The organism is Streptomyces sp. NPDC031210 (assembly GCF_055570395.1).
The window spans coordinates 42,728-271,978 of the sequence record NZ_JBVIHH010000009.1; the positions used below are offsets into that span (position 1 = coordinate 42,728).

General features: G+C 68.2%; 191 protein-coding genes and 24 pseudogenes (1 of these 215 running past the window's edge). 100 read left to right on the top strand and 115 right to left on the bottom strand.

Annotation, left to right across the window (positions count from 1 at the left end; genetic code table 11):
• Window positions 1-202 precede the first annotated feature (202 nt).
• The gene (locus ACZ45Z_RS18025; protein WP_468363053.1) at window positions 203-736 is read right to left on the bottom strand and encodes an EF-hand domain-containing protein; all 534 of its coding nucleotides are present in this window, start codon (window positions 734-736) and stop codon (window positions 203-205) included.
• A gap of 79 nt (window positions 737-815) precedes the next feature.
• Here ACZ45Z_RS18025 and ACZ45Z_RS18030 point away from each other — a divergent pair, with 79 nt between their 5' ends.
• The 3 genes from ACZ45Z_RS18030 to ACZ45Z_RS18040 all read left to right on the top strand — a co-directional run bounded on the left by ACZ45Z_RS18030 (window position 816) and on the right by ACZ45Z_RS18040 (window position 2,097).
• Entirely contained in the window at window positions 816-968 is a 153-nt protein-coding gene (locus ACZ45Z_RS18030; RefSeq protein ID WP_468363055.1) for a hypothetical protein, read from the top strand.
• 103 nt (window positions 969-1,071) lie between these two features.
• The gene (locus ACZ45Z_RS18035; RefSeq protein WP_468363057.1) at window positions 1,072-1,326 is read left to right on the top strand and encodes a DUF6193 family natural product biosynthesis protein; all 255 of its coding nucleotides are present in this window, start codon (window positions 1,072-1,074) and stop codon (window positions 1,324-1,326) included.
• A 360-nt stretch (window positions 1,327-1,686) separates the two neighbouring features.
• Window positions 1,687-2,097, top strand: coding sequence for a peptidoglycan-binding domain-containing protein (locus ACZ45Z_RS18040; protein ID WP_468363059.1), 411 nt, complete (start codon window positions 1,687-1,689; stop codon window positions 2,095-2,097).
• Between the two features lie 195 nt (window positions 2,098-2,292).
• Here ACZ45Z_RS18040 and ACZ45Z_RS18045 read toward each other — a convergent pair whose 3' ends face one another.
• Window positions 2,293-2,730 (bottom strand): integrase core domain-containing protein, encoded by a 438-nt coding sequence (locus tag ACZ45Z_RS18045; RefSeq protein WP_468363061.1) that lies wholly within the window; start codon window positions 2,728-2,730, stop codon window positions 2,293-2,295.
• A 163-nt stretch (window positions 2,731-2,893) separates the two neighbouring features.
• Entirely contained in the window at window positions 2,894-3,478 is a 585-nt protein-coding gene (locus tag ACZ45Z_RS18050; RefSeq protein WP_468363063.1) for a GNAT family N-acetyltransferase, read from the bottom strand.
• Window positions 3,479-3,836: 358 nt separating this feature from the next.
• Here ACZ45Z_RS18050 and ACZ45Z_RS18055 point away from each other — a divergent pair, with 358 nt between their 5' ends.
• The 3 genes from ACZ45Z_RS18055 to ACZ45Z_RS18065 all read left to right on the top strand — a co-directional run bounded on the left by ACZ45Z_RS18055 (window position 3,837) and on the right by ACZ45Z_RS18065 (window position 5,527).
• Window positions 3,837-4,004, top strand: a complete 168-nt coding sequence (locus ACZ45Z_RS18055) for a hypothetical protein (RefSeq protein WP_468363065.1) — start codon at window positions 3,837-3,839, stop codon at window positions 4,002-4,004.
• Window positions 4,005-4,290: 286 nt separating this feature from the next.
• Complete coding sequence (locus tag ACZ45Z_RS18060) at window positions 4,291-4,500, top strand: hypothetical protein (RefSeq protein ID WP_468363067.1); 210 nt, start codon at window positions 4,291-4,293, stop codon at window positions 4,498-4,500.
• Window positions 4,501-4,591: 91 nt separating this feature from the next.
• Window positions 4,592-5,527: a LysR family transcriptional regulator gene (locus ACZ45Z_RS18065; protein ID WP_468363069.1), complete on the top strand. Its 936-nt coding sequence runs from the start codon at window positions 4,592-4,594 to the stop codon at window positions 5,525-5,527.
• A 1,620-nt stretch (window positions 5,528-7,147) separates the two neighbouring features.
• Here the strand turns inward: ACZ45Z_RS18065 and ACZ45Z_RS18070 are convergent.
• From ACZ45Z_RS18070 to ACZ45Z_RS18080, 3 genes and pseudogenes are all read right to left on the bottom strand, one after another.
• A pseudogene (locus tag ACZ45Z_RS18070) lies at window positions 7,148-7,769 on the bottom strand (DUF6000 family protein).
• Between the two features lie 359 nt (window positions 7,770-8,128).
• Complete coding sequence (locus ACZ45Z_RS18075; RefSeq protein ID WP_468363071.1) at window positions 8,129-8,308, bottom strand: hypothetical protein; 180 nt, start codon at window positions 8,306-8,308, stop codon at window positions 8,129-8,131.
• A gap of 78 nt (window positions 8,309-8,386) precedes the next feature.
• Window positions 8,387-8,692: a DUF6247 family protein gene (locus tag ACZ45Z_RS18080; RefSeq protein WP_468363073.1), complete on the bottom strand. Its 306-nt coding sequence runs from the start codon at window positions 8,690-8,692 to the stop codon at window positions 8,387-8,389.
• 1,192 nt (window positions 8,693-9,884) lie between these two features.
• On the opposite strand from ACZ45Z_RS18080, the gene ACZ45Z_RS18085 reads away from it, so the two are divergent.
• Complete coding sequence (locus ACZ45Z_RS18085) at window positions 9,885-10,418, top strand: GNAT family N-acetyltransferase (RefSeq protein ID WP_468363075.1); 534 nt, start codon at window positions 9,885-9,887, stop codon at window positions 10,416-10,418.
• A 744-nt stretch (window positions 10,419-11,162) separates the two neighbouring features.
• Here the strand turns inward: ACZ45Z_RS18085 and ACZ45Z_RS18090 are convergent.
• Window positions 11,163-11,489: a hypothetical protein gene (locus ACZ45Z_RS18090; protein WP_468363077.1), complete on the bottom strand. Its 327-nt coding sequence runs from the start codon at window positions 11,487-11,489 to the stop codon at window positions 11,163-11,165.
• A gap of 592 nt (window positions 11,490-12,081) precedes the next feature.
• Window positions 12,082-12,423 carry a Tn3 family transposase gene (locus ACZ45Z_RS18095; protein ID WP_468363079.1) on the bottom strand — a complete coding sequence of 114 codons (342 nt, stop codon included), beginning with the start codon at window positions 12,421-12,423 and terminating at the stop codon, window positions 12,082-12,084.
• Window positions 12,424-13,101: 678 nt separating this feature from the next.
• Here ACZ45Z_RS18095 and ACZ45Z_RS18100 point away from each other — a divergent pair.
• The 3 genes from ACZ45Z_RS18100 to ACZ45Z_RS18110 all read left to right on the top strand — a co-directional run bounded on the left by ACZ45Z_RS18100 (window position 13,102) and on the right by ACZ45Z_RS18110 (window position 17,788).
• Window positions 13,102-13,563, top strand: coding sequence for a hypothetical protein (locus ACZ45Z_RS18100; RefSeq protein ID WP_468363081.1), 462 nt, complete (start codon window positions 13,102-13,104; stop codon window positions 13,561-13,563).
• A gap of 698 nt (window positions 13,564-14,261) precedes the next feature.
• The gene (locus ACZ45Z_RS18105; protein ID WP_468363083.1) at window positions 14,262-15,314 is read left to right on the top strand and encodes a D-alanine--D-alanine ligase family protein; all 1,053 of its coding nucleotides are present in this window, start codon (window positions 14,262-14,264) and stop codon (window positions 15,312-15,314) included.
• A gap of 788 nt (window positions 15,315-16,102) precedes the next feature.
• The gene (locus tag ACZ45Z_RS18110; RefSeq protein ID WP_468363085.1) at window positions 16,103-17,788 is read left to right on the top strand and encodes a membrane-associated oxidoreductase; all 1,686 of its coding nucleotides are present in this window, start codon (window positions 16,103-16,105) and stop codon (window positions 17,786-17,788) included.
• Between the two features lie 217 nt (window positions 17,789-18,005).
• Here ACZ45Z_RS18110 and ACZ45Z_RS18115 read toward each other — a convergent pair.
• Window positions 18,006-18,274 (bottom strand): annotated as a pseudogene (locus ACZ45Z_RS18115) (transposase family protein); the annotation flags it as partial.
• A 53-nt stretch (window positions 18,275-18,327) separates the two neighbouring features.
• The gene (locus tag ACZ45Z_RS18120) at window positions 18,328-19,281 is read right to left on the bottom strand and encodes an AMP-binding protein (protein WP_468363488.1); all 954 of its coding nucleotides are present in this window, start codon (window positions 19,279-19,281) and stop codon (window positions 18,328-18,330) included.
• Between the two features lie 506 nt (window positions 19,282-19,787).
• On the opposite strand from ACZ45Z_RS18120, the pseudogene ACZ45Z_RS18125 reads away from it, so the two are divergent.
• Window positions 19,788-19,882: pseudogene (locus tag ACZ45Z_RS18125) on the top strand (IS5/IS1182 family transposase); the annotation flags it as partial.
• 10 nt (window positions 19,883-19,892) lie between these two features.
• On the opposite strand, the gene ACZ45Z_RS18130 reads toward ACZ45Z_RS18125, so the two are convergent.
• Window positions 19,893-21,401 carry a DUF4246 domain-containing protein gene (locus ACZ45Z_RS18130; RefSeq protein ID WP_468363087.1) on the bottom strand — a complete coding sequence of 503 codons (1,509 nt, stop codon included), beginning with the start codon at window positions 21,399-21,401 and terminating at the stop codon, window positions 19,893-19,895.
• Between the two features lie 337 nt (window positions 21,402-21,738).
• Between ACZ45Z_RS18130 and ACZ45Z_RS18135 the strand changes: the two are divergent.
• The 3 genes and pseudogenes from ACZ45Z_RS18135 to ACZ45Z_RS18145 form a co-directional block, all read left to right on the top strand.
• Window positions 21,739-21,908 (top strand): annotated as a pseudogene (locus ACZ45Z_RS18135) (transposase family protein); the annotation flags it as partial.
• Window positions 21,909-22,010: 102 nt separating this feature from the next.
• Complete coding sequence (locus ACZ45Z_RS18140; protein WP_468363089.1) at window positions 22,011-22,352, top strand: DUF4333 domain-containing protein; 342 nt, start codon at window positions 22,011-22,013, stop codon at window positions 22,350-22,352.
• A 626-nt stretch (window positions 22,353-22,978) separates the two neighbouring features.
• Entirely contained in the window at window positions 22,979-23,830 is an 852-nt protein-coding gene (locus ACZ45Z_RS18145) for an LLM class flavin-dependent oxidoreductase (RefSeq protein WP_468363091.1), read from the top strand.
• Window positions 23,831-23,848: 18 nt separating this feature from the next.
• Here ACZ45Z_RS18145 and ACZ45Z_RS18150 read toward each other — a convergent pair.
• From ACZ45Z_RS18150 to ACZ45Z_RS18170, 5 genes and pseudogenes are all read right to left on the bottom strand, one after another.
• Window positions 23,849-24,458: pseudogene (locus ACZ45Z_RS18150) on the bottom strand (IS5 family transposase).
• 754 nt (window positions 24,459-25,212) lie between these two features.
• Window positions 25,213-26,520 (bottom strand): hypothetical protein, encoded by a 1,308-nt coding sequence (locus tag ACZ45Z_RS18155; protein ID WP_468363093.1) that lies wholly within the window; start codon window positions 26,518-26,520, stop codon window positions 25,213-25,215.
• Window positions 26,521-26,530: 10 nt separating this feature from the next.
• Complete coding sequence (locus ACZ45Z_RS18160) at window positions 26,531-29,551, bottom strand: hypothetical protein (protein WP_468363095.1); 3,021 nt, start codon at window positions 29,549-29,551, stop codon at window positions 26,531-26,533.
• A complete protein-coding gene (locus tag ACZ45Z_RS18165; RefSeq protein WP_468363097.1) occupies window positions 29,463-30,167 on the bottom strand; it encodes a hypothetical protein in 705 nt (234 codons plus the stop codon). Before ACZ45Z_RS18165 ends, ACZ45Z_RS18160 begins: the two co-directional genes overlap by 89 nt.
• A 27-nt stretch (window positions 30,168-30,194) precedes the next feature.
• Window positions 30,195-31,637, bottom strand: a complete 1,443-nt coding sequence (locus ACZ45Z_RS18170; RefSeq protein ID WP_468363099.1) for a hypothetical protein — start codon at window positions 31,635-31,637, stop codon at window positions 30,195-30,197.
• Between the two features lie 256 nt (window positions 31,638-31,893).
• On the opposite strand from ACZ45Z_RS18170, the gene ACZ45Z_RS18175 reads away from it, so the two are divergent.
• A complete protein-coding gene (locus ACZ45Z_RS18175) occupies window positions 31,894-32,541 on the top strand; it encodes a hypothetical protein (RefSeq protein WP_468363101.1) in 648 nt (215 codons plus the stop codon).
• Here ACZ45Z_RS18175 and ACZ45Z_RS18180 read toward each other — a convergent pair.
• Genes ACZ45Z_RS18180 through ACZ45Z_RS18195 form a run of 4 tightly spaced genes read right to left on the bottom strand, consistent with a single transcriptional unit; the run spans window position 32,472 to window position 38,498 of the window.
• On the bottom strand, window positions 32,472-35,720 hold the full coding sequence (locus ACZ45Z_RS18180) for a DUF6603 domain-containing protein (protein WP_468363103.1): 3,249 nt from the start codon (window positions 35,718-35,720) through the stop codon (window positions 32,472-32,474). The genes ACZ45Z_RS18175 and ACZ45Z_RS18180 overlap by 70 nt on opposite strands.
• A 4-nt stretch (window positions 35,721-35,724) precedes the next feature.
• On the bottom strand, window positions 35,725-36,222 hold the full coding sequence (locus ACZ45Z_RS18185; protein ID WP_468363105.1) for an RICIN domain-containing protein: 498 nt from the start codon (window positions 36,220-36,222) through the stop codon (window positions 35,725-35,727).
• Between the two features lie 43 nt (window positions 36,223-36,265).
• A complete protein-coding gene (locus ACZ45Z_RS18190; protein WP_468363107.1) occupies window positions 36,266-36,514 on the bottom strand; it encodes a hypothetical protein in 249 nt (82 codons plus the stop codon).
• Between the two features lie 37 nt (window positions 36,515-36,551).
• Window positions 36,552-38,498 (bottom strand): endo-beta-N-acetylglucosaminidase, encoded by a 1,947-nt coding sequence (locus ACZ45Z_RS18195; RefSeq protein WP_468363109.1) that lies wholly within the window; start codon window positions 38,496-38,498, stop codon window positions 36,552-36,554.
• A gap of 900 nt (window positions 38,499-39,398) precedes the next feature.
• Here ACZ45Z_RS18195 and ACZ45Z_RS18200 point away from each other — a divergent pair.
• Together ACZ45Z_RS18200 and ACZ45Z_RS18205 are read left to right on the top strand one after the other, a co-directional pair.
• Window positions 39,399-40,520, top strand: a complete 1,122-nt coding sequence (locus ACZ45Z_RS18200; protein WP_468363111.1) for a GNAT family N-acetyltransferase — start codon at window positions 39,399-39,401, stop codon at window positions 40,518-40,520.
• Between the two features lie 410 nt (window positions 40,521-40,930).
• The gene (locus tag ACZ45Z_RS18205; protein WP_468363491.1) at window positions 40,931-41,041 is read left to right on the top strand and encodes a DUF6207 family protein; all 111 of its coding nucleotides are present in this window, start codon (window positions 40,931-40,933) and stop codon (window positions 41,039-41,041) included.
• Window positions 41,042-41,227: 186 nt separating this feature from the next.
• Here ACZ45Z_RS18205 and ACZ45Z_RS18210 read toward each other — a convergent pair whose 3' ends face one another.
• Window positions 41,228-41,752 (bottom strand): VOC family protein, encoded by a 525-nt coding sequence (locus tag ACZ45Z_RS18210; protein WP_468363113.1) that lies wholly within the window; start codon window positions 41,750-41,752, stop codon window positions 41,228-41,230.
• Between the two features lie 757 nt (window positions 41,753-42,509).
• Here ACZ45Z_RS18210 and ACZ45Z_RS18215 point away from each other — a divergent pair.
• From ACZ45Z_RS18215 to ACZ45Z_RS18245, 7 genes are all read left to right on the top strand, one after another.
• Window positions 42,510-43,352, top strand: coding sequence for a TauD/TfdA dioxygenase family protein (locus tag ACZ45Z_RS18215; protein WP_468363115.1), 843 nt, complete (start codon window positions 42,510-42,512; stop codon window positions 43,350-43,352).
• 62 nt (window positions 43,353-43,414) lie between these two features.
• Window positions 43,415-44,314, top strand: a complete 900-nt coding sequence (locus tag ACZ45Z_RS18220; protein WP_468363117.1) for a radical SAM protein — start codon at window positions 43,415-43,417, stop codon at window positions 44,312-44,314.
• Window positions 44,311-45,417, top strand: coding sequence for a hypothetical protein (locus ACZ45Z_RS18225; RefSeq protein ID WP_468363119.1), 1,107 nt, complete (start codon window positions 44,311-44,313; stop codon window positions 45,415-45,417). The genes ACZ45Z_RS18220 and ACZ45Z_RS18225 overlap by 4 nt, the downstream gene beginning before the upstream one ends.
• Before the next feature lie 122 nt (window positions 45,418-45,539).
• Complete coding sequence (locus ACZ45Z_RS18230; RefSeq protein ID WP_468363121.1) at window positions 45,540-46,379, top strand: TauD/TfdA dioxygenase family protein; 840 nt, start codon at window positions 45,540-45,542, stop codon at window positions 46,377-46,379.
• On the top strand, window positions 46,376-47,209 hold the full coding sequence (locus ACZ45Z_RS18235; RefSeq protein WP_468363123.1) for a TauD/TfdA family dioxygenase: 834 nt from the start codon (window positions 46,376-46,378) through the stop codon (window positions 47,207-47,209). Before ACZ45Z_RS18230 ends, ACZ45Z_RS18235 begins: the two co-directional genes overlap by 4 nt.
• Window positions 47,206-48,327 carry an alpha/beta fold hydrolase gene (locus ACZ45Z_RS18240; RefSeq protein WP_468363125.1) on the top strand — a complete coding sequence of 374 codons (1,122 nt, stop codon included), beginning with the start codon at window positions 47,206-47,208 and terminating at the stop codon, window positions 48,325-48,327. Before ACZ45Z_RS18235 ends, ACZ45Z_RS18240 begins: the two co-directional genes overlap by 4 nt.
• 75 nt (window positions 48,328-48,402) lie before the next feature.
• The gene (locus tag ACZ45Z_RS18245; protein WP_468363127.1) at window positions 48,403-49,734 is read left to right on the top strand and encodes an MFS transporter; all 1,332 of its coding nucleotides are present in this window, start codon (window positions 48,403-48,405) and stop codon (window positions 49,732-49,734) included.
• Window positions 49,735-49,978: 244 nt separating this feature from the next.
• Here ACZ45Z_RS18245 and ACZ45Z_RS18250 read toward each other — a convergent pair whose 3' ends face one another.
• Window positions 49,979-51,022 (bottom strand): P-loop NTPase family protein, encoded by a 1,044-nt coding sequence (locus ACZ45Z_RS18250; protein WP_468363129.1) that lies wholly within the window; start codon window positions 51,020-51,022, stop codon window positions 49,979-49,981.
• Between the two features lie 275 nt (window positions 51,023-51,297).
• On the opposite strand from ACZ45Z_RS18250, the gene ACZ45Z_RS18255 reads away from it, so the two are divergent.
• Together ACZ45Z_RS18255 and ACZ45Z_RS18260 are read left to right on the top strand one after the other, a co-directional pair.
• Entirely contained in the window at window positions 51,298-52,140 is an 843-nt protein-coding gene (locus ACZ45Z_RS18255) for an SAM-dependent methyltransferase (RefSeq protein WP_468363131.1), read from the top strand.
• Window positions 52,141-52,733: 593 nt separating this feature from the next.
• Window positions 52,734-54,092 carry a hypothetical protein gene (locus tag ACZ45Z_RS18260; RefSeq protein WP_468363132.1) on the top strand — a complete coding sequence of 453 codons (1,359 nt, stop codon included), beginning with the start codon at window positions 52,734-52,736 and terminating at the stop codon, window positions 54,090-54,092.
• A gap of 366 nt (window positions 54,093-54,458) precedes the next feature.
• Here ACZ45Z_RS18260 and ACZ45Z_RS18265 read toward each other — a convergent pair whose 3' ends face one another.
• On the bottom strand, window positions 54,459-54,998 hold the full coding sequence (locus tag ACZ45Z_RS18265) for a WD40 repeat domain-containing protein (RefSeq protein WP_468363134.1): 540 nt from the start codon (window positions 54,996-54,998) through the stop codon (window positions 54,459-54,461).
• Between the two features lie 132 nt (window positions 54,999-55,130).
• Complete coding sequence (locus ACZ45Z_RS18270; protein ID WP_468363136.1) at window positions 55,131-55,721, bottom strand: isochorismatase family protein; 591 nt, start codon at window positions 55,719-55,721, stop codon at window positions 55,131-55,133.
• Window positions 55,722-56,555: 834 nt separating this feature from the next.
• Between ACZ45Z_RS18270 and ACZ45Z_RS18275 the strand changes: the two genes are divergently transcribed.
• Together ACZ45Z_RS18275 and ACZ45Z_RS18280 are read left to right on the top strand one after the other, a co-directional pair.
• Window positions 56,556-57,545, top strand: coding sequence for a hypothetical protein (locus tag ACZ45Z_RS18275; RefSeq protein ID WP_468363138.1), 990 nt, complete (start codon window positions 56,556-56,558; stop codon window positions 57,543-57,545).
• Between the two features lie 40 nt (window positions 57,546-57,585).
• Window positions 57,586-58,590, top strand: a complete 1,005-nt coding sequence (locus tag ACZ45Z_RS18280) for a TauD/TfdA family dioxygenase (RefSeq protein ID WP_468363140.1) — start codon at window positions 57,586-57,588, stop codon at window positions 58,588-58,590.
• A 255-nt stretch (window positions 58,591-58,845) separates the two neighbouring features.
• Here ACZ45Z_RS18280 and ACZ45Z_RS18285 read toward each other — a convergent pair whose 3' ends face one another.
• Window positions 58,846-62,637, bottom strand: a complete 3,792-nt coding sequence (locus tag ACZ45Z_RS18285; RefSeq protein ID WP_468363142.1) for an nSTAND1 domain-containing NTPase — start codon at window positions 62,635-62,637, stop codon at window positions 58,846-58,848.
• Window positions 62,638-62,898: 261 nt separating this feature from the next.
• Between ACZ45Z_RS18285 and ACZ45Z_RS18290 the strand changes: the two genes are divergently transcribed.
• On the top strand, window positions 62,899-63,348 hold the full coding sequence (locus ACZ45Z_RS18290) for a hypothetical protein (RefSeq protein WP_468363144.1): 450 nt from the start codon (window positions 62,899-62,901) through the stop codon (window positions 63,346-63,348).
• 657 nt (window positions 63,349-64,005) lie between these two features.
• Complete coding sequence (locus ACZ45Z_RS18295) at window positions 64,006-66,522, top strand: SpoIIE family protein phosphatase (RefSeq protein WP_468363146.1); 2,517 nt, start codon at window positions 64,006-64,008, stop codon at window positions 66,520-66,522.
• Between the two features lie 431 nt (window positions 66,523-66,953).
• Here the strand turns inward: ACZ45Z_RS18295 and ACZ45Z_RS18300 are convergent, their stop codons facing one another.
• The 4 genes from ACZ45Z_RS18300 to ACZ45Z_RS18315 all read right to left on the bottom strand — a co-directional run bounded on the left by ACZ45Z_RS18300 (window position 66,954) and on the right by ACZ45Z_RS18315 (window position 70,984).
• On the bottom strand, window positions 66,954-67,991 hold the full coding sequence (locus tag ACZ45Z_RS18300; protein WP_468363148.1) for a hypothetical protein: 1,038 nt from the start codon (window positions 67,989-67,991) through the stop codon (window positions 66,954-66,956).
• Window positions 67,992-68,015: 24 nt separating this feature from the next.
• A complete protein-coding gene (locus tag ACZ45Z_RS18305; protein ID WP_468363150.1) occupies window positions 68,016-69,833 on the bottom strand; it encodes a DNA/RNA non-specific endonuclease in 1,818 nt (605 codons plus the stop codon).
• Window positions 69,830-70,630 carry a sensor domain-containing protein gene (locus ACZ45Z_RS18310; protein ID WP_468363152.1) on the bottom strand — a complete coding sequence of 267 codons (801 nt, stop codon included), beginning with the start codon at window positions 70,628-70,630 and terminating at the stop codon, window positions 69,830-69,832. Before ACZ45Z_RS18310 ends, ACZ45Z_RS18305 begins: the two co-directional genes overlap by 4 nt.
• 165 nt (window positions 70,631-70,795) lie before the next feature.
• The gene (locus tag ACZ45Z_RS18315; protein WP_468363154.1) at window positions 70,796-70,984 is read right to left on the bottom strand and encodes a hypothetical protein; all 189 of its coding nucleotides are present in this window, start codon (window positions 70,982-70,984) and stop codon (window positions 70,796-70,798) included.
• A 192-nt stretch (window positions 70,985-71,176) separates the two neighbouring features.
• Here ACZ45Z_RS18315 and ACZ45Z_RS18320 point away from each other — a divergent pair, with 192 nt between their 5' ends.
• Window positions 71,177-71,467 (top strand): hypothetical protein, encoded by a 291-nt coding sequence (locus tag ACZ45Z_RS18320; protein ID WP_468363156.1) that lies wholly within the window; start codon window positions 71,177-71,179, stop codon window positions 71,465-71,467.
• On the opposite strand, the gene ACZ45Z_RS18325 is transcribed toward ACZ45Z_RS18320, so the two are convergent.
• The 3 genes from ACZ45Z_RS18325 to ACZ45Z_RS18335 form a co-directional block, all read right to left on the bottom strand.
• Window positions 71,462-72,118, bottom strand: coding sequence for a hypothetical protein (locus tag ACZ45Z_RS18325; protein ID WP_468363158.1), 657 nt, complete (start codon window positions 72,116-72,118; stop codon window positions 71,462-71,464). The two genes, ACZ45Z_RS18320 and ACZ45Z_RS18325, sit on opposite strands and share 6 nt — an antisense overlap.
• Before the next feature lie 770 nt (window positions 72,119-72,888).
• A complete protein-coding gene (locus ACZ45Z_RS18330; RefSeq protein WP_468363160.1) occupies window positions 72,889-74,202 on the bottom strand; it encodes a cytochrome P450 in 1,314 nt (437 codons plus the stop codon).
• Window positions 74,199-75,047, bottom strand: a complete 849-nt coding sequence (locus ACZ45Z_RS18335) for an alpha/beta fold hydrolase (RefSeq protein WP_468363162.1) — start codon at window positions 75,045-75,047, stop codon at window positions 74,199-74,201. The genes ACZ45Z_RS18330 and ACZ45Z_RS18335 overlap by 4 nt, the downstream gene beginning before the upstream one ends.
• A gap of 486 nt (window positions 75,048-75,533) precedes the next feature.
• Here ACZ45Z_RS18335 and ACZ45Z_RS18340 point away from each other — a divergent pair, with 486 nt between their 5' ends.
• The 6 genes and pseudogenes from ACZ45Z_RS18340 (at window position 75,534) to ACZ45Z_RS18365 (ending at window position 80,411) form a co-directional block, all read left to right on the top strand.
• Complete coding sequence (locus tag ACZ45Z_RS18340) at window positions 75,534-76,304, top strand: class I SAM-dependent methyltransferase (RefSeq protein WP_468363164.1); 771 nt, start codon at window positions 75,534-75,536, stop codon at window positions 76,302-76,304.
• A gap of 998 nt (window positions 76,305-77,302) precedes the next feature.
• On the top strand, window positions 77,303-77,839 hold the full coding sequence (locus ACZ45Z_RS18345) for a hypothetical protein (RefSeq protein WP_468363166.1): 537 nt from the start codon (window positions 77,303-77,305) through the stop codon (window positions 77,837-77,839).
• Between the two features lie 435 nt (window positions 77,840-78,274).
• Complete coding sequence (locus ACZ45Z_RS18350; RefSeq protein WP_468363168.1) at window positions 78,275-78,529, top strand: DUF6332 family protein; 255 nt, start codon at window positions 78,275-78,277, stop codon at window positions 78,527-78,529.
• Window positions 78,530-78,572: 43 nt separating this feature from the next.
• Window positions 78,573-79,010, top strand: a pseudogene (locus ACZ45Z_RS18355) (IS5 family transposase); the annotation flags it as partial.
• A 10-nt stretch (window positions 79,011-79,020) separates the two neighbouring features.
• Window positions 79,021-79,506 (top strand): ATP-binding cassette domain-containing protein, encoded by a 486-nt coding sequence (locus ACZ45Z_RS18360; protein ID WP_468363493.1) that lies wholly within the window; start codon window positions 79,021-79,023, stop codon window positions 79,504-79,506.
• Complete coding sequence (locus ACZ45Z_RS18365; RefSeq protein WP_468363170.1) at window positions 79,503-80,411, top strand: ABC transporter permease; 909 nt, start codon at window positions 79,503-79,505, stop codon at window positions 80,409-80,411. Before ACZ45Z_RS18360 ends, ACZ45Z_RS18365 begins: the two co-directional genes overlap by 4 nt.
• Before the next feature lie 65 nt (window positions 80,412-80,476).
• Here ACZ45Z_RS18365 and ACZ45Z_RS18370 read toward each other — a convergent pair whose 3' ends face one another.
• From ACZ45Z_RS18370 to ACZ45Z_RS18380, 3 genes are all read right to left on the bottom strand, one after another.
• Window positions 80,477-80,692: a hypothetical protein gene (locus tag ACZ45Z_RS18370; RefSeq protein WP_468363172.1), complete on the bottom strand. Its 216-nt coding sequence runs from the start codon at window positions 80,690-80,692 to the stop codon at window positions 80,477-80,479.
• On the bottom strand, window positions 80,689-81,318 hold the full coding sequence (locus ACZ45Z_RS18375) for a squalene/phytoene synthase family protein (RefSeq protein ID WP_468363174.1): 630 nt from the start codon (window positions 81,316-81,318) through the stop codon (window positions 80,689-80,691). The genes ACZ45Z_RS18370 and ACZ45Z_RS18375 overlap by 4 nt, the downstream gene beginning before the upstream one ends.
• Before the next feature lie 357 nt (window positions 81,319-81,675).
• Window positions 81,676-82,521 carry a class I SAM-dependent methyltransferase gene (locus ACZ45Z_RS18380; protein WP_468363176.1) on the bottom strand — a complete coding sequence of 282 codons (846 nt, stop codon included), beginning with the start codon at window positions 82,519-82,521 and terminating at the stop codon, window positions 81,676-81,678.
• Between the two features lie 496 nt (window positions 82,522-83,017).
• Here ACZ45Z_RS18380 and ACZ45Z_RS18385 point away from each other — a divergent pair, with 496 nt between their 5' ends.
• The 4 genes and pseudogenes from ACZ45Z_RS18385 (at window position 83,018) to ACZ45Z_RS18400 (ending at window position 84,839) form a co-directional block, all read left to right on the top strand.
• Entirely contained in the window at window positions 83,018-83,281 is a 264-nt protein-coding gene (locus ACZ45Z_RS18385) for a hypothetical protein (protein WP_468363178.1), read from the top strand.
• The gene (locus ACZ45Z_RS18390; protein ID WP_468363495.1) at window positions 83,281-83,373 is read left to right on the top strand and encodes a hypothetical protein; all 93 of its coding nucleotides are present in this window, start codon (window positions 83,281-83,283) and stop codon (window positions 83,371-83,373) included. The genes ACZ45Z_RS18385 and ACZ45Z_RS18390 overlap by 1 nt, the downstream gene beginning before the upstream one ends.
• A gap of 103 nt (window positions 83,374-83,476) precedes the next feature.
• Window positions 83,477-83,744 (top strand): annotated as a pseudogene (locus tag ACZ45Z_RS18395) (transposase); the annotation flags it as partial.
• 69 nt (window positions 83,745-83,813) lie between these two features.
• Window positions 83,814-84,839, top strand: a complete 1,026-nt coding sequence (locus tag ACZ45Z_RS18400) for an HAD-IIA family hydrolase (RefSeq protein ID WP_468363180.1) — start codon at window positions 83,814-83,816, stop codon at window positions 84,837-84,839.
• Window positions 84,840-84,912: 73 nt separating this feature from the next.
• Here the strand turns inward: ACZ45Z_RS18400 and ACZ45Z_RS18405 are convergent, their stop codons facing one another.
• The 7 genes from ACZ45Z_RS18405 to ACZ45Z_RS18435 all read right to left on the bottom strand — a co-directional run bounded on the left by ACZ45Z_RS18405 (window position 84,913) and on the right by ACZ45Z_RS18435 (window position 92,313).
• A complete protein-coding gene (locus ACZ45Z_RS18405; protein ID WP_468363182.1) occupies window positions 84,913-85,989 on the bottom strand; it encodes a hypothetical protein in 1,077 nt (358 codons plus the stop codon).
• A gap of 88 nt (window positions 85,990-86,077) precedes the next feature.
• Window positions 86,078-86,995: a methyltransferase domain-containing protein gene (locus ACZ45Z_RS18410; RefSeq protein ID WP_468363184.1), complete on the bottom strand. Its 918-nt coding sequence runs from the start codon at window positions 86,993-86,995 to the stop codon at window positions 86,078-86,080.
• Between the two features lie 57 nt (window positions 86,996-87,052).
• Window positions 87,053-88,015, bottom strand: a complete 963-nt coding sequence (locus tag ACZ45Z_RS18415) for an ornithine carbamoyltransferase (protein WP_468363186.1) — start codon at window positions 88,013-88,015, stop codon at window positions 87,053-87,055.
• 11 nt (window positions 88,016-88,026) lie between these two features.
• The gene (locus ACZ45Z_RS18420; protein WP_468363188.1) at window positions 88,027-89,094 is read right to left on the bottom strand and encodes an ornithine cyclodeaminase family protein; all 1,068 of its coding nucleotides are present in this window, start codon (window positions 89,092-89,094) and stop codon (window positions 88,027-88,029) included.
• Window positions 89,091-90,071: a diiron oxygenase gene (locus ACZ45Z_RS18425; protein WP_468363190.1), complete on the bottom strand. Its 981-nt coding sequence runs from the start codon at window positions 90,069-90,071 to the stop codon at window positions 89,091-89,093. Before ACZ45Z_RS18425 ends, ACZ45Z_RS18420 begins: the two co-directional genes overlap by 4 nt.
• Window positions 90,068-91,129 (bottom strand): pyridoxal-phosphate dependent enzyme, encoded by a 1,062-nt coding sequence (locus tag ACZ45Z_RS18430; protein ID WP_468363192.1) that lies wholly within the window; start codon window positions 91,127-91,129, stop codon window positions 90,068-90,070. The genes ACZ45Z_RS18425 and ACZ45Z_RS18430 overlap by 4 nt, the downstream gene beginning before the upstream one ends.
• A gap of 242 nt (window positions 91,130-91,371) precedes the next feature.
• Entirely contained in the window at window positions 91,372-92,313 is a 942-nt protein-coding gene (locus ACZ45Z_RS18435; RefSeq protein WP_468363194.1) for a polysaccharide deacetylase family protein, read from the bottom strand.
• Window positions 92,314-92,690: 377 nt separating this feature from the next.
• Between ACZ45Z_RS18435 and ACZ45Z_RS18440 the strand changes: the two genes are divergently transcribed.
• From ACZ45Z_RS18440 to ACZ45Z_RS18470, 7 genes are all read left to right on the top strand, one after another.
• Window positions 92,691-93,872: a M20 metallopeptidase family protein gene (locus ACZ45Z_RS18440; RefSeq protein WP_468363196.1), complete on the top strand. Its 1,182-nt coding sequence runs from the start codon at window positions 92,691-92,693 to the stop codon at window positions 93,870-93,872.
• A complete protein-coding gene (locus ACZ45Z_RS18445; RefSeq protein WP_468363198.1) occupies window positions 93,869-94,408 on the top strand; it encodes a GNAT family N-acetyltransferase in 540 nt (179 codons plus the stop codon). Before ACZ45Z_RS18440 ends, ACZ45Z_RS18445 begins: the two co-directional genes overlap by 4 nt.
• A 64-nt stretch (window positions 94,409-94,472) precedes the next feature.
• Window positions 94,473-95,360, top strand: a complete 888-nt coding sequence (locus ACZ45Z_RS18450) for a glutamate ABC transporter substrate-binding protein (RefSeq protein WP_468363200.1) — start codon at window positions 94,473-94,475, stop codon at window positions 95,358-95,360.
• Window positions 95,361-95,456: 96 nt separating this feature from the next.
• The gene (locus ACZ45Z_RS18455) at window positions 95,457-96,104 is read left to right on the top strand and encodes an amino acid ABC transporter permease (RefSeq protein WP_468363202.1); all 648 of its coding nucleotides are present in this window, start codon (window positions 95,457-95,459) and stop codon (window positions 96,102-96,104) included.
• Window positions 96,105-96,121: 17 nt separating this feature from the next.
• Window positions 96,122-97,072: an amino acid ABC transporter permease gene (locus ACZ45Z_RS18460; RefSeq protein WP_468363204.1), complete on the top strand. Its 951-nt coding sequence runs from the start codon at window positions 96,122-96,124 to the stop codon at window positions 97,070-97,072.
• A 70-nt stretch (window positions 97,073-97,142) separates the two neighbouring features.
• On the top strand, window positions 97,143-98,057 hold the full coding sequence (gene thpD / locus ACZ45Z_RS18465; RefSeq protein WP_468363206.1) for an ectoine hydroxylase: 915 nt from the start codon (window positions 97,143-97,145) through the stop codon (window positions 98,055-98,057).
• A gap of 80 nt (window positions 98,058-98,137) precedes the next feature.
• Window positions 98,138-99,127 (top strand): hypothetical protein, encoded by a 990-nt coding sequence (locus ACZ45Z_RS18470; RefSeq protein WP_468363208.1) that lies wholly within the window; start codon window positions 98,138-98,140, stop codon window positions 99,125-99,127.
• A 592-nt stretch (window positions 99,128-99,719) separates the two neighbouring features.
• Here ACZ45Z_RS18470 and ACZ45Z_RS18475 read toward each other — a convergent pair.
• Together ACZ45Z_RS18475 and ACZ45Z_RS18480 are read right to left on the bottom strand one after the other, a co-directional pair.
• Window positions 99,720-100,145, bottom strand: coding sequence for a MarR family winged helix-turn-helix transcriptional regulator (locus ACZ45Z_RS18475; protein ID WP_468363209.1), 426 nt, complete (start codon window positions 100,143-100,145; stop codon window positions 99,720-99,722).
• 71 nt (window positions 100,146-100,216) lie between these two features.
• The gene (locus ACZ45Z_RS18480; protein ID WP_468363211.1) at window positions 100,217-101,098 is read right to left on the bottom strand and encodes an NmrA/HSCARG family protein; all 882 of its coding nucleotides are present in this window, start codon (window positions 101,096-101,098) and stop codon (window positions 100,217-100,219) included.
• A 105-nt stretch (window positions 101,099-101,203) separates the two neighbouring features.
• On the opposite strand from ACZ45Z_RS18480, the gene ACZ45Z_RS18485 reads away from it, so the two are divergent.
• The 3 genes and pseudogenes from ACZ45Z_RS18485 to ACZ45Z_RS18495 form a co-directional block, all read left to right on the top strand.
• Entirely contained in the window at window positions 101,204-101,683 is a 480-nt protein-coding gene (locus ACZ45Z_RS18485; protein WP_468363213.1) for a MarR family winged helix-turn-helix transcriptional regulator, read from the top strand.
• Window positions 101,684-101,932: 249 nt separating this feature from the next.
• Window positions 101,933-102,430, top strand: coding sequence for a GNAT family N-acetyltransferase (locus tag ACZ45Z_RS18490; RefSeq protein WP_468363215.1), 498 nt, complete (start codon window positions 101,933-101,935; stop codon window positions 102,428-102,430).
• A 191-nt stretch (window positions 102,431-102,621) separates the two neighbouring features.
• A pseudogene (locus ACZ45Z_RS18495) lies at window positions 102,622-102,720 on the top strand (transposase); the annotation flags it as partial.
• Between the two features lie 238 nt (window positions 102,721-102,958).
• Here the strand turns inward: ACZ45Z_RS18495 and ACZ45Z_RS18500 are convergent.
• From ACZ45Z_RS18500 to ACZ45Z_RS18510, 3 genes and pseudogenes are all read right to left on the bottom strand, one after another.
• Window positions 102,959-103,696 carry a VOC family protein gene (locus ACZ45Z_RS18500; RefSeq protein WP_468363217.1) on the bottom strand — a complete coding sequence of 246 codons (738 nt, stop codon included), beginning with the start codon at window positions 103,694-103,696 and terminating at the stop codon, window positions 102,959-102,961.
• 443 nt (window positions 103,697-104,139) lie between these two features.
• Window positions 104,140-104,241, bottom strand: a pseudogene (locus tag ACZ45Z_RS18505) (hypothetical protein); the annotation flags it as partial.
• A 69-nt stretch (window positions 104,242-104,310) separates the two neighbouring features.
• Window positions 104,311-105,201 (bottom strand): NmrA family NAD(P)-binding protein, encoded by an 891-nt coding sequence (locus ACZ45Z_RS18510; protein WP_468363219.1) that lies wholly within the window; start codon window positions 105,199-105,201, stop codon window positions 104,311-104,313.
• A gap of 48 nt (window positions 105,202-105,249) precedes the next feature.
• Between ACZ45Z_RS18510 and ACZ45Z_RS18515 the strand changes: the two genes are divergently transcribed.
• Entirely contained in the window at window positions 105,250-105,618 is a 369-nt protein-coding gene (locus tag ACZ45Z_RS18515) for a MerR family transcriptional regulator (protein ID WP_468363221.1), read from the top strand.
• Between the two features lie 243 nt (window positions 105,619-105,861).
• Here ACZ45Z_RS18515 and ACZ45Z_RS18520 read toward each other — a convergent pair whose 3' ends face one another.
• Entirely contained in the window at window positions 105,862-106,809 is a 948-nt protein-coding gene (locus ACZ45Z_RS18520; protein ID WP_468363223.1) for an endonuclease/exonuclease/phosphatase family protein, read from the bottom strand.
• A 641-nt stretch (window positions 106,810-107,450) separates the two neighbouring features.
• Here ACZ45Z_RS18520 and ACZ45Z_RS18525 point away from each other — a divergent pair.
• A pseudogene (locus ACZ45Z_RS18525) lies at window positions 107,451-107,792 on the top strand (VOC family protein); the annotation flags it as partial.
• 121 nt (window positions 107,793-107,913) lie between these two features.
• Here the strand turns inward: ACZ45Z_RS18525 and ACZ45Z_RS18530 are convergent.
• Window positions 107,914-108,216: pseudogene (locus ACZ45Z_RS18530) on the bottom strand (Tn3 family transposase); the annotation flags it as partial.
• Between the two features lie 121 nt (window positions 108,217-108,337).
• Entirely contained in the window at window positions 108,338-108,493 is a 156-nt protein-coding gene (locus tag ACZ45Z_RS18535) for a hypothetical protein (protein WP_468363225.1), read from the bottom strand.
• A gap of 640 nt (window positions 108,494-109,133) precedes the next feature.
• On the opposite strand from ACZ45Z_RS18535, the gene ACZ45Z_RS18540 reads away from it, so the two are divergent.
• Window positions 109,134-109,589, top strand: coding sequence for a hypothetical protein (locus tag ACZ45Z_RS18540; protein ID WP_468363226.1), 456 nt, complete (start codon window positions 109,134-109,136; stop codon window positions 109,587-109,589).
• 195 nt (window positions 109,590-109,784) lie between these two features.
• The gene (locus ACZ45Z_RS18545; protein WP_468363227.1) at window positions 109,785-111,692 is read left to right on the top strand and encodes a hypothetical protein; all 1,908 of its coding nucleotides are present in this window, start codon (window positions 109,785-109,787) and stop codon (window positions 111,690-111,692) included.
• 219 nt (window positions 111,693-111,911) lie between these two features.
• Here the strand turns inward: ACZ45Z_RS18545 and ACZ45Z_RS18550 are convergent, their stop codons facing one another.
• From ACZ45Z_RS18550 to ACZ45Z_RS18580, 7 genes are all read right to left on the bottom strand, one after another.
• Window positions 111,912-114,320, bottom strand: coding sequence for an ATP-binding cassette domain-containing protein (locus tag ACZ45Z_RS18550; protein WP_468363228.1), 2,409 nt, complete (start codon window positions 114,318-114,320; stop codon window positions 111,912-111,914).
• Window positions 114,321-114,805: 485 nt separating this feature from the next.
• The gene (locus ACZ45Z_RS18555) at window positions 114,806-115,216 is read right to left on the bottom strand and encodes a VOC family protein (protein ID WP_468363229.1); all 411 of its coding nucleotides are present in this window, start codon (window positions 115,214-115,216) and stop codon (window positions 114,806-114,808) included.
• Between the two features lie 10 nt (window positions 115,217-115,226).
• Window positions 115,227-115,670, bottom strand: a complete 444-nt coding sequence (locus ACZ45Z_RS18560; RefSeq protein ID WP_468363231.1) for a helix-turn-helix transcriptional regulator — start codon at window positions 115,668-115,670, stop codon at window positions 115,227-115,229.
• Between the two features lie 177 nt (window positions 115,671-115,847).
• Entirely contained in the window at window positions 115,848-116,723 is an 876-nt protein-coding gene (locus ACZ45Z_RS18565; RefSeq protein ID WP_468363233.1) for a geranyl diphosphate 2-C-methyltransferase, read from the bottom strand.
• A 31-nt stretch (window positions 116,724-116,754) separates the two neighbouring features.
• Entirely contained in the window at window positions 116,755-117,831 is a 1,077-nt protein-coding gene (locus tag ACZ45Z_RS18570; RefSeq protein WP_468363235.1) for a family 2 encapsulin nanocompartment cargo protein terpene cyclase, read from the bottom strand.
• Between the two features lie 18 nt (window positions 117,832-117,849).
• Window positions 117,850-119,292 (bottom strand): family 2B encapsulin nanocompartment shell protein, encoded by a 1,443-nt coding sequence (locus ACZ45Z_RS18575; protein ID WP_468363237.1) that lies wholly within the window; start codon window positions 119,290-119,292, stop codon window positions 117,850-117,852.
• 628 nt (window positions 119,293-119,920) lie between these two features.
• A complete protein-coding gene (locus tag ACZ45Z_RS18580) occupies window positions 119,921-122,521 on the bottom strand; it encodes an SCO7613 C-terminal domain-containing membrane protein (RefSeq protein WP_468363239.1) in 2,601 nt (866 codons plus the stop codon).
• Window positions 122,522-123,472: 951 nt separating this feature from the next.
• Between ACZ45Z_RS18580 and ACZ45Z_RS18585 the strand changes: the two genes are divergently transcribed.
• Together ACZ45Z_RS18585 and melC2 are read left to right on the top strand one after the other, a co-directional pair.
• A complete protein-coding gene (locus ACZ45Z_RS18585; RefSeq protein WP_468363241.1) occupies window positions 123,473-123,925 on the top strand; it encodes a tyrosinase family oxidase copper chaperone in 453 nt (150 codons plus the stop codon).
• Between the two features lie 159 nt (window positions 123,926-124,084).
• On the top strand, window positions 124,085-124,912 hold the full coding sequence (melC2, locus tag ACZ45Z_RS18590; RefSeq protein WP_468363243.1) for a tyrosinase MelC2: 828 nt from the start codon (window positions 124,085-124,087) through the stop codon (window positions 124,910-124,912).
• A gap of 312 nt (window positions 124,913-125,224) precedes the next feature.
• On the opposite strand, the gene ACZ45Z_RS18595 is transcribed toward melC2, so the two are convergent.
• Window positions 125,225-126,325: an alpha/beta hydrolase gene (locus ACZ45Z_RS18595; RefSeq protein ID WP_468363245.1), complete on the bottom strand. Its 1,101-nt coding sequence runs from the start codon at window positions 126,323-126,325 to the stop codon at window positions 125,225-125,227.
• Between the two features lie 185 nt (window positions 126,326-126,510).
• A pseudogene (locus ACZ45Z_RS18600) lies at window positions 126,511-126,879 on the bottom strand (nuclear transport factor 2 family protein); the annotation flags it as partial.
• On the opposite strand from ACZ45Z_RS18600, the gene ACZ45Z_RS18605 reads away from it, so the two are divergent.
• From ACZ45Z_RS18605 to ACZ45Z_RS18630, 6 genes and pseudogenes are all read left to right on the top strand, one after another.
• Window positions 126,823-126,963, top strand: coding sequence for a hypothetical protein (locus tag ACZ45Z_RS18605; RefSeq protein ID WP_468363522.1), 141 nt, complete (start codon window positions 126,823-126,825; stop codon window positions 126,961-126,963). The pseudogene ACZ45Z_RS18600 and the gene ACZ45Z_RS18605 overlap by 57 nt on opposite strands.
• Window positions 126,964-127,151: 188 nt before the next feature.
• Window positions 127,152-127,706 (top strand): putative immunity protein, encoded by a 555-nt coding sequence (locus ACZ45Z_RS18610; protein ID WP_468363247.1) that lies wholly within the window; start codon window positions 127,152-127,154, stop codon window positions 127,704-127,706.
• A 737-nt stretch (window positions 127,707-128,443) separates the two neighbouring features.
• Window positions 128,444-128,614: a YdeI/OmpD-associated family protein gene (locus ACZ45Z_RS18615; protein ID WP_468363249.1), complete on the top strand. Its 171-nt coding sequence runs from the start codon at window positions 128,444-128,446 to the stop codon at window positions 128,612-128,614.
• 27 nt (window positions 128,615-128,641) lie between these two features.
• Window positions 128,642-128,827, top strand: a pseudogene (locus ACZ45Z_RS18620) (YdeI/OmpD-associated family protein); the annotation flags it as partial.
• Between the two features lie 154 nt (window positions 128,828-128,981).
• A complete protein-coding gene (locus tag ACZ45Z_RS18625) occupies window positions 128,982-129,362 on the top strand; it encodes a VOC family protein (protein WP_468363251.1) in 381 nt (126 codons plus the stop codon).
• Window positions 129,363-130,105: 743 nt separating this feature from the next.
• The gene (locus tag ACZ45Z_RS18630) at window positions 130,106-130,936 is read left to right on the top strand and encodes an IS5 family transposase (RefSeq protein ID WP_468363498.1); all 831 of its coding nucleotides are present in this window, start codon (window positions 130,106-130,108) and stop codon (window positions 130,934-130,936) included.
• A 34-nt stretch (window positions 130,937-130,970) separates the two neighbouring features.
• Here ACZ45Z_RS18630 and ACZ45Z_RS18635 read toward each other — a convergent pair whose 3' ends face one another.
• The 6 genes from ACZ45Z_RS18635 to ACZ45Z_RS18660 all read right to left on the bottom strand — a co-directional run bounded on the left by ACZ45Z_RS18635 (window position 130,971) and on the right by ACZ45Z_RS18660 (window position 135,827).
• Window positions 130,971-131,261 (bottom strand): hypothetical protein, encoded by a 291-nt coding sequence (locus ACZ45Z_RS18635; RefSeq protein WP_468363253.1) that lies wholly within the window; start codon window positions 131,259-131,261, stop codon window positions 130,971-130,973.
• A gap of 321 nt (window positions 131,262-131,582) precedes the next feature.
• A complete protein-coding gene (locus tag ACZ45Z_RS18640) occupies window positions 131,583-131,783 on the bottom strand; it encodes a hypothetical protein (protein ID WP_468363255.1) in 201 nt (66 codons plus the stop codon).
• A gap of 8 nt (window positions 131,784-131,791) precedes the next feature.
• On the bottom strand, window positions 131,792-132,148 hold the full coding sequence (locus ACZ45Z_RS18645) for a hypothetical protein (protein ID WP_468363257.1): 357 nt from the start codon (window positions 132,146-132,148) through the stop codon (window positions 131,792-131,794).
• Window positions 132,149-132,702: 554 nt separating this feature from the next.
• Window positions 132,703-133,878: a macrolide family glycosyltransferase gene (locus ACZ45Z_RS18650; protein ID WP_468363259.1), complete on the bottom strand. Its 1,176-nt coding sequence runs from the start codon at window positions 133,876-133,878 to the stop codon at window positions 132,703-132,705.
• Between the two features lie 311 nt (window positions 133,879-134,189).
• On the bottom strand, window positions 134,190-134,840 hold the full coding sequence (locus tag ACZ45Z_RS18655) for a CatB-related O-acetyltransferase (RefSeq protein ID WP_468363261.1): 651 nt from the start codon (window positions 134,838-134,840) through the stop codon (window positions 134,190-134,192).
• 285 nt (window positions 134,841-135,125) lie between these two features.
• On the bottom strand, window positions 135,126-135,827 hold the full coding sequence (locus ACZ45Z_RS18660) for an NADPH-dependent F420 reductase (RefSeq protein WP_468363263.1): 702 nt from the start codon (window positions 135,825-135,827) through the stop codon (window positions 135,126-135,128).
• A gap of 125 nt (window positions 135,828-135,952) precedes the next feature.
• On the opposite strand from ACZ45Z_RS18660, the gene ACZ45Z_RS18665 reads away from it, so the two are divergent.
• Window positions 135,953-136,309, top strand: coding sequence for a winged helix-turn-helix transcriptional regulator (locus ACZ45Z_RS18665; RefSeq protein ID WP_468363501.1), 357 nt, complete (start codon window positions 135,953-135,955; stop codon window positions 136,307-136,309).
• A 117-nt stretch (window positions 136,310-136,426) separates the two neighbouring features.
• On the opposite strand, the gene ACZ45Z_RS18670 is transcribed toward ACZ45Z_RS18665, so the two are convergent.
• The 7 genes and pseudogenes from ACZ45Z_RS18670 to ACZ45Z_RS18700 form a co-directional block, all read right to left on the bottom strand.
• Complete coding sequence (locus ACZ45Z_RS18670; RefSeq protein ID WP_468363265.1) at window positions 136,427-136,870, bottom strand: GNAT family N-acetyltransferase; 444 nt, start codon at window positions 136,868-136,870, stop codon at window positions 136,427-136,429.
• 273 nt (window positions 136,871-137,143) lie between these two features.
• Window positions 137,144-138,820, bottom strand: coding sequence for a class I adenylate-forming enzyme family protein (locus ACZ45Z_RS18675; RefSeq protein ID WP_468363267.1), 1,677 nt, complete (start codon window positions 138,818-138,820; stop codon window positions 137,144-137,146).
• Window positions 138,821-138,853: 33 nt separating this feature from the next.
• Window positions 138,854-139,642, bottom strand: a complete 789-nt coding sequence (locus ACZ45Z_RS18680) for a hypothetical protein (RefSeq protein ID WP_468363269.1) — start codon at window positions 139,640-139,642, stop codon at window positions 138,854-138,856.
• A 44-nt stretch (window positions 139,643-139,686) separates the two neighbouring features.
• A complete protein-coding gene (locus tag ACZ45Z_RS18685; protein ID WP_468363271.1) occupies window positions 139,687-139,953 on the bottom strand; it encodes a MoaD/ThiS family protein in 267 nt (88 codons plus the stop codon).
• Window positions 139,950-141,110 (bottom strand): acyl-CoA dehydrogenase family protein, encoded by a 1,161-nt coding sequence (locus ACZ45Z_RS18690; protein WP_468363273.1) that lies wholly within the window; start codon window positions 141,108-141,110, stop codon window positions 139,950-139,952. The genes ACZ45Z_RS18685 and ACZ45Z_RS18690 overlap by 4 nt, the downstream gene beginning before the upstream one ends.
• Window positions 141,111-141,477: 367 nt before the next feature.
• On the bottom strand, window positions 141,478-141,750 hold the full coding sequence (locus ACZ45Z_RS18695) for a hypothetical protein (protein ID WP_468363275.1): 273 nt from the start codon (window positions 141,748-141,750) through the stop codon (window positions 141,478-141,480).
• Between the two features lie 161 nt (window positions 141,751-141,911).
• Window positions 141,912-142,073: pseudogene (locus ACZ45Z_RS18700) on the bottom strand (IS5/IS1182 family transposase); the annotation flags it as partial.
• A 415-nt stretch (window positions 142,074-142,488) separates the two neighbouring features.
• Here ACZ45Z_RS18700 and ACZ45Z_RS18705 point away from each other — a divergent pair.
• On the top strand, window positions 142,489-143,331 hold the full coding sequence (locus ACZ45Z_RS18705) for an oxygen-binding di-iron domain-containing protein (RefSeq protein WP_468363277.1): 843 nt from the start codon (window positions 142,489-142,491) through the stop codon (window positions 143,329-143,331).
• A gap of 458 nt (window positions 143,332-143,789) precedes the next feature.
• Here ACZ45Z_RS18705 and ACZ45Z_RS18710 read toward each other — a convergent pair.
• Window positions 143,790-144,050, bottom strand: a pseudogene (locus ACZ45Z_RS18710) (SMI1/KNR4 family protein); the annotation flags it as partial.
• On the opposite strand from ACZ45Z_RS18710, the gene ACZ45Z_RS18715 reads away from it, so the two are divergent.
• Window positions 144,009-144,296: a hypothetical protein gene (locus ACZ45Z_RS18715; RefSeq protein WP_468363525.1), complete on the top strand. Its 288-nt coding sequence runs from the start codon at window positions 144,009-144,011 to the stop codon at window positions 144,294-144,296. The pseudogene ACZ45Z_RS18710 and the gene ACZ45Z_RS18715 overlap by 42 nt on opposite strands.
• A 95-nt stretch (window positions 144,297-144,391) precedes the next feature.
• Entirely contained in the window at window positions 144,392-145,024 is a 633-nt protein-coding gene (locus ACZ45Z_RS18720) for an HAD family hydrolase (protein ID WP_468363504.1), read from the top strand.
• Window positions 145,025-145,463: 439 nt separating this feature from the next.
• Here ACZ45Z_RS18720 and ACZ45Z_RS18725 read toward each other — a convergent pair whose 3' ends face one another.
• Window positions 145,464-146,876, bottom strand: coding sequence for an amidase (locus ACZ45Z_RS18725; RefSeq protein ID WP_468363279.1), 1,413 nt, complete (start codon window positions 146,874-146,876; stop codon window positions 145,464-145,466).
• Between the two features lie 199 nt (window positions 146,877-147,075).
• Between ACZ45Z_RS18725 and ACZ45Z_RS18730 the strand changes: the two genes are divergently transcribed.
• The gene (locus ACZ45Z_RS18730; protein ID WP_468363281.1) at window positions 147,076-147,222 is read left to right on the top strand and encodes a hypothetical protein; all 147 of its coding nucleotides are present in this window, start codon (window positions 147,076-147,078) and stop codon (window positions 147,220-147,222) included.
• A gap of 338 nt (window positions 147,223-147,560) precedes the next feature.
• Here the strand turns inward: ACZ45Z_RS18730 and ACZ45Z_RS18735 are convergent, their stop codons facing one another.
• Window positions 147,561-148,199, bottom strand: coding sequence for a TetR/AcrR family transcriptional regulator (locus ACZ45Z_RS18735; RefSeq protein WP_468363283.1), 639 nt, complete (start codon window positions 148,197-148,199; stop codon window positions 147,561-147,563).
• Window positions 148,196-148,990 carry a HipA family kinase gene (locus tag ACZ45Z_RS18740; RefSeq protein ID WP_468363285.1) on the bottom strand — a complete coding sequence of 265 codons (795 nt, stop codon included), beginning with the start codon at window positions 148,988-148,990 and terminating at the stop codon, window positions 148,196-148,198. Before ACZ45Z_RS18740 ends, ACZ45Z_RS18735 begins: the two co-directional genes overlap by 4 nt.
• A 119-nt stretch (window positions 148,991-149,109) precedes the next feature.
• Between ACZ45Z_RS18740 and ACZ45Z_RS18745 the strand changes: the two genes are divergently transcribed.
• On the top strand, window positions 149,110-149,322 hold the full coding sequence (locus ACZ45Z_RS18745; RefSeq protein ID WP_468363287.1) for a hypothetical protein: 213 nt from the start codon (window positions 149,110-149,112) through the stop codon (window positions 149,320-149,322).
• Window positions 149,323-149,821: 499 nt separating this feature from the next.
• Here ACZ45Z_RS18745 and ACZ45Z_RS18750 read toward each other — a convergent pair whose 3' ends face one another.
• The gene (locus tag ACZ45Z_RS18750; protein ID WP_468363289.1) at window positions 149,822-150,757 is read right to left on the bottom strand and encodes a right-handed parallel beta-helix repeat-containing protein; all 936 of its coding nucleotides are present in this window, start codon (window positions 150,755-150,757) and stop codon (window positions 149,822-149,824) included.
• Window positions 150,758-151,756: 999 nt separating this feature from the next.
• Between ACZ45Z_RS18750 and ACZ45Z_RS18755 the strand changes: the two genes are divergently transcribed.
• From ACZ45Z_RS18755 to ACZ45Z_RS18770, 4 genes are all read left to right on the top strand, one after another.
• Complete coding sequence (locus ACZ45Z_RS18755; RefSeq protein WP_468363291.1) at window positions 151,757-152,236, top strand: carboxypeptidase regulatory-like domain-containing protein; 480 nt, start codon at window positions 151,757-151,759, stop codon at window positions 152,234-152,236.
• 61 nt (window positions 152,237-152,297) lie between these two features.
• Entirely contained in the window at window positions 152,298-155,039 is a 2,742-nt protein-coding gene (locus ACZ45Z_RS18760; protein WP_468363293.1) for a hypothetical protein, read from the top strand.
• Window positions 155,039-157,210: a WD40 repeat domain-containing protein gene (locus ACZ45Z_RS18765; protein ID WP_468363295.1), complete on the top strand. Its 2,172-nt coding sequence runs from the start codon at window positions 155,039-155,041 to the stop codon at window positions 157,208-157,210. Before ACZ45Z_RS18760 ends, ACZ45Z_RS18765 begins: the two co-directional genes overlap by 1 nt.
• Window positions 157,207-160,737 carry a hypothetical protein gene (locus tag ACZ45Z_RS18770; RefSeq protein WP_468363297.1) on the top strand — a complete coding sequence of 1,177 codons (3,531 nt, stop codon included), beginning with the start codon at window positions 157,207-157,209 and terminating at the stop codon, window positions 160,735-160,737. The genes ACZ45Z_RS18765 and ACZ45Z_RS18770 overlap by 4 nt, the downstream gene beginning before the upstream one ends.
• A 101-nt stretch (window positions 160,738-160,838) precedes the next feature.
• On the opposite strand, the gene ACZ45Z_RS18775 is transcribed toward ACZ45Z_RS18770, so the two are convergent.
• From ACZ45Z_RS18775 to ACZ45Z_RS18795, 5 genes are all read right to left on the bottom strand, one after another.
• Window positions 160,839-161,435 carry a Type-2Aa cytolytic delta-endotoxin gene (locus ACZ45Z_RS18775; protein WP_468363299.1) on the bottom strand — a complete coding sequence of 199 codons (597 nt, stop codon included), beginning with the start codon at window positions 161,433-161,435 and terminating at the stop codon, window positions 160,839-160,841.
• 327 nt (window positions 161,436-161,762) lie between these two features.
• Window positions 161,763-162,491, bottom strand: coding sequence for a DUF6333 family protein (locus tag ACZ45Z_RS18780; protein WP_468363301.1), 729 nt, complete (start codon window positions 162,489-162,491; stop codon window positions 161,763-161,765).
• Window positions 162,492-162,772: 281 nt separating this feature from the next.
• The gene (locus ACZ45Z_RS18785; protein WP_468363303.1) at window positions 162,773-163,081 is read right to left on the bottom strand and encodes a hypothetical protein; all 309 of its coding nucleotides are present in this window, start codon (window positions 163,079-163,081) and stop codon (window positions 162,773-162,775) included.
• A gap of 414 nt (window positions 163,082-163,495) precedes the next feature.
• The gene (locus tag ACZ45Z_RS18790; RefSeq protein ID WP_468363507.1) at window positions 163,496-164,680 is read right to left on the bottom strand and encodes an RNA polymerase sigma factor; all 1,185 of its coding nucleotides are present in this window, start codon (window positions 164,678-164,680) and stop codon (window positions 163,496-163,498) included.
• A gap of 8 nt (window positions 164,681-164,688) precedes the next feature.
• Window positions 164,689-165,096 (bottom strand): YciI family protein, encoded by a 408-nt coding sequence (locus tag ACZ45Z_RS18795; RefSeq protein ID WP_177149731.1) that lies wholly within the window; start codon window positions 165,094-165,096, stop codon window positions 164,689-164,691.
• Window positions 165,097-165,546: 450 nt separating this feature from the next.
• Here ACZ45Z_RS18795 and ACZ45Z_RS18800 point away from each other — a divergent pair.
• A pseudogene (locus ACZ45Z_RS18800) lies at window positions 165,547-165,722 on the top strand (cold-shock protein); the annotation flags it as partial.
• Here the strand turns inward: ACZ45Z_RS18800 and ACZ45Z_RS18805 are convergent.
• Complete coding sequence (locus tag ACZ45Z_RS18805) at window positions 165,714-166,514, bottom strand: MBL fold metallo-hydrolase (protein WP_468363306.1); 801 nt, start codon at window positions 166,512-166,514, stop codon at window positions 165,714-165,716. The pseudogene ACZ45Z_RS18800 and the gene ACZ45Z_RS18805 sit on opposite strands and share 9 nt — an antisense overlap.
• An 87-nt stretch (window positions 166,515-166,601) precedes the next feature.
• Between ACZ45Z_RS18805 and ACZ45Z_RS18810 the strand changes: the two genes are divergently transcribed.
• Window positions 166,602-167,201, top strand: coding sequence for a CGNR zinc finger domain-containing protein (locus ACZ45Z_RS18810; RefSeq protein WP_468363308.1), 600 nt, complete (start codon window positions 166,602-166,604; stop codon window positions 167,199-167,201).
• Between the two features lie 304 nt (window positions 167,202-167,505).
• Here the strand turns inward: ACZ45Z_RS18810 and ACZ45Z_RS18815 are convergent, their stop codons facing one another.
• Window positions 167,506-168,216: a TetR/AcrR family transcriptional regulator C-terminal domain-containing protein gene (locus tag ACZ45Z_RS18815; RefSeq protein ID WP_468363310.1), complete on the bottom strand. Its 711-nt coding sequence runs from the start codon at window positions 168,214-168,216 to the stop codon at window positions 167,506-167,508.
• A gap of 120 nt (window positions 168,217-168,336) precedes the next feature.
• Between ACZ45Z_RS18815 and ACZ45Z_RS18820 the strand changes: the two genes are divergently transcribed.
• The 3 genes and pseudogenes from ACZ45Z_RS18820 (at window position 168,337) to ACZ45Z_RS18830 (ending at window position 170,453) form a co-directional block, all read left to right on the top strand.
• On the top strand, window positions 168,337-169,053 hold the full coding sequence (locus ACZ45Z_RS18820; protein WP_468363312.1) for a DUF4386 domain-containing protein: 717 nt from the start codon (window positions 168,337-168,339) through the stop codon (window positions 169,051-169,053).
• Between the two features lie 229 nt (window positions 169,054-169,282).
• Window positions 169,283-169,406, top strand: a pseudogene (locus ACZ45Z_RS18825) (IS630 family transposase); the annotation flags it as partial.
• 798 nt (window positions 169,407-170,204) lie between these two features.
• On the top strand, window positions 170,205-170,453 hold the full coding sequence (locus tag ACZ45Z_RS18830) for a hypothetical protein (protein ID WP_468363314.1): 249 nt from the start codon (window positions 170,205-170,207) through the stop codon (window positions 170,451-170,453).
• Between the two features lie 258 nt (window positions 170,454-170,711).
• Here ACZ45Z_RS18830 and ACZ45Z_RS18835 read toward each other — a convergent pair whose 3' ends face one another.
• From ACZ45Z_RS18835 to ACZ45Z_RS18845, 3 genes are all read right to left on the bottom strand, one after another.
• Complete coding sequence (locus ACZ45Z_RS18835) at window positions 170,712-172,781, bottom strand: SpoIIE family protein phosphatase (protein WP_468363316.1); 2,070 nt, start codon at window positions 172,779-172,781, stop codon at window positions 170,712-170,714.
• A gap of 571 nt (window positions 172,782-173,352) precedes the next feature.
• Window positions 173,353-174,249, bottom strand: coding sequence for a hypothetical protein (locus ACZ45Z_RS18840; protein WP_468363318.1), 897 nt, complete (start codon window positions 174,247-174,249; stop codon window positions 173,353-173,355).
• A 313-nt stretch (window positions 174,250-174,562) separates the two neighbouring features.
• On the bottom strand, window positions 174,563-175,438 hold the full coding sequence (locus ACZ45Z_RS18845; RefSeq protein WP_468363320.1) for an FKBP-type peptidyl-prolyl cis-trans isomerase: 876 nt from the start codon (window positions 175,436-175,438) through the stop codon (window positions 174,563-174,565).
• A 593-nt stretch (window positions 175,439-176,031) separates the two neighbouring features.
• On the opposite strand from ACZ45Z_RS18845, the pseudogene ACZ45Z_RS18850 reads away from it, so the two are divergent.
• From ACZ45Z_RS18850 to ACZ45Z_RS18870, 5 genes and pseudogenes are all read left to right on the top strand, one after another.
• Window positions 176,032-176,286, top strand: a pseudogene (locus ACZ45Z_RS18850) (IS5/IS1182 family transposase); the annotation flags it as partial.
• Window positions 176,287-176,463: 177 nt separating this feature from the next.
• Window positions 176,464-176,784 (top strand): hypothetical protein, encoded by a 321-nt coding sequence (locus ACZ45Z_RS18855; RefSeq protein ID WP_468363322.1) that lies wholly within the window; start codon window positions 176,464-176,466, stop codon window positions 176,782-176,784.
• A gap of 49 nt (window positions 176,785-176,833) precedes the next feature.
• A complete protein-coding gene (locus tag ACZ45Z_RS18860; RefSeq protein WP_468363324.1) occupies window positions 176,834-177,103 on the top strand; it encodes a hypothetical protein in 270 nt (89 codons plus the stop codon).
• A gap of 299 nt (window positions 177,104-177,402) precedes the next feature.
• A complete protein-coding gene (locus tag ACZ45Z_RS18865) occupies window positions 177,403-177,906 on the top strand; it encodes a hypothetical protein (RefSeq protein ID WP_468363326.1) in 504 nt (167 codons plus the stop codon).
• 110 nt (window positions 177,907-178,016) lie between these two features.
• A pseudogene (locus ACZ45Z_RS18870) lies at window positions 178,017-178,805 on the top strand (inositol monophosphatase family protein); the annotation flags it as partial.
• 423 nt (window positions 178,806-179,228) lie between these two features.
• On the opposite strand, the gene ACZ45Z_RS18875 reads toward ACZ45Z_RS18870, so the two are convergent.
• The 7 genes and pseudogenes from ACZ45Z_RS18875 to ACZ45Z_RS18905 form a co-directional block, all read right to left on the bottom strand.
• A complete protein-coding gene (locus tag ACZ45Z_RS18875) occupies window positions 179,229-179,822 on the bottom strand; it encodes a hypothetical protein (RefSeq protein WP_468363328.1) in 594 nt (197 codons plus the stop codon).
• 387 nt (window positions 179,823-180,209) lie between these two features.
• A complete protein-coding gene (locus ACZ45Z_RS18880) occupies window positions 180,210-180,617 on the bottom strand; it encodes a hypothetical protein (RefSeq protein WP_468363330.1) in 408 nt (135 codons plus the stop codon).
• Between the two features lie 306 nt (window positions 180,618-180,923).
• Window positions 180,924-181,451: a CHAP domain-containing protein gene (locus ACZ45Z_RS18885; protein ID WP_468363332.1), complete on the bottom strand. Its 528-nt coding sequence runs from the start codon at window positions 181,449-181,451 to the stop codon at window positions 180,924-180,926.
• A gap of 322 nt (window positions 181,452-181,773) precedes the next feature.
• A pseudogene (locus ACZ45Z_RS18890) lies at window positions 181,774-182,219 on the bottom strand (transposase family protein); the annotation flags it as partial.
• Between the two features lie 761 nt (window positions 182,220-182,980).
• A complete protein-coding gene (locus tag ACZ45Z_RS18895) occupies window positions 182,981-183,487 on the bottom strand; it encodes a hypothetical protein (protein ID WP_468363333.1) in 507 nt (168 codons plus the stop codon).
• Window positions 183,488-183,885: 398 nt separating this feature from the next.
• Window positions 183,886-184,563 carry a peptidoglycan DD-metalloendopeptidase family protein gene (locus ACZ45Z_RS18900; protein WP_468363335.1) on the bottom strand — a complete coding sequence of 226 codons (678 nt, stop codon included), beginning with the start codon at window positions 184,561-184,563 and terminating at the stop codon, window positions 183,886-183,888.
• Window positions 184,564-184,637: 74 nt separating this feature from the next.
• A complete protein-coding gene (locus ACZ45Z_RS18905; protein WP_468363337.1) occupies window positions 184,638-185,933 on the bottom strand; it encodes a peptidoglycan-binding domain-containing protein in 1,296 nt (431 codons plus the stop codon).
• A gap of 1,198 nt (window positions 185,934-187,131) precedes the next feature.
• Between ACZ45Z_RS18905 and ACZ45Z_RS18910 the strand changes: the two are divergent.
• Together ACZ45Z_RS18910 and ACZ45Z_RS18915 are read left to right on the top strand one after the other, a co-directional pair.
• Window positions 187,132-187,324, top strand: a pseudogene (locus ACZ45Z_RS18910) (transposase); the annotation flags it as partial.
• Between the two features lie 426 nt (window positions 187,325-187,750).
• Window positions 187,751-188,986: a glycosyltransferase gene (locus ACZ45Z_RS18915; RefSeq protein WP_468363510.1), complete on the top strand. Its 1,236-nt coding sequence runs from the start codon at window positions 187,751-187,753 to the stop codon at window positions 188,984-188,986.
• Window positions 188,987-189,339: 353 nt separating this feature from the next.
• Here the strand turns inward: ACZ45Z_RS18915 and ACZ45Z_RS18920 are convergent, their stop codons facing one another.
• From ACZ45Z_RS18920 to ACZ45Z_RS18930, 3 genes are all read right to left on the bottom strand, one after another.
• The gene (locus ACZ45Z_RS18920) at window positions 189,340-189,909 is read right to left on the bottom strand and encodes a DinB family protein (RefSeq protein ID WP_468363339.1); all 570 of its coding nucleotides are present in this window, start codon (window positions 189,907-189,909) and stop codon (window positions 189,340-189,342) included.
• Window positions 189,910-190,116: 207 nt separating this feature from the next.
• Window positions 190,117-191,229, bottom strand: coding sequence for an ABC transporter substrate-binding protein (locus ACZ45Z_RS18925; RefSeq protein ID WP_468363341.1), 1,113 nt, complete (start codon window positions 191,227-191,229; stop codon window positions 190,117-190,119).
• A gap of 922 nt (window positions 191,230-192,151) precedes the next feature.
• Window positions 192,152-192,514, bottom strand: coding sequence for a hypothetical protein (locus tag ACZ45Z_RS18930; protein WP_468363343.1), 363 nt, complete (start codon window positions 192,512-192,514; stop codon window positions 192,152-192,154).
• A gap of 52 nt (window positions 192,515-192,566) precedes the next feature.
• Here ACZ45Z_RS18930 and ACZ45Z_RS18935 point away from each other — a divergent pair, with 52 nt between their 5' ends.
• Window positions 192,567-192,824: a hypothetical protein gene (locus ACZ45Z_RS18935; protein WP_468363345.1), complete on the top strand. Its 258-nt coding sequence runs from the start codon at window positions 192,567-192,569 to the stop codon at window positions 192,822-192,824.
• Between the two features lie 103 nt (window positions 192,825-192,927).
• Here ACZ45Z_RS18935 and ACZ45Z_RS18940 read toward each other — a convergent pair whose 3' ends face one another.
• Window positions 192,928-193,881, bottom strand: coding sequence for an HAAS signaling domain-containing protein (locus ACZ45Z_RS18940; RefSeq protein WP_468363347.1), 954 nt, complete (start codon window positions 193,879-193,881; stop codon window positions 192,928-192,930).
• Entirely contained in the window at window positions 193,878-194,216 is a 339-nt protein-coding gene (locus ACZ45Z_RS18945; protein WP_468363349.1) for a PadR family transcriptional regulator, read from the bottom strand. Before ACZ45Z_RS18945 ends, ACZ45Z_RS18940 begins: the two co-directional genes overlap by 4 nt.
• Window positions 194,217-195,229: 1,013 nt before the next feature.
• Between ACZ45Z_RS18945 and ACZ45Z_RS18950 the strand changes: the two genes are divergently transcribed.
• Window positions 195,230-196,339 carry an FAD-dependent oxidoreductase gene (locus ACZ45Z_RS18950; protein ID WP_468363352.1) on the top strand — a complete coding sequence of 370 codons (1,110 nt, stop codon included), beginning with the start codon at window positions 195,230-195,232 and terminating at the stop codon, window positions 196,337-196,339.
• A 214-nt stretch (window positions 196,340-196,553) separates the two neighbouring features.
• On the opposite strand, the pseudogene ACZ45Z_RS18955 reads toward ACZ45Z_RS18950, so the two are convergent.
• Both ACZ45Z_RS18955 and ACZ45Z_RS18960 read right to left on the bottom strand, forming a co-directional pair.
• Window positions 196,554-196,836 (bottom strand): annotated as a pseudogene (locus ACZ45Z_RS18955) (IS110 family transposase); the annotation flags it as partial.
• 138 nt (window positions 196,837-196,974) lie between these two features.
• On the bottom strand, window positions 196,975-197,763 hold the full coding sequence (locus ACZ45Z_RS18960; protein WP_468363355.1) for an alpha/beta fold hydrolase: 789 nt from the start codon (window positions 197,761-197,763) through the stop codon (window positions 196,975-196,977).
• A 165-nt stretch (window positions 197,764-197,928) separates the two neighbouring features.
• Here ACZ45Z_RS18960 and ACZ45Z_RS18965 point away from each other — a divergent pair, with 165 nt between their 5' ends.
• Complete coding sequence (locus tag ACZ45Z_RS18965) at window positions 197,929-198,825, top strand: LysR family transcriptional regulator (RefSeq protein ID WP_468363358.1); 897 nt, start codon at window positions 197,929-197,931, stop codon at window positions 198,823-198,825.
• Between the two features lie 973 nt (window positions 198,826-199,798).
• Here the strand turns inward: ACZ45Z_RS18965 and ACZ45Z_RS18970 are convergent.
• The 4 genes from ACZ45Z_RS18970 to ACZ45Z_RS18985 all read right to left on the bottom strand — a co-directional run bounded on the left by ACZ45Z_RS18970 (window position 199,799) and on the right by ACZ45Z_RS18985 (window position 203,682).
• Window positions 199,799-200,290 (bottom strand): hypothetical protein, encoded by a 492-nt coding sequence (locus tag ACZ45Z_RS18970; protein ID WP_468363361.1) that lies wholly within the window; start codon window positions 200,288-200,290, stop codon window positions 199,799-199,801.
• 89 nt (window positions 200,291-200,379) lie between these two features.
• Complete coding sequence (locus ACZ45Z_RS18975; RefSeq protein WP_468363363.1) at window positions 200,380-200,892, bottom strand: RipA family octameric membrane protein; 513 nt, start codon at window positions 200,890-200,892, stop codon at window positions 200,380-200,382.
• Between the two features lie 428 nt (window positions 200,893-201,320).
• Window positions 201,321-202,028, bottom strand: coding sequence for a DUF4328 domain-containing protein (locus ACZ45Z_RS18980; RefSeq protein ID WP_468363366.1), 708 nt, complete (start codon window positions 202,026-202,028; stop codon window positions 201,321-201,323).
• Window positions 202,029-202,164: 136 nt separating this feature from the next.
• Window positions 202,165-203,682 (bottom strand): transferase, encoded by a 1,518-nt coding sequence (locus ACZ45Z_RS18985; RefSeq protein WP_468363368.1) that lies wholly within the window; start codon window positions 203,680-203,682, stop codon window positions 202,165-202,167.
• A gap of 408 nt (window positions 203,683-204,090) precedes the next feature.
• Between ACZ45Z_RS18985 and ACZ45Z_RS18990 the strand changes: the two genes are divergently transcribed.
• The gene (locus ACZ45Z_RS18990) at window positions 204,091-205,170 is read left to right on the top strand and encodes a MerR family transcriptional regulator (protein ID WP_468363371.1); all 1,080 of its coding nucleotides are present in this window, start codon (window positions 204,091-204,093) and stop codon (window positions 205,168-205,170) included.
• A 485-nt stretch (window positions 205,171-205,655) separates the two neighbouring features.
• Window positions 205,656-206,744: an endonuclease/exonuclease/phosphatase family protein gene (locus ACZ45Z_RS18995; RefSeq protein ID WP_468363373.1), complete on the top strand. Its 1,089-nt coding sequence runs from the start codon at window positions 205,656-205,658 to the stop codon at window positions 206,742-206,744.
• Window positions 206,745-206,855: 111 nt separating this feature from the next.
• Here the strand turns inward: ACZ45Z_RS18995 and ACZ45Z_RS19000 are convergent.
• Both ACZ45Z_RS19000 and ACZ45Z_RS19005 read right to left on the bottom strand, forming a co-directional pair.
• Window positions 206,856-206,958: pseudogene (locus ACZ45Z_RS19000) on the bottom strand (IS5/IS1182 family transposase); the annotation flags it as partial.
• 250 nt (window positions 206,959-207,208) lie between these two features.
• Window positions 207,209-207,433 carry a hypothetical protein gene (locus ACZ45Z_RS19005; RefSeq protein WP_468363528.1) on the bottom strand — a complete coding sequence of 75 codons (225 nt, stop codon included), beginning with the start codon at window positions 207,431-207,433 and terminating at the stop codon, window positions 207,209-207,211.
• On the opposite strand from ACZ45Z_RS19005, the pseudogene ACZ45Z_RS19010 reads away from it, so the two are divergent.
• Window positions 207,368-207,689, top strand: a pseudogene (locus tag ACZ45Z_RS19010) (hypothetical protein); the annotation flags it as partial. The gene ACZ45Z_RS19005 and the pseudogene ACZ45Z_RS19010 sit on opposite strands and share 66 nt — an antisense overlap.
• A 311-nt stretch (window positions 207,690-208,000) precedes the next feature.
• Window positions 208,001-208,321 (top strand): hypothetical protein, encoded by a 321-nt coding sequence (locus ACZ45Z_RS19015; protein WP_468363375.1) that lies wholly within the window; start codon window positions 208,001-208,003, stop codon window positions 208,319-208,321.
• Window positions 208,322-208,473: 152 nt separating this feature from the next.
• Here ACZ45Z_RS19015 and ACZ45Z_RS19020 read toward each other — a convergent pair whose 3' ends face one another.
• Window positions 208,474-209,196 (bottom strand): TetR/AcrR family transcriptional regulator, encoded by a 723-nt coding sequence (locus tag ACZ45Z_RS19020; RefSeq protein ID WP_468363378.1) that lies wholly within the window; start codon window positions 209,194-209,196, stop codon window positions 208,474-208,476.
• 134 nt (window positions 209,197-209,330) lie between these two features.
• Between ACZ45Z_RS19020 and ACZ45Z_RS19025 the strand changes: the two genes are divergently transcribed.
• Both ACZ45Z_RS19025 and ACZ45Z_RS19030 read left to right on the top strand, forming a co-directional pair.
• A complete protein-coding gene (locus ACZ45Z_RS19025) occupies window positions 209,331-210,032 on the top strand; it encodes an NAD(P)-dependent oxidoreductase (protein WP_468363380.1) in 702 nt (233 codons plus the stop codon).
• A 364-nt stretch (window positions 210,033-210,396) separates the two neighbouring features.
• A complete protein-coding gene (locus ACZ45Z_RS19030) occupies window positions 210,397-211,227 on the top strand; it encodes a DUF2182 domain-containing protein (RefSeq protein ID WP_468363383.1) in 831 nt (276 codons plus the stop codon).
• Window positions 211,228-211,389: 162 nt separating this feature from the next.
• On the opposite strand, the gene ACZ45Z_RS19035 is transcribed toward ACZ45Z_RS19030, so the two are convergent.
• Complete coding sequence (locus tag ACZ45Z_RS19035; protein WP_468363386.1) at window positions 211,390-212,010, bottom strand: DUF1326 domain-containing protein; 621 nt, start codon at window positions 212,008-212,010, stop codon at window positions 211,390-211,392.
• A 964-nt stretch (window positions 212,011-212,974) separates the two neighbouring features.
• On the opposite strand from ACZ45Z_RS19035, the gene ACZ45Z_RS19040 reads away from it, so the two are divergent.
• Window positions 212,975-213,661 carry a hypothetical protein gene (locus ACZ45Z_RS19040; RefSeq protein ID WP_468363389.1) on the top strand — a complete coding sequence of 229 codons (687 nt, stop codon included), beginning with the start codon at window positions 212,975-212,977 and terminating at the stop codon, window positions 213,659-213,661.
• 39 nt (window positions 213,662-213,700) lie between these two features.
• On the opposite strand, the gene ACZ45Z_RS19045 is transcribed toward ACZ45Z_RS19040, so the two are convergent.
• Entirely contained in the window at window positions 213,701-214,597 is an 897-nt protein-coding gene (locus ACZ45Z_RS19045; protein WP_468363392.1) for a hypothetical protein, read from the bottom strand.
• 596 nt (window positions 214,598-215,193) lie between these two features.
• Window positions 215,194-215,889: an ester cyclase gene (locus ACZ45Z_RS19050; RefSeq protein WP_468363394.1), complete on the bottom strand. Its 696-nt coding sequence runs from the start codon at window positions 215,887-215,889 to the stop codon at window positions 215,194-215,196.
• 1,284 nt (window positions 215,890-217,173) lie between these two features.
• Between ACZ45Z_RS19050 and katG the strand changes: the two genes are divergently transcribed.
• Window positions 217,174-219,363 (top strand): catalase/peroxidase HPI, encoded by a 2,190-nt coding sequence (katG, locus tag ACZ45Z_RS19055; RefSeq protein ID WP_468363513.1) that lies wholly within the window; start codon window positions 217,174-217,176, stop codon window positions 219,361-219,363.
• Between the two features lie 191 nt (window positions 219,364-219,554).
• Here katG and ACZ45Z_RS19060 read toward each other — a convergent pair whose 3' ends face one another.
• Entirely contained in the window at window positions 219,555-220,586 is a 1,032-nt protein-coding gene (locus tag ACZ45Z_RS19060; protein WP_468363397.1) for a hypothetical protein, read from the bottom strand.
• Between the two features lie 294 nt (window positions 220,587-220,880).
• On the opposite strand from ACZ45Z_RS19060, the gene ACZ45Z_RS19065 reads away from it, so the two are divergent.
• Window positions 220,881-221,108 (top strand): hypothetical protein, encoded by a 228-nt coding sequence (locus ACZ45Z_RS19065; RefSeq protein WP_468363400.1) that lies wholly within the window; start codon window positions 220,881-220,883, stop codon window positions 221,106-221,108.
• A 179-nt stretch (window positions 221,109-221,287) separates the two neighbouring features.
• Here the strand turns inward: ACZ45Z_RS19065 and ACZ45Z_RS19070 are convergent, their stop codons facing one another.
• Window positions 221,288-223,453, bottom strand: coding sequence for a PIG-L family deacetylase (locus ACZ45Z_RS19070; protein ID WP_468363403.1), 2,166 nt, complete (start codon window positions 223,451-223,453; stop codon window positions 221,288-221,290).
• Window positions 223,454-223,939: 486 nt separating this feature from the next.
• Between ACZ45Z_RS19070 and ACZ45Z_RS19075 the strand changes: the two genes are divergently transcribed.
• The 3 genes from ACZ45Z_RS19075 (at window position 223,940) to ACZ45Z_RS19085 (ending at window position 226,771) form a co-directional block, all read left to right on the top strand.
• A complete protein-coding gene (locus ACZ45Z_RS19075) occupies window positions 223,940-225,235 on the top strand; it encodes a glycosyltransferase family 4 protein (RefSeq protein WP_468363405.1) in 1,296 nt (431 codons plus the stop codon).
• A gap of 218 nt (window positions 225,236-225,453) precedes the next feature.
• Window positions 225,454-225,738, top strand: coding sequence for a hypothetical protein (locus tag ACZ45Z_RS19080; RefSeq protein WP_468363408.1), 285 nt, complete (start codon window positions 225,454-225,456; stop codon window positions 225,736-225,738).
• Window positions 225,739-226,009: 271 nt separating this feature from the next.
• Window positions 226,010-226,771: an ankyrin repeat domain-containing protein gene (locus tag ACZ45Z_RS19085; protein ID WP_468363411.1), complete on the top strand. Its 762-nt coding sequence runs from the start codon at window positions 226,010-226,012 to the stop codon at window positions 226,769-226,771.
• A 102-nt stretch (window positions 226,772-226,873) separates the two neighbouring features.
• Here the strand turns inward: ACZ45Z_RS19085 and ACZ45Z_RS19090 are convergent, their stop codons facing one another.
• Both ACZ45Z_RS19090 and ACZ45Z_RS19095 read right to left on the bottom strand, forming a co-directional pair.
• Window positions 226,874-228,562, bottom strand: coding sequence for a hypothetical protein (locus ACZ45Z_RS19090; RefSeq protein ID WP_468363414.1), 1,689 nt, complete (start codon window positions 228,560-228,562; stop codon window positions 226,874-226,876).
• A gap of 30 nt (window positions 228,563-228,592) precedes the next feature.
• Window positions 228,593-229,251, bottom strand: partial view of a hypothetical protein gene (locus ACZ45Z_RS19095; protein ID WP_468363416.1) — the end only. It continues 3,754 nt past the right edge of the window; 659 of the gene's 4,413 nt are visible here — the last part of the coding sequence; its start codon lies beyond the right edge, outside the window; its stop codon occupies window positions 228,593-228,595.

The window sequence follows — 229,251 nt, forward strand, 5'->3', positions numbered from 1 at the left end:
GGCTGCGCCACCCTTTTTTCTTCCCCTCGAGGGATCACCCCCCCCCCCCCCCCCCCCTTCTCCCCCCCCCCCCCCCCCCCCCCCCCCCCCCCCCCCCCACCAAGAGGTCCTGCTCGTCCGGACGACTTCACCAATTCCGCTCCACCGCCGCGACGATCACTTCATGCGCGGGTGCTCAGGCCAGGGGAAAAATGTGGCCGGCTCACGGCGTGGTGGGGGTTCCGTAGGCGGCGGCCATCGCGGAGGTGCCGGCGGTGACGTAGTCGTGGATCCCGGTGAGGTAGGTTTCGCGGTCGACGAATCCGTCCTGGTCGGCGTCGAGGTCGTCGAAGGCCCGGTCGACATCCGAGGCGGTGTTGCCGGAGGCTACCCGCAGGCGGGTGAACTCCTCCCGTGTGAGCCGGCCGTCGCCATCGTGGTCCGCCATGTCGAAGAGGGAGCCGAGGGCGGGACGGCAGGACCGTTCGAACGCATCGTGCCCGGCCCAGTTGCGGTACTCCTCGAACGTGACTCGCCCGTCGTGATCGGCATCCATGTCCGCCCAAACCCCCTCGTGCGCGGCACGAGCCGCGCGGACCACAGGATGGCCGTCCCGGCGTCCCATCGCCGCGGCCGCGCGGTCCACCCTCGCGAGGTACTCCGCCCGGGAGATGACGCCGTCGCCGTCCACGTCCAACATGGCGAAGATCCGCCGCTTGGCCGCGTCGCTGATCGTAACGGTGGATCCTTCGGACATCGGTCCCACTCCTGCCTGCTCCATCGAGGGTCTCGCCGACACCCCGCCGTGCAATCGTGGGCGTGCGGGTGTCGGGCAAATGCCCGCCAAGATCATCACAAGCCGTCGCGGCATCGCCACCATCCGCAACGGACATCACCCGGATGCCTCAATGACGCTGTGTCGCCCGCGCCACCGCCGCACCACCAACCCCGAAATGATCAGTTCATGGACGGGCACATCCCATTGCTGACCCGCCGGGCGTCTGTCCTCGGCCTGCCCGTCACGGCTTCGGGTACGAGTGGAGCGAGTAACTCCCGCTCTTGGTCAGGAAGTTCATCTCGACGCACCCCACCATGATCCGTCAGCAGGCGATCGTTGAGGAAAGGGACGCAAGGCCCGCACAATCGCTGGATGACCGACATCGGCCTTGGGAATGGCCGGTACTACGTCGAGGGAGGAGCCGGAACAGCCCGCGGATCGCCGAGACAGACAGCGCGCAAGCCGCCGTAGCGATGGTCATCGAGCGACTGCCGCCACACTGCGGCCCGGCCTTCGTCGGCAGTGCAGAGGAACTTGCCGCTTACGAGAGGGCACGACACAGCAGGTAGGACCACGCCCGCCAACTCGATAGGACCCGCCGAGAGTGCGAGAACAACAAACCTGCGCGTCGACCGGAACTGTTGAATCACGATGAGCAAGTGTCTCTGGTGTCCAGAGTCCGGGGGCAAGCCCCGTCGCCAGTTCTGACCTCCTCCTTCGTCGGCGAGGTCGACCGACGGCATCGCGTTCACGGCCGAGCCCGTCGACGAGTCCGGTGGCGGTACACCCCGGCGCGGGCCGGCCCATAGGCCGTCGTGGGGACAGTGATGCCGCCGAGCCCGGCACGCTGGGTGGGATGGGTGGTCGAGGCGGGTGCTGTCGCTGGTCTGCGGTTGCCTCATTTTCTCCGCATATGAGCAGGAGTGGTCGTGTCATTTACTCGTTCGGTCGGCCTCAATGGCGACAACCAGCCCGAGGATGTGCGGGATGTCCAGGAGTTCGTCAACGACTTCCGGGCCGACAACGGCCTTCCGCTGATCGCTGTGGACGGTCTGGTGGGTCCGGCCACGATCGGTGCGATCAACGGGTTCCAGGCAACCCAGGGTGGGAACCAAGACGGGCAGATCGTGCTCGCGGAGTCCAGCTCCGGTGGCGTGGCTGGCCAAGGCGACGGCAACACTCTGAAGGAGGCATGCGAGGCCGCCAAGGCGGACTGCAAGGCCAATGCGGGCTGCGCCCAGGGGGACACGCTGAAGACGGAGAAGTGCTTCTGCTGGCGGGGTGGCACCCAGGTGTTCACCTGCCAGGTCAAATGCAGTTGCCAGTCACCGGCGGCCTGACCGCCGGCGCGGGAGCGGGACGCAGGGCTCGGCATCACCGGCTCGTCACAGCGAGACCGTGTCCAGGAGCACGACGCTGACCTGTGTCCCCGTTCCGGGCCCTCGGAGGCCATGACTGCTTCCTCGACGGCCAGGAGCCGCCGGGCCTACACGAGTGAGCTGCCCCGAGTTTCGTAGCGACCGGTTTGCGCGTCTTCAGGCAGCGTTCGGGGTCGCCGGAGAACGGTGGTACGTGGCCTCGAATTCCTCGGGTGGGAGGTAGTCGAGGGCGGAGTGCAACCGTCCGGCGTTGTACCAGCCGACCCACTGGACGACGGCGCGTTCGACCTGGTCAGCGTCTCGCTGGGAGCCTTGGTGGTCGATCAGTTCGGCCTTGCAGGCCCCATTGAGGGCTTCGGCCATGGCGTTGTCGTAGCTGTCGGCGACGGACCCGACTGACACGGTCGCGCCTGCCTCCAGTAGCCGCTCGCGGTAGCGGATCGACACGTACTGCGAATCTCGGTCGCTGTGATGGATCAGTCCTGAGCCCGCCTTGACGCCCCGCCGCCACAGGGCCCTCTCCAGGGCGTCCAGCGGGAGATCGGTGCGCATGGGGGTGGCGAGCTGCCATCTGACGATCATCTGCGAGTACACGTCCGACGAATGCGAAGACCCAGCCCGACCAAGTGAGGATGTAGGTGAGGTCGGTGACCCAGAGCTGGTTCGGCCGGCTCGCCGCAAAGCGGCAGTTGGCCAGGTATGGCGGGCGCGGGGCGCTCCGCCCTCAACCTGGACGCGGCCTTTGCCAGAGACGGACTTAACGCCGCTCTTCGCGGGCTGGAATCGGCACGGCCGCCGGCCGCCACTCTCGCCTGATCAACCCGAACACCCACGAGTCGGATACCTCGCCGTTCACGACGCAGTCCTCCCGCAACGTCCCTTCACGCATGAATCCGATCTTCTCCAGGACCCGGGCAGATGCCACGTTGCGCGTATCGGTCTCGGCCTGAACTCGATTCAGGTCCAGTGTGTCGAATGCCCACTGCAGCAAGGCGTGCGCGCCCTCCGTCGCGTAGCCGTGTCCCCACATCGCTTCGTCGAGGACGTAGCCCAACGACGCGCTGCGGTAGTCCGGGTTCCATCCGGTCAGACCGCACCAGCCGACGAAGGCCCCGTCAGAAGCGCGGTCGATGGCCACCCGGGCCCCGGTGCCTTCGTCCGCCATCTTCCGGCACATGTTGATGAAGCGTTCGGCGCGGGCCCGTTCGTTCCACGGCGGGGAGTCCCAGTAGCGCATCACGTAGGTGCTGCTGTGCAGGGCGAAGAGCAGGTCCGCGTCGGCGTCGGTGAAGGGGCGCAGTCGCAGGCGAGCGGTGTGCAGTACGGGGGTGGCCAAAGTCATGCGCACCATCTTGCGTCCTCATGGGGCGGGCAGAACACCAAATATCTGATCCCGGTCCGACCCCCACGACCAAGGCACCGCCTACCAGCAGATCGTAGATGCCTTCAACCAACATCCCGACCAAACATGCAGAGTCCGCGAACGCCACGACTACTCGGCCTGCCCACCAACGGCCCAGACATGAACGCCACACGCAGCCGCCTCCGACGCCAAGGCTTCTCACCCAACCGCACAAGGCCACTACTGGAAACGGGCTTAACGACCTCTGATAGGTCAGTTAGGTCAGTTAGGTCAGTTAGGTCAGTGAACGAACCAGACTGGCGAACGGCTGCGTCAGGCGAGCGGTACAAGTGTGGGTGTGAACGATGTGGTGTTCCCCAAGTGCGGTGCGCTGGCCGGCATCAGCGACGGGCGTCGCCGCCGAGGACACCGGGGCGAGCGCGCCGAGGCACTGGCGCAGTGGCAGCAGTGGCAGCGGTGCATCCTCCGACACGCGGTGGAACACGGCGGCAGCCGTTCCCGGTGAGCACCTTGTGTGGTGCGGTGAATGTCAGCCCTTCCTCGTCGGCGGCTTGATCAGGTAGAGCCGGCGGGCGAAGACCCGGTCCGGGAAGTGCTCCGGGACGTGCTCGATGCGGTCGAGCTTGGAACAGCGTGAACCGGTCAGGGAGCAGCGTGGGGAATTTCTCCACCCTGTACGACATGATCGTCACCTGTAGTGGTGTCTCCATCAGGCGTAGCGTCACCGGGTCGCGAGCAGCGTCACGCATACGAGCGGCCACCTTGATCCGTGTCTCGTCATCGTCGGTGAGGTGCCTGTCGGTGATCTCCTGAGCGAAGGCCGCTGCCTCGACCGCAGGGAGCCTCTGAAGCTGCACGGTGTCGAAGCGTTCCGCGGGGAAGCGTTCGTCGTAGCCGGTGGGGCGGGTGGTGACCACGATGAGGAGATCGGCGTCGAAGTCCTCGGCACTGGTAAGGAGGTCGTCGATCTTGCTGTAGATGAGACGGCGAGCGTCAACTGAGGAACCATCAAAGTAGCCTCCAAGCGCCCGGGGATCACACAACCGCAGAGCCGCCGACCACAACCTGCGGTTGTGCCCATAGGGTTTCGGCATGGACCTCGACACCGTCCGCACCTTCCTCGCCGCCGCCGACGCGGGGCAGTTCCAGGAAGCCGCCACCGAGCTGGCCATCACCCAGCAGGCTGTCTCCAAGCACATCGCCGCGCTGGAGCGCGACCTCGGCGTGCGACTGTTCACCCGCACCCCGCGCGGCGCCGAGCTCACCATCGACGGGCAGGCGTTCCTGCCTCACGCGCGCGAGCTCCTGCGCGCCGCCGAGCGCGCGGTCGCCTCTGTACGCACCGACAGCCGTCCGCTGCGCGTCGACGTACTCGCCTCGCGCAGCGCGCAATCGGGCCTGATGCGCGCCTTCCACCGCGCCCACCCCGAGATCGACCTCGACGTGATGATGCTGCTCGACATCGAGACAGCCATCACCGCCATCCGCTCCGGCACTATCGACGCGTCCTTCCGCGCCGTCGCCGCGCCCGGCCGGCCCCTTCCCCACGACATCGCATCCGCCCGGGTGCTCGACGAGCCCCTCCAGCTCCTCACCGGCCCCGCCCACGCACTGGCGCGCGCCCGGTCGGTGACCGTCCATCAGCTCACCGGGCACCGGATCTGGATGCCCGGCATCGTCCCCGGCACCGAGTGGGCCGCCTACTACGACGACCTCGTCGCCCAGTTCGGCCTCACGATCGAGGCGACCGGCCCCAACTTCGGCTCCGACGCGCTCCTCGACACCGTCGCCGACACCCCCGCCCTGGCCACCTTCATGGGCGAGCAGACCCGCCTCGTGTGGCCCGCCGGCCACGGCCTGCGCCGCATCCCGGTGACCGACCCGACGCCCGTCTACCCGCACTCACTCCTCTGGCGCCGCGACAACCCCCACCCAGCACTGGCCACCCTCCGCGCCCACCTCGCCGCAACAGGGGCCGGCCACGACGCCGCCGGGACCTGGACACCGCGCTGGGTGATGCCGCGCTGAACACCGCCGCCCGCGCCGACGGAGGCCAGGTCTAAGGGATGCACACCTCCGCCTGCTGCGGAGCGAACGCATCCATGGGATGCCAGCCCCGGGCAGGTTTAGCTCACTTCCGGCCTGCGTGAGAGAGGGCGGTCCTCTTCAGTGACCATGAGCCTGACCGACTCACGGTCGGTGGCGCCTTCCAGGGCGCGTATTGAGTCGTGATCAATTTGTGGGGCTCCCCCTCGCGGCGGGGTTTAGGGGGTAGATCTGCTGGCGTGACGCGCGGGCACCTGACGGGGATGCGGTGGGGGTTCATCAGGCCGTACCTGCCGATCGGAGTAATTGGCATACCTGTGGATCAGCCGACGTGGCACAGGTGACAGGGACAGGCGGTCGCTGAGGTCGGCACCGAGTACCTGTGGTGTCGCGACCCTGCCGGCGCCCCTCGCGCGGACACCGGCGAGTTGGTCCCTTGGCCTTTGCCCCTGTCGAACAGAGCCTCTGATGCCTTGATCCGGGTCGCAGGTCACGCCTGCACCGTCGCCACCTCCGCGTTGACGGGGATGCGGTCCAGCGAACTGATGGAGCTGACGGTCGGCTGCCGCCGCACGGACGAGTCCGACTGGCCTCGCCCAGCACCGGCTGGTCAGAAAGGCCGTCAAAGGGCGTCTATGGGCGGCGAGGTCGACGACTGGGTCGTCATCGAGGAAGTCGTACGTGTCATGGCTCTGGCCGAGCAGCTCACGGACCCTGGGCCTGGACAGCCGTTGTTCGGCACGTTCAACGGCTTCGAGTCCAACGGGGCCATAACCTGGCTGCGGCAGTGGGTCGCCTCGCCCGCCGGGCGCCGCACGGGCCTGGAGCCGATCCCCGACGACCCGGTGCACCCCCGTCGTCTGCGACGGACGCTATCTGTCGAGATGGCTGCCCGCCCTGGTGGACTACTCGCCACCACGGTCCACTTCAAGCATCTCCAGGTGGCCACCAGCGAGGGATACGCAGGCCGGCCAGGCGGCGCCCAGGTCGTCTTCCACCACGAGTGGAAGAAAGAGGAGGCGAAGGAAAGGGTCAAGCGAACCGTCGAGGCATACCGGCAGTTCGAACAGGGGCATCTGCCCCGCCGGACTGGGAGCCGACTCCCTGCTGGCCACATTCCGCGCCGTCGAAAGCGAGCTGGCAGACCATTATCCGGGCCCGGCAAAGGTGGTCACCGACCGGCAGATCGAGCTGCTTTTGAAGATGAAGGCAGCGGTGCTGCACCTGTCCTCGGCGAACTACTGCTGGTTCGAGGACCGGCGAAGGCGCTGTGTCTCAAGCTCGCCAGCACCCAGTCGCAGCCCGACCCGCGCGAGGCCCGCATCGCACGACTGCGTGACCTCAACCAGAGGCCCACCGGCAAACTCGCCCGCACCCACAGGGAACTCACCCAGCTCAAGGAGCGCCACCAGCGACTCCTGTCGGCCCTGGCCGCCAAGGACGACGAAGTCCAGAGGCTTCGCCGTCAGCTCAGCACGTCCGCTGCGGTCCCGGATCAAAGGCAGGGGGACAACGCCAAGGGTGTCGTCCCCCTGCCCCGCCGCTGGTGTCACACCAGCGTGAACAGCAGGCGGAGAACAGCAGCGCAGTCTGATGAAGAGCTCAGTGCCTGGTTTCCCATGCGGCAAAGAGTTCAGTGCGCTCGCTGGCGAAGGAACAGAGCTGGTCCACGACCTGCCGGTACTCCTGAGGATCCTGCACCATGTTCGACGTGGCATCGGTCCACTGCTGCCACAGGCCACCGGCGGCAAGGTATCGGGATGCTCTCTCGGTCCCAAGGACGGCATCAAGGTGAAGCAGTGTGCTGAGAGCAAAGGTCCGATCATGGACGAGGTCGGGTTGAGGCAAGTAGCGATCAAGGTATCCGCAGACCAGATCGGCGTCCGCGCTGGTGCCGAAGGTGGCAAGAGTGATGCAGTAGGCCCCGCCGTAGGGGCCTGCGCTGGCCAGCAGGAGTTCGCCGATGCGGCTGCGGAACTCGGTCCTGCCGGCTAGCGACCAGCCAGGAGGCAGTCCTACGCTCTCGCCAACCACCTTCGAAAAGGATGCTGAGCTCAGCGGGAGTGATCTCCCTGGCAGCCTGGACCAGCTCCCTCACGAACAGGTCGCGCTCAGGCCCACTCAACCGCAGCGAGCTTCCACCCAGCCGCAGGTACCGCCGGCCGGGCGTGACGAATCGTCGGACCAGCTCCATGAGCTCGGGGTCGGTGTTGGCATAGCGCATGGCTGCATCTTTGCCCGGCGAGGACCCATCTGCCAGCGGTTTACCCACAACCTCGAATAGTGTCGATGGAGGTCATCAGCGGCCACCCACAAGAGCGAATCGTGAGGCCAGACCGTGACGCCGCACAATCGCGAGACCAGTGGTCTGCAGCGGGAAGGCGCCGCCCCCGGTCGCGAGCTGCGGGACCGAGACACCCGACATGATGGACACGATCTTTGCCGCGTTGACCCAGTTATCCCACAACCTCGCAACCTCACAGGCCAGTGCGTCTACCTGGGGAAAGAGGCTGTGAACCGCACAGAAACGCCCCTGTCCCTCGGCATTGCAACTTCCGGTGGACAGGGGCGTTATCGCGGTGGCTACCCGAGCCGGACGATGTCGATGACGTACAGGCGTCCGGCCTGGCGGTTGATGAAGTAGACGGCGGTCAGTTGTCCGACCGAGGCCGGGCGTACACCCTCGCCTTCGGGGTGGCGGTTGTTGAACGGCGGAAAGCTCCAGGGGTCGCGTGGGGCGATATCCAGGACGTCGCGGAGCACCTCGCGAGCGTGGTCGGGCAGAGCGTTGATTACGGCCAGGGCCTGTGGTGACAGCCGCCGCCTGCCAGGCGCCGTCGCTCACGGGCGTGCCCCGAGTACGCCCTCCAGGGCGATGCCGTCGGAGTCGTCGCATCCGCCGGCAAGGAACGCATCCACGGCCGGGACGGCGGCGAGGCGGGCCTGCCAGGTCCGCACGACGTCATGCAGCGGGGTGAGGCTGTAGCTGTGACGGGAGTCGTCCAGCGCCTTGACCCAGTCCTGTTCGAAGGCCGACACCCATTGCTGGGCGCGCCGGTCGCTGCGGATGCGGGCGAGTAGTTGCGCGGCCTCAGTCGGCGCGGGAGCGGCTGAGGGTGCGGGCGGGTACTCGGGCTGGGCGCTCATGGGCTCCTCCAGGCGGGTCTCGTCGCCACGACGCGCCGCCGGCGCGGCGGGTGGGTCGTAACGGTGGTTGAGGCTAAAGGCGTTGGAAGCGCGGTTTCTGATGACTGTGTCCGCCGGTGCGGATGTGGTGGCAGAGGGGTTCGCCGGTTGTGAAGGCGGCGGGGGTGTGACGGGTTACGGCGGGGAAGAACTGCTGGGCGGCCGATGACTGCTGCCGATGACTGCTGGGGCGTGGTCCAGTGGAAGTCCTGCGCCCGCGCCCCGCGCAGGACGCGTAGGGCCATGCTTGTGCCCAGGCCCTGGCCCTGCCAGTGATCCGGGAGGGAGATCTTGCCGATGTGGCCTCGGCGGCAGGAGTCGCAGACGTTCCACATCAGTAAAGCCGGGTCCCATCCGGAGCGGTCGCACACGCGCAGGGTCCGCACGCCGGGCGGTTGGGTGGACGGGTAGTAGAGCGGAAGCTTGTCGCGGAACGGGGGTAGTCGCAGTATGCGCACCCATTCCCCGTCGGTTAATCCCGGGGGCACGGCATTTCCTCTGCGTCAGAACCAAACGTCGAAGTAGTCGATGTCCGTGAAATCGGCTTCAAGATTGCCGGCGCGGCGTCCGCCGTCCTTTAAACAGATTTCTTGGAGTCCTTCGGCGACGATGTCGCGCCGAGGGCGACAATGCGTGTCGGCAGGCAGATCCCGCTCAGGTTGCGACCCGCGCCGCCAGAGTGGTGGTCACCTGACGCACGGGGAGTCAACCCCCGCCGCCGGACGCGACTCCGGGACCGGGGTCCGTGTGGACGGCGGCTTGGGCCGTCTCACTGGCGTGGTTCACCTATGCCCCACCGGGCCAGGCTACTGACCCCCTGTGCGCTTACACCACACGCAGTCCAGGGCGCCCTCAGGGCTGCCGGTGGGTAGGGCAGCGGCGGACTCGTCATGGTTGCTGGCTGGGGGCGGTTCTGCTGTTTGTGATGTTTCCCGACTGCCCTTCAGGAGCTGCACCCCGGCAAAACAGATGCCGCAGACTGCACGGCGACGTAATGTGTGACACCGACTAGTGTCTATTACCTGGCCGTTGGAACGGCCAGCTTCGGGAGGGCTCGATGGTTGGGGACATAGTGAGGACTTGGGTGGCGGGCTGGGCCGTGTCCCGGCGGACGCCCCCGCCTGTCGAGAAGCCCTGGGGGTTCTATATCAAAGTGGCCGGCAACGCCGACGAAGTGGGACGCCACGTCCTGCCCGAGGCCGAGGAGTCGTTGGTCCGCAGCGCCGCGGCCTCGGTGTCCGTGCCGCGGACTTGGATGAAGATGCCCGCAGAGCCGGAGGAGATCGAGTCCTGGCTGCCCCAGGGGTGGGCCTGGGAGGAGAGCGGCCATCTGATGGCCGTTGACCTGATGGCCACGACCCCGGTCGCGCCTGAGGGATACACCACGACCGTGGAGACCATTGGAGCCGTCACCGTCACTCGGGTGCTGGATGCGGCGGGCGAGCAGGCGGCCCAGGGGCAGATGGCATCCCTCGGGGAAGCCGTGGTCGTGGACCGGGTGGTGACCGAGGAGGCCCATCGGCGGCGCAGGCTGGGCAACTTCGTGATGCGTACGCTTGCCGACCGCGCCCTGGAGACGGGCGCCGTCCTCGGCGTTCTCGGCGCGACCGACGCCGGGCGCGCGCTGTACGAGACGCTGGGCTGGAAGAAGCACGCGACGCTGGCGGAGTGTGTCTACCGGCCCTGAAGCAGGAGCATTGGCCGTGCGCGGGGGGGGCCGAATCCCCAGAGCGCCAACAGCCCCGGACTGTCGCCGCTCTGGCCTTCACACAACTGCGGTCAGGGCCATCTTGTCCCCACCCGGTGCTCATGGCGTGGGATGCCGCGCTCAGCCTCGACGTCTGGGCTCTCTCTCCCCCCCCGCGGCGGGCGGGGGCAGGCTGTGGCTTGCCACTGATCCACTTCGGCCGATCGGTTCGCCCGCCATGCTTGTCCGCGCTGCCTGTCCGATAGCCCTGAGCGCCGCCGAACGCGTGTGGTTGAAAAAGATGGCCTACGGCCACAAGACCGGGCACCGGCTGCGAGTGCTTAAGCAGGTCGTCCTTTACACCGCGTGCGGACGCTCCAACGCGCGCGTCGCCCGGGAGAGCGGGGCTGCACCTGGTACCGCTTGACCCGCTCCGGCGTACGACGCCGGAGCGGCGGACAGCGACACGACCCGGGCGCGCGGCAGCCGGAGCCCGCCCCCGCCTCCGCCTCCGAGTTCGGTCACTGGTTCGATCGCCATGCCCACCCCGCCTCCCCGGCTCTGCCGCAGTAAATGCGTACACCTCGCCCCCGGCGGCCGGAATCGTCTACCGGGGCGAGGTGATCACCGTAGGGGCTCCGCCGCAGTAAATCCGGTATTTACCACGGCAGTTGTCCAGTGCTATCGAACTCTGCGCGCGTACCCTCACCATAGGCCGACGCGCTGGATCTCATGCGTTGACTTCTAATCCTGCGAGGCCTTCATGACTTGATCGACAAGGATCTTCGCGATCGGTTGGACGTCACTGGGCTGCTTAAGTTTCTGTCCCACAACGCTGACCACCACCCTGTCGACCCGCATCGTCGCGCGAGTCACGTAGCCATCCGACTCGTTCTCGGACCACGCCTCAGTGTCCTGTGCGCCAACGTTGATCTGTACCGACTGCGGTGACTCGTCGCTTCGTCCCGGGCTTGCCAGACTCCCCATGACGGCCCTCGCGGCCTCGATGGAGTCGAAGGACAAGACGACCACCTGCGCCGTGTACTCAAAGTCCCCTTCCGCCCGGTTCACGGTTCCTTGGCCGTACGAGTCGGACCCCATGACAACCTGACCGGCGGATTTACAACTCGCGGCCATAGACAGGCATTTCGTGAAGGCAGCCTTTCCCTCGAGCACCTGAGGATCTGCCTCACCTCGCCACCCGGCGGGGAGACTCTCGCGGTCGGGCATCGCGCTACGCATCTGCGCTGGCGTGAGCTCAACTGGAGATCCATTCCCATCGTTCCCCGCACAGGCAGCCAGGCTGATCACGCAAGCCACCACAAGAGTCAGATCTCGAAACGATGCACGCACAGCAACCTCCCCTACCCCTAGGTGCTTTGACGTGACTAGTGAATCTCACCGACTGCTCAGGCGCCACACGCGCGGCAGCGAGTAGCAGCCACATCTGTTGAAGCCCTCAGCGGACGAGGAGAGGACAGCCACGGTGGAGGAGGCGGAGCACCGGCTACACCCGGGAGGATCGCGGTCGCGAGCAGTATCCAGAACTCGATCAGTCCTGTCGCACCCGTGTACCTCCGCCCTGACCGAGACGTAGCCACCATCAGGCGGCCATCCGTAGTCGCCCCACCGCCTCGTTCTCGGACGGCTCCATGTCCAGGTGTCAGGTGCTGAAGCGGCGGGTCTTGCTCGTGATGTACGGGTGACGGCGGCCAGGTCGACCGGGGTCCACCTCCCACCCCTCGTCAATGAGGTCGTTGGCGACCCTCGTGATGTCCACCGCGGTATGAAGAATGAGGCAGTTCGCCAGCAACTCGTTGAACTTGATGATCTTCTCGTGTCGGTCCGGATCGTTGTCCTGGAGCACGTCGGAGGCGAACATCAGCCAGTTGCTGAACGTGTGGAACGCCTCGACCTTGACGGGTGTGCGGATGCCCTTGAGATCACCGACGGGGAACTGGCGGGTGGGGTTGCGGAAGACCATGCGCTCTTGGCGCAGGGCCATGAACAGGCTGCGCAGGCTGATGACGGTCTGTCGGCGGGCGTGCCCGGTGAGGCTCCTGACGGCCGCTGCGGCGTGATCGCCTGTGATCTCCCGCAGCGTCCCGATTCCAGCGTTCGTCCAGTGGGCTTCCCCGGCCCCTGGGCGCGCGACGCAAGGCTCTTCGCGAAGTACCGGGTATCGACGTGCCGCACCCGCCACCCCATGCCCGTCCGTCCTGATACACCCTGCCGCTGCGCTACGACCCAGCCCAGTTCGCCGGCCTGCCCGTCGAACGGTTCATCGAAGCCGTCCACGCCGGGAGCGCCAGCGAGATCGACCTGCCCGGCTCCACACGCGCACTCGGCGAGCACCACCTGTTTCGAACCCCCGGAGCCGTCCTACAGGGAGTTGCTTGCCGCGATCAGGCACAAGCAATCCCTGGCCAACGCCCCTCAAGGTCCGCACGATGCGTCAGCTACGGAGGACTACTGCACCGCGCCTTCCCCGAGACCCGCTGGCGCAGGCCGCTCTCATGACGTCGGGCACGGAGCTCGCCGATCTCCGGCAGGGGCTGTGTCCTCTTGGGCTACGAAGGCAGGCGCAGACGTTACCGGGCCTGGATCACTCGTTCTTTCTATCTTTCTATGCAAGCACGTACGATTCCTCGCATAACAAGATGAATGAAAAATACTGCCCAACTTGACGACTTCCCGTTGGGCGGTCCTCGCGGCCGGCTACGCGCTCATTGCTACCGTTCTGCCCTCCGCCGCGGCCCAGGCGGAACCCACGACGGGCAAATACCGGATCAGGATCACCGACGCCCGGATCGTGGACATCCAAGGCAAGATCGACTACGACGCTTGCGCCGAGGTCTTCGGCTCACTGGTGGTCCTTGCGGGACCGAAGGACGAATTCAAATGGCCCTGGGGGTACTTCACCGCCCCCGAGAAGACGCCGGTGGAGGTGTGCGAACCGAACCGCCCCCTCAACGAGGGAGTCCAGGAAGGACACCTGCGGCCCAAACCACTCCGCTTGGAACAAGCGCCAGCCCCTCACACTCAACAACAGCGCCAACCCAAAGCACAAGGGATGGCTGATCACCGCCAACCTCTGGGACCACGACCCGGTCAGCAACAACGACGCGATCTGCAACCACGGTAAGAGCCAGTGGATCGAACCGCGCGAGACAGCCCACGTCTGGAGCTGCACCAACGGCGACACCGAATTCAATGTCAGCTACGAGGTCGACCGCATCGGCTAGCCCTTCCATCGCCGCCTCGCAGGACACCGACCAGGACCTGCAGCGCCTCGGAGACATTGGCCCTGTCTTCGGGGCTCGGCCGGCCGCTCCGCCAGCGATTCGGAAGAGCCCCGCCCGCAACCGGGACTCTTCCGCCTTGTTTCCAGTAGTTGCGGCCGGCCCCTGCGATGGGCCCCCAAGCCCGCAAGCCACTCATGCTCCTCGCTGCACCTGAGATCTCCGGGGACCGACATACCCAGGTCCATCCAGTCGTCGACTCAACCGACCGTCGCCCCCACCGCAGGACGATCACCTGGGATACCTTCCCGCACAACGGCCATCCACCGTCACGCGGCACACCTCTCAAGGGGGCCGGGCCGCAGCCCGAGTGGCGTTGAGGAAGCATTCCGGCCACGGAGTCGTTCAGGCCTCGCCCAGCGGCTTCTGCGACAGCCGGACGGCATCTCGGTTCACACAGGAAGTCCTCCCCGGAGCGCTGCGTGCCACACGGCGCACCGGTGGGCGCCGGTTCATGTCCGTGTCGGTTGTCCCGGCCATGACGCGCCACCATTGGCAGGAATGCCAGGGATGGAACAGCACGGCGCTTCATCCTCGATACATGAAGATCATTGTGCTGTGCGGCGGGGAGAGTCTGGAGCGGAACACCTCGCTGGAATCCGGGCTGGCAGTGGCCGAAGCGCTGGTGGACGTCGGGCACGAGGTGCAGATCGTCGATCCGGCCGCAGTGGAACCCGCACTGGCGGGACCTGCCCGGAACGAAAGCGCACTGCCGCGCACGGCTGAAGATCTTAAAGGTCCGGAGCTCGACGAGGGCAAGAGACGCTATGTGATGCTCAACGCCCTGACGACCGGTCCGGTGTTGCCGTTGCTCCGGGGCGCTGATCTGGTATTTCCGGCTCTGCACGGCGGATGGGGCGGCGACGGGCACGTCCAGGCGCTGCTGGAGATGGCGCAGATCCCCTTCACCGGTGCGGCCAGTGCGCAGTGCAGCGTGGCATGGGACAAGTACCGCACCTTGGCACTCCTGCGGGAGGCGGGCGTCACCGTCACTGACAGCGTCTTCCTTCCGGCCCGGTCCCATGAGGCGGTCTCCGAACCACTGTCGCGGATGCTGGCCCGGGGACCCGTGGTGGTCAAGTCCAACACGGGCACCTCCCATCTTGAGCTGTGTGTGGCCCAAGACGCCGACGGAATCGCTCACGCCTCCTCACTCGCCCCCGCAGGTGAAGCGTTGATCACCACACCATTCCTTCCGGGGCGGGAGTTCACCGTGAGCGTGGTCGGGGGCCGCGTTCTGCCGGTCGTCGAGATCGAGTTCACGGGAGCACTCTTCGACTACGACACGAAGTCCCACCCGGAAACCGCACGCTGTCACTGCCCCGCAGATATCCCGCAAGGGCTTGATTCCCACCTGCGTGAGCAGGCACTGCTCGCGCATAAGGCACTGGGGCTGGGAGCAAGGGACTACTCACGCATCGACTTCCGCTGCGACGCCCGCGGCGTACCCCACTGCCTTGAGGTCAACGCCTGCCCCGGCTTGCGGCCCCTCAGCGGTCTGGGCGCCGCGGCCGCAGGGGCAGACTGGTCCTATCAGGACCTCATCAGCCAGATCGTCGCCCTTCGCGCGCCAGCGGACCCGATCCCGCGCTGACTTTCAACACCCGATCCGCGCTGACTTTCAAAAATGGTCAAACGCTCCGATGAAGAGTGCTGATGAAGAGTGCCGCGGATCGGCCATGCTCCGGCCAGCGATGTCGCGTGCAGCGCCGGACCTGAGGACCCGGCAGAGAGCCGGGCCGATGCCAGCCAGGCCCCGTCCCATCCGGTCCTGCCCGCACCGCCGCCACCGGGGACGACACCGCAGCCCCTGGCCGCCGGGACCGCGTACCCCAGAAGCAGAGCGATTCCACGGGCCGGCACCAGCACCAGCACCAGCACCACCCCAACGGGTGTCACACGTTGTCATGGGAGGCGCGCAGGTCTCCGGCAACGCCGGTATCGGGCCGGTCCTCGTCGTGACCAGGGCGCAGTCGGATGGGCTGTACGAAACGGTCCACACATCTGGCACGGTTCTACGCACCAAGCTCTTTGCCCACGCGTGCTGTTGAGACCCTGTGTCATGTTCACTCGTCCGCCACCCGTCAGAGAGCCAGCCCGGTGCACCGTAGCGGTCAGTCAGCGAGTGGTCGGCCCACGATCTCACCAGAACGGCTCGCCGAGGTCGGCCAGGGGCGGCCCTCGTCGATCTGCCCATTCGCGTAGCGAAGGCTCAGCGAGACCTCGCCCAACACCCACGCCCCCGAGAAGCAAGAACGGGAAGCGGAGCTCCCAACTGACGTGGCTTTCGCGGAATCGTGCTGATGGACGGGACAGCCCCGTTGATCGTGGTGAACCGTAGACCCGTTGACAAAGATCGGCCCGCGTGGCCACAGTCGCGCCATGGAGATCGACGAGCTGACACCGGCCGAGCTGCGGGTCTGGCAGGCGTTTCCGCGCGGGACCGAGGTCAACTTCCGTACGGCCCCCAACGAGGAAGCCACCGCCGGACATACCTGGGGACCCGAACGCACCCTGCGTGCCGAGGTGTTGCGCACTCTGCTGCTCAACGGACCTCGCACGGCGGGCGAGATCGCCGTCCTCAAGGTGGCAGGCGCCCGCATCACGGGCCGGCTCGACCTCCAGTACGCGGCCGTCGACTGCCCAGTCCACCTGTGGGCCTGCTACTTCGAGGAAGAAGTCGACCTGTACGGCGCCCAGTTACGCCGACTCAGCCTCGGCGTCTCCGTCCTGCCGTCGCTGCACGCCACGGCGCTCAGACTCGACGACTCACTGCGCTTGACGCTGTGCCGGGTGCGCGGCCCCGTACGCCTGGCCGGGGCGCGGATCACCGGGGCGCTGTTCCTGGACCGTGCCCGCATCGGCGAACCGGCTCAGGGGGCCGACGCGACCTCCACGCCGCTGCCCGACGACGCCTCCGTCCCGCCCATCCCACCTGTCCCGAACCGGCGTCGCGAGGACGTCCTGCAGCTCAACGGCGCCGTGATCGAGGACCACCTCTCGGCACGCGGCCTGACCGTGCACGGCACGCTCCGTCTGCACGGCGCGAGTATCGCGGGCGCCCTCGACCTCGACGAGGCGCAGCTCGACTGCCCCGCGGGCGTGGCCCTGCGCGGCACTGGCCTGGCGGTTGGCTCCGACCTCAATGCCCGATACCTCACGGCGAACGGCGAACTCTGTCTCAAGGGAGCGACGATCGCGGGCACGCTTGACCTCAGCGACTCGCGGCTCGACAACCCCACCGACACCACCCTGCACGCCTCGACGCTCAGCGTCGGCACGGACCTGCACGCGATGCGGCTCGTCTCGAACGGCCGGATCAACCTGCGCGGTGCCCGCATACCAGGTCAGCTCAATTTCGCCTACGCAACGCTCTCCCACCCGGGTGGTGTCGCTCTGCAAGCCAGCAGCCTGGTCGCCGGTGAACTCTGGTTCCGCGCGGCCCGGCCCATCCAGGGCATGGTCTCACTGCGCCGCTCCCAGCTTGATCTGCTCCACATCTCCCCGGAGACCTGGCCCGACGAGGCGCGGCTCGACGGCCTGACCTATACCACACTCGCCCCGCACGAACTGGCCGAACGCAGGCTGGCGCTGCTGCGGCGGGACAGAGACGGCCACGTCCCGTTCTCGTACGAACAACTCACCGCCGCCTACCGCCGCATCGGCGACGACGGCTCGGCCCGCACGGTCCAACTCGCCAAGCAGCGCCGGCACCGCGCAACCCTGTCGCCCTACGCCCGCCTGTGGGGCTACGTCCAGGACGCCACGGTCGGCTACGGCTTCCGCCCCGTCCGCGCGGCCTCCTGGCTGTTCTCACTCCTGCTGATCGGTACGCTCGCCTATACGGCCGAGCGCCCCCGCGCCCTGAAACCGGACGAGGCCCCGCCCTTCAACGCGTTCTTCTACGCACTCGACCTTCTGCTGCCGATCATCGACTTCGGCCAGGAAAAGGCCTATACGCCGACCGGCACGGCACTCCAGTCGCTGGCCTACGCCCTGATCATCACAGGCTGGGTCCTCGCGACGGCGATCGCTGCGGGCGTCACCCGCACGATCAGCCGTCAATGACGAGGAACGGGCCGCGACTTACGCCGCGGCCAGCAGCCGATCGACCTTGGGCCTGGTTTGGGCTCCGGCGCGAGCTTCACCAGGCTGTGCTGCGGTGGCACGGCCCGCCGCCGGGAAGTAACTCTCGCCAGTAGATGTGGAACTAACGAAGCGGGCAACCCTCTGCCAGCTCGGCTATACAGGCCGAAAGCGGCTGTGGGAGGTGCAGTGAGCCTTTTCAGCGTTGCCTCTCCAGGGCGAGGAAAGCCTCGGCGATGACGGTCATGCGGTTGGGGCTGATGCGGGCTCTGCGGGAGATCTGCCAGGACTTCAGTCGTGCCATGCCACGTTCAACGGGGGCTCGGGCCTGGGCCAGTGCGCGGTCGGCGGTGCGCTGCGGGGGGGTGAGTTCGCCGCCGAGTGGGTGTTTGAGTCCGGTGGTGACCGGGGGGCCGGCTCCTGGTAGGCGCGGCCGGCCAGGATGGGGACGCCTTGTCGCTCGCAGAGCGTCCAGGCCATCGGGGTGAAACAGCAGCCACTTGCAGGCGGCGGCCGGCGCCTCAGGTGTCTTTGAGTTCGCGGCGCAGGACCTTGCCGACGTTGCTCTTGGGCAGGGCGTCGCGGAACTCGATGTAGCGAGGTCGCTTGTATCCGGTGAGCCGGCTCTTGAGGTGCTCGCGGAGTTCCCCCTCGGTCAGGCTCGCGTCGCGGGCGACGACGAGTTTGGGGACCTCGCCCGATTTCGCGTGGAGGACGCCGACGGCGCCCGCTTCGGCGACCTTGGGATGGCTGGTCGCCGCTTCCTCGATCTCGTTGGGGTAGACGTTGAACCCGGAGACGGTGATCAGCTCTTTCTTCCGGTCGACGATCGGCAGGAAGCCGTCGTCGTCGCTGACGGCGATGTCCCCGGTCACCAGCCATCCGTCGGACGTGAGCACTTCCGCAGTCTTCAGGGGCCTGTTCCAATAGCCGCGCATCACCTGGGGGCTTTTGACGGCAAGCTCGCCCGGCTGGCCCGCAGGGACCGGCTGACCGTCGGCGTCGAGGATGCGCACATCGGTGGAAGGCAGAGGGACCCCGATGCTGCCGACCCTGGGTTCGAGGTGTACGGGGTTGAGGCTGACAACGGGCGAGGCTTCAGTCAGCCCGTAGCTCTCGGTGATGGGCAGGCCGGTGACCTCGTGCCAGCGGCCGGCGACTGCGGCATGCACCGCCGCGCCGGCGGCGACCGCGATCTTGAGGTTGGAGAAGTCGAGGCCAGCGAAGGAGTAGCGGGCGTGCTCGGTCAGGGCCAGCAGACCGTTGCCGCCGGCCACCCCGAACTCGACCACCGTGACACCCCGATGCCCCAGGCGGGCGGCGAGCTCGGTGGCCCGGCGCACCCCGTAGGCATAGTGTGCTCGCTCCACCAAACCGAACCGGTACGCCGTATCGGAGCTGACCCCCGGCAGGCGCCTGAGCAGCCGGTTTCGAGCCGCTTGCCGGGTACCGGACTTCGACCACTCCCACACCACATCGGCCAAGCCCCCAGTCGGCCTGCGACCGAAGGGAAGGCCCTTCTGAGCAGTCATCGGTAACCCCTTGCGCACCACAACACCCCTCTGAACAACAAACAAACGGTTCGTCGCAGGCTCCCCACCCACACCCCCGACCCAATCCGGCAAGTTCCGGCCAGCAAGCATCAGGCTGTCGTCGCCCCCTTCTGCGACCTCCGCTGCTTCAGAGCTTGCTAGCGGCCAGCGCCCCCGCCAGGCAGTCACCCACGATGACGGAAGCTTGCCAACTAGCCCGTGACACCCCTCCAACTACAAGGCGTGACGCCCACTGACCAGGACAGTCCGATGCAATCGCTTGCCAACTAGGCCGCGTCGTCACACCGCGGTTGGGGAATCTCGGTCGGTGCCGAACCGGCGGCGGTGGTTCCCGGGGCGACAGGCCGGCGATCGGCGCGCCAGGACTCTCCGGAAGCCCCCGTGGGCAAGGATGGGCCTACGACCGAACCTCTGGCTCCTGCACGCGATGGCGCCGTCTTCCCCGACAACCTTGTCGATCACCCGCCGCATCGGCACCATCGTCCAGGCCGTCCACACCCTCCTGACCTGCGCGCATTCAGGAGGGAAGAGGTTCAGTGCTCGCAGAGGGAGAATTCTCGTTCGTAGAGCTGCTCGTTGTGTTCGGCGACGAAGAACTTGCGTTCCTGCATGAGCTGTTCGCGGTAGTTCTTGGCCTGTTCAAGCGTCATGGTCGAGGTGTCGGACCATGGTTGTTGCGGTGGCACATCGGATGTCGAGACGATCTTTTCCGACGGGTCGACCAGGAAGAACGCGAGAATTTTGCGATATCCCGGGCGGGTGGAGTCTGTGAGGCGGAATGAGCCGACGCGGTGTTGCAGGATGTTCGGGAACGCCAGGCAGCGGCCCGCTGGGGTCGATGTCGATCCCAGCATCTGGTTCAGTGCGTCTTCGTCCTCCAGGCCGTAGACCTCACGCAGGCCGTTGTCGTCGTTCTGTTCGTAGTGCGGGTCGTCGAGTGCCGCCCGGAAGCTCAGCCGGCTCTCGGTGATGTTCTCGCTGTCCCAGTAGTAAATGCCGGTGGAAACAATCCGCTCGTTCATCATCCCCTCGACATGCCAGGAACCGCCGGGGTACTCGGGCTTGTCCGGGGTGAGATGAATGGTGGCGAGTTTGACGATGACCTGGAGACGGCGGCCGCGCAGGTCGACTCGGGCGGATTCACCGGGCAACTCGGGCGGGATGAAGGCCGGGGCGTCCGGAATGGCCGGACGGCGGTTTTCCCACCAGTCGTCCTGGGCCTCTTCCCATGCATGGAGGGCTTCTGCGTAGGCCCCATCATCACTGTACGAGCTTTTGTCCGGATACTCCGGCTCCGAGTCGTACCACCCGTAAGGATCGGCCTCGATCCGCAGGGGCCGGGGATGGCGCAGATCGGTGAGCACGTTCTCCAGCAGCGGGCGCAAGCGCGCGAACAAATCTGGCAGGACGGAGGCCAGTTCGCGATGATTCTCGGGGTGGACGTTATTGACGTACGAACGGAAGGCGACATCGCCGTCGTCACTGACGTCGACGTCCGTGGGCAGCCACTGGAATTTCTCCGAGAATTCGTACCTCGAGTAACGGTCCGTCGGGTTCTGCCAAGCCCGCTCGGGCGCACCGCTCACCTCTCTCACCAGGCAGAACAGTGAGGGATGAACCAGATCCAGTACCTGGCCGTCGGATCCAGGATGCCAGTCCTGTTCTGCTTCGGGGACCTCTTCCAGAACCCGAACCGCCTCGCGCAGCCGGGATCTGAGCTTGTCGTCGACCAGTGTGTCCGACTGCCATATCCCGTCGACGGCGGACACCTCGATGCCGGTTCGTCCGTCCCGCAGCGCGGCGTAATGCAGGAGTTCGGCAAGCACGTAACGAACCTGCGCTTCGGTGAGGCCCTGGGCGACCGCTTCTTGCGTCCACCTGGCGACGATGTCGGCATCATTCATCTTGTCGAACCACCCCGGCTTCGCCCGAATGTGTGCGCTGCACTGCATCATCTGAAGTTCCCGCAGCGTACGGGGTGTCGCGAAAGATATGGAACGGGAAGCATGAAAGGGCAGCGGGAAAGCAGACAGGCCAGTCAATTCTCTTGGTCCTCACAGTCGGTGTTGCGGTGGCGGGAAGGATACTTCAGCAGACTGACACCGCAGCCGTGGTCCCTGTCATCGCTGCTCCGGGAGCCAGGGCTTCGCCGTAGGAAGGCGAGGGTTGCAGACGTTGGTGCGTAGGCCGGCCGTGATGTTCTTTGCTCTGGCCGTGCGGAGCGCCCCGATGGCGGGTCTTCCAGGTTGAGCGGGTCTGGCTGGAGTCGACCTGTCACGCCGTCAGGGCCAGTGAGCAAGGGCCTGGCCTGCTTGAAGCAGCTCAACTTCCGCGGTGCCGAACGGAGTTCGCGTCCTTGAGCGTAGATGACCAGGAGACATGCCCGACGAGCTCGTACGGGACGCCGAGCATGTTTCCTGGTGGCTGTACACGCACCGTCTGACACGTAGCACCGCTGACGCAAACTCGGTTGCTTCGAGCAGACACCGCTCACTCTCGTCCACCTGCGCAAGAACGAGACGTTCTCGCAGCTCGGAGCCGGTTTCGGGACGCGCTCATGCCCAGAGAAGCCCGTGATCCTGCCCAGAGCGGAACGGCCAGTATGCTTCCGGGACCCCCTCTCGCCATGATCACGTCATATTGGAGTCACCATGCCCATAACTCGGTTGTCCGCAGCAGCCTCGGCCCTGGCCGCCAGCGCGCTGCTCGTCGGCTGCTCGGCCTCGATCCAGGCGGAAGAGGCCGAGCCGAAGCTTTCTGCGGACAAGCTGGCCACCACGGTCGCCGAAAAGCTCGCCGCCGCAACGGGCCAGCAAAAGCCCCACATCACATGCCCCGAGGACCTCGTCGGCAAGGTCGGCACCGCCACACGCTGCAAGCTGTTGGCCGACGACGGCAGCACTTTGGGTGTGTCGGTCACGGTGACCTCGGTCGATGGATCCGAGATCAACTTCAAGGTCAAGGCCGACGCCACGGCTTCCCCGGCGCGGTAACGCGAACTGACTGCTGATCAGGTCGTGCGTGCTGGTGCGGGTGCACCCCTCCTTGGTCAGAACGCGGCCGGAGGCCGGGTTGGTGGGGGTGCATGGCCTCCAGGTGGTTCAGGCCGGCCCTCCACCTGGCTCGCCCGCGCCGCCCAGCACGCCGGGCAGCACCGCCACCGGCGGCCTGCCCGCGTTCCTGCACCAGGCCGCCCGGCAGGTCGAACTCCGAATCGGCCGCACCCCGGCGCCGCTGGCCGCGACGCGGCGAACGGCCGAACTGGCCCTGCCAGATGCGGGAGTATCCCTGCACACAGGACAGTCCAAGGCGGGGATGCGCCCTTAGGAAGTGGAATCTCGTGCTTGATTTTCCATGTCCCCGCAACGCAGACCTGAGCCGTGGCTAAGGCGTGTCCGACGGATGGCGTGGGCGCAAGGCCTGTCATGTGGCCGCCGGTCGGTATCTGCCTGTGGTGGAAGGACGTTGCTCAGGCTCGGCCGGCCGCGGTACGGTCGCCGCACTCTAAAGATCATGCTCTCTGGAGACGTAGCCGCAGAACGGGAGCAAGCCCGCGCACAGCAGCGCGGAGCCACGGAGGGGCGGCACGTGATTCGTCATGCCCTCCGGAGGTTTTCCCATGAAAATCGGTCTCGGTCTCCCCATCGATGATCCCGCCCTGCTGCTGACCTGGGCCCAGCGCGCCGATGTCGGCCCCTTCAGTACGCTCGGCCTGCTCGACCGGCTCGTCTTCGACAATCCTGAGCCACTCATCACCCTTGCGGCGCTCGCCGGCGCCACATCGCGCATCCGCCTTCAAACCGAGGTCCTGATCGCGCCCGTCCACAACACAGCGATGCTCGCCAAGCAGACCGCGACCCTCGACTGCCTGTCCGCCGGCCGATTCACGCTCGGCATCGGCATCGGCGGTCGCGAAGACGACTGCATGGCCGCGGGCATCGACATCCGACGCCGGGGGCGCCGCCTCGATGAGCAGATGCCCCTACTGCGCCGGGCCTGGCGCGGCGAGCCGTATGGCGAAGGCGTCGGACCCATCGGCCCCTCACCCACGACGCCCGGTGGCCCGGAGGTGCTGTTTGGCGGCTTCGCCCCAGCGGCGATCGAGCGTGTCGGCCGGTTCGGCGACGGCTTCCTCGGCGCGGCGCTGGCGCCGCAGTTCATGGCCGGACTGTTCCGCGACGTGGAGGCGGTCTGGGAGAAGCACGACCGCTCCGGCCGGCCGCGCTTGGTGGCTCAGGCCAACGTCGCCCTCGGCCCAGAGAGCACCGTCGAGCAAGCCCGACGCAGTATCCATGACTACTACGGATTCAGCGGCCGTGCCGACCACGTCGCCGATGGTCTTCTCACCACGCCAGAGACGATCCGTAAGGCGGTCGATGACTTCATCGGCATCGGCGCCGATGAAGTCATGCTCTATTGCTGGTCACCGGACATCGATCAGATCGGCCGCCTTGCCGACACCCTGTTCTAGAGACCGTCCGTCACCTCCTCACCGAAGCCAGAGCCGGATCGCGGCGAGGGCGACCGTGCCATGGAAGACGTACGCCCTCTTGTCGTATCTGCCTGCTACGGCCCGGAAGCCCTCGAGGGCGTTGACGGTTCGCTCGATTTCGTTCCTGCGGGCATAGCGGGCCCCGTCGAAGCCGGTGGGCCAGCCGCCGCGTCTCCCGCGACGTTGGCGGTTGGCTCACCGGTCCCGGCGCTCGGGGATCGTGTGCCGCATCTGCCGTCGTCGCATGTGACGGCAGATGCGGCCTGGTATCCGCGCCGGGTGGTGGCGTGCCCCAGCGGCATGCTGATGGGCACGGCAAGGCGTGGAATCGACGCTGACCATCGATCAGTCATCCGGCCCTGCGCATCAGCGTCGGCCTGAACAGCCCGCGGGAACCTGTCCCACGTGCCATCGGCTGACCACCTCCGATGCCGGTCATGACAGTCTTCCCCTGTCCGAATCGCCTCGGCAGGTCCCGCCACGGGATTCCGGTCCGCTGCCGGAACAGGATTCCGTTGATCATCCTGCGGTGGTACGTCCATCGCCCGCCCCGTCCCGTGTTCTTCGGCAGGTGCGGCTCCAGCCGGGCCCACTCCCGACCTGACAGATCGCCTCACCCCACGCCTCCGGAACGACACCAGCACGGGCACAGTCACGCGATCTGCCTGACACGCCTTAACACGGTCTGTGGATCTTCGTTGGCTGCACGCTCCGCCTGCGTATTGGCCTCCTCGCCGATGGGCAGAGGGACAGACGGGCTTCTACTGGAGCCTGCGACAGGACCTTGGCCGTGAACCAACAAACGTCAGTAGTCCGGCCCGCCGGCCGGCCCGCGCCTGCGGGACTGCCGGGCGCCGAGCAGAAACTACGGGCCATCAATCTTTGAAGACGGCCCCTAACTCAACCTGCGCTCCCCCGCTTGACTCACCGCACCCACCCTCACAACGACTACCGCAACCACCACCGCCACCACTGTTCCCGTAACCGGTACCCCCGCCCCCGGTTCGGCCCTGGGCAATTGTTTTCCCAGTTCCCCGTCCCGCTGGGCCCGAGCTTGAGGTTCTCCTCACGGTCGCACTTCTCGCGGCGGGACGGGTCTCAGCTTGGAGGGCCTCCTCACGTAGACGGACGTGCGGTGGGAGCTTTCCGCCGAGCGTCAGGGGCCGTGCAGGCCGTGGCGGTGGCGTGGGAGGAGCGGCGCCGCCGTGGTGTGGGAGACGATGCGGGCGGCCAGCAGGTCGAAGGTCCCGGCCACCTCCTTGGCGGCCGGCGGGCCGCACCCCGCCGTTGATGCGCGGAGCGGACGTTCGGCTGGCTGATGCTGAACGAACATCACGGAACCCACGAGACCAAACGCCCGCTCAGGTGGCTCTGGCGCCCAGCGGAAGCCAGGTGAAACGGATGTCGAGGGTAGTGGGGGTCAAAGAGCTGATTTCTGGCTGGTAGTAGCCCATTAGCACCTTGTACCCCGAGGCCAGCGGGTAGCAGAAGGAGCACAGGGCACCGTCCTGGAAAGGCACGGATGACCCGACCCAGGGACCTTGTGCCCCCGAGGCCGACACTGCTCTGAAGCCGATGACGGCGGCGTTCTTTCCAGAGGGCGAAAAGCCAAAGGTGAACACGGCGGTGCCCATGACGAAACCGTCGCAGCTTCGGGCCGCTGCGGTCTTGCACGTCCACCCGACGGGTGCCGGAAAGGTGACCCTCCGGGTCCACAGTTCCTGCTCCGCGCCGAAGACGGTCGCGCCGGACTGCACGGTGAGTCGGCCCTCGACCGACACGTCCCCGGAGATCGTGGAGTTCCCCTCTGTCGCGCTGTCCCCCCACGTCGTGCTGGAACCCCAGACCGTCGAGTCCCCGGTGACGAGGAGGTTCACCGGGTCCTGCTGGGTGCCCAGGGTGACATCGCCGAGGACGGTGACCGTGGTAGTGAGGAAGTGGCTGACCTGGGCCGCTCCCTCGGCGAGCGTGGCCTTGAGGTAGAAGGTGGTGTCACGGGACAGCGGACCGGAGGTCCAGGTGCGAACGCCCTCCGGAGGGCTGCACGGCGGCTCGTTGTCATGGATGATCGAGTACATGACGCCGCGTGAGCCGTCCCAGGTGAGGGTGACCGGCTCGCCGGGCGCGACGGCAGCGTGTTTCCCGTCGCCGTCGGCCAGTTCGGCCGTCACCGGGTGGAAGTCGCCGAAGGTGAAGGCATAGGGCGCCTTGCCGATGTAGAAGGTCGTCCTGGCGACCGACTTGCCCACCCGTGCTCCCTCCGACATCTCACCGATCGTCAGCGGGGTCACGCCGACCCTGGAGTTCACGTCGATGCCGAGGAAGGTGAACACGTACGCGGCGTTGGGCCCGACGTCGACGACGTCGCCCCTGGCGGGGGCCGCGATGAACGTCCCCTCGTTGAGCGACACCGTCCAGTCCTCGGACGAGACACGTGTGCCGATCAGCTCGGGGTGCTTGGTCAGGTCCTCCGGACCTTCCCCTGTCTGGAACTCGAACCTCAACTTGCTGATCGCGACCGACTCCTCGGTGCTGTTGGACACCGTGACGACGATCGTGCTGTTCGCGAGCGGCGCGAACTGGGCCGGCGTCACCTGAAGCGGCGCCGGAGTGGTGAAGACCGCGTAGGTCAGGCGGACTGTTCTGTCCGGGGCCTGTTTCACGAACATGGCGCTCCCCTCACTCGCCCTGCAGCGTGGCGCGCCGCCCGGCGACGCCACCTCTCAGCACCAGGCGTCCGCTGTGGGCGGCGGTCGGCGTGCCGGGCACCGTGGCGACGGGGTCGGCCTTGCCGAGGGGCACGTCCTGCCAGCCCGGGCTGCCGTCCCGGTGGCGCTGCACCCAACTCCACTGCCCGTGGCGGGTCGAGGGCCGGGGCACGATCAGACCCGCCACCGGATCACCGTTCGGGCCGGCGACCTGGCCGGTGCGGGCCAGCAGCGGCCCCACCCGGTAGGAGATGTCCATCTGTCGCAGCGCCGGGCCGACCTTGTCGTCCGGCAGCCGAAGGACACCGGCCGGCAGGAGGTCGGTGACCGCGTGGACGGCGGCCCGCGGATCGACGAGCATGGTGACGTACTGGACCGGCTCCCGGACGGCCAGACTGAGCGTGAACCCGGACCCGATCGGCGACAGGTAGTCGGTGGTGTGCTTGGCCGGCAGGTGGACCGCCCGCAGCCGCCCGTAGTCGTCACCCGGGAAGTAACCGATCAGTCCGTCGTCGAGGTGGTCGAGCGCGCCGAGGCGGACACCCCACGGGTACTGCAGGACCGCGGGCGCGGGCGGGTTCTTCTTCAGGCCGACCAGGTACTGCCACTGTTCCCAGCTCGGGTCCATCAGCGGCGCTCCGTCGAGCTCCAGGCGCAGCCGGGCGCGGGTGAGTGCGAGTGGTCGGCCGACCAGCACGGTCATGGTCGGGTCGTCCCACCCGCCCAGCGCGTTCACGGTATACAGCGTCTCGTCGATCCCGAGGAGCAGGTCGGCGAACGCGTCGGGACCGTCGTCGCGGGCGACCAGCGCGGCGAGGAAGTCGTACAGGTGCGGGAACTGCGGGCGCAATGAGGCGAGTTCCTCGAACACACTCCCCGGCGCGGCCTCCCAGACGAGCTGCTTGCGGCCGTCCTCCAGGTAGCCGACGTACACCTCGCCGAGTGCCGATCCGTCGGGGGCGTAGGCGGCCAGGGCGTGGTCGAGGTGGTTGGGCAGCAGCCAACCGCACATCTGGGTGGCCTGGATGTTGGGACCGACCACCTGCTTGTCGGACGTCGCGGAGACCCACTCCATCCGCAGCCGCGCCCCTTGGAACAGCCTCGGGCGCAGCGCGACGGTGCGGGGCTTGGTGGAGGGCGGGGCGATGGTCGGGTCCTCGCCCGGGCTGGTGCTGGCCGGCAGGTAAATCGGTTTCTTGTTGCTGTCGGTCGGGGTGCCCGTTCCGTCGGGGTTGATCACGTCGCAGACCTGCCCGAACTGGTCGACGACGCTGAGCCGGGAGAAATAGAACTGGCCGGTCCTGGTCTGGAGGAACGCGGACTTCTTCCAGGCGTTTCCCGCCGGGGCGGCACCGGGCATCGGCGCGGTCCGGTGCTCGGCGCCGATCAACGCCTCGATGCCGCGCGGATCTCCCGGCGCGCCGGCCGCGGGGACGGGGTGGAGCTGTGGGCCGGGATCGCGCAGGCTCATCCGCCAGGTGATGCCGTCGAGCGCCTGGCTGAGCAGGTCCCAGCCGGTGACCTGCTGTTCGAGCTTGCGGAGCTCCTCGGTGAGCACGCCGGGGTGGGTGGTGCGATAGCGCCGCACCTGGGCGGCCAGATTGAAGGTGGCCTGCGGGGTGAGGAAGATCCGCTCGCTGTACGTCTGGAAGTCGTCGTGCTTCGGCGCGTTGCGGCCGTCCCAGGAATAGGTGGTGCCGTCGAAGTGCCAGCGGGTCCCGTCCTTGTCCTGGTAGGGCAGGGGGTAGTGGAAGATCTGGTACATCAGGTAGAGCGGCTTCCACGGCTGCGCCCACTTCGCGGTGGCGTACTGCGGAAGGACGCCGGTGACCTTCGTCGGGTCGGCGATCGCGGCGGCGAGGGTGCCGGCGGTCTGGGCGCGGTCGCTCAGCCAGAACTCGCCGAGGAGCTTGCGGACGGTCTCCGCCTCGGGAAGTTCGCCGATGCTTGAAGGAAGTTGGGGCTCGATGACGGACGGGGTGCCGTCGATGGCGGTGACGAGTGAGCCGGGCAGCCGGCAGGTGAGCGGCGTGCGGGTGTCCGGTGGGGTCGGCGGCCGCAGGCCCTTGAGCATCACGACCGGGTCGGCCGCGCGGTGGAACGGTGGCAGTGCCACCCGGGTGAGGACGCGGTGGGTGGTGTCGCCGCCCTTGGCCCTGAAGTAGGCCTCGGCGGCCGTGGCCAGGTCTTCGGGCGTGGCGCCCCAGGGGACGTAGTCGGCGTCGGTCGTGGCGGTGCGCCGTCGCCGGATGTCTTTCAACTGGGCCGTGACCTGCGCGGCGAGACCGTCGGCCTGCGTCGGGTCAAGCGCCTTGCTGAACGGGCCGGGGCCGCCGTTGTCGTCGTAGATCTCCGGCAGGTCAGGGTTCTGCTTCAGCAGCCAGACCCCGTAGAGCTGCCAGCGCGTGGTGGCGAGGGTGCGGACTGCCTCGTCGTGGGCGGTCTGCGCCTGGTCGATCGCGTTGACGATCCGCTCCTCGTCGGCGGCCTGTTCGGTGGTCAGGGCCGGGCGGGCGCGGACGTCGCTGTGGTCGCGGTCGACGATCTCCCACCGGTAGCCGCCCGGAGTCGCGCCGAACCAGGCCCGGTGGATGGATTGGTCCACGGCTGCCGGGCTGGTGTCGTCGAGGCCGTCGAGCAGGCCGTACTGCAGGGCCTCCAGCAGCGCGGTGTCCGCGTGCGGGGTGCCCTGCTCGGTGAGCAGTCCGGTGAGCGCGTCGGCCGAGCTGCTGCCCACGGCGACATCGACCTTGATCCCGTCCGGACGGTCGGAGGGTGGGACGTTGTCGTTGTCCGGCCAGCTTGTGCCCTGCCGGTCCCAGGTCAGCCCCAGGACCTGTCCGACGTAGAGGGCCCGGGCGGAGGGGTCGAGACTGCTGGTGCCCGCGATCCTCCAGCCGAGTTCACTCAGGCTCTTGACCTTGGCGGACGGGTCGGCGGACGGGTCGGTGTACCAGCCGACCACGAGGTAGCACACGGTCGTACGTGTCATCCAGGTCCATCAGGTCGTCGTGGAGCGACAGGACGTTCTCGTTGTACGGCTGGTAGGTGGTGAAGGACAGCAGCCCCGGACCGGCGGAGGTGACGAACGGCTTGTCCGGGGCCTTCTCGGCGGTCCAGGTGGTGAGGTCGAGTTTGCGGCCGATGGGTCGATTGATCGGATCGTTCGAGTCGGGAGTCCAGTCGGGCGCGGGGAACGGGCTGGTGCCGCCGCCTTTCTGGTCGTGCCAGTCGCTCTGGACGACCCAGCCGCGGGCGAGGCGCTGCTCGTCGGGCCCCCACCCTCGGACGACGAGCCAGCGGTTGGGAACGAGTGGGAAGGTGGTGCGGCCGTCCGTGCCGTTCTGGGTGCCGTGGCGCAGTGCGCGGGGTAGCTGCCACTGGAGGTAGATACCGCCGGCCTTGCGGTCGTCACGCCAGCCACCGGTGGTGTCGCCGGTCCAGGGCGGCGGCTCGGGAGAGAGACCGTCGTTCGCCAGCCGCCGGAAGTCGGCCTGCCAGCGCTGGAAGGGGATAACGCTGCGAGTGGGGTCGTTGACCTGGAGGGCGTCGACCTGGACGGGGACGACCAGCGGCTCCGGCCGGGTCTCTTGAGGGGTGCTCAGCATGGGAGTGGCGCCTTCTTCAGGGGACTTCTACGGCTGGAAGGTCATCTGCTGCGGCGAGAGGACCAGTTGGAGGGCCAAGCCGGCGGGGGTGAGACCGTCCGGCTGGTTGTGGTCACCGAGCAGCTCGCCGATGTCGGCTGTGAGCTTGGTCGTGTCCAGGACGCGTGGGGAGCCCGGGCGGAAGTACCCCTCCACACCGGCGAGGTAGGTGTCGTCCAGCGGCTTGCCGATGTCGTCCTTGAGATCGCGCAGGTGCAGGTACGCGCCGTGGTCCCGGTCGGTCTCGTAGCCGAAGTGCAGGCCCTGCGGCGGCTCGGCGACGGAGATCCTGTCGAGCAGGCCGTCCACCATCACCAGGAGGACGTCGGGGGCGAGCACGTCCGTGCGTACGACGGCCAGCTCACCCGAGGTACCGTCCGGCTTCGTGCCGTACACGCGCACCCGCAGGGCCGGCCACGTCGGCACGAGGGTGGAGCGGACCAGGAAGCCCGACATGGCCTTGGGCAGCGCGCCGAGTGCCTCTTCCACCAGCAGGTCGTCGGCCGCCAGGTCGGCGGACGTGGCCGCGCCGATGCCGACGGCACCGTAGAGGGCCGCTCGCTGCCAGCCCGTGTCGACGTGGAACAGGCGCAGGCTCTCATTGGGCAGGGCGCGGCCGTCCGGCACGAGGTGGTCGAAGGGCACGCCGTAGAGCAGCGCGAGCCGGTCGAGCCAGTCCAGGACGGGCTGGGCCGGGTCCTTCGCGTGGTCGCGCAGGGCGCTCCGGGTGAGCGGGTCGTCCAGGTGGGCGCGGACCTGCTCACGCCGCGACAGGCTCCGGTCGCCTGGTGCCTCGACGTGGGGATCCGGCCTGGCCGCCACGCCCGACTGCCCCGACAGCGGCTGCGGGAGGGCGAATCCACGCCGCACCGCGTCCTCGAAGGCGGTGCGGGCGGCCCGGTGGCCGAACAGTTCGCGGGCGGGCCGTTCGCGCAGTGCGGCGCCGGTACCGATGAGGCTGCCGTGACGCTGGCCGGGCCGGGCGGCGAAGACCCGGCCCAGGGCCCGCCGGACGGTGCCGCGCCAGGCCATCAGTGCGGGGCCGAAGCCGCTGTCGGCCATGGCAAGGGTCCGCCCGAGGGTCCAGGCGGCGGCGTAGCCGATGTCGAACAGGCCCTGATCCTGGCAGTACACCAGCCAGCCGTCGGCGCTGTCGGGCACGGCGGGAACGGGCACCGGTTGCGCGGGGACGGCGGTGAGCGGTCCGCGGTACCAGGCAAAGGTGCGCTCGCCGGTCGGCACCTCGTACGCCAGCGGAACGTAGCCATGGGCCAGCCGGTCGCCGGCCTCGCCGGGGGCGCCCGCGGGGTCCAGGCGAAGCGTCAAGTTCTGCGGATCCGTCTTTCCGGGCTCGGCCAGCTCCTCCATCACGGCGCCGAAATGGGAGCCGGTGTCCGGCAGCGAACGGAACGTCCACGCGGCCAGTGACACCAGCCGCAGGGGCACGGTCGCGTCGGCGGAGCCGGTCAGGTAGTTCTGCCAGCCCTCCAGGGAGACCAGGTGGGCCGCGTACTGGCCGCCGTTCGGATCGGGGAAGCGGTTGGCGACGACGACGGAGTGCAGGCCGGGCTGCGTGGGGTCGTCGGCGTCGACGGCGGCTGCGCGCCGGGGGGGCCTTCCGAATCAGGCCGTGGGGGGACCGGGCACGGGCGAGCGAGGAACGGGCCGGTACGGAGTCCGGCTCGTCGTGCCCGACCCGCACGTGGGTGAGCAGCTTCAGCTCCTCCACCGTGGGGACGAGTTGGTGGAACAGCTCGGCGGGCACGTCCACGGTGGCGCAGGCGCTGTCCAGAACGTCCTGCTCGACGTTCTCCCGCTTGATGGCGGGGGCGATCGCCTCACCGTCCGGGGTGTCGAGCAGCTCGCCGACCGATCGGCGGACGGTCGCGCCGATGGCCTCCGGATCGCCGGGCAGCTCGCCGGCGGCGAACAGCAGCAGGGCGAGAAACGGGACCTCGGGGGCGATTTCCGGGTCCACCGCGGTCTGCCAGGGCAGCGACGCGTGGTCGAGGGTGGCGTGCGGCAGGACCTGGTCGAAGGTGCCGGTGCACCCGTTCGCGGGGTAGACGGCGTGGACCGCGCCCGCCGGGAGCGAGAAGCGCGCCGCCCGGATGTCGAGGGTGCGGACGGCCGAGGTGTCGAAGTACGCGTCGGAGTCCTCGACCTGTGGGAGCTGGTGCTTGACGGTGACGGTGTAGACCCCGGCCTTGACTGCGGGGACCTTCCGGTCCCGGAAGGTGTACTGGGTGGTGGGGGCCTGCGTGGTCACGTTGCGCCTCCGGAGGGGACGAGCAGCGGTTCGGCGGTCAGGTACCGCCCGGCGTACACGGGGTAGCGGGTGAGAGGGTCGTCGGCATCCGTGCTGTCGCCGTGAGCGAGTACGTACCCGAGCTTCCGCAGCGTCGCGTAGAGCCCGGAGCGCGCGGCCGTGTACTGGGGGTCGGCGATCTGGTCACGGATCAGGCCGGGCGTACCTGTTGTGGCCTGAGGCGTCGGGCCGACCGGCGTGGCGGTGCCGTCGTACGGCATCGGGCCGGTCAGCGGCTCGAAGGCGAGGTTGCCGGTGGGAACCGCCAGCGGTGAGGGGCTGAGCGTGGGGGGTGGGATCCGCACGTCGAGTCCGTCGTACACGTCGCCCACCAGCCCGGTCCCGTCCAGTCCCAGCTCTCCCCGGCCCCACAGGCCGGCCGGCCCGGTACCCGCAATCGCGGTCGCCGGCCAGGAACTCGTGTCGACTTCGTGGCCGGCGGCGTCGGTGATCCTGACGGTGTGCACCGAGTCGGTTTCCACGGCCATGGGGCGGACGTACAGTTTGTCCTGGTCGGTGCCGATGCGGCGATCACCGAGCCGGAGCTGGGTGGCCGGCACCGCGGCGGCGGTGCTGAAGCTGAAGCCGCGGGTGGTCGCGTACCAGACCGGCGTACTGTCGTCGTCGGTCGCTGGCGGTGACTGAGTCTGCGAACCGGAGGCCGGGAGCGGTGGGGTGACCACCCCCTTGCCCGGCTTCGCCTGTTTGTTCTTGGGCTTCGGCGGCAGTTGGCTCTGGAACTGGGTCCAAGAGACCGGCGGGATCTCGCCCGGCCTTGGCGCACCGAAGTTGAACTCCCAGGACATGAACCACAGGTGGACGTCGGCGTGACCGCCGGTCTGTGGCCCCCAAATGTCGCAATCGGCGCCGACCTCGACGTTGACGGTGGTGTGCACGAACCAGTGCGAGAAGGTGGCCTGGATGCCGATGGTGATCCCGCCCGAGACCTCGATCACGTGCGGATCCCACTCGAAGAGCCCGTCCACGTGCAGGGTCATCCACGCCTTGAGGTCGTCCGACTCGTAGACGAGGGCGAGGCTGCCGCCGACCATGATGCCGTGCGGGACGATCGCCTCGTAGGCCTCGCCGCGCATGTACGTGGTGTCGCTGATCGTCCAGTTGATGCCGACCCGGGGGACGTCCGGGAACCAGCCCGGCTTCAGGTACCCCGGGTGGTATCCGCCCGCCGAGATGACGAAGCTACCCGCGTGCGGACTGGGAGGCACCCAGGTGCTGAGCACCAGCCCGCCGGTCAGCTTGGCGTACTCGGAGACGAGGTAGGAGTTGTCGGTCAGCACCGCGGCCAGCCGCAGCAGTCCTTCCCGCTGCGAGTACAGGGCCTCGGCGCCGAACTCGATCCGCAGACTCGGCTTCTGATCGGTGGGCAGGCCCTTCGGGAACTCGAACAGGCCGAGTGCCAACAGGCCCACGACCAGATCGTCACCCCACTCCAGGAACGCGGTGGCGTGCAGATCGATGAACTCGAACACCCCGGCATACAGGCCTGCCGCCACCCAGTACTCGTTGGCCTGCGGGGCGAACCAGCCGCGCAACTTGTCCAGCACATCGAGGGGTTTGAGCTGCCCTTCGCGGATCGGCTGGTCCACCCAGCGAACCAGGGGGAACTCACCCAGCTTGTCGATGGTCGGCAGTTGGATCGCACTGTTGTAACCGCCGCCGAGGCACAGACCCTTGACCTGGAACCAAGCCGGGCCGATGCCCCCGGTGTCCTTGGTGCCGAAGCTGACCGTTCCGAAGATGAAGAAGGACGAGAAGGGGTCCTGCGTCGGGCCCTGCTTGATCTTCCTCGCGTAGGAGCCGATGAGAGAGACGCTGAGGCCGGGCGCCACCAGGACGCCGAGGCCCTCCAGCCGCGGGTCGTACTCCAGGTCGCGGGAGTAGCGCAGGGCGCCGGCCAGGAGGAGCACCGGCACGTCCATCAGGAAGCCGACCGTGGTCGGTGTGAGGAACTCCGGGACGGATAGCCCCGAGTTGCTCAGCGGCACCCGCACGCCCAACTGGTGGACCTGGAGCGTGAGCATGCCCACGGTCAGTGTGAGGTCGACCAGGTAGATGAGCGCGCCGTCCCGGTAGCCCACGTTCATGGCGTCCAGGCGAAACGGGCCGAAGGAGGCGGGAGGCGCCGGCGACTCGGTCGAAGGGGTCGGCGGATCGGCCTTCATGTCCGTCATAAGGTCCGGCGGGCCGGCCTTCATGTTCTTCGAAAGGCTGCCGAGTTGAATCTTGACCAGGGGCCGCTTGGCATTGCCCAGCGTGTAATCCAGGGTCGCGATCGCTCCGCTGCCCAGTGGACCGTCCGGCAGCTTCGGCGCCTTGCGGCCGGTCCGGCTGAGGCAGGTCTCACGGAGATTCTTGAACTCCTTGACCGTCTTCTCGCTCAGCGTCTCCCTGGTGAGGACAAGCGACGCGGTCGTGAGCACGAGGTTGGCCGATGGCGGGACGAGATCACTCAGCATGTCGAACGAGGAGATCGCCAGGTCCAGGTCGGACTGGATCATGACGATCTCCCAGTCGCGCTCCGACTTGTCCGGCTTCGGCAGGAGCATGGCGATCCAGCTCAGCTTCGAGCTGCCGCTGTCCAGCTTCACTGCGCCACTCATGACGACGCCACCCCCCTGCAGGCTGCCCCAGACCCACAGGTCCGAGAGGGTGATCTTGATGTCGTTCGCAAAGCCGAACTTGAACACCCGGGCGACACTGCCCAGGTCCTGCTCGCTCCGCGAGGTGACCAACCCCCACCCGTCCAGACTCACTTCGTACGGCGTGCTGCCCTGGGAGCAGGTCAGCACGCCAACACCCGTGGGCCCCGAACTTCTCAACACCAAGACGGGATGGGTGAAGTCGTAACCCTTCTGCAGGTAACCGAAGTCGAAGGACTCCTTCTCGGTCTTGAACGCGAACCCCTTCAAGGTGATCTTGATCTCGTAGCCGGTGACGCTCGCGGTATCCGCGGTGAACGCCACCGAGACACCCAACGAGGCGGATTCGTGCAGCTTGATCTGGCCTTTGGCGGTCAGCTTCTGCGCATCGGTCGTCGCACTGCTGATCGTCAATGTTCCGCTGGGAAGAAACCGTCCGAACAGCTCCGTGGAATCCCCGACATCGAGCTGTTGGCCCGTGAGCGCGAACGTCTTCCCGGCGGAATCTCTCAGTACGGACTGGAGGTCGGCGAGCGCAAGAGGCATGGCGCTACGCCCGGGCGGAGAGAACGGGCAGCCAGATGTCGTTGGCCTCACCCTGACACGGGTACAGGACGGCGGGATTCTCGAAAGCCCAGATGTTGAGACACAGACCGCTTTCCACGTTTACCACCTCGAAACCCTTGCCGGGAACAGGGTCGAACCTCCAGTGGCTGTAGCGTGCGCCGGCGCATGCGGCGACTTTCAGGGGCGTGTCCGACAGGCCGTCGGGGGAAGAGAGGCATTTGATGTTGCCGTCGCCGATGACGTAGGAGCCGCGAGAGGCGGTCCGGGTGATGAACCAGCGCTGGCCTTGGAGATTCTGTTTCTCCTTCGCGATCACTACGTCACCCCCGCCACCGGGGTCGGTGAGGAACATCGTCAGCGCACCGGCCTCTTGAATCGTGACCCACGCCGCTGTACGCGGCGGCGGGGCAGCGTGTGCGGGTACGGACAGTAGTGCCGGTAGTGCCGCCACGGCGACGACGGCCATGGCGAACCTGCGCATTCCCATGTTCTCTCTTTTCTCGGCACTTGACGTGTGCCACTGATCAGGCGAAGGCCTCGGTGGATGCGGAGGTGAGGCCGGACAGGTCGACGGGCTCGCCGGCTTCGAGAGTGGCGGCCGGGATGTCGCGGTCGGCCACGTCGGCGGCGGCGTCGAGGATGGCAAGTGCCATGTACCTCGGGTGGCCGCTGCAGTCCGACGGGAGAGAGCGCAGCAGCATCGAGTAGTAGTTGAGCTCGACGGTCTGATGGATCACCTCGTTGGCGGCCGCGCCCTCACCTCGTTCAAGCACCCGGCACGCGTGTCACCAATGTGCCGGGACAGCACACTTAGGTCCAGGAGACCTGGGTGCTGATGCGTGGCGAGCGGGTGCCGTCGGGGCCGACCGCGACGACCGACAGCGTGGTGGTTGTCTCGTTGTTCCGATCGAGGCGCTCGATGTAGAAGACGTCATTGGTGGTCGAGCCCAGCCACGTAACACCACGCAGGATGTCGTAGTGGTGAACCCTCTCCGTGTCCGCAGCAGGCGTCCAGGCCAGACGCAGGGCCTTGCGGTTGCTGTCGACGGTGGCGTTGCCCGTGACCCGCAGGCCGGCCGGGGCCTGCGGTGCGGCGAAGTCGCCGTCGGAGACGGCGAGCTGGCCGACGCGAATGCCGTAGGTCGTGTCGGAGGCCGCGGACAGCCGCAGGCCCAACTGGACGACTGTTCGTCCGGTGTAATTCTTCAGGGAACCCGTGTAGAGGGTCCAGCCGTTGCTCGTGGCACCGGCCGTGAGGGAGAGGGGCTCCCGGGTGGTCGGCCCGTTGCTGAAGGAGAGCAGAGCTCTGATGGTGACCGGAGAGTTGGTCAGGGCCTTGATCCGGACGCTGACTTTCGTGGCGGAGGTGACAGGCAACCGGGAATCGTAGAGAGCGAGGTCCACGGGGTTGTCCTTCTTGAGATCACCGGTCAGCCGCAGGCACGAACCTCCGTGGTAGGCGTCGGTGAAGTCCAGCGCCGGGGTGAGAGTGGAGGCTCCCTGGGCCTTGACCTGCCACCGACGGGTGGGCAGCACGTCCTGCACGCTGAGGTTGGTCCAGGCACTGGTGCCGGTGTTGGCTCCGGCGTGGTGGTGGACGAGGCCGTGACCGGTGTTGAAGTGACTGACGAACGGCAGCCGGCGCACAGGCGTGGCCTCGGCGAACCAGTGGCCGATCCCTTGCCGGTTGTTCGTTCCTGACCCAGCCCAGTAAGCGGTCTCCTGGGCATAGAAGTCCTTCAGCCACAGCGCGGCGTTGTTCTTGTACTTGTCATCGTCCTTCTGCTTCCAGTTCGAGGCGCTGTGGGTGGCGAACAGTCCGACGGAAGCCAGGTGATCCTTTCCGTCGGGGCAGACCTCGGCCGGAACGCTCACTGCGTTCTTGTCGACCTCCCATCCGAAGAAGAGGTCGTAAGGGCTGCGGAGAATCTCCTTGACCTTGGTGACGGCTTCGGCGACATTCCCGGTCCAGCCATAGTCGATCAAGATCGAGTCGCAGACACGCTCACCCTTGTGGTGGAGGAGCTGCTTGCTGTCGTCGTCGAAGGAGGACTTGTTCTCGTACCACATGAACTCGACGGTGTTCGAGGTACGGGCATAGCGGAGGAAGTCGCGCAGGTCGTCACGCCGGTAGCCATCCATCTCCTGGTTGATGAACCAGCCGTCGAAGCCGTAGTACTGGGCGACCTGGATCAGCTTGTCCGCCACGGGGTAGGTGTCGCCGTCGACGGTGAGAAAGTCGTCCACCCATGCCTTCTGTCCCCCATGGCCCTCGTCGAAGAAGACGTTGCCGTAGACCTTCACACCATTGCGGTGGGCCGCGTCGATGAGCGGGGCGTTCGGAGGCACGATGATGCCCTCACTCGCTGAGCCTGCCCAGAACACCAGCACGTCCACGTACTCCCAGAAGCCGAAGGCGTAGTAGCGGCAGTCATTCAACTGCTGAGACGGGTGGCCCGAGGTCGGGTAGAACTCCGCGCACGCGACGACCTTTCCCTGCCGGGCACGGGCGTTCTTGTCCAGATTCAGTTTCCTGTGCTGCTCCCGAGACGCCAGCGGAACACGGGAGCGGTTGAACGCCGCGTCGGAATCCGTCGCCGGGTCCCATGCGCGGATGTTCCGGCCCGAGGAGGGGTTGGGTCCGGGAAACCAGTAAGACGCATGGGGGGCGAGTGTCGGGGCGTCCTCTGCGCCACGTTCGCTGCCGCCCAGATACGTTTCGTCGCGGATTTCCGGCGCGACGGTCTGCTTGTCCATGGTCGTCTCCTCAAACGCTGTCAGGTGGTGGTGTGGTCGGGAAAGCCTTCCGCGGTCGCCATGCCCTGGGTTGGAGGTGGCGGCGATCGGTGAGCTCCAGCAGGTCGATGGGGGTTCCGGTGTGATCGAGGTCGGTGGGGCCAGGGTCGTGGTGGTTGGCGGAGACGTGACGGCCGTGAGTGTCGGTGGCCCACAAGCGCGGGGCGGGGTGGATGCCGGCACGGGGCCCGGTCCGCGGTGGCCGAGCATGTCCAGCAGACGCTGGGTGTGCCGGCGCGGCGGGCTCTCCTTGTGGTCGTCGACGAAGACGGCCAGGTTGTGGCCGCCGCCACGGTGAACTGCGGTGGCGCGGTCCGCTTCGGCGAGGTAACTGAGAATCGGCTAGCTCAGACATGCCTACCGGCAGGCCAGTGGCTAGCAGGAGTTCCCAGGCCGGATCGTGGTCGGCAAGCAGGTCCGGGCAGTTCGTGGTGTGCGGGCAAGTGTCCGCGTGCGGCCCCGTGGTGCAGCGCGTCGCGCAGTGGGCCCAGGCCGGGGGTGCGCACAGGACGGTGGCGGTCGGTCGGCGGCGGTCAACTCGGTGCGCAGGCTGGTGTCGAAGAGCTGGACGAGGCGGGTGCGGCGGGCGCCGACCAGGGCGAACCATTCGCGCAGGAGGCCGGGTGGGACCAAGCCATGGTGGTGGGCGTCAAGCAGGTAGCCGTAGTACCGGACCCGGGGGATCGCGACGTGGACGGTCAGCGGTACGCGCGGCGTCCGGCCGGTCGGGAAGTGGATGCGAGGAGGGTGTCTGTTTCATGGAGAGTCCTTCGCGAATTGCGTGTACATGATCTTCTCTGTTGTCGCGTTTCCACCCCCTGGCGATCACATTATGCATTCAAGGGCATACGCACCGTGCATATGACACAAGCGCGCCCCACCGGCGTCCCGACCCACTCGATCGCCTGGAGCCCGCTCGCCCGGGGCCGACTGGGCCGCCCCAGGGATGTCACCACCTCACGCTGGGAGACCCGCGAGTACGTCGACAGTGATTTTCTGGACCACGACCGCGTGCACCGGCGCCAGGGCGTGCTCAGCGCGATGATGCGGCATCAGCTCGCCCAGTTGCGGGTCCGCGGGGAGTTCCTCTCCGTGCTGCTGGCCTCTGAAGCCCCGATCTACGGCAGGTTCGGCTACGGACCGGCGACCTACACGGCGCGGCTGACGGTGCCGCGCCACCAGGCCGCCCTCACCATTCCTCGGGCGCGCGCAGCGGTCGACGCACCAGATGCCGGCTCGGACCACGACTCGATCGAGGTGCTGCGTCGTGCCGAGTGCGCAGAGATTCTGGAAGAGGTCTACGACCGGTATCGCCGCGCCCAGCCCGGTGCCTTGTCCCGGCCGCACCGCTGGTGGGCCTTGCGCGCGGGGCAGCCCCCCATCTCGCCGGCGCCGCGCTACATCGCCGTTCACCGTGACACCGACGGCGTCCCGGACGGGTACTCCAGCTACTCGATCGGCGAGCAACAGACCTTGACGGTCGACGAGACCATCACCACCGACGACGCCGTCTTCACGGCCCTGGCCCGGTTCGTACTCGGACACGACCTGGTCTCTCAGGTCGTGTTCAAGCACGTCCCGACCGAACATCCGCTGCGCTGGCAGTTCGCGGACTTCCGCGCCGGCGAGGTGAGCGGCGACACCGACTGGCTCTGGGTGCGGCTGCTGGACGTCCCGCGTGCGCTGACCGCGCGCGGATGGTTCATGGACGGCGAGCTCGTCCTCGATGTCGAGGACCGGTTCCTCGGCGAGCACGGCCGCTACCTGCTGACCGTCCGGGACAGCAAGGCCGACTGCGTCCCCACGGATCGGGAGCCCGACCTTTCCCTGGACGTGAGCGACCTGGGCTCGATCTACCTCGGTGGCACCCCGAGCACACTCGTGCGTGCCGGACACATCCGGGCCCACCGCCCGGGCGCGGCGACCCTCGCTGACGCCCTCTTCCGCGCCGACCGCTCCCCGCACTGCCTGCACTGGTTCTGACCGCCCGCTCACCGACCCCGTACACGTCTCGCAAACCGGGCCACAAACTGGCCGCCTGCAGGCGCGAGATGTCCGACAATCGCGGGGCGGTCACGGGCGGCGTAGCCGCGCAGCAGATCGAGCGCCCGCCTCGCTGGCGACAGCTCCGACCGAATACCTGGCCGCCTGCCGCACCGCAACGCACCAGCCCCGTCAACAGCAGGGCCCCATAGCCGGGCAGCTCAACTCACCTGATCCGGCCACAGCTCCCGGACGCTGGCGAGACTGAGCTGGCCCGGCGGCTGGCGACGCGTCCGGCCGATGCTGCCGCCGCCGGGCTCCAGGTGGGGGCGAAGCCCGCCCTGCCACGACCCGGTGACATGGCCCCACCTTCCCGAACCAGGTGCACTGACCCAGGCGTGCCACAGGTCATGGAGCGGATCAACGAGGCACACGTCGCCGAGCCGGGGCAGGTGGTGCTGGAAACCGCGTCAGGGGAGGCACAGACGGCAGCCGCGGCGAGGTCGGCGTGGCGGCGTTAGGAGCAATCTGTGGTGGTCGAGCGGGCCGTCCGCGCCCTGGCGCGTCCCAGTGGAGCCGTTCGTCACGAAGCTCCTGGTGCCACGGATGGTCTTGGTCGAGAGCCCGTCTACCAGGAGCTTCGTCACGTCTATGTACCGCGGGCTGCCCTCAACTCCCGCCATCTGCGGTCAGGTCGAGAGATGATCTCAGTAGGTCGGGCGCTGCGGGGCACTTGCCACCCCTGACTCCCGACCGCTGAGCGCGGCGTTCAGAGTCTCCTGGGCCATGCGCATCGCTTCGGCGTACTTCGGCTCGGACATGCGCTCCCAGACCCGGTCCGGTGCGATGTCCTCGACTCGGCTCATCACCCACCAGATGTTTCCAAACGGATCCCGCACCCGGCCGCCGCGATCCCCCCACGCGCTGTCGGCAGCCTCGGTGATCACCTGTGCCCCTTGCGCGACCGCGGCCGCCATGGCGGCATCCGCGTCCGGGACGTAGACCCGCAACAGCGAAGGCATCACCGGCCAGTCGGGCCGTCGGTCGAAGGCCAGCACGACCGTGTCGCCGACCCGGATCTCGCCGTGGCCGATGCTTCCGTCCTCGACCTGCACCCTTGCCGTCTCCTCGCCGTTGAAAGCGGCGGTGATGAAGTCGAGCAGCGCACCGGTGTCGTCGGTGACCACCCACGGCGCAACGCTGGTGTAGCCCTCGGGCGCAGTGTGGTCCATCGGTCTCGTCCCCTCGTGTGGTTCCTCGTGATGTGACGACGCTACGCTATGGCTCAACTAGGGCAGTTTCGCTCCTAGTTGAGCACGAAATCGGTACCACCCTCGTCAGCGCCCTGGCCACAGCCGTCCTCCCTCTAGAACCTCGCGCTGAGGATGGAAGAGGCTGAAGGTCTCTCACCTCACTCGATTCCATGGCGCCTCGTGCCGCACCGACCCGTTACGACAAGCGGGGCTACTTCTCTCACGGCGCGGTCACCGTCACCTCGATCCCGCCCTGGCTGCGCACGTGGGGTTCGCTCGCCCCTACTCCAGCACGCCTTCCGCTTCATCCGGGTCCCAGGGAAAGGAGACACCAGGCCACCGCGTGGAGGCCCACACATCAAGAGGGAGCGATAAATCCACCGCACAGCACCCTCCGGACAATCTCGTTGCACCATGGCGCACCATGGCGATAATCACCTTCACTGCCGGCGAGCGATCCATGAGAAGAAAATAGGCCAGGCCGCTTTTCGTTGGCCTCCGCATCGGTAGCGAAGTAACAATCACTCGACGGGGTGTGGCGAGTTCCGGTTGCTCCATAGGCGGCGCCGACGGTGCTGCTTGCGTGATGACGAATGGCGTTGGGTATTAGCGTCGAAGTCGTCCGGTCGACCCCGGTCGAAAAATCCAGCAGCTTGCATGTCGCGAACATGGATAGCGCTCGTCGGATAGCGATCGTCGCCCGGCATGAAGCCTGCCGAAATCTAGGGATTTAATCATGGAATTCAATAATCTTCACCCTCGGTTCGGGTGCGAGGTCACCGGGTTCGATGTGCGCGCTCTCGACGCCGAAGCCGTTCATGTGATCCGCACCGAGCTGGCGCGGTGCGGCGTCCTGGTGTTCCGAGACCAAGTGTTGGACGATGACGCACTGGAGCGCGTGAGCCGACAAATCGGCGACGGGCGGCTGGAGGAGCCGGCACGCACATGGTCGCACGCACCGTCCACCCGCTTCGTCAGCTACCTCACCGGATTTCAGGACGAGTCGGGAAAGCCGATCGGTGTCGCCGACAACCACACCGACTACTGGCACTCCGACCAGGAATTCCGCTGCGATCCGGCCACCTTGGCCTCGCTGTACTGCCTGGTCCCGCCGACGCACGGCGGGGCGACGAGCTTCGCCACGACGGCCGTGGACCGACTTTCCCTCCCAGCCGAGCTCGTCGAACAGGTCCGCCCCTTGTGGTCGACCCGCCGGCCGGCGCCCACGCACGACAACGTGGAACACGTCGAGGTCTCGCACCCCGTACTTCTCACCTCTCCCCGAGGAGACGGTGAGTTCGTCTACGTCAGCGAGAACACCGAGAGATTCATCGGCGTATCCGATGAAGAAGGCGACCTGCTGAAGGCTCGGCTGCTCCAGCACTGCCTGAGCGACCAGAACGTCTACGGCCATGAATGGCGAATGGGCGACTTCGTCGTCTACGACAACGCTCAAGTTCTCCACCGGCGGGAGGTTTTCGAAGGGATGCGCTGGCTCAAGGGGACGAAGATTTTCGCTCCTTCGGAGTATTTCGCGGTGCCGGCGGGAGAAGTCGTGGGAGTGGCGTCGCCGGCATAGCGAGTCGTGTGGGACACAGAGGTGACGGCATTCGTGAGGGCAATCGAGGAGTGTGGGAGAGCATGAAGATTGTTGAGAAGAAAACCTCGGCCGATGGCAGCATCAAGTACCTGTGGAATGTTCCCAGTTCCGGGAGTACGGTCGAAAGCATCTACTACAAGCTCGGCGATGAGCCGCACACCTGTATCTCCACGGAGGCTGGTTGCAACGTCGGGTGCGTGTTCTGCGAGACCGGTAAGCAGCGCAATCTCGGTGACCTCACCAGCCAGGAGATTTACGACCAGGTGGCGTTGACCGCAGCCGACCTGCCCGACGGGGTTCCGGGCGGTAAGTTCACCAAGGTCGTCGTGGCCGGAATGGGAGAGCCTCTGCTCAACTTTGACAACCTGCGGGATGCCGCCACGCGGCTGCTGGCGGACGGGCTCACCGAACACGTGACAGTGACGACCTCCGGGATCGTCCCCCAGATGCGCCGACTGCCGAGCATGCCGATCAGCCTGCTGAGCGTCTCCCTGCACGCGACGACCAACGAGGTGCGCACCCGGCTGATCCCCACGAACAAGACGTATCCGCTGGAAGACGTGCTGGACGCCGCCCGCGAGTATCGGCTGGCCTCCGGGGTTCCGGTCATCATGAACTACCTGCTGTTCGACGGCGTCAACGACTCCGACGCCGATCTGGACAGGCTGGTGAAACTCCTGGATCGCGACGTGTTCTCGGTCAAGCTCAAGTCGTGGAACGAGGTTCCGGACGCGGGTCTGATGCCGTCGCCGCCGGCGCGATATGAGCACTTCCGCAGCGGCTTGGACGCCGCCGGGCTTGATGTGAGCATCTGCGTGAGCGCGGGCGTGGACGTGGGCGGCGGCTGCGGTCAGTTGCGCAGCGTCCACCGTGAACTGAAGCGGGCACGCCGGGCGTTCGTCGGCACGCCTTCGGTCGCCGACGCCGGGAGCGGTGTATGACCGCCGCGGGACCCGAGGTGATGGCCAGGGAACTGGCAGAACTCACAGACGGAAGCGACGAAGTGGCACAGCGGCTGCGGCGGCTGGCGGCCGGCGCGTACCAGTCCTACGGCAAGGGCGCCTCGCTGAAGATCCCGAAGGGGAGCCGCATTCGGGCAGGCCGTGCCGGTGGACTGCCCTTCGATTCACTCACCACCGACCTGATGCTGGGCTGCCTGCCGGCCACGCAGGTCTGCTACGGAAGCTGCTTCGCCGCTAAGGGCGCTTTCGAGTCCGGTTACGACTTCGGCACCCGGGTGCCCAATGTGCTGGACGAGGAGGTGTTCCGCGCCGATCTGGCGGCGATCCCGGCCACCCAGGGCTACCTCCGTAACGGTTGGAACAGCGATGCCTCATGGGACTGGCCGAAGGCCGTACGGCTGACCGAGCTCATTCGGGAATCGGGCCATCACACGGTCTTCATCACCAAGGTGTTCATGGCGTTGCCGGACGAAGTGGCCGCTCGCCTGGCCGAGCTCGGCGCGGAGTTGCGCGTCTCTGTCAGCGCCTTCGACAGCAAACCGCAACTGCGTATGAGGCTGACGGCAGTTGAGCAGTACCGCAGCGTGGGTGGAGTGGCCGTACCGACCATCATGACGGCCGCGTTCCGCGACGAGGCGCTGGCTCGAAGGCAGGACCGCATCGTGGCCTACTTCTGCGACAGGGATTTCCCGATGGGGGAGAACAGCCTGCGCTTCGTTCCGGGCTCTCCGGTCCTCGACGCGATCGATCACAGTGCGTGCCGCCCTACGGCGGACACCAAGGACCTGTGGAGCGGCCGGTTGTACGCCGATCTCCGGGTGCCAACCCTGACCTGCGTTCCAGCCGGGTACGCAGGACTGCAGAGCCCCTATCTGTCGAAGAACGACCCTGAGTTCCTCAAGTCGCTCTGGCACGAATCGGTGCCCCTGCACGCTGATGTGCTCTCTGCCGCAGAGCGGCCCAAGCCCCGGCAGTGCGGTGTCGCCCTGGACTGGGATCGCACGATCGCACCCCGCCCGACCGATGGTGAGTGCCGCATCGCGGCGAGCGATGCCGCTGCGCCGGCGGGGGGCTCGCTGTGACTTCCGGGACGAGCATGCCCACTTCGGCTTCCGCGACGTCGGCGCGACCCAGGAAGTCCAAGCCCAGGTCCGAGTCCGGGCCCGGGACGACAGCACGTCCGGCGCACCTTCGCATGACTGCCATGAACGGCACGTTCGGTGCGGAGATCACGGGAGTGGATCTCTCCGCTCTTGACGATGCCGCTTTTGCCGCTCTCACCGAAATTCTGCGCGACAGACACGTGCTGTGCATCAGGGAGCAAGCACATCTTTCCCCCACACAATTCCTTGGCTTCGCACGACGCTTCGGGACGGTCACTCCCTACCCGTTCGGTGAACCGATGGAGGGCCTCCCGGAGATTCTGCGCATCGTCAAGGAGCCGGCCAGCAAAGGAAACTTCGGCGGCGTCTGGCACACCGACTCCCCCTACCATGAGATTCCGCCATCGCACACGGTGATCATGGGGATCGACATTCCCGAGAGTGGCGGCGATACCTTGGTGGCCGATATGAGTGCCGCGTACGAGGCACTCACAGATGACATGAAGAACCGCATCCAGGACATGGACGGGGTATTCACGGCGACCAAGGTCCACGGTAGTGCCGCGGCCGACCTGCAACTGGGGGACGTGACACGGGTAGCGGACAAGAAACGCGCCGATCAAGAATACCGACACCCCCTCGTCCGTATCCATCCGGAAACCGGACTACCAACGCTCTACGTAAGTGCCTGCCACATGTCGGGGCTGGCCGGCCTTCCGTACGACGAAGCGCAGCCGCTGATCGACTCCCTGGCCGACCATATCGTGCGCGACGAATTCACCGCCCGGATTCGTTGGGATCCCGGGACCGTGGTGGTCCTGGACAACCGTTGCGTCCAGCACAAGGCGCTCAACGACTACCCGGGTCAGCGCCGCGAAATCCACCGGATCCAGATCACCGACGGCCGCCGCCCGACACGCCGCAGGCAGGAAGCACCATGAGAGCGGACCAGTCAACGCAGATGCTCACCGACTTCTGCACCACGGTGCAGTACCGGAGCGCGGAACAGTGCGCCGAGGACGTATGCGCAGCACTGAGCCGCACCAAAGTGGTCAGGGTTTCCGGAGTTCCCGAAGAGGTCGATCACGGGGACTTCTACCACGGACTGGCTTCGCGGCTCGGCGACTTCCACTTCAAGAACGAAGACGCGGAAACCGCTTCTCTGGAATCCGATGGCTGGCTGGATATCCGGTATGACCCCGCCGCGGTCGATCAGTCCCTGTACCGCTACGGCAACACCCGGATGCCACTGCACATCGACGGAGCGTATACAGACGTCGAGTTCGACATCTTCTTCTTCTACTGCGTGCAGCAGGCGCAGTTCGGCGGCGCGACAGTAGTCGCCGACGGGACCGAAGTCTACGACTACCTGGCGGCCTTCGACCCCGGACTGTTCCAGCAGCTCCTGGAGACGGAGGTTCTCTTCGAGAAGGGCGAGAAGCGGCGTACCTCCACGATCCTCTTCTACGAGCAAGGAATCCCGTCGTTCAACTGGAGCAGCACCCGCGTCTCCGCAGAAAATCCGCCCGAAGTTATTGAAATGGCGCGTCGCTTCACGGAATTCTGTGAGCACCAGATCGTCGACGGCGGGCTGGCGAAACCCGTTCTGTTGACGCCAGGAGAAGCCGTGTTCATGCACAACCGCCGTCTTCTCCACGGCCGTAACTCGTTCTTCGGTGAGCGTTGTCTGCTGAAAGGCGTCCTGCGGTTCGCTCCCGACGCCGTCACATCGGGCCGTGGCGACCAGCTTCCTGCCGAGGTGGCGCGATGACTGCCACAGCGTGCGAACACGAGCCGGGCGGCAGCTCATACCGGAACCCTCGTACCCCGCAGGAGCACACCCTGTGCTCACTGTTCGCCGAGGTGCTGGAGCGGGATCGGGTCGGTATCGAGGATGATTTCTTCGAACTCGGCGGGGATTCACTCAGTGTCGTGGACCTCATTGAGTCGATCCGCGACACGCTCGGCGCGGACATCTCGCTCAGCACGTTCTACGACCACCCCACCGTCGCCGCGCTGGCAGCCCGATGCGAGGTACCCGCAGACGCCGGTGCCGCCCTCGACGTCGTACTTCCGCTGCGCACGCTCGGGGCGAAACCGCCACTGTTCTGTGTCCACCCCGGCAGCGGCCTGAGCTGGGGCTATGCCGGTCTGCTGCGCCACCTGCGGGACAGGCCGGTCTACGGCCTGCAGTCACGTGCGCTGAGCGGCGGCGCGCTACCCGGATCGGTGGAGGAGATGGCGGCCGACTACGTCCAGCAGATCAGGAAGGTGCGGCGGCACGGCCCGTACCACGTCCTGGGCTGGTCATTCGGCGGGCGGGTCGCGTTCGAAGCAGCGGTGCGGCTTCAGCAGGCCGGAGAAAGGGTTGCACTCCTCGCCCTGCTCGACAGTGCGCCGCCACCACAGGAGCGCCGGGAGTTCACGGCAGACGGCGAGTCCGATGGATTTGTCCTGGAGAACGCCATCAGGCGGTATTTCCTGATGATGCTCGGCGAACTCGACGACGAGGCCGCGTCTCCCGGCACCACTGACCAACCGTCAGAGGCGACAGAGCTGGACCTTGAAGCCCTCAGAAGCGAACTGGCTGCTTCTGGAAGCCCCTACGGGCTTTTGGGAGAGCACACCTTCCACCGCATGTTCGAGGCACATCGACGGCATTACGCGCTCTCCCGGCAGTACATCCCCGCCCAGCGGTTCAACGGGCCCATGGCGTATTTCTCCGCTACGCAAGGCGAAGCGAAGGGTCGTTGCGGGAAGAACTGGCAGCCCTTCGTGAAGGGTCCGGTCACTGAATATCCCGTGGAATGCTCCCACCTGGAGATGACCAGGCCGGCCCCACTGGCGGGCATCGCCGGGGTGCTCGCGGAGTTGCTCGCGGAACACTGACGCAGAGCACATCGGTGACGAGTTGGTTGGCCGGTTGGTCCTTATCGGGATGGCGACAGCCGTGTGCTGTGCGTCATGCCGGCGAAGCGGAGGCTGTTGGCGTTGACGGTATTCGGTGCCAAAGGCAGAAGAAGCCGTAGCGGCGTGGGACCGGGGTATCTGCGCGTGGTGGTGGCTCTGTTGCGAAACCGGCCATACCGGCTGTACTGGGCGGGACAGGTGCTGTCGCAACTGGGCTCCGACATCTCCGTCGTCGCTCTTGCCTTCGCGGTATTCGCCGTCGGTGGCGGCCCCGGCAGCCTGGGTCTGGTGCTCGCTGCGCGGATGATTCCGCAGCCGCTGCTGGCGGTGGTCGGTGGCACCGCCGCCTATCGGACCTCGACGGAGCGCGTCATGGTGAGCGCGCACCTGGCCTCCGGGCTGGCGCAATCGGCGGCTGCGGTGCTTCTTCTCAGCGAAACCGCCCAGGTATGGCACCTGACTCTGCTGGCGCTCGTGACCGGTGCCGCCAATGGCTACTTCGTCCCGGCACAGCAGAGCGTCGTTCCGCAGATCGTCGAGCCTGAGCTGAGGCAACAGGCCAATGCCCTGGTCAGGTTTCCGCAGAACGCCTCGAAGATGGCGGGCCGCGCGGTCGGCGGTGTGGTGGTCGCTTTCGCGGGGCCCGGCTGGGCCATCGCCTGCGACGCGCTGAGCTTCTTCTGCGCGGCGCTACTCCTCTCGCGGGTCGGTGTTCCCCTGCTGCGGAAGGAAGGTGCCGAACAGACAAAGATTCTCAGTGATGTGATCGAAGGCTGGCGGGTCTTCAGGAGCCGACGGTGGCTGTGGGTGATGGTCCTGCAGAACGCCCTCACACTGATGTTGTGGCTGGCCAGCGTCCAGGTGATGGGTCCGGTCTACGCAACCGAGGAACTGGGCGGCCCACAGTCCTGGGGGCTGGCGGTCACCGCACTCGCAGCCGGACTGGCCGCGGGATCGGCGATGGCCATGGCGTGGCGCCCCCGCTATGCCGGTCTGCTCATCTGCGGATGCATGGCAACGATGGCACTTCCGATGACGGTGATGGCCTGGCACGGGCAACTGGCGGTCCTGTCCCTGGCCATGCTGATCGCGGGCGTCGGGGTGGATACAGCGATGGTGACCTGGACTTGCCTGATGCAGGAACGCATCCCCGTCGAACAGCTCAGCCGCGTCCTGTCCTTCTCGAACGTGGGCCCCTTGGTGCTGGTACCACTCGGGTACGTCCTTGTCGGCCCTGCCGTCCAAGCGGTAGGGCTGAGCACCGCACTGGGCCTCAGCGCGACCGTGATCCTCGCCGTGGCCGCCGCCCCACTGATGCTCAGCGACGTCCGCACTCTGTCCCGCCCGCGGGCCGAGATCCGAACCGGCGAGGCAGCGGTAGCGTGACCTCCGTGGCCAGGGATGGAGGGTGTGCACATCACTGGGCTCACCCCCGGGGGCCTGCCTGACCGCCAGGCCGCGTGGTCTGTTTCTGGCATCCGCGCCCCGTGCCGTCCGTGACGCGCCGGCCCCGTCCCCGAGCTTGCGAAGAAACTGGTCATCAAGACTGGGAACACCGGTCCCCACCAGCCCCTCACGCGGCAAGAAACGGGGTGTTTGACTACCGGAAAGCTATTTGACTACCGGAAAGCTAGTCGGCGGTCACCCCTGAGGGCAGGGCTGGGAGTCCGGCGCCGCAGACCAGGAACTCGCCCTCCGCGATGTCGTCTGGCGACAGCACCGGAAGGCCAGTAGCTTCGGTGGCTTCCCGAGTCTTGAGCGGGCAGTTGGCGATCAGGCCGCTGACGGCCAGGGGACGATTCCCCGCTTCAACGGCCATGCGGACCGCGGCTACGGCGCCCAGCGCGTCGTATGCCGTGATCACGAGGCCGTGGGCGATCCGAGGCAGATAGGGCAACAACCCGCGTGTTTCAGGCTGCAGCATTCCGTCGGCGAGTTCCAGTACGACGGCGTCGGTGCCTCGCTGCAGCAGCAAGCCATGCATCGACCGCACCAGGGCCCATAGATCGTCGAGAGGGTAGCCGTAGGTGTCAACCACACCAAATTCAAGGTGATCCAAACTCACCTGACCCCCGGCGTCTTCGAAGGCCCACCTGTCCCCGCGTCCGCCGTGACCGGTGACCTTGGCCGCCCCCACCCGCCGGCCGGCACGGCGCCAGCTACGGATCAGGGCAGCCGACACGGTCGTCTTGCCGCTGTCGGAGCCGGTACCCACGACAGCCACAGTGGGATTCGCACCAGGGCCTGCTGCCGATGCCGGGATCGGCCATGGCAGGGCGAAATCCGCTACCGACAGGATCTGCCCGTCCTCGGCGGACACGGAACCCAGTAACTCCACCTGAGTGGGCGCATCCCGGCCAAGAGCTGTGCCCACGACCGTACCGATCACACCGGTGGCACCCAGCAGGTGCCGTATCGTCCCGCTCCCTGGCAAACCCTCGCACATATTGGTGGCGTAACGTCCCCCGCACACCCCCACCACCACATCCCCGGCATACAGGCGCCTGCGACGACCACTCACGTCACCGATCCAGTCCTGCCACCCCACCTGGTCCACGCGCGCTGCCACCAGGTCACCAGGCATCAGCGCGTCGGACAGACCACCAAGACGACACAGAGTGCGATCCACCCGCCGGGTTCCGCTGCTCCACTTCGCCGAAGCCAAGTCGGTCATCAAGCCCCCTCTGCTCCCACGCCACCGCGGTCCCTCGCGTCGCCCGCACGGCGGGAGAAGAGAACACCGCACGCAGCACTACCCGGCAGGCAAGGACCGCAAGCGCGGGGACCGGCTATCAGACTCAGTGTCGAGGGCGCCCGAATAGGGCCTCCAGCGCGGAATGTGAGGCAGAGCCACTCCGGTGGCTTGTTTGCTCTCTGTGATGGGCGCGGTAAGCGGTGGGAAGGTGATCTTTGAACCGGATGAACAACTCCGAGCGAAGTGAGACATCCATGCCGTACGACAGTGCACCGACTCCTGAGGAGGCGGCGCGCGGCTACTACGACACCAATGACGTCGACGCCTTCTACGACGCCGTATGGGGCGGCGAGGACATCCACACCGGGGTCTACGCCCATGAGCACGAGGCCATCGCGGACGCTTCCCGGCGAACCGTCACACAGGTGGCGGACAAGGTGGGCGACATCCTGGGCCCAGGCAGCACGGTGCTGGACCTCGGGTCCGGATACGGCGGCCCGACCCGCTACCTGGCCGAACGCTTCGGCTGTCGCATCGTCGCCCTCAACATCAGCGAATCCCAAAACGAACGCCACCGCGCCACCAACGTCAAGCGGGGTCTGGACGGTCTTATTGAGGTCGTCACCGGATCTTTCCAAGACATCCCCTACACGGACCGCCGCTTCGACGTCGTATGGTCCCAGGAAGCCTTCTGCCACAGCGGCGACCGGACGCGCGTCCTCAGCGAAGCCGTACGCGTCCTCAAGCCGGACGGATCCTTGGTCTTCACCGACTTGATGGCCGCCGAGGACACCCCTGAGGAGGTACTCCACCCCGCCGTGTCCCGGCTGGGCGTGGACGCGCTCGCCACACCGGACTTCTACCGCCGCACACTCACCGCACTCGGCATGTCCCGCACCGACTTCGACGACCGCAGCAGCCAGTTGGTCCACCACTATGTGCGCCTCACCGAGGAGACACACAAGCGCGAGCGGGAACTGCGCGGCGTCATCAGTCCCGCCTACCTCGACAGCCTGCTCGGCAACCTTCCTCTCTGGGTGGACGCGGCCCGCCGCGAGCAACTGCGCTGGGGCATCTTCCACTGCCGCCGCGTCTGAGGTCAGCCACCAGGCACGAAGTCTCCTCCAGGAAGCACGAAGCCCTCCGGCGGGGGGGCCGGAGGGCGGATGCGTGGATGGCACGTGCGGTGACTTCGGATCAAGCCGCCGCAGCCCTACCGGTGGGACGCCTCACCAACCTACCGGCGGCCGACCGCAGCCGGCAGTCAAGACAGAGATCGGAAGTAGCGGCGGGAGTCGCGGCACCAGTCGTGATTGCCACGCATGATGGTGCGCATGCTCCGGACATAGCTCGCTCGGAAGCCCGGTACGCGCCGGCCACCGTCCGCGCCGGGACAGCGTGTCCTGATCGCTCGCGTCGCCGACCCGGCGAGCGCCCGCTCGGTGCCCCCAGCCGGCACCGCTCCGCCTGTGTCACCACGCCCGGCCCCGCAACCCACGAGTTGCGGGGCAGCCTTCGCCGTCCTCGTGGGACGCGACGGCTGGAACCGTCGAGGGCAAGAGGCACAGCCATGCCCGGCCGCCCAACGCGGGCCTTCCTCCTCAAGTGAAAGCAGAAGCTTGTCATGCCTGTACCCCATCCCTTCGATGACAGGCGTCGGGGTACCGGTCCGGTCCCCGGCGTATCAGCCATGTCCCCGACGGAGCACTACCGGGAGCTGTGCCGAAGAAAAGACTCGGGGCTGCTGCACTGTCTTGACGACGTCAAGGTCATCGCACCGTTCAGGGATGTCTTCCTTGACCGGCCGGTGTTCTGGCCGGCCTCGTTGATGACTGCGGCCGGTGAGGCCACGCAGGGCGTGTTGTCATTGCTGGAGCAGCTCCCCGGGCGGTGCTTCGGCGGCATCGCGGATTATCTGCAGGCGCAGGGGCATTCCGCCCGGGTTACGGACACGGTGCGCCGAGGCAGTACCGGCGAGTTTGCGCGCTACGTGCGGTCCGATGTCATTCCCACCGGCGACACCTTCAAGATGATCGAACTGAATTTGGGCAGTGAACTCGGTGGCAGCACCGAGTCACTGGTCAATCGAGGTCTGCTAGGCCAGCCCGCGTTCGCCGCGTTCGCCGATCAGCACCACCTGGCCTACACCGACACGATCGCCCTGCTGGTCGACCAGTTGCGCACGATCGCATCCCCCGTCGTCGGCGTGGACAACCCCACCGTCGCCTTGGTCGAGGAGAGCGGCGCCTCCTTCAAGAGCCGGCATCTGCACCTGTTGCGACCGGGCCTGGCCGCCCACGGCATGCGGGTGATGCACACCGACCTTGCCCACCTGACCTTCAGGGACGGAAAGGCCGTAGCTCACGGTGTGGTGATCGATGTGGTGATGCGCTACTTCTTCATGGACCACGTAGCGCACCACAAGTCCGACCAGGCCCAGCTCGAACGCCTGGTGGCTGCCCACCTGAGCGGCCGTACCGCATTGTTCGCCTCTCTGGACTCCTCCGTCCATGAGAGCAAGGCAACCTTCGGGCTCCTCTACGACGACAGAGTGCGCAGCCGGCTGACACCTGCCGAACTCGACCTGGTCGACACCGTTATCCCCTGGACGAGACTGCTGGGACCCGACTTCACCCTCGTCGATGACCAGCAGCGTCGAGCCCTGGTCGATCAGTGCATCGAGCGGCGCGCCGACCTGGTCCTCAAGCCCGCCATGGGGGCAAGCGGCTCCGGCGTCCTCATCGGGGCCGCCATGTCACAGGAATCCTGGGAACGCGCCGTGCGCGCCCGTGCCTGCGGCGCGGACGGCACCCGCGGTGACTACCTCGTTCAAGAACGCGTCCTCTCGACGGCCGAACCGGTCATCGAAGCGGAGACCGGGCGCCTGAGCCAGTGGCAGACCACCGTGGGCGTGTTCGCCGTCGGGCACTGCCACGGCGGAGCATTCGCCCGAGCCCTGCCCGCGCAGAACACCGGCGCAGTCATCGGCTGCCACGCCGGCACAGGCGGCACCAAAATCGCATCCGTCTTCACCCACCCTGACACATAGCCGAGTCGTGGCCTGCGGGGCGAGCACCTTCTCGGACACCCCGCAGCGGCCTGCGTGGCCCGCCGACGGGTGTTCGACCCCGAGGAGCAGCGTCGCCGCCGACTTGGTCGCGGCCCGCCAACGCCGGGACGACGTTGCGGGGCGCCGTCAGGGTGCCGGTAGTCACCATGGCGGAGGCGCGGGCGAGTTCTTCCAGGGCGTTGGATGCCTGTGTCGGCGGTCCAACCCCAACAAGCCCGACGCAGAACGGGATCAGCATCTCGTCTGGGCGGAGACTCGCTAACACCTGCCTGACTGATCTCGCGGACGGTCGGCTCGCCGCGGTGGAGCAGAAACAACGTCCGAAGGCTTTCCGCAGCCCGATCACTACGACAAGAGGCTGGCCAAGTCCCAGGCACGTATCACGCCGTCCCAGCCCGCACTCAGGGCGACTTCGCGGCCGTGGAGCACTGAGGTCCGCACTACCGCGACGCCGCCCCGATGGCCGGTGAGCGGGGAACCGATTCCCGCGCCCTCGCCCAGGTCCCAGACTCGTACGGTCGCGTCCGCACCCCCGGTTATCGCGAGGGAACGATTGCCGACCATGGCAGTGTCCATGGTGGAGATACCGCCCTCGTGACCGGTGATCGGATCGTAGATCGGCTCATCGCCCTCGTCGCCCGACAGCCCCCATACGTAAACCTCTCCCGGATCTGCAGCCGCCACTACGATCGGACGATCGGCGATGTGGGACACAGCGACCGCTTCGATGCTGCCGCCATCCGGATAAAACGAAGCCAGTTGCTCGTCCCCCGCCAGATCCCACACGCCCACGCTGCTACCGCCCGCCACGACCAGCGAGCGGCCGTCGATCCGTCCTGTGGCGACAGAGCAGATGCCGTGGATATCGCTGTCCGGTAGCTCCACCGGCGGCTCCGCGACGGCCAGCCCCCACACCAGGACTCCGGCATCCGAACCCGTCACAAACCTCGGTGACCCCTCCCCCTTCACGGTGCGTACATCGGCAATACCCGCCAACTACCGGGCTGTCAGTGGGAGTTATTGCCCGGGTGCAGTGCCGGAGACAGCGACGCCGGCCTGGTGGAAGTCGTCGAGGGCTGCGGCCGTGGTGTGCTGGGCGACGCCGACGGTGTAGTCGAGGCGTACGCGTGCCCGGAATCCCGCCGCGACTGCGTCCAGCGCGGTCGCCCGGACACAGTGGTCCGTGGCGATGCCCACCACGTCGACGTCCTCCACCCCGCGGGCACTGAGCCAGTCGGCCAGGGAGGTGCCCTCTTCGTCTGCTCCTTCGAAGCCGCTCTTGGAGGCACTGTGCGCGCCCTTGAAGAAGACGGCGTCGACCTTCCCGCCGGTCACGGCAGGGGCGAAGCCGGGATGGAATTCGCTTCCCTCGCCTCCTGCCACGCAGTGGACGGGGAAGCTGTCCTGGAAGTCGGGCGTGTCGGAGAAGTGGCCGCCTGGGTCGATGTGGTGGTCACGGGTGGCAACGATGTACCGGTAGTCGCTACCCGCGCTCTGCTCGACCAGGTCGGCGATCGCCGTCGCGATCCGAGCACCTCCCTTGACGGGAACACTCCCTCCTTCGCAGAAGTCCTTCTGCACATCCACGACGATCAAGCCTCGGCTCATCATGAACTCCCTTCGGTACGACTTCGGTACGGCGGAACGACCCCCGTGTTCTATCGGGCCTGATCGCCTCCGCCGGAGATATAGCGGTCTGCGCTCACCCGCACGGCCGAGGACATTCACCGCAGGAACGGTTCGAGCCGGGCGCGCATCCCGTTGCCATCGAAGGCAACGAAGTGCGGGCGGCTGCTGGCTTGGGGTGTGGTGCCACCCGCATCACACGTCTCGTTCGGGCCGTCCTTTGTCTGCATCTGGCCAGCTCAGGCTGAGGGATGTCCTGGCCTTCTTCGGCGTACGCGGCCACGGAGGTGCAGGGGTGTCATCGGCCGCTCCACCCGGGTGCCTGCGGCGGCGTCCGCTCCTACGCCGGGGCCCTCGGCGCACCACCCTCAACCTCACCGGGCGGGTGAGGCCGACGGGCCGTACCGCAACGCGGTCGACCTGCTCGCTTCCCGGTTCTGATCCGGGACCCGGCTGCGTAGTCATGGCGGCCGCGCGCCACCTGTCGCCCAGCAAGCGGGCGTTAGCCCACCGGCCGGACCGCATCCGCCCCCTCCCCCGGCCGAGACTTTTCTACCCTCGCGGGGGCAGGCCGAGCACAGACTTGCCGCTGTTGACCTCGCTGGCCAAATCCCCTCCCCCGCACGGCGATGCTCTCGTAGATCAAGGTTTCGGGTGGAGTGTTCTTGGCGAAGTACTCCGACTATGGGCTTATCACCGGTTACCGGTCATCCTGCTGTCGCTGTCTTCCGTGACCCTCGAGGCGGGCGGCCCGTCCCGGTGCTGGGCCCGCGGGTCGATGCTGAGGCGCAGCGGGCCGCGCGCGCACTGGCCGGGGTGGCGACCCATGACAGACCTGTCGAGCGGGCCCTCGCGCTGCGACAGGCAGCCGCGGCTGCCAGCGGGTTGGTGGCCTCGCTGTCGGAGCTGGCGCCGGCCGTGGCCGGTGAGGGACTGCCGGCGGAGTCGACCAGTCAGTCCTACTTCCGGGTCCGTGAGGGAGAGCTGTCGGATCAACAGGCCGCTCTGCACGGCGTCCTGGTCATCCAGCGCGGTCTGGAGGATCTGTGTGAGGCGCCTCTGTCGGGTGCCGACCTGGCGTTGGAGGTGGCCGGGATGCGTCAGGCGGTGGTCGACCTCACCGGCGCAGCGCCGAGCGCCGCCGACCGTGATTCCGTCCCGCCGGTGGCCGTCCCCGAGCAGAGTGCGGGGGCGCCGTTGGACAGCGTGTGGAGCGCCCGGTGGCTCATCGGTCACCAGGTCCATGTCCTGTTCAACGTGTGCGCCGCGGTCGCCGTGGCCGACGCCGCCGGCCATCTGCAGCGTGGCGACAGGGATGCCGCGCTGCTGCGGCTGGCAGATGCCACGGTGTATGTGCGTGGCTTCCCGGCAGCGATGGCTCACGCCAGTACGATCCCGGCCGATTACTACATGTCGGCGATACGCCAGACCATGGCGCCTCCGTCGGTCGACATCCCGTTGAGCGGGCGCCAGCATCGCGGATACAAGCTGTTCCGGGCGGCGATGAGGGACCTGCTGTCCGTGGTTCCCGACTCCTACGAACACGTGGCGGCTCGCACTCCGGAGCTGGCCGAGGCGCGGGGCGCTCTTCTGGAAGCCGACATCATCGATGGTGAACGACACGTCACCCTCGCATACTCGATGGTGCATCTGGACCGCTCCATCGCTCAAAAGCCCGAAGCGCCCGACAACGCCGTCGCCGAACTACGGCTTATGCGCCACCGCCGCGCCGCCCAGTACGCCTCCCTGATCCGCTTTGGGGACCACTACGTCGCCGACGCCGTGGCCGGGCTGCGCCACTCGTGAGTCCGCGCGTCCGCAGCCCACACCCCGGCAGGAGACCTTGATGCCCGAGACGACGCCCGACACCATCCAAAGCACCGTCGTCGCCCGCCGGGAACTCGATCCGGCCGATGCCGACGCGTGCCAGCGGCTGGCCCGCACCCTGTGCACCGACGGGCACGACCAGGTCGACAGCCCCCAGTGGGTGGCACGGGCCCGGGATGCCTGGGAAGACCTTCCACTACACCTGCGCCGCGAGGTGCGCCGGTTCAAGCGGCACTCCGGCCCGCACGGCACACTGGTGATCAGCGGCCTGCCCGTCGATCAGGCGGCCCTGCCCGCGACACCGACCGCACCCGGCTCGGTCCAACGCCAGGCCACCATCTCGGCCGCGGTACTCACCATGGTGGCCTGCGGGCTCGGGGAGCCTCTCGCCTACTCGGCTGAGAAATCCGGCGCCCTCGTGCAGGACGTGGTGCCCGTGCCCGGGCAGGAGACCTTCCACGGCAACACCGGATCGGCGCCGTTGTCCTTCCACACCGAGAACGGTTTCCACCCCCACCCACCCGACTATGTGCTCTTCCTGTGCCTGCGCGCCGACCACGACCGGATCGCCGGCATGCGCATCGCCGGCATCCGCCAAGCACTGCCGCACCTCACCCCAGCCAGCCGCCAGGCCCTGTTCACACCGGAGTTCCTCACCACACCACCTCCCTCCTTCGGCTCCGACGCCACCAGTGAGCCAGATCGCATGCCCCGACCGGTGCTGTCGGGCGCAGTCGAGGATCCCGACATACGCATGGCCCAACTCGTCACCACCCCGCTCACCCCCCGGGCCGCTGCGGCGTTGACCGAATTCGGCCGCGCCTGCGAGGCGACAGCCTGCACCCTGCGCCTGAAACCCGGCGACCTGGTCATCCTCGACAACCGCGTCACCGTCCACGGCCGCACCGCCTTCCACCCCCGCTACGACGGAGCGGACCGCTGGCTGCAACGCACCTACGTCATCACCGACCTGCGCCGCTCCCGCGACCACCGCGCCCACGACGGCCACATACTCACCCGGTGACAGTCCGCGGAAAGGAAGAGGTTCTGTTGGCGCGGTCCGTGCCCGCTGTTGTTCGGTCCAGGTGATGTGAAGGCAAACTCGTTGCCCGCGTGTTTGACAACGGTCGCGGTCGGTCCACCGGACTGTCCCGGCGAACGGTGCAGCCGAGGCACTGGTTGAGCGCCAGGGCCTCGGCCACCACTCCTCAGGGGCCTCCTCCACCCGCAGCCGGTACGGGGCCACCGCCGGAGCGTCCCAGCGGCTTAGGCGACCGCTTCAGCAGATGTCGCGGTACGGCACCTCCGGGATGTACGCCTCCCAGTCGGTGCGGGACAGGCCGCCGCCCGCGCGCTTGCAGACGGTGTCGGTGGCGCGGTCAGGGCCGATGGCGTAGGTCCTGAGGGGGACGTGCGCACCGGCCACCAGCAGGGTCCGGTCGTCCTTGCTGAACGCGACGGCCTGGACGGGGTCGCCCGCGGTGGGCAGCGGGCCGCCAAGGGGGCGGCCGGAGTCGGCGTCCCACAGCCGTACCGTGCCGTTTTCGCCGCCGACGGCCAGGATGGTGCCGTCGTGTGAGTAGGCGAGGGTGGTGACCCGCTTCTCCTCGTGGCCCAGACCCGAGTACGTCCCGGCGAGCGAGCCCATACGCCGCCTGGCCTCGCCGTCGTACAGGGTCACCCGGCCGGAGCCCTCGCCCACGGCCAGCCGACTGCCGTCGGGGCTGTAGCCGAGTGAGGCGACCTCGATCTGTCCACCGATGCCGTCCTCGATCAGGCGTCCCGATGGCAGGGCGAAACCCATCCCGTAGGTAGTGGCGAGCCACCGCCCGTCGGGCCGCACCGCCATGCCACCGCCCCCAGTAACCGACCAGCCGCCGGCGTTGCTGTTCCCGGTGTCCGTCTCGGCCGGTCGTACCACTCTGGTGCGGCGGGCAATGTCCCACTTCTGCAGGGCGGGTTCACTGCCCGGCTGGAGGGTGAACAGGAATGCGCCGTCGGGGCTCAGCGCGATCGAGCTGACCGCTCCCGGCTCGTCCTGCGAGGTGATCACGAGGTCCGCGCGCTCATGGTTGGCGCGCAGATCCCACACCCTGACGCGCTGCGGGCGCTCCAGGCTCGCCACCTCGTCCTGCACACTGACCCCGTAGGCCAAGGTCTGCCCGTCGGCACTGAACGCCATGTGTACCCAGCACGACTCGCCCTTCTTCATCGGGTGGTCGGCCCTCTCGCAGTCGGCCGACGGCAGTACGGCCGTCCGGCCCCCGCCGTCGGTGGGGCGCACCTCGAACCGCGTCCGTGCGCCGTCGCGGCGGGCCGTGACGAGCAGGTGTCCGTCAGGGCTGAACGCGGCTCCCTCGGGGGAGACGTCGTGCCATGGGGAGGCGGTGGCATCGCCCACGGACAGGGTCCGTACAGGGCCGACCGCGATGCCGTTCCTCTCCTGGTAGCGGATCACCCCGTCCAGATCCAGTCGGAGGTCCGAGGCGTCCTCGCCGCCCAGGCGGTGCCGGTAGACCAGGTCATACGAGTCGGGGAGGATCCGCCACAGTCTGATCTCCTCCTCGTCCATGGCTGCGAGGAACCGCCCGTCACGGCTGAACGCGACGGGCTGCATCGATCCGACGTAGGCGATCCGGGGCAGTTCCTTCCCTGACCTCAGGTCCCAACTGCGCACGCCTTGTTCGGCTTCGACGCTGACGACCACCAGCCTGCGGCCCTGCGGATCGAAGCGCAGTTCCGTCGCCCCGTCGGTGCGGTCACCGCCCACCCCGCAGGCGGCGTGCGACAACGCCGCCGAGCGGAGCGTGCGTAACCGACGTCGCGCCCCGACGTCCCACACCTCCAGGGAGGGTCCCACGCACAGCGCCACCAACCGGTCGTCCGGGCTGACGGCCGACGTCTGGATGTCTTCACCCGCACGCTGGAACACAACGCGGCTTCGCCGCACATCCCATAGCTGGACCGACCTGTTGCCCTCCACAAGGATCGTGCGGCCGCTCGGGGCGAAGGAGGCCGCGTGACCGAACGAACCATACGCACCAGGCAAACCGAAGGGCGGGCCGACCGGCTGTCCGGAGGCGAGGTCACGGAACCGCAACCGATCGCCCGCGTACATCAACAGCCGCCGCCCGTCCGGGGAGAAGTCCAACACACTCTCGTTGTCGGGCACCCGGAACCGGCCTGACGGCCGGTGGCCCACCAGATCCCAGCCTCGTACTCGATCGTCTGCGGCCGCCACCAGGGTCCGTCCGTCGGCGCTCAGCCACACCTCATCATCGGTACCCACGCCAGGCACCGCGAACGAGTCCTGCTCGCGCTGCGTCACCGCGCCCAGCAGCGCCGCCCGCGCCTCCACCGTGTGGCTGATCCCCCACGCCGCCGCGCTCAGCCGCATCGCCGTCGCCGGATCCGTGGCGCGCATGTTTTCCGCGATCGACGCGATGCGGCGGGAGGTGGCCTCCGCGCGGCGCCGGTCGCCCTCCCGGTTCTGCTGCCATGCCACCGTGCCCGCCACCAAGGACAGCACCACAAGAACGGCCACGACGGCCGCCAGGCTCCGCCGGCGTCGGCGTTCGCGCGCACGCGCGGTCCGGCCGGCGGCCAGGAACGCGGTCTCCGCCGCGGTGAGTTCGTCCGCCGCCGCACCGGAGCCGAACGCCTCCTCGGCCTCGGCCAGACGGAGTCCCCGGTACAGGGATCCGGAGTCCTTGCCCAGCTCCTCCCACGTTCGCGCGTCCTGTCTGAGCCGACCGTGGAGGAGCAACCGCTCCCGGTTCTCCTCAAGCCAGCCGCGCAGGCGGGGCCAGGCCGTGATCAGCGCCTCGTGCGCGAGATCGACGGTGTCCTCATCGAGAGTGACCAGCCGGGCGCGCGCCAGCCGGTCCAGGACCGTGCCGGTCTCCCCCGCACCGGCGGCCGGGCCCTCCAGGGCGGAGCGGTCCACCGGACAGCGGGTGTCCGGGGCACCCTGGCCGGGGGTGATCAGTCGCAGCAGGAGCCTCCGGGCGACGACGCGCTGATCCGGCGAGAGTGCGCCGTACAGGTGCTCCGCGGTCTGGGCGATGGCACCGTGCAGACCTCCCGCACCCTCGTAGGCCCCCATCGTCAGGGTGCGGCCACGGCGCCGGCGCCAAGTCTCCAGCAGCGCGTGGGAGAGCAGCGGCAGCCCGCCGGGCTCGTCGGCCACCTCCTCGACGAGTCGGGCCGTCAAGGCCCGCTCCACGATCAGCCCCCGCGTGGTGGCGGGTTTGACGATGGCCTCCCGCAGTTCCTCGGGGGTCATCGGGCCGATCGGCACGCTCGCCCGGCGCATCACCGGGACGAGCCCCGGGTGCTGCAGACAGCGGCCGTAGAAGTCGGCCCTGACCCCCAGCACCGCGCGCAGTCGACTGTCCGGGTCGTCCGCGCGCAGCAACAACTCGATGAACTCGGCACGCTCCCGGGAGTCCCGGCAGAGGGTGAACACCTCCTCGAACTGGTCGACGACCAACCAGGTGTCCGCGCTTCCCCCGGCGGGCGTGAGCACATCGCGATGGGTGCGGATGGGGTGCTCCCCGGGCGTGAGGACTCGCAGTGCGGCCGGGCGCAGGACGGGATCCGGCGTGCGCTGGAGGAGGGGGATCAATCCGGCGCGCAGCAGGGAGGACTTGCCGCTTCCGGAGGGGCCGACGAGGGCGGCGCACCGGTGCGTGCGCAGCACGTCACTCAGATCGTCCACGAGCCGCTCGCGGCCGAAGAAGCGTGCGTGGTCGGCCGCCTCGAAGCGCGCCAGGCCCTGGTACGGCGCCTCCCCCTCCTCGTCCGGCCCCGACGCGAGCCGCTCGGCGTCCTCGCGCGCGGCCTCTTCCCAGCGCCGCTCCCACGAGGCGGTATCGGCACCGCAGGCCGTCACATACGCCAGGAGAACCGGGAGCGACGGCAGCTTCTCACCGGCCGCCGCCTGGGAGAGCACGGTGACCGAGTACCCGGCGCGCTGCGCCATCGCCCGATACGACAGCCCGCCGGCCTCCTGCCGCAGTGTGCGCAGCTCGAACGCGAAACGCTGGACCGGTCCCGCCGCCGGATCCACCGGCTTCTCCCTGCGCCCCACCCGCCCCCCCAGATGATCTCCGGCATCAACCTACGGAACGCCCCCCCACGGCGAAAAGGGAGATCCCGGCCAACCGGCCGCCGCGCGCTCGCCGCAGACGCACCCGGGCGCCTCGTCGACGGGATTGTTCGGCGCTCGGAGCAGGGCTGACGAACAATCCGCGAGCCGGTGAAGTCGTCCACGGATGCCCCGACGGCATCCGTCATCGAGCACCAGAAATCGAGCACCAGAAGGAGAACTGTGCTTACACGTACGAAGTTCACCACCGCGCTCGCGGCAGGCGTCCTCGCCGCCGGGCTCCTCGGCGGGGCCACCGCGACCGCCACCGCCACACCGTCCGAGCGCCCGAACGTCGCGACGTCCCCGCCGGCGGGAGACGTGTCGGCTGCCGCCGCCTCCTGCATCGGCGGCGCATGGAAGTACGACGGAACGAAATATGCCCCCATGGGCGACGGCTACTACGTGACGACCAACCGGTGTGCGGACATCCAGGTCAAGCCGGACCGGGATACGAAGATGATGCTGTGCTACCTGAAGAACCGGAACCCGCAAGACGAAGTCTGCAAGAGCTGGGTCACGGCAAAGGCCGGCAGGTGGACCGTTCTCGGGACGGGCTTCAACGACGGCGCCTATTTCTACCTCGACTTCCCCGACTCCAACGCCCACAAGACAGGTCTGGTTGCTGCCTGACCGGCTTCACGGCTGCCCCCGCCTCACTGATGGGCGGGGGCAGCGTTATGCGTGGAGGACGGCAGACCGCCTTGCAGTTCCAGGTGTTCCCGCGCGGGCGTCAGCAGCACTCTCTGAGCTCAGCGGACAGCGTCTCCTCACGTTGGGGTCGGCGCCGACCTCCCGGAGGAGAATCGACCGGCCTGCCGGGAGACTCGACACCACAGAGCGAAGGAAGGCCCCACCCCGGGCAGCCCCGGCTCCCCCGAGGCGACCAGGCCGGGCCCGAAAATCAGTACTGGAGCTGCGGTGTGCCTGGACAGCCACGCCCGGCAACGCCGAAGCTGACCGCGGACGTCTTTCGGGGCTACACGGGCCCGGTCGGGGACCAACAGGGGCAGGTGGAGCCCCAGGGCGCGGGTGACTGTCGGTTGTGGCGGGTCTTCCCTACCCAGACGGTAGGCGTGCTCCGTATTCCGGGTATGGCGCAACGGAACCGGGACATCGGCCGCATCCGACGCCTTGGACGCATCGAACGCATCGAACGCATCGGACGCAGGCCGGGCGGAGCCATAGCCGGGTCGCGGCAAACGGTGACCAAACGTTGCGGTCTGTGATCGGTGCGTCCCGCTGGGTTGCCGCCTTGGGCCGGTGGGCCGACCCGCGCACACTGGAACTATGCGCGAAATGATCGTCGGCGAGACGGCGGAGCGTGAGGATCTGCTCGCGGCAGCCGCCGTCGAAGCCGTCGAAGGAACCGGCGCTTACGCGGGGAGCGCGTTTCTCCGCTCCCGCGACCGCCGGTCGCTCGTTCTCGCCGCGACGTGCGGGGTGCCACCCTCCCTGCTCGGTGGCTGGCGCCTGATTCCGGTGAGCAGCCCCATCCCGGTCGCCGAGGCGTACAGCTCCGGGCGCACGATCCACCTGGCCGACGCGGACGAGACGATGCGCCGGTACTCGCAGCTCGCGGTGGCTCTGCCGTACGCCTTCGGCTCCTGCTCCGTGCCGGTGGCCGCGGGCGGGGAGACCTTCGGGGCTCTGGCGATCGTCTGGGCGGCGTCACCCGGCAGCGAGGGGCTGTCCGAGGACCAACGCCGCCACGTGCGGAGCGTCGCCGACCGGCTCGGTGACTCCCTCGCCGCCCTCCGCACCCGCACCGGTGATCCCGTCGAGTGCGACCCGCAGACGATTCCCGTCGAGACCCCGGCCCCCTCGGCACCGGCCGTGCGAGCCGGCCTGTTCGACTGGGACCTCGTCACCGGCACCTTCACCGTCGACGACGAGCTCTGCGCGATCTTCGGTCTCGACCCCCTCGCCTTCGACGGACGAGCGGAAACACTTACTTCGTGCCTGCACCCCGGCGACCGCGCCGCCCTTCGGACGACCGCCCGCGCGGCAGCCGCCGAGGGCCGGGTCAACGCGCAGCGCCTGCGCATACGGGAACGCGCAGACAGCGGCGAGGGGTATCGCACGGTCGAGATGTGGGGCCGCGTACCGGAGGGCAACGACGCACGGGCGCGTACCCACCTGGTCGGCACGGTCGTCGACGCGCAGGCCGGCAGCGCGGCCGTCGCCGCGGTCGAACGGCTGCGAGACGGGCTGTTCTCCCTCGCCCCCGACGGGCGGGTCACCTACGCCAACCACAGCACCCTGCGGCTGCTGGGCGTGCGCGGCGACGAGTTGCTGGGCCAGTTCCTCTCGGAGGTGCTGCCGTGGCTGTCCGATCCCGACGTCGAGTACCAGCACCGGTCCGCGATGATCTCGCAGGCGCCGGTCTCCTTCCTGGCCTGCCGACCGCCCGACCAGTGGCTCGCCTTCTCCCTCGATCCGGAAGGGGACGGAGTAACCGGCCGAGTGGTGCCCTGCGGCGCTCCCCCCTCGCCCTCGACGCCATCCGCCTCCTCGACCGAGACGGCGACCGCTGCCACACCGGCGCGCCTGGGCGTCATGTACCACGTCCTGCAACTGGGCAGCGCGCTGACCGAGGCGGTCACCGCCCGCGAAGTCTGCGAAGTGGTCTCCGACCAGCTCCTACCGGCCTTCGGAGGCCAGCAGCTAGCGATCTACGTGGTGCGCGACGGAACCATGCACCTGCTCTTTCACACCGGCCACCACGCGGACTTCCTCGACTGGTTGGAGGGCATACCACTGCATGCGAGGCTGCCTGGTACGGAAACCCTGACCTCCGGTGCGCCGCTCTTCATCGAGTCGCAGCAGGACCTCTCCAAGGGCTACCCGGGCATCCCCACGGGCGAGGTGAGCTCCTGGGCGTATCTGCCGCTGATCGCCTCCGGCCGCCCTGTCGGCACCTGCGTCCTCGGCTTCGACGAGGCCCACCCCTTCACCGAGAAGGACCGCGGTGTCCTCACCGCACTCGCCGGGCTGATCGCCCAGGCCCTGGAACGAGCGCGGATGTACGACTCGGAGTTCGCCCTCGCGCGCGGCCTGCAGCGGGCGCTCCTGCCGCACCGGCTGCCAGTAACCCCCGGCATCCGCACCGTCGCGCGCTATCTGCCCGGCACCAGCGGAATGGACATCGGCGGCGACTGGTACGACGTCATCCCCACCGGTAGTGGGATCTCCCTCGTCATCGGAGACGTGGAGGGCCACAGCATCGCCGCCGCGGCCACCATGGCCCAGATGCGCAGCGCCGTACGGGCCTTCGCGGCAGTGGGCCATACGCCCGGCGATGTGATGGCGGGCGTCAACCGAACCCTCATCGACCTCGACCCCGGGCTGCTGGCCAGCTCCTGCTACATCCACCTCGAGCCCCCCGGCCACCACGCCTACGCCGTCACCGCCGGTCACCCCCCGCCCCTGCTCCGCCGTCCCGACGGGACGACCGACGCCCTCGAACTGGACGTCGGCCCACTGCTCGGCGTGGATCGCGCAAGCGCCTATCCAGCAACCCGGATCGACCTCCCCTCAGGATCGATCCTCGCCCTCTACACCGACGGGCTGGTCGAAGAACGCGACGCCGACATCGACGTGGGGATCGACCGCCTGAGAACATCCCTGGCCCACGCCCCTGCGGACTCACTGGACGAAATCGCCGACCGGCTCCTGTCCAACGCCCGAGGCTCCTCGCACCGAGCCGACGACATCGCCCTGCTGCTCACCAAGTACGGTTCCGGCCACGGCGCTGAGGTGACACCTGATCGCGGTGTCACTCTCACCGACTCGGCAAAACGCTGAGGCCAACGCTCAACTCGCCTGCGGCGATGATCGGCGTCCACAGCAAGCAAGACCACAGCCAGCAAGACCTATGAGCGCGAGATCAGCGCCCAGGGGCAGAGTCAGGCAGTCGGTGATGCGGACGTCGCCTGGCGGTGCCTAGCCTTGACGAGGGTGGTCCATCCGGAACAGCCGCGTGTATAGCGACGCGATTCGATCCGGTACGGGAGAGGAGGGGCCTCCGTATGTCCCACGAGCCCGGCAGGAATGACCCGCAGGAGCGCCGTGCCCGAGCTGCCGCGATGCGTGCGCAGGCGGCGCGGGAGGAGCGGCGGCGGCGCGTGCTGCCCGGGCCGGCCGAATGGCTGCGCAAGGAGCTGGTCGGGCGGAGGTCGAGCTGGAGCGGCTGGAGATCGCCGAGCAGGTGTGTGGCAGCCACTGCTTTGCCGCCGCTACTGCAACAGCGCGGCGTGCGGATGCTCCGGCGACGCCGGACAGGCGTAGATCTGCTGGTGGTAGCCGCCGGCGAGGGAGACCATGGTCGGTGTCGCCGGATCGGGGTAGGCGGTGGGCGAAGCGGCGGCCGCCTGGTCCTCGTACGGGACCCAGCCGAGGCGGTCCGGATCCCATTCGCTTGAGGCGACGGTCAGCATCGGCTGCATCCGGCTACCGCAGACGGCGCAGTACTGGGGATGGGGATCGGTGACACTCCACGGCGCCCAGCCCCCGGCCTTCCAACCGGGCGCGACGGACAACTCGCGGTCGTAGAAGGCATCCTCGGCTCCGTCGTCAAGGCCGTCCGGCTCAGCGCCGGCCTTCTGGCGCGCACTCCACTCCTTCATCCGCTCACGCAGCTCCTCGTCCAGCTCCATGGCCGCGGGGTACTCGATGACCTGTTCCGGGTGGAGGAGGCAGGGCTCGGGTACGTAGTCGCCGTACTGGACCGCTGCCGGCTCCGGGGGCGGCGTGAGGATGTCGGCGACCTCAGTGGCGGCGCGCCAGACCAGCGCGGCCCTGGGCATGTTCTCTTCCTCATGGTCGAAGGGGCACCACAGCACCTGAAGCAGATCCGCCTCCCCGGGCGGGCGCATGGCGGGCACGTCGCGCACATACAACTGGGCGAGGGCCAGCATGGCGATCGGCCCGGTGGGGGCCGGGCTGCCGGCCTTGATCCGGTCGACCTCGGCCTGCTCCATGGGGGTGTACGGCGGGCCGCCCGGCGGACGGGTCCGGGCGGCCGCTTGGATCCGTCGCAGCAGCCGCACATCCGCCGGGGACCGCGCCGGCAGCAGGGTCGACACCTGGTGCGGGCCGTCGCAGTGGGGCCACGGCTCGCCGGCCGGCCACAGCAGCGGCCCGCCGACCGAGCTGTCCCGGGGGGACGGCGACCCGGGGCGCGGGTGCAACCGGGTCGCCGTCCGGGCCAGCGGGGCCAGCTCGGGGAAGACGGCGGCGATGTCGGCAGACCGTGACGGAGTGGTGCGGGCCACATCAGCCTCCTGGCGGTGCGGGGTTCAGTTTCCCAGGTTGGGTCCGCCGACGCGCGCGACGTTCATGAGAGCGACCGTGTAGAAGACCGGCCATGACGAACCATCAGGCCGCTGGACCGTGGCACTCATCGTGACGGCCTTGGGGATCGTACTGGTGGCGTCCTGGTATTCGGGCGTCACCACGTAGTACACCGCCTCTCCCGCTCCCACGGGGAGGGCCTCCACGGCTTCCTGGACGATCACTTCGTAAGTCCGCATGCTGCCCCGTGTGGTGTTCAGCCCGACCTGCCAGCACGGGAAGAGGTTCGCCCAGTACTTCTTGTTGCTGCCCTTCCCACCGAGCTTCTTGGCGATCAGGTGGCAGCGAGCGAGGTTGGCACCAGGAGCCTGTATCTTCGCGTCCCGATAACCGGTGATATTGCCACTGGCCTCGGTCCCATCCTTCGCCAGGGGATTTGTCAGACATGCCTGGGCCGGGCCGGACCGGGTGCCGGCCCGGCCCCGCGGGGTGGTCTTCTTGTTGCGCTCCGGCACCGGCTGGGTGGTGTTGAGGATCCATCCGCCGCCGCTGGTGTCCGCCGAGCCCGGCTTCTTGGTCAAGCAGGCGGCCTTGCCCCTGGAGGACGGAGACGGGGACGGTGTACTGCCGCCGGGCGAGGGGGAGACCGGCGCCTGCGGGACGGCGATGACCTGGTCGATGACCATCTTCCTACCGCCGACCGTGACGGTGGCTTGGCCCCCGCGCTTGATTGCGGCGACGAAGGCCGCTTGCCCCGCAGGGACGGCCCCAGGCGTTCGGACCTGCAGTGCCGTGTAGTTCCCGTTCGGTTTGCGGACCAGCCCGTCATAGGTGCCGACCGGGCTGCCGAGCTGCGCTGCCTGAGAAGCGGGGAGGGAACTGACGGCACTGGGCGACAGGTACGCCGTGCCTGGCTGCATGTCCACCGTGGTGCCGCTCTGCCTCGCGTACGCCTCCAGCGCGGAGCTTTGCGGCTGCCTCGACGGCATGTCGCTGCCGCCGGCGTCGATCCCGTGGTCCGCGGACTGGTCGGTCTGCCGTGGCGGGTTGGCCGCGTCCCCGCCCTGGTCCATCGCCGCCCCCGCGTCCGGCGGATTGTCTGCGAGGCTCTGCATGGCCTCAGCTATCTGCTGGAGCAGCTCCTGGCCCCGGGACTTCAGCTCCTGCTCCTTGCTGCGCAGCGCGCTCACCTGGTTGTCGTGCGCCGAGGTGGCGGAGGAGAGCCGCTGCTTCTCGCTGCTGAGCTTGGCCTTCTCCCCGTCGAGCTGGGCCTTCCTGCTCTGGAGGGCGCTCTTCCTGGCCTCGAGCTGGGCCTTCTCGGCGTTCAGCCCGTTCGCCTCCCTGGCGTACGCGGCGGCCGCGGCGGCCTGCCTGGGCAGTTGGAAAGTCCTCGGCTTGCTGTTGTGGGCTGCGATCCTGGCTCTCAGGGCCTGCGAGCGCGAATTGAAGTCGCCGACCTCCTTGCCGACGGCGGCGTCTTTGCTGTTGTACGCGGCGGCGTGCTGGTTGTAGGCAGCAGACTCCTTGGTGATCGCCTCTGCTTCCGCGATCAACTTCTGTGCCTGTTCCGCTATTTCTGCTTCCCGGCGGTTGTACTCCTCGACCTGCTGGACAAGGGTCGCCGATGCGGCGCCGATGTCCGAGGGTGGAGCCAGGGCCGTAACGGCGCCGGGCCGGGCCGCGACAGCCGGAGCGCTGGTGGCCGCGCTCGCCCGCGCTCCCGGGTTCCCGATCGGCGCCAATACCGTCACCAGGAGCAGGCAGGCGACGCGCAGTGCGCTTCGCCGGACGCGAGCGGTCGTCTTCCGCGCTGACCTGGTCATCCGTTCACCTTTCTGGTGAGCGCGTCAGCGAGCTTCGCGGCGGTCGGCTGGCCGTTGCCGCCCTGGCAGACGGCGACCTGGAGGAGGGTGGCTCCCTTCAGGCGCGCTTGGTGGTAACAGGCCCATCCCGCGCCGGAGTCCTGCGTCGCGGCCCAGGCCACGGCGACCGAGGTGGGCGGCTCGCTGGTGTAGGCCCACTTCGAGGTGCGCCCGGCCTGGTCGGTACGAGTGGAGGACGGGCACCGGGCGAGACCGGCGGAGAGGGTCTTGAAGGCCGCGCCGGCCTTACCGCTGTCGGGGAATACCCCGACGACCTGGTTCACGGTGTAGGAACCCGTGCCGGCAGTGTCTTCGTAGGTGGCCGACAGGAAGGCACTCCAGGCATGCCCGTAGACGGACTGGGTCGCCGGCCCGACCGCCACGGCGCATTGCGACGGAGAAGCCGTGATCGGGGCGTGCGGCTGATCGGAACGGGGGCCGGAGACCACTGTCGTCCTGGCCAGTTGGCTGACCCTGTCGGGGGTGAGGAGATCCGCTTGGACTGTCCCCTCGACCAGGTGCAGAGGGATCGCCTTCGGCTGGTGCGGCCAGAGTGCCCACCCCAGTCCAGCCGACAACAGACAGGCCACCGCCCCGAGCGCCAGCCATCGGCGACGCCCCGTCGGCAACCGCCGACGCGGCCCATCGGGCGGCCACTGCCGCCCCAACCTCGTATCGGTACTGAGGGCCCCGCCCGGACCGCCCTCTCCCAAGCCCAGCCTGTCGCTCGACTTGGCCGCGTCCAAGTCACCAGACATCTTCAACCCCCGTGTAGTCACCCGTCCGTGGACACTCACGAGTCCCCTGGGTGAGACGTGCCCTGCATCAGACGCCTCTGACGCTAGCCACGGCCGATGAAATCCCGCTGACACAGCAATGAATCCGCTGATGGGAGGGCATCGGCGTGCCGCTGGTGGCGATATTCACGGGTCGTGAAGCCGGTGGCCGAGGTCGACTTCGGCGATGTGACCGTCCAGCTCGCTGGCGAGCTTGTGACCTGCTGCTTGTTCTCCTGCTACTTGTTCTCCTTCCGCTTGTCCTAATCGGGCAAGGCCGTCCATCGCGTCTTCGCGTCCTGCGGCCAGGAAGCCTTCTTCGAAGGGCACGTCCATGCACTCCGCACGCTGGGCGGGGGCCCACGGAGCAAGGGCCGCTACGACAACCTGAAGGCCGCCGTCGCCCGGGTGCTGGGTCTGAGCCGGTCAAGGGTGGAAGCCGACCGGTGGATCGCGTTCGGATCACCTTTCGGGATCGAGAGCTTCTAATGCCGGCCCGGCATCGAGGGCGCCCACGAGAAGGGCGGAGTGGACGGACAGATCGGCTGCTTCCGCCGCCACCACTTCGCCCCGGCCCCCGAAGTCGGCTCACTGGCCGAGCTGAACGAGCTGGTCGATCAGTGGGATCTGCACGACGGGCGGCGCCGGATCGGTTCACGGCCGCGGACCATCGACGAGTACTTCGAAACCGAGTGGCTGATGGCCGAGTGCGATGACCGCGCCGGGTTGCCGGTTGGGACGGGTGGCCCGGTGTGCTCTCGCCGCCGTAGGGGCACCATCATCAGCCTGGAGGCGGCTGAGGCCGATCCGCTCCTATGACCGCGGTGTGCTGTCCGAGCGCCACCTGGTGAGACGAGGGTGCCCCGGCAGTTCGGCGCGGCCGGTGGCCCACAACAGGGTGAGCCAGGGATCCGCGCCGCCCGGAGCCTCTGGAAACAGACGGGCGAGCACCCGCGAGCAGAGAGCGGAGGGCGGTGTCCAGGCAAGCCCGAAGCCTTCCGCCAGATCGTGCATGTGTACCAGCGTCTCTTGCAGCGCCAGCGCCGCGAAGCCTTCGGGGTCCGACACCCCGGCGGCGTGGTGGGCGCGGACCCGGGGCGGCGTGGTACGCACCATGGCGACCAGCAGCGCGCCGCACGCCTCCAGCACCTGCAGCAGGCCGGCCGGACCCGCGTCACGGTCCGCGTAGAGGAAGACCGTGGGTCCGTCCGGCCTCTTCTGGCTCAACGCGATGGGCACATGGGTGTCCAGCGGTGGGCTCTGCGGCCCCAACTGCACGGCGTAGTAGAACAGGTCGTTGGCGAGGTGCTCTGCGGTCTCCCAGCAGTCCCACTCCAGCGAACCGGCCTTACCGCCCCACCCCTCCGGGGGTGCGTCCCGAAGGACGCCCACGGCGAGCCGCACGGCAAGGTCGACGTCGTCCGCGGTGACGGAAGACAAGACTGATCCGGTTTCGCTTGATCGCGACATGGCAGCACCGTATCGCGAGGGAAGAGGGCACCCCTTCCAGCTAGTGCGCTGTCCGTGAGGGTGCGGCCGACAGTCACGGACAACGCACCAGCCGCCGAAGGACAGCCGGCCACTTCTCCAGTCTCATGGGGAGTTGGCCGGCGGCCCATAGGAGCAAAGCACGGCCTGCAACTCGTCGGGGATGACAGGCCCTTGGTCACGAACGGGCTGGCCGACTTCGGATGGCCAACTGGGACGAACGCGTTCAACGAAGTCTGCCGATGTCCACGAAGATCCCGATCGCACCGGGCCGGGGAACTTCCACCACGGTGCCCTCGAAGACCCGCCCGAAGCACAGGTCCCTCCGAATCCGAGCCCACTCGGCGTCTGTCGCCACGAACAGATCATCGCACCTTCGTCCGGCGCGCGAGTGGCTGGGACTCAACCTGAACTGCCGCAGCGTCCCCTCACGATGACCGCTTCAGCAACACGGCCCCGCCGCTGGTTCTCGTGAACATCCACGGCTCGATTGCTGACCAACCGCTGCTGGAACTCATCGACAAACGCTGCTGCTGAACGTGAACGAAGCCACGCTCGCCTGGTATCAGCACCTCACTTTGGCCTGCTCGCGGCCTGATCAACCGACCACGTGTTGCAACGACCTCTGGAATCCGCCACGGCAGGACGGGGGCGCTTTCGCGCCTTGGGGCCTTGGGGCCTTGGGGCCTTGCGGCCACCGGCGGACGACGCCGCTTGAGGGCTGACGGAGGGCTGCCGGATCCAACGGCACGTCAGTCAGACAGCCGTAGCGGCAGCGACTTCAGACCGTTGATGAAGTTCGACACCAGCCGCTGGGGTGGAGCGGCAACCGCCAGGGTGGGGAGCAGGCGGCAGGTCTCCTCGTAGAGCACCCGCAGTTGCAGCCGGGCGAAGTGCGCACCCAGGCAACTGTGCGGGCCGTCGCCGAAGGAGACATGGGGATTCGGGGTGCGAGTCAGATCCAGCCGGTGCGGGGTGGCGAAGGCCCGTTCGTCGTAGTTGGCCGAGCCGTGGAAGACGACGACCTTGTCCCCGGCACGTATGCGGCGGCCGGCCAGCTCGGTGTCGGACGCGGCGGTCCGGCGGAAGCTGAGCACCGGCGGATGCCAGCGCAGCAGCTCCTCCACGCAGGTGGCACCCGGCGCCGCTCCGGCGCGCAGGCCGCGGTACGCCTCGGGGCGCTCGGCCAGCGCCAACAGGCCGCCCGGGGCGGCGCTGCGCACCGTGTCGTTGCCCGCGACGGTCAGGAGGAAGAAGAACATCTCCATTTCGGGGGTGGGCAGTTCCTCGTCCAGGGCGAGTACGGTCATGACGTCGTCGCCCGGGTGCCGCCGCTTGTGGGCGGCCAGCTCCCGCGCGAAGTCGAACATGTCGCGCAGCATCGCCGGGGAGCGTGGATTGACGGGCGGGGTGGGCGGCGCCTGCGAGGGCACCTCCGTGGCGGAGGCGAGCGGGGGCGTGCCCGCTTCGTCCGGGTCCTGGTAGCCGATGACGCGGCGTGTCCAGTGCAGCAGCAGTCCACGGTCGACGGCCGGGACGCCGAGCAGGTCGGCGAGGTTGAGCAGTGCGAACTCGTCGGTGACGGCAGTGACGATGTCGACGACGCCGTCCCCGGAGCGTGCCGTGTCGGCTGCCGCCGCCAGCAGGCCGCGGGCCCGTTCGCGTACGGCGGTCGCGAAGCGTTCGATCCGGCGCGGGGTGAAGGCGCGGCTGACCAGGCGTCGCAGCCGACCGTGGGCCGGAGGGTCCTGATTGAGCATCATGCGCCGGATGAAGGGCAGGTCGGCGGGGTCGGGGTCGCGGATCTGGGTCGCGCCCAGGTGGGAGGAGAACGTGCGGGCGTCCTTGAGGACGCGTACGACGTCATCGTGCCGCGTGACGGCCCAGAAGCCGGGCCCCGCGGGCCAGCCGAGCACTTCGTGCTCCTCCTGCCAGGCCACCGGGTGGCGATCGCGCAACAACCGGTACGCGGTGTGCGGCAGCCCGTGCACATAGCCGCGGGGGTCGAAGACATTCGGCACCTCCGGATCCACCGCGGCCGCCGCGCCCGCCGTCGGCACCGTCACCCGACCGCCCCCGGCCCTTCCCCTCCGCCCCGCCCGGCGCCCTCGACCTGTCCGTTACCGTCGCCGGCCCGCGCCGCGTCGTCCTCGCGCAGGAAGTCCTCCACCGTCCGGATCAGTTCCAGCGGCGTCTCGTCCATGGAGTAGTGCCCCGCCGAGGCCAGTTCGACGAGCTTGGCGTCGGCGTGCCATCGCATCCACGTCTGCCGCGCCAGGTCGGCGCTCAGGGCCGGGTCCAGCGCGCCGGCCACCACCAGCGCCGGGACCGCCGAACCCTCGACCTCGGTGTGGAACCCCTCCCCCGCCCAGGAATCCAGCCAAGCCCGGAACGCCTTCGGGTCGCTGCACTCCAGGGACCGCCGCACCATCCGGTCCAGCCAAGCCGCAGGGCGGCGTCCGCCGGTGGTGACGTCGAGGATGGCCCGCCGACTGTCCGGATCGTGCTCCGCGGAGGTGAACAGTTCCCACTGCTCGGGGGGCATGGGCAGCCCGGAGGCGGGGACGGGTGAGATGCCGGCGAGCCGTCGCACGCGGTGCGGCGCCGCGGCCACTACACGCTGGATGACGCTGCCGCCCATCGAATGCCCGATCAGGGAGAACCGGTCCCAGCCCAGCCGGTCGGCGAGCGCCAGCACATCGGCCGCCGCCTCCTGCGTGGTGTACGCACCGGCCGCGCCCTTCGCCTCGCCGTAGCCCCGCAGATCGACCAGCGCGTACTGGAACGCGCCCCGGTCGAGGTCCGGCAGCAGGACGTCGAAGGCGGACCGGTCGGCGAACCACCCGTGCACGGCGATGACCTTGTGCGGTCCCGACCCATGGAGGCCATGGGGCAAGGCGAACGGAGTCACGCTCTCTCCCGACGTGAGACGAGGACGCGCAGGACACAGCACCGCGCCCGCCCACACACTGACGCGAACTCCCCCGCCCTGCAAGAGGACGAAAGCCCGGCGGGCGCCCGGCGTCGCCCACATGGGCGAGGTGATCCGCTCGCGGCCTTCCGCGATACGCCCCCTATCCGGCATACGGCGGCCCTCGCCCTGCGGGCCATTCCTGGCGGGCCGTTCCTGGCGGGCCGTTCCTGGCGGGCCGTTGCCTGCGGGCCATATTGAATCTTGCCGGACTTGCTCCTGTGACCTGTGAACACAGTCCATGGCGAGACGGTTCAAGGGCCCACTCACGCCATCACGCGACCTGCGATGGGCCGCCGGCGGTACGGTCCCCTCCCGGCAGTCCGCGCAGTGCGGGATGCCGGCACGCCGTTGCCTCGTCACCGCAGCGGTTGTTGTCCGGCCGTCGGTTGCCGCATCAGCACGATTGAGAGGTCAGCACAGTCGATGGACGAACTGTCAGTGCCGAAGGCGTTAACCGCCTGGCAGGATGCGGGCACCGCGGCCGCCTACGCAGCCGCGCCCCACACACTGGCACGGACGGTCGGCTACCCGGCCGTATTCGAATCCTTGCGCCTGGACCGGACAGGCCCGGCCACTCTGCTGGACTACGGCTGCGGGCCCGGCCAGCCAGCCCGCGCGGCCGCAAGGTCCGGGACCCGGGTGTGCGCGGTCGACACATCCCCGGCGATGCTGGAACTCGCCCGAGCCCGACCGACCCCGCGGGTCGACTACCGCCTGAGCCTCGACGGCAGGCTGCGGTTCCTCCCGGACGCGTCGATGGACGCAGGCATGTGTTGCTTCGTCTTCATCTGCGAGCCCAGCCGAGACGAACTCGGCTCCATCTGCGCGGAGATCTACCGCGTCCTGCGTCCCAGCGGCCGGTTTGCCGTACTCGGCTCGGACCCGGCCTCCATCGGTAAGGCCAGCTACGACGACTGGCACACCGAGCCCGGCCCGTACCTCGATGGCGCCCCGGTCCACAGCCGCCTGCGCAAGCCCGACGACACATGGCAGGAGATCACCGACACCTTCTGGTCCACCGCCACCTACCGCGACGTGCTCGCCGACGCCGGTTTCCGCCACATCCGTACCCGCATCCTCACCGGGCATGACCCACACACTGCCACCGGTGGCCTGCTTCTGATGACAGGCGACAAACTCCCATCCCCGCACCCATCCGGGACCGTTCGTACCTCGACCAGCCAAGAAATCTGAAGCACTGGAAGGAACACCGGGACCGGTCGCGGTGAGGTGCTCGGCAAGCCCGTCCGGCGGGCGCCCGGGCGCAGCGGGAGGGTATGGCCGGCTGTGATGGTCGTGGCGGTCCAGGAGAGGGAGCTGCCGGCGGCTAAAGGTGCGGACACGCCCTCTACACCTACTTCGAGGCGAAGGAACACCTCGTCCTGCCGCCACACGAGGCATCCCCGCAGCGGCTCGCCGACATCGTGCGCGCCCGGCAGTCCGGCGAGTCCGCCGCCCGGGCGGTGCTCGGCCGGCTGCGGGACGAACTGCGGCGCCATGACCGCAAGGTGGGCCTGACCCCGGGCTTCGGCCCCGTATTCGAGATGATGCGGGCCGCCCCCACGCTCACCGCCCGCCTGGAGGACCTCGGCCGGCAGATGACCGACGCCCTCACCACGGTCCTGGCCCAGGAGACCGGAGCCGCGCCCGACGACCAGACGCCGCGCGTCGTCGCCGTGATCATCGGCGTGCGGGCACACAACCTCAGCCACGCAGGCCTTCCTCCTGGGCCGACTCCACTCGGGCCGAAATCCCGCCCGTGGGTGGTAAGCCTCCCTTTGGGAGCCGATTGGCGACGGGCAGCCGCACCCCTCCCGCACCCGGCTGGCAAAGCGATGCGCGAACTGCCCGGAACCATCGACGGCCCGCCTGGCGCCGACCGAATCCTCTACCTGCCGGTCTTGGCGGAGATCTATCCTCGGGCTGCAAGTCGACCAGCTCCGCCCCGAATTCGGGCGGCACCGCCGTCACCGGCAGCGGGTACTCCGCATCCGCAGCGACCTGACACCCACATGCTGGGCGCGGTCCCTGAAGCGGCCTCAATGCGGCCGTCTACGGCGGGAGGATCATGTCCCGGTCGGACGAAGCGGAACTCTTCACCTTCACCGGAATTCGCCAGTCCCGCGTCTCCTCGGCCGTCTAATGTACAGACATGCCGCGCCGCCCATCGCGGCCACCTGAGGAGGAATCCTGTGTCATCGCCCTACGACCCCCAGCACGCTCCCGCCGGCGATGTGGGCGCAGCGCTCATGCTGGTCGACTCTCGTCTCAAGAGCATCCGCGACGGCAAGACCGAGACCGATCCCGAACAACAGGAGCTGATCCACCAGTTCACCGAGTCGCTGGGCCCCAAGGAAGCCAATGACCTGCTCGACGGCGCGTGCACGCTCATCTACATGTTCATGACGTGGCTGCGGAAGGCCCACGAGGACCACGACAAGGACGTCATCGAGTACGTGGTGCCCAACCTCGTAGCCACGATGCGCATGATGCCCCGGAGTATCCGCCCGGAGGCCATCCCCACCATGGCTGGCCTGGTCATCGCTGCGGGCACCGGCCTGAGCCCCAACCTGTGGCGCAAACAGTACGGAGACTGGACCGATGAGGAGATGAATCCCCTGGAAGCCACCGCCTTCCTGCTCGCGGAGCACATCAACCGCATCACCGACAACCCCGACTTCGCCATCCGCATGATCGCCGAGGCCCTGTCCACTGCGGACAAAGAATGACGTGCCGCATCCATCGCTAGAGCCCTCTCGGGCATCGACCTGCGTTATCCGAACTCCCGTTGGCGTGTGAAGCATGTCCGTAGAAACTCCCCTGGCGTATGGGTACTGCTGACCGGCTGACGAGACAGAAGGCAGGGGAGAATCTCGCGGCCTGGCGAGGAGGGCGTCCACCCGTCGGCGAGGGCCGTTCAAGCCCCGTACGCGCCCCGTGAACGGGTACTGACCAGGCGCCGTCTAGCGGGCCATGGCTTTCGCCTCCTTCTCAACACACTCCATGGCCCTTTCGCGGCCGTGCGCCTGCACCAGCATTGCAGGTCACCACGGTGCGGATGCGGTCCAGGAGGCTTAGTCATCTCAATTGGTGATCGAGCTGCCCGTGAGAGTCAGCGGTCAGTCGCAGGCGCGGTGGCTTGACCGCGATGTGAGACTTGCAGCATGGATATGGGGCGTGAGTCGCGGTGGGAAAAGGACGCAATGACGGTGGAGATCGTTTTCGCCCTGGTGACTGCCGCCGTGCTGGCTGGGGTGATCTTTGCTGTCGCCTGGACTCTCGCCCTGGCCCTTGACCTCTCTGGTTCGGCAGAGAAAGGCGTGTTGGCGGGGGGCGCACTGCTCGGGGCGGTGGCCGGAGTGTGGCGTCTGGTACGGGTGTTGCTTCGGTTCGACGAGCAGCGCCGAATCGGCCACTGACTACGGGCCTTCCCTTTACGGTCGGTAGCCTCCCAGCGGGGGGATCGTTGAGCGGCTGGTGTCAGATGAGCTGTGGGAGCTGTTCCAGCGGGTGGTGCCAGAGGCGCCGTCGCGGCCGCAGGGCGGTGGCCGGCGTCGCCACGGCGACCGCGAGGTCCTGGCCGCGATCGTGTTCGTGGCGACCCCGGGCTGCACGTGGCAGCAGCTTCCCGCGGCGTCATTCGGGCCGTCCGGCGCGACGGCGCACCGTCGGTTCGCAGAGTGGACGAAGGCCAGGGTGTGGGCCAAACTCCACCGCCTGGTCCTCGACGAACTCGGTGCCCGCGGTGACCTGGACTGGTCGCGGTGTGCGATCGACTCGGTGAACATGCGGGCCTTGAAAAAGGGGGACCTGACAGGTCCGAATCCTGTTGACCGGGGCAAGTACGGCTCGAAGATCCATCTGATCACCGAGCGGACAGGTCTGCCCCTGTCCGTCGGGGAAGTCGACCCTGCTCAATATCCTCGCCGGTGAACTGCGGCCCGACAGCGGCACCGTCCGCCACCGCGGCGGGATCGGTCATTGCCCGCAACGTGTCGTTCTCAACCGGGCCCTGACGGCCCGCCAGCACCTTGAGCTGTTCCGGACCGCCTACGGACTGCCCGACGTGCGCCGCGCCAGGGAGATCATGGAGCGCCTCCACTTCGCGGATTACCTCGACGAACGCGCCGAGGCGCTCAGCGGAGGCACCCGACAGAAACTGAATTTGACCCTGGCCCTGATGCACGACCCGCAGACGCTGCTGCTGGACGAGCCCTACCAGGGCTTCGACTGGGACACCTATCTGCGCTTCTGGGATCTCGCCAACCACCTGCGCGAGGCCGGGCGTTCCGTGCTCGTCGTCTCCCACCTCGCCCACGACGCGGACCGCCTCGACGAACTCTGGCACCTGAAGGAGGGCGTGCTGCATTGCGCGCACGGAAAGGCGTCGGGGTGAAAGGGCACCTGCTTTATTTCCGCACTGCCAGCCGATATGAGCTCGTCGCGCACGCCGGCAACCGGTTCGCGATGTTTTTGGTGGCCGCCTACGTGCCTATCTGGAGTGCGGTGGCCCACCTTGTCGTCCCGAGCGCACCCGTGCACTTTCGGCTGCGGGTCACCGGCCGCATCCTGACCCCTGCCGGAAACCAGCTCACCCAGGTCACCGGTGCCATCAACTCCGTCACCCTGATCACCGGCTTCATGATGTTCGCCGCGACCTTCGCCAGCGGCCCCTTCGACCGCCGCCTCGCCCTAGCCGGTTATCCGCGCACCCACCTCGTGCTGGCCAAGACCGCCGCGCTCGCCGTCGCCTCGGTGGTGATCGCCGCCTACGCCACCGCCATCGCCTGCCTGTCCTGGACGCCGCGGCAGCCCCTGCTGCTCGCCACCGCACTGTTCTGCGCGGCGATGACCTACGGCGCCCTCGGCGTCGTCTTCGGCGCCCTGCTGCGCCGCGAGGTCGAAGGAATGTTCGCGCTGGTCATGACCAGTGTTCTCGACATCGCCCTGCAGAACCCCATCGTCAGCTCCGGCGCCAACAGCTGGGCCATCACCTTCCTCCCCTCCTATGGCGCCGTCCAGAGCGCCACCGCCGCCGCTTTCACCGACACCCCGCCGCTCTCCTATCTCTCCCTCCAGCTCACCTGGTTCGCCGGGGCCGCGCTCCTTGGCCTGCTCGCCTTCCACCGACGCACCCGCAACGCCCTGTCCGCCGCCCCTGGGCGCGCCAGCACTCCCCATGCCCCAGCCGGCATGGGCACTCACCCGATCTCAGGTGGTGCGGGACGCGGCCGCCCAGCCGACCCGGACGCCGGCAGCACGCCTGCCACGCCCACGACCCGGTCACCAGGGGTTGGCTGAGGAATCGATTGGCCTGCCCGTCAGCACCTGGCGGCGCCCGGCGCGAAGCAGCCCGCCAGGTCCCGTCATGGCGTGCGGGGCTGGGCTGCTTCCAGCGGGCTGGCGCTGGCGGAGCACCGCGCGGCGCGGTAGCTGCGGGCAAGGATCTTGACCAGCTCCCGTACCCCGAACCCGACGGTATGGCGTATGAGTCCCGTTCCGGTTTTCTCCACCCGCTCCAGCCGGGCGCGCGCAGCCTCGAGGCCGGCCCTGACCAGCGGCTGCAAGTCGGACGTCGTCACGTCGATGACACCGTGGGCCTGCGACAGGTCCTCTCTGGCCTGGCGCCACAGGTGCTCCAGCAGCGCGCCCACTTGGCGACGCGGCCCCGGGCACTGCGGTGGAGGTCGGCCGCGCTCACCTGGTAGTCGGCCAGTACCGACGCCGGAACATACAGTCGCCCCTGCACCAGGTCGCCAGCCAGATCAGCCAGCCAGTCCTGACGCTGCATGGCTCGCGCGAACATGTGCCATCCCCGGGCATGCTGCGCCGAAGGGCCGCCCGGGTACTGGATTCCAACCCCGACCGCAGAGAACGGCACAGCCCAGCGGTTGATGTAGTCGAGTTCTTCGGTGACGTCCGCGAACCCGGTGAAGTCCCCGTCGATCACCGCACCCGCGAGCAGTGACTCGACCAGGTGGCGAGGGAACCCGCGCACCCGGCAGGTATGGACACAGGCCGGCACCACGGGATGGGCGGCGCTGGTAAGAGGGCTCGCGAACGCATCACGGACCATTTCCGTCCAGCGGTCCAGCCCCATCTCAGCGGGCTGTCCACCGTCCGCCAGATCGTCGGTCAGACTGGCGAACGCGTAAGCCGCCAGGACAAAGGGCCTCACCTCGGCCGGCAGCAGTATCCGCACCACCATGAATCCCGCGATCTCATCGCGTGCGACCCATCGGGCGCAGTACGCGTAGTCGGCCCGCAGGCACGCAGGCACACAGGCACGCGCTTCACGCGATGTCCGTCCTTCCGCAGCGGCGCCGGGGCATCGTAGGCAGCAAGGGCCTGGACGAGACGATCACGGCTGGCTGCCGCACAGTTGCCAAGAGCCCTTCAGGCACTCGCCAGCCTCCAGCCTGGTGTCCGGCCGTGCGGCCCGCCGGCTGCAGCGCCCTGGCTTCTGCACCGACATCGTGCTGTTCCCGGGTCACGAGCGGATCAGCCATCCGCCCCGCCAGCCAGCACCCGGTCCCCCGCCTCACAGCGCGAGGCAGCCGTCGGCTCACGGCTTGGTAGCGACACAGATGGTGTACCGCCAGGTGTCCTGGTGGCGGTACATCTCCACCGCGCTCATGGCGTTGACCAGGAGGTCGCCGCGGCCCACGCTGCACGCGAGCCAATAGGGAAGCCGGGCGAGCACGGAGAAGGCCCACAGCATCGGCAGGATCTTCGCCGTCGCGTCATAGGCCGGTTCGACGGCGAAACCCGTCTGGCGAAGAAGCCGCTCCAACTCCCCATGGGTCATCGCCAGCAGGCCCGGCATACCGGACAGCTCACAGACTCGCAGCAGCGCGGTCCGCGCCCGTGGCGCCAGCTGAGCCTGCGGGGTGCTCGCGTACTCGAACATCACCAGCTTCCCGCCAGGACGTAGGACACGGAAGAACTCCGCGAGCCCGTGCAGGGGTTCGGTCGAGTGGACAAAGGACTCCATCGTGTAGACGCCGTCGAAGGAGGCGTCGGCAAACGGCAGCGCGTGATAGTTGGCCTGCAGGAAACGTGTCCGCCTGCCCGGCTCGCCGGCACGGGCCGACCGTTGCCGCGCGATGGAGATATCCGACCCGATACCGTCGATCCCGGTGACATGCACCCCGCTCGCTCCTGCGACCGTGCGCGCCGTGTCACCGACCCCGCACCCGGCATCGAGCACCGAAGACGCCGGCGGCAAGGCCAGCTTGCGTGCCGCGACGACCTCCATGCGCCGCATGGCCGCCTTGAAACCCCAGGGGGAGTCACCGGGTTCGTACCAGCCGAAGTGGCGCGTGCGGCCGAGCAACGCCGCGTACCCCACACGGGATTCGAATGCCCGGTAGTACGGCACGACGTGCTGGCGGTAGTAGGCATCGGTCACATCAGGGCACACGTCTCGCCGCTCCTCCCCCAGGTCTTCACAAACCCCAACGACCAGCAGCGCGGCGAGTAACGCAAAGGCCCGCCGGGACAGGGGCCCGCGCGCACGTCCGGAGCCGACGCCGTTCCAGTTGTGCCCGTGCCAACGACGGCGCTTCCATGACCGCGACGACGTCCACCGACACTCTCCCCTTCCGAAGCGGTTCGAACGCGCCACCGGGCGAACATACCTACTCCGGGCCGGACCCTGGATGCTGCCCTCATCACCTAAAGTGACCAATCGCGGCGATTCGAGCTGGAATACGCGACGCCTCGACATGCGAGCCCACCAGTCGAGGCCATCAACCGAGGCGGGACTGATCTGTTGAGGTGCTGTGCGAGGCTCTTGCGACCCACCGACGAAGCCATGGGGCGGTAATTTCCGCTCCGGTGTTCGGCCGTATGTGGATTTTCGGCCGCGGCCCTCCCGGGTCTCCGGTCCGTTCAGTGCCCGGGCCGTGGAACGGCTGCGTCCCGCGATCCGGCACCGCACGGCTGACCTGGTCCGCGCCGCCGCGGCCAAAGGCGAGGCGGCGGGCCTGGCCGCGGCGGCGGACCGCCTTCCGCCGGACGCCGACCTGGTTCTCACCACACTCGAGTACGCCCTCGGCTCCCGCGAGGTCGAGCCCGGCAAGCTCGTTCACCATGCGGATCACGGCTGTCAGCCCTCGCCGATCTCGATAGGCCCGGTCGGCCGGACCGACCGCCATGGATGGTCTTGATGGCAGCGCGTCGGCACAAGACCCTGGTGGTCTGCTCGGCCTGCCATCACGACATCCATGCAGGACGGGGCCCAGCTCTTCCCCGGAAGTGATCACTGGAAAGCCGTGTCTGGTCAACGCCGCCCGCACGGTTCGGGAGGGGGCCGACGGAAAAGGACCCGCACCACGGGCACCTCGCCGGCGGCCTACCTCACCCTCAACACCCACCGAACAGCCAGCATGAAACAGTCGGCGGCCGACCACGACTGGCTCACCGTCCTGCATCTGCCCTCATACGCGCCGGACCTCAACCCGTCGAAGGCATCTGGTCGTTACTGCGGCGAGGCCGATGCCAACGCCGCCTTCACGGACCCGGAACACCTCACCTGCACCCTCCGCCGCGGACTCCGGCACATCCCAGCTCGGCCCCCACCTCATAGACGGCTGCCGCACCGAAACCCGCCTGACCACCACCCCACCCTGAAAACATCAGTACGCGCGTCCCTGTTACCCTTCCCACTCTCTTCCTGACCGATCCAGGACGGCACCAGCTATGACCGAGCACTTACCTACGGCAAAGACGGGCCTCCCGCTCGCCCAGCTGTATGACGCCGCTTTCCTGGACCTCGACGGCGTTGTCTATGTGGGCGCTCTGGCCGTGGACCACGCTGTGGACTCACTGACCCGTGCCGGCAAGTCCGGGATGCGTTTCGCCTACATCACCAACAGTGCCTTCCGCACGCCCCAGTCGGTGGCCGAGCATCTACAGGCACTCGGAGTGGTGGTCACCGAGGGGGATGTGGTGACGTCGGCGCAGGCTGCTGCACGTCTCGCTGTCAAGCGTTGCGGGGAGGGCGCTCGCGTACTGGTCATCGGTGGTGAGGCGTTGCTGGCCGCGGTACGCGCCCAAGGTCTGGAGCCGGTGCGGTCCGCCGATGACCAGCCCACCTGCGTCGTGCAGGGGTTTGCGCCGACGGTCAGTTGGCGCGATCTGGCGGAGGCCGGTTACGCCGTCGGCTGTGGAGTGCCCTGGATTGTCACCAACACCGACCGGACCGCGCTCACGCCCCGGGGCACCGCTCCCGGAAACGGCGCCCTCGTCGCGGTGGTCCAGGCCACGACCGGCGTAGTTCCCACCGTGGCCGGCAAGCCTTCGACTGCCCTCCTGTACGACAGTGCGGCCCGTACCGGTGCCCGACATCCTTTGATGGTCGGAGACCAGCTGGACACCGATATCGAAGGTGCACACCGCGCCGGTTTCGACAGTCTGCTGGTTCTCACCGGCGCGACCAACGCGCGAGGGCTCCTCACGGCTCCGGCACATCGTCGTCCCACGCATCTCGCGGCGGACCTGCGCGGCCTGCTGGCACCGGCGCGTTCGGTGGAGCGGAGTGGGGACGGTTATGCGTGTGGCGGCTGGCATGCCGCGGTTCGTGGGGGTGAGCTCTCGGTGGCAGGGCTGGGGGGCAAGGATTTCTGCGACGCCTTGTGGGCGGCGTGCGCTGCGGCCTGGTCGGCGCCGGAACTACCGGAGGTGGCGAGGGCGCTTGGGACTTTGGAACGGTGTGTCTCTCTGTAGAGTCTCCGCGGGGCCGCCCTTGAAGAAGCAGGCCCGTTCCCACGCCGCCGCACTGCGGGCGGGAGCCGGACCATCAATCGTGGATCACGCGTACCTCGCCTGACGCCGTGTTTCGGAGAGCGTGGGTTCGGATGAGGTGGGCCACTTCGGACGTGGTGTAGCCACGCTCGAAGTGCTGGGGTTCGGCCAGCATCAGTGAGACCAGCCGGTGCAGGGTGGAGGCGTACTCCTGCGCTGTTCCGTCCCAGGCCGTCGCGTCCAGCATCCACGGTTCGGTGTCCGGAGAGAGTTCCGCAGTGCCCTCGCGCAGCAGCGATTTGGACAGTTTCGCCCCGGAAGCGGAGAGCACTACAGGGGTGAAGACGCGTGGTGGCGGAAGACTGTCCGGGTAGCAGAGGAACGCCTCATCCAGAAGCCGGCAGCCGCTCGCCCAGTCCGCGCCCTTGATGATGACGGGAAGCACCCCGCCCCGTGCGGCAACCCGTTCCTTCACCAGGTTGCGATGCAGCGTCGTCACCCCGATGTATGCCTCGCTGTCCGGCTGGACGTCGACCTCGTACCGTCCGTGGTCGAGGCACACCGCGACGAAACGGGCCCTCGTCGCATCCGCGGTGAGCAGCTCGGTGTGCTCTCCGTACTTCTGCAGCCAGCCGCATTGCGGGCAGGGGAAACTGATGGGCACCTGCCCAGTGGACGGTGCCAGGACCCAGCGCAGCTGCTCCCGGCGCGCGAGCGACTGCAGGAACTCCTCACGGAAGGGACGGCTGCGCTGCTGGTGAGTGTAGGTCTCGGTCTCATAGGGCACGCCGGTGGCAGCGGACAGCGCATCGAAGAGGTCACCGTAGAAACGTTTGGTCAACTCTCTGATCCGGTCCGGTCCTAGCGCATGGTGGTAAGAACGCTCGTATCGCGTACCGGTGCGGGGGCACTGACGGCTCTGGTACGCCGTGTTGTCCAGCGCACCGAACCGGAGCACTGCCCGCACACCGAAGCGTTCTCTCGCGGCTTGGGCGAGCAGGAAAGCCGCGGTCTGCATGACGTTGGTGCCCAGGTGTGGTGCTCCATTGATCTGCACTCCCGCGTACAGGGCGATCCCAGTCGCTCGGCGGCTGCGCAGCTGCGGGCGGATGAAGTCGATGCTGTGCTCCACGGCGTCCACGGTGACACTGACGGGCGAGACCGGGGGCGTAGGGGCGGAACCGGGCACGGTGGAACCTCTCTTCCGGCAGACAAGATGATCACCAGTGGTGGCGTACGGCGGCGGGCGGCAGATCCAGCACCCGGACCGGCCACGCGGTGGCAGGTGCGTCGTCGTTGTCCAGAGCCTCCAGCCGGGTGGTGCGGGACCGCGCTGCCGTGCGCAGCAACTGCATCAGAGCCTCCCCCGCGTTCAGGTCCGCAGTGCGGGGAGGACCTGCCCGCCGGCAGGCCAGTCCGACGACAAAGTATGCGGGCGTCTCCGGTCCGGACCGCCACAACACCGCCTCACCCTGTTCCTCCAGTGCGTGCACCCGATGCGGGTGGTGCAGGGTGAAGTCGCCCAATGGAAGCGGGCACAGCGTTACCGATGTGATGGAGTACCCCGCGTCTTCCAGCATTTTCACCGCGCGCCGGGGGCTGGAGTAGCTGCCGAACGTCAGCCCAAGGTCGCTCTTGAGCGCCTGGCCGTGTCCAATGATCGCCCCGGCCCATTTCAGGCCATCGCTCCCTCCGCTGATGGACGGGCGCAGGAGGTCGACGTCCGGAGTGAGGGGCACGTAGGGCGGGTTGCTGGTGACGATCAGGGGGCGGGGTAGCGGGGCAGCGGTTGCGGCCAGTTCGTCGGTGGACAGCAGCGCGAAGTCCGCCAGGGCGAAGGTGACGCGATGGTCTCCGTCGCGGGAGGCATAGTGCCGGCGGGCCCACTCCAGTGTTTCCTTCCCGGAGTCGACGCCGTGGACGCGTGTTGCTCCGGCGCGGGCCATGGCCGCAGCTGCGGCGCCGCTTCCTGAACCGAGGTCGAGGACAGTGCCGCCGTGTGGCGGCAGGAGATCCTGGACCACCCATACGCCGATCTCTGTGTCGGCCGGTTCGAAGAAGACCTCGGGGACACGAGGTGGCACCAGGTCGTCCGCCGTCAGATGGGTGTACGCGGTGACACGGGAGATGTCCGGCATGCCGCTCTCATTCCTGATCCAAGTGGTGCTCGTCGTCCCAGGCCGGGCGGCCTCGGATCAGCTGGAGGCATGGCCGGCTGTGTTCTCCAGCACGGCCATGGCACTGGGCAGTTTCATCGCGGCTTGCGTCCACGCCAGGGAGTTGGGCCCGTCGAGCACCTCTCCGGCGACCTCGTCACCACGGTGGGCGGGCAGGTCGTGCAGGAATGCTGCCCGCGGCCATCGGCGCATCAGCGCGGCGTCCACGTGGAAGGGTCGGAAGACCTCCCGCCACGCAGGGTCGGGCTTGCTGGTTCCCGTGGTCTGCCAGCGAGTGGTGTAGATGACGTCCACACCATCCGGTGCGGCCGCCAGGTCGTGGACCTCCGCCAGGGAGGCACCCGTGGCGTCGGCCCGTCGTCGGGCAGCGGCCAGTACCCCTTCCGGCAGTCCGTATCCGGGCGGGGTGGCGAACGTGATGTGGGCGCCGGGGATTGCGGTGATGCCGTACGCGAGTGCCACGGCGGTGTTGTTGCCCTCACCGATGTACAGCAGGCGGATGTCGCTCAGGTCGCCGTGGGCGAGGGTGAGGGTGGCCAGATCGCACAGGCCCTGGGTCGGGTGCTCCTCCGTCGCCATCGCGTTGATCACGGGCAGCCCGCCTTCCCGGGACAGTTCGCGCAGCTCGTCGACGGGGCCGGCGCTCCGGACGACGAGCATGTCCAGCATGGCGCCGAACACCCGGCCGGTGTCGCCCATCGATTCGCCGGTGTTGAGCTGGAGGTCGTGAGGGCCGTAACCGATCGGGGCGCCACCGAGGCGTACGGTGCCGACGTGGAAAGCTGTGCGGGTGCGGGTGGAGGTGCGGGTGAACAGCATGCCGACCACCCGATCGCGCAGGGGGCGGCTGTGGGCTTGTCGGTCACGGAAGAGTTCCACCGCCCTTTCGGCGAGTTTCATCAGGGCCGCGGGCTCCAGGTCCGCGAGGGAGAACAGCCCGCTCTCGTGACCGGTATCGGGGCGGGGGTTGACCTCGTGCATGGGGGCCTCTTTCAGTAAAGGCGCAACCGCCGGCCGGTCCCTCGATGTGTGGCAACTTCGTGGACGGCGTTGAGCAGGGCGACGTCCAGGACCGCCATACCGAAGGGATTGCTGATGACGTGGCCGGTGCGGGGCCTGATTGCCTGCACCTGACCGGTGATCACCTGACCGAGTGTCCCGTTCAGTGTCCGCGCAGGCGCCGCCCCCCTGTTGTCCGCGGCCTGTGGGTGGTCTCGGTTTCCGGGGCCGCGGGCGGTGATCCGTCCGTCCTTCAGGAGAGCGCCCAGGACGCGGCGGGGGTTGTCCGCCACCAGGGTGACATCGTCCACGTACAGCGCTTCTGCGGTCAGGAAGGCGTCGGGCAGCAGGTCGGCCAGTGACACATGGGCGACAAAAGTGCCCGGTTCGAGCCATGCGGTCGGCACATAGCCGGTATCGGCCGTGGTCGTGGTCACAACGACGGAGGCGGCCCCGACCGCTGCACGGGCGCTGGGTTCGACATGTGCCCGCAGGTGGGGACTGTGCTGCCCGAGCCAGTCCGCGAGGCCGGTTGCCCGCGCGGGTACCCGGTCGTAGAGATGCACGGACTTGGCCTGCGGGAATGCTTCGCCGAGCAGTTCAAGATGGGTACGCGCCAATGTGCCGCAGCCGATCAGCGTGAGCGCATCCCACTCCGGCGGCCCCAGGTGCCGCAGGCTCACCAAGGTGTAAGCCGCTGTGCGTGCGGCGCTCAGCCAGCCGGCTTCGGCGAGCACCACGGGCCGAGCGGTGTGGTGGTCGAAGAGCATGCCGATGCCTCCGGCCCGTTCCATGCCGAGCGCTGGGTTGCTGGTGGCGGCATTGATGAGTTTCATCCCGCGAACCGGCGCCCCGTCGCTGCCCTGCACCGCGCCCAGCATCGCCAGAGAACGACAGTAAGCGCCGGTCTCGTTGGTCCACGGCAGATACCCTTCCGCGGGCATCGCCACGGCACCCTCGGCGTGTTGCCGCAATACCTGGGTGACGACTTCGCACAGGTCGACCTCGGACGCGCACTCCAGTACCGTCTGGCGGTCGAGAAAGAGCAGGTCCTCGCTCATTCACTGTCCTCCCCTTTGCGCTCGCCCGGTCGATGTGTGTTTGCGTGTTGTTCCGGCAGAAGTCCTGCGTTATGGAAGGACTCGCGCCCTCCAGGCACTTGCAGTACTCCGGTCTCCTCGAACAGGCGCACCGAGTGCCGGGCTGCCCTTCGGATGCCTGCTTCCACTTCCGTACGCGGGTAGGAGTCCCGGACGACCTCCTCGGCCGTGCGCTGCGGCAGCCCGGCCGCGACCAGGGCGGCCCGGACCGGTCGCAGGTCCGGCAGCAGACTGGAGCGGATCAGCTCGGGCAGGCAGCGGGCGACACGGGTGCGCAGCGAAGAGGGGAGCTGGATCCACAGATCGCGGAAGAAGTGCGAGAAGAACACATGGTGCCAGCCCTCGTCGCGGGCATGGTCGCGCACGATCTCCCGCACGACCGTCAGTACCTGCTGGTCCTTGGGTATGTCGTTGAGGATCGCGGTGATGAGGGTCTCGAAGACGACGACCTGCAGGAGCTGGGCGAGGGCGGATTCCCCCGAAAGCGCCCGGTCTCCGACGGCGTCCAGCTGGTCACGGAAGTACGTGAAGTCGTAAGGGACCGGCATGACGCCGGAGGCGTCGGATATCTGCTGGATGACGTCGAAACTGTAGAGCGCGTGGTAACCCTCATCGCAGTAGATGCGGTAGGCATCAAGCCGTGTGTCCGCACTGGCCTCGACGCCGCTGCGGCCCCCGGCTATGCGATCCGTTGCCCGGTTCACCACCTGCGTCTCGAACTGAGCGGTGAAGCTGAGGTACTGGAAGAGGTGCCGGGCGAAGAGGGCCGCGCGGGCATCGTCCGGCAGGCCACGCACCACAGGATGGTCGGCATAGGGTAGGAGGGCGGGTGGGAAGTACATCTGGCCCGCCTCCAGTTCGCCTTGGAGATGGCGCCGCGGGCCGTTGCGCACGCCGGCTCTCGCGTACCAGTCGCGGTCGCCGCCCTGCGCGGTCATGGGCGCACCTCTCCGAGGGCCGTCTCGGCGACGGCGGAGTCCGGCTGACAGGGATTCAGGGTGAGCATGTCGATGTCCTGGCCGACGTCGATTTCGGCCAGGGCGTGATCGCGGCGCCAAGCGGGCGAGTACACGGTGTCGGTGTACCGGTCGGCCCCGTCCGGGCAGAGGCAGGCCACACTGGTGCGCCTCCTCTCTGCGCGGAGCAGGTGAAGAGCTGCTGCGGCAAGGGCACCGGAACTCGGTCCGACGCGCAGGCCAGTGGTCTCGCACAGCCACCGGCAGGTGCTGACGGCCTCTTCGGGCGTGATGTGCACAGTTGGCTGGTGTCCGTGCGGCAGGAAAGTGGAGGGGCGGCTCGCGCCGATGCCGGACAGGACCCGATTTCCCAGCGAACCGCCGAGGGCTGCCGATCCTGTCACGTCCACGCCGACCAGTTCCCAGTTGGCGCCGGACACGGCGGCGAACCGGCGGAACCCGGCAAGTGTGCCGCCGGTGGAGACCGCGACCAGGACGCTCATCCGGCCTTCCCCTGTCTGCCGGTGCAGTTCAGGCGCGGTCCAGGTGGCATGGGCGGCGGGGTTGGCCGGGTTGGCGTACTGGTTCGGCCAGACGAGCCCGGGCTCGTGTCGTAATCGTTCCTCGATGTACTCCAGCCGGTTGAGCAGGTAACCCCCCGCCCCGTCCGGCGTGTCCACGGTCACCACCCGGGCTCCCAGGGCCCGCACGTCGTCCAGCAGCGATGCGCTGATGCGCGGATCCACCACTGCGGTGAACGGGACTCGGTACGCTGCGGCGATCGCGGCCAAGGCCAGGCCGAGGTTGCCCGAGGTGGACTCGATGACACCGAGCGCCGGGTCGATCCGGGAGGCCACGTCCTGCCACAGCGCCAGTGCCGTACGTCCCTTGATGGATCCGTACGGGTTGTACGACTCGAGCTTCAGCCACAGAATGCGGGGCACGCCGTCGATCAGCAGCCGCACAGGCACGACCGGGGTGGGCGCGCAGTAGCCTACAAGTTCTTTCGGCAGACCGGTACGGCCATTGGAGACCCACAAAAAGATTCCTCCACAGTTCGCATACCTGCTGATGCTGATGCCCTGCGCCGGAATTTGTGGAATCCGAGCTGCGGAACTCCGCGATCAGCTTTCACTGGTCACTGACGGAAACTGTGCTGACGGGCAACCGTAGGCGGGAGGGTTGCGACCCACAAGAACACATTCGCGCCACCGGACGGGCCGCTGGAAGACCGTAGACCGTATGCCGCCTGTGCTCACCTTTTACCAACGGTACGGTGCGCTCATGTACGGGACTTTTCTGCCGACGTTGCGGCATTCGCTTTCACATAGTTGGCGATCTGTGCGTGCGTCGCATACCAGACGTCTTGGCGCTCGGCGATGTGGTCCAGCAACGCTTTGAGGATGACTATGCGCGACCGGTGGCCGATGACGTGCGGATGCATGGTGAGTTCGAACAGCCCGCCTTCGGCGTACGCGGCATCGAACTCGTCCTGCCACAACCGCAGAACGTGGCGCGGCGCCGTGTACGGGCGCACCGCGGTGTACCGATCCATGTTGAAGTAGACCGCGTCGTCACGGATCCACTCCGGCGGAATCTCCACCAGCCCCGTCGGCTCCCCGTAGGAGAGGATCTCGTACGGTTCGTCGTCGGCCATCAGGGACGAGTCGTAGCACAGGCCGAGTTCACGGCTGATGTCCAGGGTGTGTTCGCTGAAGTCCCATGAGGGGGTACGGATCCCGACCGGCCGCTGGCCGGTGATCTGCTCAAGGGTGTCGGTGCACCGGAAGGCGAGGTCTCGTTCGTCCTTGTAGTGAAGCTCCATGTTGCGTTCATGGATCCAACCGTGGATGCCGACTTCGTGCCCTCGTTCGACGTACCCGCGGGCTTCCTCCGGGCGCAGCAGTGCGCAAACGGCCGGCATGAAGAAGGTGGCCGGGACGGAGTGCCGCTCCAGCAGGGCCAGGATGCGGGGAACACCCACCCGGGCGCCGTATTCGCCCTGTGACAGCTTGCCCGGCATGACGTGTCCGTCCCGCAGCGGGATCGTCTCGTGGTCGGGATCGAAGGAGAGGGCCACGGCGGCCTTGGCGCCTTGTGGCCACCGAGCCGGCTTGAGGCTGCGTCCCGCGCGGGCTCGCTCGACGTGTCGGCGCCATTCGGTCTCCTCCCATTGCCAGGGCTGCCGTGCTGCGCTCTCTGCCTGTGCGTCGGACGTGGCCATGGTCGGACCTCGCTCCCGTCTCGGCCTTGTGGGTACGCCGGGAGAAGGATGGCAGCGTGTCAGGAGGTGGTCACGAGCGCGAATACGCCATGGTGTGGCCGCCACGTTGGGTGACCGAAAACCACGGTCGTGTTTCCTGCCCTCTGTCGGATCGGATTACCGCTCCCTATCGTGAGTTACCGCTGTCACCCGCTCATACGCCGACGACCCAGCGGTGCCTGAGGAAGGAAAGCCATCCCATGACAGCCTTCGGCAGTACCGGCACGCCCACCACGCCCACCACGTCACCGGTACTGCCGGTGACAGAGGGAGGGCGGTCCGCCTTGGGGGCTTGGTCATCACCGGGCGGAGACGGAATCCTCAAGGAAGCCCGCCGGTTGGCGACCGACGTTGTGGGCCTGCGTCGGGCACTGCACGCCTGGCCGGAGACCGGGCTGCAGTTGCCTCAGACGCAGGAGCGTGTCCTGCAGGCGCTGGACGGCCTCGGCCTGGACATCCGTACCGGACAGCGGCTGTCCTCGGTGACGGCGACGCTCGACGGCTCCGACGACGGGCCCACCATTCTGCTGCGCGCGGACATGGACGCTCTGCCCCTGCGGGAGGACACCGGCCTGGCGTTCGCCTCGCAGACTCCCGACGCGATGCACGCCTGTGGACATGATGCCCACACCGCCATGCTGGTGGGCGCCGCACGGCTGCTCTCCCGCCGCCGGGACGAGTTGGCCGGACGGGTGGTGTTCATGTTCCAGCCCGGTGAAGAAGGCCGGCACGGTGCCCGTCACATGATCGACGAGGGCGTGCTCAAGGCCGGCGGCCGAAGGGTGGACGCCGCTTTCGCGCTGCATGTCACGCCGAACCTGCCCAGCGGCGTACTCCGGCTGCGTCCCGGCCCGCAGATGGCAGCTTCTGACAGGGTGCGCATCGTGGTGCGCGGCCGAGGCGGCCACGCATCCGCTCCCGACACTGCTTGTGATCCCGTTCCGGTGGTCTGCGAGATCGTCCTGGCCCTGCAGACGGCCGTGACCCGGAGGATCCCGGCCGCCGATCCGGCCGTTCTCACGATCAGCCGTCTGTCAGCGGGCTCGTTCCCCGGCATCATCCCGGAGACAGCCGAACTCGCCGGGACCGTGCGCACGCTGACGGCAGCGACCCGTGAGCGCCTGCTTGCCGCGGTGAATCAGGTCGCCGAGGGTGTGGCCGCCGCGCACGGCGCGGCAGCGGAGGTCTCGGTCGAACCGGTGTATCCGGCCACCGTCAACGACTCGGAGTTCGCCCATTTCGTCCTGGATACGGCAGCGGAGGTCCTGGGCCCGGACCGGGTGAACGTACTACCGGCTCCCGAGATGACCGCGGAGGACTTCTCCTACGTCCTGTGCGCCGTCCCTGGGGCCCTTGCCTTTCTCGGCGCGTGCCCACCCGGGCTGACGCCCGATACAGCCCCCGCGCTGCACTCCAATCGGGCCGATTTCGACGAGGACGCCCTCGCGTCCGGTATCGCCTGCCATGCCGCCGTGGCCCTGCGTTACCTGGCCGCGCCTGTCCGGGACGCCGCATCGTGAACGCCCTGAACATCCGCGCCGCCCGCCCTGATGAACTGGATTTGGTGGAAGGGCTCTGGCTGGAGGCCAGTTGCTGGCTGGCCTCCCGAGACCTTGACCAGTGGCAGTACCCGCCCCGGCGGTACCGCATGGTCGACGCCATCCGAGCCCGCGACTGCCACCTCGCTTACCTGCACGGCCAATTGGTGGGAACGATCACCGTCCAGGAGAAGGCCGACCCTGAATGGTGGGCGCATGACGACCCCGCCTGCGCGCTCTACGTCCACGACCTGGTCGTGAGCAGGTCAGCCGCCGGTCAAGCGGTCGGCGCGGCCCTGCTGGACTGGGCAGGCGGGCTGGCCGTGAAGCAGCAGAAGCCCTGGCTCAGGCTGGAAGCCTGGAAGACCAACCACCTGCTGCACCGGTATTACGTGGCTCAGGGGTTCGAGCTGCTGCGGATCGTGGACCTGCCGCACCGTAATTCCGGAGCGCTCTTCCAACGGCACACCGGGGTCCTCGCCGCACCGGCGCCCGCTGACAGCGACATGGCGGGGTGACGCGGTGCCGAGGCCACGTTGGAACATTCGAAGGTCTCGGTGGCCGCGCCGGCGGCTCCTTCTGATGTGCGCTGGTCTTGCCGTGCTGCCGCTCGCGGCCTGTGGCCGGGAAGGCGTCCCGCCGGGCAGTACGGACCAACTGGCAAGTCGGCAGGCAGCCGGACTTCAGTACGCGCGGGCCCATGGCGTCAAGGTGAAAGGATCGCGCGCCTATGCCCGTGCCGTACGCCGGGGCAGCATCCGCGTGGGTGTGAAATCCGACCATCCGTTCCTCGGTTTCGAGGATCCGGTAACCGGCCGACGCTCAGGATTCGATATCGAGATCGCGACCATGGTCGCAGCGGACCTCGGATTCGCACCTGACCGCATCGACTGGCAGACCGTTCCGCCCCAAGGCCGCGAGACCGCCATAGCCCAAGGTGACGTGGACTACTACGTCGCCGCATACACGATCAATGACGAACGCAAGAAACAGGTCTCCTTCGCCGGCCCGTATTACCTCGCCGGCCAGGACCTGCTGGTGCGTAAGGACGACTTACGCATACGCGGCCCCAGCGACCTGGCGGGGAAAAAGGTCTGCACCGTTACCGGGTCCACGCCCTATCAGCGGATCAGCCGGCCACGTTACGGGGCCGACGTCATCTCCCACGACAGCTACGCCCAGTGCGTCCAGGACCTGGTGACGAAGGTTGCCGATGCCGTAACAGCCGACGATGCGATCCTGAAGGGATACGCGTCCCAGAACGCCGGACGGCTCCGCATCGTCGGGAACGCTTTCTCCGAGGAGCCGTACGGCGTCGGGCTGGCCCGGGACGACGCGGCGCTGCGTGCAGCGATCAACGACGCGCTTGAGCACCACATGCACAACGGCGACTGGCAACGCGCCTACCGTGCCACGCTCGGCCGGACGGGAGGCCCGCGCCCAAAACCGCCGCAAGTGAGGCGTTACTGAGCAGGCCCGTTGGCAGAGATCTCCGCACGCCGGCTGCCGCACCGCCTAGAAGGGACCGCTCGACGCCGCCCGACCGCCATCGCCACGGAGCCGCCCGTGCACATGCTGCTGGACAACCTCGACCTTTTCCGCCGGGGCTTTTTGGGAAGCGTCCGGCTGACCGCATCGAGCGCACTGCTCGCCGTCATCCTGGGTCCCGTGCTCGCATGCTTCCGCGCGGGCCCGGTGCCGCTGCTGCGCAACATGGGAGCACTGGCTGTGACGCTGCTGTGCAACACGCCGCTGGTCCTGCTCTTCTTCGGCGTCACACTGGTCCTGCCGATGCTAGGGCTGACCGGTCTCAGCTACTTCACGCTGGCGGTGCTCACCCTGGGGGCCTACTCCTCGGCGTTCCTGTGCGAAGCCCTCCGATCAGGAGTCAACACCGTGCAGGCCGGACAAGCCGAGGCGGCGCGTAGCCTCGGCCTCACCTTCTTCCAAACAGCCCGGCTGATAGTGCTGCCGCAAGCAGTGAGAGCAGCGCTCCCCCCGGTGAACAGCGCCATGATCACTCTGGCGAAGAACTCCGCCCTCGCGGGAGGCTTCAGCGTCTACGAAATGTTCAGCGTGGAGCAGACCCTGGTAGAGAAGGGCTACGCCATCACCACCATCTTCCTGTGGGTGGGACTGGCCTACCTTCTGCTCATCACGCTGATCAGCGCCGCTTTCCGGCTGCTTGAGAGCCGCCTGGCACTCCCGTGCTGAGCAGCCGGGCCGCCCCAGTGCTCTTCGAGCCCCCCGGACCGCGTGCCCGCCGCCGTCATACTCTGTACACGCTCATTGCGCTGGCCGCCGGACTGGCCCTCGGCGGTGCTGCACTGTTGCGCCTGACCGACACCGGGCAGTTCAGCGCCGCCATGTGGACGCCCTTTACCTACCAAGGAGTGCAACAGCGCATCCTGGTCGGAGTGCTCGACACCCTGAAAGTCTTCACTCTGGCCGCACTGCTCTCCCTGGCGATCGGTCTGCTGCTCGGAACCGGCACGCTCTCGCAGCACAGACTGGTTCGTTGGCCGACCACCGCCCTGGTGGAGTTCTTCCGTGGCGTTCCGCTACTCATCCTGATCTTCGCCCTCTACAACATGGCCTGGCTGCGCGTCCTCACGGACAAGACCGGCTCTGTACTGAACGGCCATCTCGGCGCAGTCGGGGCATGGACGGCGACTCACTTCACCGGCGTCACCTTATGGGCGCTGGCGACAGGGGTAGCCCTGTACAACGGCGCGGTGCAGGCGGAAATTCTGCGCGCGGGCGCGAAATCCGTTCCCACGGGGCAATGGGAGGCTGCCTATGCCCTGGGGATGCACAAGACGCAGGTGATGCGGTCTGTGGTGCTTCCGCAAGCGCTGCGCGCGATGCTTCCCAGCATCGTCGCTCAGATCGCCGTCACCCTTAAGGACACTTCCCTGGGCTTCATCATCATGTACGAGGAACTGCTCTACGCGGGCAAGCTCCTGGCCCAGAACATCGCCACCCCGAACGGCTATCCCTACCTCCCCGTTCTGTTCGTGGTGGGCTCGCTGTACCTGACGATGTGCCTTGCCCTCTCTCGTCTCGCGCACCGACTGGCCCGTCGCAGCGCTGCCCTGGGACCGGACCAGGGGGTGACCGCGCCCTTCCGCGACGGTCACTGGCGACGGCCGGGCACGTCCGCTCGATCTTCCGCGAACTGAGAGTTCCGATGAGCGGATGCAGCCATGCCCGCAAGGTCCGATCGTTCCCTTCCCGCAAGGAGGCACCACGATGACCGCAGTACATCCCACGCAGGCAGAAGATCTGTATCCGACCCGCACGGCGCGTGAATCGGTTCCCTTCGACCGACGACACCCCGTGGTCTGGGGTACGGACACCGACGGCCCGCTGAGCCCTGGAGAGCTGGCCGCCTACGGACGCGACGGGTACCTCTCCTTCGATGCTCTGCTCCCCGACGCAGAGGTCGCCGAGTGTCTCCAGGAAGTCCAGCGCCTGACGCGTGACTCGTCCCTGCGCGACGCCGGCCGGGTGGTCCCGGAGCCGGATTCCGACAACGTCCGCTCCGTGTTCGAGGTACACGTCCTCAGTGATGCCTTCGCCCGGATCATCCGCGCGGACGCGCTCGCCGGCATTGCCCGCCAACTCCTGGGGTCCGAGGTGTACGTTCACCAGAGCAGGGTCAACCTGAAGGCGGCATTTGACGGCTCGAAATTCGGCTGGCACGCGGATTTCGAAACCTGGCACGCGGAGGACGGTATGCCCGCCCCCCGCGCCCTGAGCCTGTCCATCGGGCTCACCGCTAATACGCCCTCCAACGGACCACTCATGATCATCCCAGGGTCGCATCACACCTTCGTTCCCTCCGTGGGCGAGACACCGCCCGATTACCACAAGCTGTCCCTGCTCGGAAAGAATCTCCCGGCGGGCCCGGCGGACCGCTCCGCGGTGACCACGCTCGCCCAAGAGCGCGGCATCCACCAGTGCACCGGGGCCGCAGGATCGGCGGTGGCGTTCGACTGCAACTGCCTGCACGCCTCGGCAGGGAATGTTTCCCCGTTCCCACGCACCAACCTGTTCGTCGTCTACAACAGCGTCGAGAACGGGATCGGCGCCCCCTACGCCGCGCCCCAGCCACGGCCTGCCCACTTGGCGAGCCGGGACTTCACGCCCGTTTCACAGGGCTGAGGGCTGAGGGCCGCCTCAACCGCCTCCAACCTGTCCGGCGGCCCTCGCCGGCAGTCACGGAGTGGCTCGTCGCTTGATCGATGTCGATGAGTTTGGAAGTCACTGACGGCCGGGCGGGCGGTTTGGGGCCCCTCGGTGAAGGCCCTGAGCTGCCTCCGTTGCCGTTCTTCCTCCGCGATGCGGTCACGGAGTACGGCTCGGTCGATGTAAGGAGCGACGGCGGCGAGGACCAGGCGCTGGAACTCGGCCGGATCGAGCGCATCGACCTCCCACTGCACTGGATGGCCGGGTTCGAGCCCGTACCAGCGCGCGAACCCGGCCCAGCGAGGGTCGCCGGCCTTCCCCGCAGCCGCGGGCAGCTCGTACTCGCGGACCTGGTCGTGCGTGATCAGGACCCGTTCCACGCGGCTCAAGCACGCCGTACGGACCGCCCACTCCCGCTCGATATCGGCGTGCCTCCCCCGTGCGGCGGAGGTGCTCCTCCTGCGAGCCGACGCCTCTTCCGCGCCCCGGCTCGTAGCGTCGAGATCATGCAATCCGAACCCGGGAAAACTCTCCTTCGCTGGGCATACGCTGCCGTCGCCTGGTTGGTGTCGAGCTTCGTATGGCACGTGCAGATGGGTGTCATGTACGAGGACACGATGGATCCCGACGACGGCACTCCGGTGTGGCTCTTCCTCTCTTACGACGCCCTCATCGTCCTCATGTCGGTCGTCGGTGTGGTGTGCGTGCTGGCCACAGTCAAACCATGGGGCCGACGTGCGCCGTCCTGGCTGGTGCACGTGCCCTTGTGGATCGGCTGCGCGGTACTGACGATGCGGGGCGTGCCCGGCCTCGTCGAGAACGTCACCATGGCGACGGCACTCACTCCGCACGGCCTGCTAGGGATGGAGAAGGAGGCCATTGACACAGGGTCATGGGACTTCTGGAAGACCATGGTGATCAACGGCTACTTCTTCCTCGGCGCTGTGCTCCTCGTTCCGGCCACCGTGCTGTCCCGCCGGAGTCGACGCACGGCGAAGGCGACGCGAACGGTGGAGGCAGCGCGGCCCGCCAAGACGCGCTCCTGAGAGCTGCCGGCCCCGAGCTTCTTGTCGTCTTCAGGGGTTGGCTTCGCCTGCGGCGAACGATCTTCTTCACCGTCCCTTGCACGGAACGCAGCAGCTCCCGCTCAGCCTCTTCCGTGCGGGCCTCGATGTTCCACTCGCTTGCAGTTGACGCAAGGGAGTCGTACTGGAGCGCCTGCCGGACCAACACCGGCACACGTGCCCATCGCGTCAGCAGCGGGTGCCTCCCGAACTCGGGTTCTGGCTCAACTTCTGTGACGCCGCCACGCTGGGTAACGGTTGATCGTCATAAGACGTTCGGGAAGTTGCCCGAACACTACGGGTGCTGCGCTGCCTTCGGCCCTTGCTGCTCTTCGCGAGAGCCTGCATTTGTGCGGGGCCTTGGAACACTGCATCAGAAAGCCGGACGTGACACCCTTGGCTTTGGCAGTGGCCTCGACAACAGCTCGGGCGAGGGCGACGGCTCCACGGTGGGCTTGGAAGCCGAGGCACGAGTGTGCCTCGGTGGCCACGGCGGCGATCCGCTCTGGCACGTCCGGGAAGGGTGGGCGGTCGACCTCTACCGGAGTCCAGGTGGCGGCTATCGCCGGCCGCCTCATGGCGTGGAGGCGGCGCCCGTCGCGGTTTCGAGGTTGCGGGTCATGCGTTCGAGGACGCGGACGGTCGTGCGGTACTCGTCCGGGGAGATGCCGGCGGTGGAGAGTTCGCGGAACGCGTCGACGCGCTCGGCGACGCGGGCCAGGCGCTGACGGCCATCGGGGGTGGGCGAGAGCCGGTCCGGCGCGGGACGGGTCGCCCAGCCATCGACGAGCACGGCGTCAATGGCGGCGGTCAGCGTGCGGACGTCAGCGTTGGCGGAGAGAACGGACAGTACTTCGGTGTCGGCGACCCCAGGGGTGTCGTGGATGACGTGGAGGATCTGCCAGGCGATCCTGGTGAGGCCGAATTCCTCCAGCATGTCGTTCATATAGCGGGTGAGGGCTTTGTCGGTGCGGTTGAGCCAGTAGCCGATGGGCTTCACGTTGACGTTCCTTCAGAGGTGTTGACGTTCTTTCAGAGGTAAGGGCAGGTGTGCGCCTTTGAGTGGGGATTTCACTGATTCGGCGCGGTGGGGGCCAGAAGTGAGGGCCACTGCTGGCCGGCGGCCCAGTCGGCGAAGCCGTGCCAGCCGACTTCGGGGTAGTCGCGTCGCAGGCCGGCGACGTCGACATCGAGGCCGACGGTGGTGAAGTACTCGAACATGGCTGCCAGGTCCGCGGATCGGGTACGGACGTGGGCGAGCGGGACCTCTTGGTGGGCGATCGGCCGGTCGGTGGCTGTCGCGAGGATCTCGGCGATCTGGCTGGGGGTGCACTCGTCGGAGGCGATGTCGATGCGGCGGCCGGCGAACTCGTCGCGGCGCTGGAGGGCCAGGGCCGCGAACGCGCCGATGTCGGCGGCGGGGATGAGCGTGAGTGGCCGGTCGGCGGGCATGGGCCAGGCGAACGTGTTGTCGCGCAGCCCGTCGAGGGTCCAGCCGCTGGCGTAGTTGTCCATGAAGGCCGCCGGGGCGATCACGGTCCACGGCACATCGGCTGTGTGGAGGTACTGCTCGACCAGGCTCTTGCTCTCATAGTGCGGGACCAGGGTGCCCCGGTCGGCGTGGGCGGCGGAGGTGAAGACGATGTGCCCGAGGCGGGCGGCCACCGCGGCGTCGACGAGGGCCCTGCCCTGCCGGGTTTCGGCGGTGGTGTCGGTGCCGAACGGGGTGGTGACCGCGAAGAGGGAGTCCGTCCCGGAGAGGGCGGCGTCGAGGGAAGCGCGGTCGTCGAAGTCGGCGTGGCGCACGTCGGCTCCCAGGCCGCGCAGGGCGTCGGCGGCGGGCGAGCCCGGGTGGCGGGTGAGGGCGCGCACGTGGTGGCCTGCGGTCAGCAGGGCGCGGGCCGTGGCTCCACCTTGGGCTCCGGTGGCTCCGGTGACGGCGATGGTGAGCATGGTTCTCCCAACAGCTAGAATCGATGCGCGACGCATTAACTGCGTCACGCAATAGACTCTACGACGAGATTGCTGCGCCGCGCAGTGATTTGGAGTGTGATCCAGGTGACAGGCTCGCGCCGGGCTCAGTTGTACGAAGAGTTGTCGAAGGAATCACGCCGCTACCTGGCGGCGTATGTGCTGTTCAACCAGGCCGTTGCCGACCACCTCGGGCTGCACCCGACCGACGTGCAGTTCCTGAGCCTGCTGACGGCCGAACCCGGACCGCGCACCGTGAAGCAGATCGCCGATATGACGGGCCTGACCACAGGCTCAGCCACACGGCTGGTGGACCGGTTGGAGCGAGGGGGCTACGTGGCCCGCACACCCGACCAGCAGGATCGCCGTCGGGTGTTGGTCGCCCCGGTCGCTGACCGCGTCGCCCGCGTCACCGCCGTGTGGGACGACCTCGGCCAGGCATGGGAGTCGCTTCTCCACGACCACACCGACGACGAACTCAAGGTGATCACCCAGCACATGCGACGTGCGTACGACCTCAGCCACGCCCAGATGCAACGTCTGCGATCCCTGCCGAAGCCGGACTGACCCCTTAGTGACATCTCATTGAGTCACCGGGGGGGGAGACGGCCCGCGACCGCAGCCGGTCCCGGGGCCGGCCTGTCTGTTGGATGCCTTGGCCCAGAGGAGGGTTGCTGCGATGTACAGGGCGGCTTGGCAATGCGGGCCCTCCTCGAAGCCCGGTGGTCGTCCGCGGTGGCGCCCGCGCCGCCTGGATCGTCCCGCGCCGACCGGTTGTAGCCTCGCCCTTAGCTGACCGGTTGTAGCCTCGCCGTTATGAGTTGGCTACCTGACGACTTCGTCCACCCCGTCCACGTGCCCGTGCCCGACACCGCGCTTCACCTGCGGCCGATCCGGGAGGCGGACACCGCGATCGACTACCCCGCCGTGATGGGCTCTCGCGAGCGCCTGTGGGAGATCTTCGGCCCGGCCTGGGCTTGGCCCAAGGAGACGATGACCTATGAAGAGGACCGCATCGACTTGCTGCGGCACGAAAAGGAGATAGCCGCGCACCAGTCGTTCAACTACGCGCTGCTGGACGAGGAGGAGACGGCGATCCTCGGCTGTGTCTACATCGACCCGCCCGAACGCACCGGCTCCGACGGAGAGATCTCCTGGTGGGTGGTGGACGACCTCGTCGGCAGCGAGGAGGAACGCGCGCTCGACGCGCTGGTGCCACAGTGGATCGCCGCCTACTGGCCCTTCCAGCAGCCCCGTTATCTGGGACGCGACATCACCTGGCAGGACTGGCTCGCGCTGCCACGCGCCTCGTGACACGTCCGAGGCGATGCCTGGATCGTGTTTTTGAAGATCGCCTGAGCGTTGTGGGGATGTGCCGTTGACGGATGCCCAGTGGGCGTGGATCGAGCCGTTGCTCCCTGACCGGTCGCCGCGTCGCGGCGGCCGGTAGCGCGATCACCGGCAGGTGATCGACGCGATCGCATGGAACCAACCAGACCGGCGCGCCATGGCGGCGCCTTCCGCCGGACTACGGGTCGTGGAAGGGCGTTTACACCCGGCTGTGCGACTGGGCGATCGACGGGACGTGGAAGCGGTCATGCTGAGCTGGTTTATGTGGATGCTGATGCTCGATGACCGGATCGACGACGGTCCGTGGGCCGGCGACGGCGTCTTTCTGGCCATGCCCGCCCACACCTTCCTCACCGCCATGGCATCAGCGGCACACGAAAAGGGGCTCTCCTGCTGTACGCGTGGATCAGGCTGCCGTGAGTCGGCGGCCGGGGAGGGGGCCCGGCACCGCGCACTGCCGCACCACCATGAGGGCGCGGACGGACTTCCGCGTCAGCCCCGGCCGAGGACGCAGAACTCGTTGCCCGCCGGGTCGGCCAGGACGACCCAGGAGACGTCACCCTGACCCACGTCGGCCCGTAGAGCGCCGAGGCCTTCGAGCCGGGCGACCTCTCTCGCCTGATCCTCGACGGGGTCGGACATCACGTCGAGGTGGATGCGGTTCCATACGACCTCGTCGTCGGGCGTGCGGCGGAACTCCAGGTACGGCCCGACGCCCTTGACGGAGCGCAGCAGGGCACGGTCGTCGGTCAGCTCGTGGACGGTCCAGTCGATCGCCTCGCCCCAGAACCGGACCATGGCCCGTGGGTCGGCGCAGGCGACGACCACGGCGGCTATCGGCCCGGTGTCCCGGTAGCGCTCCCGGGGCTCCAGGACGCTGAACACGTTGCCTTCAGGGTCGGCCATCACCGTCCACGGCAGGTCGCCCTGGCCCACATCGGCGGGCGTCGCGCCGAGTTGCTTCAGACGTGCGACCAACTCCGCCTGATGGGCGTCGGAGGTGGTGGCGAGTTCGATGTGCACGCGGCACTTCACCGTCTCCGGGTCCGGGACGCGGACGAGATCGATGCAGACGGCGGACGGGTCCGGCCAGTCGAAGCCCACGGGTTCCAGGTTGGTGACGCCGGGCCCTTCGCTGGAAACACCCCAGCCGAGCGCCTCCGCCCAGAACTGGCCGAGCGCCGAGTCGTCCCGGGCCTTGAAGTTCACCTGAACAAGTTGCAGCGTCATGCCGCTTACTTTAGGCGGTCCCCCCTCGGGCCTGCGTGCGAATTCATCGCTGCCTGTCAGCCCTGTGAGGGGTGGTTGGCGATCTGGTCGAAGTGCATGGTGATGGCCTTGGGGTCAGCCGCGACGTCGTCGATGAGGTCGAAGTTGGGGGCGGGTCGGCGATGTCCGCGAGTGCGAGTCCTGCCTCCGATGGGCGGTCACGTGTTCCCCCGGTGTGAGGTCGGCTTCGTCACCGCCAGGTTCGCGCGCCGAAGCCGGCTGGAGTGGGGCGGCTGGTCCCGCGAGCGGCGAACCGGGCGCGGGCCCGGCGCAGGACCCCGACCCCGGCTTTCTTATCGGAAGTGCTTCGGGTGCCGTGACACCGTGCGGCGACTGACCGAGATTCCCTCTGCCTGAAGCGCGAAGACGAACCGGGACGCCGACCGCGTCTGGGTGCGCCGGAGTTACTCGATCCCGGCCACCACCTCGGAGTTCGTGACGGCCGGCTGTCGGTGCGGTGTTGAGGGGCGGTCCAGCAGGCCGAGTTCACCGTGCCGGCGGTAGCGGTTGACCCACTGGTCCGTCCTTGCCTGCTGCGGTCATCACGTCGGTGGGAAGCTGATCGACAGGACTGATCACGTCTGCCGTCCGAACTCGCCTCGGTTGTCGGCGGCCCACCGAGCAAAGGTGCGGGACGGCCGGCCGGTGAGACGTTGGACATGGTCTGTGATGAGGTCCGATTCGAGTCGTCGCACCGACGCCGCGATCAGGGCATCGACAAGCGGCTCCGGACGACCGTCCGCCAGCATTCGTGCCCGCGCGAGATCCGCCGGGACTGCTTCGAATCGCACGTCTCGTCCGAGTTCGGCGCCAAGGATGTCGGCCTGCTCAGCTCTGCTGAGAAGCTCGGGTCCGGTCAACAAGTAGGTGTCGCGAACAAACCCGTTATGGTGCCCGAGCATGACCGCCACAGCCGCCGCAGCGACATCACGCTCGTCCACGACTGCTGTGCGCTCAATATCCGGGCCCCTCACCACATCACCCGATCGCAACTGTGCCGCCCAACCACGCGTGTTGGACGCCAGGGTGTCGCTGCGCAACACAGTGGGACAAAGCCCCGCACCACGGAGCAGGGCTTCCATATCCGCGTGCACCTGAACGATCGGATCGCTTTGGCGATCAGCGTCATCGTCGATGGCTGTCGAGGACAGGTAGACCAGGCGCGGTGCCACTGCGGCGAGCTCCGTGATCAGCGGCTCAGCAGCGGCGCAGTCCAGCAGGGGCCAAACGAGAAAGACGGTGTCGACTCCGACGAGTGCTTCGCGAACGGAAGCGGGGTCTGTCAGGTCGCCGACCACCGACTCCACGCCTGCGTGCGACGCGCCGGTTTGGCTGCGATCGAGGCGCCGCACAGCCGTCTCGTGGGTTACGAGACGCGCGACGATCTCACGGCCGACGTTGCCTGTAGCGCCGGTTACCAGGACCGTTCCGGCCGGAGCATCACCAAGACAAGTGGAATCATGCATGCTTGAGAAGCTAGAGGTTCAGGTCGACCTGAAGGCAAGGGGCGAGTGATGACGATCGGCGAAGCCGCCGCGCGGCTCGGCGTCGAAACACACGTCTTGCGCCACTGGGAACAGGTCGGGGCACTCACCGTGGGCCGAGACGCGAACGGCTACCGCGTATATGACGACGATGCCTTGGAGCAGGCACGAACCGTGCTGAAACTGCGGCAGGTTGGGCTCTCCCTGCCCGAGGTCACCGCCGCGATGGCTCCGAAGAAATCAGAGGCGCAGAAGGTCGTGAGAGCGAAGATCGCAGCGCTCGAAAAGGAAGTCATCAGCAGGCAACAGGCGATCGTCTTCCTCCAGCACACTGTCGAATGCCGCCACCGATACCTCGACGAGTGTCCAGACTGCGCGACCTTCGCCCGTGAGCCCTGACCACTTCGGGTCAGGGACCGTGGGAACGACGCCGACCAGCCCTCTTGATCAGTAGCAAGGCCGGCGTCGACAACGCCTGGACCCGCAACGGCCAGAGGCTCAACGGAGCTGACAGATTGCAGGCTGGGGCTGGGCAAGGCAGCCCACGCCCCAGCCTGGAGGGTGTGTTCCACGCCGCCTCCCGAAGCGGCGGTCGGTACCTGGTCAGACACCGTCACTGCTGCGAAGGCGGGCGTGGGTCGCTCAGAGGTGGAAGGTGGTGAGGACGGCCAGGTGGTCGGAGGGCCAGCCCGAGCCGCCCCCGAAGGTGCGGGACGTTACGGGCTTCAGCGAGCCACCCCTGTGCAGGATGAAGTCGATGCGGTCCTGCGGCTCCGGTTTGTTGCCGTAGTCACTGTTCTTCTTGGTCACAGGAGACCAGGTGTTCCCCGGCACCTTCGCAGGGCTCGGGTGCAGCTCACGGTAGGAGTCCTTGAACCCCTTGTCCGCGAAAGCCTTGGTCGCGGGCCATTCGACCGCCGAGTCGCAGTGCTTGGCCTTGGTCCCCTCGGTCCAGTCCAGATGGGAGGGCGCGTTGAAGTCCCCCGCAACGACCGCCGGTGCCGAGCCGGTCCACTTGGCTATGTCCTGGGCTTGGGCCTTGCGGCTCGCCTCGTCCGCGTAGATCTGCTGGTAGCTGTCCTCGTCGAAACAGGCGTTGTACGGGCCGTACTTCGTGTAGTCGAGGTGAATCGAGTACACCCACACGCCCTGGATCTTCGCGGCGATCGCCTTCGCCCCGGAGGACTCCTTCGAGAACGAGTCGGTCTTCTCGATCGCCTTCTTGCTGATGACATCGACGTCCGTGCCGCTGGCCGTGTGGTACTTCCACCCCAGTTTGCCCGCGATCTCCTTGGCGACCGGGCTGGAGGATTCCTGCAGCGCGACGACATCGGCGCCGGAAGACTTGACCTGCTGCGCAATCTTGTTGACGCCGTCCGACACCTTCGCGCCACCGTGCCAGGTGTTCAGACTCATCACCTTCAGGGACTGGGCGGACGAGTCCCCGCTCGTGCCGGCCCCACCGTTGGAGGCCGCCACCGCGGTCGCGGCCACGGCCAGTGCCGCCACTCCGCCGGTCAGGCCGAAGACGAAACGCCGCTTGTTCCTCGCGTTGTTCGCGTTGTCCGAGTGCTTCGCGCTCTCACTCACGTGGTGCTCTTTCCTCTCGTATGCCGGAAGAACCGGCAGGTGTGGGGGGATGAAGCCAGGCGACGGCCACTCCGTCCGTCACCCATGAGGCTCCCGTCCGGCGCCTCTTGCCGGAGGCCGGAGACCTAAACCCGTTCCCACGCCCGGCGAAGGGGCCTGTTACAGCCTGTGACAACGCAACCGCCCGTCAACCCGCGTCTCGCGCGAACAGCCACATCAGCGGCTTGCTGTGGGCTTGGCCTGGGCGTTCATGGAGGTCCATGAACATCCTTCCCGAGCCTCGGGCCCCGAGCCCGAGCCCCGAGGCCGCGCCCGAGCCCCGAGCGACTGCAGCGAAGCCTCGCCCTACCCTTCCTTCCCTCCTTCCCTCCTTCCCTGTCGGCCGAGCTGAAGGGAGAGCGACGAGTTCCCGGGGAAGGTGGCTCTGCTGAGGCAGGAACTTGGGGGCCTGGCCCGAGGTTCGGTCAGTGCTCCCCCACCGGCAGGCGATTCGGCGCCATGGGCCGCGCGGGACCACCAGCCGTGGCCGGCCCCACCGGCCTGAGTGGTCGCCGCTACAGCTCTTGCCCCATCGATGCCCAACTCGGCGAGGGCGGCGCGCTGCTCGGAGGTGAGCCTGTCCTACCTCGTCTTGGTATTCGAGACCCACACGCCCGATCGCCGCGGTGGTCGTCGACTGCGCGGACCCGCGGGCGATGGCCCGGTTCTGGGGCGAGGCGATGGACCGGACCCTGCACGAGGTGACCGACGATCATGCGCTGCTGCGCTCCGTCAAGGGTGCCGGCCCGTATCTGGAGTTCCTCAGCACTCCCCATCTGAACGACATGTGGAAGCGCGTCCATCTCGACCTGGCGCCGTACCCCGTCGACGGTCAAGTGGCGGAGGTGGCCCGACTTGAGGCCCTCGGCGCGAAGGCCGCCGTGCCAGGCTGCCGGCGGGCGGGCGACCCCTGCACGTGTCCGCAGCCGCAGACTGGTCGTGACGATGTCCGGCCGCCAGTACCCGGCCGAGCCCAGCAGCCGGCTGGGACCGGCCGCCGCCCTCCACACCGCCTCGTGCACCACGTGCGGCGCGGCCCGTACGACAAGCCGTGGCGCCGTGTCCTCAGCCTTCGGTGTCCTCCTCGTTCGGCAGTCTTCGGTGTCCTCCCGGTTCAACCGCATCCGGGTCGCGCAAGGGCCGCATGCCCTGGCCGGCCCGCTGGCCTTGATGTTGAACAGGTAGCGGTCCAGGAAGTTGATGTGCCGGTCCTTGAGCGGGGAGAGGCAGGCGACGTCCTCGTCCTTGATGTCGTGGCCCTCGGCGCGTAGCTGGGCGACGGCGGCGGCCGGGTAGCTGGGGCGGGTGTTCCGCAGCACGACGGCGTTTGAGGACGAGGGCGAGGGCCGCAAGCTGGTCCTCTGTCCCTCCCTCTACGCCTGGCGGATCTGGCCGCGGCCGCATCGCCCCCCCACGGGCCCGCCCCTGCCGGGGGCGTCGGTATTGGTGATGGTGACGCGTACGCCGGGTTGTTCGGCCTCGTAGGAGATCAGGCGGGCGATGCGATCCAGGGCGAGGTCGGTACCTCCTTGGGCAGCAGGAAGGACAGCCTGCCGGCCGCCCGGAAGAGCCGCCACCAGGTGCCCACCGACCGCTCGAGCCCCCTGAAGGCTGCCGCGGCCTTGCCGTACGTCTGAACCCGCACTCGTTCCAGCGGCGCAACGACCCGCAGCCGCAGGTCCTCCTACGCTGCGGGCGCCAGTCGAGGCATGTCCCCCACTTCCGAAACTCACGCCTGACGAATAAGCAAGAGACCCATCAGTTTCAGCTCAATATGGGCACCACCGGATTGGCCAGGACTCAACTCAATCTGCAGTTCGATGACGTCCTGAAGGGGCCCAACCAAGCTGGTCGTTGCAGGTGGCACGTGGGGCCATTTCAGAGATTCGTTAAATCGGAAACCAACTGGGGATCAGTTTCAGCCGTCATGGCGGTCCGAAAATGGTGCCACAGTCAGCTCGTAACCAGGCGATGGGAGACCGATCTGGATAGAAAGATCACGGCAGGGGTAGGCCAGCACACGAAGATCCAGATGCGCACCGGTGGATGACGCAAGGAGCCTGAAGGGCTGGGCTCGGCGAGACCGGCGACAGCAATAAGGAGAACTTCAACCTGCCCGACAAAGGATAGCCGTTTACACAAAGCACGGAGAAGCAGGAATTATTGCTACGCTCGCCGGGGGCGCATAAGGTCTTCGAATGTGAAAAACTCAACCACGGCGAGAAAAATCATTCGCTTTGCAAGGGGTGATTTCGTGTCCACCAAAAAGATCCGGAGGGAAGATCGTGTCCTTTAAGAACATCTTCGAAAGCGGCGGCAGTGAAGCAAAGGCCGCCGAAGAGTCCGCCCAAAAGGCGTACGAAAAAATTCCTGGCGCTTGGCCCGAGCGGGAAGGGGTCGATCCGGAACTGTACGACGGCATTCCTGAGACTGCACGTGACCCGAAGATTGTGCGCGAGACGGCGCCTGAGGCGCTCAATATCATGAACAACTTCCTCACTCCCCTGTTCAAGAACACCCAGGAGGCATCCGCGAAACAGCGGGAAGCCAGCGAAAACCCCGAATCGACGTCCGGTATGGCATCTTCGGCCAAGGATGAGGCATTCAAAAAGGTGGAGGTGGAGATTGGAGACGAAGATCAACCAAAGATCAGCGAGGAAGAGCGAGAAGAACTGAAGAAGGACGGCTACAAGTTGGCCAAAAAAGCCAAAAAGACCGACGATGGGCCGGCCAAGGAGTGAGGGACGATTTGGAAGCCAACTCAAGGGTCGGAGGGACGATCAAATGTCCCGGTTTCATGAACCGGCCCTTGAGCTGCAGCAACGGAGCCGCTCGGTAGCCTGCCGAGTTCTCACCCGGTCACATCAGGCTGGAAACAGCTCACAAACAATCACTGACACATCGTTGAGTTCTGCTACGCAAGGAGGCCGAAGGGCATGGGCGGCGCCACCAAGAACAACGTGAGTACAGCTCATCTTGGCGAACGATTTATCCGGCACCCACTCACAGGGCGAAACCTGAAGGAGCTCAAAATTGCCGATAAGGCCCCTGCCATCCTGGAGCGGGACAAAGATAAACTGAAGAGGAAGGCCGAGAAGAAAACAGCAGACGGAAAGGACCGGTATATCGCCCCTACCGGGTTCTCTCTGAACAAGGGGCGATTCGGCGACTTTCCCGAAGGGGAGAATGCGGCACACCAGCGCGGGTGGCGCGCCTACATGACGGTGGGTGTACCGCTCGTCGAAGAGCGGGGTGACATTGTACAGCCCCCTCCTGACGTGATCTCCAAGCAAACGTACGTCAATCGAACCGACCCCACGCCCACCAAATGGTCACACACCGTCGAGTTCTCGATTTCGAACACCATTAGCTGGTCTCTCCAGGGGCAGGTACAGCTCACCTTCGGGGCGAAAACCACGGCATCACTGCAGCAGCAACTGCAGAAGAGTATGGCGATGAACCAATCCGAGAAGACTACCCTGAAGAACAGCAGGGACAATCAGGGCGTTGACGTCGAGTCACAGTCACAAATGACGAACACGACAACAGCCACGAGTACCGCCACGGGCACCGGGGAATTATCGGCACAACTCATGCTTGGGATCACTGCTTCTGTCAGTGGTTCGTTGACCACTTCGTTCAAAACATCTTCCACTCTGAGCGGGGACGTTGCCAGCCGGGTAGATGTCCTGGCCACGCAGCGACGCCAGGTGAGGAGGTTCGACTACGAATTCCCTATCTCCTTCGGTGGGTGGGTCGCCCTGTATTACCCCGAGCCAGTAGAGGTTAAGGAGACCCGGCCGGACGGCCCACAGGCCAAGGAACCGAAGTACTCCAAGGTGATCGCATGGAAACTCGGCGAGACCGGTACACCTACGGAGACTTTCGACCTGACCGATGAAGGCAAGCCCTTTATGCAAAAAGGGGAAGCCGAGGTCGTTTCTACCCTCGCCGGAGTGCACGAGGTCTTCGAGCTGGAAACGCTCAATTTCAACATGAGGGATCACCCTCTTCACAAGAGCGACGGCCAAGAGAAAGCTAGCCCGAAAGAGGCTCCCGTCGAGCGCGCGACCGGCTTGGGGACGGCCGATGGCCTCGCGCTGGACCTGGTGAACCAAAAGGCGTACGTCACCGACCGGTACAACGGCGGCAAGCTGTACAAGGTGGATCTCGACAGCCGCGCCACGGACTGGGTTTTGGAGAAGCTGGGCCAGGTCAACGATGTGGCGCTGGACCTGCCGGGCAACAAGGCCTACGTCACCGACTACAGCGGCAAGCGCCTGTTCACGGTGAACCTGTCCGACCCCTCCGCCTCCCCGGTCACGGTCGCCGAGGGCATCAACGCGTACGGCGTCGCGCTGGACTTGCCGGGCAACAGGGCCTATGTCACCGACGTCGAAAGCGGGAAGCTGATCGAGTACGACCTGAACAGCGAGCCGGCGCAGAAGCAGCGCACGTGGCAGGTGCCGAGGGCCGCTGGAGTAGCGCTGGTCGAGGGCAAGGCGTACGTCGGCCAGTATGACCTCGGCGGGCTGTACGAGGTCGACCTGAAGCCTGATGGCGGCGCCCCGCGGGTCGTGGCCACCAATCTCGGGAATAGCGTCCGCGTAGCGCTGGATGGCGCGGTCAACGCATACGTCTCCTACCCGGGCGGCGGCAAGCTGCACGAGGTCGTCGTGGCTGACGGCGAGGCCAAGGGCCGTCAGCGCGTGGTGGCCGAAAGCCTCGGCACCGTCTGCGGCGTCGGGCTGGACCGCGACAAGGGCCGAATCTACGTCAGCAACCGGGAAGGCAAGCTGCTGCGGATCTCCGGCGTGCTGCCCGACACCTCGCCAAAGTCATAGCGCAGGGCGCCTTTTCACGGAGGGGCGGGCATGAATGCCTTGATCATGTGCGTTGTCGAAAGCTCACGTAATCGAAGGATTGCTCATGCCCGCCTGTGCCCTGTCGTCGCAGGGCGCAGCTCTCACCTCACACAAGATTTTCGTAGCTTGTGAGTAGCTTGTGATCTGCGCGCTTTTCGTTCCGATGTTCCTCAACCCCCGATCACGGGCGGGGATCGGTCAGGTGCCGACGTAAGCCGCGAGGTGTTCGCCGGTGAGGGTGGAGCGGGCGGCGGTGAGGTCGGCGGGGGTGCCCTCGAAGACGAGTCGGCCGCCGTCGTGGCCGGCGCCGGGGCCGAGGTCGATGATCCAGTCGGCGTGCGCCATGACCGCCTGGTGGTGCTCGATGACGATGACCGACTTGCCGGAGTCGACGAGCCGGTCGAGCAGGCCCAGCAGGTGCTCGACGTCGGCGAGGTGGAGGCCGGTGGTCGGCTCGTCGAGAATGTAGACGCCGCCCTTGTCGCCCATGTGGGTGGCCAGCTTGAGCCGCTGCCGCTCGCCGCCGGACAGCGTGGTGAGCGGCTGGCCGAGGCTGAGGTAGCCGAGCCCGACGTCGGCGAGCCGGGCGAGGATGCGGTGCGCGGCCGGTGTGTGCGCCTGGCCGGAGGCGAAGAACTCCTCGGCCTCGGTCACCGTCATCGCGAGGACCTCGCTGATGTCGCGGCCACCGAGGTGGTACTCCAGCACCGATGACTGGAACCGCTTGCCCTCGCACTCCTCGCAGGGGATGGCGACGCCGGCCATCATCGCCAGGTCGGTGTAGATGACGCCGGCGCCTTTGCAGGTGGGGCAGGCGCCCTCGGAGTTGGCGCTGAACAGGGCCGGCTTGACGCCGTTGGCCTTGGCGAAAGCCTTGCGGATCGGGTCCAGGAGGCCGGTGTAGGTCGCCGGGTTGCTCCGCCTGGAGCCGCGGATCGGGCTCTGGTCGACCGACACCACACCCGCTCCTGCGGCCCCCGCCTGCCCCGGCAGGGACCCGTGCAGGAGCGAGCTCTTGCCGGAGCCGGCGACGCCGGTGACGACGACCAGCACCCCCAGCGGGATGTCCACGTCGACGTCGCGCAGGTTGTTCGTCGTCGCGCCGCGGATCTCCAGCGCGCCCGTGGGCTTGCGCACCGTCTCCTTCAAGGCGGCCCGGTCCTCGAGATGGCGCCCGGTGAGGGTGTCGCCGGCGCGCAGCCCTTCGAGGGTGCCCTCGTAGCAGACGGTGCCGCCCGCCGTACCGGCGCCGGGGCCGAGGTCGACGACGTGGTCGGCGATCGCGATCATCTCCGGCTTGTGCTCCACGACGAGCACCGTGTTGCCCTTGTCCCGCAGCCGCAGCAGCAGGTCGTTCATCCGCTGGATGTCGTGCGGGTGCAGGCCCGAGGTGGGCTCGTCGAAGACGTAGGTGACGTCGGTGAGCGCGGAGCCGAGGTGGCGGATCATCTTGACGCGCTGTGCCTCGCCGCCCGACAGGGTGCCCGCCGGCCGGTCGAGCGCGAGGTAGCCGAGGCCGATCTCCACGAACGAGTCGAGGGTCCGCCGCAGCGCGGTCAGCAGCGGCGCCACCGACGGCTCGTCCAGGTCGCGGACCCAGTCGGCCAGGTCGCGGATCTCCATCGCGCAGGCGTCGGCGATGCTGATCTTCTTGATCTTCGACGACCGGGCCCCCTCGCTCAGCCGGGTGCCCGCGCACTCGGGACAGGTGGTGAAGGTGACCGCCCGCTCCACGAACGCCCGGATGTGCGGCTGCAGCGCCTCCTTGTCCTTGGACAGGAACGACTTCTGGATCTTGGGGATCAGTCCCTCATAGGTGAGGTTCACGCCCTCGACCTTTACCTTGGTCGCCTCCCGGTAGAGGAAGTCGCGCATCTCCTTCTTGGTGAACTCGCGGATCGGCTTGTTGGGGTCGAGGAAGCCCGACTCGGCATAGACCCGTACGGTCCAGAAGCTGTCCGACTTCCAGCCCGGGATGGTGAACGCGCCCTCGGCGATCGATTTGGAGTCGTCGTAGAGCTGGGTGAGGTCGATGTCGGAGACGGTGCCCCGGCCTTCGCAGCGTGGACACATGCCCCCGGTGATGCTGAACTCGCGACGCTCCTTCACGGTGCGTCCGGCGCGCTCCAGGGTGACCGCACCCGCTCCGCTGATCGAGGCGACGTTGAAGGAGAACGCCTGGGGCGAGCCGATGTGCGGCTTGCCGAGCCGGCTGAAGAGGATGCGCAGCATGGCGTTGGCGTCGGTGGCGGTGCCGACCGTGGAGCGGGGGTCACCGCCCATCCGCTGCTGGTCGACAGTGATCACGGTGGTCAGGCCATCGAGGACGTCGACCTCGGGCCGCGCCAGCGTCGGCATGAAGCCCTGGACGAAGGCGCTGTAGGTTTCGTTGATCAGCCGCTGCGACTCCGCGGCGATGGTGTTGAACACCAGGGAGCTCTTGCCCGAGCCGGAGACGCCGGTGAACACCGTCAGGCGACGCTTGGGAATCTCGATGCTGACGTCTTTGAGGTTGTTCACGCGCGCGCCGTGCACGCGGATCAGATCATGGCTGTCGGCGGGGTGCGGCGCAGGCGACTGCGGGTTCGTCCTCGTGGCCATGCTCATCGTGTCCTATCTGTCGGACGGGGCCGCCTTCGCGGTCTCCGTCGGCATCGCCTGGGCTCGATCTAACCAAGCTTCGAGCGCTACGTCTGGTGTTCTTCGACGGCACCGAGTCTCCGCGTCTCTCCGGCCTGTGGAGCCTGTGTGCCCGGCCGCGCGTGTGCGTCCTGGGGCGTGGCCACCGGGTGTGGCCGCCGGGTGTCAGACATTCGGCGGACGTCGCGCTTCAGCTCGCGGTCGGGCGGCTCGTCGGCCTCACGCCGTGCCTGGATGGGGCGGAGGGGAGGTCCGGTACGGGGTGGCCGGCTGTACGTGGGGGGAAGCTGCGTACGCGGGGTGCAGGCATGCCTACGTGCGGCGAGCCGGTCGCCCGCTGCTGCGGCAGCGCGTCGGTGTCGAGGCCCTTGGCTACGCCCTCGATCATGGACACGTCGCGGGTAAGGACGACTCCGCCGTCGAACGGTTCGGATGCTCGATGACCGGAGGGCTCAGCGCAGCTCTTGGATGCGGATGAGGTTGCCCGCGGGGTCGCGGAAGGCGCAGTCGCGGATGCCGTAGGGCTGCTCGGTCGGTTCCTGGACGACTTCGGCGTCGCGGGCCTGTAGCCGTTCGAAGGTGGTGTCGAGGTCGCGGGTGGCCAGCAGGATCCAGCCGTAGGTGCCTTTGGCCATCATCTCGGTGATGGTGCGGCGCTCGTCATCGGTGATGCCGGGGTCGGCGGCCGGCGGTGCCAGGAGGATGGAGGTGTCGGGCTGGTCGGCGGGGCCGACCGTGATCCAACGCATCTTTCCCTGTCCGACGTCGTTGCGGACCTCGAAGCCGAGGATGTCGCGATAGAAGGCCAGGGACTCCTCCGGGTCGTCGTGCGGGAGGAAGCTGGTGTGAATGGTGAGATCCATGACGATCACGTTAGGCGCGGGGCGGGGCCTGCGCTTCTCGATTCCTGACCGGTCTGGTCACCTGCTTCGCCACACAGGACGGCATCCCCTCCGCAGCACCCGTCGCGCGCTGCCGGTAGACGCTGGGCGGCATGCCGACCAGCTCGGTGAACCGGGTGCTGAAGGTGCCCAGCGATGAGCATCCGACCGCGAAGCAGACCTCGGTGACGCTGAGGTCGCCACGGCGCAGCAGTGCCATCGCGCGCTCGATGCGCCGCGTCATCAGATAGGCGTACGGCGACTCACCGTAGGCGGCGCGGAACTCGCGGCTGAGGTGCCCGGCCGACATGTGCGCGCCGCGGGCGAGCGCCTCGACGTTCAGCGGCTGTGCGTACTCCCGGTCGATCCGGTCGCGGACGCGGCGCAGTCGCGCGAGGTCGCTCAGGCGCTGCGCCGAGGCGGCTGTGGTGGTCACCTGAGAAATCGTGCCACGTCGCGCCAAGGTTGCCCAGCGGCGCCGGCGGCCCGCCCGCTGAGCGTCCGCCGTGACCCGCGGTGTCCGCCCTGGTCCGTTGTGTGACCCGCCCTGGTCCGCTCGCGGTCGGCACGGTCGCCTGGCTGGGCCGCGCCGACGCGGCGCGGCCCAGCGTCCTCAGACTCGGTCGGCGGCGATGAGCAGGTACTGGAAGCTGCCGTTGCGGTAGGCGTTCAGGAAGGTCTCCTCGATGCCTGTGACCAGGTGGTCGGCCTGCCGGCGCAGTTCCCAGTACGGGAGTGCGGCCTGGGTGAGGTCCTCGACGTGCACGGGGACGAGCCGGTTGCGGGCCATGGCGCTGAAGTACGCCGAGCGGGGGTGGATGTCGCAGATGTAGTGGGCGTTGATGAGGGACACCTCGCGGGAGGCGCGTCCGTAGGCGTCGTTGTAGCAGCCGGTGATCACCACGTAGCGTCCCCCGCGTCGCAGCAGGCGGGCGTGTTCGGCGAAGAGGAGGTCCAGTTCGACGTACATGGTCGACTCGTTGTTCCACGACGCCGCGTAGCCGCCGGAGGTGAAGCCGGTGTCGAGCATGTTGCGGTGGTGGTATCGCACCTTGTCGTCGATGCCGCGTTTGCGGGCCTGTTCGTTGGCGAAGTCGGCCTGCTTGGCGGAGATCGTGGCGCCGTCGGTGTGACAGCCGTAGCGCTGGTGCGCGACCACGCTGCCGCCGCCGCGTCCGCACCCGGCGTCGAAGACGCGGTCGGTGGGAGAGAGATCGCCGAGGTGGGAGGCGAGGAGTTCGGCTTGGGCGTGCTCGAGCCGGTGCAGTTCGCCGGTGACCCGTTGGCGGCGCCGGTCGGGATCGGACTCCTCCAGCACTGACCAGTCGGCGTCCCCGATGCCGTAGTGGTGGTGGTAGAGGTCGTCGATCTTGCCGAGTTCGAGGTTGACCGGGTTTTCCTCGGCGTTCCAGTAGTCCGCGACGCGGGACTGGTACGTGGACTGGGTCGGGACCGTGGCGTGTGCGGTGCCGGCGTGAGCGGTGGTCAAAATTGTGACTCCTTGCTGAGGGGCGGATCGTCTACCAGTAGTTGGGCAACTGGTAGCGGTGGGTGTTGGTGGCGTGCCACTCGTGGTTGCCGGCCACCCAGTCGGCCAGGCCGCGGGCGTACCTTTCGAGGAGGGGCGAGGTGGCGGACAGCGGCCCCGATTCCGCCTCGAACGCTTCCATGATCTGGTTGTGGATCTGGACGCTTTTGAGGTACGCGGCTTTCAGGCCGCGTTTGTCGTGGGCGGCGACCACTTGAGGCAGGTTCAGATGGGTGGGATCGCTGCGCAGTTCCTTGGTGAAGGAATACAGGTCGTTCATCACGGTGGTGGCGTTGCAGGCCAGCGCGGTGATGCGTTGGACTTCGGGACGGGCGTAGAGCGCTTCGGGGAGTTCGTAGCCGTCCACGGTGTCGACGAGGGACAGGCAGGGGCGGAAGTTGTTGAACTGGCGCATCACCAGGTATTCCCAGACGTGCGGCACGTGCCGGGTCTGTGCCCAGGAAGCCTCGGCGAGGTAGCCCAGGTGCAGGCGGGCGATGTCGTGGACGAAGCGGTCCGTTTGACTGGGGGTGGCGAGGGCGGCGTAGTCCTTCAGGGCCCAGTGGTAGGAGCGCAGTGGTCCGTCGGCCTGCACGCCGTGGCGCCATTGCTCTTCCAGTTCGGCGGTGCCGTGGAAGGGGTCGAGGGCGGACTGGGCCAGGATCAGCCGGCCCCCCAGGTCGCGGCGCGCGGCGCCCTTGCCCTCGTCTTCTTCGCAGTAGCAGCTATCGACGATGTTCTCGGCCAGGAGCAGTTTGCCGGCGACGGTGAGACGTTCGAGGTCGGCCGCGGCCGGGTGTTGCAGGACGACGGCGCGGCCGCATTGGAACTCGGCGAAGTCCCCGGTCCACTGGGCGGGGAACAGGTCCAGGCGGCGGGCCCATGCCTCCAGCCGACGGTCGATTTCCTTGACCTTTTCAGGGTCGGCGGGGGTGGCGGCCCGGTACTTGAGCCCGGGGACGGCGCGGCCGGGTCGAGCCTGCGGGGCGCGGGCGGGGCCGGGCAGGCCAGGCGGGCCGGGCGGGCCGGGCGGTGTGAACGCGGCGGGGGCGTTCGGGGGCGTGCTCATGGTTGGTGCTCCACCTGATCAGTCGGCGCTGCGGCCGATCTGGACGTTCTCCAGGATTCCGGCTGCGTCGGGCACAAGAAGGGCCAGCGAGTAGTAAGCGGTGACGAGGTACTTGATGACGGCGGCGTTGTCGATGCCCATGAACCGCACGTTCAGGCCGGGCTGGTACTCCTCGGGAATACCGGTCTGGTACAGGCCGACCACTCCCTGGTCCGCCTCCCCCGTGCGCAGCGCGATGATGCTGCTGGTGTGGTCCTGGCTGATGGGGATCTTGCCGCACGGGAAGATCGGGACGCCGCGCCAGGCGGGAACCTCGTGCCCGTCGACGTTCGCCGTGCCCGGCACCAGTCCGCGCTTGTTGCACTGCCGGAAGAACGCGGCGATCGCCTTGGGGTGGGCGAGGAACAGGCGTGTCTTGCGGCGCATGGACAACAGCTCGTCCATGTCGTCGGGGGTGGGCGGGCCGGTGTAGGTGCTGATGCGCTGTCCGTAGTCGACGTTGTGCAGCAGCCCGAAGTCGCGGTTGTTGACCAGCTCCCATTCCTGGCGCTCGCGGATCTCCTCCACGGTCAGGCGCAGTTGCTGCTGGGTCTGGTCCATGGGGTCGTTGTAGAGGTCGGCGACCCGCGAGTGGACGCGCAGTACGGTCTGGGTCAGGGAGAGCTCGTACTCGCGGGGGGCGAGCTCGTAGTCGACGAATCCGCTGGTGAGTGTCGGCTCGCCGACGTGCCCTGCCTGGACCGGGAGGTCCGCCTCGCCTTTGCGGTTCATGGGGCGCTGCTGGCGCTGGGCGTATGCCTCCAGGTGTGCGGCCAGGGACGGCACCCGGTCGGTGAACTCCTCGATCACCTCCCAGGGCAGCGCCATCACGATGCCCGCCGTTTCGGCCCGGACCGAGCTCAGCCAGAGGGGGTCGGGCCGGCCGATCGCCTCGTCCCCCATCTGGTCGCCGTCCGTGACGACGCCCGTGACCTCCTCCTCGCCGTACTTGCCGACCGTGTAGCGGGCGAAACGGCCGTGGACGACGAGGTAGGCCTCGGTGGCGGGTTGCCCTGCTTCGAACAGGACCTGGCCGGCCCGCACCTCCCTGGGCCGAAAGCGGCCGGCGATCTCCGCCAGGACTTCGGTGTCGGCGTAGCCGCGCAGGACGGGCAGCTCGGTGAGGGTTTGCGGGATCACCTTGATGTCGTCGGCGCCGTTGTGCTCGAACTGGACGCGACCGCGGCCGACGCGTAGTTGCAGACGCCGGTTGACCCGGTAGGCGCCGCCCTTGACGTCCACCCACGGCAGCCGTTTGAGCAGCCATCGGGAGGTGATGGCCTGCATTTGGGGCTCGGACTTGGTGGTGGTCGCCAGGTGGCGCGCGGCCTGTGTGCTGAGGCTGCTGAGCGTGCTGTCCGCCGATGGTTCAAGGGCGGGTTCTTCGGTCGCGGAGGCGGTGGCACTGTCCGGTACGGACACTTTCCCTCCCGGGAGATGAACAGAAGTGAGCGAAACGGCCGGTGGTGAGCAAGGTGGCCGTGCGCAGCGACAAGCCAAACAGGTGGAAGAGCACGCCGGTACGGCGTGAAAGGGGGCGGCCTCGCGTCCGGGGGGCGTAAACCTGCGGAGTGAGGCAGACGGGGCACGATTGTGCTTCCGCGCGCCCTGGGGTGGGGTATGCGTTTGGGGTTCAGCGAGGTCGGGTCGGTGAAGAGGGCGAGCACGCTCCGTCGGGCCGAGCGTGCTGCGCGTACGCCGCGTCGGCCGAGGGTCTCGTGCGCGGGAGGAACTCGATGCCGCCCTGCGCGCCGGACCCCACCCGGGAACCACCACGTGGCCTGACCCGGCTCCTGACCGGCTACCGCTCGGCTCTCTCCTCACCGACGGCGGGGCGCACCGCTCGGCTCTCTCCTCACCAGCCGACGAAACCCGCCCGCAGTTGCTCAGCCTCCGCCCGGCCCACCGCGTGGAAGCCACGCTGGACGACGCCCCCGGGTCCCTCCCCCGCGCTACTGGCGAACTGCCCTGCCCGCGGAGCTCGTCGACTGGCAAAGTCGCGGTGAGGTCGTTGAGTTGCTGCCGGGTCGGGGACCGGCATGGCGGAGGCTCAGCTCATGCCGCGCACGGTGTCACGCAGGCGCCGGGCTTGTCCGATTCGCTTCTCGTAGGTGGCCCCGAGCAGCAGCAGAAGCAGGCCGGCAGCGGCCAGCGGCACCCAGCGGGGGAGGAAGCCCAGTACCTGGACCACGGTCGGGGCGAGTTCGTGCAGCCCGACCAGCACGAGTACGCCGCTGCCGACGACCAGCGGTGCCTGCAGGCGCGTGCGTACCCCGACAACGGTGGCGAGCAGGGCCGCCGCGCCCAGGACCAGCGGGCGCACCCAGTTCCCGTCGCTCCACGTGGCGATGAGGCTGGGGAGCATGGTCGCGCCCAGTCCCGCCCCGTAGGCGGGCCAGGAGCCCGTCCCCGGAGTGCTTGTACGGCGGCGGTGACCGATGACCAGTGCGGCTGCCGTGACCGGGAGCGTGTACGCCTCGGGCCAGGTGACGTCCGCCAGGGCAAGGCGCACCCAGGAGGAGGCGATGAGCAGGGCGGTTCCGACGAGTGCGGCGCGGCGGCGGTCCGGGCGCAGCGCGATGGCCAGGCCCGCGACCCCGGTCAGGGCGAGGGCGAGGCTCAGCGCACCGGGATGCGGGGCCGTCAAGGCGATGGCGGACGCGGCTAGGACATACCCGGCGCCTTCGACGGCCGTGGAGACCTGATCGCGGCCCGGGGCCCGGTGCCATGCCGCTGCGGCGCAGCCGGCGATGACGGCGACCGCGAGTACCGCGAAGGCGGTCACGTGCCCGGGCAGGCCGGCGGTGATTCCGGACGCGACGGCCTCGACACCCAGGGCGAGGACGGCGAAGGCACCCGCGACACGCGCCGTCGCACGCACGGCGGGGCGGGCGGTCGGCGCCGAAAGGACGTGGGCGAGTACGGCGGCTGACGCGGCGAAGGTCCCCCACACCGCGAGCACGGCGACCCGGTCGGCCGACGACCACAGCAGAGCGAGAGCGCCGCTCGCGGCCAGCCCGAGCTGCCGCGGTACGAGTGCGGCCCCCGGCCGACGCACGACGTCCGCCGCTACGGCGGCGGGCACCACAGTGGCGACCGCCAGCACCCACCCGTACGGCATCCCCAGTGCCACCGGCAGCAAGAGCACCGCGGGGACAGCAGCCAGTGCTGCGGTGTTGCGCAGCGCGTTCGCCAGTCGGTTCATGTGCGGGTCGCCGACGGCACGGGCACGCAGTACGGCCATGGAGATCAGGACGGAGGCGACCAACCAGAGCACGACCAGCGGCGCGGTCGCGACCTGCCAGCTCCACCGCGATGGGTGACCGTCAAGCCAGAGTGCCATGCCGGGGACGAGGGGCCGGGTGAGGGCGTGCGCGAGCTCAGGCAGCACCAGAACACCGGTCAGCAGCAGCATTGTTGAGGCGGCGACCAACTCTCCCACCGCAGCCGCAGCCTCGGGCGGCGGTGCGAACGGGCCACCCGTCGCAGGCTTCGTCCACCGGCCGCTGCGCGCACAGGACACCGCCGCCCACACCGCGATGAGTGCGGCCGGTGCCGCGTATCCGGCCACGGCCCACCCCGAAGGCGCGACGCACCGCAAGCCGGCTCCGACCGCCACGATCAACGCCACGACGGCCACGCCCTCGCCGGCGGAGCGTAGGGCGAACGGCGAGGCGCGAAAGACGCGGCACAGCGCCACACCGAGCAGCGTCAGCAGGCCAAGCGGCACCCAGGCCCGCAGCACCTCGGCCGGCGACGAGGCGCCCACCGCCTGCCACACCGCGAGCGCTCCGCCCAGCAGGGCCCATCCGCCGCCGACCGCCCGGGCCCCGGTGACCAAGGCGGTGGCGGCCCGTTCGCCGCCCACCCGGTCGCGGAACCCGGCAGGCCCGGTGGCGGCGTGTGTGGTGAGCGCGTACAGGGCCGCGAAGTCCACCGCGGCCGTGGCGATCATCGCGGTCGCGTAATCCTCGGTCGCTCCGCCCAAGGCCGCGGTGCCCAGGAGGCCCGGCGACTGGGCTATCAGGAATCCCACGGGCAGCGGGAGCCGTAGTCGCTGCCACCAGCCGTAGCCGGCCGCCCCGACCGCCATCAGCGCGGTGAGCACCGTCCAGTAGCCCGCCGTCCCGACGCGATCCAGACCGCCGAGTCCGGCCTGCCGGGCGGCGTAGGCGTCCAGGAGCACCAGAGCGAGTCCCACCGCGGCCGAAGCCTCGGCCGTGGCCGTGAGCTGCCGCCGCCGCAGCGGACGGGGCAGTGCGAGCGCGCACGCGGTCACCGCGAGCAGTACGGCGGCCCGCCCGCCGATGCCCAGCCGTCCCCAGCTCACCACGGTGAACACCAACGCGGCCACGACCACCAGCACTCCGCCGACGATCAGCAGCGCGGTCCGGGCGGACGGCGCGGAGACCTCCCGCCCCGAACCAACCGCCACGCCGCCGCCCTCGCCCTGGCCCTGGCCCTGCCCCTTCCCCTGGCCCTGGCCCTGGCCCTGGGGAAGGAACATATGCGTCCCCGCAGGCGCGTCCCGGCGTAGCCGCAGCACGGCCAACAACTCGTCGTGCCGCTGCGCCAGCCACTGCCTGCGTGCGTCCAGCGCGTGCAACTCTCCTGTGACCTGCCACAACGCCAGGGCATCCGGTCCAGTCAAGGGCAGTCGGCAATGAGTGCACCAAGCGGGCGGAGGTGACCCCAGAGGCATTCCGCAGTCTGGGCAACCCGGCGATTCCATATGCATGGCGCGAGCATGCGTACTTTTGTCGATCGCGGCATGAGTACCTGTACTCAATGTTGCCCTGATGCCCCTGATGGCGTGGCCGGCACGGCCGGGGTGCAGGGAACGAATACCTCTTGGCGGCAGCGTCCTGGCCTGTCGCCGGTCGCCGGTCGTGGCAACGGAGAGGCTGCGGCGCACCTCCGTCCTAGGCAGTGCGCCGCAGCCATGCACGAGCCAACCAGGCCGCACAGCCAACCTACGCACGCATCCCTCCCGACCGCGAGCCGACAGGGTCCATACGGGTAGCACCGGCCCGCCGAACGAAACCGAAGGCGTCGAGCGCAGCGTCGACGGCCCTGACAAACGCGCGCCTCCGCCCGCCCGCGACGGCGGTCCGGTGCCCTACGCGCCACGCCATACGCGCTATGCCCACAGCACGGCCCGGCTGCAGCGACCGGTCCCGCGCCCGAATCCGCAGGAAACATCACCTCCGGCCAGACAGGCCCCGTCTTGGCCAGTGGATCATTTCCAGGCGACCTCAAGGGAAAGGTCGTTGACCGATGGACTTGCGATCTCGATAAACCCTGCGTCTTTCACCGGTGAAACCAAAGAATCTTGCGTCTACGCGTCTCGACACCGGCCGTGACAGGAAGATCGCCCGTTCTGGCGCCTGAGCTCGCGTGACGCCAGTGGCGTGAAGAGACGGGTGAGAACGGCGGGGAGTTGGGCCATGTGGGTGTGGTTTGCCACGCTGCGAGCGGTCGGCCCGGATGCGCGGTCTGCGTGTGACGGGCCCGGCGGGGCGCCGTCCTGACGCCCGGTCACCTCTGCGCAAACACAACCCCCGGGAATCTCTTCCGGGGTCGGTCGCAAGGGAGACGAACCATGCCTGATCTTTCGCGCCGCGCCATCCTTCGAACCGGCGCCACGGCCGCCACCGCCGCCGGGCTCGGTGTGCTGGGCGCACCAGCGACCCCGGCGGCCGAGGCGGCGCCATCCGCCCATCACCGCCGTAAAGCCGTGCACTGCCAGGAATTCGACGAGATCTATCGGGGGCGGCACATCGTCGGCCACTGCCGGCACGGCGAAGACCACCACAGCAGCGGGAAAGGCCGCCGACACAGCAGTCCCCACACCGGCCGGGCCCACCCACCGGGCGGCTCCGACATGGGGCCCCAGGTGTTCATAGACGGCGAGGAACTGCACCTGATGGGCAACGCCAACGGCACCTACGTCAGCATCGTCAATCACTTCGAGCCGCTGCCTACCCCGCTGGCGGTCGCCCGCATGGCCGTCGACGACCTGGGGGGCGCCGACCTCCTACCGTTCCACGGCTGACCGACACCGCGCGGACCGCGGCCTCGCGCCGCGCCCGCGGAAACGCCATCGCAACGCCACCGAACAGTTCCGGGCAGCGCCGCCAGGCGGGCCGGCCCGCGCCGGTCCCCGCCCTGGCCGTCCTGCGCTGCCCCGTTCCACTCTCTGCGAGGAGCCGCCATGGGAATCCGCAAGAACCAAGCCCTCCTCACCGCGAAAGAGAAGCGCGACTTCGTCGACGCCGTGCTCGCCCTCAAACGCGACGGACGCTACGACGCATTCGTGACCACCCACAACGCGTTCATCATGAGCGACGTGGACGACGCCGCCCGCGCCGCCCACCGCTGCCCGTCCTTCCTGCCCTGGCACCGCAAATTCCTCCTGGAATTCGAGCGGGCCCTGCAATCGGTCAACCCCGAGGTGAACCTGCCGTACTGGGACTGGACCACCGACAACTCCCCCAACGCCAGCCTGTGGCAGGAGGACTTCCTCGGAGGCACCGGCCGCAGCGGTGACCGCAGGGTCACCACCGGCCCGTTCGCGTTCGGCGCCGGCACCTGGCCACTGGGTGTGACCACCGACACCCGCCAGTTCCTCAGCCGGGCCCTGGGCGCCGGGGGCGTGAGGCTGCCCAGCCGCGCCGATGTCGAATCGGTGCTCGCCATGCCCACGTATGACGCCGCCCCCTGGAACAGCGCCGCCTCCGGGTTCCGCAACAACCTCGAAGGCTGGCGTGGCGTCAACCTTCACAATCGCGTCCATGTCTGGGTCGGCGGGCACATGGCCCAGGGTGTCTCCCCCAACGATCCGGTGTTCTGGCTGCACCACTGCTTCGTGGACAGGCTCTGGGTCGAATGGCAACGGCGTCACGGCCCCACCTACCTCCCGGCCACCAGGACCCCCAGGGTGGTCAGCTTCACCGACCCCATGCGCCCTTGGAACGACACCACGCCCCGCGACATGATCGACCACCGTCCCTTCTACACCTACGACACCGCCAACGGGTAGCCATCCCCAGGCATTCGCGAGCCCCCAACAGGTGGGCGTATAGGCCGGGGTGAGCCGTCCGATGCGCAGTGGCCCGGTTGGAGCCGCTGGCTTCCCCAACTAACCCCACGCCACCAAAGCCGTGCCCACCCGCACAACAGCGGGCACGGCTCTCACTCTCGCCGACGCTCCACAGCCTTCCTCGTCAGACGGGTCCGAACCGAATCAGACGGCTCGAACCGAACGACACGTAGTCCTCACACACCCTCATAGCCACCCGTTGGGGCGCCGGCGAAAAGCGTGTCGCCAGCTACGGACAACCGGTCCTGGGGTTCACCTACGGCGGCGGGCGGCCGGATCGGGCTCGGTGGCCTGTGCAACGACCGTGTCGAGGCCGGGCCGGTTCCTCGCGCCGGACTGTGCGAGGAGGCGCTGGAGCCAGCGGGTACGAGCGTTGCGTGCGTCCTGGGTGAGGGCTGCCTTTGGCGCCAAGCCGTCGAAGCCGTGGTAGGCACCAGGCCATACATGCAATTCAGCCTGGCCGCCCACCTGCCAGAGCGCGTTCGCGTACGCCACGTCCTCGTCCCGGAATATCTCGGCCGACCCCACCTCGATATAGGCCGGGGGAAGTCCGGAAAGGTCCGTGGCACGGGAGGGAGCCGCATAGGGCGGCAGGTCCGCAGCGCCGTAGCGGTCACCCAGCAGTGCCTTCCACGCGGTCGCGTTGGAGATGGGATCCCATACGCCCAGGCCCGTCATCTGATGACTGGAGAAGGTGCCGCCGCGGTCGTCGAGCATCGGGCTCAGCAGCAGTTGCCCCAGCGGCACAGGACCGCCGCGGTCACGGGCCAGCAGGGCCAGGGCCGCGGCGAGCCCGCCGCCGGCGCTCTTGCCTCCGATGATGATGCGGTCCGCGTCGATGTCCAGCTCGTCCGCGTGCCCGGCCGCCCAGACAAGACCCGCGTAGCAGTCCTCCAGCGGCTCGGGGTACCGCGCCCGCGGCGCCAACCGGTACTCAACCGAGATGACAGCCAGTCCCAGCCGCGCAGCCCACTCGCTGAGAATCCGCGGAAGCACCGACCACGCGTTGCCCATGACCATCGCGCCTCCGTGCATGTAGTACAGCACGGGCAGAGGCCCGACCAGCCCGGACGGCCGCGCGCTCACCAGCGTGACGTCCGGGCCGTCCGGCGCCCCCGGCACACAGAACTCCGCCACCTCGAAACGGCCGTCGGCGCGCAGGTCATCTGCCGTTGGCCTGGGCCGGGTCGTGGCCTCCCGCTCTTGCCGGGCCGCAAGATTGTCCGGGGTCATCGGCTCCCTCGACTCCTTACCCAAGGAAGCCAGCACGACGCCCAGTTCGGGATCGAAGGGGGGCGCCGGCGTCGGTCTCGGGACACGACCCGACTCCGATGGCACGCGACGGACACCCATCACTCATCCCCCCGTCCGGCGGCGCGACGCCCCCCGGCATCCCCACTGAAACAGCTCGGCCGCTGCCACACACCCGGGAACCACTCGCCCAGACCCATACGGCGTAGCCAACCACACCGCCAGGCGCCACCACCGCCCAAACCACAGACGAGAGCCAGGATCCGGCGCCGCCCGCCCTCACCCGCCAGCCAGCCGCCGTTCACCTTGTGGAACGTGTCTTCGTAGTGCCCGACTTGGGCCGGAGGTCGGGGCGACACCAGGCCCTCGGAGTAGCCGTCGCCCTGGTACGTGGTGAAGTAGGTGGCGGCGGCCGTCTCCGAATAGGTCACAGTGACCAGGACGTTGGTGCAGATACGGCGCGACAGCCGGTCCGGGCGCCGAAGTAGTCACGAAGAGCACCGCGGCCCGCTATCCGGCGATCGCCAGCCGGCCATTCCCAGATCCCGTACGGCGTGAACAGGTCCGTCACCGAGCTCGGGTCCCCAGAGGTCGAGCCGGTGGACGAACTCGACGATGAGCCGCTCGCAGGCCGGCTCGGCGATCAGACGCTCCATCGGGACAAGAGTTTCAGCACGGTGATCAACTCCTATCAGAGCCGCGCATGGAAGCCGGAGGCTTCCCCGAGCTGCGATTACTGAGTTGAACTCGTGGTGTCGTGTGGATGGTCAGGCCAAGGGAGCCACGTGGCCCGACCTACCCAAGACGGCCCCATGTCCTGGGTTGTTGGCTGAATCCTTCAGCCAGGACGTTCGAAAGCTCCGGTGCGGAGACCCGCGGTTTGGAACGGCCTGTGGCGCGACTGGCCATCAGATGGGACACCCGTGAGATGCTTGATTTCATGACGGCGACCGTGTCCGGTGACTTCGAACTGACCATGGACGAGTTGCGAGTCGTCACACGCTACGTAGCAGAGACCGCTCAGCAGGTTCTCCCTGTGTTCGAGGACGCCAACCCCGGCGACCCTCGACCTCGCGTAGCCCTTGATGCCGCATGGGAGTTCGTCGACGGTGCGAGAAGGACCAAGCTGCAGCGCGTCACCTCGTTGGACGCACACCGAGCAGCGAAGGAAGCTTCCACCGAAGCCTCACGTCTCGCGGCGCAGGCTGCCGGAGATGCCGCATCTGCCCCGTACCTCCACCCGATCCCGAAAGCTCACCAGGTAGGACACATCCTGCGCGCCGCTGCGAGTGCAGCGCGCATAGCGGAAATCAACGCACAGGGTGATCCCGAAGTCGGCAACAAGATGATCGAGCAGGCTCGGCAGCGCGCCACACCGGTCTTGATCGATGTTCTGAATCGGTATCCCCTCGCGCCAGCCGGCAAGACCCGCGTTGCGCAACTTATGGGCCTCTTGGATGCTTCCCTGCGCACGTCCCGCTGAGGGCTCCTCCCGAACACCCGACAGCCGCCCTTCGGCTTGACCGCCGTGAACCCAGGCAGCATCGGCGACACGGTGGACGGCGCCGCGCAGAAGGCGACTGGTCTCGCGGGGGAAGCCCGGGAGCAAAGCGGTGAAGAAGGCGGTTCGTATGACGGGCAAGGCAGTCGGCAAAGCCGGGAAGAAGACGACGGCTGCAGCTCAGCAGGCTGTCGACCCAGTCACAGGGTCAGCTACAGACACCCTGGGCGAAACAGCTAAGGCAGCCACCGAAGGCGGGCTGCCGGCGGGTCAGCTCCCGGTGAAGGGCCTGCCTCTGGGGTGATGCCCGTGCCACTCACTCACAGAAGCACCCGAGCCCCGGTGTTACCGACCGCCAGGACTCGACCTGTTCCCAACGCGCCGGGCATCCCCGCGCCGCGCGCCTCCCTCACCCGGAGGTCGAGTGGCCCACCGACGTACGCGCCTGCGTCGCATAGTCGTTCCAGTTGGCCCCATCCCGCAACTGCGGTACGCCGTCGCCTGTGCCCACCACCACGGTCGATGCCGGATCGACTCCCAGCACCCAGGCCCTTCGGAGGCGCTCCCCGGGCAGGCGGAGGTGAGCCGCAGGTAGCGCAGCGCCGCGGGTGCGCCAAAGGGCGTGCCCAGGTGGTCATCCACCAGCGCGGGGAATGCCTCTCGCGCTCTCCGCGCGAGTCGAGGTGAGCCGCTGTATGCCTGGAGGGCAGCGTCGGGGCTTGGACGACCGGTATTACCTGCAGAAGTACGGGCCACGGCGACCGACGAGCCTCTGGTCGCGGGTGAATGTCGAGAAGGTCGCGGCGCTGGCGGCGGCGGGCCGGATGCGGGAGCCCGGCCTCGCCGAGGTCCAACGGGCCCAGGAGGACGGCCGCTGGGACCGCGCGTAGGCATCGCAAGCGACAGCCGTTGTCCCGGACGACCTTGCGACGGCGCTTGCCGCAGACCAGGCGGCGCGTGCGGCGTTCGACGCGCTCGACCGGACCGCCCGCTACCTCGTCATGCTGCCGCTGTTTCAGGCCACGACACCGGAGAATCGGCAGACACGGCTGGAGCGGGCTGTACGGGGCCTGGCGGAGGGGCGGCAAGCGGGCGAAAGGTGACCGTCTAGGTCGAACTCCTGGACCACTGGTGCTGTGACCTGAAACGATGACCTGGTTGCGTCCTCATCAGCCGGCAAGTGGTCGTCCGCGCCGGCGGACGCCTTGTTCGCGTGTGGCCTCCCCGGTAGTTCCCAGGATGAGAGCAGGTTCCGTTATGGCATGTCGTATCAGTGAGCTCGTGCTCGGTTGCCGCGCCCCTGAGGTGCTGGCGCGGTTCTGGTGCGAGGTCCTGGACTTCGTCGTGCTCGATCGCGAGGACGACGGCACGTTGGAGATCGGGCCGCGCGAAGGGTTCGGTGGGCCGCAGCCGACGATCATCCTCAGTCGCAGGGACGAGCCGGAGAAGGGGAAATCCCGGCTGCACATCGACGTCAATGCCACCGACCGCGATCAGGACGCCGAGCTCGAACGCCTTCTGAAGCTTGGTGCGCGCCCGGCCGACATCGGCCAGACAGGGGAGGAGCAGTGGCATGTCCTGACCGACCCCGAAGGCAATGAGTTCTGCCTGCTCAAGGCCCGCCTCAACCCGCTTTGATGCTCATCGGTCACAGCTCGGCACCAGGTACCAGGTACCCAGGATCTTCCTCGAAGTCCGGTGTGATGGGCGTGTCGTCGTGATCGTGAAGCAAGTGAGGGCTCCGGCAGCGGGTTCTTCGGCCAAGAAGAACCTGAACGCCGGAGCCCCCGTACGGCCCCAGCGGTGACGAGGCGGCTTGACCTGCCCGATGAGCAGTGGGCGTGACTGGTACCGCTGTTGCCTGTGCCCACACGGGCGGGTCGGCCGTCGACGTGGACGAAACGGCAGCTCATCGGCGGGATCAGATGGCGGGGGCGGGTCGGTGCACCCTGTCGGGGCATCCCGGAGAGCGCTACTGCTCCTGGCGGGTGGTGGATGCGCTGTTCCGCCGGTGGCAGCCGGCCGGGGAATGGGCGACCGATCGTCACTGCCTGCAAGCCCGGGCGGACGCGGACGGACTGATCGCCTGCTACGTCGGCGTGGACCCGACGATCGCCGGGGCACACCAGCACGCTGCCGGCGCCCGCCGACACCCTGGGCTGCAGCAAGAACCGCCCGGGGGCCTCTCGGCAGAACCAGACGGCCACGCGCTGGGACACTCCCGCGGCGGCTGACCACCAGGATTCACCTGGCCTGTGAACAGAGCCAGTAGGTGCTGTCCTGGTCGTGACCGCTGGGCAGCGCTGGCGCCTAGCGCGTGTTTCTTTGATGGGTTGTTCAGTTGATCGGAAGTGTCGGTCCGATTAGTGATCACCGATGCGATGTGGGACCGGATCGCGCCGCTCATGCCAGCCAATCCGGTCCGCGGACGGCGGTGGGCCGACCACCGCCGCACTCTTGAGGCCATCGCGTGGAAGTACCGCACGAACTCGCCCTGGCGGGACCTTCCCAACGAGCTCGGCTCGTTCCAGACCGCTCACAAACGGCTGATCAGATGGGCCGTCGACGGAACCTGGGAACGGATCCTGGCCTCTGTCCTGGCCACGGCGGACCGCGACGACGACATCGACTGGACCGTGTCGGTCGACTCCACCGTGGTGCGGGCCCACCAACACGCCGCCGGAGCACTCAAAAGAGGGCCGGCAGGACGACGCGAACCCGCTGATCACGCCATCGGACGATCCCGCGGCGGTCTGAGCACGAAGGTCCACCTGGCCGCGAACGACCGCGCACGGCCCATTGCTTTTATTGTCACTGCGGGCCAGGCAGGTGACGCGCCGACCTTCGGGGCAGTCATGTCCCGCATCCGCCTTCCCCGTTGCGGACCGGGCAGGCCCCGGACCAGGCCCACAGCCGTCCTCGCCGACCGTGCGTACTCGTCCCGTGCGATCCGGACGCATCTGCGGCGCCGAGGAATCCGCGCGGTCATCCCGCAACCTTCCGATCAGATCGGCCACCGGGTCCGGCGAGGCCGCCGGGGCGGCCGCCCGCCCGGCTTTGACCGTGAGACCTACAAACAGCGGAACACCGTCGAGCGCTGCATCAATCGCCTCAAACAGTGGCGCGGCCTGGCCACACGATGCGACAAGCTCGCGATCGCCTACCAGGCCGCACTCCACCTCGTCGGCATCCTCATCTGGACTCGCAGTTGACCAAGAGGCAGAACCAAGGGGCAAGAGCCTTGGTCTACGAGCCAGCCGAACCCTGCAACCCCCGGACGACCCCGGCGGCCGTCTCCTGGTTCGTAAGGTGAGCGGCGGCGTCTTCCCCTTCTTCGAGAATGCTCTTGCTGCCACCATAAAAGTCGATGGGAACATTATTCGCGACACTGAGATCCAGCCCCTTGGCTGTTGCCTGCTGGACGGCCTTCTTCTGAACCTCAGGGGGCTGGTTCTGCAACCACTTCTTGAGATCGTCGGGGAGAAGCTGAATCAGCCGGTTGAGGCTGAAGTCATCCTTTTGATCTTGAATTGACATGAACTGTCCTCTTTCTGGATAGGCCCGTCGGGGTTCTCAACCTGATACCCAGCCGTGACCGCCAGGTATCAAGCACGTCCACGTGTAGACCCAAACGGGGGCCTAAAGTCACCCGCAGAAACGATTCACGCCGCCCATCCCAGCCGACCAGGTGAGACCCGCACCAGGTGCGTTGTTCAGGGATAGTTGGGATGTCCGCTGTAGCGCTGTCGCCCGCAAGCCCACCAGTGATCACTAACCGGAGAGACGCATCCGACCAGCCGATCTCCCACCACCAAAGAGACACGGTCTAGCTCCAGTCCCAGACCGTCCTGCACCGCATCAACGCCCCGCGCATCGGCGCAGGCCGTCCCCGCACACGGCGAAGCCGATTGCTTCGTCGAGCTTCTGGCGGGTCATCAAGCAGTGGTGGAGCCGGCCGAGCATGCCGTTGAGCAGGTGAAGCAGGGTGGCGTGGTAGCGCTCGCCGGTGTCTCGTCGGCGGTTGTAGTGAGGCCGGGTTCGGCCCAGTGGTACGGGCACGGGCATGGTCACCACACATGCCACGGCGGTACCGCCGGCGGCACCTGGCGCGGTACGTCCTGGCGTCCGGCCAGCGCGTCGAGCCGCTCGACCAGCCTGCGCAGCTCGGCCGCACTGTGCGCCGGGAGGGCGTTCACCATGTCCTCCAGAAGATCCCTGGCGTGGAAAGGATTGCCACAGCAGCCCCAGTGCAGTTCGTCACCCCACTCCCAGTCTGTCGACAACTGGTGCCTGGGGAGCCGCACATGGTCCTTCCACAGCCTCACCGCCGCTACGGTCTGCCCCGGTTCCAGGTAGGTGCGGGTGCGCTCGATCCGCCGAATCTCGGACATGGTCCGCGCGGACAGACCGTCGATGTCGGCCATGGCATCACGGTTCGGTCGGCGCGCGGGGAGCCCGGCCCGGATGTTGTGCGGGGGCCTACGCGGCATGGGTCCCGTGGTAGTTCGTCATGCCGCATATGCTGCCATGCCGGGCGCGAACGGGCTGGGGCGGGGAGCTGAGTCCCACCATCGGCAGTGGGAAGCACAGGTTCCCAGGTTCTCGGACGTCACAAGGCTCGAACTGCCAGGGGCAGGGCATCCGGGAGAAGGAACCGTCGGGGGACTGCGCTCGCTCCCCTTCCTCCAGCGTGTCTACGGGCACGGGCGCGGGCGGGCCCAGGACGGAACGGGCGATGACCTCGAAGGCGAGCAGCACGGCCCGCTGCCGGGAGGGTTGATCGGCGGCTCCGATCGGCCTCCCAACGCCGCTTGGGACCGCTGCAGCAGAATGTGGGCGTCCGCCGCCCCCCAACGGACTCCCATCACGCGGCCCGGAGCAAGTAGGTAGAGGGCCTGTCTGGGGCAGTTGAGCACAGCCGGGGGTGTTGAGAACAGCGAAGTGCTGCTTCACCACCCCCGGCTGTGGCAGGCAGGGATCAGGCCAGCATGTTCTCAATGAGGTCGGCGGCGCGCGGGGCGCCGCCCTCGGCCTGTGCGCCGGCGCGTAGCCGTGCCGAGCGGCGGGCGACCTCCGCGTCGGTGACCAGGTCGTTCAGGGCCGCCCGTAGGGTATTGGCGGTGGCTTCCCCGGTGTTGATGCGGCGAGCCACGCCCAGTTCCACGAGCCGGTCGGCGTTCATGAACTGATCGGCGGCCTGCGGCACGGCGATCATCGGGACGCCGGCCAGCAGTCCCTCGCCGCAGCCGCCCATACCGGCGTGGGTGACGAAGGCGTCCGCCTGCTCCAGGATCGCCCGCTGCGGGACCCAGGAGTGCACCTTGACGTTGGGCGGGATGTCACCGAGTTCCCGCGGGTCGGTGTACTTGCCGATCTGGAGGACGACGTGCCAGCCGGGCTGGTTGCCATAGGCCGCCAGGCACTGGCGGTAGAACTCCGGTTGGCGTGTGTACGCCGAGCCCAGGGAGATCAGCAGTACGTTCTCCGCATCCGCCGGGCGGGTCCAGCCATCCGCGCCCGCCGTTGCGTCGAAGCAGGGCCCGACGAAGGTCACCGTGTCGGTGTCGACCTGGTCGGCGTGCGGCTGCATCGCCCGGGTGATCAGGGCCAGGGCCCGTGACGGCGGGCCGGAGAAGGCGTCCACGTCGGTGGTGGTCGCCCCGCAGCCGGCGAGCCACCGGCCGAACTTCGCCCGGTAGGCGTCGGCGCCCGGCAGTTGGCGCAGGTGTGCCGCGACGTCCTGGTCGTAGCCGTCCCAGGCCACGAACGTCGGGGACAACTGCATGAGGGGCCGGTCCTGCGATTCGGCCAGGGCGCGCGCGGCGTAGGCGCCGATGTCGTACAGGTACAGGTCCGCCGGGTCCTGGTCGTAGGCGGCGCGCAACTGGGGAAGTGCCTGGATGGCGTCGTCGAGGAAGAGGCCCATCGCGGCGATGGGGTCGTCGGGCCAGTTGTTGTCGGCGACCGGCAGTCGGGACGTGCAGGGGACGAGTTCGGCGCCGGTGGTCGCGATCAGGTCGGCCACCGTCGGGTCATTGGCGTAGGTCACGCGGTGGCCCCGGGCCACCAGCTCGCGGATGATCTCAAGGCTGGGCAGGACGTGGCTGACGGCGGGGATGCCGACCATCGCGATGTGGGCACGGCGACGGGACATAAAAGCTCACTCATTTCAGGTCTACGGCGAAAGGGAACAGCAAGCCGGTGCGCCGCGACGGCTCCGAGGAAGGCTCGGTCGTAGGGGCGCACAGTGGCATGCGGGAGACAGGGCGGGGCGCTGCCCCGGCCGGCCTGTCAGCCGTAGATCTGAAGGAAGTACATGCCGGCGACTTTAGCCGCGCTCGGTCTTGTGGGCATCGCATTTTTCCTCGGCCGTCATCTGGAGACGTCCCACGCAGGCCGATACGCCCGCACCGGCACTCCCACACGCGCGTCAGATGCGCCCGCACCGGCACTGCCACACGCGCTTCACACGTGCGGGGTGCCCGGGGCGGCGGCTTCGAGATCGGCGATGCTGCCCGACATGATGGTGCGAATGTGCTCGGTGATGTGCCCCGCGGGCCAGTCCCACCAGGCCAGCGCCAGCAGCCGGGCGACGTCCTGGTCGTTGTAGCGGGTGCGGATGAGGCGGGCCGGGTTGCCGCCGACGATGCCGTAGTCGGGTACGTCGCTGGTGACCACGGCGCCGGAGGCGATGATCGCGCCATGTCCGATCCGTACGCCGGGCATGATCGTCGTGCCGTGGCCGAACCAGACGTCGTTGCCGACGATGGTGTCCCCTCGGTTGGGCAGGCCGGTGAGCAGGTCGAAGTGTTCGGACCAGGAGCCGCCCATGGTGGGGAAGGGGAAGGTCGAGGGGCCGTCCATACGGTGGTTGGCGCCGTTCATGACGAACCGCACGCCCGTGCCCAGCGCGCAGAACTTGCCGATGAGCAGCTTCTCCGGCCCGTAGTGGTAGAGCACGTTGCGCGTCTCGAACGCCGTCGGGTCGTCCGGGTCGTCGTAGTAGGAGTACTCCCCGACCTCGATCAACGGGGACTTCACGAGCGGCTTGAGCAGCACCACCCGAGGCTGCTCGGGCATCGGGTGGAGGACCGTCGGGTCGGCAGGCACAGGCATGGGGTAGGGATTCCTCATCGGTAGCGGGTCCGTGTCCGGTCCATGATCGCGGAACCGCGCCGTCCCGGGACACCCGTTTACCATCTGCTCCGGAGACGTCCAACGCCCGTACCGGGGCAGCGGGACCCGAGCGGCCTGAGATCGCTGGCGGGGCATGAACAACACCGCGCGCTTACGTGCCGCTCTCACCCTCGCCGGTGCCGTGTTCATCATTGCTGCCTCCGCCCATGCGTCACTGTTGCCGCGCTCCGGCTCGGGCTTCGCTCGTGACCCGCTGGGCAGTCCTCAGTCGTCGACGGCGCCGGGAGCCAGGGCAGGGGCGGGGAAGGCGTGGCGGACCTCCCCGCCGGACCACCACACGCCGATGGCGAAGACCGCTGCCGCCTCCAGCAGTGCCGCACGGTCGAGACCGCCGCACGGCAGCGGAGTGCAGCCCATCGAAGTGATCAGCTCCCTCGCCACTGTGGCGGTGCGCGGCGTGTCTGCGCAGAAGGGAACGGCCAGCGGCGCACCCTCGAAGACCGGTTGCGGCAGGGTCCAGATGCTTTCGTGGCAGATGCCAAACACCTTGGCGACACCGGCGTCCGGCGCAGCCGCCGCGATGCGCGTGGCGGCCGAGTCCGTACCCCCGGCAGTGGACAGGACCGGCCCGTCGCCGGAGGGCTCCATCGGCACCGTGCAGTCGAGGATGGTCCGTCCGGCGAGGTCCGCGGCCAGTTCCTTGGCCAACTGCGGTGCGACATCGGCGGGTACGGCGAGCAGTACGGCCTCGCCGTACCGCGCCGCCTCGGCGAGGCCACCGTGCGCGGCGGTCCCGATGCGGGCGGCCGTACTGGCGGCGGAAGCGGCGTTCCGGCCGCCCACCATGACCTCGTGCCCGGCCCGCGCCCAGGCCCCGCCCAGCGCCGCGGCCATGTCGCCCGTACCGAGAATGCCGATGCGCATCGTCCTCGTCGTCCTGTTTTCGTTCGCGTCGTGGAATGTCATGGCCAGGACGCTAGGCGAGCCGATGCACACCGCCTGGTAGGCATCGGCCAGGGCAGGATGTCCGCATGGGACAGGCGGACGTGGGCGGAGACGACGTGGGTGGGGACGACATGGGCGGGGACGACATGGGCGGGGATCCGTTCGCGGCGGACTGCCGGGCCCGGATCGCCTTCGAGGTACTGGCCAACCGCTGGGACAGCGTGGTCGTCTACGTCCTCGGCGAGAACGGCCCGATGCGTCCCCGCGCGCTGTTGGCCCGGATCGGCGGGATCAGCCCCAAGGTGCTCAACGAGGCGTTGCGGCGGCTGGAGTACAACGGCCTGGTGCGCCACCGCCGTTACGCCGAGGCCCCGCCCCGCGTCGACTACGCTCTCACCGAGGCCGGCACCGCCCTGCTCCCCCCGATCCGCGCCCTGGGCTCCTGGGCGGCCGCCTACGGGGACGACGTACTGGCGGCGCAGGACCGATTCCGCCGGCGCTAAGGCGCCTCCCATAGTTCAACGGGCCACCGCCCTCAACCTCCGCCGACTCATCAACCTCGGCCTCGACCACCGCAACGGAACCTGGCCCCCGACGACCACACCAAGATCTTCATCGGTCTACTGGGCCAGTTCCTTGTACATGTGGACATCCTCGGCTCCGCCGGGAATCCCCGGAGTTCTGCCCGTCTCGACGTAACCGTGGCGCTGATAGAACGCGGGTGCCTGGAACGTGAACGACGAGACGCACGCGCGGTCGCAGCCACGGCGGCGTGCCTCCTTCTCCGCGGCCAGAAGCAGCTCACTGCCCCATCCGTCCCTACGGCTTTCCTCACGGACCCAGAGCATCTCAATCCCGAGCAGCCCTCCCCACGTCCATGCGGACAGGCCCCCGATGAGCTCGCCGGCGTCGTCGACGACCTTCACTGACAACGCACCTTGATCGGCAGCGGTGGTACCAGTCGCGGGGAAATTCACCTCGTCCAGCCCTTTGGACAACCGCTCGTCGAGCACCGAATCACGGTGACCGACGCTCAAGTTCGCACTCGTGTGATCCTTCACCATGCCGCAGAGTGTGGCATGGGTGTGCGAACTCGATATCGCCAGGAGAGCCTTCAGGCAGCGTCGGGCTCACCAACACACCCGCGGCCAAGGGGCTCGACAAGCGCGGCCCACTCATCGCACGCCTCTCCCCCGCCCCGGCTCGATTACGGCGAAGGCACCGGCCAGGTCGCGGGGGCGTTAACGAGCAACGCATAAAGGGATGTTGACGTGTGTACCCGTACCCGGGCATCCAGATCCCTGGAGCGGACAGCGCTCCTACGCTGGTGCAGTGCGTCAGGTCCAGGTTCCGGTCCCCATCGCCCGGCTGTCGGGAAGAAACCGGCTGCGCAACTCCACGCGCCGCACCTTCCAGGTGCCGGTGCGCGGGAACTCATCCCACATGATGTGTATCGGGTCGGCGAGCACAGGCAGCCCAGCGGCCGCGGAGCGCCACTCGTCAGGGGCGACCGGCAGCTCATCGTGGGTGCTGTAGACGGGGACCGGGTCCCCGCCGGCCATCGGCAGGACGATGACCTCGGAGAGCTTCGGGAGCCGGTCCAGGAGGACGTCTTCGAGTTCGACGGCGCTCCCGGAGGGGATGCGGTCGATTTCGCGATCGACGAAGCGCAGGGCGCCGATCCGGTTGAGGGTTCCCAGGTCTCCGGTGTTCCACCAGTCGCCGTCGCGTTTGAGCGTGTGCCGGTCGTGTTCGCCGATGTAGGTCAGGCAGCGGCCGGGCTGTTTGATCTCGATGAGGCCGACCTTGCCGCGGCCGACCCTGCGACCGGTGGCCGGGTCCACGATGCGGATGCGGCCAAATCCTGGGACGGCCCATCCGAACATCTGGGTGGGGGGCGGCCGGTGGCCACGCCGACGCACGTTGCGGCGCAGGTAGGGCCGGATGAGGATGGTGCCGTTTTCGCTCTGGCTCCACGCCTGAAGCCAGATGGGCATCCGGCGGTCGCTGGCATCGAGGAACGTGCGGATGGTGCGCGTGTGGATCGCGTCGAAAGAGTTGATGTACTCGCGTACCGAGGCGAACGGCCGGTCCGGGTCGCGGGCCAACTCCTCCCAGTACAGATAGATGTTGGGCAGCGCCTCCACCAGCGTGGGACGATGCTGGAGCAGCATGCTTTTTATTCTGGGCAGGTTCTTCGGCTCGGACAGCATCAGCATCCGCTGGGTGACGGTCGCCATGGACAGCATCTGGTGCGTCTGGCGCTCGTGCCAGTACGGCTCGCAGTACGCCCACACGTCGCTGGAACGCACACCGACCACCGGCCACCGTTCGGACTCGATGATGGCGGCGCCCAGCTCGGAGATCGCGGAGTGCACGACCAGTTTGGGGATGCCGGTGGTCCCCGACGTATGTGTGGCGATCATGGGTTCCTCCGGGCGCCGCAACCGCGGCGGCGCCACCGGCGAGCCCCGCAGAGAGTCCAGATCCACCACGTCCCGCCTGCCCGGCTGCGCAGTGGTGCACACCGTGCGCGCGGTCAACCCCTTGACCGCCGCCGCGTCCAGGCCCGGGGACCGCAGATGGGCCCCGTCGGTGAGGACATACGGCCTCTCCAACCGGGACAACAGGACCCGCACGGTGTCGGGGCCGTACGCGCCGGACAGTAACGCCGGAACCGCGCCGATCCGGGCCGCGGCGACGGCGAGAACCGCGATGTCGAAGTGATTGGCCTTCATGACCGCCACCCGGTCCCAGGGACGCACGCCCAGGGCATACAGCCAGCCCGCGGCCTCGTCGACCAGCTCCGCCCACTGCGCGTACGTACGGGTGAGTGGCCCGCCTGGGTCGATGTCGGCAGCCCGGTCGGTGATGATCAACTGGCTCGGGTGGCGTTGGGCCGCCACGTGCAGCGCGTCGCCGATCTGGCCCGTGACCGGGCCCCGGGAGAACGGCATGATGCGACGGCGTTGCGTCGTGGGGGCGCATTCAGTCAGGAAGTGAGGTCGGGACATGGACTGCCTCCCTGCGGACTCTGGCCCGGTCGGTCAGCTCAGCGGGTCCAGGATTTCCCGGACCCGTAGGTGGGGGCGGTTGTTGTCAGGTGAGCCGATCGCGTGCGTGACGATCACGCCACCGTCACCGCCGGCGTGGACCGAGGTGAGGATGCGGCAGGTGTCGAAGACGTACAGGGGACGCCGGAAGCCGGCCCGCACGCTGCGCACGGGCACGCTCACGACGTGACGCGCCGCACTGTCCGGGGCCTCTGCGGTGGCGAACAGCCGTTCACGGGCATGCGTGGCCAGCTCCACCATCTCGATGAACGACCACTGGTCGGCCACCTCGCAGGCACTCCGGCACAAGACGGTGTCCCACCGCTGTCTCAGCAGCTCGCCTCCGTTCGGTGCCGCATGGTCCTGCGCCAGGGCCCGAGCGCTCATCGGCTGGATCTCGTCCTCCTCGAACCGACCCAGCAGCACCTCGGGCAGACACCCCGGCGCGGCACCCAGGCTGTCGTCCTCCGCGAGGAGCACGACCCGCAGGTCCAAGCGCCCGTGCGCGACCCGACGCTCGGCGGCGAGGACGTCCTGGAGCACCGCGAGGCGCTGCCCGTCCTCGCCGACGTGGATGCGGGTGCGCGCACGCAGCCAGTCGGCATCGGTAAATCTCAGGTCGGGCCGGTCGAGGTCCAGGTGGACGCCCTGGACGACGACCGCCGTGTGATGCTCGGCGACCAGCGCCCTGAACGGCGCGATGTGGGCACCCATCCACCGGGCGAAGCCTTCGGCCAGCAACGTCAGGAGCGCGCGGGGACGGAGCTGGTGGGGACCGAACATCGTCGTGACACTGGGCACCGTAAAGCTCTCGCAGCGGACCACCGTCAACCGCCGGCGATGGCGGTGAGGAAAGCAACGTGGTCCGCCTCGCCCAGCGGCATCGCCAAGTCGGGCTCGGTGACCAACTCGTCGTTGACGACCAGCCGGTGTACCGGCGCCAGGCCACCGTCGGCATCCCACAAAACCGGCCGCAGCTTGGGATAGCCCTCGTGCAGGTGGCGCAGCAGATCGCCCAGGGTCTCGGCGTCAATGTCCACCGTGCGCTCGTAGTTGACGAAGCGGAGCAGGGATCCGCTGAACTTCACCTTCACGGCCGCCTTTCCTTCCGCGTGGTGCCGGGGAGGGGACGGGCCGCCACGAGCGCCCCGATATTGATCTCCAGCAGGTCCTGAGTTCCGGCAGCGCACAGCAGACCGGTGCAGTCACGTAGGAAAGCTCCGTAGAACGAATCGCCGTAGTAGCCGTGGCCGCCCAGGACCCGCATGGCCTGGTTCACGACGAACAGGGCCTTTTCGGTGGCGAAGTGCTTGGCCGCGGAGATCTGCACGTCGAACACCGGATCCGCCATGCCCCGGTCGACGTCGGCCAGCGTCTGCTGCAGCAGCGCCCGCGTGGCCTGAACGGCGATGTGCATGCGGCCCACGGTGGCCTGCACGTTCGGGAACTCGATCAGCGCCTGTCCCTGGCGCCGGGCACAGCGCAGACGGGACAGCGCACGGTCGGCGACCGCCCGCATCATGCCCGTCACCAGACACGCCAGGTACAGACGGCGGCTGTTGAGGTAGCGCTGCGCGTGCTGGGTTCCGTCGATGTCGACGAGCCGCTCCTTGGGGAGGCGCACGTCGGCGAGGGTCATCGAGCCCATGGCGCTGGAGGAGAATCCGATGCCACCGCCGGGGCTGATCCGCACGCCGGGATCGTCGTGTTCGACGACGAAAGCCGCGATGCGGTCGGTGTCCTCCATCCGCGCGTAGCACAGCAGCACATCGGAGGTCAGTCCGCCGGTCATGTAGTCCTTGCGGCCGGAGAGCTGGAACCCCTCGGCAGTGCGGCGGGCGACGGTGTGCAGGGCGAACGGGTCGGCGTCCTCGGAGAAGGCGAGCGTGGCGGTGCGCTTGCCGGTGATGATCGGTACAACGTAGCGGTCGAGCAGTTCGGGCCGCCCGGAGGACACCAGGATGTCGGCGACGCCGGTTCCCATGCTGAGCAGGATGGGAAAAGCCGCATCCGGGCACTGGTAGGCGATCTCTTCCAGCACGGTGCCCCACGTGCGCGTGTCGACGCCCTCCCCACCGATTTCCTCGGGGAAGTGAAGGGACTGGATGCCTTGTTCACCGGCATGGGCGAGGTGGCGGCGGGGCATCGGGATGCCGTCGCGGTAGCGTTCGGCGGCTTCGGCGCCCACTTCGGCGAGCAGGGCGCCCCATCGGCGGTGGACCATCTCGGCGACAGGTTCGGAGAAGGTCATTCGTTCACGCTCTCGATCTGGGGCGTTGTGGTGGGCACGCCCCGTAGTTTCCCCTTCCAAGTAAGGTGCCTGACCGCGCTGTAGACAAGAGCGCACGTGGGGCAGCAGCCCTTCCCTCAGCGCATGCGTTCGCGCCCCGCGTGACGAAACGTGCTACCCGCGAGGTGATTACGCATCCACTGTGGAGTCCACGGGGCTGTCAAAAGCCCCGGAGCGGCGAAAGGAAACTCTTCACGGAACATGCTGTCCGCCTCGTTCGACACGAGCGAGAACGCGAGGCAGTGGGGGTGTAGGCGGGGCGGAGGTAGGCATGCCCGGACACCGGGCGGTGTCACTGGTGGACCGGCCCAGTGAGGTGCCGGCTGGGTCAGCTATCGCCGATGCGGTAGAGGTGGAAGTCCATGTTCGCGCCGTGGGGCAAGGTCGGCTCGCGGGTGATGGTGCGCAGGTGGCGGGCGTTTTGGAAGGAGGCGTGAAGGGAGTCGTGGGCGATCTGGTCGTTGGTTTTGATCGCGATCAGGCAGGGGTGTCCGTCGCGGGAGCGCCAGATGTCGTCGAGGATGTCGGGCACCGGGGGCGAGGTGCGGGTCAGGTCGAGTCCGGCGGCGGCGAGGGCGGTGACTTGCGAGACTGGGATCACGGTGCGACCGGTCGCGGCGAGGTCGTACAAGGCGTGCAGGCGGCCGCCGGCACACGTGCGGTGTCGGGGGGAGTCAGGTTCACCGGGGTGGGCGGCGAAGTGTTGTCCCGTAATGATCTCGCTGTCTGTGGGGCGTGTGGCTCATTGTGCGGCTCGTCCGCCTATCCGGCGAGGGTGAGGTTGTGCGGGCGGGCGATGTCAAGCATGGCGTGGTGAACGCCGTCGCCTCTCAGCCGACACTTCCGGACCGGCAGTTCGGCCTGGCCGGTGTTGCGTCGGTGCAGAATGACCAGGCCAGTGCCCTGGTAGCCGCCATCGGCGATCACCCTGGTCTTGCCGGCGGCCGCCCCTGCCGCGGAACGCTGGAGGACCGGACGCTGCTGGTCGCCGCGTACTGGAAGACTCCACGGTCGGCCCCGCCGTACCTGGTCGGCACCCTCGCGGAGATTCTCCTGCCAGCTTTTCGCAACGAACGCTGCCGGAGGAGAACGTGATCTCAAGCCCGATGCGCCCAGTGCCCTACGTGGTCCAGTGGCGGCCACTTCGGTCCATTCGCGTTGCCACGCACATCCCTGGCAGACACGACAGGTGACATCTCATATGCAGATGGTCACCAGCATTGGCCCGGTGGTGCCTCATGCATGACGTGCGCAAGATGGAATGGAACACCAAAACCCCGGTGCGTTCTACGGGTCTCACACTGAGCGGTCACGCACACCGTCACGAGGAGGCGGGGCCATGACCACCGCCGAAGGAATCTTTGAGCCGAAGGTCGCGCCGTACAGAGTTGCGCCCGAGACCTATGTCATCCCGCAGCTACTGGAGGCGCCGCCGGTCGGTATGTTCTACGTCAACTCCATGGTCATCACTGGCAGCGAGCCTGTGCTCGTCGACACCGGTGCGCCGTCGAACCGGCAGCAGTGGCTGGATCACGCCTGGAGCCTTGTCGATCCGGCCGACGTGCGTTGGGTCTTCCTGACCCACGACGACCATGACCACGCGGGAAACGTCCGCCAGGTCATGGCCGCCTGCCCGAACGCCACCCTGGTCACAACCTGGTTCTCGATGGCCCGCTACGCCATAGATACCGAGGAATTCTGGATGCCGTTCAACCGCTCCCGCTGGGTACGCGACGGCGAGAGCTTCACAGCCGGGGACCGCACGCTCCTCGCGATCAGGCCGCCGTTCTTCGACAACCCGACAACGCGCGGACTGTTCGACCCCAAGACGCGGGTTTACTGGGCGGCCGACACCTTCGCCACGGCCCTCCCACACCCCGTCGAAGACGCCGCCGACCTTGACCGGGAAGCCTGGCGTGAAGGCATGCTCCTGGGCAACCGACTGAACCACCCATGGCATCAATGGCTGGACACCGGGAAGTTCAACAAGCACGTGGACCGCGTCCAGGACCTCGACATCGACACCGCAGCGTCCTGCCACGGCCCTGCGATCCACCGCGAGCTGATCGACGAGGCGTTCGGGCTCATCCGCAAGGTCCCGGAGCTGCCCTACTGGGAGGAGCCGGGGCAGGATTTCCTGGAAGGAATCATCGCGGCGACAGCGAAGCCGGTGGTGTCATAACGCGGCACCAAGCCGCCGACGTCAACCGCAGGGCTGCCCGTGGTGATCCGCGAAGAGCGTGTGGGCGGCGGCCCGAAGATGTGCGTGGGTAGGGTCGCCGCCGTGAGCTGGTCTTCCTCGTACTCGGCGCCTCGCAGCTCGGCGTCGCCCTGGGTTCACGCGCCCGACCCGGCAGCCTCGCCAACCCGCCGCCCTTGCCCGGAGCGCAGCCACCGCGTGAGGCATCGACTCCAACACGAACGGGTGCCGGCCGTCGCCAATGCCGGCGGGCCAGGCGCGGCACGCTGCGGCGACGTTCGGATGGGCGTCGGCTGGTGGGCGGCCGCATACCGCCTCCCACGCCTCAGCAGCCGCCTCGCTGGCCCAATCTCACACAGCGTTCGAATCCTCGGTGTGCTCTGGGTGCCTCCCGAAGTGGGGTTCTGGCTCAGATGCCGTGTAGTAGTTACGGAAAGCCAGATCTTTGGGGTCATGCGATGACGGCCTGGATGGGCACGAAGTCGAGGCGAGGTGAGTTCCAGGGTCCGGTTGTCGCGCCCGGCGCTCATGTGATTCAGCCAGCGTTCGTACCAGTCGAGGAAGTCGGTGGCGGAGGAGACGTTGGGGCCCCAATACCCGTCGCTGTTGCCAATGAGGACACGGCCGGTGAGGGGACCGGTCACCGCGAGAACGCATACATGGGTGCAACCCATTTCGATGATGTGGAGGAAGAGGTCGCGTTCGTGGGCCCCGGGTCCTGCGTCGACCAGCTCAAACAGCGAGCCCCCGACCCGCGCCGAAACGGACGGCATACCGCGAGCGACGCATCGCTCCAACGCAGGCTGGAGACCGCTCTCGAACCCAACCGGCAGCTACGCGACCAAGTCGCCGACCTCACCCCGAAACTGGAGACCGTCCACGGCGAGACCCGTCGACTCCGCACCCTGTCGGCCAGTCCATCGAGCGGTGCGAACGGCCCACACTGAAGCCCCGGCAGATCCGACGTCAGCCAGACGCGGTGCGGGGGTTGATCGGCCAGTCCTCTACGCTGCCGATCACGACCCGGAACCCCGTTGAACTGGTGATCTTCGACTGTGACGGCGTGCTGGTGGACAGCGAGCGGATATGCGTCAAAGTAGACGCGCTGATCACGGCCGACCTGGGGTGCGCGTTCACCGAGGCAGAGATCATCGAGCGATTCGTAGGCTCGTCCACCGAGGTCTACACGGCTGCCGTGGAAGAACGGCTCGGACGGCGCCTGGAGAAAGACTGGCAGCAGCAGTACGAGCATCTGTATCAGGCGGCCTTCGCGGCCGAACTGACTGCTGTCGACGGCATCACGGAGGCCCTGGACAGCCTCACCATACCCATCTGCGTCGCGTCGAACGGCGATCACCACGGCATCCGGCGAAGCCTGGAGATCGTCGCGTTGAGCAACCACTTCGAGGGGCGCATCTTCAGCGCCGTCGACGTCCCCAGAGGCAAGCCCGCCCCTGATCTCTTCCTCCACGCTGCCCGCACCATGGGCGTGGCGCCCGGGCGGTGCGCGGTGATCGAGGACAGTGCATACGGAGTTCAGGCCACCCGCGCCGCCGGAATGCGGGCTTTCGGCTACTGCGGCGGTCTGACACCAGCCTCGTGGCTGGAGGGACCAGACACCGTCGTGTTCGACGACATGCGCGGACTCCCCGAGCTGCTCTGTACTTCGCGGTGAACAGACCACTCCGGCTCCGGCCGGCCTCGCCCGTAAGTCCTTCGCGATCAATGGGCTCGGATCACCGCGCTCGAACCGTTCAGCCGATTGAAGCCGCAACTGCTCGCAAAGCTAATGCCGTTCGGCGGTCAGACCACCGCCGTGTGGATACCGCACCCCGAGGTCGGCGTCTCGACGACTGAAGCAGCCTGGCCCCCGTCTCGTTCCGAAATGGTCAGTTGGGTTAGCCGGACGCGTCGCACCGTTCGGCCAGCCGGGATGGCAGCGCAGGCACAGGTCTCCCCTGATCACAGAGTGTCGCAACCCCATGACCAGGGGGCGGCGCTGCGGTTGTGCGGGACGACGTTCGGGGTGACCGCGAGCGGGCCCTTGACGTCCGCGAGTGGCGCTCGTCCGCCCCTGCCCCGTCGCCAGGGGCGGACACCGGTGCGCGCTCGGGTTACCGGCGCGGGTTGATGGGGGCGAGCACGCCGAAGTGACGCTCGATCACCTCGGCGGCCGCCAGGCACCGGTCCTCGCGGTACATCTGACCGATGAGCTGGACGCCCTGTGGCATGCCGTCCGCGAAGCCGGTGGGTACGCTCGCCGCCGGCACGCCGACGAGGGAGGTCACGGTGCACAGGGCTCCCGGCAGCATCATCTGGGCGTGGCTCTCGGTGTCGGTGCCGTCGGGGAGCAGGTCGGTCCCGGGAACGGGCTGGGTGCAGGTGGCCCCGAGGATCAGCGGGTAGTTGTCCAGGAGCTGGGCCCAGTCACGTTGGATGCCGAGCCGGACTCCGGTCTGCCGGAGGAACTCGGCGAGATCGGTGTGCGGGGTGCGTTCCATGAAGAGGTCGATGTGCTGGGCGCCCTTCTCGGTGAGCAACTGCCTGATGCGGGGCCACTTCACCGCGAACTCAGTCATGATGAGCTTGCCGTAACACTCCAGGGTCTCGGCCAGCTTGGGGATCCGCACCTCCTCCACGGCGTAACCCGCCTGCTCCAGCGCGGTGGCCGCCTCGTCGATGGCGGCACGGATCTGGGGGTGGACGCCGGCTCCAGTCGGATCGGCCACGATGCCGACCTTGAGAGGGCCGGTGGCGACGGGCCCGTATGCGGGTACCGGGACCGCCCGCGGGTCCTCCGGGTCTGCGCCCGCCAGCGCCTCGTAGGCCGCGCGCAGGTCGGCGACCGAGCGGGCGATCGGGCCGTCGACGGGGATGAGCTGAGAGGCCAGCATCGGCTCCTGACCCATGATGCGGTGGTCGGCGGCGAAGCGGCCGTAGCTCGGCTTCAGCCCCGCTACCCCGTTGAAGGCCGCGGGCATGCGTACCGAGCCGCCCGAGTCGTTGCCGAGGCCGAGCGCCGCCATGCCGACGGCCACCGCCACCCCGTCGCCGCTGCTGGAGCCGCCCGGGGTCTTCGACCGGTCCCAGGGGTTGTACGTCTTGCCGTACAACTGGCTCGCGGGATCCGAGGAGATGGCCAGGTCGGGCATGTTGGCGTGGCCGATCGGGATCGCTCCCGCGTCACGGAGCCGGCGCACCGGCGGGGAGTCGGCCTCGGCCAGGTGATCGCGGAACCTCCGCACACCGTGCGTGGTCGCCCACCCCGCCACGTGGATGTTCTCCTTGACGGTGAAGGGCACGCCGGCCAGCGGGCCGAGCCGCTCCCCCGCCGCGCGGCGCCGGTCGGTTGCGCGTGCGGCTTCGCGGGCGCTGTCCGCCATGAGCTGGGTGACGGCGTTCACGGCCGGGTTCACCGCCGCGATGCGTTCCACATGGCTTTCCACCACCTCGGCCGCCAAGACCTCGCCACGAGCGACGGCCGCGCCCAGCTCCGTCGCGTTCAGCTTCCACAGTTCAGTGTTCATCGCGTCGCTGGGTTGCTCGCTCCCCCCTCGTGGTGAGCGAGCCCCCTGCCCCCTTTCCCTTGCCGCGCCATGACGTGCCATGTCACGCCATGACATCGGCTGCTCGTTCGTTTCGATGCGCTTGCATCACATCCTATGTCGGGAATCGATGCAAGCGCATCACTTAGCGCATCGGTTACGGGAGGAGTGAGGCGAGCCCATGCCCAGGCAGGTGGAACACGAGGAGCGGCGGCACCGGGTCGCCGAGGCGGTGTGCGTGCTCGCTGACAGCAGCGGCCTGCCCCGTATCACCCTGCGCGACGTCGCGACGCGAGCCGGTGACTCAATGGGGGCGATGTCCCGATAGGGCGGTGACGCGGCAGGGGCGGTCCAACGCTGCTTGCGCACGCACCAAGCAGGAGATGCTCGCCTTCGCGCTCCACCACGTCGGCGAGCGGGTGACCGAGCGGACGCAGGCCCACACCGCCACGGCAGCAGGCTCGACCAGCTCGGCCCTGGAGCACGTACGGGGCGAGGTCCCCTGGTCGACAAGGCGCACCGTGCCGAGGCCCAGATCCGCGCTCGACTCGTTCCATACTCGTTCGAGCTGACGCTGCCGCTGCGCCGGCCGGCGACGCCGCGCTCACTCTCGAAGGCGCGGCGTCGCCCCCGTGACAGCGAGGTGCCGACGACGTCCCCGGCGCGTCAGCCCTCGCGGGTGGCGTAGCCGAGCGCGCGTTCGCTCAGTGTCTCCTCGACGACGTCGAGGAGCTCCAGCAGGGCCTCGGCGATCGTGGTGGGCTTCTCGCCCGCCTCGATGCGCCGGCCGATCTCGCTGTAGACCAGCGAGTGGAACCAGCCGATCTGGCTGGCGACCACGCGCGGCGTCTGGTCGTCGGGCGCGGCTCCGGTCTCCTGGGCCAGGACCGTGGCGAGGGCGTCGGTCATCTGCCGGCCGAGGTCCTCCAGGCGGGCGGTGAGCGTGGGGGCGGCCCGCATCATCTCGAATACGGGGCCGAAGCCCGCGGTCAGGCCCACCTTGCGGTCATGGCGCCGCAGTTCGTCCCGCAGTCGGCCGAGCACCGCCCGCGCGGCGGACTCGCCGGGCTGCCGGGCGCGCACGATGTCGGCGAGCCGCTGCGGGGATGCCTCGTCCGGGGGCAGGACGAGGTCTTCCTTCGCCTCGAAGTAGTTGTAGAGGGTGTTGACGGACACCTCCGCCGCGGCCGCGACCTCGGCGATGGTGACGTTGTCGAAGCCCCGCGCCACGAACAGAGCGAGGGCCGTCTCGGAGATGCGCTGCCGCGTCTGCCGCTTCTTCCGGTCCCGCAGTCCTTCGCTCACGGCATGTCCTTGGGGAGCCACCGGGCGGACACCCGTGCGCGGGCGGCGAGGTGGGTGACGTAGGCGGCACGGACTTCGTCCGGGGTGGCGAACTCCGACTCGTCGGCCAGCCACGCGTCCGGTACGGCGCCGACGACCCGGCGCAACAGCCGCGGGGTCACTCGGTGCGTCAGCTCGGCGTCCGCAGCGGCCATATCGAGGCCGGGCGAGCAGAGCGCGTGCGACCGGAAGTCGTACGCCTTACCGACCGCGTCCGCCGCGCTCTCCCAACGGTGGTGGAACACCAACGACGCGCCGTGATCGATGAGCCACAGACGGGGCTCTTGGTGGCCGGAGGTCGGCCACGTCATGAGGTTCGAGCTGTGCACCGTGCGGTCCACGTTCGCCGTGAAGGCGTCCAGCCAGAGGATCCTGGCGGACTCCACCGGATCGACGTCCGGCGCAGCCGGCGTGAAGTCCGCGGCTCCCGGCAGGTAGTCCATCCCGAGGTTGAGCCCCGCACTGGCGTGCAGCAGATCCTGCACCTCCTGGTGCGGTTCCTCGGCGGCGACCGATGGATCGAAATTCACCAGCACCAACTCCGGTATCCGCAGCCCGAGGTGACGCGCCAGCTCGCCCACGATGACCTCGGCGACGAGTGCCTTGCGCCCCTGTGCCGAGCCCGTGAACTTGACCACGTACGTCCCCAGGTCGTCGGCCTCGACGACACCGGGGACGGAGCCGCCGCTCCGCAGCGGCGTCACATACCGGACGGCCGTCACCGTACGCAGCCCGTCCGAAGGTGTCTCCATGCGCTCCTGCCTCTGCCCGGTCGCTCGTGCTCGCCTTGCCCAAAAGTGAAATGCACTGCAAATATACAGCGCGCTACAGTTTTCGCGACTTCCACTGAAGGGGGACGACACCGGTGACGATGGACGGGCACGATGCCGCGGTCAGACGCGCCAACGCGGCTCTGGAGACGTACACGTTCTCGGACGACGGCTGGCGCCGCGGCCCCGGCGAAACGCTGCAGCATGTCCTCGCCGACCTGCTGCACTGGTGTGACGACACCCAGCGCGACTTCGACGCCGCCCTGGAGCGGGCACGCGCCCGGTACGCGGCAGAGAGCTCGCCATCCGGATAGGCGCGGATCCGATCCTCTTGCGTTCACGGCCGGCTACGGCATCCCCATGGGCTAGCGTCCTGGCCGACGCCAACTGCCAAGGACTCCCCCTTCCGGCCCAACTGTTGGGCCGCTGCTGGCACTTGAGCTACTGCCAGAAGCTACTGCCAGACAAGAACACCGTGCATCTCGACGCTGGATATGGCTCGGCCACGTCGCGCGCGCCTTGCTCGGCGAGCGGAGGCTGCAGCATGGCCGGATCGTCTTCGACCCCACCGCCTACTTGGCCCAACTGGCCGAACTTTTCCGCGCCTCGGGCGCCTGCCAGGCCCAGCAGGCCCAGCCTGAGCCGTTGTCAACGTGGACCGGCGGAGCACGGGAGTGACGGGTGCGCGGCAACTCGCCGCATCCCCGCTGTACGCCAGGTCCTGTCTGGACACATGGGAGCCGGGCCGCCCGCCGGGGGGCGGGAGGTCCGGCTGGTTCTCTTGTCTGTTGGTGTGGGTTGGTGGTTGTGTGGTCAGCCGGTGCAACTGGGGACTGCGGGGGTGCTGCCGGTGCAGTTGTTGGGGGTGTTGCCGGAGATCGGGGAGGTGGTGACCGTCATCGTGCCGCCCACGCGGTAGACGCCGCCGGCATTGAGGGTGGCGTGGTTGGTGCTGACCGGGGTGCTGGTCAGGGTGGTCGCGGTGGAATCGATGGCGGCGATGCCGCCGCCCTGCGACCCGGAGTTCGTCCCGTTGACGAAGCTGCTGGTGGTCGTCAGCGTGCTTCGGAGGCCGTTGTAGATGCCGCCACCCCGGCCGATGGCGGTGTTGTTGGACACGACGCTGCCGGTGAACGTCGCCGTAGCCCCGATAGCGGGGGCATTGATGTCGGCGTTGGACAGGCCGCCGCCTTTGCCCAGGGCCGTGTTGCCGGTGAGGCCACTGTTGGTGAGGGTCACCGTGCCGCCGTTGAGGATGCCGCCGCCGTCAGTTCCGGCGAGGCCGTTGCTGAGGGTGATGTTCCCCTTGAGGGTGAAGTTGCCGGTGGAGGCGACCTTGGCGATACGGAAGGGGAGGGTACCCACGGCAGTTGAGCGGGTGATGACGTTGTTGTTGCCTGACAGGGTGATGGCGGTGGTGATGATCGGCAGTCCGTCCGGCCCGTCGGCGTCGCTGCCGTGAGACGTGGTGAGGGTGTACGTACAGTCCTTTGTCAGGACCACGGTGCCCCCGCCGGCGGAGTTGGCGGTGTCGATGGCGTTGATCAGCGCCGTCTCGTTGCACGCCACGGCCGCCTGTGCGGTGGTCGGAGCGAAGACGGTCAGTCCCGTGGCCAGGACGAATGCCCCGGCGAGGACCGGCACGGTGCGGACGCGCCGGATGACACCACCGTCGGGGGTACGGCGGACTGTCCTGATCCCCAGCCTCTGTGCGATCCTGCTGCGCCGGATCGTGTGCGGAACGCTCATGCCCGTATCTCCAGTCGCTGAGTGCCCATCAGTCCGGGCGGCATGAGTATGCGCCAGGAGACATGCCGAGTGCGCCTCCCGAGTGGGGGCGCACAGACGGAGTCCTGAGCGTACTGATGCGAGCGGGGGCGGTCTCTCATTGGAATGTGGGGTGGTTGTAGACCCCTGTGACTCTGGGCCATGACTTCCGAACCCGTTTCTGAATCGACCAGGCTGGCACTGCGATCACAGTTGCGGGTACGCCGGTTGCGCTCCGACCGGTCTTGGGACACCGCGCAGGGCGAGACGCCGGCGCGGGGCGGGTGGTCGCAGGGGGTACGCCCCAGGTCGGAGCGGCCGGCTCCCCTGCCGATGCGGACACCGTCCCGGTTCACCGTGACGCTTCCCAGCACCACGATGTCGATGGGGCCGAGGTTGTCGACATTGACGGCGGGGCGATGGACGTCGCTATGCGGCTGGACGCGGCTTCTTCCGGCGCGATCGTGATCACGGCCGGGTCGAGCAGAGAGAAACGGCCGGGGTGTGGCCGGCTTCGGTACGGCCTGCAGACGGTTTCGCCTTCCGACAGCGCGCGGGCGGCGGGCGACGCGGCTGGTACTCCCCTACCGACGTGTACAGCCCCACAGAACGCTGGACTTCGGCCTTCCGCGGCTCCCCCGGAAGGTGTCGGTCATGAATTGACAGTGCCCCTGTGTCGAGAGAACCTGAAATCAGGGAAGTCAGGCTAAATCAGGCCATTACTGGATGACCGGCTGAAGTCCACACTTCAAGCAGTCTTGCGCTCAACCGCTCAGCCGGTGAGCTGTCCGTTTCCGTGGCCGCACATCTGCGCACACCCCTGTTTCTGCCATGACTCCGCCGTTCTTCGGCCGCATTGCCGTGCCGACCTCGCATGCATGCATGCGACGACGCCCTTACGTCCACGGCTGAGACCTCCCCGGTTCGGTTCAGCCGTGGACGAAGAACGTGCGCAGCGCATAGCCGGGAGGAGAGAGCCTCATGTACGGGTATGTGCGGACCATCACCGGAAACGAGCCGATTCCCATGATCAAGGTCAGCGTCTATCGCCGTGATCTCACGCTCATCGACCACGTCTACACCGACGACGAAGGGCGTTACGGCGTGGAGATTCCCCCCGGCGAATCGGTCACCGTTCGGTTCGACACCCATCACACGCTCAACAACGCGCAGAACTGGCAGCCTTCCCTCGTCACCAACGTCATCGCCGACAACAGCAGGCCCCTGGACCGCTACCTGGTACCCGCCGGCCAGTTCGCCGACACGGCAACGGGTGTGGATGTCCTGGGGGCGTTCCTCCTCGCCGCGGCGGCGGGCGATGCGGAGATGAATGGGGAATCCGGGGCCGAGGACAGTTACGCGCACTCCGCGGTCGCGCGCCTGTCCGGGATCAAACAGAACACCCACGTGCTGCAGGACATCCAAGCGGCACTCCTCCGGTATTTCATGGAGCACGGCTAGCACACGACTAGCACACGACCAGGACTCGTCCCACCCAGCACGGACACGGCCGGTGGTTTCCTTGCCGAACCTTCTGCTCGTCAGGTCCACAGATCACCTCCTGCTGGGCGTGAGCTGGTCCGGTCTGACGCTCGCCGAGACGCGCCCCGATGGCCTGCCTGTCCTCAAGGCGGCCGGTGACGACGCCCGGCTGTTGCTCACGTTTCCGCCTCAGCACGTGGCCGAGGAGACTTCCCGTCGCGACGAAGTGCAGCCGAACGTCCAGCCCTCGGGCTCCGGCGCCTTCGTACCTGTCTGGGATGCCACCCTCTCGGGGCCGAGCAGGATCGCCTTCCACCTGCCCCGCGGCACCACCCTCGTCCCGACGGTGGAAGGCGTCCTCCAAGCGCTGAGCCGAGGCAGACCGATCCGGCCGGCGTCCCCTCCCGGGGCCGTGGAAACGGCTCTCGAACTGCCCTGGCGGATGATCTTCTCGCTCGAGGATCGCCAGGGGGGCCTGGACGTGGCGTCCTTCCATCCCGTGCTCCCGGTGACGCTCGCGGGAGTCTCCGGCCTGTGGCGGGCCCGCCTCGCCGCCACCCGGCCGGAGCCGGGCACCCCCGTCCAGGACGCGTCCCTCGCACTGCGCGCCATCGATCGGGACACCGCCCTCATGCCCGATCCCGGCTTCTCCATCCCGCTGGGCAAGGTCGAGCGGACGCGACTCGCCGACGAGGCCCGTCTACGTCCCGCGCAGGCGACCAGGATCGAATTGAGCACTCTCGGCGGAACTCTGTCCGCCACCGGCGTATGGGACACCTTCCAGTGGGAGCACGAGACGGTACTCGGCCGGGATGTCCGGGTGCGTACGGTGACCTCAGGCGTCCTCTATCCCCTGGGCCACCGGGCCAAATACGTGGAACTCAGCGAACGGATCTTCGACCCGACGGCCGGGAACGCCGCTGTACTGCGGAGCCAGTTCGTCCTCACCATCACCGAACCGGTGCGCCGCCCGCCCGCCGAAGGCCCCGCCACCCGCGCCTTCCCGTTCGGAGACGTCGAGATCACCACTCTCTCGTATCCGGATCTCAAAGAGGCGGAATGGCAGGCGTTCGCGGGCCGCCCGGGCATCTTTTTCCAGCCAACCAGGGCGAACGACGGACCGGTTGCCTTCCCCATCCGGTGTGCGGCGCGCGTCCGCGACATTCGCTTCGAAATGCCGTTGGTGTTCGTGTCGGACATTTCGCAGCCCGGTTTCACCTCGCTCACCGATCCCGGCCTGGCCAACGAACTCGCGGAGTTCTACGCCCCGCGCTCCGCCCCGATTCCCCTTCCCGGCATCCCCATCGACCTCGTCCGGGCGGCTACGCCCCGCGACGGCGACGTCCACGAGGTGCACGGCATCACCCTCACAGGCGCCCTGCACCCCACCGGGTACCGGCCGGAGGTCACGGCTCTGGAGGTCCAACTCCCCGCGCTGCGGACCCTGCTTGACGACAACTCCCCGAAGAAGGTCCATTTCGCGGCGGACTACCTGAGTCAGGGCGCGACCCAGGACGTGCTGCTGCAGATGGCCTCTGCTCTCGACGTCAGCTTCGTCGGCAGGTCCGACCGGTCCGGTGGGCTCGTGGCACCTCATATCGAAACGAACGCGTTGTCCCGCACGCTGGGACCCATCGATACGAGGGCACTGCCCGCCCCGGGGACGGGACTCATCGACCCCGGCCGGCTCTTCGACCCCGACGCCACGCTGCTGGGATTCTCCCTGAAGGATTTGGTCACCGATCTCAAGGAAGCGCCGAAGATCACCCCCGTGCTCCAGCCCGGCAGCCCACCCGCGGCGACGATGGAATGGAAAGGGGTCAAGCTCAAGAAGAACGGCCCCTTCCAGCCGATCGGCCAGAGCACCCTGGATCTGACCGTGACGGCTTCGGCCGCCGGCACCGACACCTTCTGCGAACTGCGGAACTTCGCCCTGGTCCTGCCGACCCCGTCCAAGCCCCTTCTCCGCCTTCAGTTCGCCTCGCTGACCTTCACCCACAAGAGCGGGGGTCCACCCCGGATCGAAGTCGGCACGGTGGACGTGCAGTTCCTCGGCGAACTGCAACTGCTCCAGAAACTGGGAGAGGTCGTCAAACTCGGCGACCTCAAGCCGTACATCGACGTGACGCCCGCCGGTCTCGTCGCGCACTACTCGCTGCCGGTTCCCTCGGTCACCTCCGGTGTGTTCGTGATGCGCGATCTCGCGGTGAACACCAGGATCGACATCCCCTTCGACGGGCGGCCGGTGTCGGTCTCCCTGGGCTTCGCGAGCCGGCAGAACCCGTTCAGGCTCTCCGTGCTGATGTTCGGCGGCGGTGGCTACCTGGAACTGGAGGTCGACCACAGCGGGCTGCGGCGGCTGGAGGCGGCGCTGGAGTTCGGCGCGATGATCGCCGTCGACTTCGTCGTCGCCCGGGGCGAGGTCCACGCCCTCGGCGGGGTCAGGTTCGAGCTGGCCCACGGCGAGGTCAACCTCACCGGCTATCTGCGGATCGGCGGGTGCGTCGAGATCCTCGGTCTGGTGTCGGTATCGATCGAACTGTGCATCTCGCTGGCCTACCAGTCCGCCACGAAGGCCCTGGTGGGCCGGGCGACCCTGGTCATCGAGATCGACCTCACGCTCTGGTCCGACAGCGTCGAACTCGACAGCGGTAACTGGGTATTGGCCGGCGGCGGGCCAGAGAATCGCGAGATCTTCAACACGCGCGATATCGACGAGGGACTGGAGCGCTGGCGCGCCTACCAGGCCGCATTCGTTCCCGTGTCGACAGGAGACCAGTGATGAGCGAGATCGGTGAGGTCCTGGCCACGGCGACCCTTTCCTTCACACCCTCGCACGTCGTGTGTAGCGGGAACGGGCAGAACCTGGCCGCCTTCGGCTTCCATCGCACGAACGATCCGTTCCAGACCCAGTCGCTCGCGGCCCTGAACACCGGGACGGACGACAATGTCCTGTGGACCAGGGACACCCTGGACACCCAGTCCGTCACGGTCAGCCCCGACGGGCGCACGGTGGCCTTCGCGGGCCGACTGGGAGGGGTGGAGAAGATCACGGAGTTCGTGGAGTTCCAGGACTGCAGCGAACTCCCGCCCACGATGCGCAAGAAATGTGAGCGGTTCAACCGGGAAGAGGCCGGCCTGCACGTCATCGGCCACAAACAGCCCTCCGTGGTGGTCGGTGTGCTGGTCTCCCAGTCCGGCCAAGTGCTGTGGCTGCGGGACGACCCCGACGCGGCGGTGCACCATGTCCGTTACAGCCCCGACGGCAAGCTGCTCGCGGCCTCCGGGCAGGGGCTCCTCCTGCTCGACGCGACCAACGGCCAGCCACAGCTTCAGCTCAGTTCCCTGACCTCGACCACGCTCCCCACCGCCTTCAGCGGTGACTCCAAGCGGCTCGTGGCGGCCGACTCCGCACGCCTGGTCCTCATCGACGTCACGGCCGGCCAGGTCCAGTGGACCGCTGCCCTCCCCGCACCGGTCATCCAGTTCACCTTCGCCGACAACGACAGCGCGCTGATCGTCGCGACGGAGCGTCAGGTGTTCCGTCTCGGTGCCGACAACGGTGACGTCCTCACGACGACGGACCTCCAGGACCCCGTCCTCGGCGCTCTCCCCACCGAGTTGAGCGCCGATGGTCGATGCCTGGTCAGGATCCGGCCGGGGGCGATGACGCTGTGGGACGTGGCCGACGGCAGCCGACGTTTCGAAACGCCCGTGGGGAACTCCGCCCGCGTCCAGTTCAACCCCGTACTGCCGGAGGTCGCGATCGTGTCGTCCGGCGGAGTGAAAGTGCTGAACTCCAGGCTCGGCACCACGGTCTGGGAGCGGACGACGGCCCCCCTGAACAACCTCGCCTTCTCCGCTGACGGGCGGAGGCTCGCACTGTGCGAAGGAGCGGGCCAGAACTCCGGCTTCGTCCGCGTACACGACATGAACCCCACGGCGGTCTCCAGTCGACCGCTCAGCGGCCCGGCGAAGCTGATCACCCTCGGCTCCTCCCCCGACCCGCTCGCCGTCGCGGCGTGCCTCGACCCCGAGGCGAGAACATCGGTGTTCCACGCCGACACGGGCGCGCCGGTACTGGAGAAAGTCCAACCCGGGGTGATCACTTCCCTGGAACTCAGCCCGGACGGGCGCCACTTCGCCACCGGCGGCAGCGACGGCGGCGTCCGGCTGTTCGCCACCCTCACGGGAGAAAAGCAGTGGGTCATCCCCCACAACGCACCCATGAAAGCGCTCGCGTTCCTGCCCTCAGGCGGAGAGGACGACGTGATCACCGCCTGCGGCGACAAGACCGCACGTCGTCTCACCCGCGCGACCGGAGCGGAAAAGTGGAAGCTCAGCCACCCGGATGCGGTGACTCTCGTCGCCGCCGACCACGGCGGCCGCTTCATCGCCACAGCCTGCGTGGACCGATCGACCAGGCTCCTGAACCCGACCACGGGCGATGAACTCTTCCGCTTCCCCCACGACGGGAAGATCAGAGCCATCGCCTTCAACCCACAGGGCTCGGTGCTGGCCACCGGCGGCGACGACGGGGTCGTGCTGATCATCGACACCGCGACCGGACACGAACGCGGACAGTCCGTCCACACCCGTGAGGTGACCGCCGCCGCCTTCAGCCACGACGGAAAACTGCTCGCGACCGCCGGCAAGGACCATGCGGTCCATCTGTTCGATGTCACGGTCGATCCGCCCAAGAAGGCCCGGGTGCTCACCTTCCCACAGACAGTCACAAGGCTCCTCTTCCACCCGACCGAGCCGCAACTGGCGCTCGTCAGCGAGGAACCCCATCAGGTGACGATCATCGACCCCGGCGACGGCACCGAACTCAGCCGCCTGGCCCATCCGGGCGCGGTGAACGACCTGGCCTACAGCCCCGACGGGAAGCTGCTCGCGACCGCCTGCGAGGACCAGTTGGCCCGTGTCTACCCCGGCAGGCGGGCAACATGAGCACACTCGTCTGGGTGGCGGTGCCCGCCGGGCTGTCCTCGCCCTCGACCGCCCTCATCCGCGTCCTGGTCGTCCCCCGACTGGGCGCGGGCTCCCTCTCCGACCTCGGTCTGCGGGACTGGCCCGCGCTCCTCGCCAGCGACGCCTCGTTCGAACTCCACGTCAAATCCGACGACGGCATCCACGAGGCGGACCGCGCCCCGCGATACGACCCGGTCGCCGACAGCGACGCCTGGCACGCGTTCTTCGACGGCGGCGCCGGACTGATCGAGGAATGGACCCCGAAGCAACAACCGGCTCCCCGGGTCCAACCGACCTACTCCGAGGCACGGGCCGTCGTGACGTCCTACCGGGAGTGCACCAGCATCCTGAGCGTCCCCGCTCCTGACGGGGAGGCCGCCGTCCGGCAGCGGATCGAACGCTGGAACAGCCCGCTGTCGCCCTCCGTCCAGATCGAGGAACCGCTCCCGCCCCTCCCACCGGCCATCGACTTCCATCGGGCCGTCGCGACGTTGCGCGAACACCCCACGGTGATGCGGGCCCTCGGCCTGGTCTTCGAGCTGACCTGCAAGGTGGACGACCTGGACGTCGGCACCGGCCCGCGCTTCCTGCGCATCCGCGGTACGGACCTGCCCGTCGGCGTCACCTCACCCTGGACGAAGTACGACCTCGACCTCGGCGAGAAGGCGTTCTGGCCCGCCCCCGCCGACGACTCCAGCGGCATCCGCAGGGGCCTGCTGAAGCTGACCAAGGCCGACCTCGTCGACCGGGCCGGGGACGCCACCCCGCGGTGGGCACTCAGCACGCTCGATGTCGACGGAGCCGTGCGAGCGCTGCGTACGGAGGCCAGGGCTCTGGGCGACGACAGCGAGCGCCGGCCCGCGCTGCCGAACCTGCGGACAGGCGGGATCATGCTGCTCCGCCCGGACCGCCAAACCGACTTCACCGCCCGGGCCGGCATCGCCGCGGGCCGGCTCGGGGCCGCGCTGGGCGATGCCGAGTTCACGGCCGAGGACCTGGTGCTCGGCTACCGCGTCGACATCCGGGACGGCGACAGCCCCTGGCTCTCGCTGTGCGAACGCGAGGCCGCCTACACCGTCACCACCCCCGAGGGACGAACGATCACGCTGGGCGACCCCACCCTCCTCGAAGAAGGCCACGTCAAACCGTACGCGGCGGTGAAGACCCCCGACGGACGCCTGCACGCGGACGAGGTCGTGGTCCGCTGGGACGGGTGGACCCTGGCGGCGCCGATCGTGAACCTGCTGGGCGGTGCGCCCGAGGCCGAACCCCACCCCGCGCAAGCACCCCCGTACGACTTCCGCTGGTCCTTCGGTCCACCGACCGGGCGGCTGCCCCGGCTGCGGTTCACGCACCGCTATCAGATGCGGATCCGGATCGCCGACCTCACCGGCGGCGGACCCGGCCTGCGCGATCCGAAGGGAACCGCCGACGCCACGAACACGATCATCTACCGCCGGAGCGACCCCATCCGGCCGCCACGGCTCAGCCACGACGGCAACTCCGACGCCTTCAGCGCCGGCGCGGCGATCGACCGGATGGTCATCCGCAGCGACCGCGAGATGAACGTCGCCCAGTTCCACGCCGCCAACCCCCAGTACCCGGCGGTCGAACGGCGCACCCTCCACCCGCCGACCGTCAGCTTCTCCCTCGCCGAGCAGCACAAGTCATTCGATCCCCATCCCAACGACCCCGAGGGCTCCCAACCCGAGTTCACGGCACGCACCTGGAAATGGGCCCTGCGCGCATTGCGCGCCGAAGCCGCCGGCAACCCGGTCGGCGCGCTGCCCGACCCGGCGACCAGCGGCATCAGCACGCACATTCCCGCCGCGCACGGCGGGCTCGACACCCCGATCACCGAGCGGACCGCCTGGAAGCCCTGGCCCTCCGCCGATCCCAAGCACGTCGAACTCTCCGACCAGCTCACGGCGGACCCACCCGTCCGGCTCGAATGGGACGGCGACAGGCTGGACCTACGACTCGCCAAGGCCGAAGAGGCGGTCCTCGAACTGTCCTCCACCGTCCGCGACGACTTCATCGACCACTTCCTCGTCACTGCCTGGCTGAACCAGCCTCCCGACACCCCCGGGATTCCCCGCCCGCCGATCGAGCAGTGGCTGGCGACCGTCCAGAACGGGGGGCACCCGGTGCTCTCCCCGGTCCAACGGATCCACCTGGTCCATGCCGTCAGACGTCCGCTGACCAAGCCGCTGTGGACCCTTCCGGACACGGCCGTCGACCGTGCCGAGCACGCCACCTATGCCGTTCTGCGGCCCACCTTCACGTCCGACGGGCTGAATACCGACAGCACCGGACGGCTGGAGCTCTCCGCGACCTGGCGCGAATTCACGAACGACGGCGACCACCAGCGGACCGCGGAGCACCTGTACGGCGCGACCATCGACCGCGGCGACCCGCCCGCCCTGGCGATCCGCCACGAGTTCGGCGACACCAAACACCGCAAGATCACCTACACCCTGAAGGCGATCAGTCGTTTCCGCGCCTACTTCGACGCCAACGACCCCGACGACGCCTTCCATCTCACTCTCCCCCAGCCACAGGTCATCATCCCCTCCAGCGCCCGGCCCCCCGACCTGACACTGCTGTCGACAACACCTTCCTTCCGCTGGCAGAGCCAGGCGACGGCCACCCGGATCGAGCGTTCCCGGTCCTCCCGACGGCTGCGGGTGGAACTCGCGGGTGCCTGGTTCGAGACCGGCGAGGGAGAACGCCTCGCCGTTCTCGTCGCCGATGAGGCCACCGCCCCCACGACACCGGTGACCCGGCTCGGCAGGGACCCCGTCTTCGCTTCCGCGCCCCTTCCGCCCTTCCCTGCCAAGAGCTGGTTCGCCGGCTCCAGCGAACCGCCGGTTCCCCCGGCCAATCCCGAGGTGCGCCCGCCCCACGTGGGCCCGGCGGTCTGGCTCGTGCCCTACGCCGTCACCCGCGAGGGCGACCGCTGGTACGCCGACATCGAGATCAACCCACCCCAGCAGGCGCCCTCCTACGCACCGTTCGTCCGGCTCGCACTCGCCCGCTTCCAGCCCCACAGCCTGCCCAAGCTGTCCCTCTCATCGATCGTCGTGTCGGACCCCGTACGGCTCCTCCCCGATCGCCGCCTGATCATCGAGCGGAACGGCCCCGACCTGCGACTGTCCCTGCTCGGCACGGGGCCGAACCCGCCCAACCGCCTGGAAGCCGTCCTGGAGGAGGCACACGCTCCGGCCGGAGTCCTCCCCGGCGCGATCGACCTTGTCGATCTCACGACCCCGCCCGCCGCCGACATCCCCGCCTGGCGTCCGCTGCCCTCCCCCACGGTGACCAGCGACCAGCCGGACACCCCGGTCACCCTGCGACTGCCCTCCGGCACCGCCCCACTCCGGCTCCGCGTCCGCGAGGTCGAACAACTCCCCGCTCCTCTCGCCTCGACCGCACCCACCGAACTCCGGGACCGGACCGTCTTCGTCGACACCGTTCCCCTACCGCCCGACTGGCGGCCGAGCTGACCACGCCGGCCACCCCTTCCTGTTCCCGCCCCTCACCCGGGATACGGCGACCCGGATACGGCGAACCGGGGCATGCTGTGGCGCCATGCCCCGGCCGGCGGTCAGGCGACGGGCCGAAGTGCCTGCCGCACGCCGACCGCGTTCAGCCGGATCGTGAACCTCGCGATGTCGTCGAGGGTCAGCGCTCGGGCCTTCTCCCCGTCCAGCGCGACGGTCACATTGGCGCAGAAGGCGACGGCGTGGACGAAGCCCTCCGTCTCCTCGTCCTGGAGCGCGAACAGCAGGTTGTAGTAGTAGCTGGTGCTGTCGGTGGCATCCCCGTGGAACGACAGGTGTGTGCCGTCCTGTTCGCCGAGGCCGACGAACACGTCGGCGAGCGCGGCATCGGCCTTCTCCCAGAACGCGGGGTTGTCGAAGCGATGCTTCAGCCCCTGACGGAGAGCCTCCCTGAGGGAGAGCGCCATGACACCGGCGGGAGCGGTCTCCTGGAGCCCCCAGCCACGGATGATCGCGACTGTCGAGCCGCCAGGGATCGCCTCCGCCGCACGGCTGATCTCACCGAAGTCGTAGTCCACGGTCGCCGGGGCGATCGCGTACTGGAACGTGTCGGCCAAGCTCTGCGTCTGCGCCAGGGCATCGGCGCCCACTTCGAAGACCGTCCGGAACGTGGTCTTCTCGGCGGTGGACTGGTCCGTCATGACTGCTCCTCACATGCGGAAATGAACACGTCGCGCCGACGGGCAGTATGCCGCCACGCCCAACGGGCCGACGCGCCGCCCTCGGTCCGCCACGCCTTCCCCGGTGGCGCACCCAGGAGGGGACGACTCCCACAAAGCCCTTGGAGAAGGGCAAGAGGGGGTCGTCCTCCAGCCCTCCCCCGCAGGATCTCCTGGGGGCGTCGACGTACTCGGCGATCTCCTTCCGCACGCCTTCCGCCGCACACCACACGGCGCGCCGAGCGACGTCGAGGGAAAAGCCATGTCCGTACGTCAACCCAGTCTGTGTCTGAGAGATGTTGAAGGTCCTCAGCCTCTGATGAAGTAGAGGGATTCCATGTGGCTGGTGGCGTACTCGCTGTGCCGCACTCGCAGCACCGAGGCGTCCAGGTCGTGCCTGCCCCACGGGTCGGCATCCCCGAGGCACGCGGTTGCGAGCGCACCCCAGTCGTTTTGGTCCGGCTCGTCGTCCAGGTCGAAGTACGCCCCAAGGTCGTCGAGGACTTCCGCGGTGATACCGAGGGCCGTCATCACGGCCTGGGGGTCGCCGGCGACAACGAACGGTTCGTCGCCGGGCCAGCCGCAGGCATGGAACATGGTGCCGTCCGGGAGCCATACGAGGTCTTCGGTGTGCTCGGCCCCGCAGTGGACTTCCACCCGGCCCACGATCCGCGCGTCGGGGAATCGCTCGCGCAGGCGGGTCGCCTCGGCGAGAAGCGGCATGTCGTTGCCGTCGTCCGCGAACGCCGGATCGGAAATCGACATGAGGTTGCCCCATGCCCCGGCGTGGACGACGTCCAGATCGGCCCGGGTGATAACCGTGTGGGTCTCACTCTGCTTGCGGGGGCCGAGGTCTTCGATCACGTCGTCAATCGCGTCCAGCGAGCGGGCGAACGCGGCTGCCTGGGCCGGATCGTTGGGCGGGAGTTCTGCCGCGTCCACGGTGAACGGCGGGTGGAGGACGGTCAGTTCGTAGCGGGCTCCGCTGCCGGTGGTCATGCGGTCTGCCGGGAGCGTCCAGAACATGTTATCGGGCATGGGGCATACGGTATCGGTGCGATGATCCGCCTCGGGGCCCGGTGGCCTTGACCTTCCCTCCGTAACGCCCGTGCCTCTTAACGGAGTTGGTCACTCCCCCTGGGCGCAGCGAAAGGCCCCCGGAAGTCCTGGCGCTTTTTAGGGGACGCGGCAGAGCCTAGAAACCTCTCCGGTGGATCAGGCCCGGAGAGGCGCAACTAGGCTTCCACCCTTGAGGAGCGGCAGCCTGGTGGTGAATGCAGCACGAAGGTCCGGCAGTATTTCCGCCGGACCCTCACGGCTCAATACGCGAACCTCACACTGCGGAATTCGAAATCGTCACTCATCCCGCCCGGCTCGGTGCTCACCAAGTCACCGTCGCAGTTCGGTCCCGAGTACAGATGCGCGGTTCGCGACGTTGCGTTGGACGCGAACTCACCGTGGATGGCGTGGCACTGCCAGTCTGCTGGCGAGTTGAGTTCCTTGACCGGGGCACCGGGGTGCTCGGAGTAATAAAACTTTCCGTCGGCTGCGTTAACCGTGCCGACGGGTAGGGTGACAGCCAACAGGGCGGCGGCTGCGACAACGCCCAAGGCGTGACGAATGCGCATGGCTCTCCTTTTGGTGGCGATGCGATCACGACATCGTCACTATTACCCCTTTAAGGGCAGGCGCATCCGGCTATTTTTGGACAGCCATCATTGCCATATTATCTGCCTTGGGAGAACTCCTTCATGTGCTGTCTTGGCGTTTCCTGTCCCGTGGAATTCGCAAGTCGTTTTGTTCTGAACGGACTTGACGGGATGTCGCCGTCAGCAGGACGGATGGCTAGGGGTTTGGGTGGCCTGGTACAGCAGCGATCGGCGGTTCCCACCCTGCCTTGGCAACTGGCCCGTGCTGCGCCCGTCCGTGCTCGAAGCGGGACAGTTGGCGCTACGCGCCTGGCACCCTTCACCGAAGTCGACACAGACGACGACTGGCCACGGGCCATGCCAAGTGCCGCGGAAAATCCGAGCGCGACCCCGTCAGCGACCCCGGCGGTCGTTGAGCCGGGCGGCCTGGCGCGTCAGGTGGTTGCGCTCGGCGAGGTTGGGGGCCTTTCGGGCCGCCTCGGCGTACAGCCGTGCCGCCGTCGCCAGGTCGCCGTCGCGCTCGTGGAGGTACGCCGCCACCGCGGCGTGGCGGGGCAGTGCGGCGTCCAGCGCCGCGAGCGCCGCCAGCCCCGCGCGCGGTCCGTCGGCCTCGCCGACGGCCACCGCACGGTTGAGCCGGACGACCGGGCTGTCGGTCAGGCGCGCGAGTTCGTCGTACCACTCGACGATCTGCACCCAGTCGGTCTCCTCGGCGGTGGGCGCGTCGGCGTGAAGGGCGGCAATGGCGGCCTGGGCCTGGAACTCGCCCAGCCGGTCACGGGCGAGGGCCGCCTGAAGGGTCGCGACACCCTCGGCGATCAGCTCGGTGTCCCACCGGCCGCGGTCCTGTTCGGCGAGCGGCACCAGGCTGCCGTCGGGCGCGGTCCGGGCGGCGCGCCGGGCGTGGTGGAGCAGCATGAGGGCGAGCAGCCCCGCCACCTCCGGGTGGTCGATCGCGGCCGCGAGCTGCCGGGTGAGCCGGATGGCTTCGGCGGCGAGGTCGACGTCGCCGGAGTAGCCCTCGTTGAAGACCAGGTAGAGGACGCGCAGCACGGTGGCGACGTCGCCGGGCTGGTCGAACCGTACGCCGGAGACTGTGCGCTTGGCCCGGCTGATCCGCTGCGCCATGGTCGCCTCCGGCACCAGGTAGGCCCGGGCGATCTGCCGGGTGGTCAGCCCGCCGACGGCGCGCAGCGTGAGTGCGACCGCGGACGACGGCGTCAGCGACGGGTGGGCGCACAGGAAGTAGAGCTGGAGCGTGTCGTCCGCCGCGGGCGCGGGCCCGGGCGCCGGCTCCTCCTCGACGAGGTCCTCACGCCGGCGGCGGGCGGTGTCCGCCCGGGCCGCGTCGAGGAACTTGCGCCAGGCCACGGTGACCAGCCAGCCCTTCGGGTCCCGAATGGGGTCTCCCCTGCTCGAGCGAAGCCGAGAGCTTGGGGAAGGGTCGGCCGGCCAGACGCGGAGCGCCTCGATCAGAGCGTCCTGCACGGCGTCCTCGGCCGCCGCGAAGTCGGCTCCGCGGCGGACGAGGACGGCGAGCACGCTCGGTGTGAGGCTCCGGAGCAGGACTTCGTCCATCGGGGAGGTCACTCCGTGATGGTGGGCGACACGCCGTAGAACGGGCGCAGCTCGAGCCACTCGTGGATCGGCTTCCCGCCCGCGCCGGGGGCGGCCGACAGCTCCCCGGCCAGCTCGACGGCGCGCTCGTAGCTGTCGACGTCGATCACCATCCAGCCGGCGATGAGGTCCTTGGTCTCGGCGAACGGGCCGTCGGTGACCGGCGGGCGGCCCTCGCCGTCGTAGCGGACCCACGTCCCCTCGGGCGCGAGCGCCTGACCGTCGACGAACTCGCCGGTCTTCTCCAGCCGGGCCGCGAAGTCGTTCATGTACTGCATGTGGGCCGAGATCTCCTCCGGCGTCCACTGGTCCATGGGCACGTCGTTGACCGCAGCCGGGGCACCGCGGTAGTGCTTGAGCAGCAGGTACTTGGCCATCGTGGTTCTCCTCGGTTCTGGTGCGACCCATTTTGGTCGCGTTCATAGCGGGGACGGAGCCAGTCACGGGTTCTCGACATCGCCGTCCAAGATTTTTTGACTCTCGAAGATGAGCCTGGCGGAGCCGTCTCGTGGGGCCCGCGTCCACGGCATGACGCAAGGGCAGACGGAAGGAGACCTTCCAAGTGCGGGGCCGGCGCCAAACCCGTCAGCGCGGACATACCGAGCTTTGAGGCGTGCACGGATCCCGGCGCCCGACCCCGCACCGCGCAGTGGGACGCCGAAGCGGCGCTGACCACCATGGCCGACGCAATCTCCGGAGGAGGGCCGAACCAGATCATCAACCGGCTCTCCTCGGGCTGTGCCGCCCTCTTCGGCAACGCGGAACTGGCGGGCTCTGTCCCTCCCTCCACCCGCCCACACCACCGGAAGGGAGTGCTCCACGAGCGAGTGGCCCGTGAGAGGGGCCAACCTCGGCCAGGCTTCGGCTTCCTCGCCAGAGACGACGGCGGGCCGACGCCTTCGCCCACTACTCCGACATCGACGAACAGGACTTCCGCGAGCTGCGGGCCGGGCAGAAGGTCAGCTTCGGAGTCAGACAGCCCCGGCCTGCCCCGTCAGCCCAGGTTGTCGCCCAGGTCACCCAGGTCCAGGCGGTCAACCAGCCCAGCTTTGGTGAAAGCGGCTATCAGTTCATCGCGGCCCTCGGTGAAGTGGGCCCAACTGTCGTAGTGGACAGGAACCACCCGGCGGGCGCCGAGGATCCTGACAGCCTCGGCGGCCTGGACGCTGTCGAGGACGATCAGCGCGCCGTCGAAGAGGTCGGCGAAGCGGGGAGCCCCGGCGAAGAGTATGGCGGTATCCACCGGACCGAAACGTTCGGCAATCTGCTTGACCAGGTCGAGCGAGGCGTTGTCGCCGCTGACGTAGACCGTTGGCAGGCCCTCCCCCGTCAGTACGAAGCCGACGACCTGTCCGGTGATCGGTTCGACCTCTTCGCGGGCCCCGGGGCCATGGAGAGCGGGCACACCCGTCACGGTGATCGTGCCGCCGCCGGGGCGGTCGAGCTCGATCGACTCCCAGTCGGACAGCCCCTTGGCCCTGCCCCCCAGCCGCTGCCCGCCGCCGGGGGTGGTGAGGGTGAGTGGGACGTGGGCGAGGAGTGCTCTGCCGGAGTTGTCGAGGTTGTCGGGGTGTTCGTCGTGGGAGAGCAGGACCACGTCGATGTGGCCGAGGCCGGCCGGTGCGGTGGAGGAGGGCGCTGTCTTGGTCAGCCGGCCGCCCGGCACCTGGTAGTCGCCGGGGGCGTCGAAGGTCGGGTCGGTCAGGAATCGCAGGCCCCCATAGGTGAAAAGGGCGGTCGGGCCGCCGAAGACGCGGACGGGGATCTGCTCACTGTTCGTGCTGGTACTGGTCATCAGACACCTCACGGATGGGAATCGGCTTATCCGTGATGAACGGTAGCAGGTATCTCATGGATGAATGCGGGACGTACCATGAGAGGCATGAGTGAGACCCTGACCGCCGAGTCTGCGTTGCCACCCGCGCCAGGGGCGGGGGACCACCTCGCCCTCGACTTCGTCAACAGCGCCATCGCACTGCCCGGTGGCCAGTTCATCGACCTTCTCGGCACCCCCGAGGCGACGAATCAGTGGCTCACCGAACGCGGCCTCGCTCCGGCCGATGCCGGGATCCAGGAGATGTGCACGACGCAACTGCGCTCGCTGCGCGAACACCTCAGGGGACTGTTCGCCGCCCGCGTTGCCGGGCTACCCGCCATGCCCGCGGCCCTGTCCGCCGTCAACGCCGCGCTGAGCAAGGCTCCCACGGCTGCCCTGCTGCACTGGGACGAGAAAAACGGCCCCTACCGCGCGACGCCGTGCCCCACCAACGAGATCCTCGACCACGCTCTCGCGACCCTTGCGGCCAACGCGGCCGACCTCCTCACCAGCGCCGACGCCGACCGCCTGACCACCTGCGGTTCCACCCCCTGCAACCGCTACCTGCTGCGCCACGGCCGCCGACACTGGTGCTCCACCCGCTGCGGCGACCGCGCCCGCGCCGCCCGCGCCTACGCCCGTCGCACCCATCCCAAGGCCGACTGACGCACCCGCCGCACCCGGGCCGGCCGCCCGGGCCGATGTCTGTCCGGGACTGCGCCGACCGACTGGCGGCATCGGTCCCGACCGCAGAGCGGCCATGCGCGAGGCGGCGCGCATCGACCGTCGGTCATCGGTATCGGCCATCGGTCATCGGTCGGCAGGGTCTTCGACGGGATCTGGTCGCGAGCGGCACCGAAATTCGCTGAACACGCGCTCGTCCGCGCCCCTGACGCCCCACAGGAGCAGTCCACTCAGCGGCGAACAGACAGCCGTCGCTACGCGGCCAGCACCCTCAACCTGGGCAAATTCACTGGGACTTGTCCCTCAAGTGGTCGGCGGAAGACCACCCCTGCCACCGCAGTCTCTCGAACCCGTCCAGGAGGAGATCCAGCGCGAACTCGAACTCGAACTGATCGTCACAACCCTGCCCCACCACAGACCCCTCGTCATGAGCCACCGCGCCGGCCAGCTCTCTGACGTACGGGTACTCCCCCACATCCTCCTGAGGCGCGGCCGCCTGCGCTCGCGGGTCAGGGGCGGGCGAAGCATCGAACAACTCCTGCGTGAGGCCCATCATGCGGCTGCCCAGAGCGTGCATCACATGGTGTGTCAGATCGACAGAGAAGCCACCGGTCCGGAACATGCCGATCACAGAGTCCATGTACGCGAGCACGACCGGTGTGGGGCTGCTTCGTGACTGGATCACTTGGGCGGCCCAGGGGTGCCGGAGGAGAGCGCGTCGCGCGGAGAGGATCCTCTGGCGTACCGCGCTTTGCCAGTCGGGTGCCGTGGCCGGCGGATCGATCTCGCCCATGACGACATCAACCATGCCGTCCAGGAGCTGCTCCTTGTTCGCGACGTGCTTGTAGAGCGCCATCGGCACCACGCCCAGCTCCTGCGAGAGCCTGCGCATGCTCAGCGCTTCGATGCCGTCGCCATCGGCGAGCGCGGCGGCCGCCCGCAGCACCCGGTCCCTGGTCAGAGGGGTCCGGCGCACCCCCTCCGCCTGCTGAGTCATCTGGTTTCCAGCTCCCTCGTGATGCGTCGAATCAGCGCCTGGCCTTGACGAGTGTACGGAGTACACCTACTGTGCGACTTCGGTGTACGCCGTACACCTTTTCTCTGAGGGTGGGTCCTGGTGGTATCAACCAGAAGAACCGCGATCGTCGTAGGTGCGCTCTTCCTCCTCACCGAGGTCGCCGCGATCGGCGGGCTCGCGCTGTACGGCCCCGTCCTGCATGACGCGGACTACGTCGTCGGTCCCGGTGCCGACACGCGGGTGTTCCTCGGCGCACTGTTCGAACTCGTCCTGGCGGCGGCCGTCGTTGGCACCGGAGTCGTGCTGTTCCCGGTCCTCAAGAAGCAGAACGAGGGGGCCGCGCTGGGCTATGCGTGCGCCCGCCTCCTCGAAGCCGCCGTCATCGTCGTCGGCATCATCAGCGTTCTGTCGGTCGTCAGGCTGCGGAGGGACTTCGAGGGAACGGCGGACAGCGATGCCGCCTCACTCGTCGCAGCCGGCAAGACCCTGGTGGCCATCCATGACTGGACGTTCCTCATCGGGCCCAACTTCATCTTGGGAGCCAACTCGCTGGTACTGGCGTGGTTGATGTACCGCGCCGGGCTCGTCCCACGGTTCATCGCCGTGTTGGGGCTCGCCGGGGGCGTGCTGATCTGCGCTTCAGCGACGGGAGTGCTGTTCGGGCTGTACGAGCAGGTCTCCGTGGCGGGGTCGGTCGCGGCGATCCCCGTGTTCGCGTGGGAACTGAGTCTTGCCGTCTGGCTCATCGCCAAGGGGTTCAAACCGGCTCCCCTTCCCGACCAAAGGAGTGAGGGGAACCACCGCGTCACCCTGTAGCCGGATGACGTGTCGTCACGTACATCACGCTTCTGTTTCGGCTGTATACCGGCGACAAGCGAAGCCCCTCGCTGTGCGCAAACACCAGAGCGCAGAGGGGCCACCACCTCACACAACCCATAAGGCACAGTCCTAGTGCTGTAACCGCGTAGGTTCACCGGGTTGGCGGTCGGAGCGGTCCGGCGCGGTCGGACGGAGGGTTACGCCCGTTCCGACCGCTGGAGGTGTGGTGGCCGAGCCAGTGCGGATACGCAGACTGACCGATCAGGAAGAGCATAAGCTACGGCAGATCGTGCGCAGGGGCAGCCAGTTCGGTGCGCTATCGCCGGGCGATGACTCTGCTGGCCTGCGCCGAGGCATCACCCTCCAGCGCACCAAGACCTGAACGGAGTCGCCCCGGCCCCGAGCCTGACGCCAAGCTCGACCGGACCGAGCAGATGCGGGAACGCTTCCCGGCCCCGGGTCTTCACCTTCGACGAGTTCGCGCCCCTCGGACACCCGACCTGCTCGCCGCCCAACGACGCCAACACGCCCGCATCCGCATCCGCAGCCGTAGCGAGAAGGACATCCGCTGGGGCGGACTGACGCCCCCTCTCACCGCAGGCTGACCAACCTTGACGTACGTCCTGGTCACACCAATCCCAACTCAGCTCGATAACACTCAGTCACATAGGGCATCTCCACCGGGCGCCCTGCGTCCAGCAGCGCACGGACCCGCAACAGCAGCTCCTCCCGCGGTGCGGGCCCCAAAGTGATCACATCGCTGCGGGAGGTGACCATGTCCAAGACCTCCCCAGCCCTCATCGGATGACTCCAGCGGAAATCCTGCCGCTCGACGGGCCCGAACGGCACGCTCACGCCCTCCACTTGTCAGACTTCCGGCGGCACTGCGGCGCAGTCGCGCAGGATCCGCTCCGACTCTGCGGCCCAAGGCACCAACATGTCACGGGAGTTCCACACCAGGCCCTGAAGTACGCCAAGATCGACGCCGCCATCGAGCTGAGCCACTGCCAATTCGACGGCGTTCCCGACCTGTACGGCGCCCAGTTGCGCCAGCTCGATCTGAGCAAGTCCGTTCTGCCGGGCCTGACCTCGGCGACCGTGCGGGTCGAGGGGGTGCTTCGGACGACGGGCTGCTGTATGCGGGGCCCGTGCGGCTCGGCGGTGCGCAGATCTCCGGGGCGCTGTTCATGGAGCGGGCGGAGTTCACGGCACCGGACCGCTCCGAGCCGGTGCTGCAGCTCAACCAGGCAACGATCGGGGACGACGTGTGGGCGCTACAGATGCGCGCGCACGGGCAGGCACGGCTCACTGGTGCCTCCGTCGCCGGGCGGATCAACATTCAGGACGCCGAGTTCAACGGACCCGGCGCGGGAGCGAAAGCCATCGGGTTCCCGTAAGCCCCCAAGGAGTTGGTGGCCGAAGCCGCCCGGTCGGTGGGGGCCGGTACCGAGGAGGTGCGCCGTCACCCCTTGCTGAGCACCCGTAGCAGGCAAGCGCGGGTTGTTGTTTGCGGTGCAAGCGCTGCGGAGTCCCGGGCGGACGGGAACGGTGACGGGCATGTCGCGCCCTTGAAGGAGCGATCGCTACGACTGGAATCGCAAGCGAGTGCTCCCGGGTAGCGCGACAAATTCGGCTTGTGGCTGGTCGCGCGAGGCTTATCGGCGGATGCGCGTGATGAGCAGGGCGACGTCGTCGTGGTCGTAGGGGTGGCGCAATGCGTCCAGGAGACGGTCACACGTCTCTTCGAGGTTGTGGTGTGAGCCGTCGAGAAGAGTGAGCAGGGCTCTCAGGCGGGTGTCGATGTCCTGGTCACGGGTCTCGATCAGGCCATCGGTGTAGAGGACCAGTTGGTCACCGGGGCGCATGTCCACGGTGGTGGTGTGGAAGGGGACGCCCCCGACGCCGAGCGGTGCGCCGGTGGGGAGTTCGAGTAGTTCGGGGGCGTGGCCGGACCGGATGAGGACGGGGGGAGGGTGTCCGGCGGTGGAGATGTGGCACTGCGCGGCGTGGGGGTCGTAGAGCGCGTAGACGCAGGTGGCGATGTAGGGGTCCAGCCCGGCGGTGATCCGGTCGAGGTTGCGCAGGATCTGGGCGGGCTCGAGGCCGAGTCCGGCGAGGGTCTGGGTGGCGGTGCGCAGCCGTCCCATGGTGGTGGCGGCGTTGATGCCGCTGCCCATGACGTCGCCGACGATGAGGGCGGTCCGGTCTGCGGGGAGGGGAAGGATGTCGTACCAGTCGCCGCCGACCTCGTTGGTAGTGCTGGCGGGCTGGTAGCGGGAGGCGACTTCCAGACCGTACAGGGGCGGCGGCGGTTCGGGCAGGAGACTGCGCTGGAGGGTGAGGGCGGTGTCGCGCTGCTGCTGATACCAGCGGGCGTTGTCGATACAGACGGCCGCGCGAGCGGCCAGCTCGACGGCCAAGGTGGCGTCGTCCTCGGTGAAGGGCTGTGGGTTGCGGGCGCGTACGAGGTCGAGGGCACCGAGGACTTCCCCGCGCGCGATGAGCGGCACAGCCAGATAGGAGTGGACGCCTGCGCGGGACAGCAGTGCGGCGGCGCGGGGGTCGCGGGCGATGAGGGACAGGTCGGCCTCTCCCACGTGGGGCACCATGACGGGCCGGCTGGTGTTGACCGCCCGGGTGACCAGACGGTCGGCGTCGAAGCGGGCCACTTCGCCGGGAGGGTCGACGGCATCGGTGGGATAGGCCCCAGCTATGGCCAGGGCTCGGAACAATGCAGGTCCGTGAGCGGGGATGGCGGTGTGCTCGCCGGCCAGGGCCGAGTCGAGAACGTCCACGGAGGCCATATCGGCGAGCTCCGGCACCGAGACCTCGGCCAGCTCGCGACATGTCTGATCCAGGTCCAGCGTGGTGCCGATGCGCACGGAAGCGTCGGCGACCACCGAAAGCCGGTGCCGGGCCCGGTCGGCCTCCAGGGTCGCGCGGTGCCGGTCGGTGACATCCACCACCGAGGTGGCCACGCCGAGCACCTTCCCTCCAGAGTCCTCCAGGCGGTAGTACGAGACCGACCAAGCGTTCTCGCTGTCGGAGTCGGCCCGGGTGCGGCCGACGGTGTACTGGTCCAGCCGCGGGGTGCCGGTGGCCAGGACCTGCCGCATCGTGGACTCGACAGTGTCGGTGTCGAGGAACCCCAGTGCCTCTCGCACACTGCGACCGAGGTGCTCTTCGGCGGGGAGGCCGTTGATCCGTTCCAGCGCCGGGTTGACCATCACGTACCGCAGGTCGCGGTCCAGGACAGCCAGCCCGATCGGCGACTGATCGACCAGCCGCACGGACAGCGCCAGGTCCCGCTCCACCCGCCGCAGCATTGCCTGATCGGTGGCCAGCCCCAGGGCATAAAGATCACCGCGGTCGTCCTGCAGCCGCATATTGCGGAACTCCAGCAGTCGCGTGCCGCCGTCCTTGTGCCGCACAGGGAAAACGCCCGCCCAAGTCCCTTCGCCCTCCATCACCCGAGAAAACAGGCGGAGCACGTCATCGACGTGCTCCTCCGCCACCAGTAGCTGCGCCGCGAACTGGCCGAGCGCTTCCTCGGCGCTGTAACCCAGCAATGCCTGCGCCTGCGGACTCCAGAACACGATCCGCCCGTCCGCATCCAGCACCCCGGCCGCCACGCCCAGCATGTCCAGCAGCCCACCCGGTGGTGAGGCACTCTGCTCCGCACGGCCGGCGGAGGCGAGATCGGCCTGGATCCCGTTTGTGTCCATGGCCAGCGGCTCCTTCCACCAGGGGGCACGGCGGCGACCGCGTCCCCTGCGTGGGCGACGTGGCATCTCCCATCGTCTCTCCGCTTCAGTGGCTCCCGCAGCACCTGCGTGCGCGGACACGGCCGCCGGTCCCGCCATCCGGGCCGTCGGCCGGCATCGGCCATGGGACCGGACCGGCCATGGCTGGCGCGGCACGCTGCGGCCATCGGCCACGGTGCCGAGAGCGCATCGATGCACGGGGCGTACGAGCCGTGGGGCAGGACGCGCCTGAGGTGGCCGGACCGGCGCCGGCTGGTGGCAGCAGACGCCATACCGCCATACGCCGGGGCCTGAGCGCCGACGGCAGCGCGGTCGGCCACCCGAAAACGTCTCGCTCCCTCTGGCGCCTGCCGCTCCGCTGTCGACAGCAGCGAAGGACCTGGCCCGGAGCGCAAGCGGCCACACCAGCGGAGCGAACGCCGCCCCGGCAAACTGCTCCGACCTGCCCGACACGTAGCAAGCTCACCAGCCCTCATACGAGCAGCGAGCTATGCGTCAGTCCGCGTCCTCCTCGTACGCCGGCAGGCTCGCCCTACGCCGGCGCGCCGGCAGTTCCCTCCTCGATCCAGCCGGCGTCGTGCGGGAATTGCGGCAGCGGCTTCTTGGCATTCTGCTCCGGCTTGCCGAGGATGCTCCGGAGGAAGCCCGGCAGTTGCGGCGTCTCGCTGAACTTGTCCGTCTTCTGCGGGACCCGGCTCACGGCCGCGTGCCAGATCGTGGCATCGGCGACCTCCGGTCCGAGAACGCTCACGTGGATGCCGTTGACGCAGCCGCTGGTGGCCTTGGGGTCGAACTTGTAGTGCTTGTCCGGACCAAGTGTGGGGCGGCCTTGCTCGTCCGTGGTCACCTGCTCATTGGTGGTGACCAAGGCGAACGGCGCCTTGCTCTGGTCAGCCGGGATGCGAGCGCCGAGGTCGGCTGGCCACAGCGGCGGGATGTCGACGACCTTCTGGCCCATGAAGGAGATGTAGCCGCGGGCGGCACCACCGTCGAGCTGCACCGGCTTGCCCGGCTGGGAGAACGCGGTGACCCGGCAGGCGTCCACATGCACGCCGATCGGCGATAGCTGGGTGCCACCCCTCGGATTGCCGACGTACGGCAGGCCGACGTCCATCGAAGCGCCGCCCGCGTCCGCGTACGCGGCGCCCCGGAAGGCGACCTTCTCTTTGCCCGCGACCGCCTGTGGCACGGCGTTCCGGAAGGCACGCGAGGACAGGGCGGCACCCTTCCCGATGCCGACACCCCCGGGCGCCAGGTTGATCAAGCCCGCCCCACCCTCCTGGTTCTTGGAGGCCGACGGAGTGGTGGGGTCGGCCACCTCGAAGAGCTTGGCGTCCTTGACATTCCCGAGCCCTCCGAGGCGCGCCTGCCAGGCGTTGGCCTGAAGGCCATCGCCGAGACGTACAGGTGTGTCGAAGCGACGATGCAATGAAGAACAATTGCTCTAAGTCATTGAGTCATTACTTAGAGTGGAGCGTTGCGTGCTGCCCCGGTTCCCCTCTTCCGGGCGTCCAACTCACCCGACGGGTTGACGAACGGAGCTGCCGAGCCGGTGATCCGGCCGCACTTGGAGCGAGTCACAGAGTCCGCCCAGACAACACCGCGACCAGGTATCTGCGCTTCCACGGCTGCAATTCCTGACCGGGCCTTCTCGCGCCGGGCGTCCTAGCGGCCACGCCGGTCCAGGATGTCGAGGACGTACGCGACGTCCCTGCCCCGAGGGACACCCACGCCGCCCTTCGTCATCGTGAACGACGCGTCGTGGTCCTTCGGAACCACGAGAAGCAGCCTGCTGCCCACCGCCGGCCCTTCAGGGCCTCGTACCAACCGGGCGGCACCGCACCCTTCTCGACGACGAATCCATTGGGTCCGCTGCACAGATACGTCGAGGCGAACGGGTCCTTCTTCCTCCACGCGCGCCCCGACCACTGCACCACGGCGGTGTCGCCCTCACCAAGCTCGGCGCCCTTGCCCGCCACCAGCGTGCGGATGCTCACCTCGCGAGGCGCCCTGCCCCACGACGTGATGTGCGGATCCTTGCCGGGCTCAGTCCGCACCACGGGCCCGGAGTTCTTGCCGTCCGTGGTGGCCGAACTCGCCTCGCAGACCTGCTGCTTGGGGCCGTATCCGCCGATGACGTCGAAGACGAGAACCATATGGCTGCCCGGCCGGACCTGCGCGGGCGCCATGCCGTGGGGTCCCCTGAATCCATGGGTCGCCGGAGCCAGCATGAGAACCCGGCTGCCCGCATGGCGGCTGAGCAGCGCCTGGTCCCAGGTGCGGGCCACGTGCTCGCCGTCGAGGACAGCGGCGGTGGGCTGCGCAAGACGGTAGGTGTCCATGAGCGGCTTGTTCCCCTCCCACAGGCGCATGTCGACGTCGGTCACAACGACCTGACCGTTGCGCGTGACGGGTCCGTCGCCCGCCCTGATGACCTTCATCCGCGCCTCGTCGGGCGGCGGCAGGTCGGGGATGATCACGGTGGGCCGCTGCCCGAACTCCCCACTTACCTCAGGGATGTTCTCGCGCTCCGGTGAGGCGCACCCGACGGCGAGCGCGGTGAGAAGGCCGAGGGCGGCCGTGCGGGCGAGCGCGGTGACGTACATGCGCGCCAGCATCACGCGCAACACCCTGCCCCTGCGGCCATTCACGGAGCCGTACCCCGTCTGGGTGTACGGCTCCGTGTCGGACCACACCACGGATGTGGTCGCGGGCGGTTCCGAAGACCCTGACCACCGAACACCTACGGGGTCGGCGTACCGGGCGGCCACGGCCGCGAGCGACCCGTCCAGCCCACCCCTTCGGTTCGCCTCTGGTCTGCTGGCCGCTCAGCGCCGCGAGCGCGGGACACGTTGGCCGCACTCGCCGGCCGCAGTCCCAGGCACCCCGACCGGTGCGGATCCCGTCCCGGTCCGACGGGTCCGCCTCGCTCCAACGAGCCTGCGCTGAACGGCACGGCGAAGACGGCGGCCGTGGTCGACCCAACGTTCGTCTGAGCCGTTGTTTCGGCCGAACGCACCCGGGCTCGACACGGCCGCAACGTGCTCTACGAGCGCACGCCCCTGGGCACCCAGCTATGCCAGCGTGACACGTAGCCCCGGAAGGGAAACGGATCCGACGCGAACCCATCACTCAGGCGGCAGGCTTTGGCTGTTGGTGGACGGCTTCCACGCTGACGCCCTCCAGGAGTCATGGACCCCCGCGCCTTCCTTGTTGGGCTGACAAGGGCTAATACCAAGGCGCCGAAGGTGCCGTCCGCGCGCCTTACCGCGGCCGGTGGCGCGACCGCTGTGCAGGCCAGCAGGGCGTCAACCGCTCCCAGGCCACGGTCTGAGTCCTCGGCGAACAGGCCATGGCGACCCGCACGACCGGTCGCCTGCTGCGCGAACCGCGGTGCGGTACGAGCCGCATCACTGAGCTGATCAAGGCCGGCTGCGGGCGCAGGTGGGCGTCAGCGGGACGCTAGCGAGACGTCAGCGCGGCGTTAGGCCGGCAAGCGAAGCTTTCAGCAGACCAGGTGCTCACGGTGTCCGCACAGGGCATCGATCGCACCGAACGCAAATCACGGGAACCCGCACAAAGGAAGACCGCAAGGGCTTGGGCCCACGCGGCGCGGGGACCCGGCTCAGGGGAGGAAATTCGCATGACCACCGGAATCAAGGGCTGCGACAACCAGTCCAACTCTTTCGTCTCTTTCCTCAATGAAGAGCACGCCGGGGACAGTCAGTCCGTGAGCCCGAGGTCGCACAGCGACGCGTATGCGTGGATCTCGCAGCACAAGGAGAAGCCGCTGAGCGTCCAGACCGGACGCGGCCGCTGCATCATCTGGGATGACGACTGGAAGGTGAAGGGCGAGTGGGACGACGGCAAGGGGGAGTTCGTCCTCGCCAATGTCCAGCACAGCCCGCAGGACTACAAGATGACGGTCAGCGGCACGGGTGACATCAGCCTGTCCGCGGTCTGATCCAAGGACCGGGATCGGGACCAGGAAGACCAGGAAGAGGGGGATCGTAATGCCGATGCAGGACTGGCGTCCGGCGAACGCCATGGAAAACCTGACGGGAAACTGGGTGTACTACGTGTGCACCGCCGTCAACGCCTTCGCGAACATCCATTTCAGCCGCCACGTGGACAATTCCGCCGAGGACCATATGGCGACAAACGACGGCGCCTATTACTACTACGGCGTGACCGGCACGTTCAATCAGGCGGCGCAACAGGCCGACCAGTCCATCAGGCAGGCCCTCTACGACGCCTGGCAGGACTACTTCAACGTGCGGTGAGACCTACCTGAGACGGTAGCCGATCCGCCGGCTCCATCCGCTCCAACGGCCAGGAACAGCTCGACTGCTCCTGGCCGTTGGGCCGTCCGGCTTCTTGCGGGGCCTGCCCGCCCCAGGCGCGGGGGGGGGAACCTTCTCCGTTGGTCTGGTTCAGGACGACTGGATGCCGGACCTTGTCCCAACTGATCCGATCCGGCCCGCCGTCATCCTTGAGGCTGACCGCCGCTCCGCCGTGCGGCCATCGCCCGCCCTCCGGAATACCGATGGCAACGGCCGGGCGCCCCGGCAGGATCAGCCGCATGACCACGCACCCCACCACTCTTCCGCCCCGCTGGGCGGTCTGGGCCGCACACCTCACCACGCTGGTGGTGCTGCCGTCCGGGCTCTGGCGCATCGCCCTGGTCCTCGGCTATCCGTCCGGCTACCGGGAGGCGGACTTCGGGCCGTTTCAGACACCCGGCGCGAAGATCTCGATGCTGACGCTGAGCGTGCTCTGCGAGCTGCTGGCCTTTTTGACGATCGGCCTGGTACGACCATGGGGAGAGGTTGTCCCCCGCTGGATCCCGCTGATCGGCGGCCGCCCCGTACGGCCGCTGGCCGCCACGGTCCCGGCCGCCCTCGGCGCTCTGGGCCTGACCGTGCTGTGGGCCAACGTCCCCTGGTGGTGGACGTTCGCGCACGCTGACATGACCGACACCGGAAACCTTGTCGTGGGCATCCTCTATCAGCCGCTGTTTCTTTGGGGGCCATTGCTCGCGGCAGTCACCGTCTCGTACTACCGACGTCGGCGCCGTAGCTGCTGATCGGGCGACAGTCTGAAGGTTTCGCACCTCTCGCCGCGCTTCCCATCCGGCTGCTGTGCGCACGGCGTACGACCAGTGGGATCAGCCTCGCCCCCGATAGTCTGAACGGCGTGACCAACTCGTACGCGGGCCCTGACGATACCGGGGTGGCGATAGCTGCCGCACGTTCCGGCGCGGACGTGGTCCGCGACATGTACGGCGGGCGGCTCAGCCGCATCGACAAGGGCCCCGGGGACTTCGCCACCGCTGCCGATGTGGAGGCTGAGAAGACAGTCCTGGGCGTCATCCGTGCTGCTCGGCCCGATGATGCGGTACTCGGCGAGGAAGGCGGGCAGCAGGGCGCGCCCGGCGCAGTGCGCCAGTGGTTGGTGGATCCCTTGTGCGGCACGCTGAACTACGCCGTCGGGAACATGCTGGTGGCCGTCAACGTTGCGCTGCGCCAGGGGGCGGCCGCGGTTGCCGACCCGTTCAGCGGAGAGATCTTCTTCACCGACGGTAAGGCCGCTTGGGTGCGGCATGACGGGGTCGATACGCGGCTGGTGCCCACGCCCGCCAGTCAGATGGTGGACGTCAACCTGGATCCGCCGTTTCCGAGCGCGCCCAGTTTCCGGGCCGTGGACCTGCTGGCCCACCCTGGGTTCGTCGAGCGGTTCCGGCCGCGAGTCGTGTCCACGACGCTGGCGTTGGCCTGGGTCGCGGCAGGCAAGCGCGCCGCGTATGTGACCGACGGCGGTGACCTGTCCGGGAGTGTGCATTTCGCCGCCGGCATCGCTGTGTGCCGAGCCGCCGGCTGTGTCGTCACCGGAATCGACGGCGCCCCCATCGGACAGGCCGGCCGCGGGCTTGTGGTGGCCGCCGACGCGGAGACCCATGGGCTACTGATGTCGATGATCCGGGGCGGAAGCTGCCGAAGCCAAGACATGTCCGAGGGGTGGGCAGGGGAACCGCCGGAGGCTCAGATCGGCCTCGGTGTCGGCCGGGTGCCTACGCCTGTTGCACCGCTCATGACTCACCAGGCAGGCCCTACCGTCCACCGGCGCGCCCGCCGGCTGTTACAGCGAACCTGGCCAGGCGCATTGATCCACATCGACGTCACGAGAATCGGCCGCATCCGTGACGTCGGCGGCCGCAGAGTCCTCGGCCGGGCGGGTGGGCGGGTGGGCGGCTGAGCGGCCACCGGCCGGCTGCCGGCTGCCGGCGAGATAGGTGCAGCCAGCGGCGTCCGCCAGCCACGCTCAACGGGTCATCATGGGCGAGGCGAGGCTGGTCTCGCCTCGCCCGCCGGAGCCCGCCCCCGCCACTGGGCTTGCACCGCTTCATGGTCACCCGCCTTGGGGGCCGTCGAAGGGCTTGCGGGACTTGTACAGCCTCTCGCGTTCTCTCAGGACTGAATCCACCGCGTCCCGCAGTGGACTGTGCCGCCTGGCCTGTTCGGCTGCCTGCAAGGCTGCCTTCCGGCGCTCGGCTTCGCGGTACCGCCTGACCCCCGCCGCCTGGGCCTCTCGCCAATTCTTCACCGACCACCAGAATTTGGTCAGGTGTGCGGGTTCCTGGGGGTCCAGTCCGAGAGCCGCCCATTTCTCCGGCTCCTCCAGGGTGCTGTGGGCCCGCTGGGCGTCGCCCAGCATGCCGAGCACGACCACATCGGCACCCCGCACCTTGATCCCGATGCCCTCCCACTGGTGCGGTGTGTGCCCCTTGGCCAAACAGTCCTTCTCCAGTTCGCGCAGAAGCTCGCGCACCGTCCTGGGCGAGACGGGCGGCGAGTCGCGTTGGGCAAACGCGCCGCTGCGCTGGGCGACCATCTTGTCAGCGATCACGAAGGGGAGCGAAGGTCGGGGCAGGGCCTCCAGCACTTGCAGGACGTCCTCCCGGCTCGGTGTGTGCGCCGGTTGTTCCTGTCCGTCCGTTCCCATCAGCCCTCACTCTCCCCGAAGTTGCCGGCCAAGGTGTCCATTGCACCGCACAACTCAGGGCTTGGCCAGGGCATTTGCCGCCACCGGTGCAGCGGCGAGGGGGTCCGGACGTCGACGACGATCACGCCTTGCGCCGGCGATGGCACTCGATGACCGTTGCCTGTCGTGCGGACTCGCGGGTTTCGGTGTCTGCGCAGATGCCGTAGATCGGTAGCGACGCGCTGGTGGGGTGCTCCCTCTGGTCCCGTTTGACGGTTCCGTTTGCTGCGCGCCCGGGCACTTTGCGCAGTCACGCGTCTCGGCGCGCAGTCCCACGGGAACCGCCACGATGGATCCGCAGACCCTGAGCGGCAGCGCGTTGAGGGAGGCCCGCGTCGGCTGGGCACGCTAGGAATCGGGGCGATCGTAGACGGGATCGTAGGCGTCCGTGTCGATCGGGAGCTTGCGCTTCTCCAGATGCCACCGCAGCGCTGCCGCAGCCGTCCAGGCAGGGATCTCAAGGGTGTCCGCCCGCTGCTCGTCCTCCCGCGCCTTGCCGAGCGCCTCGTCCAGGCCGCCCCCTCGGGATCTCACTGAGAACAAGGCACCCAGGGTGGCCTGTTCGTGCAGGTCGTGGCGGACTTCGGCGAGGACGTCCCGGACCCCGACGAACGCGCGCCCGGAGGGAGAACCTTGCGCGTCGACAATGCCGCGGACGACAGCCTTGTGCGCGGCAACTATCAGCCACGACTCCAGGGAAGCCAGGTGCCTGCGCCACTCGCTGCGCTGACGCCAGTCGCGATATGCCCGCCTCAAACTACCTACCACGGCCCACCCCCCACATCTCGGCCTGTTTTGGTTCCACCACGGTAGCGATACGCACGCCTCGGAGCTGTTCCGGATCAGTGGTGGCGCGAGGTCGTCTGTGCACCGGTGCAGGACGGCGCGCACACAGGCCGTGTCCGGCGGTCTACTGGTGGGCTCTCGTACAGTACCGAGGCCGAAGCCGTGGACGCCGGCGCGCACCCAGCACGACAACCGGGCCGGCGGCCTGCCCACCGTCAGCGCCACAAGCCGAACGGCTCGCCGGCGGAACCGGCGAACCGTCACGGATGATTGAGGCTAGTTAACGGGAGAGACGTAGCCGCTGATCGGCATGCCCCAATACGAGGTGTCGCCTACCGCCCCGTTGTAGGGGCCGTCGTGGTGGGCGGAGGAGGTCGACGGGTCGTTGGTGACCTCGTTGCCGCCTATGCTCTCGATGGTCCCGTCGGGATTGACCGCCGTGACGAGGGCAACGTGATCGGCGTATCCGTTGCCGTCGTAGTTCATGACGACTGCGTCGCCGACGTGGGGATCCGGATGCAGCCCTGCGCCGTACTGTCCGAAGCTGCCCGCCGCCGGGGTCAATCCGTCGACGTTGTAGCCCGCTTGTCCCCATACCCATGCCGCGAAGTCGGCGCACCAGTTTTCCGGCGAGCCACCGTCGCCCGTGCAGCTCGAGTTGTAGCCCTGCTCGCCCGCGCTGTTCGTGTCACAGGCGTGATGGTCGAGATTCGCGTTCGCGATCGCCACGATGTCGTCGGGCGCGGCCGACGCTGTGCCTGTGGCCAGCATGAGGGTAGGAATCGCCAGGGCTGCTACCACCATGCCCCTGACGATTGGGTGACGCATCTTCCGGGATGTCATGAGTTTCCTCTCCGTTCAGCGGGATTGGACGCTGTCGCGATGAGTTGGCGCCGGTGATCGGCCGCCGGCCGGGCCTGCTCCGCAGCCTCCACTCGGCCAGCTCGCCCCCGCACCGGTTGGCTTACCGGGCCTGGCGCAGCAGCTCCGGCGACGGATCGTCGTGCGCCGAACTCGTCAGGAAGGACCGTAGAAGCCAGCGATGAAACCGCCCTGAAACGGTGCCGAACCGATGCTCCTGCCGGGGGCCCGCTAACTCCCAAGGCACGGCGCGCAGTTGAGCGGTGTTGATTGTTCGCTCGGCTTCGTTGCGACGGTTGTAGGTGGTGTTGTCGTGGCCGGTTGGGTCGGCCGCCCAGTGCTACCAACGGCGGTGGCGGTTGGCCCGCTAGTCCGTGCGCTCGGGAATCGTGTGCTTGATCTGCCGACAGACAGCCGCAGGTATCCGCGATTCCGGCGGGACGCGTACACCTTGTCGCCACCCAGCCACCCGGCCACCCAGTCACCCGGGTGGCCGGGTGGCCGGGTGGCCGGGCTTGGCCGGGGCGCGTGCGCGGATGACGCCCGCCGGAAGGGGAACTCGGACGCGTTCCCGGAAGGGGGAACACGGACGCGTCCGAGGACCAGGATCAGTTGTGGGGCATCACCCCACCGGCGGCCTGGTCTGATGACGAACGCGAGTGGACGTCTGCCTCCCTCACCGACAGGGGCCTGCGACCCGCCCACGGACCGGAAGACGAAGCGTCGACGAAGTGGACCGCCCGGGGCAGCACGACGCCCGTCCCGTTTTCAGCGTGGCGACGAAGGACCACGGCCCGGCCGGGGTTGAACTGGTCGGCGCTGCGGCCCCGCCCGTAGGCATGGCAGAACAGCAACTCCGGGCTGGTCGGGCATCAGGACGCAGCCGGTTGCTCACGTCAACGGCCAGCACGATCCGCCCGTCGGCGGCATGCGGCAACGGCGTGGAGGCAAGCAACCGACGCAGGCGGCGCGGCTCCAGACAGCCGTATGGTTGACCGCGTCGTACATCCCACCGTGCACGCGCCAGTTCTCGCACGCGCCAGTGCTCGGCCGCCGGCGTCTTCCGGGCCAGCGATCTGACCGACCCCTCTGCACACAACACCGCATGGGTGGGAATGGGTGGGACCGAGTGAGAAACACTTCGCCGCCGCCGCAGATGTGACCAGCGGGCAGGCTGTCGCTCAAGCGGTCTACGGGCTGAGCGGTCTACGGGCTGTTCCTCAAGCAGGTCGGCTGCGAGACGGGCCTCTCAGCCGCGAACCAACGGCACCGCCGTCCGGCCTCCCAGGCCCTGGGAGAGCCGGTTCTTCCACAATCTGGGAGGACGCCCAACTGCCAGGGCTGACCGGCGCTCTCTCCAACCGGCTGGACGATGTAGCGCGAGGCCAGTGGGCGATGCCGCGACGAGAATCCGTGTGGGGCGGGGAGGCCCGTCGGCATGTTTCCCGTGCGCGGCATCCTCACCCCTTCCTTTAGTAGACCGAGGCATTCACCTCGCAGAGGGCGACCTCGGAGGCTCGGTTGGTGAAGTTCATTTTGACGCTCTTGGTCCGGGTCTCGCCTGGAGGAACCGAGACGAAGACCTTGTCGGTCTCAATGACGCCACCGGAGGCGTCAACAATCCTGATCTTGATGGCGAGGGGCAGATCGACGTCGGAACCCTCGGAGTTGTCTACGAGGAGAGTCGTGGCCGCAGTGCTATCCGCGCACTTGAGCACCTTGACCCTCTTGTCGTTGGAGGACGTGCGGGGGCCACTGTTTGGGGAGTTGGTGGGAGTGGCGGAGGCGGAGGAGACAGCGGAGCCGGTGCCTGGGGACGAAGGGCCGGGGGTGGCTCCTGAGGAGCCGGTGCCGGAGGGCGACGGTGAGGCGCTGCTGTCGCCCGCGGGGGCCTTGTGCTCACCCTTGTGGTGCGAGCCGGCGTCGTCACGGCCGGCTGAGCTGTCGTCGTTGCAGCCGGTCAGAGCGAGCAATGCCACGCCAATAGTGGCGGCCAAATGTGCCCCGCGCGCAGGTGTATGACGGCGAATCATATAGAAAACTTCCTCTGAGTTGATCTTTCTGAGCCCGCGGCACCCTAGCTGCACCTGGGTTCCCGCGGTGGGTTACACAGGCCGGGCAATCCATGCCCGGGATCCATGCCCGGGCATGGATCCCGGGATCCGTGCGCTTGTCGGCATGAGCCCTGAATCCTGAGCCCTGAGCCCTGAGCCCTGAGCCCTCCCCCAGGCGGGTCTGCTTGATCGCCTGATCCCTGAGGGGTCACGGGCGTGCTGACAGCAGGGCCGGCGCACCACTGTGGCCCCGGAGGGACGGCGCCGGGGCCAGGGTGCGTGTCGCATGATCAGCGGTCAGGGATACCGGTCGGTGTCCCTGCTCACCAGGCCGGTTTGCGATCGTGGCCGTAGCGGAACGGGCCTGCCGGGTGGTCCTCGAAGTGCAGGTGCGGTCCGGTGACGTTTCCGGTGGACCCGACCCTGCCGAGCCGCTGGCCGGCCTTGATCTCCTGTCCGGGATGAACGCTTCGCCAGGACAGGTGGCAGTAGACATAGACGCGGCCGTTGTCCGCCTGGAGGCCGATCCAGTTGCCGTAGGCGCCGCCCTGAGCATCGGACCACTTGATGGTGCCGTTCCGGACGGCGACGACCGGCGTGCCTTCCGGCGCCGCGTAGTCGTCTCCGGTGTGATACCCCGTCTGGTAACTGGCGTTCGGCACACCGTAGGCGTAGTTGATGTCGTGCCCCGGCACCGGTGAGGTCACATTGCCGCCCGACGGCGCCTCGTCTCCGTCCCCCGCCTGCACCTTGAAGCCGTACTCGGCTCCGAGCTTCTTGAGGGACGTCTTCCCCGGGACGCCATCGGCGTCGCTGCCTGAGTATCCGAGGTGCTGTTGCCACTTGGCGTAGGCGGCCTTGGTATGGGGGCCGAACGTGCCGGGGGCGGACGAGTAGTCGAGGCCCACAGCCTTCGCCAGTGCCTCCTGCACCGTCAGGACACTGCCGTTCCTCGCACCGGGGTGGGTGTCAGAGAGGGACACCACTTCCGCTGGCTTCACGCTCGATCCTCCCGTGAACAATTCCGCAACGCCGTCCGCCACACTGTCGAACATCTCCCCTATGGCGGACACGGTCAGTAGCCCATCGGGGGCCGGCTCGGGTCGAACTGCTGGACACGCCCGGCGAGGTTGGAGCCGTCGCGGTACACGCCGTACCTGACCATCACGTAGTTCATGGCCGCGCAGATGTTGGCCACACCGTCGTAGATGTTGTGCGAGGTCCCGGGCTGGTGGTTCTCGGCGAACGTCTCCGGCATGACCTGCAGCAGCCCGCGCGTACAGCTCTGCGGATGCCCATCACTCTGCTCGGGCCCGTGGGCGTTCGTGTCGTAGGTGTTCACGGCGTTGAAGCGGTAGGTCGATTCGCGCTTGGCCGCGGTCATGATGCCCTCCACCCAGTGGGCTGCCGGGACCTTGAGGATGTGGCATGCCTCCTTCGCCGCCCTCGACGCACTCCCGTCCGGCACGTGCTTGTAGGTCACCGAGTCCAGGGGGATGGCGATGCGCCCGGTGCCCGGCTTGTCGTCGTCGTCATCTCGCTTGCGGTCGAAGAAGTCCAGCCCGTGCACCCTGAACTTGTGTCGCTTGCCGAGCTCGACGAGCGAGTGACGGCCGAAGACGCCGTCCGCGTCCGCGCCGGTGAAGCCGAGCTCGCGCTGGAATGCGGCCACCGCGGCCTTGGTCCGAGGGCCGAACGTTCCAGGCGCCGAGCTGTAGTCGAGCCCCACCTCCGCCTTCAGGGCGGCCTGCACGATCCGCACGGAGACGTTCCTCGCCCCGTAGACGATCTCGGAAGCCTTCACCGAGTGGTCCTCGTGCGGGAGCCTGTGCCCGTGCCAGCGCCACTCCTTACGCATCGCACCGCCCCGGTGATCGTGCGGATCAGCGGTCGGTGGGCACTCGTTGTTGGGGAACTTGGGTGCGAAGTACCCGACGATACTCGCGCTCTTCCGCTCGGTCTTGTGCGAGTACACGCCCTTGCCTTGGTCGGCGTCCGTGGCGCCTGCTTCAACGGTGTTGCCGCCCTTGGTGTAGACGTACGTCTCGTCAAAGCCGACCACGAGCTCCGTGTGACCACCGTCGTGGAGGTTGACCCACGCCCCGACCGACGGATACTCGGACCACTGGTCACGCTCCTTGGCCCACTCGGTGAACCCGTTGACGTTGGCGATGTGCGGCACGAACTCTTCCAGGCCCATGTCGGCGTACATGTCCCAGTCGAACATGACGCACCACGGCTGGCCGTTCATGCCGTACTGCTTCCCGAACCGTGTCCGGTTGTCGTACTCCCCGTCCACGTTCGCCTCGTAGACGCCCTCCTTGATGCTCTGAATGTGATCGACCAGCTTTCGCCACTTCGGCGTTGCCATGACTGTTCCACCCTCCGAAATTGTCGGTTTCCGCGCGTGTTTCGGCGTCGCGAAGCGCGGAGCGTATATCCGTGTCCCTTTCGCAGCGAAAGGCCGCGACCGGTGAATTGAAAGCGAAGGAGAAATAGGCGCGATCCAGGCGTGCGTCACCCCACCGCCTTATCGAGCGATTCGCTGCTGCGCGTGCATTAAGTGGACGCAACGGACAGCCGCCCGATCGGCTGGAAAACGTGACGTTCGGGAACGCACGAGAGCACGGCTATCGCCTGGGTCCGGCAACGAGATCGTTCACCCTGCTCGGCCCGTGATACAGCCCGAAATCCTGCCGTGCGGGCATGCCGGGGTCGCCGATCACCGCAGGTGACCAGCCTTTTTCCTTAACCTCGTTGCCGTTGACGTGTCGTGACGCTCCCTGCGTCACGCACCCTGCGCGCTCAGACGCGCGCGACCCCCAAGGGCGAACAAGGCGCCCCACCTCCACGCCTCAGCCCTCTGGACGTGGGCGCAAAGCCGATGCCTGTCGCGGACGCCAATCCGCGGACACACTGCCGCATATCAAATACCCCGTTTCGACACATGATCGCACGTCCTCGCGTTGGGGGGACATGTCGGAATTCTTGGGCTTGATTACGCGACACAACTGCCGCTCCCAACGCGTCCCCCGCGCTGACGCGTCATCAACTATATAGATTCGTAGGACCGGGGGGCAAGAAACGGGGAACCGGGTCCGGATTCACCCTTAAGACGTGGAAGTGACCCTTCTGGGATCTGTGCGAAAGTGAGTCGACGACCAGTGCGATACCTGAGCATGCGACGGTGCCACATACCCTCTTCGCTACTGGGAGCTCGGAACGGAGTGCTGCGCAATAGTCCAACATGAAAGCACTTACTGGGCTGTGGCGATCGTAAGTGCGCGAGCCCAACCGTTTAGCCGGGTCTCGACTGAGGCCCTCTCGAACGGCGGAGCGACTTTGCGAGGTAGTCCTCAGCGCTCATGTGCCAGGGCTTGGCTCCGTTGCGGGCGATGAGCTGGTTGGCCATGGGGATTGGGACTCGACTGGGACTCACGGCAAGCGAAGTCTCCGACGATGAGACTGCGGTGACTGGCACGGCCTGCGTCGACGATGAGCCGGGCGAGCCGGTGGAAGGTGGTTGAGGCGGCCTTCGGAGCGAGAACCTCTAACGGAATGCTCAACAGTTGCGGTTGGATCCGACTCAGCGTCAGGTCGAGCGCCGCTCGCGCTACCCGGGCCGCAAGCGGCTGGATGGCCGCCTGGTCCCGCAGGGCATCCATCCTGTTCGTGCTGCACACCGGAATCTCCTGGGAACATCCGCCCCAGGAGCTGGGCTTCGGCTCGGGGATGACCTGCCGGCGACGCTTGGCCGAGTGGCACCTGTTGACCGGGCAGGACAGGCAACAAGCACCGCCTGATCACGGACGGGACCGGAATCCCGCTCACTGTCACGCTCACCTATGGGAACCGCAATCACGTCACTCTCATGCACGAACCTCCACCTTTGCTCAGCCTCGGACGCACGCTCATCTGCTGGAGGCGCCTCGCGTCACTGCGTCGGAAGTTCTGAGACGGCGCGCGGCCGAGGGGAGGTCCTCCTGCCCGATGTACCGCCGTACGCGGCGGTCGCCGCTTCGCGAGGAGGCTGTCCGTCCACAGCGGACGACCAAAAGGCAAAGGCAAGGAGATCCCACTCCTTGCCACTCTCAACTTATAGCGCCCCAGGGGGCTTGCCGCAAGACCCGGGGTGTATCGCAGAATCGGCGGCCGAAAGCCAGGACCTGCAGAAACGGGAGTCGCGAAGTGCGTGTGTTGTTGACGACGTGGGGATCGCGCGGAGATGTCGAACCGCTGGCGGGACTGGCGGTGGGGTTGCGGGAACTCGGTGCGGAGGCTCGGGTGTGCGCGCCGCCGGACGAGGAGTTCGCGGCACTGCTGGCTCGTGTCGGTGTGCCGCTGGTGCCGCTCGGCCCGTCGGTGCGCTCGGTGGTCGCCGGTACGAAGCCACCGACGGCCAAGGATGCGTTCCGGCTCGCTCCTGAGCTGGTCGCGGCACGGTTCGAGACGCTCACCGCGGCGGCCGAGGGATGTGACGCGCTGCTGGCGACCGGCCTGATGCCGGCCGGCGCACGGGACGTTGCCGAGATACTGGGCATCCACTACGTGCTCGCCTGCTTCCACATCATGGGCCTGCCGTCGCGCCACTTCCCTCCGGGAAGGCGGCCGGGCACGCCGTCACCGAAGGACGAGACAGACAACCGGGTGCTGTGGGAACAGGACGCCCAGCGGGTGAACGCGTTGTACGGCGAGGCGCTCAACAGCCATCGCGCGGCGCTCGGCCTGCCGCCGGTGGACAACGTCCGCGACCACGTCCTCACCGGACGGCCGTGGCTGGCGGCGGACCCGACGCTGTGTCCGTCGGAGGGCATGACCGACCTCGACCTCGTGCAGACCGGGGCGTGGATCCTGCCCGACGACCGGCCGCTCCCACCGGAGCTGGAGGCGTTCCTGGACGCCGGCGAAGCGCCGGTGTACGTGGGCTTCGGCAGCATGGCCGCGCACGCCCCGGAGGGCATCGCCCGGGTGGCCACGGAAGCGAGCCGCGCGCAGGGTCGCCGGGTACTCCTCGCCCGCGGCTGGGCGGACCTGGCCCCGATCGACGACTCCGACGACTGCTTCGTCGTAGGCGAGGTCAACCAGCAGGCACTGTTCCGCCGCGTGGCCGCCGTCGTGCATCACGGCGGCGCGGGTACGACGACTACGGCGGCCCTGGCCGGCGCGCCCCAGGTGGTGGTCCCCCGGATCGCGGACCAGCCGTACTGGGCGAGGCGGGTGGCCGAGCTGGGCATCGGCGCGGCGCACGAGGCCCTGACGCCGACCTTCGACTCCCTGTCGGCCGCGCTCACGATGGCCCTGACGACGGAGACCCGCGCACGAGCGAGGGCCGTGGCCGGCACCATCCGCACCGACGGGGCGAGGGTGGCCGCGAAACTGCTACTCGACGCAGTCAGCCAGGCAAGGCCGTCCGGGTCCGTGTGAACCACACGGAATCGTCAAGCCGGGGACCGGCGGCAACGGCACCCACTTCGGTCAGCCGAGGTTCCGAGGTGTTCCTCGCACGCCTGCTCGCGGGAGCCGCAGGCTTCGGCGCAGACGCGAACGGGTCCCGTTCGCCGGGCAAAGAAAGCCTGTGAGCAACGGGTGGCCAACCCGCTCGGTAGACGGCCTGGTCGCAACCAGCGCGCGCCAGGCTGTCGGCTTCCGCGCGCACGCGCGTCAAGCGACGGCCCGCCGGCCGGGGCGCGGACCGCCGGCAACACCGTAAGCGTTCCCCGTGTCTTCGTCGCCCGCGGGAGCAAAGCATGAACTCTGCCTCCCGCGGGCCGAGTCCGCTATTGCCCCACCCGGCCGTCGACGCATTCGCGCAGCAGGTCGGCGTGTCCGCAGTGGCGGGCGTACTCCTCGATTCGGTGTACCCACAGCTCCCGGATGGAGGTGTTGCCGTGATCCAGGCGCGCACCTAGATCCGCATGCTCGGCCAGCGCAGCGTCGGTTGCCGCCTGTTCGCGGGCGAGATCGGCGAATGCGCTCTCGACCAGCTCCCGCTCCGCGAGGGCGCCCTCGAAGTCGCCATCCTGCTCCCCGTACAGGCTGGGCTCCTTGCCCTCCGGCACAATCCAATTGCGCCAGTCCCGCTCCACCTCGGCGAGATGGCGGATCAGTCCCAGCAAGGACATGGTCGACGGGGGTACCGACCGGCGTGCCAGTTGCTCCGGGTTCAACCCCTCGCACTTCATTCGCAGGGTCAGTCGATAGTCCGTCAGGAAGTCCTGCAACGTCGCCAACTCGCCGTCCGGGCTGGCACCGCCACTGTTGCGGGGGTCTGCGTCGGGGTCCGCCCACATGTCGGGGTAGACGCTGGCCTGGCTCCAACGCTCGGGTATGTCGCTCACCATGCGCATGATCCTGTGCAGCGGTCCGACGGGCAAGTGATTATTGAGGCGTGCCAGGCCGACGCCGGCGGGCGCGGGTGGTCTTCGAAGCCACCGGGCCGCCTGTCGGCAGGAGCGGGGTCGCGCTGAGCCGGGCCACGTGCCGGGTGACGACCTCGACGCCGGGACGGGCGTACCGCTTCAGGGACGTCCGCCGGCGCCGGGCGGTCCCTGGCCTCAGCCGGCGTGAAGGATCCGAAAGCGATCGGGTGCCGCCGGGTCTCGATCAACGACTTGGATTGGCGCCCCGGCCCATTGCCAAACGCTGATGCCTGGCATGCGGGAGAACTGGATCTCCCCGCGGGTGCCTTCGACCGCAACGCGCGGCCAGGATTCGGCAGTGCGCGCCCGGTCCGCACCGTGAGAACGCAGCACATCGGCGAGGACCGCGACCGTGTCGTAGCCCTCGAAGGCGACGAAGGAGGGCGCTTCGCCCAGCCGCTCGCGGAGCACCTTCTCGACGCGTGCACCGAGTGGGCTGAGGCGTTCGGGCAGGTAGCGCAGGAACGGGACCCCGGCGCTGTCGTCGCCCAGCAACCTCGCCCATTCAGCGCACTCCGGTTGCCCGGCCGGAGCACCGATCATGATCTCGGTGAGGCGCTGGTCGCGGCGGACAGACTTGACGATCGGCACGGCCGGCTCCGGGTGGCCGACCAGAAGAAGGAGGGATGTCGCGCGATGGTCGACGAGTTCGTCGCACACCGCCGTGGGGGTGAGCGCGCTCATGTCGAGTTCGATGACGGTGCCGCCGCGTGGAGCGAGGTAGTCCCGCAGAATGCGGGTCCCAGACGCCCAGTAGACACTCGGCTGAGCTGCCACGGCGATTCGGCTGTGGCCCGCTTTGAGGAGGAAGTCCGCGTAGATCTGCCAGCCGTGGGACTGCGGCGGGGAGAGGCGTGCGACCCATTGCGTTGGCTGCTCGGTGAGCGCGTCGAGGACCGCCGACGAGCAGAGGAACGGCAGGCCGAGGGCGTCGGCCCTGCCGGCGGCGGCGCGAGCGACGACGCTGTGGTACTCCCCTGCCAAGGCGGCCACGCCCAGGCGAGCCAATTCCTCTACGGCCGCCGCGGCCCTCTGAGGATCAGCCGCGGTGTCTCGGACCACCAGTTCGAGTGGTCTTCCGACGATCCCGCCGTCGTCATTGACTTCGCGAACGGCCAGCTCAAGCCCGGCGAGCAAGTGTTGGCCTGACTCGAACCAGCCAGGCCGAGTCAGTGGAACGAGAGCGCCGATCTGGACGGTTGATCCGTCAGTCCGCGCCGCTCCGAGTGCCGACGGTGGCGTATTCATGCGTTGGCGTCTCCCGTGTGAAGGTTCTGTCGCAGTCTGCCCGGATCCCGGAGTGGCAAGGCCCGGCCCGTTAGCACGCGTTCATCTCATCGCGCTGTGGTGGGCCCACCTGGGTGACCATGCCGCACATTGCATCCACCACCATCGCCAACAGGCAACCGATTATTCGTTCGCTGAGCTGCCAGGCTTCATACACCCTGGCGGATTTCGGGATCGGGCGAGTCGTGGTGTTCTCGGCGGCACGTGTTCTCTGCGGCACGTGTTCTCTGCGGCACGTGTTCTCTGCGGTCTTTCGAGGCTGTCGACGAGGATGCCCAGGGTGCGCTCCAACTCCCTCGCCGAGTGCGGCGATCGTGGCCTTTGGCGTGGCGATCGGGGCCGTGGCCTTCACCGAGCATCTGGACGGCCCGCAGCAGCTCTTGGGTACCTTCGCGCTTGAGCGTGCCCGGCGATACACCGAGGTGGAAGGTACCAGGGGCCGGCCCTTCTTCAGCGGTGCGCGGCAGGAAATCGAGCGGGCTGGGACGTCGGAGACGTAGACGGCGCAGTCCGGGAGCAGGGCTCCGGCGCCCCGCAGACATTCGCGCAGCTTGTCGGTGCCGCCCTTGACGCGTCCTCGCTCGGACAAGAGTCGCGGTCACCGCTCCGGCCCCGTGTGCGTTGATCCTTCGTCCTCGAACTCGAAGCCGCGCACTCCCATCTCGCGATGCACTCGGTCTCGTCTTTCCGGTCTGTCCGGGCGATGTCGTCCATGACGATCCGGAACGTCGTCGACAGCTCCCAATTGCCCATGCCGTTGGGTGCCCTGGCCATGGACGCTTCTCCTCCTTTGGCGATTTCGGTCGAGTTCGGCGAGCCGAGAAAGGGCCGGCCCTGCCCTGGCACACAGGCCGGGCGGGTTCGGGTTACCTCATGCCGGAGCTCACATGGCCATCCACGGGACCCTGCAGACAGGGGGCTCAGTACCTTCGGGGCACATGCTCTTCAACACCCGCTTGCGCATGGCTCTCCATACGCGCAGCGAACAGACGACGTCGACGCGCAGCTCGATCAGTGACCGCCCACCAGGATCCTGGCCAGGGCGCTCGCAGAGCCACTGCTGCACGAGAAAGTCGTACGTGTCATCGGCCGCTTCCCAGCCTGCGGCAGGCAGCCGCTCCTCCCGCCACGCCACCAGGCGGGCGGCACATGGGTGGACGACGTCTTCCACGATTTCTTTGACCCTCTTCAGGTCGTCTTCGTCCGCGTACAGGACGAAGACCAGACTCCGTGTCTTCCAATTCACAGCTTCTGGGAAGGGCGCCGAGAAGAGCAAGGAGCAGTCGCCCAAGACACCAGTGGGCGACGAGAGCACGCTCGTCATCAACCCCGGCGCCAGCGAGAACACCGTCTACGGGGTCAGCCGCCCGGGCAAGGCCAACATCCCCATAAGCTCGACTGCGCCACCGGAGATGCCCCCTCAGGACACACAGGCCATGCTCGCCGCGACGCTGAAGCGGATGCGGATGCGGATGCGGATGCGGATGCGGCAACTCCAAGGCGGGAACAAGATACGGCGGGCGAGTTCCTGGCGGGACTCCTGTCGGTTGCGTTAGGTGTTGATCTTCCGGCGGAAGAGTTCGCTGTGGGGCCCGGGTGTTCACGGGCCCCACGTGGGACACCCCGCCCAGCTCGACCCATGGACTCGGCTCTGCGGGTTCAGCTCCGCGCCTCGCGGAACCGCTTCACTACCTCGCCCGTGCCCACCGCCAGGACCCCCACCGCAACCACGGTGTAGAAGGAGCCCGGGGGCTGCCAGCCGCCGTTGACGTCGGACAGGAAGGCCGGGTTGAAGAGCTCCTGCCGATGCAGGACCCACGCCAGCGGCAGCGCGAAGGCCGCCTCGGCGGCGGCGTTCCAGACCGCCAGCGAACGCGTCCACACACGCACCGCCCGGATCGCGTCGAGCGTCACGAGGCCGACGAGTCCGGCCAGGATCGGCCAGATCCAGCCCGACCACAGGCCCGGGGCGAGTACGTCGAGGCGTATGCCGCCGCCGGTCCGGTACGGCTGCGCGGTGTGCTGCCAGACGATCAGGGCGATCAGCAGCGCGTGCCACGCCACCCCGGCGTAGGTCCCCGCGCCGCGCTCCTTCGACACGGGGCGCTCCGGCATGTCGTCGGGCGTCCAGGTCCCGCCGACCGTGCCGGACCGCTTGCCGGACCGCTCAGCCAAGGCGAACACCACGGTGAGCCAGGCGACCATCTGGGCGCCGATGGAGAGCACCACCCCCACGGCCCCGCCGATCACCTCGCCGATCCCCTGGCCGTCCAGGACGTCGAGTACCGCGCTCACGGCGGTGACCACCGGCAGCACGGTGGACAACAGGACCGTGAGGATTCGTACGTACGTCGGGTAGAGCCCGGGCCCGATCAGTGCGAGCGGCCGGTCTGCGTACTGGGCGGCGAGCCGGATCGGGTCGCCCATCTCGGTGAGCACCTCGCGCTCTGCGGCCTCCAAGTCGGCTGGGCCGCGGGCCTCGACGGTGTCAGCGATCGTAGCGCGCAGTTCGTCGGCCACGTCGTCGCGCTGGTCGGCCGGGATGCGCCGGACGACCTCCGCCACGTAGCGGTCGGTCAGCGCGCCGGTCCCGGACGCATGCAAGTTACTCAACAGTCCCCCTTGGTCAGTCGTGATATCGCGGCGCCGAGGCCCTGCCACTCGCGCAGCAGTCCGGTGCGGACCTGAACGCCCTCGGGGCTGACCCGATAGAACTTGCGCGGCCTGGACTCGTCGGTGTTCCACTCACTGATGAGCAACCCCTGCTTCTCCAGGCGGCGCAGCAGCGGGTAAAGAGTGTTGCCGTCAACGGCGATCCCCGCATCGCCGAGCGTTTCCAGGAGTGCATAGCCGTACTGCGGCTTCTCCAGGAGCGCCAGGCAGGCCAGGACGACCGTGCCGCGACGTAGCTCCTGGGCCTGGCTGAGGATCAGTTCATCGGTGCCCACGCATGACACAATACTGTGTGTCGCACACTACTGCCACCCTCCACCACCCTCCATGGTGAACCCCGACACTCGCAGTAACGGAAGGCGCCCGAGGCGCCGGGAAACGACCAGCTCAACCCCGGTGTCAAATGCTGCGATGGCTGTGGCGGCGGCCGAGAGTTGCTTCTGAAGTTGGGGGCACTCACGGACCTTTCCGGCAAACTACTTCTGGCGGAGCGCGGCGAGTTCCTCGTCGCATCGGGCTTCGCCGGAAATGGTGGTGCCGTTCCGGACAATGTGATCGTCCCGCTCGGCCATGATGGCTGTCGCCCGGTTCAGTGCCCCGACTGACCTTCGCTTCTCCCCCAGAGGTTTCCTTGGTCAGCCGTCCGCCAGTCCGTTGTGGGGCTCCGGCGAAGAGCCGCCGCATCGCGGCGCGCAAGGTGGCTGCGGTCTTGGCCGGCACGCCGTCAGAGGTGATGGTGCGTGCCGTCGGTGATCTTTCGGCCTCCGTGCGCACCTTCTACAACATGGCCTTGGCCCAAGGGAGTTCGCGGTGATCAGTTCCCTGGGTGCCTGTCTCCTTGGCCATCTCTACTGGCCGGGGCACTTGCGGGTGGTCCACGGTAGTGCCGTCGGGATTCCGCCTGAAGGCAGCCTCTGGAACGGCGGGGAGGTCTGCCTCGGGGACCTTGGCGCGCGTTCCGCCAGGACATGACGGAGGGTGTCATCGTCGATGACACCCATGTGCTTCCCCTCCTGCACAGGTGACATTCCGGTGGGTGTAACTGAGCGCTTCACGTGGCGGGTGAGCGCTTGAGTTGGTGGGCTGAGCCTTTCGCCGCGTCGAGGAAGAGCGGGGGCGCGGCGTCGGCCGGGGACCGGTAGGTCTGGGCCGTCCTGCTGCCGCGGCGCCCGGTCGATTCGGTACCGGCACACCGTATTTCAGAAGCACTTTTTTGGTGACTGTGCTTTCTTGGTCGCGCCGAACGTCCTGGCAACTCAACTCACCCACCTTTCGAGGGGACACCCGCATGAACTCCGCTCACGGCCCCCGAATCGCGGTCGTCGGCGCCGGCCTCGGCGGCCTTGCCTTAGCCCGCGTCCTGCAGCTCCACGGCCGCTCCGTCACCGTCTTCGAATCTGAGGCTTCCACCGGCGCCCGCTCCCAGGGCGGCAGCCTCGACATACACGGCGAAACCGGTCAGGCCGCCCTGCGTGCGGCGGGGCTTATCGACCGGTTCCGCGCCCTGGCCCGCCCCGAAAGCCAGGAGTGGCGCGTGGTTGACCCCGTCACCGCTACCACCCTGCCCTTCCCGGGGCCCGTCCACGACGACGACAGCCCGGAGATCGACCGCGGTCAGTTGCGCGGCCTGTTCCTGGATTTCCTCGCCGAGGGCACCGTCCGGTGGGGCTGCAAGGTCACCGGAGCCACCCCGCTCGGGGACGGCACCTGGCGCCTGCTCCTCGACGACGGCACCACCGAGGACGCCGACCTGGTGGTCGGCGCCGACGGCGCTTGGTCGCGCATCCGCCCAGCCCTGTCGGAAGCCACACCCGGCTACACCGGTGTCACCTTCGTCGAGACCGGTTTCGACGACTGCGACAGCCGCCACCCCGCCCTCGCACGCATGGTCGGCAACGGCACCCTGCTGGCGACCGCCGACAGCAAAGCCCTGCTCGCCCAACGCAACAGCAACGGCCGCATCCGCGTCTACGTCGCCTTCCGCGCCCCGCACGACTGGCAGGTGGCCGCCGACTTGGAACCCGACGACACGGCGGCCGTGCGCGCCCACCTGCTGAAGATGTTCGACGGCTGGGACGAGAACCTGCTCTATCTCCTGCGGCACCACGACGGCGGGTTCGTCAATCGACCCGTGTTCGTGCTGCCCGCCCCGCACACCTGGGAACACGTCCCTGGCATCACCCTGCTGGGCGACGCCGCTCACCTGATGCCCCCCGTCGGGCTCGGTGCCAACCTCGCCATGCTCGACGGCACCGACCTGGCCCAGGCCCTCATCACCGAATCCAGCATCGACGACGCCGTCCGCGCCTACGAGAACCTCATGCTGCCACGCTCGGCCCAGGCCGCCCAGGACTGCGCCCAGGCACTCGACGACCTCATTCCCCCGTCGGACTCCTGAGCAGGCGCCACCACCGCACCGGCCATGGGCCAACACTGCCCGGAGCCCTTGCGGGACACCGGCTCCGGAAACCTGTCCGTCTCCGCACGAGCCGCCGCAGACGTACTCAACCAGGGCAGAATCCGCGAACTGAAACGCTCAGGCACCACGTGAAGGGTTCAGCCACCGTGGGGCTGGGGCAGCCGTCCTCTGCCATCGATTCCTCTTGCCGTTGTCAAAGCGCGAGAGCGGCGGGCGGCGTGAGCTCGTAGCACCGCCCGTCGCGTAGGAGGGCCCCAGAGGACTTTGACGCGGCGGCGAGCCAGGGCGAGGATGACCTGGGTGTGGCGCTTGCCCTCAGCTCGTTTGCGATCGTAGAACCGGCGGGACTCCTCGCACTGTCGGATGCTGAACCAAGCGGACGTGGAGAAGACACGCTGGGGCCTGCTGCTGTATCGCTGGGGACGACGCAGGTTTCCGTTGATCTCCCCGGAGCCGCGCGGGACCGACGCGACGCCACGCCTCCGAAGCCTCCTCCTTGAAACAACTGAGCGGCCCGGCGCGTTGCGCCGCATGGCGGGCGGACCGGGTCCGTACGTCAAAGTGCCGCCCACACGGGCGCGGCGTGGGCTCACCCTGCGTGCAGCCCGGGCGGGTTACGCGGTGGCGCGGGAGGCCGGGGCCATCCGGGCGAGCGCGACGCGCAGCGCGGCGTTGAACCGGTCGGGGAGCTCCTGGTGCGGCATATGGCCGGCGCCGGCGATCACGCTGACCGCGGCTCCGGGCGTAAGGGCGGCACAGGTCCGGGGCACCTCCAGGGGGATCGCGGCGTCAAGCTCACCGTGGAGGTAGTGGATCGGCACTCGCAGCCCGGGCAGTGCCGGGCGCGGATCGTAGCCGTGGGCGGTGGCCTGGTGCTCATCGATGTAGACGCCGGAATCCAAGATCTGACGGATCGTCCAGTCGATGAGCGCGGGTGCGGTGCCCGGCGCGTACCACCCCGGCACCCAGTCGGCGACCGTGCCGGCCCGGTCGCGGCGCAGACCGACCACGAGCTCCGCCTGAGTCTTCCTCGACGGCCAGTACCCCGGCGCGCCCACCGAAACCACACCTCCAGTCAACTCAGGCCCTCGCAGCCCCAGTTCGGTGGCGAAGACCCCTCCGATCGACGAGCCGATGACCACCGGCCGCTCCAGTCGCAGCGCGCCGATCAACGCCACGAGGTCGCTGACCACCCCGGCGGTGGTGTTGCCGCGGGCGGGGCGGGCCGACCGCCCACAGCCCCGCCAGTCAACAGTGACAACCCGGTAGTCCCGGGTGAAATCAGGCAGTTGGGCGCTCCAGGTCCGGCCGCTGGTGCCCCAGCCGTGCAGGAGCAGCAGCGTCGGGCCAGTCCCCTCGTCCTCGTAGTAGAGCGTGGTGTCGTTGACGTCAAGGGTGGGCATGGTGGTTCCCCTCTGTCTCGTGTCTCATGGGCCCTTGCGGGCCGCGCGGTTCGGATGTCCCCAGCCAACCGCGATCACCGCCACCGGCCAATGAGCGATCCGCGCCTACACTGATCTCCAAGGGTGATCAATGCCGGTCACGGCGAACAGAGGGACCGGGGGGCCATGGAGCTGCGTCAACTGCGCTACTTCCTCACCGTGGCGGAGGAACTGCACTTCGGCCGGGCAGCCGAGCGGCTGCACATCGTGCAGTCCGCGGTCAGCCAGCAGCTCCGCCGACTCGAACGCGAACTGGGTACCGAGCTGTTCGCCCGCTCCACCCGCGTCGTCCGGCTCACCGAAGCCGGCAACCGGCTTCTCCCGTACGCCAGGGAGATGCTCGCCATCCAGGCAAGCGCCCGGGAGGCCATTGACGAACTGCGCGCCGAACAGGCCGCGACCGTGCGCCTCGGCACCAGCTCCGGGCTGGGTGTCCGGCTGGACGCCGTACTCTCCGCGTTCACCCGGCACGTCGGCCACGCCCAGTTGGAACTCGTCACCGGCAGCACCGAGGAACGTCTGGCGCAGGTGCGGGCCGGTGACGTGGACGCCGCTCTGCTGCGCGGTGAAAGGACCGACCCTGGGCTGGAGTTCCTGCCGCTGTGGCAGGACGCGTTGATGGCGGCGCTGCCCGCGAGCCACGAGCTCGCCGCGCGGGAGACCGTCGAACTGACCCGGCTCGCGGAACTCCCGCTGCGGCTTTCCCCGCGCTCTCGCAACCCCGCACTCCACGACCTGGTGATGCACTCCTGCCGCGCCGCCGGCTACACGCCCGTCCTGGGCCCGGAGTTCACCAACGACCAGGACACCCTCGCCGCCATCGGCCACGGCAAACCGTCCTGGACGGTCTTCTACGCCCCGCATGCCGACCAGCTCCCCGTTCCCGGCGTGGTGTTCCGCCCGCTGAGCGGTCCGGCGCCCGTCATGCGGACCTACCTCGCGGTGCGGAACGGCCCGCCCCGGGCCGCCCTGCGTGCCCTGATCGAGGCTTGCTATGAGACAGTCGAGGGGGCCCGGGCGTAGGGCCTGGCTCGCCACTTGCCTGGGATGTTCAGCCTTCTTGCCCCACTTCGTAGGGGGGCGGCCGCGGCAAGGGGCTTCCCTGCTACCTGTGCCTTAGGTCGCTGATGACAATGCGGTGCCCGAGTCGCTGGCGAAAACTACTTGTTTATGGGGAACTTGAGGGAATTCCGAGGTCCCGGCCGATATCGCCGCTGGAGACCAGCGCGCTGGTCGCCGACTGTCTGACGGTCTTGGGCCCCGGGCACCAGACGACCAACACCGCACGCCGCTCGGGCACTGGAGCGGAGCAGAAAACCAACGACTGGCTGGACGAATCGGCCTGGACCCTCACGCTCCTGGTGGCCCAGAAGCTCGCCTGCTGGGCCCCGGTCACCCGGAAACACTCGGGATGCGGCGCCTTGAGGTCGAGCACGCGTGCCGTGCGTACAAACTCACGCTCCGCGTGCAGGACGAGGACACAGAGACCGACGTCCGGCGCCGGGTGGAACTGATTGCGGTCCTGGTCCGACCTGGTGGCTGACCACCTCACGGCCCTGGGCCCGGATCATGCCGACACACTGACCTGCCGGGCCGACGAGGCCGCCGACCATTGCGAACCGGGCCTTCACGAAGACGAAGTACGCAACTACGCCGCGCTGGCCACAGACAAGGCCCGCCTGTTCGGCCCGGCCCATCCAGACACCCTGCAACGCAGGGAACGGCACGTCTCCAGCCTGCACAAAACCGATAGCCCCGAAGCCCGGACGCGGAAAGCGCCCGACTGCGCGCTGCACTCGTGGTCGACTGCCTGCGGGTGCTGGGGCGCGACCATCGGCTCACCCAGCAAGCCCTGGGCGTGTAAGCCGGCGGACAGATCACGGCTCGAGCCACGCCGTCTGCGCCGTCTGCGCCGACTGCTTGCCTCTACGCCGCTGCGGCGTGCCACCGATGGGCGGGCAGTGCTCGCGGTGACTGTGAGCACCGAGGGTGGGTGTCAGGTGCCGGACCGGCAAGCGCCAAGGGGCCACACAACGTCGACGGCCAACCCGGCCAAGCGGGCCGCGGCCACGGTGTCTGCCGTACCGCCGCCGCGACCTGTGGGGGCGCTGCCGTCCCAGACCGCGACGAGGCGGTCCGCGCCCTGGAGCAGCCGCCGATTGGCCGCTTCGTAGGCGGCGCGTCCCGCGTGCTCGTATGGCATGACCACCACTTCGGCGGCGGCGTCGTGCAGAGCGTCGAACTCGGCGAGGTCCGCAGGGCGGACCACCGCTTCCCGGTAGTCCCGCGACGGGATGACCGCTGACAGTCGGCCGCCGAGCGAGAGGATCTCCTCGGCGAAGAGGGTGTCGGCGCCGCGGGCCAAGCACGAGCGCCCCACCAGCGCGTCGTCGCGCAGTTCGGCCAGTAGTTCACGGAGGTTTTTCCGGATGGGACCGACTGCCTCGTCGGCCAGGTCCATGTGACCGGTGACGGCGATGGTGACCACGTGACAACTTCTTCCGGCCGAGGCGATGTGCCCTTCACCCTATCCCGTTCCGGCGGCGTGGTGAGCGGGGTGGGGAGTATCCGCGGCCGTCACAGCGCGGCGGCGGCGAATCCCAGGACGTAGGCCAAGGCGAAGAGGAGAGGGATCCAGCGCTCGACACGGTTGAGCGGGACATAGACGCGCCAGTCACGCCCCTGGCTGAGAGCGCGCCATTCAGCGGCCACGAACGCGCGAGCCGGCAACCGCTCCTCGAACGCCGCGATCACCTCGAACTTGCCTTTGTTCAACTGCTGGTAGGAACGAATGGTGAACCACCAGGTGGCGCACATGCCGAGCAGGACCAGCAATGCCCCGACGGTCAGTACGACCGGAGCCCGGCGGTGGTGTTCCTGGGACAGCCAGGCGCTGAGGAAGACGAGCAGACCGCTGTGGAGGGTCAGGAAGAAGGTGTTGGCGAGATTGCGCCGGGCGCTGACCCGGTCGGCCATCTCCACGCACAGCTTGTACTGCTCGAAGACCGCGTTGCGATACGTCGCAGCCGGGTCGGCGTAGTCGTTCGTGTCGATGTCCTCGTTCCACAACGAGTCACTGATTCCGGCCATGGTGGCATCTCTCCGTAGTCGTTACCTTCGCCAAGCCTGTGCGGCCATGGGCGGGCAGGCAGGCGGGCCTCGGTGTGAGTGTTGACCTCGGGGACGGCCATCCAACTCGCCCCGCGCGCTGGCGAGTTCGTCATCGTGCGCTTGCGTCGGCTGCTGAACTCCGCGAAGTTCGCTGTGATCGGGCAATTGAGGAGTGGCAGCCGCCTCGCCGACTCCCGTGCGGAGTGGGGGCGCGCCGGGCGAAGGTCGCGACTGGCGGCGTCACCTGGCGCTCACTCACATCGAGCAGTGGGTGCCCGCCCTCTTCGCGACGCCTCCACCCACGCGCGACTCCAAGGCCCGGAGGGGCGTACGCACCGGCCAGCGACGACCACGACGGCCACGGTGCGCCTGCGCCGCCGCGTTTCAGCGCCCCATTCGCTATTCCCTCACACCGCGTTCTGGGCATGCCCGTGGGTCTGCCACGCGGTGATTCGCCTGACAAGGAGGATGAGCAGCGTTCCGGCCGTCAGGTAGAGCACCGTGAGCAGGGTGGACACATTCGCGTTGGACAGGACGTCCTGCTCGCTGGCGAACTCCGAGGCCATGCGCCATTGGATCGGCTTTACGACGACGGTGGCGATCGCGAACAGCGCCCACCAGGCGTTGACCAGGGTGACGGGGACGGCCCGTCGGGGTGCGCTGGCCCGCCAGATGTCCGACACGACCTGGTACGGAACCCACATGTTGACCACTGGGGCGATCCAGCCGCCCACCACCCAGCCCCGGGATCGACGGTGCGCGGCGGCACCGCTCATCAGCTCGGCGTTGATCCGAGCCCGCCACAGCCAGACGAGGAACGCCACGCCGGCCGCGATCCACACCAGGAACGACGGCCAAGACCCCAGCACCGCGAAGGCATCGGTGTCGGCGGCCTCAAGGTCCGCGGTCGTCGCCCTCCCGGCCAGATAGTCCTTGACGACGACGTAGAGGCGCCAGTTGCCCACCGAGACCAATACCTCACGCACCAGCGCCAACGAGATCAGTACCGTCACAGCGGTGGCCACTCCGGTCACCGCCCTGTGCTGCTCCCCACCGGCCGGGCTCGCGCCCGTGGGACTGCCCTGCTGTGGCATCCCCTGCTGCGAATCATCCATGGTTCTCCCCCGAAGACCGTTCGACCCGCTTCTCATCGCTTTCGCGCGTTACTTGGGTCGGGATGTTATTGGGCCCTGCCCCGTTGTGTCCCCTGTTTCTCGGGACATCATGCGGAACCGTCACGACGGAATGGCACTACCGGGAGCCGAACAGTTGCAGCGCCCGGAACACGAGCCAGGACAGCAGGCCAAGGGCCGTGACCAGAGTGAAGCCTTTCCACAACGACGCTTGCACGGCCAGGGTGGCTCTCCAGGCCATCGTCCGTTTACGGACCCCCACGGACGCCAGGGCGACCGTCATGGCGCGGGCCAGGTGGTGCGTGGGCGTGAACATCATCATCGACGCCAGGGCTGCCTTCATGGCGCGCACCCCGCGGCGCACGAGGGCGCCCCGCGGGGTCCTGGCACGAGGCACGGGCCCCACCCGGTGCACATGGGGCGTCCAATCGGGGGCGAAGGTGATGACGGCGGAGACCCAGGTATCGTCCCCGGCCACCTCGTTCAGCCGGGACGGGGTCGGCAGGTGTTCGTCCAACCGTTCTGCCACCTCCGGCAGCCCGCCCGGCGCCAGCAGGACGAGCTTCCGCGCGGGCTGGGTGGCGCGGGCCTGCTGGACCTCCCACCACAGCCCCTCACCCAAACCCAGGCGCAACACGATGAGTTGGGACAACTCCATCAGCCGCAGCACCGTGGACTGCCAGTCGTCGAGCGGCAGGTAGAACCGCGCCGCCCCCAACTGCGGCAGCGGCTCACCGGGCCTGCCCACCGTGATCACGGGCCCCACGGCGCCCAAGGCCCCGGTGAGCTGCTCCTCCCGCGAGTGGATACTGACGTACGCCGCCGAGTCGTCGACCTGGGACGCGGTGTCGTCATCGGCGAAGCTGCGCAGGTAGAGCACGGGTTCGCGGCCGTCGGCCAGCAGGGCCTGGGCCGCGCCGCGCGCCGAGCGCGGGCGGGTCTGGCGCAGGATCAGGACCCCGGCCCCCAGCGCGGCCAGGCCGCCGACCAGCAACAGCATGAACGTCATCGGTGGCATCTTGTTGCCCTGCCGCTGCGCCGTGCTGGCGGCGAAGAAGCCCCCCGCGAACAGTCCGTAGCCGACACCGCTGGCCACCAGGAACACCGGCCGCCGCCACCACGGTCGACGCGGGACGAACTGGCTGACCACGCCGACGATCTCCGCGGCGCCAGCCCGGCGACGACGCCGCAGCCACAGCGCCGGCACGAGCAGCGCCACGGCCGGCGCCGCCCAGTACAGCGCGGTCGCGCTCGACGAGCCGAGCTTCCGGTCGAGGCTCGCCCGATCCTGCTCGACCTCGGCCGCCAGCCCGGCGACACGCTCGCGGACAAGGGAGAACCGGCCCTCCTCTGCGTCGCGGGTAACGGAGGAGACCACGGACCGGCTTCTTCCCGAGGGGGCGTTCTCCTCGAACCACCCTTCGTCCTCACGGATTTCAGCGCGCGCGGACACGTCCTCGTCGGCGTAGCGGTCCAGCGCGGCGGTGAAGGCGGCCGCCCGCGCCGGGGCGTCGCGGAAGCGGTCGCAGGCCCGTAGGTCCATGCCCGCGGTGATCGCCAAGTGCAGCGCGACGTAAGCCGTGACGATCGCGGCCGCCGTGATCAGCCGGGCCAACGCCCGTAAGCCCGAGGACACTTCAGCCCACTCCCCTCACCTCGGTCCAGCACCGCCGTCCGGCGCGCAGACCGCGTCCGTCTTACCACCTCGGCGCAACCGGCCGTGGCTGGTTCAGGCAACCCGCGGCCCCGCCCTCATGGGCGACAGACTTCCCACCTCGCGGTCTTTGCTCCTCCGGGAGGGGCCGGGCTGCTTCTGCGGGACGCGCCGGACGGCGTCATGGCTGATGCCCAGGCGGCGGGCTGCTTGCGCCGTCGTCAGGCATTCGCCCCTGATGAACCGGTGCAGGAGGTCGAGGTCGAGGTCGAGTTGCCCGGGTGAGACCTGCGGGACGCGGCGCAGGAGGACACGTGTTGACCTTCACCATGGGGGAAGCCACAGCATCGGTGGGGCCGGGCGACGTGCTCGGCATGAGGAGGAGCCAGTATGGGGTTGCTGACCATCGGGGCGTTCGCGAAGGCGTCCCGGCTTTCGCCGAAGGCGCTGCGTCTCTACGACCGGCTCGGACTGCTGCCCCCCGCTCGCGTCGATCCGGTGACCGGGTACCGGCTCTATGCCCTGGAACAGTTGGAGCAGGCCCGACTGGTCGCCTGGCTCCGCCGCCTGGGCATGCCGTTGGCCCGCATCCAGCACGTCTGCACGCTGGATGCGGGTACGGCGGCCCAGGAGGTCCGCGCGTTCTGGGCCCAGGCCGAGGCCGACACCGCCGCGCGGCGGGACCTGGCCACCTTCCTCATCAGCCACCTGTCCTGGAAGGACCCCGCCATGTCCCCCACCACCAAGACCCTGGGCATCCGTTACGCTGCGCTGACCGACGCCGGCCTGGTCCGCGAGAGCAACCAGGACACCGCTTACGCCGGTTCCCGCCTCCTCGCCGTCGCCGACGGCTTCGGCCACGCGGGAGCCCCCGCAAGCGCCGCCGCCATCGACACGCTCAAGCGCCTGGAAACCGAAGGCATCCCTGCGGGCAGTCTCCTCAGCGTCCTCGAAGAGGCCATCGAGCAGGCCGCACAGGCCGTGCACGGTACCGCCACGATGGACCCCTCCTCGGAAGAGGCCGGCACGACGCTCACCGCGATGTTCTGGACCGGGTCACAGCTTGCCCTCGTCCATATTGGTGACTCCCGTGCCTATCTCCTGCGCGACGGTGAGTTCTTCCAGATCACCCAGGACCACACCGTGGTGCAGTCCATGCTCGACGAAGGACGCATCAGCCCGGAAGAAGCCTCCTCCCACCCTCAGCGGTCGCTGCTGATACGGGCCCTCGCGCAGGGAGCCGACGCCACCCCCGACATGCGTCTTCACGACGCCCAGCCCGGAGACCGCTACTTGCTCTGCTCCGATGGCTTGTCCACAGTCGTCCCGGCCGAACAAGTACAGCAGGTCCTCACGGCGATCAGCGATCCCGAGCAGGCCGTGAGGAAGCTCATCGAGCTGGCCAACCACTTGGGCGGTCCCGACAACATCAGCTGTGTGGTCGCCGACGTGCTGGGGCTCCAGCCGTAGGAGCGCGCGGCATGCACTTCACCATGCACCAGCTCCGCTCACAAGAACTGATTCGCACAGCGAACGAATACCGCCTCGCGCGCGAAGCACAAAAACGCGGAGCGACTTCCTCGACCGCCACAACCAGCACGCCAGGACCGGCCCGCCCGCGACTGCGGGCCTGGCGCCGGGCCTGAACGGGGATGCTGCCTGAGGTTGAGCGGGACACCGAGCGCCTGTTCGTCGCTCAACCCCACGGCGCGCGGTGACGCTCGCCCCCGTCGACTCCGACGAGTCATACATGCTCACCTTGGCGATGGACAGCGAGGAGCGCTCGGCCCCCGCCACCCTCGCCTTCGGTGATCACCGCCCGTCGGGTCGGCGGACCACCGTTGCGAGGGCCCGCTCCGCGGCTGACGTCCCAGGGTTGCTCCCCCCGGGAGCGGCCCTGCTCCGTTCGACAGACATGGCACGCCGCCGGAGAATTGGATGTGTAAGGAGGGGCCATGAGCATCCGCATAGCCACTTTCAACTGCGAAAACCTCTTCCGGAGGCCCCTCGTCTTCGGTAGCGGGAAGGACCCTGTACGCGACACCGTGCTCGAGGACTTCAGGAAGCTTGTCGAATTCCTCGATCACGACACGTATACGGCCAACGACAAGACAAAGATCATTGAGCTTCTCAAGAAGCACAGCGCCGATGTCTCCCACGAAATCTCCACCCAGACCGTCCTGGTGAACGAGCCTCGCGGACACGCCCGGCTGCTCAAGGGCGAGGGCAGGAACATCGAGGTCAGGGCCGAGGTCACGGGACGGTCCGCCTGGGTCGGCTGGGTCGAACTGGTCAAGGACGACCTCAGTTGGGACGCCGTCAAGAACACCGCCAGGGTGATCGCCGAGGTGAACGCCGACATACTGCTGACGGTTGAAGTCGAGGACCGGCTCACCTTGCACCGCTTCAACAAACAGGTGCTGGCGGGCCAGTTCGAAGCGGAACCGTATCCGTTCAACATGCTGATCGACGGCAACGACATTCGCGGCATCGACGTGGGGCTGTTCAGCCGACGCCCGATCACCTCCGTACGTTCGCACATCTTCGACAAGAAGGATTCTCGGGACATCTTCAGCCGGGACTGCCCGGAATTCGAGATCGACATCGATGGCGAACCGCTCTGGCTCCTCGGGAACCACTTCAAGAGCAAGCTCGGCGGAGGCGGCGACAAGCGCAAGCTCCAGGCCGAGCGCGTCGCCCAGCTCTACCAGGCCGCGCTCAAGCGCTCGGCCCATGTCGTAGTCGCCGGGGACCTCAACGACACCCCGGGCAGCCCGCCGCTCACGTTCCTCGAGGCCACCAGCATGAAGGACGCGATGACCCACGACAGTTACGAGGGACCGCTCGGCACGCATGGGAAGTGCACGGACCCCGACGACAAGATCGACTACCTGATGTTCTCGCCGGAGCTGTTCGCCAAGGTGGACAAGGTCGAGGTGGAGCGGCGTGGGATCTTCGAGTTCGGCACCCCGTTCGACACCGTGACCGGACCCGGCGACCAGGCTTCCGACCACGCTGCCATCGTCGCCGAACTCGACCTGTAAAGGCAGCCCGGCGGCACGGCGGGGCCTCGGGCGAGTTCGCCGTGCAGCGCCCGCCAGGCGGGCGAGTTGCAGCTCTGGCATCAGCCAGGCGGGCGAGTTGCCGCTCTGGCATCAACGGTGCCACAGCCGGATGGCGGCGAAGGTGACCGTGCCATGGAAGACGAACGCACGCTCTCTTGTCGTACCTCGTCGCTACGGCCCGGGAGCACTTGAGGGCATGGTTGGGTCGGTCGCGTGATCACCTCGCCGTCACCATCACCATCCGTTCGTCCCACCCCGGCGAATCGGCCATGCTCCGCGCGCCGTCAGTTCGGCGGTGTTCTGCGGCCTCAGCGTCAGCGGCGCCGGGGCCGGTCACTCGCCGGCGCGCAGGGGTGGCTGAAGCGCGCAGGGGTGGCTGAAGGGGGAACGTGGCGTGCAGGAAGAAGCCACCGTCCCCTCCGGTCCCGTGTTCAGGGTGCCGTTCAGCAGATGGCGCGTTCTCGCAGGCCGATCAGGCCGTGGCCGCTGGGGGCGAAGTCCAACGGGGACGCGGTCGGCGGGCCGTTGCGGGCTTCGACATGCAGGTAGCCGCCCTCCTCATGGAGACGGATCCTGCGCGGCGGCCGTGGGACGGCCGCGCGGACGGTGCCCTGGTTCCCACCCGCGACCGCGACTACGACTACGACTACGACTACGACTACGACCACACGATCGCTGAGCAGTCGAAAATCTACCGCCATTCCACCGTCCGTCCGGGGTTCATCGACGCCGACGTCCAGTTGGTTGTCGTAGCCGGCCGGCCCCTGCTGCGCAACCGTCACGACCCCTGCGGCTGGGAGGCATCGGGGCACGGAAGCCGCTGTCGGCAAGAGGATGACGATCGCCGACGGCGGCCATCAGGGCACCGGCCTGCTCATCCCGCTCCGCCCGCGCGAACGGCCAGGCCGAACGGCTGCCCCAGATGGACCACCCCACCGTCGCCGGGTAGGCAGACCGCCCGCTGAACAGGCAGCCGCCTCTCCACCCGCACGAAGATCTCTTATGGGACAACCCTTCGGTGCACCGGACCGTGGAGACGACGAAGGCTTGCGGATCCGAGAGGTGCAGTCCTTCGATGTGGGCGGGCCGGCGTCTGCGCAGCTCAGCTATGCGGGTGGTCATGCCATTGCAGGAACGATCATGCTCCGCGTGAAGCCGTTCGCAGCCGCCTTCGTGTGCAACGTTGGCGCCCGAGTCCGCCGGAAAGGCCGGCGGACTGAAGAACGGAGCAAGCCATGAGCAACCAATTGCCACCCGGCGTAGTCCAGATCACCCCTGACGGCGCGCCGTGTCCGCCCAAGACCCTGGGCCTGTACCTGCACTACGACTGCCAGGGCACGGGGTACGGGATCGGGGCCGGCTACGACGTGGACCTCAGCCAGTTGCCCCTTCCCAGCGGCGGCAGCATGTCCAAGAACGTCTCCTCATGGGTGAACCTGACGGACAGCGACGCGAAGCTGATCGGCAAGGGTGAGCGCGTGCTGAAGGCCGGCGAGAAGCTCGAGGAGCCGTCGGGCTACAACGACACGGTGGAACGAGTGGCCTGGGTGCAGTAAACCCGATCGACCCAGGTGCGGGGCGAGCGTGTGACTCGGCGCTCGCCTCGTACAGCTCGGCATCGGGATCACTTGGCGCGCCACTTGGGCAACAGCAGGTCGAGATGCCCACAGTCACGCGACTCGACTCGCGCGCCCCTCGGGCAGGGCCGTTACCCCTGCGCCGTGATACCCAAGGACCGGATGAGCTGGGCCAGTTCCTCGCTGAAGATCTTTGTCGGGCTGAGGGCCTGGGCCTGCAAGTGGCCGTAGATCTCAAGTGACACCAGGCCGTGCAGGTGGCTCCAGATACGCAGAGCGAGAGCCACAGCGGCCGGGGGCAGGTCAGGGAAGGCCGGGCGGACCTTGTCCAGGAGACCGGGGTCGAAGTCGGACCACTCGAAGTCGCTGTCCGCGTAACGGAGTTCCGCGTGCGGCCAGGCGACGGCCGCCAGCGCGGTGATGCCGGTGCAGACACGGTGGGCGGCGCCCGGGGCGGCGCCACCCTCGGGTGGCCGGTAGCCGGGCACAGGGTCACCGTAGATGAGGCGGAAGCCCTCGGGGTTGGCCAGCGCCCAGTTCCTGAAGGCACAGGCCCATGCCTGGATCCGAGCGGCCGGGTCCTGGGCGGGGGCGGCGTCCCAGGCGGCGTCCACCGTGTCGGCCAGCGAGGTGTAGACGTTGTTGATCAGCGTGGTGACCAAGTCGTCACGGGTGGCGAAGTAGCCATAGATCGCGTTGGCCGTCATGCCCATCTCGCGAGCGATGGCCCGCAGCGTGATCGCGTCGGGCCCACCCGAAGCCATCAACTCCAGCGCGACCTTCTTGATCTCGGCGGTCGTCTCGGCTCGCAACCGCTCCCGGCGCCCTTTGACGCTTCCCACAGTAGTTCCCACGAGCCCTCACTCTACAGCGTCCCAATACTGAGCGCCGTATCTTCACTGCACGCCGTATAGTCTCTGCGTGCCGCGAAGAAAAGGTGGCGGCATGGGCAACTGACGCCCGCACGAGCAAGCACCAGGGGAGAGCTATGCACATCGGAGTCATCGGGGCCACGGGCGGCATCGGCAGTCGCGTCGTCACCGAAGCACTCGGCCGAGGGCACCACGTCACCGCCTTCAGCCGCGACGCCACGCGGATCGACGAGGACCGGAAGAACGTCGTCTGGCGGAGCGTCGACGTCCTCGACGCCGACTCCATCGGCGTCGTCATACCCGGGCTCGACGTCCTGATCAGCGGGTTCCAGCCCGGAAACGCCGCCAAAGACATCGGCGACACGGTGGCCCGCTCGATCGCCGATCCCACGGTGTACGCCACCGCCGCGCGAGCACTCCTGAAGGCGCTGGCGAACCACCCCCGGACACGGCTCATCGTCATCGGCGGCGCCGGCAGTCTGGAGATCGAGCCCGGAATCGTACGAGCCGACTCCGACGAGCTGTTGCACGAGACCCTCGACGCGATCGGCCTGCCGAGGGAGTACGCCGCCGCGGTGCGCGGCCACCGCGACGCCCTGGACATCCTGCGCACCTCCAACCGGCTGTGGACCTACTTCAGCCCCGCGGAGGACATCGCGCCCGGCGAGCGTACGGGCCGGTTCCGGATCGGTGGCGATCAGCCGGTCCTGGACGCGGACGGGCGCAGCCGCATCTCGATGGAAGACGCCGCCGTCGCCCTCGTCGACGAGGCGGAACTGCCCCGCTTCGTCCAGCGCCGCTTCACCATCGGTTACTGAACTGACGGGCGGACCAACGCCGCGGCTGTCGAGCCCCTGGCAGCACTGCGCGGCCAGAACTTGTCGGAGAGCCGGACGAGGGCGCTGTGCTTCCGCGCGGGCCGGGTGGCTGCCGCCGGCCGGCCGGGCCCACCTTCGACGGGGCGAGGGCTCGGTCGGAACCTTCACAAGGGGCACTGTTCTGGCCGTCGGGGGCCGGGCTCGGACAACTTTGGGGAGAGCCTCCCCCGGTGTTGTGCCATCCGTTTCTGTGATCTGCTGGAGATGTCCGCAGGTTGTTCGTCGCTCTCCGTGGCGCGCCGCCGTCGACACGACTCGGGGCTCCGGGCGGTCGCGGGCAGCGCGCGTTGTTGGGAGAAGTGCCATGCCGCGCCTCCGCCTCGCCGCACCGGTCCCGACCCGGCCGGGAGTGCTCCTGCCGACGCGTGACCTGGCGGTTGCCTGGATCCTGATGGTGCTGCTGGCCGCTGTCGCATGGCTGCTCACCGTCGGCCAGTCCCGCCACATGGGGATGGAGCCCGGCACCATGGGACTGGCACTCCCGCTCTTCCTGCTGCTGTGGGTCGTCATGATGCTGGCGATGATGCTGCCGTCAGTGGCACCTGTGGCCATCACCTGGGTGCAGGCGATCCGCCGCCAGTCCGCAGGCCGGGTCCGGACAGCCCGGATCACTGAGTTCGTCAGCGGCTACCTGCTCGCCTGGACCGCATTCGGGCTGCTCGCGTACGGCCTCCTCGCGGCGACCGGACACCTGGTGGACAGCAATCCCGGTGCGGGGCGCTGGATCGGCGCCGGAGCGTTCCTGCTCGCGGGGCTGCATCAGTTCGGGCCACTGAAGCGGGTCTGCCTGCGGCACTGCCGCAACCCGATGTTCCAACTGCTGCGGTATTCGCGTTTCCGACCCTGGGCAAGGGATCTGCGGGTCGGCGCGCATCACGGGCTCTACTGCGTCGGCTGCTGCTGGGGCCTGATGATCGTCCTGATCCCGCTCGGCTTCATGAACGTGGCGGCGATGGCGGGCCTGGCCGCCGTCATCTTCCTCGAAAAGCTGTGGCGGGGAGGCCCCTGGCTCACCTGGGCCGTCGGCGTTGCCTTCCTGGTCCTGGCCGTGCTCGCCCCGTTCCAGGACTGGCTGCTTCCCGGCCTGGAGATGTCTGATCCGTCGATGGACCGGATGGGCGGCGGGCCGCTCTGAGCTGGGGCCGCTCGGCCCACCAAGCTGCCGACGAAAATCCCGATCGGCACGCATCGGGACAGTGACGGGCGCGAGAACACGGTCGGCAGCAGGTGCGGAGGCCCCCGCGCCGGAGGAGACACCCGTCCTCGTCCCGTGTCAACGGATCGCTGCCCTGTGCACCTACCGTCCTTTGGTCGCGCCCTCGGTCTCTTCGCTGGAGAAGGTGTAGTCGGACTTTTCGCCGTAGGCCGGCTGGAACGTCAAACCGAAGGCTGACGAACTGCCGGTGGTGTGGCCCAGCGTGAATTCCGGTGCGAACCCGAACATGGCGTTCTTCACCGTCGTGGGTCCTCCATCAGGCCCTCGAAGAGGCTCGAATTCGAGTTCAGTCTTCCCGCCGACACTGAGTCGGGTCTTCTCCCCGTCCGTCAGGGAGACACTCGCCCGCTCCAGGCCCAGGTACTCGCCGAAGAACTGCGAGAGTTCGCCGAATGCGCCGCCCTCCCGCCCCGACACGATGCGCTCGAGCGCATCGGCCTGCTGGTCGCTGGCCCCCTCGTCTATCACGAGGCCCACCTTCCAGTTACCTGCGGTCAGGTTGGAGGGGAAGTGGTTGTAGAGGGCGAAGGTCACCCCGGAAAGGTCCACCTCGTCCAAGTGCCCTTCGGCCACATGGAACGCGGTGCAGCCAAGGCATTCCTCACGTCCTTGCGGGTCGTGCGGCGTGGCGTCGACGGGACAGCCGCACACCATTGCGCATGAGCAACCACCCAGGTAGTTGCCGGAAATACTCCACGTCATGACTGCTCCTGATTGCTGCACGATGACCGTCATCCGCCAGTGCGGACGATGCCGGCGTCACGGGGAGCGCCCGGTCGGCGGAGGAGAAACACCACGTACTCCGGGGCGTGGCCCACCCTTTGCAGCGGCAGCGGAACACGTCGCCTCGCGGCCCCGGACCGGGATTCCCACCGGTGCGACTGATGCGGCTGGTGCGACAGGCGCTTCCCCGATCGACTCACTTTGCGGGCCTATGCGCTATGCCATGAGTCCGTTCTCATTCAAGGCTAGGCGTGCCCCTGGAGGGTGTACAGATCGGCCGCTCATCGCCGTAAGAGAGTTCTTCCGACGCTCGGCGGCCCGGGTACTCATGAACGAGGCCCTGCATGGCGGCGGCCGCCGGGAGGAGGGCGGGGTCGGCCGCTCGGGCAGGGTGCCGCAACGCAGGGCGAGGGCTGCGGCGACGGCGGCGACCGGGCAGGGGTGGCGACGGGCAGGGACCCGGCAACGACGTCGGGCGCCTGCGGGTGCCTGTACGGAGCGGCTGGGTTCGTGGCGCAGGGTGAGCCAGGTCCTGACGAGTCGGGCACGGCCGTCGGCCAGCCGGTAGGACAGCCCACCGCGGCCGCCTGTTCGTTCGGCGGTGACCTGATCGGCGAGTGCGCGGGAGCGGTCCAAGAGAGGAAGGCGACGGTGTGCCGTATGTGCTGGCGATGATGTCGTCGTCTCGGGCCCCCGGCGACGCGGGTCGGCCAGGACACTGCGCGTCACAGCTCGATGACATTGCGCACGTACCGCGTGGCACCGGCACCTTCGGATCCCGCTCATCGACCGGATCCCGCTCATCGACGTGCGTAAGAGATGCGGTCTGGATGAGAGCCGTCTGATCAGGTGAGCGGTCGGTGTGGCGATGGGGCATCACCGCACTTGTCCACGCCCCCGTGCCAGGCTCGAAAGCCTAGTCGATCTCACAGCGGAGGCCGCAGTGTCTGGTGCACCGGAAGCCGGCGAGCTTTCCCGACCACTCGCCGGGACCGCTCTGCGGACCTGCGTGCTTCTGGCCATTGTGACCGTGCTGGCCGGCTGCGGGGGCGGCGGCAGCGCCCCCAAGGGGGCGTCTTCGACGCGCCCGCCTGTAAAAGCGGGCACCGCCACCCTGTTCCCAGGTGACGAGGGCGCCCAGGGCAACGCCGCGCAAATCGACTTTCCGCGAGCGAACCCGGGAGAGTCGGCAAAGGTGGAAGTCACCGTCACCAACTCGTCGGACAAGCCGATGAAGGATGTGTCGGTTGGTGTGGGCGACGGTCCGGGGCTCGACGACGAGCCGCCCACGATCAGTGACAACCAATGCAAAGGCCAGCCACTTCCGCCGGGCAAGTCATGCCATTTCACGCTGACCATTCCCCCCGGTACCCCCGACAACTTCGAGCTCCAGGTCAAGACCGACCAGGGCGACGTAAGGGCGTCCGTGACCCGGGGCGCGTCCGGTGAACAGACGACAACCCCCGACAGGGGCCCTGAGACCACTGAGCCGGGTACGTCGACGACGCCCCTCCCACCGGACACGGAGAGAACAACCGACCCGACCACGGGCCCGACGGACACCGGCCCCATTCCGGCTCCGGACGCGACTCCCCCGAACGAAGAGGGTCCGTCGAGTATCCCGACCTGACCGACCGCGCCGGTTCGCGCCGCCTCTTTTCCAAGACCTCTATTCGCCGCGCCGCTTTCCCAAGACCTCTACCCGGGTGCTGTCGTCGTCGCGGAGAAGAAAGGTGATGTCTCCGTCGGCGAGGCGCTCCTTGGGCAGGAGGTAATAGCGAGTGCTCGACTTTGCCAGGATGTGGAATCCGCGGCACCTGTACCGGTAGGGCTGGCGGGCAGCGCCCCGGTCCTCGCAGCGAACGTTGGGGGACGAGGGAAACATCGGCTGGCGTGAGTGGACCAGGACACGCGTCATGCCGCTGAAGTCCCGCAGCACATCTTGGTGTGCCTCCGACGTGCCCGCTCCGTAGGCGTAACGCGCCATAGCGAAGAACACGATCAGCACTGTGCCGGAGATGAGCAGCCCTTCGGTGATGCCCCAGAAGCGGGTACCGCGGCGGTTGGGAGTCCGGTAGAGGTACATGGCGAACAGCAGCAGCAGTGCTCCCACGGCCACGAGGAAGGAGGGAAGGAGGACCCGCAGCCAGTTTCTGGGCAGAAGCGCCGCCATCATGCGCTGCCACCACACCGGTTCGAGGAAGACGGGAAAACTGAGCAGGAGCAAGCCGATGCCCAGCGCGGCGAGCACGCGGCTCACCAGGCGCCGCCGCGACGCTGCCCCGGGCTGGGAAAGCCGTCGTTCCAGCGACCGGAAGGCGAGGATGCTGACGATTCCCAGAATGAGTAGCACCCACAGCGGGAGAAAGATGGCCGCCGGGCTGCCGAGCAGGTAGTCCTGGGAGGAGAATTCCAGCTCGCTGACGCGGAGACCGAAGTACGAGTAGTACGCGCTGCGGTACGTGTAGCCGAAGTAGTAGAGCAGGGCGAATACGACCGATCCCGGTGTCACGATATAGGCGGCCTTCTCGAAGAAGGACTTCACCGCCGGCTCTTGTGCCATCACCAGTGGTCTCCCTGCTCTCTTCCGGCAGGCTGACAACGTAATGCCGTCGGCCAGCCCTCCGGAGGCTTCGACACGCGGGCACACGTCCACAGGGGACCGACCGGGTCTTGGGCTCTCAGAACAGGCGCAGCCTCTTCGCCGCGATACGGCGCGCGGCGTCCAAATTCCCCAGTTGCACCACGGGTCTTGGCCACGGCGCGCCGCACAGCCTGGTGGGGCGGTGGGCGGCCGCGGCCGTCTGCACGAGGGGCCGGGCGGTGCGGTCCCCGCTGGACTCCTCCAGCGGGGAAGGGAAGGCACCCGCCCTGTCCGGGGGCCGACCCCGCCCAGCGGCCGCCCGCCCGCCCGTGGGCACACCACGTTCGGGCGGCAAACGGACCGAAGGCGAGCCCGGCTACATCGCCCGCCAGGTTCTCCGACAGGACGAAAGGCGGCGACGTCCGCGGTCCGGAGACGGTCCGCGCCCGGGCCCCTGACGTCACGGCTGAACTGGCGCGGGAGCCTCCACAGCACTGACGCGGGCTACAACGAACAGCGCGGCCGGGGGACCTCCACAGGCGGCCGCGGGACCTCCACAGACAGACCGTTGATGTGGATCAGAGGTTGACCACACCGAGCTGCTGCAACAGGCCAAGGTTGTCGAAGTTCCACCAGCTCTCCGCGAGCTTGCCTCCCTCGCACCGGAAGGTCGCGTGGGCGGTTCCCGAGACCTCTCGGCCGGTGGCCTCCATGCCCTGGAACGTGCCCACGTGGCGCCCCTTGAAGAGCACCCTTGCGCACACCATGTCCCCCTCAGCCACCAGGCCCTCGATGGTCGCCACCGGTTCGAACGCCTCGAGGATCTCCCGGTTCTCGGCCTTGGCCTGCGCGAGCCCCAGGTCGTACGACGACAGGGACGGGTCGTGCTCCCGGTAGTCGTCGGTGCACATCGCGTCGACCGCGTCGATGTTCCTCGCGTTGATCACGTCCTCGAAGAAACTACGGACCACGATCTTGTTGAGCTGCTCGTCCCGCATGACGTCGAGGTCGGTAAAGGACGGCTCCCCGTCGCACAGGGCCACCATCTCCTGGAAGATCCGGTCGGTCTCCGGCAGGTGCGAGTTCTTCATCGCCTCCTCATACGAGGGGAACTCGACGAGTTCCACCACGTGAGTGGAGTCGGAGCGGTCCCGCCCCATGATCGAGTGGGTGGCTGTCCGCTTGCCCCGAGTCGCTTCGACCCAGGTGTCCATCAACCTGTTCAACTCATCGGCCCTGCTCGTCTTGCAGTCGATGACCTGCATGAATGTCATGACGTCTCCCGTCGATCGGAGAGCTCGAGACATCTTCAGGCTATGCCCGGTTCAGGATGCATGCCCTGTTGGCGGACGGGGAGCCGAATGAGCGGTACGTGCATCGGTCTGCTCACGGCGAGGCGAGGCGAGGGAGTCGGCCCTTGCGTATAGGCGGGCTGACAGCACCTGCCGCGTCGAGGATCACAACAACCACTCCCCCGGGTAGTGGGGAGCGGCCTCGGGTCCGCGGTCACGTCGGAAATCTGCGGTCGCCCGATAGCCAGGCGAACTGCCGTCCGCGGCGAAGGCCACCGGGCCGGCCCCGGCCGCGCCCGTGAGCAGCCAGGCGACGCTCAGCCGGAAGGATCGCCAGAGCGGGTGTTGGGGTGAGGAAGGCGGAGACGACGTATTAGTGACGGGACTCGAAAGGCGCTCGCCATCAGCCGCGCTGAGCAATACCGTCGTTGGGTGAGCCTCGCGTCTGAGGCTCACAAATCGACGCTATCGCCCCTGGGTAGCACGAAGTCATTCGAAGCGTTGACGACGATCTATTTCTGGCTTTGGGAAATCGAGCCAGGTCACCTGTCAGACGCTGATTCGTTGGCCTTCGAGCGGATCCCCCCAACAGAAGACTTCGTTGGGTGGGGAAAGTGGGGTGGGCCGGGCCCCCGAGGGGGCCTACAGCACCACTGCGCTGGGTCTCTTTGGTATACAAGCTCGCAGAGTTGGGGCCCGGTGGCGGCGACCTCTGCCTCAATTCGCCGGGAACACGTAATGAGCTTGCCTCGTGAGCGGCGATTTCCGAAGACGCGCAAACAGGAATCATGGTCACGGACTCAGGACTCAGGACTCACGACTCACGACTCCATTACCTGACAGGCCGGCATATAGTCGGCGCGGTGATCATTGATGATCAGAAACAGGTCGCCCTTTCCCGCATGCCTTAGAGGCCGGGCGAGTCGTCAACCATTGGGTCAGACCTCGGATCGCACAAACGACTTCGGTCTTTGAGTGCTTCTTGCGCGGCGATGCTCTGCGTGTTCTCGTAGCAATGCGGTCCACGGTGCGCGACCATACGGACGCCGACACAGGCTCGATCATCGGTGTCGTGCGTGAGGACAGGTGTCTCGCCGGCCGTCCAGCCCCGCAGTTGACGCCGCGGGTCTGGTGAGGCGTTTCCGGCCGGCGGGCTCCATGGCGCGCTGCGAGGCGCGGGTCGCGGTGCTCGACACCAGCAAGGCAACCAACGTCAAGAGCAAGCAGCCAGCAGAAGGAAACACCGAGACAGGAAGAAGGACGGACGTGTCCGGCAGCGAAAGCGAGAACCCAGCAATCCCCTCCCCGACTCCCAGGCCGACTCGGCCCAGGACGAACCGGGACTGGTGGCCGAATCAGCTGGACCTTCAGGTTCTCCACCAGCACTCGCCCCTGTCCAATCCGATGGGCGAGGACTTCAGCTACGCGGAAGAGTTCAAGACCCTCGACCTCGACGCGCTGAAACAGGAAGTCTTCGACGTGATGACGACGTCGCAGGACTGGTGGCCTGCCGACTACGGCCACTACGGGCCGCTCTTCATCCGGATGAGTTGGCACGCCGCGGGAACGTATCGCATCGCCGATGGCCGGGGCGGTGGCGGCAGCGGCGCTCAGCGCTTCGCCCCCCTCAACAGTTGGCCGGACAACGCGAGCCTCGACAAGGCGCGCCGTTTGCTCTGGCCGGTCAAGCAGAAGTACGGCCGGAAAATCTCCTGGGCCGATCTTCTGGTCTTCGCCGGCAACTGCGCCATGGAATCGATGGGTTTCAAGACCTTCGGGTTCGGCTTCGGACGAGAGGACATCTGGGAACCCGAGGAGATCTTCTGGGGTCCCGAGGACACGTGGCTCGGAGATGAGCGCTACAGCGGCGACAGGGAACTCGCCGGTCCTTTCGGTGCCGTGCAGATGGGACTGATCTACGTCAATCCGGAGGGACCCAACGGCAACCCGGATCCGATGGCTGCCGCCAGGGACATCCGCGAGACGTTCGGGCGTATGGCGATGAACGACGAGGAGACGGCTGCGCTCATCGTCGGCGGCCATACCTTCGGCAAGTGCCATGGTGCGGTCGACCCCGAGTACATCGGTCCGGAACCCGAGGCCTGCCCCATCGAGCAGCAAGGCATCGGCTGGAGGAACACGTACGGCAGCGGCAAGGGCTCCGACGCGCTCACCAGCGGGCTTGAGGGGGCATGGACCTCCGAGCCGACGAAGTGGGACAACGGGTACCTGGACAACCTGTTCAAGTACGACTGGGAGCTGACGACGAGCCCCGCCGGGGCGAAGCAGTGGACCCCCAAGGATCCGTCGGCCCAGGGCACTGTGCCTGATGCGCATGATCCGTCGAAGAGGCACGCTCCCATGATGCTGACGACGGACCTCGCGCTGAAGATGGATCCCATCTATGGGCCGATCGTGAAGCGCTTCCACGAGAACCCGGACGAGCTCGCGGACGCGTTCGCCAAGGCGTGGTACAAGCTGTTGCACCGCGACATGGGGCCCCTCTCGCGTTACCTCGGCCCGTGGATTCCCGAGCCGCAACTGTGGCAGGACCCCGTCCCCGAGGTCGATCACGAGCTGGTCGCGGACCAGGACATCGCTGCTCTCAAGGGCAAGATCCTCGAATCGGGACTGTCCATCTCCCAGCTCGTGGCCACCGCTTGGGCGTCGGCGGCAAGCTTCCGCGGCACCGACAAGCGTGGTGGGGCCAACGGGGCACGGATTCGGCTCGCGCCGCAAAAGGACTGGGAGGTCAATGACCTGCCCGAGGTTGCCGAGGTGTTGCGGACCCTCGAACGGATCCAGCAGGACTTCAACCTCTCGCAGTCCGGCGAAACGAAGGTTTCGCTCGCCGACCTGATCGTCCTGGGCGGGTGCGCGGCCGTCGAACGAGCCGCGAAGAACGCCGGGCACGACATCACGGTCCCGTTCTCGCCCGGGCGCACGGACGCCTCGCAGGAACAGACCGATGTGGAGTCGTTCGCCGTTCTCGAACCGAGCGCGGATGGGTTCCGCAACTACCTCCGGGCGGGAGAGAAGTTGTCGCCGGAGACGCTCCTGCTGGACCGCGCCAACCTGTTGACGCTGACCGCTCCGGAGATGACCGTTCTGATCGGCGGCCTGCGGGCCCTGAACACCGGCTTCAAGCGATCCCCACACGGCGTCTTCACCGACCGGTCCGAGACCTTGACCAACGACTTCTTCGTCAACCTGCTCGACATGGGCACGGAGTGGAAGGCGTCGGCCTCGGCTGAGAACGTGTTCGAAGGCCGGGATCGCGCGACGGGTGAGGTCAAGTGGACGGCCACCGCCGTCGACCTCATCTTCGGTTCGGACTCCCAGCTCCGTGCCGTCTCGGAGGTCTACGCGTCCGAGGACGGGGGGTCGAAGTTCGTGCGCGATTTCGTGGCCGCGTGGGACAAGGTGATGAACCTCGACCGGTTCGACCTCGCCTGAGCCCAATAGCCGGGTCGGCCACACGTCGGCCGGCCCGGCCATCCTTCGGACTCGGCCAAGGCGGTGGGTGAGGAGCTTGCCGCGCACAGTCAGCCGCCCGGTGCAGGCCGGGCCACGGCACTCCCGAGCGGCGGACCTCAACAGCGCATCCGGACGACCACGCCTTCGCCACCGGCCGTGCGGGACACGCATTAGGCGAGGAAGATGTCGATGGTCCCTTCGACCAGGTCGGCCATAGGACGCAGATTCGAGAGTGTCGGCGGGCCCAGGAGGTTTTGCCATACGACGATGAAGTCGCGGTCGTGGGCTGCTTCGTGCACGATCATGCCTTCGGACAGAACCTCGCCCGGGGCGAAGGGGGGAAGGGGCCCTAGGCCCAACTTCGCGTGTGTCGCGGAAAAGTTGAGTCCGGGCGGCCAGAGCTGCGGATTGTTGTTCTGGAACCACTCCGCCCCTCCAGCGAGCAAGTCAAGCATCGAGTTGCTGTCCTCAGGGCCGACCAGCGCTTCTTCGCTCATCAGCGCGTAGAGATTGGCCATCTGGTAGGTCGTGGTGGCCTGCGCGACCATGCCGTCGTTCTCCGAGAGGATCCGTACAGGCGGCCACTGCCCCTGAAAGTCCCCGGCGAGCCAGATTCCGGTTGAGTCCTGAAAGAATCCGCCGTTGGCGAGCACGCCGTTCAGATATCCGAAGCCCAGTCCATGAATGGTGGCGGCAGCGGCGGAGTTGGACCCGCCGATCATGCTCACGACGTTGTCCCAATAGCTCTCACTGAATTGCACCTCCAGCTTCCCGGTCGAGGGGTTGAAGGGACTGTCAAAGACCGTGTCATATTTGGGAAGAATGTGGAGGTCGGTTATCCCCGGCGCATTCGTTATTTCCGGTACGGCGCTCCTGATAGGCACAGTGAACTGATCCCGCAACGCGTTGAGGAATTCCTGCCTGGTCGTCAGGCCGTGCGAGACCGGAGTCACCGCCTTGCGTAGCTCGAAGACCGCGTACATGGCGGCTACCTTCAGCAGGCTGGCGGAGTAGTGCTCCTGGTGCTGGTTCCGCCCGGCCGTGGGGTATACGCCGCTGTGCCGGCTTACCAACGCGATGGTGATGGCCGCCCGGTCGACTATGTTCCGGCCGACCGTCGTCAGGTTGCCCAATGCGGTGTCGAATGCCTCCTGCAGCTCCGGGCTGTCTTCCAAGATGGCGGGATAGACGGTAGGAAACATGGCTCCGGCTCCTCAAGCTGCATGATCAGGCGCCGCCTGGGCGGAATGCCAGCCCGGCTGCGCGTGGAGCGACGCACGTGTGTTCCATGCTCCTCCGACATCTGGCCTTCCCCCTGCCGGGCTGGCCCGAATGGGTGAATCCAGCGCGGAACCTCCTGGTCAAGCGCGGAACCTCCTGGTCACCCGTACGCCCCGACGGGCTCGCCTTGCGTCGAACGCGCGACGGGTGGCGGCATCGCCTCTTCCCGATACACCTCCCGCCAGTTCTCCGAGGGCTCTACGCGTCGGCCTTGGGTGGGACACACGCTCCGGGGATTCACGTACTTCGCGATGCAGTACCTGCTCGCCGCCGACCGTGTGGTCTCGGCCCCGTCCTTCGCCGCGCGGGACGCCCACCCGCAGAGCGCCTGGGGGCTCTTCTGGTACGCCCTCTTCCTTCTCTGGGGCATCACACTCGGCACGGCTTCCTGGCAGCGCCTTCGTGCCCGCCGCCCGCGGTGCGAGAGTTGCGGCAGGGGATGAGGCGCCTGCTACCGGGTCGGCTATCGGCTTGGGCGGCGGTGGCTCCCTACAGCCGCATTTGCGAGCGGACCGTACGCCGTCCATACGAAGGCCTCCCGCACGGCTGCCGCCCGGTGAGGGCCAAGTCTCATAGACCTTGGGGGTGCGGGAGGACACGGAGGCTGCCGGCGGGCCCCAGGTCAGGGGCCCGTGGAAGGTCTGGGTTGAGCACTCGGATCACCCTTCGAGCCTGGCGCAGGCTGCCCGAGCACTGCCGACTGCCAGGGGGCGAGAAAGGGGCTCCTGTCCGTGGTGTGCGTCCAGTACAGGCGGCCGTCGAGACCGAGTGCTGTCAGTGCGACGTCGCCCGATGCCAGTTGGGTGCTGGAGGGGGCGCCGGCGAGAAGGAAGCCGGTGCGGCTCCACCGCAGCCGGCGCGTTGGCGGAGCGGAGGTGCTCCAGGCCGTCGCCAGGTCTCCGGTGGCAGACCGTGCGGCCAGCAGGAAGTCGCCCCAGCCGGTGCGGTTGACGCTCACCGGACCGTAGCCGTGTGGCCCGCCCAGGTCGGCGACTTCGACCGGTGAGGATTCGTTGCCCGGCCACCGGGGTGGGTGCGGTCGCGCGGACAGGAGTTCGGCTGCGCGAAGCCGAGCGGTCAGTACGTTCCCGGAGCGGGGTTCGCGGAAGTGGACACGGATGCCGTCGCCGTCGCACCGGACGGTCAACGGCAAGGTGGTGGGCGGCAGCCCGGTGGGCAGCGGACCGCGGACGGAGGCGCCCGGCCGGCCCTGGACCCAGGCCAGCACAGAGCGTGGTGTGCTGCACAGGACGTAGGTGCGGGCCGCGTTGTCCCTACCAACGACCGGGTCGCCGTGCACCTCCTCGCCGCCCAGGTATCGCCAGGGCGTCCAACTTCCGCCGGGGAGGCCGGTGCGGGCGGTCAGCTCATGCCTGCTGTCGCGCAGGAACACCGTGATCGTGTTGTCGGCGTTCGCTGAGACCGCGGGGGCACTGATATTCGAGGTGCCGGCATGGTCACACGGCTCTGGGGTGCCCAGCGAATGCCAGGGTCCGAATGCGTGGCCCACGTCCCGCTGTACGGTGAAGCCCACCTCCCTGCGGTAGCCGCCTGGGTGGTTGCTGACAAGGGTGCGGGTGCCGAAGACGGCGATGCGTCCGTCGGGGAGCGTCAACGGACGGACACCCGCATCGATGCCGGTCTCCGGGAGCGACGTGGGCCCGAACCACTCCCCCTCACTCAACACACCGGTGCCACCCACCGTGCGGTGCCAGAACACGATCCGGCCGCTGAGCACGGCGAAGGCCCACACACTGTTGTCCTTGCCGGTCAGCAGCCAGCAGGTGCCGGTGTCGCGGGCGTGGTGGATGCTGTGCGACCAGTGGCGCTTGGGGGCTGCGGCCACGTTTTTGTCGCCGCAGCCCGCCGGGTCCTGACAGGAGTTCCGCGGCCCACCGCTCCAGGAATACGTCTCCATGGTGCGGACCTTGGATTCGCCGGAGGCCGGGTCGAGAGTGCCTGGCAGACCCCCGTTGAAGTAACCGAGGTAGGTCTGGACGGTGAAGTGCGGGCGCTCGTTGGAGGAGGCGTAGCGGGCGAGAGACCGCTGGACGAACCGGGCGCCGTACAAGTGATCCTGGTGGTCGGCGTACTTGTGGTTGCGGTCCAGTCGGCCGGGGGTCGGGTCCTGCATCCGGACCTGAGTCGGCCGGAAGCGCTCCAAGTAGCCGACCAGCGTCTGAATGAGCTGTTCCGCGGTGTAGGAGAAGTCGCGGACGACCAGACCGCCGTACGCGAGCTGGGAGCGGATGCTGCGGGTCCGGCCGTCCCACAGCGCGTGCAGGCTCTGCGGGCGGTGGCCGGTGATGCTGCCGGCCTCGTGAAGCAGCGTCCAGACCAGGTGGATGTGGGGATGCCCCTGGAGCGTGTCGAGCTCGGCGAGGCCGCCGCCCGCTGTGGCGATGGCGGTGCGCCGCCAAGGGCGGGCGGCGTCGCCGGTCACCATCTCGGCGTAGGCGGCGCGGATGCCGTTCTGCCGCGCCTTGGCGTACTTCGCCTTGTCCGGCGCGGGTCGCCACAGTCCGTAGTACGGGCCCGTGTTGGGGCCGTTGACGCCGCCGGCCTCGCCGGACGTCAGATAGACCGAGGCGAGCGGACGGCCGCTGCGCAGTGACTGGCCGACTTCCGGGTTGATGAAGTACAGGTCGTCGTCAGGGTGGGCGACGATCTGCAGGACCGATGCCTCGGTCCTGGGTTGCCTGGCGGCCGCCCAGGAACCCGAGGGCGCCGCCGTGCTCAGAACCGGTGGCCGATGCTTCGGCCTGGTCCGTGAGTCGCGTCGCCCCAAGCCCGCCAGTATCCCCATGGGGATGGTCGCGCCCAGCACCGCGGCGGTGAGTACGTCACGGCGGGACGATGGCTCGCAGCCTCGCACGAGAGGAGACATGAGGCGGTCGGCTTTCTGCGGAGTGCTTGTCGTGTGCCAAGGAACATCGGTTGTAGGTCACTTGGGCAACTGCGCAAGAGGGGGTGTTTCACCTGGGCGGGTCATCGCTGTTCACGCCCAAGGGGCGGACGCCGCATCGTGATGGACGATGCGGCGCACGTCACTGCGACGCGCCGCGCTCGTCAAGGGTGCTTGGCGGCGACGTCACCGATGCGGATCCGTCGGCCCGGGCGCTCGAGCGGTTCGTACGTACTCGGCGACCGCTTCGAGAGTCCCACGGGGCCGTATGGGCGACGGTGCGTTGACGTCCGCCGCTGGAGGGGGAGGAGCCATGCCTGAAGACACCGACCACGCAGTCCGCGGCAGCGGTAGGACCAACGGTGACGCATGCGTATTTCATTCTTGATCCACCACGCCTATGGAATCGGCGGGACCATCCGCACCACGTTCAACCTGGCCAACGGCCTGGTCGAGCGGCACGAAGTCGAGATCGTCTCCGTCTTCCGCTACCGGACGGAACACCAACTCTTCCTCGACCCGCGGGTGCGGCTGCGATACCTCGTGGATCTGCGGAAGAAGAGCGCGTCCCACATGGGCGATCATCCGCTTGTCAAGCGCCCCGCGAAGGTCTTCCCGAGCGAGGACGGCCGCTACCCCCAGTACAGCGAACTGACCGACGAACGGCTCGGCGCCGATCTGGGGGGCTTGGACGCCGACATCGTGATCGGAACCCGACCGGGCCTGAACGTGCACATCGCCCGGCAGGCCCCACGCCGCCTGGTGCGGATCGGTCAGGAGCATCTGACGCTGAACACCCATCCCACGCGGTTGGTGCTCAAAGTGCGCCGGCTGTATCCACGGCTCGACGCGATCACGACGACCACCGAAGCCGATGCCGCCTCCTACCGCCGCAGGCTGTGGCTGCCGGGTGTGCGGATCCAGGCGATGCCCAACAGCGTCCCGCATCCAGGGATCGCGCCCGGCACACTGGATGCCAAGCATGTGGTCGCGGTCGGCCGGCTGGCTCCTGTGAAGCGGTACGGGGACCTGATTTCGGCCTTCGCCAAGGTCCGAGCCGAGCGGCCGGACTGGCGTCTGCGGCTGTACGGCGGGGGGCCGGAGAAGGAGGAGCTGTCACAGCTCGTCAGCCACCTGGATCTCGACGACGCCGTGACGTTGATGGGCTCGGTCGCGCCGGTCGAACCAGAGATGGCCAAGGGCTCCATGCTGGTGGTCTCCTCAACCATGGAGTCCTTCGGCATGACCATCGTCGAGGCGATGAGGGTCGGTCTGCCGGTCGTGAGCACCGACTGCCCACTGGGGCCGGGAGAGATCATCGAGCACGGCGTGGACGGTCTGCTGGTTCCCCCGCGTGATCCCGACGCGCTGGCCGGCGCGATGCTGGAGTTGATCAATGACGACGAGCGCCGTAAGCGTATGGGACGGGCGGCCTTGGAGAAGGGCTGCCGGTATGACACCGCGCAGATCGTCGCGAGGTACGAGGCGGTCTTCCAGGAGTTGCTGGACCGCAACGCGGGCACAAGGGGCCGATTGCGCGGGCTCGGTCACCAGGCGGCTGCGTACGGCGTGCGGGCATGGTATTGGGCCAAGGGTCTGACCAAGGTGGCGGTCCACAGCGCGCTTCGCTCCCGTCGGAGGGAGGGGCAGGGCCGCAGAGCATGATCAAGCCGGGTGAGTGTGCAGAACGCTCGTGATCGCTACACCCAGGTCTTTGTCGCGGTGTGTGTCCTACGGGTGCCGGGCTCGCGTTGACCTGGGAGCACGGTGGCACCGGCATTCCGCCGGACGGCGCAGTAACCGTCGCGGCCGCTCGCTGTCGTCCGCACGCAGTTCTAGCGTCGTACACGTCTGTCTTCTTCACACGTGAAACGAGGAACCACATGGCGATTCTGGTGCTCAATCAGGCCGAGGGCTGGGACCGGGAGCTCTATCAGGCGACCTTCGACCGGGTGATCCCGGACCGTACGAACCCACCCGCCGGGCTCATCGCCCACTTCGGGGCACCCGGCGGTGAGGCGGGCGGCTGGCAGGTCATCGACGTGTGGGAGTCGGAAGACGCGTTCCGGCGCTTCTTGGAGGAGCGGGTCAAGCCGGCCGCACAGGAGCTCGGAGCGCCGCCGTTCGAGTCGAAGGTGGTGGAGGTCTACAACTCTCTGATCCCGTAGCGGCCGTCGGTTGGCTGCCGCCGCCGGCGTTGGGTAGCGCAGCTCCAGTCGGTCCGGCTCCGGTCGTTCGGCACGTACGAGTGTGAGCGCGGCGCCGAGGGACAGGGGGTCGGGCTTGTTGGTGAGTTGCGATCCGTCCGGCGGCGCTGATCTTCCCGGACGGGGCGCCGGAGCGGTGTCAGACTGAAGAGATTCATACAGCTTCGCGTCGTGGGTGGCGGCGACATCGTCCCGCATCCGAGCGGCAGCGTGCACGAAGAGGGGGGCCAGCGTGGCCGAAGCGCTGACTGATCGGCTCATCTGCGCCATACATGAAGAGAGAACGGAACGGGTGGAAAAGCTCCTGCGCAGAGGGGCTTCCCCGTCCGCGGCGAGTGTCGACGGCGAGACTCCGGTGTATCTGGCCGCGGTGTCGGGAGCGGCAGACATCGTGCGACTGCTCCTGGAAGCCGGTGCCTCACCCGACGCGGAGAGCCGGGGAGAGCCCGGGAGCGACGGGCTGCCGCTGTGTGCCGCGGCCTGTTGGGGTCACAGCGCGGTGGTGCGTGAACTGCTCTCCCACGGCGCGGATCCCGATCTCAGAGAGGACGACGGCGCCGGCTACACCGCTTTGCTGTGGGCGGCCACCGGTGGTCACCACGAGACCGTCCGGCTCCTTTTGGAGGCGAACGCCGATCCCGATGCCGGCATCCGCGACCGTACTCCGCTGATGGCCGCGGCCGAGTTCGGAGCGACAGATACTGTGCGGAGCTTGTTGCGCCACGGCGCCGACGCCCACCGCACCGACGGGCAGGGCCGTACGGCTCTGGACCTGGCCCGCGCGTGGTGCGGCAAGGACATCGGGGCGGAGCTGCGCAAGCAGGCGGACGTCGGGCCGGACGACGCGTGCGAGGTCTCCCGCCGGACCGGGCCCGAAGGTACCGAGGTCATCGTGCTCAGCGTCGGCTCGCCGGATTCAGGTGGGGCGTGTTGGGAGAAGGGGACGGGGCACGCTGCCATCGTGGACCTGCTGGTGGAGCACGTGACCCGCTGAGAGCCGCGCGGGCGGCTTGGGCGTCCGACCCGTCGGCGTCCCGTCGTCCGGGCATGCGTCCCAGCCAGGTGGCACGGCGGGATGCCGGCTACGGTGACACGCTCACGGTGGGGGCGGCTGGAGGGTGTCGAAGCGAAGCCCGCTGGCGCCGCCGCCGGTTCCGCTGACCTTGCGTCGGGTGGTCCAGGCGTGGGCGGAGCCGTCGTGCCAGCGGGTGTACTGGCGGCTGCGCTCGACCCGGGCCCCCGAGCGCGGAACCTCCTCCTCGAACAGCCACGGGGTCTCCCGCAGCAGCCTGCCCAGGGGCCGTGCCGGTACGTTCTCGTCGCGGACCAGGCCGGCGAGCCGCAGCCGGACGGACTCCGGGGTGTCCAGCACCTGCGGCACCAGCGGGTACCAGTGCGCGGGGACCTCGGTGGCCAGCAGGTAGCGGTCGGCGGGCGGGTCGCCGGGCTCGACCGGCGGGGCGGGGGCGGCGGCGACCGACCGGGCGTAACGGTCGAGTGCCTCGCCGCCGTGGTCGCCGACCTTCTCCTCGACGGCCCAGGCCAGGTTGGCCGCCTCGTCGCGCAGCAGCAGTACGGACTCCAGCGGCGGGCTCTCCAATCCGCCGGGCAGCGATGCCGGCCGGTAGAACCAAGGGGAGGGAGGCGTGGGCGATCCTTCCCCCGCGCCGCCGCCCATGGCGGCGCCGGCGGAGTCCTCACCCAAGCCGAAGAGGTTCCACTCGGGTTGTTCCAGGGCGGCAGGGGCCAGTGCCGTCTCGCCACCGAAGACGTCCGTCACCGAGCAGCCGACGACCCGGCTGAGGGACCCCACGGCGGTGGGCAGCGGGATGCAGAACCAGTCGTTGCCGTACACGGTGGCGAACGCGACGAGCAGCAGCCGTCCGAGGTCGGCGGGGCTGGCGTCGATCGCGCCGAAGTCGATCCGGGCGTCCTCCATCTCCCAGAAGCGAGAGACGGGCATACCGCCGTAGACCGCCGGGGTCGGGACGATCGTGCGCTGTTCGCGGGTGACCTGCGCCTCGGTGACGGGGATGCGGGCGAGCGGCGCGTCCACCGCCCACCAGTCGAGGTGTCCACCGTGGTACTCCTCGGCCCGCAGCTCCAGGTCGGGCAGGGTGGAGGCGCGCACCGCGAAGGAGTACTCCAGCCGATGGGGGTTCCAGCCCTGCGGCGGTGCCGGCTCGTCGGCGGAGTCCGGCACGCGGGGGTTCCACCACGCCAGCCAGCGGGCGGCGGCGCCGGCCAGCGCCTCCCGGTCGGTGTCGGCGACCTCGAACTGCCTGGCGGCGGCCTCGTCCCGCGCCGCGAGCCGGGCCAGCCAGGGCGCCAGGGCGAGGGGGGCGGGCAGCCGGCCGCGCACGGCGGCGGCGAGCGGGGCCGGGGCGAGCGGGCCGTCAAGGGCACAGGGACAGGCCCGCGTGAACGCGGGCAGCAGTGCGGCGAGACCCGCCGCGGCCAGTTCACGGATCCACCGCAAGCCGGCGGCCAGCACGAGACGGGCGTCCGGGCCGTCAGGTGGTTCCTGCTCGACCAGTGCCTCCAGCACCATGTGCACCGGATCGTACGGTTGCCACTCGGCCTCGCCGTCGCCGCTGCGCCAGTTGTCCAGCAGGTGGCTCTCCTGGGCGAGCGAGACGTGCACCGGCGAGGCGGCGTCGTCGCCGCAGAACTCGCCGAAGGCGTACTGGCGGGCCAGCATGTGCGCGGCGTCCCCGATCCGGGCCGCGAGCGCCTCTTCGACGCCGGTGTCGCGGGGTACCGGCTCGTAGCGGAACATCGTCATGGCGCCTCCTGGCGGCGGTCGCCGCGCCGGTCACGTCAGGCTCTGCGGCGGGGTGGTCCATTGCACGGGCAGCAGTCCGCGCAGTTCGGTGAAGTCGTTCAGGTCCATGCCGCGCACCCGGGCGAGGGCGAAGGTCTCCTCGACAACGGCGTGCACGTCCTCCATGCGCCAGCCGCGCAGGGGGTCGGGCGGCAGCGCGAGCAGCAGGGCCTGCGGGGCGCGGGCGTCCGGCTGGTTGTAGTGGAAGGCCAGGCCCCCCATCTCCTCCTTGGCCGGGCGGGCCCCGTCGTCGCCGGGTCCGGCGGGGGCTTCGGCCGCGGGTTCGGGGACTGTTTCGCTCCAGGAGTCCACCAGCATCCCGGCGACCCGGTCCGGGTCCGGAGCGCCGTCCGTACGCAGCAGGGCGCTGTGGCGGGCGGCAGGGCCGGTCCGGGACGGCACGGGGGCCCGGCCGAGCGCGATCCACGGCTGGTCGGTGGGCAGTTGGGTGACGGCCGCATCGCAGGGCGGTGTGCCGGCCAGCACCTCGGCGGCGGTCAAGGCGTCGGTCAGGGAACGGACGGCGGGCCGGACCCGTTCCATCTCCAGCAGCCAGTCGGTGACCTCCTCCTCGCCCGCGCCCTCCGGCCGCGGAGCGGTGAGCGCGTCGCCGGCCGGCGTGCCGGCCAGTCGCAACTCGGGGAGCACCG

Excerpts from the sequence above, each read along its gene's own strand:
- ACZ45Z_RS18025 (WP_468363053.1), bottom strand. The coding sequence starts at position 736 with ATGTCCGAAGGATCCACCGTTACGATCAGCGACGCGGCCAAGCGGCGG.
- ACZ45Z_RS18030 (WP_468363055.1), top strand. The coding sequence starts at position 816 with ATGCCCGCCAAGATCATCACAAGCCGTCGCGGCATCGCCACCATCCGC.
- ACZ45Z_RS18035 (WP_468363057.1), top strand. The coding sequence starts at position 1,072 with ATGATCCGTCAGCAGGCGATCGTTGAGGAAAGGGACGCAAGGCCCGCA.
- ACZ45Z_RS18050 (WP_468363063.1), bottom strand. The coding sequence starts at position 3,478 with ATGACTTTGGCCACCCCCGTACTGCACACCGCTCGCCTGCGACTGCGC.
- ACZ45Z_RS18065 (WP_468363069.1), top strand. The coding sequence starts at position 4,592 with ATGGACCTCGACACCGTCCGCACCTTCCTCGCCGCCGCCGACGCGGGG.
- ACZ45Z_RS18080 (WP_468363073.1), bottom strand. The coding sequence starts at position 8,692 with ATGAGCGCCCAGCCCGAGTACCCGCCCGCACCCTCAGCCGCTCCCGCG.
- ACZ45Z_RS18095 (WP_468363079.1), bottom strand. The coding sequence starts at position 12,423 with ATGGCCCTGCGCCAAGAGCGCATGGTCTTCCGCAACCCCACCCGCCAG.
- ACZ45Z_RS18105 (WP_468363083.1), top strand. The coding sequence starts at position 14,262 with ATGAAGATCATTGTGCTGTGCGGCGGGGAGAGTCTGGAGCGGAACACC.
- ACZ45Z_RS18110 (WP_468363085.1), top strand. The coding sequence starts at position 16,103 with ATGGAGATCGACGAGCTGACACCGGCCGAGCTGCGGGTCTGGCAGGCG.
- ACZ45Z_RS18140 (WP_468363089.1), top strand. The coding sequence starts at position 22,011 with ATGCCCATAACTCGGTTGTCCGCAGCAGCCTCGGCCCTGGCCGCCAGC.
- ACZ45Z_RS18145 (WP_468363091.1), top strand. The coding sequence starts at position 22,979 with ATGAAAATCGGTCTCGGTCTCCCCATCGATGATCCCGCCCTGCTGCTG.
- ACZ45Z_RS18155 (WP_468363093.1), bottom strand. The coding sequence starts at position 26,520 with ATGTTCGTGAAACAGGCCCCGGACAGAACAGTCCGCCTGACCTACGCG.
- ACZ45Z_RS18160 (WP_468363095.1), bottom strand. The coding sequence starts at position 29,551 with ATGACACGTACGACCGTGTGCTACCTCGTGGTCGGCTGGTACACCGAC.
- ACZ45Z_RS18165 (WP_468363097.1), bottom strand. The coding sequence starts at position 30,167 with ATGCTGAGCACCCCTCAAGAGACCCGGCCGGAGCCGCTGGTCGTCCCC.
- ACZ45Z_RS18180 (WP_468363103.1), bottom strand. The coding sequence starts at position 35,720 with ATGCCTCTTGCGCTCGCCGACCTCCAGTCCGTACTGAGAGATTCCGCC.
- ACZ45Z_RS18185 (WP_468363105.1), bottom strand. The coding sequence starts at position 36,222 with ATGCGCAGGTTCGCCATGGCCGTCGTCGCCGTGGCGGCACTACCGGCA.
- ACZ45Z_RS18195 (WP_468363109.1), bottom strand. The coding sequence starts at position 38,498 with ATGGACAAGCAGACCGTCGCGCCGGAAATCCGCGACGAAACGTATCTG.
- ACZ45Z_RS18200 (WP_468363111.1), top strand. The coding sequence starts at position 39,399 with ATGACACAAGCGCGCCCCACCGGCGTCCCGACCCACTCGATCGCCTGG.
- ACZ45Z_RS18205 (WP_468363491.1), top strand. The coding sequence starts at position 40,931 with ATGGAGCGGATCAACGAGGCACACGTCGCCGAGCCGGGGCAGGTGGTG.
- ACZ45Z_RS18210 (WP_468363113.1), bottom strand. The coding sequence starts at position 41,752 with ATGGACCACACTGCGCCCGAGGGCTACACCAGCGTTGCGCCGTGGGTG.
- ACZ45Z_RS18215 (WP_468363115.1), top strand. The coding sequence starts at position 42,510 with ATGGAATTCAATAATCTTCACCCTCGGTTCGGGTGCGAGGTCACCGGG.
- ACZ45Z_RS18220 (WP_468363117.1), top strand. The coding sequence starts at position 43,415 with ATGAAGATTGTTGAGAAGAAAACCTCGGCCGATGGCAGCATCAAGTAC.
- ACZ45Z_RS18225 (WP_468363119.1), top strand. The coding sequence starts at position 44,311 with ATGACCGCCGCGGGACCCGAGGTGATGGCCAGGGAACTGGCAGAACTC.
- ACZ45Z_RS18230 (WP_468363121.1), top strand. The coding sequence starts at position 45,540 with ATGAACGGCACGTTCGGTGCGGAGATCACGGGAGTGGATCTCTCCGCT.
- ACZ45Z_RS18235 (WP_468363123.1), top strand. The coding sequence starts at position 46,376 with ATGAGAGCGGACCAGTCAACGCAGATGCTCACCGACTTCTGCACCACG.
- ACZ45Z_RS18240 (WP_468363125.1), top strand. The coding sequence starts at position 47,206 with ATGACTGCCACAGCGTGCGAACACGAGCCGGGCGGCAGCTCATACCGG.
- ACZ45Z_RS18245 (WP_468363127.1), top strand. The coding sequence starts at position 48,403 with ATGCCGGCGAAGCGGAGGCTGTTGGCGTTGACGGTATTCGGTGCCAAA.
- ACZ45Z_RS18250 (WP_468363129.1), bottom strand. The coding sequence starts at position 51,022 with ATGACCGACTTGGCTTCGGCGAAGTGGAGCAGCGGAACCCGGCGGGTG.
- ACZ45Z_RS18255 (WP_468363131.1), top strand. The coding sequence starts at position 51,298 with ATGCCGTACGACAGTGCACCGACTCCTGAGGAGGCGGCGCGCGGCTAC.
- ACZ45Z_RS18260 (WP_468363132.1), top strand. The coding sequence starts at position 52,734 with ATGTCCCCGACGGAGCACTACCGGGAGCTGTGCCGAAGAAAAGACTCG.
- ACZ45Z_RS18270 (WP_468363136.1), bottom strand. The coding sequence starts at position 55,721 with ATGAGCCGAGGCTTGATCGTCGTGGATGTGCAGAAGGACTTCTGCGAA.
- ACZ45Z_RS18280 (WP_468363140.1), top strand. The coding sequence starts at position 57,586 with ATGCCCGAGACGACGCCCGACACCATCCAAAGCACCGTCGTCGCCCGC.
- ACZ45Z_RS18295 (WP_468363146.1), top strand. The coding sequence starts at position 64,006 with ATGCGCGAAATGATCGTCGGCGAGACGGCGGAGCGTGAGGATCTGCTC.
- ACZ45Z_RS18305 (WP_468363150.1), bottom strand. The coding sequence starts at position 69,833 with ATGACCAGGTCAGCGCGGAAGACGACCGCTCGCGTCCGGCGAAGCGCA.
- ACZ45Z_RS18310 (WP_468363152.1), bottom strand. The coding sequence starts at position 70,630 with ATGTCTGGTGACTTGGACGCGGCCAAGTCGAGCGACAGGCTGGGCTTG.
- ACZ45Z_RS18315 (WP_468363154.1), bottom strand. The coding sequence starts at position 70,984 with ATGGACGTGCCCTTCGAAGAAGGCTTCCTGGCCGCAGGACGCGAAGAC.
- ACZ45Z_RS18325 (WP_468363158.1), bottom strand. The coding sequence starts at position 72,118 with ATGTCGCGATCAAGCGAAACCGGATCAGTCTTGTCTTCCGTCACCGCG.
- ACZ45Z_RS18340 (WP_468363164.1), top strand. The coding sequence starts at position 75,534 with ATGGACGAACTGTCAGTGCCGAAGGCGTTAACCGCCTGGCAGGATGCG.
- ACZ45Z_RS18350 (WP_468363168.1), top strand. The coding sequence starts at position 78,275 with ATGGATATGGGGCGTGAGTCGCGGTGGGAAAAGGACGCAATGACGGTG.
- ACZ45Z_RS18375 (WP_468363174.1), bottom strand. The coding sequence starts at position 81,318 with ATGGTGGTGCGGATACTGCTGCCGGCCGAGGTGAGGCCCTTTGTCCTG.
- ACZ45Z_RS18390 (WP_468363495.1), top strand. The coding sequence starts at position 83,281 with ATGGCAGCGCGTCGGCACAAGACCCTGGTGGTCTGCTCGGCCTGCCAT.
- ACZ45Z_RS18400 (WP_468363180.1), top strand. The coding sequence starts at position 83,814 with ATGACCGAGCACTTACCTACGGCAAAGACGGGCCTCCCGCTCGCCCAG.
- ACZ45Z_RS18410 (WP_468363184.1), bottom strand. The coding sequence starts at position 86,995 with ATGCCGGACATCTCCCGTGTCACCGCGTACACCCATCTGACGGCGGAC.
- ACZ45Z_RS18415 (WP_468363186.1), bottom strand. The coding sequence starts at position 88,015 with ATGCACGAGGTCAACCCCCGCCCCGATACCGGTCACGAGAGCGGGCTG.
- ACZ45Z_RS18420 (WP_468363188.1), bottom strand. The coding sequence starts at position 89,094 with ATGAGCGAGGACCTGCTCTTTCTCGACCGCCAGACGGTACTGGAGTGC.
- ACZ45Z_RS18425 (WP_468363190.1), bottom strand. The coding sequence starts at position 90,071 with ATGACCGCGCAGGGCGGCGACCGCGACTGGTACGCGAGAGCCGGCGTG.
- ACZ45Z_RS18435 (WP_468363194.1), bottom strand. The coding sequence starts at position 92,313 with ATGGCCACGTCCGACGCACAGGCAGAGAGCGCAGCACGGCAGCCCTGG.
- ACZ45Z_RS18450 (WP_468363200.1), top strand. The coding sequence starts at position 94,473 with ATGTGCGCTGGTCTTGCCGTGCTGCCGCTCGCGGCCTGTGGCCGGGAA.
- thpD (WP_468363206.1), top strand. The coding sequence starts at position 97,143 with ATGACCGCAGTACATCCCACGCAGGCAGAAGATCTGTATCCGACCCGC.
- ACZ45Z_RS18470 (WP_468363208.1), top strand. The coding sequence starts at position 98,138 with ATGTCGATGAGTTTGGAAGTCACTGACGGCCGGGCGGGCGGTTTGGGG.
- ACZ45Z_RS18480 (WP_468363211.1), bottom strand. The coding sequence starts at position 101,098 with ATGCTCACCATCGCCGTCACCGGAGCCACCGGAGCCCAAGGTGGAGCC.
- ACZ45Z_RS18490 (WP_468363215.1), top strand. The coding sequence starts at position 101,933 with ATGAGTTGGCTACCTGACGACTTCGTCCACCCCGTCCACGTGCCCGTG.
- ACZ45Z_RS18500 (WP_468363217.1), bottom strand. The coding sequence starts at position 103,696 with ATGACGCTGCAACTTGTTCAGGTGAACTTCAAGGCCCGGGACGACTCG.
- ACZ45Z_RS18510 (WP_468363219.1), bottom strand. The coding sequence starts at position 105,201 with ATGCATGATTCCACTTGTCTTGGTGATGCTCCGGCCGGAACGGTCCTG.
- ACZ45Z_RS18515 (WP_468363221.1), top strand. The coding sequence starts at position 105,250 with ATGACGATCGGCGAAGCCGCCGCGCGGCTCGGCGTCGAAACACACGTC.
- ACZ45Z_RS18545 (WP_468363227.1), top strand. The coding sequence starts at position 109,785 with ATGGGCGGCGCCACCAAGAACAACGTGAGTACAGCTCATCTTGGCGAA.
- ACZ45Z_RS18550 (WP_468363228.1), bottom strand. The coding sequence starts at position 114,320 with ATGAGCATGGCCACGAGGACGAACCCGCAGTCGCCTGCGCCGCACCCC.
- ACZ45Z_RS18555 (WP_468363229.1), bottom strand. The coding sequence starts at position 115,216 with ATGGATCTCACCATTCACACCAGCTTCCTCCCGCACGACGACCCGGAG.
- ACZ45Z_RS18570 (WP_468363235.1), bottom strand. The coding sequence starts at position 117,831 with ATGAGCACGCCCCCGAACGCCCCCGCCGCGTTCACACCGCCCGGCCCG.
- ACZ45Z_RS18585 (WP_468363241.1), top strand. The coding sequence starts at position 123,473 with ATGCCTGATCTTTCGCGCCGCGCCATCCTTCGAACCGGCGCCACGGCC.
- melC2 (WP_468363243.1), top strand. The coding sequence starts at position 124,085 with ATGGGAATCCGCAAGAACCAAGCCCTCCTCACCGCGAAAGAGAAGCGC.
- ACZ45Z_RS18595 (WP_468363245.1), bottom strand. The coding sequence starts at position 126,325 with ATGGGTGTCCGTCGCGTGCCATCGGAGTCGGGTCGTGTCCCGAGACCG.
- ACZ45Z_RS18610 (WP_468363247.1), top strand. The coding sequence starts at position 127,152 with ATGCTTGATTTCATGACGGCGACCGTGTCCGGTGACTTCGAACTGACC.
- ACZ45Z_RS18625 (WP_468363251.1), top strand. The coding sequence starts at position 128,982 with ATGGCATGTCGTATCAGTGAGCTCGTGCTCGGTTGCCGCGCCCCTGAG.
- ACZ45Z_RS18630 (WP_468363498.1), top strand. The coding sequence starts at position 130,106 with ATGTGGGACCGGATCGCGCCGCTCATGCCAGCCAATCCGGTCCGCGGA.
- ACZ45Z_RS18635 (WP_468363253.1), bottom strand. The coding sequence starts at position 131,261 with ATGTCAATTCAAGATCAAAAGGATGACTTCAGCCTCAACCGGCTGATT.
- ACZ45Z_RS18645 (WP_468363257.1), bottom strand. The coding sequence starts at position 132,148 with ATGGCCGACATCGACGGTCTGTCCGCGCGGACCATGTCCGAGATTCGG.
- ACZ45Z_RS18650 (WP_468363259.1), bottom strand. The coding sequence starts at position 133,878 with ATGTCCCGTCGCCGTGCCCACATCGCGATGGTCGGCATCCCCGCCGTC.
- ACZ45Z_RS18655 (WP_468363261.1), bottom strand. The coding sequence starts at position 134,840 with ATGCCTGTGCCTGCCGACCCGACGGTCCTCCACCCGATGCCCGAGCAG.
- ACZ45Z_RS18660 (WP_468363263.1), bottom strand. The coding sequence starts at position 135,827 with ATGACATTCCACGACGCGAACGAAAACAGGACGACGAGGACGATGCGC.
- ACZ45Z_RS18665 (WP_468363501.1), top strand. The coding sequence starts at position 135,953 with ATGGGCGGGGATCCGTTCGCGGCGGACTGCCGGGCCCGGATCGCCTTC.
- ACZ45Z_RS18670 (WP_468363265.1), bottom strand. The coding sequence starts at position 136,870 with ATGGTGAAGGATCACACGAGTGCGAACTTGAGCGTCGGTCACCGTGAT.
- ACZ45Z_RS18675 (WP_468363267.1), bottom strand. The coding sequence starts at position 138,820 with ATGTCCCGACCTCACTTCCTGACTGAATGCGCCCCCACGACGCAACGC.
- ACZ45Z_RS18680 (WP_468363269.1), bottom strand. The coding sequence starts at position 139,642 with ATGTTCGGTCCCCACCAGCTCCGTCCCCGCGCGCTCCTGACGTTGCTG.
- ACZ45Z_RS18690 (WP_468363273.1), bottom strand. The coding sequence starts at position 141,110 with ATGACCTTCTCCGAACCTGTCGCCGAGATGGTCCACCGCCGATGGGGC.
- ACZ45Z_RS18705 (WP_468363277.1), top strand. The coding sequence starts at position 142,489 with ATGACCACCGCCGAAGGAATCTTTGAGCCGAAGGTCGCGCCGTACAGA.
- ACZ45Z_RS18715 (WP_468363525.1), top strand. The coding sequence starts at position 144,009 with ATGGGTGCAACCCATTTCGATGATGTGGAGGAAGAGGTCGCGTTCGTG.
- ACZ45Z_RS18725 (WP_468363279.1), bottom strand. The coding sequence starts at position 146,876 with ATGAACACTGAACTGTGGAAGCTGAACGCGACGGAGCTGGGCGCGGCC.
- ACZ45Z_RS18730 (WP_468363281.1), top strand. The coding sequence starts at position 147,076 with ATGCCCAGGCAGGTGGAACACGAGGAGCGGCGGCACCGGGTCGCCGAG.
- ACZ45Z_RS18740 (WP_468363285.1), bottom strand. The coding sequence starts at position 148,990 with ATGGAGACACCTTCGGACGGGCTGCGTACGGTGACGGCCGTCCGGTAT.
- ACZ45Z_RS18745 (WP_468363287.1), top strand. The coding sequence starts at position 149,110 with ATGGACGGGCACGATGCCGCGGTCAGACGCGCCAACGCGGCTCTGGAG.
- ACZ45Z_RS18750 (WP_468363289.1), bottom strand. The coding sequence starts at position 150,757 with ATGAGCGTTCCGCACACGATCCGGCGCAGCAGGATCGCACAGAGGCTG.
- ACZ45Z_RS18755 (WP_468363291.1), top strand. The coding sequence starts at position 151,757 with ATGTACGGGTATGTGCGGACCATCACCGGAAACGAGCCGATTCCCATG.
- ACZ45Z_RS18765 (WP_468363295.1), top strand. The coding sequence starts at position 155,039 with ATGAGCGAGATCGGTGAGGTCCTGGCCACGGCGACCCTTTCCTTCACA.
- ACZ45Z_RS18770 (WP_468363297.1), top strand. The coding sequence starts at position 157,207 with ATGAGCACACTCGTCTGGGTGGCGGTGCCCGCCGGGCTGTCCTCGCCC.
- ACZ45Z_RS18775 (WP_468363299.1), bottom strand. The coding sequence starts at position 161,435 with ATGACGGACCAGTCCACCGCCGAGAAGACCACGTTCCGGACGGTCTTC.
- ACZ45Z_RS18780 (WP_468363301.1), bottom strand. The coding sequence starts at position 162,491 with ATGCCCGATAACATGTTCTGGACGCTCCCGGCAGACCGCATGACCACC.
- ACZ45Z_RS18785 (WP_468363303.1), bottom strand. The coding sequence starts at position 163,081 with ATGCGCATTCGTCACGCCTTGGGCGTTGTCGCAGCCGCCGCCCTGTTG.
- ACZ45Z_RS18790 (WP_468363507.1), bottom strand. The coding sequence starts at position 164,680 with ATGGACGAAGTCCTGCTCCGGAGCCTCACACCGAGCGTGCTCGCCGTC.
- ACZ45Z_RS18795 (WP_177149731.1), bottom strand. The coding sequence starts at position 165,096 with ATGGCCAAGTACCTGCTGCTCAAGCACTACCGCGGTGCCCCGGCTGCG.
- ACZ45Z_RS18805 (WP_468363306.1), bottom strand. The coding sequence starts at position 166,514 with ATGACCAGTACCAGCACGAACAGTGAGCAGATCCCCGTCCGCGTCTTC.
- ACZ45Z_RS18810 (WP_468363308.1), top strand. The coding sequence starts at position 166,602 with ATGAGTGAGACCCTGACCGCCGAGTCTGCGTTGCCACCCGCGCCAGGG.
- ACZ45Z_RS18815 (WP_468363310.1), bottom strand. The coding sequence starts at position 168,216 with ATGACTCAGCAGGCGGAGGGGGTGCGCCGGACCCCTCTGACCAGGGAC.
- ACZ45Z_RS18835 (WP_468363316.1), bottom strand. The coding sequence starts at position 172,781 with ATGGACACAAACGGGATCCAGGCCGATCTCGCCTCCGCCGGCCGTGCG.
- ACZ45Z_RS18845 (WP_468363320.1), bottom strand. The coding sequence starts at position 175,438 with ATGCTGGCGCGCATGTACGTCACCGCGCTCGCCCGCACGGCCGCCCTC.
- ACZ45Z_RS18855 (WP_468363322.1), top strand. The coding sequence starts at position 176,464 with ATGACCACCGGAATCAAGGGCTGCGACAACCAGTCCAACTCTTTCGTC.
- ACZ45Z_RS18860 (WP_468363324.1), top strand. The coding sequence starts at position 176,834 with ATGCCGATGCAGGACTGGCGTCCGGCGAACGCCATGGAAAACCTGACG.
- ACZ45Z_RS18865 (WP_468363326.1), top strand. The coding sequence starts at position 177,403 with ATGACCACGCACCCCACCACTCTTCCGCCCCGCTGGGCGGTCTGGGCC.
- ACZ45Z_RS18875 (WP_468363328.1), bottom strand. The coding sequence starts at position 179,822 with ATGGGAACGGACGGACAGGAACAACCGGCGCACACACCGAGCCGGGAG.
- ACZ45Z_RS18885 (WP_468363332.1), bottom strand. The coding sequence starts at position 181,451 with ATGGTGGTAGCAGCCCTGGCGATTCCTACCCTCATGCTGGCCACAGGC.
- ACZ45Z_RS18905 (WP_468363337.1), bottom strand. The coding sequence starts at position 185,933 with ATGGCAACGCCGAAGTGGCGAAAGCTGGTCGATCACATTCAGAGCATC.
- ACZ45Z_RS18920 (WP_468363339.1), bottom strand. The coding sequence starts at position 189,909 with ATGCGCATGGTGAGCGACATACCCGAGCGTTGGAGCCAGGCCAGCGTC.
- ACZ45Z_RS18925 (WP_468363341.1), bottom strand. The coding sequence starts at position 191,229 with ATGAATACGCCACCGTCGGCACTCGGAGCGGCGCGGACTGACGGATCA.
- ACZ45Z_RS18950 (WP_468363352.1), top strand. The coding sequence starts at position 195,230 with ATGAACTCCGCTCACGGCCCCCGAATCGCGGTCGTCGGCGCCGGCCTC.
- ACZ45Z_RS18960 (WP_468363355.1), bottom strand. The coding sequence starts at position 197,763 with ATGCCCACCCTTGACGTCAACGACACCACGCTCTACTACGAGGACGAG.
- ACZ45Z_RS18965 (WP_468363358.1), top strand. The coding sequence starts at position 197,929 with ATGGAGCTGCGTCAACTGCGCTACTTCCTCACCGTGGCGGAGGAACTG.
- ACZ45Z_RS18975 (WP_468363363.1), bottom strand. The coding sequence starts at position 200,892 with ATGGCCGGAATCAGTGACTCGTTGTGGAACGAGGACATCGACACGAAC.
- ACZ45Z_RS18980 (WP_468363366.1), bottom strand. The coding sequence starts at position 202,028 with ATGGATGATTCGCAGCAGGGGATGCCACAGCAGGGCAGTCCCACGGGC.
- ACZ45Z_RS18990 (WP_468363371.1), top strand. The coding sequence starts at position 204,091 with ATGGGGTTGCTGACCATCGGGGCGTTCGCGAAGGCGTCCCGGCTTTCG.
- ACZ45Z_RS18995 (WP_468363373.1), top strand. The coding sequence starts at position 205,656 with ATGAGCATCCGCATAGCCACTTTCAACTGCGAAAACCTCTTCCGGAGG.
- ACZ45Z_RS19015 (WP_468363375.1), top strand. The coding sequence starts at position 208,001 with ATGAGCAACCAATTGCCACCCGGCGTAGTCCAGATCACCCCTGACGGC.
- ACZ45Z_RS19025 (WP_468363380.1), top strand. The coding sequence starts at position 209,331 with ATGCACATCGGAGTCATCGGGGCCACGGGCGGCATCGGCAGTCGCGTC.
- ACZ45Z_RS19030 (WP_468363383.1), top strand. The coding sequence starts at position 210,397 with ATGCCGCGCCTCCGCCTCGCCGCACCGGTCCCGACCCGGCCGGGAGTG.
- ACZ45Z_RS19035 (WP_468363386.1), bottom strand. The coding sequence starts at position 212,010 with ATGACGTGGAGTATTTCCGGCAACTACCTGGGTGGTTGCTCATGCGCA.
- ACZ45Z_RS19050 (WP_468363394.1), bottom strand. The coding sequence starts at position 215,889 with ATGACATTCATGCAGGTCATCGACTGCAAGACGAGCAGGGCCGATGAG.
- ACZ45Z_RS19060 (WP_468363397.1), bottom strand. The coding sequence starts at position 220,586 with ATGTTTCCTACCGTCTATCCCGCCATCTTGGAAGACAGCCCGGAGCTG.
- ACZ45Z_RS19075 (WP_468363405.1), top strand. The coding sequence starts at position 223,940 with ATGCGTATTTCATTCTTGATCCACCACGCCTATGGAATCGGCGGGACC.
- ACZ45Z_RS19080 (WP_468363408.1), top strand. The coding sequence starts at position 225,454 with ATGGCGATTCTGGTGCTCAATCAGGCCGAGGGCTGGGACCGGGAGCTC.
- ACZ45Z_RS19090 (WP_468363414.1), bottom strand. The coding sequence starts at position 228,562 with ATGACGATGTTCCGCTACGAGCCGGTACCCCGCGACACCGGCGTCGAA.